The sequence below is a fragment of the Emticicia fontis genome (genome assembly GCF_054779675.1).
The window spans coordinates 1-230,686 of sequence record NZ_BAAGXU010000066.1 but is presented as its reverse complement, the minus strand read 5'-3'; the positions used below and the strand labels follow the sequence as shown (position 1 = coordinate 230,686).

The window sequence follows — 230,686 nt, the reverse complement described above, 5'->3', positions numbered from 1 at the left end:
AGCTGGGTTTTACGCAGGTAGTGGTTAGTTTTTCAATTAATTTACTGATAGTACTTAGTGCGGCAAAAGTAGCAGAATGGTTTGCTAAAAATCCATTCTGGATAAAAATCCAGAAATGGTTTATGGCAAGCGTTTTATCTGGGTTAGCGCTGAAAATGGCTTTGGATAAAGGGAGATAAAGAGTTATAAATAAAACCCTAACCCTTCCCCAACAATGGGGAAGGGAACAAAAAGCCCCTCTCTCCATTGTTGGGCAGAGGGACGGTCTGCCGCTGCCGTTGGGGTGTGGGGTTCTAACCTCATATCCCATACTTCTCTACCCTTCTATAAAGCGCCTGTCGCGTCAGACCCATTTCTCGGGCAGCTTCGGTAATATTACCGTTGAATTTTTTCAAAGTCTTGATAATCAGCATTTTTTCCATTTCTTCCAACTGGAATGTCTGGTCGAAAGATGGTGCTGAATCATCTGGTTTTTCAAAGGGTTGTCCTTCAAAGAAATCTTCCGGTTGTAATATATTCCCTTGGCATAAAATGACTGCACGTTCAATGGCGTGTTGCAATTCTCGCACATTGCCCGGCCAGTTATAGCGTTGTAATTGCTTAATCAAAGCCGCACTAATAGTACTCACCGGACGGTTATATTTCTTGCGATACATCTTCAGGAAATGCTCGGCCAATGTCACAATATCCTCAATGCGCTCACGCAATGGTGGCAATTTAACTTCGATAGTATTGATACGATACAGTAAATCCTGCCGGAAAGTACGCTGCGCTACCCGGGCATGAATTGGCTCATTCGTAGCGCAAATCAGACGCACATCAATATTTTTAGCCTTGCTTGAGCCAACTTTCGTTACACTTCTGTTCTGCAATACAGTCAACAATTTGGCTTGAAGTGGCAATGGGATATTTCCGATTTCATCCAGAAAAATTGTACCTTCATTCGCTTCCTCAAAACGCCCCACACGATCTTCGCGGGCATCAGTAAAAGCCCCTTTTACGTGCCCGAAAAGCTCACTTTCAAACAGGGTCTCAGAGATTGAACCCAAATCAGCGTGTACAAAAGGCTTATCAGCGCGGTCAGACTTTTCATGGATGGCTCTGGCTATCAGGTCTTTTCCTGTTCCGTTTTCGCCTAATATCAGGATATTGGCATCTGTAGCCGCAACTCTGTCAATGGTTTCAAAGATTTTTTGCATCGCAGGGCTTTTGCCGATAATCTCGACTTTGCTATCTGTTTTGCGCTTAACCGTTGGCGTTTTACCCGTCTTCAATTCTCTTATCTCCAAAGCCGACTGCATGGTGGCCAGCAATTTCTCATTCTCCCAGGGTTTCAAAACAAAATCAGAAGCACCCACTTTGATGGCACGCACAGCCATTTCCACGTCGCCATAGGCAGTAAATAACACCACCGAAGCCTGTGGATCAATATCTAAAATACGGTCGAGCCATTCAAAGCCTTCTTTACCTGTATTCACATCACGGGTGAAATTCATGTCTAATAATATGACATCATAGTTCCCGTTAGAAACTAAAAAGGGAATCCGTTCAGGATTTTTCTCAATATCGACTTGTCCGAAATGTCTTTTTAAAAATAATTTAGCTGCACTTAATACATCTACATCATCATCAATTATTAAAAGCTTTGACATAATTCAGGTTTAGATTAGTAAAATTGTGTTTTAAGGCATTTTTTACGCATTTTACGACAAAAATTATTGCTTTCAAAAGGTAAATTTCCAAGAGCGAAGATAACTAATTGATAATAAATACATTAATTTTTTTTGTAGAAAATAGCTATCTTTAGGTATTCGTCCGTGAGCGTACAAGTGTTGTCCGAAAACGGACAATTTTAAAAGGTATTTATTTTGTAATTAATTGATAATCAATCGGTTAAAATATTTGGCACACATTGTGAATTATGATTGAACAGATTTAAATCTTATTTTTAGACTTAATTAACAATCAGTAACAGAGACAATTTGCCTAAACACGAATTGTATAGCAATTAAAAAAATTACAATGGACAAGCAGATAAAAAAGAAATTCTGGAGTAGACAGCGAATCTTATTAACCCTCGGCGGCGTATTATTTGCCTCATTTGCAGCTTATAGCCTGCTTTTTGCAGACAGACGCTCGACACTGAATGCCGAAAAAGATAAAATGACTATTTCACAGGTAAGCAATGGTACATTCGATGAATTTATCGTGGTTACAGGAGTGGTATTGCCTTTAAGGATTATTCGCTTGGATGCCATCGTAGGTGGATACGTAAAAGAAAAAGTGGTTGATGGTGGAAATATAGTGAAACAAGGCGAAATCATATTAAAATTAGAAAATCAGAACTTAAAACTGAATTTCTTACAGTCAGAAACAGAAGCAAGCCGATTAGTGAACGACTTACAGAATACCCGTCAACGCTTGAAAGTAGAGAAATTTACGATTCGTAAGAATATGTCAGACCTTGATTTCTTGACTGACCAGGCGAAAGACCTTTACGAAAGAAACAAGAAATTGTTTAACGACAAAGTAATTCCTGAGGCTGATTATCTGAAAGCAAAACGTGATTACGAAAAACTGGTTAGTCAGAAAGAAATTGACCTTGAATCGCAAAGATATCAGGAAGAAAATGCTGCCATGCAGATTAAACAATTGGAAGGTACTTTGGAGCGTACACAGAAAAACGTACAATTATGGCGCGAAACCCTTGAAAACCTGGTGGTAAAAGCACCGGTTGCAGGTTTATTATCTTCAATTGATGTTGAGGTAGGTTCGAATATCAGTCAGGGACAAAACATTGGTCAGATTGACGACTTGAATGGTTTCAAATTGCGTGTAGATATCGATGAACACTATTTGGGAAGAATTTTTGCAGGCTTAGGTGGTACCTTTGAATTCAACGGAAAAGAATATCCTTTAGAGATTACCAAGATTTATCCTGAAATTAAAAGTGCACGTTTCTCAGTAGATATGGTTTTTGTGAAAGGTGTACCTGAGGGTATCAAAAGAGGTCAGTCTTCTCCTATCCGTTTGGAGCTAGGCAAAGCTACTAAAGCTACCTTGCTTCCAGTAGGTGGATTCTTCTCTGATACTGGTGGAAACTGGGTATATGTGTTAGATAAATCAGGTGGAAAAGCTGTAAAACGCAAAATCACTTTAGGTCGTAAAAATCCTGAATATTTTGAAGTATTAGAAGGCTTAGAGGTGGGAGATAAAGTGATTACTTCTTCTTACGAGAATTTTGGAGACAATGAAGTCTTAGATCTTAAATAATAATAAAAGGAGAAAGGAAGACGAATTATAAAATATTTGTGGATCTTTTCTCCATTGAATATTCAAAGTTTAACTGAAATTTTCTTCTCTTATTTTGATAAGCTTCTGGAGCATAGAAGAAATATGACGACTTTTATTCAGAAGAATATCGGCAGTTCCTTTATCAATGATACCAATACCGAGAGCGATATAAATTTGAGTACGAAATTCACCCGAAGAACCTTTTGCCATTTTTAGAAACCGGATAAATTCCTTGTTATAACCTCTTTCAAAGCCTTCAGCAATGTTAGAGGGGATTGAAACAGAAGAACGACACATTTGATTTTTTAGGTCGTAGTCTTTACAGTTAGCCAGGATTTTATAAATATCAATTGATAAATCAAGTGCCATTTGCCAGACAGCAAGGTCTTCAAATTTTTCAATTTTAGCCATTTTATTAGAGAATTTAAAAATATTTTATCACTAGAGAAGAAGCGAAGAAGCAGGAAGGTCTAAGCATTATACGTTCTCCTTTTTCCTTTCTCCGTTTTACAAATTTATTAACAAAAATTATGATAAAAGTATCTAATCTTCAAAAAGTGTTCACTACCGAAGAGGTAGAAACTACCGCCCTAAATGGTATTGACATGAATATCAAAGATGGTGAATTCGTTGCTATCATGGGTCCGTCAGGATGTGGAAAATCAACCTTGCTCAACATCATGGGCTTGTTAGATAATCCATCTGAGGGAAGCTATGATTTCTATGGCGTTGAAGTAGCCAAACTAACAGAGAGAGAACGCGCTTCACACCGCAAGGGCAATATCGGGTTCATTTTCCAAAGCTTTAATTTGATTGACGAATTAACAGTTTTTGAAAACGTAGAACTTCCTCTTCTTTACTTGAAAACACCAGCTACAGAACGTAAGAAGAAAGTAGAAGATGTATTAGAGAGAATGAACATCATGCACCGTCGTAATCACTTTCCTCAACAATTATCGGGTGGTCAGCAACAACGTGTAGCAATTGCACGTGCGGTGGTAGCAAAACCAAAATTAATTCTTGCCGATGAGCCTACTGGTAACTTAGACTCTACCAACGGTGAAGAAGTAATGAAATTGCTTCAGGAGCTAAACAACGAAGGCACTACCATCATCATGGTAACTCACTCACCTTATGATGCTGGTTTCTCACACAGAATCATCAACTTGTTCGATGGTAAGGTAGTGACTGAGAACTTCCACGTATAGTATAAAGATATTTCCCGGCTACCTGTCGGGAACAAGATGAGTTAATAAACGTTAAATGCTGTAAAATGGGCTTATTATGACACAAATCATAATAAGCTTCATTTGATATTGCCATTCCAGCCTGTCCTCTCCACATTTAATTTTGAAAAAACTATGTTAAAAAATTATTTCAAAATCGCCCTTCGTAATCTCTGGAAGAATAAAGCATATACCTCTATCAATATTATAGGGCTATCATTGGCTTTCGGTTGTGCTATTCTGCTGTTTCTGACATCTTATTTTGAGTTTACTTATGATGATTTTCAGGCTAACAAAGACCGCATTTTTAGAACTTACTTCAAAATCAATCGACCCGAAAAAATTGAATATAAGTCTAATTTTCCCACACCATTTACTCCAGCCTTAAAAAGTGATTTCAATGCTGAAATTGAAAATGCGACTCGTATTGTAGGTGGGGGTGTACAGATTGTGCAGGGCGAAAAGACGATTGATGAAAGTATACATTATGTAGATGCCGATTTTCTGAAAATGTTCTCTTTTAAAATGTTGAAAGGAAATGCTGATGTAGCGCTGAATGATTTGCGGAGTGTGGTTCTGAACGAAGAAGTAGCAGAAAAGATATTTGATAAAGCAGACCCTATGGGCAAAACTATCAAGATGAATTTTGGCGGCAGAATTGAAAGTTTCGTAGTAACCGGCGTGATGCAGAAAGCCCCGAAAAACTCATCAATTGATAATGAAATGCTGGTGCGTTTTGAGAATAACCCGGAATATAAAGACACAAAAGAAAAATGGGACTCAAATTATCATGATGTGTATGTGCAGCTAGCCGATAAGGTAGATTATCTGAGTTTTGAAAGACGTCTGAAATCATTCACCGAAAAATACTATAAGGGAGAAATTGAACAACTAAAGAAAGACGGATCAAAGCCTGATGATAGAGGAGAAGTGAGCAGCTTGCGCTTATTGCCTATGTCTGAAATGCACTTCAATAAACAAGCAGGTGGCAACCGTTCAATAGATATTGCTTATCCATACATATTGCTCGTAATTAGTGGCCTAGTGCTGTTGATTGCCTGTATCAACTTTATTAATCTCTCTATTGCCCGCTCAATGACTCGTGCCAAAGAAGTGGGTTTGAGAAAAGCACTTGGCGCTTTGAAAACCCAGATTGTCGGACAATTCTGGGGAGAAGCTTTCATTATCTGTATGGTAGCTTTTGGCATAGGTTGCGTATTAGCCACTACATTAATGCCTCAATACAATACACTATTCAGAAGTAGCCTTGCTACTGAAAATATGCTTAATCCGATAGTTGGTGGCTTATTATTGATTAGTTTTTTAATTATTACCTTAATTGCCGGAGGATACCCTGCACTGGCCGTCGCTAGATTCAACACAGTAGAAGTACTAAAAGGAAAAATAAAAGTAAGTTCACGGTCTGGTGGTATCAGAAGCGCCCTGATTGTGGCTCAGTTCAGCATTGCTATTTTATTGATTAGCTGTACGCTTATCATCTGGAAACAGATAGACTTTTTGCGCAACAAACCTTTAGGTTTTGACCAGACACAGGTAATCAGTATTCCGGTTGGTAATGAGGTACAAGGGAGCAAAATATTAGAGTTTATGCGTAATAAACTGGCGAATGTATCACAGATTGTGAGCATTACCGGAGCTGATATAAATATAGGTAGAGGCAAAGATGGCTCGGGCTATAAATCAGTTTATGGCTTTGAAATGGAAGGTAAAAATTACCGTACGAATGGTCTGAGCATAGATTATGATTATGTAAAAACCCTTGGTTTAACCTTGGTAGAGGGAAGAGAATTCTCGCGTGAATTCCCATCTGATAAGGACCGTGCTTGTATCGTGAATGAGACTATGGTGAAACAATTGGGATACAAAGACCCGATTGGTAAGAAAGTAGCCTTGGGCGATAGCCTCGGGAAAACGATTGTAGGTGTTGTAAAAGACTATCATTTTGAGTCATTAAAAAACAAAATCGAATCTATCACTTTCCTTTATCAGGGTGATTTTGGTATCAACTACATCTTCGTAAAACTTACACCTGAAACGCCAAAAGCAACGATTGATCTGATTGGCAAAGCTTACAAAGAAATTGCACCGAAATCAGAGTATATGCCTTCTTTCCTGGATGAAAATACAGACAATCAGTACAAGAAAGAAGAAAGAATGTCGCAAATTGTGATGAGTGCGGCAGTGCTGACTATCATCCTTTCGTGCATGGGTTTGTTTGCCATTGCCTTGATGATGATGGCACAACGCACCAAAGAGATTGGTATCCGCAAAGTATTAGGCGCAAGTGTGCCGAATCTGGTTGCCTTGCTTTCAAAAGAGTTTGTCGTGTTAGTCTTGATTGCCATTCTGATAGCTACGCCATTGGCCTACTATTTAATGGATAAATGGATTCAGGATTTTGCGTATCGTGCCGAAATCACCTGGTGGATATTCGGCCTGGCGGGTGTAGTGGCCTTATTAATCGCACTATTCACCGTAAGCTACCAGTCTATCCGAGCAGCGTTGATGAATCCGGTTAAATCACTTAAATCAGAATAGCATGGGGTAAAGGGCAGAGGGCATGGGGTATAGCTCCCAGCCCATGCCCTTTGCTTCATGCCATAAGCCTTAATTACATGATTAAAAACTATTTAAAAATCGCCTTTCGTAAGCTTTGGAAAAACAAAGTGCATACAGCCATCAATATGTTGGGTCTGGCTGTGGCTTTTGGTAGCAGTATTCTACTATACCTCACGGCCTCTTACGAATTTTCTTACGACATTTTTCATAAAGACGCTGACCGCGTGTATTGCCTGTATTTTAATACAGCGGATAAAAATGGCAAACCTGAATACAGCGCAGCTATGGCTTATCCGCTTACACCGGCTTTAAAAGCGGAATTCCCGGAAGTAGAGGCAGTTACCAGTTATAGCTGGGGTGCCGGAGAATTGACATATCAGGGCAAGAAATTTGAAAAAGGCATACAAACTGTTGATGCTGATTTTCTGAAAGTATTCTCTTTTCCATTGTTGAAAGGAAATATCAATTCAGCTTTAGCAGATAAAAATGGCGTCATCCTCAGCAAGACTACGGCAGAAAACATTTTTGGTAAAGCAGAACCAATGGGCAAGCAGGTATTAATCACCTTGTCGAATGAAAAAGTACCATTTATTGTAACAGGCGTAATAGATGATGCGCCAAGAAATTCTACTGTTAAATACGATGCCTTGATACGGACTGAAAATAATAGTGGTTATGAGCCAATCAAAGATAAATGGACAAGTCAGAACCATCAGGTATATATTAAACTGGCTGCCAATACGACACACGCTGCTACCGAAAAACGCTTCGAGTCTTTGGTAAACAAATACATGAAGACCTCGGAAGAAGATGCAAAAAAGAACAACCGAATGAAAAATGCGAGAGGGCAGTATTTGAGTTTATTGATGATGCCTTTGAAAGAAGTTCATTTCGATGAAATCACCGGTTGGGGAAGTGGCGTGAGTAAAAACTATATCTATACCTTATTGACCATTGCCTTATTGATTGTATTGATTGCTTCTATCAATTTTATTAACCTCACTATCGCCAAGTCATTCACACAAGCCAAAGAAGTGGGCGTGCGTAAATCTCTCGGTGCAAACAAAGTACAGCTTTTCTTACAGGGTTGGGGAGAAGCATTTATCGTTTGTGTAGTAGCTTTAATATTAGGTTTAGGTATGGCCTATGCTTTCTTGCCACAGTTCAATAAATTATTTGATTCGAGTCTTTCTATTCAAAATTTCCTTGTTCCAAAGAACTTACTGATTTCCATTATAAGCTTTATCTTAATCACCCTTATTGCCGGAGGGTATCCGGCATTTGTTTCTTCCCGTTTTAATATAGTGCAGGTTCTGAAAGGAAAACTGACCAATAAGAAACCGGGTATGCTACGCAACTCCTTAATGATTGTGCAATTCTCTATTTCCTGCCTGCTTATCAGTTGTACAATAGTCATTTTTACACAGCTAAAATACCTGAGGAGCAAACCCTTGGGATACAGTAAAGAGCAGGTAATCAGTGTACCTATCGGTAATGCTTTGAATCATCAGACCGCCGTACAGCAGTTTCGTAATGAGTTATCAAAATATCCGGCTATCGAGTCAATATCCGGTTCACAAATCAACTTTGGTAATGGCCTGGATGGAAGCTCCTCAAGAAGCACTTACGGATTTGATTATTATCCGAACGAAGGAGATACCAAAAATTCAAAAGGTATTCTTACTGACTGGGTTCGTGTAGATTATGATTTCGTGAAAACGATGGGTATCAAAACCATTGAGGGCAGAGATTTCAGTTCTGAGTTTGGCACCGATTCTACTGCATTGGTTGTAACTGAAAGTATGCTGAAACAAATGGGCGAAAAAAATGGAGTAGATAAGTTTTTGATGCCTGATTCGGCAGTGGGTAAACAAAAAATTATCGGTGTAATTGCCGATTTCAATTTATACTCTCTTCGTCGCGAAAACCGCACAATTACCCTGGAAATGGCACCAAAAGGCAGCGTTTCTTATGTACTGATAAGAACAAAAAGCCAAAACTTGGCCAATGCAATGGATCTGGTAAAAGCTACCTGGAAGAAATTAGTACCAAACGAAGAATTCAAAGGCTCATTCATCAATGAAAATGTAGACCGCTGGTTTAATAAAGAAGAACGTCTTTCACAGATTTTCAGCTTGGCAGCAGGCATTGCCATCATGCTCTCGTGTATGGGCTTATTTGCTATAGCTATCATGATAATCGAGCAACGTACCAAAGAAATTGGGGTGCGTAAAGTATTAGGCGCGAGCATAAGCAGTATCGTAAATCTTATCTCAGTTGATTTTCTGAAGATGGTCGCTATTGCCTTTGTGATAGCTACACCAGTAGCCTATTATGCCATGCAGAAATGGCTGGAAGATTTTGCTAACCGCACCGATTTATCGTGGTGGATTTTCGCATTGTCAGGCATCCTTTTAGTAATCATTGCCTTACTCACGGTAAGCTATCAATCCATCAAAGCAGCATTAATGAATCCGGTGAAATCATTAAAAACAGAATAGTTGGAGAATGGAAAAAGGAGAAAGGAACAAGCAGACGCCGCGCGTGAGAACTCAGATCGAAATTACGATAAAAGTTTCTATTACTTGTTCCATTTTCCATGTTCCTTTCTCCTTTAAACATACAAAATTATGATACGCAATTACCTGAAAATCGCCTTTCGTAGCCTGCTTCGCAATAAGAGTTACACTTTTATCAATGCTATTGGTTTGGCAGTAGGCATTGCTGCTTGTCTGCTTCTTTTTTTGATTGTGCAATTTGAATTGAGTTTCGATAATTTCCACACCAAAAAAGATCGGATTCATCAGGTAGTATCAGAATTTCATTATGGAGGTATCAGCTATGGAAGAGGGGCACCGATGCCTGTACCATTGGCTTTAAGAACTGATTATCCGCAACTGGAAAAAGTAGCTGGAATTGCAGCCACAGGCGCTCAGATAAATATCTACGATGCCAAAACCAAAAGCATAGAAAAGAAATTTAAGGACGAAGGCGGTATGTTTTTCGCCGAACCTGAATTCTTTGATATTTTTGATTTTCCGTTGCTTTCAGGTAACCCTAAAACCATGCTTTCAGAGCCTTACACGGCTATTCTGACACAGGAAATGGCAGAGAAGTTTTTTGGAGACTGGAAAACCGCCATCGGAAAGACTTTTACCAGAGATAATGAGAAAGAGCCATATCGGATAACAGGCGTTCTGAAGAATATCCCAAAAAATACAGACTTCCCGCTCAAAATAGTATTATCATACAAAAACTTCCTCCTGAATAATAAAGGCAATGCTAACGACTGGGAGAGTGTATCTGGTAGCTGGAATTGTTTCCTTTTGTTGCCTCCCCAAATGACAGAAAAGCAGTTTAATGCTTTAATGCCTGCCTTTGATAAAAAGCATAAATCGCCGGAGCAACTAGGTCGCGTACGTAATTTCATCCGCCCGCTAAGCGAATCTCATTACGATACCCGTTTTGGTAATTTTGCGCATCATACTATTAGCCCTGAAATGATCTGGGTATTGGAGATAATCGGTGCATTTTTATTGTTAGTAGCCTGTGTAAATTTCATTAATCTGGCTACTGCCCAGGCAGTGAATCGCTCAAAAGAAGTGGGAGTCAGAAAAGCATTAGGTAGTAACAAGTCACAATTAAGAAGCCAGTTTCTGGGCGAAAGTGCACTCATTACGCTGATGTCTGTTTTATTAGCGCTTATCCTGGCTCAAATCGCACTGCCATTTTTAAATAATCTGCTTCACTATCCGCTAAGCTTGTCATTTATTGATAATCCGGTTTTACCGTTGTTTTTAGTAATAGTATCTGTGGTAGTTATCTTCCTGTCAGGTTTTTATCCGGCTTTGGTGGTTTCTGGTTTCAACCCGATTCTGGCTTTGAAAAGCAAGATTACCGCTAAATCTATCGGAGGTATCTCTCTTCGACGTATTCTGGTAGTCTCTCAATTCGTAATCGCCCAGTTCCTGATTATTGCAACCCTGGTAGTAGTAAATCAGATGAATTATTTTCAGACAGCCTCTATGGGTTTTGATAAGGAAGCAGTTATCAGAGTACCAGTTCCCAACGATAGCCTTGACCAGACCAAATATGATTTATTGAAAGCACAATTACAACAAGAAACAGGGGTGAAAAGTGTAAGTATTGCTTTCAGATTACCAGCTGATGATAATCAATGGAATAGCCCTTTCCAATATGACCATCGCCCAAAGGACACCGATTTCTCGGGTTTCTTAAACTGGGCAGATGCTGATTATTTCAAAACCTTTGATTTGAAATTCGTAGCAGGAAAAGCCTATTCTCCAAGCGATACCGTTCAGGGTTATGTAGTGAATGAAACAATGGTAAAGAAACTCGGCGCGAAAAGTCCTGATGAGGTTTTAGGCAAAGAGATTAATTTCTGGGGTGGCAAGATGAAAGCCCCAATCGTAGGCGTTATCAAAGATTATCATGCCACTTCATTGCACGGAGCAATTCCTCCATTAGTAATTGCCAGTAATAAAAATTTCTTTAATGCAATGGGTGTAAAACTACAAATGCAGAATATGCAAAAAGGTTTGGCATCAGTAGAAAAAATCTGGTCTAAGCTTTTTCCGAATTATATTTATGAGTATCAGTTTCTGGATAAAAACATAGAAAGCTTTTATCAACAGGAAAGACAATTATCTATACTCTACGAAATTTTTGCAGGAGTTGCCATTTTCATTTCATGTCTGGGCCTTTACGGATTAGTCTCATTCATGGCTGTAAAACGTACCAAAGAGGTAGGTGTCCGCAAGGCTTTAGGTGCTTCTGTGTTGCATATTGTGTATCTGTTTTCAAAAGAATTTACTTTGCTTATAGGCATAGCATTTCTGATTGCTGCTCCGGTAGGCTACTATTTCATGCACGATTGGCTGAAACAATTTGAGTATAAAATAGACTTGAGTGTTAGTATATTCTTATTAGCGATTCTTGGCTCAATCATCATAGCCTGGCTTACCGTAAGTTACCAGGCCATCAGGGCCGCCTTGGTTAATCCAATTAAAGCATTGAGGTCGGAATGATGGAGAAAGGAAAACGGAGAATGGAAATCCGTTTTTCTTTCTCCGTTTTCCTTTTTCCATTCTCCTTTAACCCTACAAAAAATGATACGCAATTACCTCAAAATCGCATTAAGAAATCTTGTCAAGAACAAGGTTTATTCATTCATCAATATCATGGGGCTTGCTGTGGGCATAGGCGTTGCCATGCTGATAGGGCTTTGGATTAATGATGAACTGAGTTTTAATAAATCGTTTGATAACTACAATAAGCTGGGGCAGGCTTATATGAACCAGACTTTTAACGGGCATATAGGTTCTCAAACAGCAGTACCGCATCCTTTAGCTAAAGAATTGCGTGAAAAATATCCTGACTTTAAGGATGTCGTAATGTCTTCATGGAATTATGGCCATATTTTAGGGTATAAGGATACAAAGTTTAACAAACAGGGTATGCACGTAGAACCTGCGTTTACCCGTATGTTTTCGCTGAAAATGCTGAAGGGACAACAAGACGGTCTGCAAGAGGTAAATTCAATTATGCTCAATGAATCTTTAGCCAGATCATTGTTTGGAGATGAAGATCCGATTGGCAAAATCATCAAATTGGATGCGAAAGCCAATATGAAAGTGACCGGTGTTTTTGAAGATTTTCCACATAATACCGAATTCGCAGAAGTACATTTGTTGACTCCTTGGGCTTATTATGTAGCTGATGAAGAATGGGTGAAAAGAGCTGCCGACCAGTGGGATAATAACTCTTTTCAATGCTATACTCAACTGAATGATAAGGTAGAGTTTGAGTCGCTTTCAGCCAAATTAAAAAACCTTGTTTTGAATAAAAGAAGCCAGGAAGGTAAAGTATCAAAACCTGAGCTTTTCATCCATCCGATGAACAAATGGCATTTATATTCTGAATTTAAAGAAGGAGTAAATGTTGGTGGCCGTATTCAGTTCGTCTGGCTATTTGGCGCAATAGGTATTTTTGTTTTGCTCCTGGCCTGTATCAATTTCATGAACCTGAGCACAGCCCGTTCAGAAAAACGCGCCAAAGAAGTAGGTATCCGCAAAGCCATTGGCTCCATTCGTGCGCAATTGATTAATCAGTTTCTGAGTGAATCAATGCTGGTTGTTTTTGTTGCCTTCATCATTGCATTAGTATTGGTGTCAATCACACTTCCCTGGTTTAACGACCTCTCAAGTAAGAAAATGACTATGCTCTGGACAAACCCTGTTTTCTGGATTATCAGTCTGGTCTTTGTAACGATTACAGGTTTATTATCAGGAAGTTATCCTGCGCTTTATCTTTCTTCGTTCGAGCCGGTTAGCGTGCTCAAAGGCACTTTCAGAGTAGGGCGTTTTGCTTCTGTTCCACGTAAAGTGCTGGTGGTGGTACAATTTACAGTATCGGTAACACTTATCATCGGAACTATTATCGTGTATCGCCAGATTCAATATGCCAAAGACAGACCGATTGGTTACGATCGCAGCGGGCTAATCTATATCGATATGACCACACCAGATTTGTATGGTAAATATGACGTAATCCGTAACGATTTATTGAATACAGGCATGGTTGAGAACATGGCCGAATCATCAAGCCCGGTTACGGGTATCTGGTCGAGTAATATTGGTTTTTCATGGGAGGGAATGGATCCTAATGCACAACCGCTTTTTGGAACCATTGCCTGTACTCACGATTTCGGTAAAACAGTCGGTTTTCAATTAAAAGAAGGCCGTGATTTCTCCAGAACTTTCGGAACAGATACTTCTGCAATGATTCTGAATGAATCGGCTGCGAAAATGGTGGCCACTAAAGGTGTAGTAGGTAAATTTATCACCTGGAACAATAGAAAGTATCATGTAGTGGGTATTATAAAAGATATGGTGATGCAATCACCTTATGAGCCTATGATGCCAAGTGTATTTATCATGGACTATGGCTGGGCCAATGTTATATCGGTTAAACTAAAACCATCAGTAAGTGCCAGTGCGGCCTTAAGCAAAGTAGAGGCGGTCTTTAAAAAACATAATCCCGGTAGCCCATTCGATTATAAGTTTGTAGACCAGGAATTCGGGCAAAAGTTTGCGACAGAAGAACGCATTGGTAAACTGGCATCTTTCTTTGCTGCCTTAGCTATATTTATCTCATGCCTGGGCTTATTCGGCTTGGCTTCTTTTGTAGCCGAACAACGTACCAAAGAAATCGGTATCCGCAAAGTATTAGGGGCCTCAGTAACCAATCTATGGTCATTATTGTCAAAAGACTTTGTCTATTTAGTCATTATTTCCTGCATCATAGCCATACCGATTGCGTACTATTTCTTAAACGACTGGTTACAGAAATATGAGTATCGCACTGGCATTTCATGGTGGATTTTTGCCGTATCCGGTGGTGGCGCCCTGGCCATTACCTTATTAACCGTAAGTTTCCAGGCTATCAAAGCAGCTCTAATGAATCCGATAAAAAGTCTAAAAAGTGAATAGCTCCCCCGCCCCTAAAGGGGTGCTTCAGATTCGCAGCCGACTGTGCGGCGAGCCGTGCTTAAAGGGGAGTTGCTTTTGCACGAGTAAAGTATTGTCAAATCTTTTAAACGTTCCCTTTTAGGGGCTAGGGGCATTATGCTACGTAACTACTTAAAAATCGCCATTAGAAACCTTATTCGGAATAAGGTTTTTAGTTTTATTAATATCACAGGGCTGGCGCTTGGGCTGGCTGTGTCGACGCTTATCTTGTTGTTTGTTTCGCACGAAGTAAGCTATGATACTTTCCATAAGAATTATAAGCGAATCTATAAAGTAGGGGCAAATCTGAAAATGGGTGAGCAAGAGTTCTTCTTCTCAAATATGTCTGCCAGACTGGGTGATGCACTCAAAGAAAATGCGGCATCTGTAAAAGTAGTTGGAAGAAAAACCGCTCTCTGGAATATAACGCTAGAGACCGACCCCAAACATCGTTTCAATGAATCAGGATTGATTTTTGTTGACGAAGGGTTCTTCAAAATATTTGATTTCAAAATATTACAGGGAAATGTGTCTGCTATTACAAGACCTTATACGGTTTTTCTGACACCCGAAATGGCTTTGAAGTATTTCGGTAAAGAAAACCCTATTGGTAAAACGCTGAAGTTCAATAAAAAAACAGACCTGGAAGTAGTTGGAATTGTTGAGAAAAACCCATCAAATTCAAGCATTAATTATAATTTTATTGCTTCGGTTGCCACTGATTTAGCAGAAGGTAAAAAGAATTACCCTGAATCTTATACAGATGAGAAGTTAAGCAAGATTTCGACCGGAGATTATGAAACTTTCGTATTACTTGATGATGCAAGCAATCAATCGAACGTTGCAAATATATTGACGAAAATAGGGGCACAAAATCCGGATAATAAAGACCTGAAGTTTTCACTCAATTATTTTGCTAACCATTTAGGTATAGGTGGGGAGAAACTCAATGACCGCCTCATGTATGTCTATATTTCTTCGGCAGTGGCTATACTGATATTGCTTCTGGCATTAGTCAATTTTATGAACCTGACAACCGCCAGAGCTACTACCCGCGCCAAAGAAGTAAGTGTCAGAAAATCGATAGGAGCCAATAGATTTGGCTTAACTACGCAATTTTATGTAGAGTCAACCCTGACTATTTTTGTTGCCTGTGTGCTGGCAGTTATCTTATTCAAGCTACTTCAACCTGTTTTATATACGCTATTAGATTTGCAGATTGATATCAGTTTCTTAATCAATCCTTATTTCCTGACTGCCCTGGTTTCGGTATTGCTAATCAGTATCTTATTGGCTGGTAGTTATCCGGCTTTTGTATTGATCAGATTCAATCCTGTCCAAGTACTAAAAGGTAAGTTTCAAGGCAAGGGGAATGCAACTGTTCGTCAATCATTAACAATTTTTCAATTAGCAGTTTCATCAGTCCTGATATTCTGTTCAATCATCATTTTCGGGCAAATAAAAAAGATGCGCAGCAAGAACCTGGGTTTGAATAAAGACCAGATTGTTACGATTAATATTGATGGTCAGTCGCATTCAAAAACGATGGCGTTGATGAATGAAATCAGGCAGATTGATGGTGTGGAGAAAATGGCAGGGTCAAAACACAGAATTTTTGCTGAAGGCTATAATATAACCGGATTGAAGAAAATAGGAGCAAAAGATAATACAGTTGCCTCAATGGTAGGGACTATCGTTTTTGAGGTAGATTCAGCCTATACTGATTTATTTGGGATTCAATGGAAAGTAAAACCACAAAGGTTACCAAGTGATTTAAGAAAGAAAATATTGCTGAATGAGTCGGCCGTAAAAGCGCTTGGTGGAAATGCAGTTACCATTAAAGATGTAGAAATGGGGCAAAATGAGTTAACAGAAGTAGTAGGAGTCTTGAAAGACTTTAATTATTTCAGTACCAAAAATGAGGTAAAACCTTTAATGCTGAAGTTCCTTACAGATACACAAGAAATAGACCTTCTGAACCTCAAAATCCGCAAAGATGCTGATATGGTAAGTACCATTGCTCAAATAGAAAAAGCATATAACCGCTATAAAGTCGAAGATCCTTTTACCTATTATTTTGCCGATGATTCATTTGATAAGCTATTTAAATCAGAAGAGCGGATTGCCAATATCTTCGGAGCATTCACAGGAATAGCCATCTTTATTGCTTGCTTGGGGCTATTTGGCTTAATCACCTTTATGGCCGAACAAAAAACAAAAGAAATAGGTATCAGAAAAGTATTGGGTGCAACGGTATTCAATATCACAGCATTGCTCTCAAAAGGATTTTTAAAACTGGCCTTAGTATCAATTTGTATCTCTGTACCGATAGCCTATTATGCCATGACACAATGGCTAAAGGATTTCACCTATCGCATTGAGTTATCCTGGTGGATATTCGCAGCAGGAGGCGTAGGAGTCATGTCAATGGCCTTATTGACAGTAGGCTATCAAGCCATCAGAGCCGCATTAATGAATCCGGCGAAAAGTCTGAAAAGTGAATAACGGCATCCCCCGCCCCTAAAGGGGAGTTGCTTACGCACGAATATTATCATAATCTTTTAAGAGTTCCCCTTTAGGGGCTAGGGGCTCTTATTCAACTTTTTAAAAAATTCCCCTTTAGGGGTTAGGGGCATGCTACGTAACTACTTCAAAATCGCATTCAGAAACTTGTTTAAAAACAAGGTATACTCATTGATAAATATGAGTGGTTTAGCTATGGGCATGGGTGTTGCCATGTTGATAGGCTTATGGATGTACGATGAACTGACTTTCGATAAATACCATGCAAACTATAAGCAGATTGCACAGGTAGGGCAGAAGAATATACTGAATAATGAAACAAATAACTGGCCATATCTGCCTATTCCTTTAGCAAATGAATTGCGCAATAGTTTCGGGAACGATTTTAAGAATGTAGTGCTGTCTACTTTCAATGAGAGCCACATTCTATCTTTCGACAATAAGAAATTCATGAAGAATGGAAATTATATGGAGCCTAATGCTCCTGCCATGTTTTCATTGAAAATGCTTCAAGGCAGTTCAGACGGTTTAAAAGATCCTAATTCTATTCTACTATCGGCTTCGGTGGCTAAAGCTTATTTTGGTAATGATGATCCGTTGGGTAAAATCATGAAAATAGATAACCAACAGGCCGTAAAAGTAACCGGAGTTTATGAAGATTTACCTTATAATTCATCGCTCAATAAAGTAGGTTTTATTTTACCCTGGAGTTTATTGGTTGCCTCTGATGATTGGGTGAGAAAACAACAGGACGATTGGCACAGCGTTTCTTATCAGGTATTTGTTCAATTAGATGATAAGGCTGATTTTACAAGCGTTGCCAATAAAATTAAACCTGTGTTGTTGAGCAAAATGGATGAAGCTCAGGCAAAGTCAAAACCTGAACTGGTATTACACCCAATGCGCGACTGGCATTTGCATCAGTTTTTTAAGAATGGGGTATTTGCCGGAGGAAGCATGGATAATGTCTGGCTTTTTGGTTTTATAGGCCTATTTGTACTATTACTGGCTTGTATCAATTTTATGAATCTGAGTACAGCCCGTTCTGAAAAACGTGCCAAAGAAGTAGGTGTTCGCAAAGCCATAGGGTCTATGCGCAGCCAATTAGTGATACAGTTTTTCAGCGAATCATTTCTAATGGTAGCCCTGTCTTTTGTATTGAGTTTATTGTTGATTCAAGTAATTCTTCCATTCTTTAATGACCTGACTGGTAAAGAAATCAGTATACTATGGACTGAACCTTTATTCTGGGCAGCAGGTATCGGCTTTAGTGTTTTGGCTGCCTTGTTAGCGGGTAGCTATCCTGCCTTTTATCTCTCTTCTTTTATTCCGGTAAAAGTGCTGAAAGGGGCTTTTAAAGCTAGTAAAAAAGCTTCTGTCCCTCGTCAGGTATTAGTAGTTTTTCAGTTTACTGTTTCTATTATCATGATTGTCGGAACAGTAGTGGTTTTCCGACAAATCCAGTTTGCCAAAATTCGTCCGATTGGTTATGACCGGGAAGGCTTAATCATGGTTCAGCCTAATTCTAATGAAATTCATTCGCACTACGAGGCAGTCAAAAAAGAATTAGTAGAATCTGTGGCAATAACGGAAGTGGCAGAATCTGTCATGCCAACCACAAAGGTACTAGGAACAGCCGGAGACTTTGAATGGAAAGGCAAAGACCCAGGTATTTCTGAAAGATTCCCGATTCCGGGTGTGTCTTATAACTATGGCAAAACCGTAGGCTGGCAATTCAAAGAAGGTAGAGACTTTTCAAAAGATTTCGGAACAGACTCTTCCGCCTTGATTCTCAATGAATCAGCCGTGAAATTTATGAACTTAGGCTCAACGGCAATAGGAGAGACAATCAGATGGGGTGGCAGGCCTTATCGTATCATTGGGGTTATCAAAGACATGATTATGGAGTCGCCTTATGCCAAAGCCCGCCCTTCTGTTTTTTATCTGGATACTAATTATGGCGGAATAGTTAATCTTCGGATAAATCCCACAGCCAATACAAGTGAGGCGCTAAGCAAAATAGAGTCAATATTCAAAAAATATAACCCGGCCGTTCCATTCGAATACCAATTTGTTGAGGCCGAATACGCCAAAAAATTTGGAAGCGAAGAGCAGGTTGGTAAAGTAGCTGGGTTCTTTGCTATTCTTGCCATTATTATTAGCTGCCTTGGGCTTTTCGGATTAGCCTCTTTCATTGCCGAGCAACGTACCAAAGAATTAGGCATCAGAAAAACACTAGGCGCTACTGTATTTAGTCTATGGCAATTATTATCAAAAGATTTTGTGTGGCTGGTTAGTATTGCATTCATCGTCGCTACACCATTAGCGTATTACCTGATGCAAATCTGGCTACAAAAATACGATTATCGCGCTGATATTTCCTGGTGGGTTTTCGCCGCATCAGGCTTAGGTGTATTGCTGATAGCCTTATCAACAGTAAGCTATCAGGCACTAAAAGCCGCATTCATGAATCCGGTGAAAAGTCTAAAGTCAGAGTAAAACGCGCCTCCAACCCCTAAAGGGGTGCTACTTACGCACGAGTAATTGTGCAATTAACAACAATTCCCCTTTAGGGGTTAGGGGTGTGTTTATTTTTCAAACTTTTAAAAAGTCCCCCTTTAGGGGTTAAGGGCATGCTTCGCAATTACTTCAAAATAGCCTTCCGTAGCTTGTGGAAAAACAAGCTTTTTTCATTCATCAATATTGTTGGATTAGGCCTTGCCATGACCTTTGGTCTGATAGGATTGATGCAGATTCAGAATGTTTTTGAGTTTGATAATTTTCATCCTTATCCTGAACGAACCTATCGGATTCTCACAGATTTCAAGGATGCAAAAGGTACGAAGGTTTCTTATGCCGCTTCTCCTTTTTTATTGGCCGACAAACTGAAAAATGAGTATGGGTTTGTAGAGAAATCAGCCAGAGTGGTTCGCTTTTTTTCAGGCGAAATGAACAATAGGCTGAAAAAGATACGGGTAAATGGCATTTATGTCGACCCTTCGTTTTTCGATATTTTTGGTTTTCCCCTGGAGAAAGGTTCTTATCCTGTTGAACCCAATACCGTTGTGCTGAATCATGAAACAGCCGTTAAGTTTTTTGGTACTACTAACCCTGTAGGCAAAACCATTATGCATCATGACTTTGGTGTGTTTACGGTTACAGGTGTATTGAAACCCTATAAATACAGAGGTACCCAATTCAGAAGTGACTTGATGGTGTCGATGGCTACCTTCACTTCTTTCAACAAGGATAAACAGGAACTCAAAAACTGGACGCAATACGATACCTATACCTTTGTATTGCTCAATAAAAATACCAATCCTGCTACGCTCGACCGTGCTTTAGCAACAGTATCCAACCAGAATAAAAAAGATACCGATTTCGGAAAAACAAGCCATCTGTATCGCCGTCAGGCATTAAACGACATTTCACCTGATTTTGAGCGATTAGAGAAAAACGCTTATGTAGATGATGTATTTAGCGTATCAGTCAATTTCCTGATGGCTTTGGTCATTATTATTCTGGCGGGCTTCAATTATACCAATCTTACCTTAGCCCGTTCTTTGAGTAGGGCCAGAGAAGTAGGTGTCCGAAAAGTTTCAGGCGCTGTGCGTAGGCAGTTGGTAGCTCAATTTCTTATTGAAGCTATTGTGCTGGCATTTTTTGCCCTATTTATCGCTTATGTGAGTTTTATCACCGTAAAGCAATACATTCATCTTTCATGGATTGTGTGGGAGGTAGATAATACCTTGCTCATGTGGGGTATTTTCGGGGGTTTCACTTTATTGACAGGCATTATTGCCGGAGTATTCCCGGCTCGTATTCTATCGGCGTTTCAACCTGCAAAAGTATTGAAAGGAGAACTGGGGCCAAGCTCATTCGGAAGGCTCAGCTTACGTAAAAGTCTGATTGTGATTCAGTTTGTGGTAACGCTTGTCTATATGGCTCTGAACGTGAGTATGTATAGCCAGTTTGAATATATGGCTACTGAAAATGATAATTTCAACCGTAAAAATATCCTGAATGTTACACTGGCGGGAGATGATTATAAACTACTAAAAAACGAACTATCTCAACTATCAGGCGTTGAAAATATCGGATTAACCTCTGATGCTTTTGGCAGTGGTGCTGCTCAGTATGCCATCAAAGCTAAACGAACAGATGAAAATACAGCGGCCTATCATTTTTCAGTCGATAACCAGTTTATCAATAATATGAAGCTCACAATGGCAGCAGGTAAAAATCTGCCTGATGCTACGGTAGATTCAAGTGGCAACTTTGTACTATTAAACGAGAAAGCGGTCAAAGTACTTCATCTGGGTACATCGCAGGAAGCTATCGGTAAAATGATTCTTTTGAATAACCAGACAGAAGCATTAGTGACAGGTGTAATAAAAGACTTTTGTTTTGCCCAATATGAATTCGCGGTAAGTCCTGCGGTTTTTCAGTATAATCCCAAGCAGTTTCATTTACTATCTATCCAGACTAACCCTTCGGTTAATAAAGCCTCTCTTTTGGCTTCGGTTGAGAAAATCTGGAAACACTATCATCCTTATGATGCCATGGTGTATTCGTGGTATGAACAGGAATTGTATGAGCGCTATTTTCCTGGAGAAGATATGAAATTTTCAGGACTTACCACCTTAGTAGGTTTTGTCATTGCCATTATGGGATTATTGGGGATGGTTACCTATAGCACTGAAAAAAGAATCAAAGAAATCGGCATTCGCAAAGTACTGGGCGCAAGTGCCTCAGAAGTAGTACGTTTGCTCTCATGGAGTTTTCTGAAACTTCTACTCATTGCTGGTTTGATTGCCTTTCCCATAAGCTATTTATGTAGTGTGATTGTATTGAATATTTTTACTTTCAATCCGGGTGTCAATGCCGCATTATTGATTGGGAGTTTCGGAGTTATTTTTCTGATTGCTCTGGGCACTATTGGTTTTAAAACTTATCAGGCTGCTGATATGAATCCGGTAAATAGTCTGAAAGCAGAGTAGGCAGGTTTAAAATTTTATAAAGAGTGTTAAATTAACTTAAATGAAATAAGAATGATGAATTGAGGGCTTAACTTCAAGTTTTAATCATTAAAATTTCAAAATTATGTTAAAAAACTATCTGAAAATTTCCTGGCGTAACCTTATGAAACGCAAGTTTTATACCTCGGTTACGATTTTCGGTCTCTCGGTCGGAATCACTTTTGCTTTGCTGATAGGCAGCTATGTGTGGGGAGAACTCAAGGTAAATAGTGAGCTGCGCGATCTGGATAATCAATACATGATTCAAAGCAAATGGGACAGAGAAAATATGGGAGGAGAAATTACTTCCATAGGGCCATTGGCAAAAGCTTTGAAAGAAAATTATCCGGCTCTGGTTGAAAACTATTACCGTTTTGATGCCGTGACCACTATTGTTTCAAAAGGAGAAAAGGTTTTCAGAGAAGATGTTCAGATAGCAGATTCTACTATCCTGTCTATGTATGGATTTCCACTCGTACAGGGTAATCCGAAAACAGCGTTGAATCAGCCGAATACAGTCGTTATTCCATCGGCTCAGGCAATTAAATATTTTGGTAAAACCGACGTGGTCGGGCAAAGCCTGAGAATAGAATCATTTACCGGTGAGAAGCGAGACTTTATGATTACGGCTGTGTTGGGTGATATCCCATATAACTCAATCACGAATCTCGTTACTCCCAATAATAAACTTCCTATTTTAGTATCTTTTAGCAATGCACAGTTCTTAGGTCGTAATGGATATGATTTCTGGAGTGCAACGCATATTGTCAATTATATAGAACTAAAACCCGGCGTTACAAAAGAAGATTTGGCAAAACCAATGGCGCAATTAATTGCGACCAATGCCTCTAAAGAGATTAGCCAGAATCTACACGCTTATCTGAAACCATTGAAAGAAGTCTATCTGGATACCAGTAATGGTCTGGTAAAAAAGACTATCCTGACATTGAGCATCGTAGCCTTATTTATTCTCTTGATGGCGGTAGTGAATTTTGTGAACATTTCTATCGGTAATTCTTCATCACGTTTAAAAGAAATAGGCGTAAGAAAAGTGCTTGGAAGCATGAAAGGGCAGGTATTACGCCAGTTCTTAACCGAATCAGTGATTATCAGTTTATTTAGCTTACTGGTTTCTCTGCTGTTCTATCAGCTATTCAGACCATATTTCTCGCAGATACTTCAGAAAGACATTATCTCTTTATTTAGTGCCTCACCTTATTTCTATCTGGGTGCTATTGCACTAAGTCTGTTCATTGGAATCTTAAGCGGGCTATATCCATCTTTAGTACTGGCAAATTTACCATCTGTTGATTCAATGAAAGGCAAACTGAAATCGGTGAAAGAGAACGTACTATTCAGACGCATCCTGTTAGCTTCTCAATTCACCGTTGCTTTATTTGTTTTTGGTGGAGCGGCTGTCATTTCTCAACAGGTGACTTACTTTTTCAAAAAAGACCTGGGCTATAACAAAGAAGCTGTTTTTTCATTGAGAGTACCTCGTGACTGGTCGCTCAAAGGCGTAGAAAAAATGGAGACTATCCGAAACGAGATAGCACAATTGAAAGAGATCAAACAGGGAAGTGTATCATGGGAGATAATGGATGGTGCCACAGGTTTCAGTAGTGCTATTTACAAAGCAGGGCAAGACTCAACCAAAGCCTTTTATGCTCCTACTTTGGTGACGGATGAAAAATTTGCCCAAACCTATGAAATCCCGATGGCCGCAGGTCAATATTTCCATGCTACCCAAGGCACATTTCAACCCAACAGAATGGTCTTGAACGAAGCCGCTATCAAGGCTTTAGGATTTAAAAATTCAGAAGAAGCGATTGGTCAACAGATAAGATTGCATTTTGCGCCAAATCCTTTTACCATAGTAGGTGTAACCAAAAACTTTCACTTTGAATCGATGCAAAAAGCAATTCAGCCCATTGCTTTTATGCAGGTAAAAGACAATACATTCTTTCGTTATTTATCATTCAGATTGAACCCGTCGAACCTGGGAGAAGCCATGAAAAACATCGAAAAGAAGTGGAAAGAATTATTACCCGATGCCCCTTTTGAATATACTTTCATGGACGAGACTTTGCATAAACTCTATCAATCAGAAGTGCAATTGCAAAAAGCAGCAGAACTGGCTACTACCCTTGCTATCATTATTGTATTGTTAGGGATTTTGGGTATGGTATCCTTAAATATTGTCAGAAGAACCAAAGAAGTGGGTATCCGCAAAGTATTAGGTGCTTCGGGTATCAGTATCGTTTTTCTATTCATGAAAGAATTCCTGATTGTGGTTGGGTTAGCCATATTCATCGCTTTCCCATTAGCCATTTTAAGCATGAATAACTGGTTGCAAAACTATGCCTACCGCATCGAATTAAGCTGGATTACCTTTGCCAGTGTGGGGCTTATTTTTATAGTAATGGTCGTCTTATTAGTAGGTTTTCAAACCTTAAAAGCAGCAAGGCTGAATCCGGTGAAGAGTTTGAAAATAGAATAATTTGGAGAAAGGAACAGGGAGAATGGAGAATGGAAAAGGCTGATTTTAATGTAAAAGAGCGGAGAATAATATTTGTCGTTTTAATATGTATTGTTTTGCAACGCGGTGCACATTTTTTGCATCTAATTAATTGTAAAAGACTCAGTTAAAAGCATAAACCAATGAGGGCGGAGCAAGGAGAATGGAAAAAGGAAAAAGTCTGACTTTTTTCTACGGCGGCGAACCGCTTTCCTTTCTACTTTTTCCATTTTCCATGTTCCGTTTCCCTTTCTCCATCTACCTAAAATTATGATACGCAATTACTTGAAAATCGCCTTCAGAAGCCTGAGGAAACAAAAAGGTTTCACTTTTATTAACATTGCCGGACTCGCCATTGGGCTTACCTGCTTTTTGTTGATTGGTTTGTTTGTAAAAGATGAATTAAGCTACGACTGGTTCAACAAAGATGCTGACCGCATTTATCGCGTTACCCGTATTTTTAAATCAAATGATGGTACTGTGAGCCTACATTTAGGGCACCTGGCTCCTCCTTTTTTGCGGCATTTAAAAAACGATTTTTCAGAAATAGAGCAGATTACCCGTTTGTTGGATGCAACCTATTTATTTAATGTATTAAACCGACCAGAAAGCCCTGAAAAAAAGTATCAGGAGCCGAATATGTTTTTTGCTGATGCAAATGTATTTAAAGTGTTTTCCATTAATCTACTTTCGGGAAACCCTGACATGGCTTTAGAAAATCCATTTACAGTTGTTCTCTCTAAGCCGATGGCTGAAAAATATTTTGGTAAAGAAAACCCAATCGGTAAACTGTTGAAAATAGATAATAAATATGATTTAACAGTTTCGGGCGTTTTTGAGCCAATGCCCAATCAATCACATTTTCATGCTAATTTCCTGTTATCAATGAATACACTGAATGATAACAGGATTTTTGGTAAAGAAGGAATGGAAAATGATTGGGGTGGTAATGCCTTCGCTACGTATTTGCTGATGCCTAAAGGCTATGATATATCAAGAATGGAAAGTCGGGTAAAATCTTTCCTCGATGCACATATACCTGGTGGAAAAGGGTCTCAGTGGACAGACCTGACTTTCCAGAAACTGACAGATATACACTTACGTTCACACCTGGATTCAGAGCATGAAGCGAACGGAGACATCAAGTCTGTGTATATTTTTTCTGCAATTGCCTTTTTTATATTGCTGATTGCCTGCATTAATTATATGAATTTAGCTACGGCTCGTTCGGCAGGCAGGGCCAAAGAAGTAGGTCTTCGTAAGGTAGTAGGGGCGCTACGCTCACAACTGATAGGACAATTTCTGAGTGAATCTTTGCTATTGACTATTATCTCTTTAGCCATTGCCTTGATCGCCATTGTTTTATTGATTCCATCATTAAATGATTTTGCCAGTAAATCTTTGACTTTCAGTAGTTTACTAGATGTTAAATTTATTGCAATAATTCTGGGTGTCATTTTCTTTACAGGCATTTTAGCTGGAAGCTACCCTGCCTTTTTTCTGACGGCTTTCCAGCCAGTAGAGGTTTTGAAAGGGAAAATCAAAAATGTCATGAAGAATGGTGTGCTACGCCAGGCTTTAGTGGTGATGCAGTTTTCAATTGCTTGTATTCTCATAATCAGTACAGTTATCGTCTATAAACAATTGAGTTTCATGCTCACGGAGGATGCCGGATATAAAAAAGACCAGGTGATTGTGATGAAGAATGAAAAAAATGCTTCGTTTGATTTTGCCGGTTTTAAACAAGAATTGAAACGTCAGGCAGGAGTGAAAAATGTAAGCACTTCTTCCAGAACACCAACAGACCGTTTGCGTGACTACCAGGGGGCAAAAGTGGAAAAGGGAGATTCTTTGGCTCCTACTACTGCTGTAATAAAATCACTCAGGGTAGACTATGATTTCTTATCTACCTACGAAATAAAAGTTGTAGCAGGTAGAGGTTTTTCCACAGATTTCAAATCAGATGATTCAGCCGCCTATATTCTGAACGAGACAGCTGTCAAAGCAATTGGCTGGAAAAATAATGCAGATGCCATTGATCAGATATTTGAATACGGAGACCGGAAAGGTAGAATTGTAGGGGTAGTCAAAGATTTTCATTTCGAATCTATGCATCAGACAATCGCTCCTATGGTAATGAATGTCAAAAACGAGAAGGATCACTGGCTTTCAATCAAATTAGCTGCCGGAGATTTTCAGAATACCATTGCCAGTATAGAAAAAGTAGTTAAAACATATACGCCTGACGCAGTATTCAACTACCAGTTCTTAGACGAGCAATTCAATAAGCAATATGAGGCTGAACAAAAGCAAAGGTCATTATTCATGATTTTTGCGGGCATTTCCATCTTTATTTCTTGTTTGGGCCTATTTGCCTTGGCAGCTTTTATGGCAGAACAACGCCGCAAAGAAATAGGCGTTCGTAAAGTATTAGGCGCATCAGTAGGAAGCATCACCACTTTATTATCAAAAGATTTTATTAAATTGGTAGTCATTTCTATCCTGATAGCCTCACCTATTGCCTGGTATGCAATGACAAGCTGGCTGACAGATTTTGCTTATAGAGTAGACATCGAATGGTGGATTTTCCCACTAGCAGGTCTTCTGGCAATCCTGATTGCTGTCGCGACAGTCAGCTATCAGGCCATTTCAGCAGCATTGGTAAATCCGGTTAAAAGTCTAAAATCAGAATAGCATAGGGGTAAGGGCAGGGGGCATAGGGCGATTCACCGTAAAAGTGAAATTTCCCTCTGCTCTATGCTCTCTGCCCTTGGCACTAAACACCTAAATTATGATTCGTAATTACTTAAAAATCGCCTGGAGGAGCTTATTGAAAAGCAAACTCTTTACTGCCTTAAATCTGTTGGGTCTGGCTTTAGGCCTTACAGTATCACTTTTGTTGATGCTTTATGTAAAAGATGAAATGTCTTTCGATAAGTATCATTCAAATGCGAATAACATCTATCGGGTTGACATGACAGTTACTTTTGATGGCAAAAGCCAGAAATGGGCAAATGCACCAAACGTAGTAGGGCCAACTATGAAAAATGAGATTCCGGGGGTGGTGCAACAAACCCGGTTACTCCTGAACGACTTTGGTCAGGTTGCCTTTGTAAACTCGGGAGAGAAAAAGTTTGCTGAGAAAAAACTGTATTGGGTAGACGGGTCGATTTTCGATGTTTTTGATATAAAACTCTTACAAGGGAATCCGAAGGTTGCTTTGCAAGACCCTAACAAGGTTATTTTAAGCCAATCGACAGCTAAGAAATATTTTGGCAATGATAACCCCATTGGAAAAGTATTGAAAGTGGGTATTAAATACACCTTGGAAGTTAGCGGAGTGTATGAAGATCTACCACATAACTTTACGCTGGATGCCGATTTAATGGGTTCATTTAATACGGTAGAATGGGCTTCTAAAGAGCTGGTGTGGAGTAATGCCAGTTTTGAGACCTATTTATTGCTGAGACCAAATACTAATCAGCAAAAAATAGAAAAACAAATGGCAACCATTCTTGAAAAGAATGTTCCGAATAAAGATAACCGTTGGTTTTCTCTATGGTTGCAACCACTCGTAGATGTACACCTGAATTCGGGTGATATATCTAATGCCAATACTACCCGTGTAGGTGATGCCAGACAGGTAAAAATATTGTTTATTCTGGCTCTGGTAGTGATGGTAATTGCTTGTATCAATTATATGAATCTGGCTACGGCACGCTCTCAGAAGCGTTTTAAAGAAGTAGGTATTAATAAAACCATTGGTGCCACCAATCGTCAGTTAATTGGTCGTTTCTATACAGAGACTACCCTTACGGTTTTCCTGGCTTTGTTGTTAGGTTTAAGTTTCCTGATACTGGCATTGCCTTTCTTTAATCAGATAACTGATAAAGATTTATCTATCACCAATATTTTTACATCAGAGGTAAGTATTGGTTTATTGTTGGTATTTGTTTTCGTAACCTTTGTTTCAGGTTCTTATCCTGCTTTCTATCTGTCTTCTTTTGCTCCGAAAAACCTTTTGCAGACTTCAATCAACAAAAAGACCGGTGCTGGAATTTTTCGTCAGTCGCTGGTTGTGATACAATTCTCGGCATCAATTATTCTGATTATCTGCACGTTTATCTTCTTCCAGCAACTGAAGTTTATACAGAATAAAAAACTAGGCTATAATCCTGAACAGGTTGTAGCAGTGATGACCTCAGGTGCTGAAAGCAATAAGCAGATAGATGGCTTGATAAACAATTTTAAGACTTTAAGCAACGTAGTAGAAACCTCACGCGTGCAGGCTTATTTAGGTTTTGGGGGCAGTGGGCGTACGATGGCTAAGGTAAATAATCCTAAAGAGTCGTTTTTTGTACGCTCTAACCGTGTAGCAGGCGATTTTGCTAAAGTGTTAGATTTGAAATTTGTAGCCGGAAAAACATTACCCCAGATAAAAGACGATAAAGATACGACCGTACAAATAGTAGTGAACGAAACCACTGTAAAACTATTGGGCTATAAAACTCCACAGGAAGCTATCGGTAAATTTTCAGAGGATTTATTCTGGAATCGCAAGTCAGAAATAGTAGGGGTGGTGAGAGATTTTCATTATGAATCTTTTCATCAACCTATTGGAGCATACGTTTTTCATAATAACCCTACGGAAGCAAGAAATTATTTACTGGTAAAAGTAAATACCGGTAATCTGGAACAGACCATGAGCCAATTAGAAGCCACTTTCAAAAAGAGTGTTCCAACATCGGCCTTTGAATACCTGTTTCTTGACCAGTTTCTGAATACCCTTTATCGTTCGGAAACACAAACGGCCAATGTAGTATTGCTATTTTCAGGAATGGCTATCCTCATTGCCTGCTTAGGTCTATTTGGCTTAGCCGCTTATACAGCTGAGCAACGTACCAAAGAAATTGGCATCCGCAAGGTATTGGGAGCTTCGGTAGCAGGTATTACCACTTTAATATCTAAAGACTTTTTGAAATTGATTCTGATTTCGGTAATTCTGGCAAGTCCGATAGCCTATTATTTCATGACCCAATGGCTAAAGGATTTTGCGTATCAGGTTACTATTCAATGGTGGGTATTTGTCATCACAGGCTTGATAGCTGTATTAGTCGCGTTGTTGACAGTAAGTTCTCAGGCTATCAAAGCGGCTTTAGTCAATCCTGTAAAATCATTAAAAACGGAATAGACAGCAGAGGGCTTGGAGCAGAGGGCATGGGGTTGAAACTCCTTGCCCCATGCCCTCTGCCCTTTGCCCCATGCAAAAAATCATGAAACTCAAATTTACACTCAGAGTCTTAAACAGAAATAAGCTCTTTACTGTGCTGAATATAGCTGGACTTGCTCTGGGTATGGCCGGGGGGATACTGGTATTTCAGTTGGTGAAGTACCATTTGAGCGTGGATGCATATCATAAAAACGCCGATAGAATTTATCGGGCAGTAGTTGATTTGCATTTAGGTGACGGTCAGATTGAACGGTCAAAAGGAAGTGCCTATATCTTGCATGGAACACTTAAAAAAGAATATCCGGCCATTGAGCGCACTACTTATCTGGCACATAGACCTCTGACTATTGCTGTCACCGAAAATAACAACGTCCAAAAATATCTGGAAAAAGAATCGGCCGCTTTTACGAACTCTGATTATTTCAAAATATTTGATTATAAATGGGAGGTAGGAACGCCAGCCATATTGGACGAGCCTAATAAGGCCGTGTTAACAGAGCGCTATGCCCAGAAATTTTTCGGTAATCAAAACCCTATTGGCCGAAATATCAAATTAGAAAATCAGCAGGAAGTAGTCGTAGCAGGTATCATCAAAGATTACCCGGATAATACTGATTTGAAGACTGATATTTTTGTGTCTCTGCCAACCTTGAAAATATTGGTGCCTGAATATGGCTACGAAGATTGGGGTTGGATTGAAAGTAGCCGTGAGACATTTGTGATGCTGCGCTCGAAAGACATGAAAGCCGCTTTTGAAAAGCAAATGCCTGCTTTTTCAAAAAGATATCATGGCCCGGATAGTGAGATTTTTAAATATCACCTGCAAGATTTGTCAGACCTTCATTTTAATGTAGATTATGGTGGAAAAATCAAGAAATCAACGATTAATCTATTATTAGTCATTGGCATATTGATGGTCATCATTGCCTGTATCAATTTCATCAATTTATCAACCGCATTATCATTTAAACGTTACAAAGAAGTAGGTGTCAGAAAAACATTGGGAAGTTCGCAAGGACAAATTTTCTGGCAATTTATCAGCGAAACGGCTGTTGTTGCTACTTTGTCGGTAGTGATAGCCATTGTTGTAGCGTATTTAACTGCCCCATTGCTAAGCCAATGGCTGAACACGCCACTAAGCATGAAGCTCTTCTCAGATTTCAAGTTGATTGGTTTTATCATGCTTCTATTGGTTGCGATTATATTCATAGCAGGATTTTATCCATCGATGGTCATTGCCAATTTTAATCCTTTAAAGGCGCTCAAAAGTATTACCGAACTACCGAAGCGATTTACTTTACGCAAAGGTCTGGTTGTAACCCAATTCAGCATCGCCTGTGTGCTGATTGCTGTTTCATTACTTGTAGTGCTGCAACTGGATTACCTGAAAAATAAAGATTTGGGCTTAAGAAAAGATATGATTCTCCATGTGAATATCCCAAATCCTGAAGCTGATAAACTGACTACCTTTAAGAATCAGCTACTCCAGCAGGCGAATATTGAGAACGTTTCATTTTTCCGCACTGCCCCATCTTCAAAAACAGGTAGTGGCGGGAGCATTAAGTTTGAAGGCAGAGACTGGGAGAAATTTGTAGCAAGGTCTAAAATGGCTGATAATGCATATATCAATACTTATGGTATTAAGCTTGTAGCCGGGCGCAAACCTGCCGCTTCTGATACCTTGCGAGAATTAGTTGTAAACGAGAAAATGGTAAAGGATTTGGGACTGAAATCGCCGGAAGAAATACTGAATAAAAAACTATTGGTAGGTGATTTGAGTAAAACGGGAACCATCGTAGGAGTAGTAGCCGATTTTAACAATACAGACCTATACTCAGGTGTTGAACCTACGATTATTTTTACATCCCGTGTTCATTATCGTTATGCAGCAGTACAGTTAAAAACCTATAACTCTGGCACCATTCAGGAAATTGAGAAAGTCTGGGAAAGATTATATCCTGATAATGTTTTTGAATACTCTTATTTTAGAGAAGACGTGGCTCGTTTTTATGAGAGAGAAGAATTGATTAGTAACCTCACCAAAACCTTTGCGGCTTTATCTGTCTTTATTTCATGCTTAGGTTTGTTTGGGTTAGCTACATTCTCAATCAAGCAGCGTACAAAAGAAATAGGTATCCGTAAAGTATTGGGTGCTTCGGTAATAAGTATCACCACCTTATTATCTCTGGATTTTCTAAAATTAGTATTGATAGCTGTTATTATAGCCGCTCCGGTAGCGTATTATTTTATGGCAGAATGGCTTAAAGATTTCGCCTATCGCGTATCAATTGAGTGGTGGATATTCGCTGCCACAGGTATAGCAGCGGTTGTTATTGCACTATTAACCATCAGCTATCAGGCTATTAAGGCAGCATTAGTGAATCCAGTGAAAAGCTTAAAGACGGAGTAACGCCCCTGACTCCTAAAGGGGAATTGCTTACGCGCAAATAATAAAGATATTGTTTATCAGAAACCGTTGTCCGTTACTGTACGAAATCCTGTCCATTTTCGGACAGGATTTCGTTTTCAATTGGCTGTAATGTAGTGATATTGAGGTGATTGTGGTTCTGGCATGGCTTTGGATAATTAAGTTTTCAATATTCATATAGTAATTAAGGGTAAAAGAGAAAAATACTATCTCACTTTTAAAACGTCCCCCTTTAGGGGCTAGGGGTTTATGCTGAAAAACTACTTAAAAATTGCAATACGAAACCTTTTCCGGAACAAGGTTTATAGTTTCATTAATATTGCCGGATTAAGTATTGGCCTGGCGGCTGCCATGCTCATAATGCTTTATACCAAAGATGAAGTAAGCTACGACCGCTTTCATACCAATAGCCCTAATATCTATCGGATTACTACCCAATGGATTAATCCGGATGGAAGTGTGAAGCAAGGTGATGGCACAACAGGCTATTTTCAAGGGCCTAAGTTTAAAGATGGGGTGGCTGAAATTCAGTCTTTTGTTCGTTTAAGAAGCGATTTCAGAAATATCCGTCAGGGTACTGAAATCAAAGGATATGGCGTGCTGGAAACAGATGCCAATTTCTTTTCAGTGTTTTCTTTCCCATTGATTAGCGGGAATCCTGCTACTGCCTTGGAGAAGCCTAAATCAATAGTGCTATCAGATGAAATGGCTGAGAAGCTCTTCAAAAATACCGATGTATTAGGCAAAACTGTTGATTTTGTTGAAGATGATAAATTAGTGCCTTACCTGATTACAGGAGTGGCCAAAAAAGCACCACAAAACTCTTCTGTGAAGTTCGATTTCTTATTACCAATGATTGTGAATAACGAGTCGTATCAGAATAATGAAAACTGGTTTAGTTTCTTCCTGAACACATTTGTTGTATTGAGTCCTAATGCGAATCCTGTGGCAGCTGAGGCTAAAATGAAACGCATCTATGAGGCCGATGCCAAAGAAACAATCACCAAGATGGCAAAGGACTATGATGTAAAAGAAAATGCCAGATATGCACTCCAGCCATTGACAGACATACACCTGAGTACCAAATTTGTAGCGCAGAATGGCCTGGCAGATGCCAGCAACCCAACTTTCTCTTATATCCTTACCGGAATTGCCTTGTTTATTTTACTCATTGCCTGTATCAATTTTATTAACCTGACAGTAGCCCGTTCACTGAAACGTGCCAAAGAAATTGGGGTAAGAAAGGTAGTAGGCGGCGATAGAAAGCAATTGATTATGCAGTTTCTGGGTGAGTCTTTTGTATTATGTGCCGTAGCGTTTGCGCTATCAATCGGACTTGTTCAGGTGGTTTTGCCTACCTTTAACCAATTAGCTAATAAGGCATTGGCGTTCTCCTATTTATTTGATTCTAAACTGATAGGAGGATACGTTGCACTTTTCTTCATCACAAGTCTTTTGGCTGGCTTTTATCCTGCTATGGTACTATCAGGCTATGATCCTGTGAAAACTTTATATAGCCGTTTCAACCTGACAGGTAAAAATTATTTACAGAAAAGTCTGGTGGTAGTGCAGTTTAGTCTGGCTTCTTTTCTGATTATTGCCACGCTTACTATCTATTCACAGTTCGATTATCTGACAAGCAAAGCATTGGGCTATGACGATAAAAACCTGATAACGGTTGATAAATGGCGCATGACCAACAGCCAATCTCAATTATTTACAAGTGAACTAGCCAAAGATCCGAATATCGTTGCGGTGGCTCCTAAAAATGCAGGTGGTTGGGGTTCAGTAGCCAGAATTAACGGTGAAAAACAAATCGACTTTGCCCACGAAAAAGTCGATTATAGATTCCTGCCATTGCTGAATATTCCCATTCTTAAGGGACGAAATTTCTCTCCCGATTTCCCATCCGACTCTACGCAATCAGTATTGGTGAATGAAACTTTTGTAAAAAAAGCGGGCTGGAAAGACCCTATCGGGCAGGAAGTGAATTTCTGGTATAACAATGAAAAATATAGAGTGGTAGGCGTTGTGAAAGACCACCATTTCGATGGCTTGAATCGGGAAATCGGGCCACAGCTATTTACGATGAGACCTGGCATGATGTATGGTACAGTATATATCAAAATCAAACCAAATTCAGAAGTAGCCAGTATGAAACATATAGAAAAGACTTTCAAAAAGCTTTTTCCCATCAACTCATATGACTTTAAGTTTCTGGAGACCGAAAATCTGAAAAGATATGAAGCAGAGGCCAAATGGAAGCAAATCATGCTATTTGGCGCTGTATTGACCATTTTCATTTCCTGTATAGGCTTATTTGGTTTAGCTACTTTGTCAGCAGAAAAACGTACGAAAGAAATTGGTATCCGCAAAGTGTTAGGAGCATCGGTAAGTAGTATTATTCAACTGCTTTCTACCGACTTCCTGAAACTGGTGGGCTTATCATTTATTTTTGCTTTCCCACTGGCATTCTTCGCCGCGCAGGAATGGCTCAAAAACTATCCTTATCATATATCAATCGGGGTATCTATTTTTGTAGTTACAGCGCTCATTACAATCATCATTGCATTGCTGACCGTAGGAGGGCAGGCGCTTAGAGCCGCTTTAATGAACCCGGTGAAATCGTTGAAAACGGAATAGCCCCCCGCCCCTAAAGGGGTGCTAAAACAAGAAGAAAGTACTTATTCCATAAACAAGAAATGGCAAAAGGGAAGCCCTTTTGCCATTTCTTGTTCAGTTTCAAATCTTATCTTTTCTTAAAAATCATTACTTCTTTTGCCGGGTCGCCTATCAATAATTTTACCTGATTCACTTCATAAACTATTTTGGTCGCCTTACTCAGATTCTTATAAAACTCGTCTTCGGCTTGCATCGCCTCTTTTGCTCCTGCCATTTCAGTAGTGATTAGCTCAGTAACTTTAAGACTACCATTGGCTTCATTATGTGTATAAGTGGCGCCATACATATTTACGTAGCTATGTCCGCTAATATTCAGATAAGCCATATTATCAGGGGCTTTTTTAGCTATATCCATGCCTAATTTCTCCGAACCTGCGGTCTTGCTTACCTGATACCCTGCAAAATAATATTCAGTAGGTTTTGAAACGGCATTTGGGTCTTTGCTGGACACTGGCGCATTCGGATTTTCGCCGTCTTTTGTATTAGCCGTAGCAGGTAAATCATCTGCATTGGCCGACATATCTTCTGCTCCTTTTTCGCACGACATCATCACTGCCATGAAACTCAATAATAGCATCAGTTTTTTCATAAAAAATAGATTTAAGGTACAATACTAAGATTCTATTCTCAGAAAAATAGTTGGAATATACTCAAAAACTTTTTCATAAATAGCTAATAATCAAATAGCTTGATAAAATTCTCAACGTATTTTCGACCTGTTTCTATTTTTGATCTTTTGGTATCTTTCAATAGAATGACATAATTACCCGAAAAAAAACGCTGTGCCTCTAAAATATGTTTCGAGTTAATAATTGCAGAGCGACTTACCCTGACAAATGCCGTGGGCAATACCTCTTCCAGATTCTGAATTGTATAATTGGTGAGATATTGTTTTCCATCCAGCGTATTCAGAAAAACATAACGCTCCTCGGCAAAGAAATAAGCAATTTCAGCAATGGAAATAAACAAAAGTTTTTCTCCTGCCTTAACTGTGAGTGAGTGAATTTCTTTTTTGGTTTCAAGAGTTTGTAATAGCAAAGCAAATTTTTGAAAATCAATCTGGGTATGCTTTTCAGTACTTTTTTGTTTAAGCCTTTCTACTGTCAGGTCGAAACGCTGTTTTTCTATGGGTTTCAACAAATAATCTATCGAGTTCTCTTCAAAGGCCTTTACCGCAAAGGCATCGTAGGCAGTTGTAAAAACAATCAACGGCATAGTTTTTAGCCTTTTCAATACTTCAAAACCATTAAAAACAGGCATTTCAATATCCAGAAAAATAAGGTCTGGTTTATGTCTTTCAACCATTTCAACGCCTTCTTCACCATTACGGGCAACGGCTATCACATCAAAAAAATCATAATATTCTGCCAGAAGATTTTTCAGACCCTTAATCGCCAGTTCTTCATCTTCGATAATGATTGTTTTCATAGCTTAAACTTTTTAGGAAGACGAATCAAAATATATTTACCCGGATTTTCATGATAATTATCAATATTCATAGGCAGCTCATTAAAAACCTCAAAAGAAGCATTTTCTCCACCCAATAATTTTATTTTTTCCTGTACACTCCGCAAACCATAACCTCGCTGAAAACCTGATTGAAAAGGCGTGCCATTGTCATAAATTTTCAATGCAATTAAATCATTATCGGCATTAACCTGTATACCAATAATACCCTTGCCAGCTATTTTTGATATACCATGTTTAATAGCATTTTCTACGAGAGGTTGAATCAGAAAACGTGGAATCAGACAGGTGGATAGCTCTGAATCAAGCTCGGGAATGATATAATCAAGCCTGTCTCCAAATCTTATTTTTTCTATGGATAAATAAGTTCTTACTAAATCGAATTCTTCATTCAATGTCCAGTAATACTGGCTTTGGGCATTAGTGGTAAACCTGAAAAATTTACTTAATAACATAGTCATTTGTTTCGCTTTCTGTGGCTCATCATCTATGGCATTAGCGATAGAATTCAAAGAGTTATAAAGAAAATGAGGGTTGATTTTAGCCTGTAAGGCTTCTAAATCTGCCTTCGTTTTTAGTTCTTTTAGTTGAGTTAGTTCTAACTCTTTTAATAAAAAATGTTGTTCACGGTTTTTCTCCTTTTCTACCCAATAATAGGCAAATAAGCCTGCCCAGACCAGATTTAACCTGAATACAATAGAGCCGTTAATCCTGAAAAACAAATCTTGAAAGGTATATTGAAAAGGAAGTTCTTTTACACTCAAAAGCACCAGAAGTCCCTTGCCCAAATACAAAAGAATACCTAAAGTGAGATAATTAAGAAAAGTTTTTTCTTTATTGATAAAAGTATATCTCCGGTAAAGATAGATAACCACCACAGCCATAAAAGACTCCAGCAGATTATCATAAAAAATGAAATCATTGGCTGCTCCTAAAGGAGTATTTGCATCCGGTATATAACCCAACAGAGTAGCCAGCAGGAAAAGGCCTCCGCCTAACCCGAAGTTGATAAGGGTAATAATAATAAACTGAAAGAATGAATTACTGAAAAAATTATTCGGCCTCATGGGCGTTCCAGAATTGATAAGCAATGATACATAAAGGTATAAATAGAATAATATCATTCAAATGAGCCATCCATTCGTTGCGTAAAATCCGGCTTATCGGGAAGGTAATACCTCCTGAAGATAATAAAACGCCTACCCACCAAGGCACAACTTTAGCCCGGATATACACAATCCCAAGAATCAGGAAAGTAAGCGGAAATGCTGGTCCACTCCAGTAAAGCACCAGATTCATTTGTGTGGGAAAAAACTTGAATGCCTCAAACCCGATTTTGTCTGAAATATTTAATGTCGCAGAGTAAAGCCCCTCGAATGCAAAGCCTACTCCGCCAAAAATACCATACATGGCATACAGCAAACCTAAACGGGAATAAATAGGCATTTTAGATTTGAGTGCATCAAATAAACCCATCATACCAATGGACAGAAAGAGTGTAGAGAAGAAAACCAAAACTGAACCATTGACTGAATGGCGCCCATTGGCTTTCCAGAAAAAAGAACTGATACTAACAATGAGTTGACCCGATACGAGACAGATAGCCCAGAATTTTTTGTCGAGAACTTTCTCAGAAACTGATGATTTTGATTGCATATGATAAAGAATTTTGTAGCCAGTTAATAATTTCGACACAAAACTTCATCATAAATACTTTGAGAGAAATTGCTTTCGGTTATACAACAGAATTCGTTGTATAGAATACATAAAATGCAGGATAGAAATAAAGCATTGCATACATAAAATCCTTGTCCGTCACCGTACGAAAGTCGTCCGATATCGGACAGATCTTTTTTGTTGTTTTGTCTTAACTTGTTGGTTGTGAGTATCTTATGTTTTTGGCATGGCTTTGGTTAAATATATTGTACAATACAAAATTATGAAAAAACTATGTTGAAAAACTATCTCAAAATCGCAATAAGGAATCTGCAACGAAACAAAGTATACGCCTTAATCAATGTATTGGGGCTGGCATTAAGTATGAGTTGCGGAATCCTTATTTTCGCTTTGGTAAAACACCACCTGAGTTTCGACAATTTCCACAACAACTCCGATCGCATCTACCGAATCGTTACTGAGCAACACCGCGATAATATCAGCTACACTTTCAGCGTACCTAATCCACTGGGTAAAGCATTCAGAAATGATTATACCTTCGGCGAAAAAGTGGCCCGTATCTGTACTTTCGACGAGCAGCTGATTACTGTTAAACAAGGTAACGAAATCAAGAAATTTAAGGATGAAGAAGGCGTAGCTTTTACAGAGCCAGAGTTTTTCGACATATTCAATTATCCACTTTTACAGGGTGACAAAAGAACAGTTTTAAGCGAGCCTAATACGGCTATTATGACCGAAAGAGCGGCTAAAAAGTATTTTGGCAACGAAAACCCAATCAATAAAACATTTAAATTAGATAACCGTATCGAATTTAAAGTTACAGGCGTATTGAAAGATTTACCAAGCATAACCGACAGGAAAACAGAAATTTACGCATCTTATCCAACCTTAAAATCTTTCAACGAGTGGTCTGCCAGCGATGATTCGTGGGGAGGAATTTCAAGTCAGATGCAGTGTTTTGTGTTACTTCGCCCGGGCATTTCTCCGGCGCAGGTAGAAAAAGTGATGCCTGCCTACGTGAAAAAATATCGTCCTACAGCCAAGAATGTACATCATTATAAATTCCAGCCATTAGCTGAAATGCACTTCGATGCACGTTATGATGGCCCGATGGACAAGAAAAATCTATGGGTACTTTCATTCATTGGCTTGTTTCTGATTGTTACAGCTTGCGTAAACTTTATTAATCTCGCAACTGCTCAGGCTTTGAAACGTTCAAAAGAAGTTGGAGTCAGAAAAGTATTAGGTAGTGTCAGAGTACAGCTTTTCTGGCAGTTTATTTCAGAAACAGGCTTGATAACAATTATAGGCGCTTCGGTAGCTATCCTTTTAGCTTTCCTAGCTTTACCTTATGTCAATACATGGTTCAATTCACAAATCAGTATTAATATGGTCAATGATTGGCAGCTAATGCTTTTCATTGTCGCATTAATTGTAGTAGTTACTCTATTTTCCGGGTCTTATCCCGGCCTGATATTGGCCGGGTTCCAGCCTGTTCTCGCGCTTAAAGGAAAACTATCTCAGCAAAATATAGGTGGTTTTAATACACGACGCACTTTAATTATTACTCAATTCGCTATTTCACAAGTCCTGATTATCGGTATGGTTATCATTGCCAATCAGATGAAATACGCACAACAATCAGATTTAGGCTTTAAAAAAGATGCAATTGTTTTGGTTCCTGTCGCATCGGGTTCAAACTTAAGTACACAGAAAACATTAAAGAACCAATTTGCGGCCATTAATGGCGTAGAAAAAGTATCCTTATTTAATAGGCCTCCTGCTTCTAGTGCAGGTTGGAGCACTTCTATAAGATTTGATAATAGGGCAGAAGATGAAGTGTTCAGAGTAAATATAAAATCCGCAGATGATCAATATATGCCAACCTTCGGTTTAGAATTAGTGGCAGGCAGAAACGTGTTCCCTGCTGATAGCATGAGAGAATGTCTGGTGAACGAAACTTTTATTCGTAAACTGAACCTCAGGTCTCCACAAGATGTAATTGGCAAAACCATAGCAATGAATAATGGAAGGATGAGCGGGCCTATTGTGGGTGTAATAAAAGATTTTCATGACCGATCTTTTCATGAAGAAATTAACCCGGTTTGTATCGCTGAGATAGCTCCGAATTATGAAGCCTTCGGCATTAAATTGAATATGGCCAATGCTCAGGCAACATTGGCAAGTGTAGAGAAAATATGGACAAAAGCACATCCTGACCAGATTTATGAATATCAGTTTCTGGATGAAACCATCGCCGAGTTCTACGAAACTGAAAGCGTGATGTTGAAACTGATACAAGCATTTTCAGGCATTGCTATTTTCATCGGTTGTTTAGGTTTGTATGGGCTGGTTTCTTTCATGGTTGCTCAGAAGACCAAAGAGATTGGCATCAGAAAAGTATTAGGAGGTACGATTACCAATATCATCTGGATTTTTGGCAAAGAGTTTTCTCGTTTGATTCTGATTGCTTTCCTTGTAGCAGCTCCTCTTGCTTGGTGGTTGATGAATGGCTGGCTACAGGATTTCAAATTCCATATCGATATTAAGGTAGAAGTATTTATATTAGCTATTGCATCAACCTTCGTAGTTGCCGCCTTAACCGTCGGTTATCAGGTAATCAAAGCAGCATTGATGAATCCGGTGAAATCATTAAAATCAGAATAGCATGGGGCATGGGGCAGAGGGCATTCGTTTTTCCCTCTGCTCTTAGCCCTCTGCCCTAAGCCTTAACGTATGATACGCAACTATTTAAAAATCGCCATTCGTAATCTTGTAAAAAACAAGGTTTACTCCTTTATCAACATCGGTGGATTAGCCGTAGGCTTCACAGTCTTTTGTCTGATTGCTCTGTATGTAGCTGATGAATTAAGTTTTGATAACTTTCACGCCAAAGGAGATCATATCGTAAGATTAGTGCATCATGCTGAATGGGAGGGAGGAGAAGCACACCATGCGGTTACCTCGGCGGCTTTTGCTCCGGCATTGAAAGCTGAATTCCCTGAGATAAAAGAAGCGGTTAGAATTGTACCCGAAGGCGGTGGTGTCATCGCATTTAAAGATAAAACTGTTATGGCAGGTAATATCCTGTTCACTGATAAAAATGTATTTGATGTTTTTACTTTTTCTTTCATAACAGGTAATCCAAAAACTGCGCTTTCTGAACCAAATACGATTGTTATTACAGAATCGCTGGCAAATAAAATATTCGGTAATGCTAAAAATGCCCTGAATCAGACCATTGTATTTGATAAAGAAGTAGCCAATAAAATTACTGGAGTAGTTCAGGATGTTCCGGGTAATTCACATATACAATTTGAGGGCTTACGTTCATTGCCTAATAACTTCACTGCTAATTGGCAGGATTCTAATTTATATACTTATTTGCTTCTGAATGATGGCGTAGATAAAAGCAAACTGGAAGCAAAATTTCCGGCTTTTGCACAGAAAACCATTCTGAAAGAAATGCCGGTGGTATCTTATAAAATGGAATTGCAACAATTGCGTGATATCCATTTACACTCTAACCTGCAATACGAAATCAGTGCCAATAGTTCTATCAATCGTGTTTATCTATTCGTTGCATTAGCGGCTTTGATATTGATTATTGCCATTATTAATTACATGAATCTGGCTACAGCCAGAGCAGGTTTAAGAACCCGTGAAGTAGGTGTTCGTAAAGCAATCGGTTCTACACAAACCGATCTGATGGGGTTGTTTATTGTTGAAGCACTTACACTCAGCATTATTGCATCGGTTATTTCTGCCTTTTTAATAACAGGTTTATTGCCATTCTTTAATCAATTGGCGGATAAATCTTTAGAAGTCAACAGATTTGGACTTGGGTTTTCAATAGCCGTTTTTGCGTTATTCAGTCTATTTGTAGGCTTCCTGAGTGGTAGTTATCCGGCTTTCTTCATCTCCAGATTCAAAATTGTTTTAGCATTAAAAGGCCTCTCAGGCAACTTAAACCAAAGTGTCATTTTTAGAAAATCATTAGTAGTTTTTCAATTTGCTGCAACCATAGTTCTGATTGCCGGAGCCTGGATTATCTATCAGCAACTAAGCTTTTCAGAGAATACCGACCTCGGATTTAACAGAAATCAGGTAGTAACTATCCATATTGACGACAGAGACCTACGCTCAAAAGTAGGAGCCCTCAGAGAGCAATTGATGAAAAATCCGCTGATAGAAAATGTAGCAACGGCTGGTAACCCAATTGGTAATAACGATTTAGGACAAACACCTTACTATTTTGAAAAACCAGATGGTTCTATTTCTACCAATTCTACAGTGGTGCAAGAATTAATGGTAAATGCCTCTTTTATCCCAACGATGGATATTAAGATGAAATTGGGTGAAAATTTTTCAGAGAATAAACTCACTGATAAAACTGATGCAGCGCTTATCAATGAGACTTTATTGAAACAGTTGGGTTATTCAAACCCGATAGGGAAAAAAGTTCAGGTAAAGACGTATAATGGAACTACCACTGTTGAGCGTAAAATAATAGGCGTGTTTAAAGATTTTCATACCTATTCATTGCAACATAAAGTAGAGCCTGTGGTATTGATTATGCCTCCGAAAGCTAGTGCGGAAGATAATTTATATGTAAAAATCAACACCACAAATACCAAAGAAGCACTCGCTTATATTGAAAAAACGTATCGTGAATTCGATAAAATCAATCCGATTGAAATAAAATTCCTGAATCAGAATTTTGCCCGCCAATATGAGTCAGAACGCAAACAAGGGGTGCTCTCACTAAATTTTGCCATCATTTCTGTTCTGTTAGCTTGTTTGGGTTTATTTGGTTTAGCTGCCTTTACAGCGCAACAAAGAGTAAAAGAAATAGGCGTGAGAAAAGTATTAGGAGCCAGCGTAACATCTATATTCCTTTTATTGAACAAAGACTTTATGAAACTGGTAGCAATTGCCGCAGTGATCGCCATTCCACTAGCAATAGTCTTGATGAATAAATGGCTGCAAAACTTTGCCTATAAAGTCGAAATCCATTGGTGGATATTTGTTAGCTCAGCCTTTATCTCTGTATTGATTGCCCTGGCAACAGTAAGTTATCAGGCCATCAGAGCAGCGTTAGTAAATCCGGTTAAATCTCTTAAAACAGAATAAAGCCCCCCATCCCTGAAGGGGTGCTGCTTACGCCAGAGAATTGTCTATTTTTTAGTTCTCCTTTAGGGGTTAGGGGTATTATTTTCAAACTTTTTATAAATCCCCCTTTAGGGGTTAGGGGCATGCTATCAAACTATTTCAAAATCGCATTCAGGAATCTTGTTCGTAACAAGGTCTATAGCTTTATCAACATTGTTGGTTTAGCTATGGGAATTACAGCTTTTTTATTTATTCTGGAATACATCAGTCTGGAGAAAAGCGTTAATGGATTCCACAAGAAATTATCGGATACCTATCGCTTACTGAATGAAGATACTAAGGGTAATACCTGGACAGAGATTGAGCCGGGCTGGGCATTGAAAGCCAAAGAAAATTTCCCTGAAATAAAGGATTTCTGTCGCTTCGAATCGGGTATTTCTAAAGGTGTAGTAAAAAAATCAGGAGTGAACAGTGAACCATTCCGTGAATCGAACATTGGGTTTGCAGAAGGTAATTTCTTTGAGTTTTTTACTTTCCCTTTAATATCTGGCGACGCCAAAGCATTGAATAAACCCAATACAGTTTTTATTTCAGAAACAACGGCTAAAAAATACTTTGGTGCCAATAACCCAATCGGGCAGGTACTTACTTTAGATAATCAGTTTGGTACATCAAACCACACAATTGAAGGTGTTTTTGCTGATATGTCTGATAATTCTGACATCAGATACGACATGGTATTTTCATTAGAAACCATGAAAAACGCCGCTTATGTGAAAGGTAACGACTGGGCTACACTCACCAATCTTGACTCGCAATATATCAATACGTATTTCCTGCTGAATAAGGGCGTTAACCCAAAAGCATTTGAGAATAAATTATCTGATTTACGCAAAAAATTAGGTAAAGAAAATGACGGGGTTCGTTTCCGCCTGCAACCTTTGGCTAATGTACATTTAGCGGCTTCTTTAGGCGATAACTATCAGACTACAGGCAATCTGAAATATGTGTATATGTTAGGTGGGATTGCCTTTTTGATATTACTGATTGCGTGGTTCAACTATATCAATCTTTCAACGGCTAATTCTCTGAAAAGAGCTAACGAAGTAGGCGTGAGAAAAGTAATTGGAGCTACACAACTAAACCTGATTACGCAGTTTTTAGGGGAGTCAATCTTAGTGAATTTGTTAGGATTTGGTTTATCAATATGCTTTATCTACTCATTTCAGCCATTTTTTAATGAGTTAATTGGTAAAGAGTTATCCATTAGAGCTATTGAGTTTTCTTCGGTTTCTATATTAGGCTTAGGTTTACTTTTATTCGGGTCAATTTTTTCAGGAGCGTTAACAGCGTTTGTTTTATCAAATTTCAACCCGATTGAGACATTGAAAGGCAAATTAAGTAAGCAATCTAAAGGAATACTCTTGCGCAAGGCATTGGTCGTGTCGCAGTTCAGTATTTCTATAATGTTGATTTTAGGAACAGTCCTGATATACCGCCAGTTGCATTTTATGCAGAACAAAAACCTGGGCATGAATACCCATCAGCTATTGGTAATAAAAGGGCCAGAGGTGGGTCAGGATAGTACTTACAAAGACCGTAAAACTGCTTTTGTAGATGGTTTATCTCAACAAAGTTTTGTGAAAGATTATTGTGCGTCAGGTACAATCCCAAGTGGTTGGTATAATTTTACCACCTCCGGCTTTACTCAACCAAGTTCGAAACCGGGTGATGAGTTAAAAACGTATTCGTTTGCTATTATTGGCGACCGCTTCCTGAAAACATACGAAATTGATTTAAAAGCAGGCCGAAATTTTACAGCGGCTGAATGTAATATAGAGTGGAGCAAAAACAGCAAAATATTATTGAACGAACAGGCTGTACAATCTTTGGGTTTTACATCGGCAGAAGCTGCCGTTAACCGACGCATTCAATGGGATGAAAGACCTTTAGAAATTATTGGTGTTGTGAAAAACTATCATCATCAGGGCGTTCAAAAAGCTATTGATCCTATCATATTTTATCCACAAAATTCATCCTCTTATTACACCGTAAGACTGACCTCTGACCAGATGCAGGATAAAATAGCCAGTCTGGAAAAACTCTATAAAGCTAATTTTCCCGGTAATCCTTACGAATACTTCTTTGTAGACGAAAACTTCAATAAGCAATATCTAACCGAGCAGCAATACAGTAAAATATTCACAACATCCTCTATCTGGGCTATTGTAATTGCGTGCTTAGGTCTTTTTGGATTAGCTACTTTCACTACCGAAAGCCGTACGAAAGAAGTAGGTATCAGAAAGGTATTGGGTGCAAGCGTGTTGGGTATTACAGCATTATTAAGTAAAGATTTCTTGAAGTTAGTCATTGTCTCAATTTTAATCGCCAGTCCAATTGCTTATTACCTGATGAGTAAATGGCTGGAAAATTTTGAGTATAAAGTAAATATATCCTGGTGGATTTTTGCTGCCTCCGGTTTAGGTGCCATACTGGTAGCCTTACTTACGGTAGGCTATCAGGCTATCAGAGCTGCATTGTTAAATCCGGTGAAATCTCTTAAAACAGAATAGCAGGGGGCTTGGGGAATGGGGCAGAGGTTTTTCGCCCAATGCTCCATGCCCTTTGCCCAAAGCACAAAACTATGTTACTGAACTATCTGAAAATTGCGTGGAGGAATCTTCTGAAGTATAAACTCTTCTCTCTGATAAATATATTGGGGTTGAGTCTGGCTATTCCATCTGCGCTGATGTCGTTGATTCAGATTGTAAATTATTATGAATATGATACTTTTCATAAAGACAGAGACCAGATAGTAAGGGTAATAACTGATGAAAAACAGAAAGATGGACAAGTGACAAATTGGGCATCAAGTCCATTTCTATTGGGTCAACACATTAAAGAAAATCTGGCAGGAATTGAGCAATCCACAACTATTGTAAGGGATCGTAATTGGTTATTGAGTAATGGTTTCAAAACTAAGAATGCCAATGCTATTTATACTGATGCTTCGTTTTTCCGAGTATTTAATTTTCCTTTAGAAAGAGGAACTTATGCTGTTGAGCCAAATACTATGGTGCTTACGTATGAGACTGCTCAATGGTTCTTTAAAGATACCAATCCGGTTGGAAATGTATTGGAGCATCCTAAATATGGTGGTTTTAAAATTGTTGGAGTTTTGAAGCCATTTAATGAAATGAAAACACAGTTCAGAACTGATGTGTTTGTGTCAACTAATGGCTACAAAGACAATAAAGCAAATGATTGGACCACCCTCCATGCACATACATTTATAAAAGTAGCAAAAGATAAAACGGCTGAAGACCTGAATAAACAATTGTCAGAAACATCAGTAGAAGTAAATAAATTAATCGGGGCAAAGGCTGATAAAAGTCTGCATTTCAAAGCACAAAATCTGGCTGAGATTTCGCCTGCCAAGGAAATATTAGAAAACGACCCATACATTCAGGATATCAGAAGTATCTATATCAATTTCGCTTTTCAATTAATTATGATTGCATTGGCAGCCTTAAATTATATCAATCTTACACTGGCACGCTCAATGAACAGAAGCCGTGAAGTAGGTGTAAGAAAAGTAATGGGTGCTAAAAAATCTCAATTAATATTTCAGTTTCTGACAGAATCAGTATTAGTTTCTTATTTAGCCCTTGGCTTTGGTTTGTTTATTTTATGGTTTATTAAAGAAAATATACACGTTTCGTGGCTTACATGGGATATTGATCATTTTGGCTATCTCGTACTATTATTTGTGGTATTCAATCTGGTTCTTGGTTTGGTAGCCGGAGCATCTCCAAGTCTTATTCTTTCCTCTTATCAGCCTGTAAAAGTATTGAAAGGCGCTGTTTCTCCTTTAGGTTTTAGAAAAATAGGTTTTCGGAAGTCGCTAATCGTAGTGCAGTTTACGATAGCTTTGATTTATATATTCTTTATGGGACAGGCTTTCCACCAGGTAAGTTATATGGCCAATGATAACGAAAACTATCAACGCGAAAATATACTCAATATTAATCTGGCAGGTACTAAGAGTAAGCTTTTTGCAAATGATATAACTACAATTAAAGAAGTAGAAAAAATAGGATACACCTCGCTGAATTTTGGTAATAAACCTACTTATTCAAGTATAAAAAATACCAAGAATGAAACGGCAAGACCAGCATTTTACTATGCGGCAGACCACAATTTTATTGAGAATATGGGTCTGAAATTTGTAGCAGGCGCAAACCTTCTTGAGAGCAATTCAGAGCAACCTTCACCAATGGTTGTAGTCAATCAAAAATCTGTAGAAAATCTTCGGCTTGGTTCTGCACAAGATGCCATAGGAAAGCTTATAATTTTAAATGATACCCTTTCCGCAACAATTATAGGAGTTGTTGAGAATTTCTGCCATTATAATTACGAAAGTAAGATAGAACCTATGGTTTTTCAATATCAGCCATCTTTGTTTAAAGTGATGTGTCTGAAAACAACTGGCGTAGGTGACAGAAAAGTACTTGAAGCTACCATAGGAAAACTATGGGAGAAGCTGAACCCGTATCAGGAAATGAACGCCTCGTGGCTGGACACTGATTTGTATGAAGTATATTATCCTTTCGAAGACATGAAGTTTATGAGTATGGAAGGGCTAGCCATTTTTGTGATAGCTATTCTAGGACTTATAGGCATACTTACCTACAGCCTGGAAAAACGAACCAAAGAAATTGGAATCAGGAAAGTGTTGGGTGCTGATATATCGGAGGTAATAAGGCTGATGTCACGTGACTTTATTAAATTATTGGCTATTGCCACTATCATCGCTGTTCCTGCCGGACTAGGCGTAGCTATATTTATGAATAGTTTCATGGTATTCAACAATGGCATAGGTTACCTGGCTATGGGTATACTTTTATTTATTGTAATAGGAGTTGCATTAAGTGCTGTCGGCTTTTTCTCATGGAAAATAGCGCAGACCAATCCGGCAAAGACATTGAAAACGGAGTAAAATACCGCCCCTGAAGGGGAGTTGCTTACGCACGAGTAATTAAGCAAAAAGGGGTATGAGAAAAATATTATCTAACTTTTAAAAATCCCCCTTTAGGGGTTAGGGGCTATGCTATTCAACTATTTCAAAATCGCATTCAGAAATCTTGCTAAAAACAAGGTTTATTCATTCATCAATATTGGGGGGCTAGCCGTCGGGATGTCGGTAGCCATATTGATTGGATTGTGGATTTATGATGAATTATCATACAATAAATCCCATAAAAACTATGAGTCTATTGCACAGATACGCAATATCAGCACCGACCCTAATACTGGTATTACCAGAAGTGGTCCTGCTTTGCAATTTCCTTTAGGCACAGCGCTTAAAAATAATTACAAACACTACTTCAAGCATGTTTTACAGGCATTCTGGGTAGGAGATTATACCCTTTCTTCTGTAAACGACAAGTACCCCAAAAGAGGCGAGTTCATTGATGGCGATGTAATTGATATGCTTTCGTTGAAAATGATTAAAGGTTCAGCCGCTTCCTTAAACGACCCTCACTCAATTATCCTTTCAAGGTCTACGGCCGAAGGTATTTTTGGTAAGGAAGACCCAATCAACAAAAACCTGAAGATAGACAATCGTATGGATGTGGTGGTGAGTGGAGTATATGAAGACCTGCCTAAAAACAATCGTTTCAGCGAAATACAGTTCTTCTCTCCATGGGCATTATGGGTATCCTCAAATGATTGGGTAAAAGCAAACGAAAACGAATGGAATAATAGCTCATTCAATGTCTATGTTCAACTGCACCCGAATGTATCAGTTGAACAGGCGAATGCAGGTCTGAAAGGCTTTTATGATAAGAATGCTCCAAAAGAAATAGCTAACGACTGGAGAAAATATAGCCCGGGTATATTTTTATACCCAATGAAACAATGGCATCTATATTCTGAGTTTAAAGATGGGAAGATAGTAGGCGGACGCATCACTTTCGTATGGTTGTTTGGTATCGTAGGCATTTTTGTACTACTCTTGGCCTGTATCAATTTCATGAACTTGAGTACAGCTCGCTCGGAGAAACGTGCCAAAGAAGTCGGTATCCGCAAAGCCATTGGTTCAGTACGAGTGCAGTTGATACAACAGTTTCTAAGTGAGTCTTTCCTGGTTGTTTTGTTTGCCTTTGTTTTGGCTATTGGTTTTGTTTTAACAGCATTGCCCTGGTTTAATAATCTGGCCGATAAAGATATGTCGGTACCGTTTAAAAATCCGGTTTTCTGGGCAATCAGCATCGGGTTTATAGTATTTACGTCTGCGTTGGCTGGTATGTATCCTGCTTTTTATCTCTCATCATTCCAACCTGTTAAGGTGCTGAAAGGTACTTTTAAACTAGGCCGTTTTGCCTCTCTTCCCCGAAAGGTTCTGGTAGTTGTTCAATTCACAGTTTCAGTAGTATTGATTGTTGGGACTATTGTGGTCTATCAACAGATTCAACACGCACGAAACAGGCCGGTGGGTTATAACAGAGAAGGATTAATCAAGGTATCATTGAACGACCCTAATTATAAAGGGAAACAAGATGTGATAAAAAGCCAGTTAATAGGCACGGGTATGGTAGAAAATATGGCGCTCTCTTCAAGCCCTTTAACCGAAATCTGGAGTAATGCAGGTGGTTATAATTGGAAAGGTAAAAATCCTGAATTGGCTTCTGATTTTGCAGTAATTAATGTAACACATGATTTTGGTAAGTTGATTGACTGGAAAATAAAAGAAGGTCGTGATTTTTCCCGGACATTTGCGACAGATTCTAATGCCATAGTGATTAATGAGACAGCAGCAAAATATTTAGGACTTAAAAACCCTGTCGGAGAATTTGTTACTAATCAGGATGAGGGTGCAAGCAAAAGCTGGCAAATAATTGGGGTAGTAAAAGATTTAGTCATGCAGTCACCTTATGAACCTGTCAAGCGCTCTTTCTATTTCTTAGACCCTAAGTATGTAGACGTAAATCAGATGATTATCAAAATGAAACCTAATGTAAGCGCCAGCGAAGCCTTACCAAAAATAGAAGCAGTATTTAAAGAAATAGTACCTTCGGCTTTATTTGATTATAAATTCGTAGATCAGGAATATGGTAATAAATTCAATCAGGAAGAGCGCATCGGTAAATTAGCCAGTTTCTTTGCTTTGCTAGCCATCTTTATCTCCTGCTTAGGTTTGTTTGGTTTAGCTTCTTTTGTTGCCGAACAGCGCACCAAAGAGATTGGTATCCGAAAAGTTTTAGGTGCCAGTGTAACCAGTCTCTGGCAAATGCTGTCTAAGGATTTTGTAATGCTAGTCATTATTTCATGTCTCCTAGCAGCACCTATTGCTAATTATTTCATGAGTCAATGGCTAACCAAATACGATTATCATACCGAGATTTCATGGTGGGTTTTTGTAGTAACAGGTTTCGGGGCTTTGGGTATTACATTACTTACAGTTAGTTACCAAGCTATCAAAGCCGCATTGATGAATCCGATAAAAAGTTTAAAAACGGAATGATTGGAGAAGGGAGAATGGAACAAGGAGAAAGCAATCTGCCATAGCAGGATTTATTCTTTTACTTGTTCCGTGTTCCATTCTACTTTAACCAAAAAAATATGATACGTAACTATTTAAAAATCGCTTTCAGAAACCTTGTCAAAAACAAGGTTTTCTCTGCTATCAATGTTTTTGGATTAGCCATTGGGATAGCTACCTGTCTGATTATTGTACTTTTTGTACAAGACGAATGGAGTTATGACCGGTTCAACGAAAAGGCCGATAGAATTGTGCGTGTGGTTTTAAGAGGAATGATGAATGGCGAAGCCATGAAAGAGGCAGTCACGATGGCTCCAACGGCCCATACCCTTAAAAACGATTATCCCGAAGTAGAAGAAGCTACCCGTTTAAGAAACTATGGAAGCCAAAAGATTACAGTTGGAGAAAAAACATTCAAAGATGAAAATCTGGCTTATGTAGATGCTAATTTCTTTCAGGTATTTACGCTTCCTTTCATTAAAGGAGATGCCAAAACAGCTTTGCTTGAGCCGAATACGATAGTAATTACGCAGGAGACAGCTATTAAATACTTTGGCAATGAAGACCCGATTGGCAAAGTATTGACTTTTAAAGACCTGAAACAGGTTTATAAAGTAACAGGTGTAATTGAGAAAGTACCTGCTAACTCACATTTTCACTTTGACCTTTTGGGCTCAATGGAGAGTCTGGATGATGCCAAAGGCACCAGTTGGATGCAGTCTAGCTATTATTCTTATCTCTTGCTACACAAAGGCTACGATTATAAAAAACTAGAGGCCAAGCTGCCACAAGTGGTAGATAAATATATGGCTCCGCAACTCGAGAAAGCCTTAGGTGTGAGCTTGAGTGAGTTCAGAAAAAAAGGAAATGATGTAGGGCTTTATTTACAGCCACTAACAGATATACACTTGTATTCTGATTTTAGTATTAATCTTGAGCCGGGTGGAGATGTTCGTTATGTATATATATTTGGCGCGATTGCCATCTTCATGCTATTGATTGCCTGTATCAATTTTATGAATCTTTCCACAGCTGGTGCTTCCAAGCGTGCCAAAGAAGTAGGTGTCAGAAAAGTTCTGGGTTCTGTCAAATACGAATTAATAGGGCAATTCTTATTAGAATCGATGATGCTGACATTTTTTGCTTTAGTGTTAGCTTTAGGAATAGTGATTATGGTCTTACCGTTTTTCAACGATTTATCAGGCAAAGAGCTGACTTTACAGTTTACAAATTATCCGCTTGTTATCACAGGACTTCTCTTATTTGGCCTATTAGTAAGCATATTAGCCGGAAGTTATCCGGCATTTTTCCTTTCTTCTTTTAAACCTGTCGCAGTGTTGAAAAGCAAGTTTATGGCCGCAGGTAAAACCATTGGCCTGAGAAGTGGGCTGGTTGTTTTTCAGTTTATGATTTCTATCAGCCTCATTATAGGTACTACTATTGTTTATCAACAACTTTCCTACATTCAGAATAAAAAAATAGGATATAACAAAGACCAGTTATTGGTCTTGAGAAATACAGGAGCATTGGGTCAGAATGAAATAGTTTTCAGAGACCAACTCTTGAAAGACCCTCGGGTAGTCAATGTAACAGTTTCAGGTTTTTTACCTGCCGGGCCTACTTATAATAATATGTCAGGGACTTATCCTGATGAAAAAATCAATCAGAACAGAAGAACGATTATTTATCAGGTAGATGACCAGTACATCCCGACTATGGAGATGCAATTGGTTAGCGGACGTAATTTTTCAAAGGAATTTGGTACTGATTCTTCTGGCGTAATTATCAACGAAACAGCTGCTAAAATTTATGGTTGGGGCAAAGATGCGGTAGGCCATACTGTTAATCGATTCACCAACAATGATGGAGGGAAAAAAGCATATAAAGTAATTGGCGTAGTAAAAGATTTTAATTTCAGGTCATTACACGAAGAAATCGCTCCATTGATGATGGTATTAGAAAGAAATTCAGGATTAATCATAAAAGTAAAAGCACAAGATATACAAGGCTTATTAAAGGATATGAAAAGCCAATGGGCTGCCTTTAAAGTAGAAGAACCATTTAACTATGCTTTTCTTGATGAGCTTTTTCAGAAAACCTATTTAGCCGAACAAAAAACGGGTACTATTTTAGGCATCTTCACAGGGCTTACTATTTTCATTGCCTGTCTGGGATTATTCGGATTAGCTACCTTTACGGCCGAGCAACGTATCAAAGAAATAGGTGTTCGTAAAGTGCTGGGGGCCAGCATATCGCAGATTGTAGTTTTACTTTCAATAGATTTTGTAAAATTAATCCTGATTTCCTGTTTCATCGCTTTCCCATTAGGTTATTGGGGAATGGACAAGTGGTTACAGGATTTTGCATATAGGGTAGACATCAAATGGACTGTATTTATATTGGCCGGTGCTGGGGCAATAGGAGTAGCGTTGCTTACCATTAGCTACCAGGCCATCAAAGCAGCTTTAATGAATCCTGTAAAAAGTTTAAAATCAGAATAACAAAAGCAATAAAGATTTCCCCCTTTTGATTATTCGTTTTATATTTCATTCAATTCGGCCTGAGATTTTCTGCCGCGAATAGTTGTAGTGATAGTATACGTGAACTGCAAACCAAAATAAAAATATAGATAAGTATCCTGATAAAGCCGATCAGAAGGTTTGTCCGTTACTGTACGAAATCCTGTCCATTTTCGGACAGGATTTTATTTTTAATTGAATGTAATGTGTTGATATTTAGGATGTTGTGATTTTGGCATGGCTTTAGATACTATAATAGCAATGTAAATTATGGCCTGTATTATTGCTTTCTCATTAAGATATTGTAGAATGAAACAAGGGAAAAGAGAAACGGTTTTGGCACAAGAATAATGATTAGATTTTCTGCAACGTAATAAACTTTTTTTGCATCTATATCATTGCAGATGATACTATATAAAATACAAAAAATGGAGAGATGGTAGGAGGAAATATAGCTCAATTATTTCCATTCTTCTTTCTTCATTTTCCTTTACTCCTAAAATTATGATACGCAATTACTTGAAAATCGCCTGGAGAAACCTTACTAAGAGCAAGGTTTACTCATTTATTAATGTTTTTGGCCTTGCTGTAGGGATGGCAGTGGCTATGCTGATTGGCCTTTGGATAAACGACGAGATGTCCGCCAATAAGCACCACGATAATTATGCCACACTTTACCAGATTAAAATGCACCAGACCTTTGATGGACGTAGAGGTACACAAGATGCGATTCCTTTTCCGATGGGAGAAGAATTACAATCGAAGTACCCCGATTTCAAAGCTGTTGCGATGTGCGACTGGGGTAGTACACGTTCACTGGTAGTAGGCAATCAGAAGTTTCTGAAATTTGGCCATTTTATTGGCAAAGATGCCATTGATATGTTTTCATTGAAAGTAAAAAACGGAGACAAAAAACCTCTGGAAGAACCTTATTCTATTGTATTGACACAAGAGACTGCCGAAGCATTGTTTGGCAAGCAAGACCCTATCGGGAAAGTAGTGAGAGTTGATAATACAATGAATCTGAAAGTAACTGCTGTTTTGGAGAAACAACCTAAAAATGCCACCCTGCAATATGATTACCTGATACCATGGCATTTGCAGGAAAAAATTTATGATTGGATTGCAAAATTTCATAAAACCTCCTGGGGTAATAACTCCTGGCAGGCATATGTGCAGTTAAAAGAAGGAGTAACACCAGAAAAAACGAATGCTAAAATCAAGAATGTAGTACTTGACCACTTCAAAGATGATAAATTGATGCAGAAGAGCATTAAGCCTGAGGTTTTTCTTCATCCGATGGAGAAATGGCGTCTATACTCTGATTTTACAAATGGTGTAAACTCAGGCGGTTTTATCAAATATGTACAACTATTTGGCATTTTTGGCATCTTTGTTTTAGTAATTGCCTGTATTAATTTCATGAACCTGAGCACAGCCCGTTCTGAAAAACGTGCCAAAGAAGTAGGTGTTCGGAAAGCAGTCGGTTCAGCCAGAAAACAATTGGTCAGCCAGTTTTTGAGCGAATCTGTTATGATTGCTTTTATGGCTTTGGTAGTCGCATTTCTGTTGGTAGTTATTTCATTACCATACTTTAATAAGCTGACTGAAAAATTGATGACCATCCAGTTCAGCAATCCTGTTTTCTGGATAATAATTATAGGATTTACCTTATTTACAGGCTTATTAGCCGGAAGTTATCCTGCGCTCTACCTGTCCTCATTCAACCCTGTTAAAATACTGAAAGGCGGCGTTCATGTAGGTAAGAATGCCTCTTTGCCTCGCAAAATTCTGGTAGTGATTCAGTTTACATTCTCTATTGTACTGATGATTGGAACGGTAATTATCTATCAGCAGATACAGCATGCCAAAAATCGTCCGATTGGATTTAATAGTAAAGGGCTTATTTCGGTTGAATGGTCTAAAGACCTGGGTGATAATTTTCAGTCAGTTCAGAACGAACTGCTAGCCTCTGGCGTGGTATCTTCTGTCTGTAAAACCAATTCACCTCCAACCGATATTTATAGTAATAATAATGGCTGGGAGTGGAAAGGTTCAACACCTGAAGATAAATCGGCTATTTTCAATACGATTGCTACTAACTATGATTACGTGAAAACGATTGGCGTAAAGCTCAAAGAAGGCAGGGATTTTTCAAGAGAATTTGCCACAGATTCTACAGGAGTAATTCTGAATGAGGCAGCAGTTAAACGTATGGGATTGAAACATCCGGTTGGAGAAATAGTCAAATGGAATGGAAAAGACCGAACTATTGTAGGCGTGGTATCAAATGTGATGATGGAGTCTCCTTATCGGGCTATTTCGCCTTTAACAATCGTATTTGAAAAAGACTGGGTAAATTTTATCAATGTAAGAATCAGCCCGAGTGTTTCAAGTGCCGATGCGATCAAACGCATACAGCCTATTTTTGATAAATATAATCCAGGTTTCCCTTTCGCTTATAAGTTTGCTGATAGCGAGTATGCCAGAAAGTTCAATTATGAAGAACTGATTGGTAATCTGGCTGCTATTATCTCCATATTGGCCATTTTTATTTCATGTCTGGGCTTGTTTGGTTTAGCCTCATTTATGGCCGAACAACGCAAGAAGGAAATCGGCGTAAGAAAAGTATTAGGAGCCAGCATCGTCAACCTTTGGGGATTACTCTCGAAAGACTTTGTGAAACTGGTAGTGATTTCCTGTGTCATTGCTTCACCGATTGCCTGGTATGGCATGACCAAATGGCTGAGTGATTATACCTACAAAATAAATATAGGTGCAGGCGTATTTTTACTGGTGCTTGTGGTAGCCTTAATGGTCACTTTGCTAACGGTGAGCTATCAGGCCATCAAAGCCGCATTGGCTAATCCGGTGAAATCATTGAAAACGGAATAGATTGCAGAATTGAAAAAGGAACAAGGAAAAAGGAGTAAATTCTCTTCTTTGTTCCTTTAACTGTTCTATATGCTCCTTTAACCCTACAAAATTATGCTACGAAACTACCTGAAAATTGCTTTTCGAAATTTACTGAAAAACAAGACTTTTTCATTCATTAATATTTTTGGCTTGTCAGTAGGGTTGGCTACCTGTCTGCTGATTATGTTATATGTGGTAGACGAACTAAGTTACGACAAACATCATAAGAATGGAGATCGGATTTTTAGAGTGGCATTAGAGACCAGAGATGAACAATGGTCGTCAGCAGCGGCTCCTGTAGCACAAGGCTTTAAGAAAGATTTTGCTGAAGTTGAAGAAGCCACTCGTTTGCTTAATTTTCCGAATATTGATAAAGTCCTTCTGAATAATGAAAAGGAGAAAAAGCAATTCTACGAAACTAATGCTTACTACGTAGATGATACTTTCTTCAAGGTTTTTACTTATGATTTTAAGTTTGGTAATAGTGAAACTGCCTTAACTCAACCTAATACAATCGTACTTTCGGAGACCGTAGCTAATAAGATATTTGGTAATGAAAATCCGGTAGACAAAGTTATTAATGTAGAAATTCCTTACGGTAAGTTAAACTATACCGTAAAAGGTGTTTTCAAAGATAAACAGCAAAAATCTCATATTAATGCTCACCTATTGATTTCTATGCAGAATGGTGATGTCGGGCAATGGGTAGTTAGGCAAACTAACTGGGCAATTAATAGTATTTTTCACACGTATATAAAGTTAAAACCTAAAACAGATAGAGTAGCTTTTGAGAGAAAATTACCCTCATTTTGGGAAAGAAATGGCGGTGCAGATATGAGGGTTATTAATGTAACCAAAACGATTTTCCTCCAACCGCTACAAGAGATATATCTGAAATCATCTATTGGTAATGAAATTTCAGCCAATGGAAGCATGACTTATATATATATATTCAGTTCAATTGCTGCCTTTTTGCTACTGATTGCTTGTATCAACTTTATGAACCTTTCCACGGCTCGTTCAGAAAAACGAGCCAAAGAAGTAGGCGTAAGAAAAGTAATGGGTGCTAATAAGGACTCTCTCATCAAACAGTTTTTAGGAGAGTCGTTAATCATGTCGTTTATTGCGCTTTTTGTTGCTTTATTATTAGTACAATTATGCCTGCCTGCTTTTAATAATTTTACGCAGAAAAATATCAGTATTCTCCAAAATCCATCTATTTTGCTTTGGGTAGTTGGACTAACACTAGTAACAGCTATACTTGCAGGGCTTTATCCATCCTTTTATTTATCATCATTCAGACCAATTGCTGTTTTAAAAGGAAAGTTAATCAATAGTATTTCAGCCACATTTATCCGCAAAGGCTTGGTTGTTTTCCAGTTTGCTATTTCTGTTACTCTCATTCTGGTAACAATAGTCATTTGGAAACAAATGGGTTTAATCAGAAATCAGGACTTAGGTTTCAATAAAGACCATCAATTGATTATACCATTCAGAAGTGCAGCTACTGCTAATAATTATAACGCTTTGAAAAGCGAGGCACTGAAAAATGCTAAAGTTATTTCAGCTTCTGCGGGTACAAGCTATCCCGGAATACAGCTTGTCGAAGACCAGTTTTTTTATGCAGAAGGTAAAAGCATGGAAGAAAAAGTGGATATCCTTTTTGCAAGAGCGAACGATGATTATATCGAAACCCTTGGTTATAAACTACTTTATGGCAGGTCATTTTCAAAGAACTCTACCGCAGACTCTAATGCTATTATATTGAATGAGTCAGCAATAAAACAATTGGGTTATGATGTTAAAAATGCTGTTGGTAAAAGAGTTAATTATGAGGAAAGAGGGAAAGTGTTAAACAGAGAAATAATTGGAATTGTTAAAAACTTCAATTTTCATAGTTTGCACGAAGCCATCGGACCATATGGCATTGTAAAACTTGAAGGAGACCAACACAATTTCTTCATTGCTAATCTGCAAAAAGGTAATTTTAAATCTACCATCGCTAGTATTGAACAGATCTGGAAGAGACTCAATCCTGCCTCTCCTTTTGAATATTATTTCCTTGACCAGGATTTCCAGAGAAGTTATCAGAAAGAAGAAAAAACCTCGGGTATCATTACTTATTTCATGCTCATTACCATTTTCATTGCGTGCTTGGGCTTGTTTGGCCTGGCAGCATTTAGTGCTGAGCAACGCACCAAAGAGATAGGGGTAAGAAAAGTATTAGGTGCAACAGTTGGGCAAGTAATTGGCCTTTTTACCAAAGATTTCTTAAAACTGGTGCTTATCGCCTGTGTGATTGCTTTTCCTGCCGGTTCTTGGCTGATGACCCAATGGTTAAAGAATTTTGCCTATCAGATTGAACTAGCCTGGTGGATATACGCCATTGCCGGATTGACTACTTTAATTATTGCCTTCTTGACGGTAAGTTATCAGGCTACTAAAGCGGCACTCATGAATCCAATAAAATCATTGAAAATAGAATAGTCGGAGAAGGGAAAAAGGAACAAGGAGAAAGAAGAAACAACTCTCCATGTTCCTTTCTCGGTTGTCCTTTAACCCTACAAAATTATGCTACGAAACTACCTGAAAATTGCCTTAAGAAATCTTTCAAAAAGAAAGGGTTTTACTTTGCTGAATATCTTCGGCCTGGCTATCGGTATGACCTGCTGTCTGCTGATTCTGCAATACGTAAATTATGAACGTGGTTTTGATCGGTTTCATGAAGATGCCGACAGAATTGCCCGTTTACGTATTGATAATTATAGCGAAGGCAAATTACTATGGAAATCGGCGACGGTTTTCCCAGCCTTTGCACCAACGATGAAGAAGGAGTTCCCTGAGATTGAAGAAGCCGGTCGCCTGATTGATGCGAATGTATTGCTCACCAATGAAGCGCGTAATATCAAATTCAACGAACAAAAAGGATACTTTGCCGATCCGTCGATATTAAAAATATTTACGATACCGATGGTAAAGGGTAACCCTGTGACAGCTCTGAACGCTCCTGAAAAGATAATGCTCTCAGAAAGCTATGCTAAAAAATATTTCGGTAATGAAGACCCTATTGGTAAAGTATTAAAAGCAAATGGTATGGGGAATCCTCGTGCTTTGGAGGTAACAGGCATTTTTAAAGATTATCCTAAAAATTCTCACCTGATTATTGATTATCTGGTATCCTATACTACGCTCGGTAAGACGCTTAAAGAACAGGGCGATACAGACAATTCTACTGAAACTGCCTGGGGTTGGTATGATTTCTATACTTACTTTAAACTTCGTCCTGATGCTACCATAGAGCAGGTACAGGCAAAATTGCCAGACCTCTGCGACCGGTATATTAATTCTAAGCGTGAGGCTAAAAGTACTCGTAAAACTGAGGCGTATCTGATGCCTATGACAGATATTCACTTATATTCCAACTTTAATCAGGAGGCAGAAGTGAATGGCAATGGTCAGGCCGTATCGTGGTTGTTTCTGATTGCTTTCTTTATTCTGGCTATTGCCTGGACCAACTATATCAATCTGGCAACAGCTCGTTCGTTAGAACGTGCCAAAGAAGTAGGAGTGCGCAAAGTAATGGGTGCTTTAAGAGAACAGCTGGTGGGCCAGTTCATGATGGAAAGCCTGATTCTTAATCTGTCGGCATTAGCTTTGGCTTTTACAGTCTCTTTCTTTGCTATGCCTTATTTCAGCAATTTTCTGGAGCAGCAGATTACTTTCAACTTTAGCAATAATGCTGGTTTCTGGCTGATTATGTTACTGGTTTTTGTAGCTGGTACTTTCTTGTCTGGTATGTATCCGGCTTTTGTGATGTCAGGTATAAAACCTATAATCGTTCTGAAAGGTATTATGCCAAGGTTGACAGGTGGCGTGTCTATGCGTCGTGTACTGATTGTTTCACAATTTTCGGCGTCTATTGCCTTGATTATAGGCACTATTGTGGTGTATCAGCAAATCAATTATATGAGAAATCAGAAACTGGGGGTTGATATTACTCAAACACTGGTGCTCGAAGGGGCTAGTTCTGTACAGGATTCTTTATTTCAGGCTTCGTTTAAACCCTTTAAAAACGATGTACTTAAACTGAAAGAGGCCGAAAATATCACTTTATCTTCCACTGTTCCGGGTGATGAAGTATATTGGACAAATGGGGCCAGATGGATTCGTAATCCGAAAGAATTTAGAATAACTGTATACCTCATGTCGATGGATTATGATTTTGTTCCGGCTTATAATATGCAAATGGTAGCAGGAAGAGCTTTCTCTGAAAAATTTGGTGAAGATAAGCATCGGAAAAATATACTATTGAATGAGTCGGCTGTAAAGGCTTTCGGGATAGAAAGTCCGCAAAAAGCGGTTAATGAAAAAGTTGTAGTAGGGGGTGACACAGTAAATGTAATAGGGGTAATGGCAGATTTTCATCAGGAAAGTTTGAAAAGAGCTGTTAACCCGATGGTAGCCAGATTAAACCTACGAAACGGGGGCTTCCACTCAATTAAATTGAAAACGGATGATGTCAGCAAAAGCTTAGCAGAGATTCAGGGCTTATGGAATCGTTATTTCCCGAATGACCCATTCAATTACTTCTTCCTTGATAAGCATTTCGACCGTCAGTATAAATCAGATATTCTCTTCGGAAAAGTATTCGGCTTTTTTGCCATGCTGGCTATCTTCGTAGCTTGTCTGGGACTTTTAGGTTTATCTTCTTATAACGTATTGCAACGTACCAAAGAAATCGGCGTTCGTAAGGTATTAGGGGCAAGTATTTCGAGCATCGTGGTCTTGCTCTCTAAAGATTTTCTGAAACTGGTTATCGTTGCTTCATTGATTGCATTCCCACTTGCGTGGATGGTTATGAACCAATGGTTACAGGATTTTGCCAGCCGAATCAATATTCAATGGTGGGTATTTTTGATAGCAGGCATTTCAGCCCTCATTATCGCTATTATTACCATCAGTTTTCAGTCAATCAAAGCCGCATTGATGAATCCGGTGAAATCGTTGAAAACTGAGTAGTTGAAGAAAGTAGTAAGGAGAATGGAATAAGGAGCTGCAACGGAAGAGTTTGACAATAGAAATGTTTATAGTCATTTGTAACGTTTTAAGTGTTTTTTGCATCTTAACTATCATAATGACAATATTTTAAACAAAAAATGATTGGAAGAAGAGTAAAGTTGAATAGAGGTAATTAATATAGTAATTACGTCCGTTCTCCTTGCTGCTTTTTCCATTCTCCAACAAAATTATGATACGCAATTACCTAAAAATCGCCTGGCGGAATTTGTTGAAAAACAAAACCTTTTCGCTTATTAACATCTCTGGATTGGCCATTGGCTTTAGCAGTTTTATTCTGATAGGCTTATATGTGGTCGATGAACTCAGCTACGATCAATTTCATGAAAAAGCCGATAGGATTTACCGCCTGCAAGCTGATATCCGTTTCGGAGGTACTGACTTGAGGTTAGCCGTAAGCGCCGATCCGGCTGGGGCTGTCTTGAAAAAAGACTATCCTGAGGTAGAACAATACGTAAGATTTTATACCAGCGAAGGCTCTAAATTTGTAAAAAAAGGAAATGAATATATCAATGAGGCCGACGTTGCTTATGCTGATTCGACCTTGTTTGATGTATTCAGCTTCCCATTAATAGCCGGCAATCCGAAAACTGCTTTAGACCTGCCTAATACGATGGTAATCAGTGAGTCGGCAGCTAAAAAATACTTTAGCACAACTGATGTAATCGGTAAAAGTCTTGAAGTAGGTATCCAGGAAAAAACACGTTATAATATCACGGCGGTAATGAAAGATATGCCGAAGAATTCACACTTCCATTTTGATATGTTATTCTCGATGGATAACGTAGATTATGGATTCGGGAATTTTCTGAGTCATAATTTCTATACTTATCTGGTACTCAAAAAAGGAACTGATGCCAAGGCATTTGAGAAAAAACTAGAGCAGGTAATCGTGAAATACGTGATTCCGCAAGCCAAAGAATTCATGCAGGTAAATAGCATCGAGGAGTTCAGAAAGTCGGGCAATAAACTGGAATACAGCATTATTCCATTGACTGATATTCACCTGAAATCTGATAGATTTCCTGAAATGGGCGTAAACGGTAATATGCAGTATGTGTATATTTTCTCGGCGGTAGCACTCTTTGTTTTATTGCTGGCTTGTATCAACTTCATGAACCTTTCAACAGCTCGCTCCGCCAATCGGGCTAAAGAAGTGGGCATCCGCAAGGTGCTGGGTACGGGCAAAGGAACGCTCATGAGCCAGTTCATGGCAGAATCGACTTTAATGAGTTATCTGGCTTTTGTGGTAGCCATCATCCTAACCTGGATTACTCTGCCTTATTTTAATGATTTAGCCGCTAAATCTTTCACTTTTAGTTCATTATTCGCACTAAATACCTTACCTTTTCTTTTATTATTACCTATTGTAGTAGGCATATTGGCAGGTTATTATCCTGCATTTTTCCTCTCCTCTTTCAGACCGATTGTGGTACTAAAAGGAAAAGTAAATGCCGGATTCCAGAAAAGTAATTTCCGTAATGCCTTAGTAACCTTTCAGTTTTTTACTTCCATATTTCTGGTTATCAGTACTATCATTGTTTATCGACAACTCAATTATATCCAGACCAAAAATGTAGGATTCAACAAAGACCAGGTTTTGATAGTGAATGGTACGGGTGCATTGGGACAAAGAGCAGAATCTTTCAAAAACGAAGTAATGAAACTGACAGGAGTACAAAATGGTGCTTCTGCCGCTTATCTACCTGTTTCTAACTCGTCTCGCAGCGATAATACTTTCTCAAAAGAAGCCATCATGGATATGAAAAATGGCTTCAATATGCAGAACTGGAGGGTAGATTATAACTATATTCCTACGTTGGGCATGAAGATGGTGAAAGGTAGAAACTTTTCGAAGGACTTCGGTACTGATTCGAGTGGGATGATTATTAATGAAGCTACGGCTAAGATTCTGGGCTATGAAGACCCGATAGGAAAGAAACTTTATACTTCTACGGGGGGTGGTTCAAATCAGACTAAAGTCTTTGAGATAATAGGGGTTGTGGAAGACTTCCACTTCTCGTCTATGCACGAAACCATCGGGCCATTAAGTATGCAATTAGGCAAAAGTGACTGGACAATGGCCTTTAAAGTACGTACAGATGACTTGAAAGGATTAGTGGATAGAATAGAACAGAAATACAGAGCGATGGCTCCTGAAATGCCTTTCAGCTACCACTTTCTGGATGAAAGTTTTGATGAAATGTATCGTGCTGAACAACGTGTCGGCAAAATTGCCATCACTTTTGCAGTACTTACCATACTGATTGCTTGCCTGGGTCTATTTGGGTTAGTAACCTATATTGCTGAGCAACGCACCAAAGAAGTAGGTATCCGCAAGGTATTAGGCGCATCAGTATTCAGTATTACCACGCTGCTAACAAGAGACTTTATCAAATTAGTAGTTATAGCCTTATTGATTGCCAGTCCGATAGCTTATTTGTTAATGAATAAATGGCTCAAAGATTTTACTTACCGTATAGAAATCGAATGGTGGACATTTGCGCTGGCAGGTATAATCGCCGTTCTGATTGCTATATTAACCGTAAGTTATCAGGCCATTAAATCAGCCCTGATGAATCCGATAAAATCGCTAAAGACGGAGTAAAGAGAGAATGGAAAACGGAACAAGGAGAAAGTAGGCGAAGAGGGCTGATAGACCCAAATAGTATTTCAAACAAAATAAATAAGTATAGAAAGGAAAAAGGTAATTAATAAATCCTTTTTCCTTTTACCGTTTTCCATTAACCTAATAAAATTATGATTCGCAATTACTTTAAAATCGCCTGGAGAAATTTGATGAGACACAAGGTGTTTTCATTTATCAATATCTTCGGATTAATGATTGGCTTAACCAGCTTTATTTTAATCGCCTTGTACATTTTTGATGAGCTGACATTCGACAGTTTTCATACACATGCCAATCATATTTATCGGGTAGTGAATAAAAAAGTCTCTGCTGAGGGCAAAGAGGCTAAAGTAGCCAGTGTGGCTTATCAGATATCAGAGGTTGGAAAAACAACTTTCCCTGAAATCAAAAAGGCGGCCAGATTTACAGGGGCAGGTAGAAGTAATGTTGGCACCATGGAAAATACCAATGTTTTCTACGAAGATTTGGGATATGCCAGCAATGAATTCTTGGAAATCCTTGATTTTGATATGCTTGCAGGTGAGCGCAAAACTGCATTGACTGCTCCCTTTTCGGTGGTTCTTACAGAAGAATCGGCATTGAAGTATTTTAATTCTACCAATGTTATCGGGAAAGCACTTAAGGTAGACAGAGACACCATCCCCTATACGATTACCGGTGTACTGAAAAATATCCCTGTTAATTCACATATCTCGTTCAACCTCCTTTTTTCGGAGTCGAGCATTAATAGCAAGCGTTTCCGTGATTTTGTTAGTTCAGACTGGAGTTCAGATAGCTTCAATACATACCTGCTTTTGGATGAAAAAGCCCAGAGTAATAATGTAGAAGCAAAACTCAATCAGTTAATAAAATCTAAACGCTCACCAGCTGAAAAGGATAAGTATGCCTACTCGCTTCAAGCCTTAAAGAATATTCATTTTTACTCGGCAGATATTGAGGGACAATCAGGAGGGAATATTACTTATATTTATATATTTGCCGTGCTGGCAGTATTTGTATTGGTGATTGCTTGTATTAACTACATGAACCTGACTACAGCCAGGTTTGCCAATCGTGCCAGAGAAATAGGCGTACGCAAAACGGCAGGCGCATCACGTGAGAATTTGATCAGACAATTTATAGCAGAGGCATTTTTAGTGACTGCCCTGGCTTTAATATTAGCACTGTTAGTTGTTCAGATCCTGCTCCCTTATTTCAATAATTTTACACATAAAGAGCTCACACTTGATTTTAGTACAGATTATCGTATCTGGATAGGTGTTGGCATTGTGGTAGTAATTGCCAGTCTGATGTCGGGTATGTATCCTGCTTTATTCCAATCTCGTATCAGACCGATTTTATTGCTGAAAAATAAAATTAATGTTGGTAAGGGAAATCTTTCTATTCGTCGTCTATTAGTTATATTCCAGTTTTCATTATCTATTATCATGATAATAGCAACTGCTATCGTGTATATGCAAATGAAATATGTAGATACGAAAGATATGGGCTTTAAGAAAGACCAATTGGTAATAGTAGATATTAATAGTGGCAAAGTAAGACGCGGTGCCGAAACCATCAGGAGGGAGTTTGCTAAATTATCACAGGTAAAAGATGTGTCAGTCAGCTCACGTGTACCCGGTGAATGGAAAAACTTAGCGAAGGTGAGGGTGAAAAATGAAAACGTTACTTCTCTAGAGGGAAAGGATATGTACTTTTTAGGTATTGACGACCAGTTTCTGAAAACGTATGATATTCAGCTATTGAAAGGAAGAAATTTCAGTAATACCGGTACAGCAGACTCTACGGCTGTTATTATTAACGAAAGTGCTGCTAAACAACTAGGTATCACACAGGCATCTAATCAGATTGTTGAGATTCCAAGTGTTGACTTTGGCGGCAGTATCGAAAAATTAGATGCTTCATTTAATGTAAGAGTGGTAGGTATTGTAAAAGACTTCAACTTTCAGTCTTTGCACCAGGCTGTTTCTCCAATGGTATTGGGCTTTCGAAATAACCCTATTCAGAACATTGATTATTTCAGCAGCAGGGTTACTACCGAAAATATTAATGAAACGCTCAAACAGATGGATAATATCCTGCATAGTATAGATCCGCAACATTTGTTTGAATACCATTTTTTAGACGAGCAATGGGACTTATTCTATCAACAAGACCAGATACAGCAAACTATATTCCTGATAGTAGCTATCTTGACTATTCTGATTGCTTGTTTAGGGTTATTCGGTCTTGCTACTTACGCAGCCGAGCAACGTATCAAAGAAATTGGTGTCCGCAAAGTTTTAGGCGCAAGTATCGGTAGTATCATTGTGATTCTTACAAAAGACTTTGTCAAGCTGGTATTGATAGCAGCATTGATAGCCTTCCCGGTTGCCGGGTGGGCTATGCACAGTTGGTTACAAGACTTTGCCTATCATATAGATGTTAAATGGTGGGTATTTGCCCTGGCAGGTATCATAGCCATCACAATAGCCTTGCTGACCATTAGTTACCAGACCATCAGGGCTGCACTAATGAATCCGGTGAAATCTTTAAAATCAGAATAAGTAAAGAAAGGAACAGGGAAAACGGAGAAAGGAAAAAACAATTTCCATTTTTCTTTCTCCATACTCCTTTCTCCATTTTGCTATAACCGTAACAATTATGCTTCGTAACTATCTAAAAATCGCCTTCAGAAATTTACTGAAAAACAAGATTTTCAGTATCATTAACATTGCAGGACTAGCCATTGGTATGGCTGTTTGTATGTTGATTCTGCTCTATGTATCACATGAGCTCAGCTATGATAAATTTCACCGGAACGGAAAGAATATCTTCCAGACATTGGTGAAAATGAAGTTCGGCTCTAATGACGTGCAGTTTAATCTGGTATCAAAAAACTTTGGCAATGCCGTAAAACAGGCTAATCCGGAAGTAGAAGATTATGCACGCGTAGGTGCGTCATTTCAGGATGATGTCGTGATTAAATCTGACGAAAATCATAAGTTTTTTGAACGTAAGTTTGTTTTCTCTGAGCCTTCACTATTCAATGTCTTTTCTATTGATTTCATTCAGGGAAATCCAAAAACTGCACTGGCGGAGCCGAATACTGTAGTGATTAATGAGGAGGTGGCACAAAAATATTTTGGCAATACAGACCCTATTGGTAAGACGCTCACTTACAATAAAAAAGATATTCTTAAAATAACGGGGATATTTAAAAAACTCCCGACTAACTCAACTCTCGATTATGATTTCATCGGTTCATTGTCAACCTTTGATGCAATCTCTAAAAGAGATAGAGGACAAATGTATGAATCGGATGATTTAGTAGGAACAGGTAGTTATCTGACGTATTTCTTATTGAACAAATCTGAATCAGTTGCTAAAGTAGAAAAGGTCATTCCAAAGGTAGTAACTAAAGATGAGAACAATGGGCTTATGGCTCACACGACATATATTTTAGTACCCTTTCTTGATTCACATTTAGGTAATAACTGGGGTGATTTCTCTAATACAAAATATGTTTCCATATTCCTGATCATAGCTGGAATTGTCTTGCTTCTGGCATTGATTAATTACATGAGCCTTACAACTGCCCGCTCGACTATCAGAGTAAAAGAAGTAGGTGTGCGCAAAGTTTTAGGTGCAAATCGCAAACATCTGGCTACTCAATTCTATGGTGAGTCGATCATCGTAAGCCTGATTTCGTTTGTATTGGCTTTACTATTATTTCAGGTTTTAAAACAACCTTTCTATAACCTGCTCAGCCTCAATATTGATAATTCTTTCATCACCAGTCCATTGTTTTTGAGTATTCTCTTAGGATTATTGGTATTTACCTCTTTGATAGCTGGCAGTTATCCCGCCTTATTGCTATCTAAATTTTCACCGATTCAGGTATTAAAGGGTAAGTTTGCGTCGGGTAATCAGGGTGTTAATCTGCGTCGGGTATTTATTGTATTCCAGTTCATGGCTTCTGTTGTGATGATTATTTGCAGCATGGTGGTGCAGAAACAATTGTCCTATCTACAAACGAAAAAGATTGGCATGAACAAAGAGCAGATATTGGTAGTGCCTTTATCAAACGAAGCCCAGAAGCATACGGCAGCCCTAAGACATGATTTAAAACAGGATGCAGGTATTCAACAGATAGGTGCTTCTTCTTTATCTATGTTCTCGGGAGGATGGAATATGTACTTTACCAAAACCCCAACTACCAACGAAGATGTAAGTATCAACAATATGGAAGTAGACGAAGACTTCCTGAAAATCCTGCAACTGGATTGGAAAGTGAAACCAGCCAATATGGAACAACTAGCTCTGGGTAACGATAAGATTGTGATTAACGAAACAGGTGTTGAAAAACTAAAAATAGCAGAAAAACCTATTGGGCAAAATCTGCAATTGGCCAATGAAAGACGCGAAATAGTTGGAATATTGAAAGACTTCAATTTTACTTCTCTGCAACAAAAAATAGATGGCATGGTGCTGAAAGTAGTAAAAGATACTACTCAGCTACGTACACTCTATATAAAAATAGACCCTAAATCTGACTTGCAACAAAAGGTAGCATCTATCGAGAAAGCATATAAAAAATATGAAGCCGATGTCCCTTTTGACTACTATTTTCTGGATGATGCTTTTAATAAACAATATCGTTCTGAACAACGCATGGGTAGCCTTTTTGCCGGGTTTACGGGTGTGGCTATTCTAATTGCCTGTATGGGTTTATTCGGTCTTATAACTTTTACAGCCGAACAAAAAGTAAAAGAAATTGGTATCAGAAAAGTTTTGGGAGCTACCATCGGAAATATTGTGGGGCTATTGTCTAAAGACTTTATCCGACTGGTATTAATTGCCAATGGCATTGCTTTCCCGATAGCTTATTATTTTATGAACAACTGGCTGCAAGGCTTTGCATATAAAACAGATATTGGTGCAGGTATCTTCGTTATAGCAGGTATTCTGGCCATTGGCATTGCGCTTCTGACAGTCTTATATCAAGCCATCAGGGCAGCTTTGATGAATCCGGTGAAATCTTTAAAAGCAGAATAAGGGAGAAAGGAACAGGCGGACGCTGCGCGGGAACACGGAGAAAGGAAGAAACCCTTCTCCGTGTTTATCTTTTCTCTCGGTACTTAATCTTAATTTTTTACCTGTATTTTCTTTTCCATTCCCTATTTTCCTTTCTCCCTTAAATTGTACGCTGCCGTACAAAAACTGTCCACTTCTGGACGGAATTTGCTAATCGTTTCTTTGTAAGTTGTTGAAAATCAGTTGATTATTTCTTAGGTATGCTTTTTGAGGGAGTATGTTTATGAAACAATGCTAATTGAACCACACAAACTTTTTATGCTAGAATTAGTAGCGCATTTTTGCACGCTTAGACTACATATTGAAAGAAAACTGAAGTATTGAGAGAAACATTATCTAAAAAAAAAGTCCCCTTTAGGGGCGAGGTGTATGATTCGTAACTACTTAAAAATCGCCTGGCGGAATTTGTTAAAAAACAAACTGCAAACCCTCATTAACATCACCGGACTTTCAATCGGAATGGCTTCCTGCATTCTGATCCTGATGTTTGTGTTTGATGAATTAAGCTACGATAAGTTCTGGCAAAATGGTGACAGAGTCTACCGAATGGCGCTTGAGCGCATTTATCCGGGCAGATCCACAAAATATGCCATTATTCCTCCCTCTTATGCTCGGTCAGTCAAGAAAGAATTGCCGGAAGTAGAAGAGACTGTCAGGATTTTTAATAATGGTGGAGAAACACTTATCAGACATAATAATCAGGTATATCAGGAAAGAAACGTTTTTTTTGCGGATTCTAATTTCTTCAAAGTGTTTAAATTGCCTTTGCTATATGGTAATCCTGACAAAGCGCTCATGGCACCGAATTCGGTGGTTTTAACTGAAACGACAGCCAAACGGTTTTTCGGAACAACAAATGCTATTGGTAAGTATATCGAATTAGTTCAGGGGCCAAAACTTCAGGTAACAGGAATTAGTGCAGATATGCCTAAAAATGCCCATTTTCAATTTGATTTCCTGAGTTCAGTAAAAGGTAATCGGTTTGCCGAAGCCACTAATCACATCAGCTTTGCTGCGGCAACCTATCTCTTGTTAAAACCCCATACTTCGCCTGAGCAGGTGCAAGCTAAGCTACCCGCCATTGTCGAAAAATATGCCTCAGGTGAGGTACAACGAACTTTCGGGGTGTCATATAAAGAGTATGTAAAAGCAGGCAACGGCTATTTTTATTTCTTACAACCTTTGCAGAGTATTCATTTAGAATCAAATCTGGAGGCTGAATTAGGTGCTAACGGAAGTAGCAATCTGGTCTATATTTTCATGGTTATTGCGGTTTTTGTACTATTGATTGCTTGCATCAATTTTATGAATCTGGCTACGGCTCGCTCTACCGAACGCGCCAAAGAAGTAGGTATCCGCAAGACTTTGGGTTCAACCAAATCTCAACTCGCTATTCAGTTTCTAACGGAATCTGTTTTGTTAAGTGTCACAAGTTTGTTTGTTGCTACAATATTAGTAATGTTAGCAGTGCCATTTTTTAATAATCTGGCTAACAAACATTTGATACTAGATGATTTCTTTACCTGGAAGACCATTCCATTAATGCTTATTCTTTCAATTGCCGTAGGTTTAATAGCAGGTTTGTATCCGGCTGGGGTTTTATCATCTTTTCAGCCAATACAAGTACTCAAAGGCAAGTTTATATCTAAAAAACAAGGACATAATCTGCGTAATGGCCTGGTAGTTTTTCAGTTTTCTATTTCCATCATCCTGATTATCAGTACATTGGTAGTATATAGGCAGTTGAATTATATTCAGAATAAAGAATTAGGCTATTCAAAAGATTTTGTGATTCATTTGAGAGGAGCAGGCTTTTTACAAGACCGCACACAAGTCTTTAAAGATGAAATACAGAAAATAGCAGGCGTTGAGAAAGTAGGAGGGACAAGCGCCGAACCCGGTCAGGAGCAATTCTTCGGCATTAGTTTCCGTAAAAGTGGCGAGAAAGAAACCGTAACGGGCAAGGCAATGGTAGCCGATGATGGCTATCTACAAGCCCTGAATATGGATTTGGCTGATGGAAGATTCTTTCAAAAAGAATTTAACGATTCTCTCTCTGTGATTCTGAATGAAGAATCGGTAAAAGCACTGGGTTTAAAGAATCCTATCGGACAAAAAGTATTCAGCCCTGATAATCTGGCAACAGGCGAAGAGGCTGAAATGACTTATACTGTCATTGGTGTGGTAAAAGATTTTCATTTTTCATCCCTCCATCAGAAAATCACGCCTCTCTTTATTGTTAATAACCGCTTTTTTGCCAAAACAAGCAACCTGATGGCAGTTAGAATCAATACACCAGATTTCCAATCAGTCATCAATCAATTGCAACAGACATGGAAGAAATTTCTACCTGAACAGCCTTTTAATTATGCTTTTCTGGATGCTGATCTGGCAGAACTATATAGAAATGAAAAGGTATCTCAGCAGGTATTCTGGATATTTTCATTTCTGGGTATTCTGATTGCCTGCATGGGCTTATTAGGATTGGTAAGTTATATCGTTCAACAGCGCACCAAAGAAATAGGAATCCGTAAAGTTTTAGGAGCTACTGTACCAAGCATTATTCTTCTGCTCTCAAAAGATCTGCTCAAATTGGTATTGATTGCCCTACTAGTAGCCTCACCAATTGCTTATTATTTGATGCACAGTTGGCTACAGGATTTCGCTTATAGAACAGAAATCAGCTGGTGGATATTTATCCTGGCAGGTATAACGGCAGTTGTAATTGCCTTTGCTACGATTAGTTTCCAATCTATTAAAGCCGCACTGATGAATCCGGTAAAATCTTTGAAAACGGAATGATTGGAGAAGGCGGTCTGCCGCTGCGGGTAAAAGGAGCAAGGAGAAAGCACTCTTTTGTAAGAACTTGTTTAACATTGATTTTGCCAATAAAGTGACCTTTATAGAATAATTCTTATGCTCGTGCAGACTTTATTCTGCACTTGAAAGATGTCATGTCCTTTGTTATCTTAGTCGGTGACTTCAGTCGCTGTTTCTTTTGTAGGGTTGAATTACCGATGTGGAAGGGATAAGAATGAGGTTATTTCCTCAACTCAACCATCGCTCCCAAAAGCCTGTCAATCCTCTCAACAGAGATATCCTCATGAGGGTCAATGAGCAGGATTTTCATTCGGGCTCTTGCTTCCTGAATTAAATCCGGCTCATCTATCAGATTTCCATCAATAACACCAATATAGGATAGAGGAATGCCATTACTTTTGTACTTTTTATGTACCCAGAAATAGCATAACATTTTGCCCTTGTAGCAATACATAGGCATTTTATATTTCCACGTCTCTGTGATTCCCGGGTCGTATTTTAGTATATACGACCTCAGAAAAATCAGACAACTTTTGGTTGGTTCTTCCAGTTGTTCAAAATATTGGTCTATTGGCCTTAACATATTTATTCAATAGCTATCAATATATCTATTTCTGCATTTTCGGGGTTCTGCGCCTTTGCTCCATATATCTCAAAATCTGCTGTATAAGCTCTGTTTATATCACTGTTCCAGATTTTTATCCATTCCTGCGCCACAATTCCCTCGTTGATATTTCCTTTAGCCGTAAAAGTTGTATAAGTACCTCCCTCTATTAATTTACCTGTTAATCCATCAGGAATACTTTCAAGGTTTTCCACCTTGCAGCCTAAAAGGGTAGTGTACGGTTCAGTATAATCTTTCTCATAATCGGTATAGATGCAATACAGTGTATCATCCATTTTGTTGGGAATTTTGGCAAGCGTATTTTCTGCAAAAAATTGAGCCCAAAGTGCAGGTATATCCTGCATGGCTTGTTGATTTTCATTCGTTGTTCTGATACTTAGGCCAATAAAGGCAAATGTTGGGATGTGTGTTAAATTCATGATTTTGCTTTTTGTTTCAGGCAAAACTAGAATTGTGCTAAGACAGTGGTATGTCAGGGGTATCAGAATATTTCTTTCTCATGGCATCAAAATATTCCTGTAATGTGATATTCTGCGGTTGAAACTTTTCAGTTAAAGTTTCTAAAGCCTGTATCCGGTCTAACCGGAAAGAGCGATTTTCTTTTCTTAACCTGCAATAGGCAATCAATACCCAGTTTTCCTGCGTATTGTATAAGGCAAAAGGCTCAACTACTCTCTGGCTTATATTATTTTCCTGGGAGACATAATCAATACAGATAGGTGAATAATTGGTCAATGCCAACTGAATAATTGAGAGATAATGACTACTACCGCTTTGCGGAGTGTTATTTCTATATACAATTCTTTCGGCTAATATCCGGGCTTTTTCTTTGGTATTTGTACGTAATACGGCCTTTACTTTAATGAGTGCATCCTGATAATTTTTGATAAAAGAAGTGTCACTGTTTTTCAGTACCAGTTGCTCAGCCGTTATTAAGGCATTGGCTTCAGTCTCAGTAAACATAACAGGGGTCAGTGCAAAACCTTCCACCAAAGAATATCCCTTCCCTTCTTCTACCAAGATAGGTATACCAGATAATTCCAAAGCTCTGATATCTCTATAAATCGTTCGGATACTTACACCAAATTTCTTAGCCAATTCGGTAGAAGTAACCAGGCGCTTTGTTTGCAAAAAAGTGATAATGGCAGTTAGTCTTGAGAGCCTTGGGGTTTCAGAATCAAACATGGATGAATCTAGTATTGATACGCCAAAAATAGTTAAAAAGTGTATCAGGCAATAGATATATAATACTACTATTTGAGTATAAATAAAATCTGACTTAGCGTCAATTGGCTGTTCAATCAAAGAAAACTCGGCAAAACCAGCTCATTTATGCTTAGTAATAGTCTATTAATAGTCTTTCATCGCAGAATTATTCTGAATTATCTTAAAATAGGACAGTTTTAATAGGAAATAGTTATATTTGAGTTCGTTCTATTTAACCTTATAACTATGAAACAACCTGCTAAAAGACTTTCTTTCAGCCTATGGGTTATTTGCACCCTATTTACGACTCTCATCTATTCTAACGCCTCAGCTCAGCAAAAAAGAGTTTTAGTATTTTCTAAAACCAAGGGCTGGCGACACTCTAGTATTCCTTTTGGTAAGGAAGCCATTAAAAAACTTGGACAAGAGAATAATTTCGGCGTAGACATCTCAGAAAATTCGGATGATTTCAACGACCAAAATCTTAAAAAGTATAGCGCTGTTGTTTTCAACTCAACTACCGGAAACGTGCTGAATAACGAACAGCAAGCGGCCTTTGAAAGATACATTCAGGCCGGAGGTGGTTTTGTAGGCATCCACTCAGCGGCAGATACTGAATACGAATGGCCTTGGTACGGACAATTGGTAGGAGCTTATTTCGAAAGTCACCCGAATAACTCAAATGTAAGAAAAGCGACAGTTTTAGTGACAGATAAATCGCATATTTCCACAAGCCATTTGCCTGATAAATGGGAACGCACCGACGAATGGTATAATTATAAATCAATTTTCAGAGATATAAAACCATTGGCTTATCTCGACGAAAGCACTTATGATGGTGGCACGAACGGAGGAAATCACCCGATTGCCTGGTATCATGAGTTTGATGGAGGCCGGTCTTTCTTCACAGGCGGAGGTCATAATGATGATAGTTTTTCTGAGCCTTTATTCCTGAAACATTTGATGGGCGGAATAACCTATGCCATGGGTGATGGCAAACCGCTGGATTATTCAAAAGCCTACTCAGTAACGATGCCTGAAGAAAACAGATTTGAAAAAACGGTTCTGGTAAATGATTTGAATAACCCAATGGAATTGGCGGTGTCAAATAATGGGAAGGTATATATGACCGAACTAGCCGGAAACTTATCAGTATTTGATACCAAAACCAATAAATTCAAACTGATTCATCGTTTCCCGGTAGTGATGAAAGGTGGTACGGGTGTGATAGGCATTACACTTGATCCAGATTTTGATACTAATCGCTGGATGTATCTCTATTATACGCCACCGATTGAAGGAGAACCGATTTACTTCAATTTATCAAGATTCACCATTTCAGCGAATGATGTAATTGATTTAGCTTCGGAGAAAATATTATTAAAAGTGCCTGTGCAAATCAATAGTGGTTCGCATCACGGCGGCTCACTGGCTTTTGATAAAGACCGTAACCTGATTTTATCGACAGGTGATGGCACAACTCCTTTCCCATCTAATGGCTATGCACCGATTGACGAACGTAGCGACCCGCAATATTATCCGATGGATGCCCAGCGTTCGGCTGCCAATACCAATGATTTTAAAGGTAAAATCCTTCGTATTCATCCACAACCAGATGGTACTTATACTATACCTAAAGGAAACTTGTTTGAACCAGGGCAAGAAAATACCAAACCTGAAATCTATGCCATGGGTTGCCGGAATCCTTATAGAATTGCCATCAATCCTGAAACGGGCACTGTTTATTGGGGCGAAATCGGCCCTGATGCCGGAGAAGATAGCCCAAGAGGCCCAAGAGGATATGATGAATTTAATCAGGCAAAGAAATCTGGTAATTTTGGCTGGCCTTACTTTGTTGGGAACAATTACGCCTATGCCGAATGGGATTTTGAAACTGGCAAACCTGGCCCTAATTATGACCCCAAGAAACCTGTTAACAATTCGCCCAATAATACAGGACTGAAAGAATTGCCTCCTGCTACCCCGCCGATGATTTGGTATCCGTATGCTTTATCACCTGATTTTCCTGAATTAGCTACGGGTGGACGTAGTGCCATGGCAGGCCAGTTTTATACCTATAATGAGGCATCTACTGCCAAAAATAAAATCCCGAAATACTATGATGGCGCTTTATTCATATTTGACTGGATGCGTAACTGGATGCTGGCAACCAGATTTGATAAAAACGAAAACTACGTAAAAACAGAACCATTTATGCCAACCAAAGGCGATTTCAGACGCCCGATTGATCTGGCATTCAGTAAAGAAGGCATTATGTATGTATTAGAATACGGCTCGGTATACGGTGCTGATAATACTGATGCCCGTTTGGTGAAAATTGAATACAACTACGATAACAGAGCTCCGCAGGCGATGGCCAGTATTGTAGATACGGTTTTGGCAGCCAGAAAAAATAAAGAATCTTTTATTACTTCCGAAATCAGAGATGTGCCGCAATATAAAGAATGGGCGGGAAAAGCACCTTTAAGACTGCGCTTTTCGGGCAGGGGAGTAGATTTGGATTTTGATGATAAACTCACCTACGAGTGGTATATCAATGGCACTAAACTACCGGCAGACAAAGCGATGTATACGCATACCTTTGATAAAAACGGTAACTATAAAGTAGTATTCTTGGTGAAAGACGCTGCCGGAAAAACCGGGACAGATACAATGAATGTAAGGGTAGGGAATGCCGTTCCGGTAGTGGCTATCAATGCGAAGAAAAACAAAAGCTTCTATTGGGATAATGAGCCTTTTGAATATACCGTATCAATCAACGATGCAGAAGATAAGGTGATTAACGCCAAAAAGCGTAAAGTTGAATATAACTACTATCCAAACCCTTATCAACCTGTGAGTGGCACAAAATCAGATTCTAAAGTAGAGTTAGGTTCTTTGGGTAAAACATTGATAGAAGCCAGTGATTGTAAAGCTTGCCATACCATTGATAAAACATCGGTTGGGCCATCGTTCCTGGCAGTTTCTAAGAAATATGGTAGCGGAGATACCAAAACGATTAAAACTTTATCGAAGAAAATTATCGACGGCGGTGGTGGTAGCTGGGGTAGCACACACGTGATGAGTGCACACCCGCAATTATCTCCACAAGATGCCGACGAAATGGTGAAGTACATTCTGGCAATCAACGACCCCAACAAAAACTTCAAGCCTATCGGTGCCAATGGAATTCTACCGCTGAAAGAGCATTTAGAAAACAAAACTACCGGATACTATACCGTTAAAGCAACTTATACGGATAATGGTGTAGCAGGAGCCAAACCTGAAAAAGCAGAGGACATAACCCGCTTGCGCTACCATGAACTAAGAGCAATGGATTCGGACAGACACCCGGGTTTTGTATTCGATTGGGGTGAATTGCGTCAGGGAGCATCAAAGGCTTATCTGGTATTTAAGAACATAGATCTGACTAATATCAAAACCATTGCTTTTGAATATGCCTCACAAGATAAATCGGGGGTGATAGAAGTAAGAGAGAATTCGGTAGCTGGCCCTATTCTGGCCAAAGCAACATTTAGCCCGACAGAGGGTTGGGGCAAGATGAAATGGGTAGAAAGCAAACTGGATAAACCTGTGGATGGCTTCCGTGATTTGTATATCGTGGCAGTAAAACCAGACAAACCAAGCGATAACCTGATTAAGTTTAAAACCCTTAAATTTGATTAAGTTGAATTGTCGATTATTTGTATATTAATCACTAAATCGCTAATTCATTCAATCACTCATTAGTACAGAACATGATACGCCACTCAGTAGTATTTAAATTAAAGCACCCAATAGGCTCACAGGAGGAGAAATTATTCTTTGATGCCGTCAATAAACTGGCATCTATAGAAGGAGTAGAGAATTTTATAACCTATCGGCAGACAAGTGCGCATAATTCGTTTGATTATTGCTTGTTTATGGACTTTGCCAATAGAGATCTCTACGAAAAATACAATAAGCACCCAGAGCACGTGGCCTTTGTAGACCAATACTGGCTGGCCAATGTAGAAGGTTTTCTGGAGTTAGATTATGAGCCTCTTACCTGAAGCATAAAAAAAGCCCAAACCGAAGTTTGGGCTTTCTAATTTCTTCTTAAATTACAACACAACTACCGAGTTGTCTGATGTAAATTCGTTAGCCACATATTTGTCAGCAGCTTCATCGTTAATCCAGTTAGTACCATCCAATAAATAACGGAATTGGAATTCTGAACCGATAGGAAGTTCTACCGAAGCTTTATATTGACCATCTTTTTGTTTCTTCAACAAGGTAGCTGTTGAGTTCCAATCGTTGAACTCACCTACAAGGGCTACTTTCTTAGCTTCATTAACAACTTCTGAAGGTAGCGTGAACGTAACTTTACAAACTGATTTGGTTTTAGAAAATTGTTTTACAAGTGCCATTTTGTGCATTAGTTTGATTTTCGCTACAAAATTATATTATAAAAATCATAATTGTATGATTATCAATTGTTTATATTGAAAAATTCTTTAAAAAGTTATATAATATTCTTGAATGATAATATTTTGAGTATAAGAGAATAGTACTTTTTATAGCTGTGTATACAATCAGATATAAACAATGACTCAAAGAAAATAGCGGCTTGTGTTTTTCGTTTTGTTATTAAACGGCTGCGTTTTTTTTTGAAAATACCTTGATTTTGGGCATAGTTTTTGTAAATCATACATTGTTATGATAGTATCCCATCTTTAAATTTAGCTACCACGACAAAAAGATTTGTATGAATATAATTGGACTGATAAAAGACAAACTGACGGATTCGGTAATTGAAAAAGTTAGCAATTTCTTGGGAGAACACCCGGAAAATATCAGCCTTGCTTTAGACAAAGCCGTTCCTACAGTAATTGGGGGTATTATTCAGAATACTACTACGGAAGAGAGCGCTGGCAAAGTAATGGATGTGTTGAAAGACGGCGGACACACAGGCGAAATCCTTGACGATTTACCCAATCTATTAGGTAATTTCGATAAAACACAATTATTGATAACCATTGGTACCAATATCTTTAATCATTTTTTAGGTAATAAGAGTAATGGTATTGTTGAGACTATTTCTTCGTTGAGCAATATCCGTAAAACTTCGGCCTCGTCTCTGGTAGGTCTGGCAACACCTTTGGTTTTAGGAGCTTTAGGGAAAGTAATTGCGAGAGAAGGTATGGGGGTTTCAGGTTTGATTAAACTCTTAAATGAGCAAAGAGATCCGGTTTTGGCAGCATTGCCACCTGTTTTGATTAATAAACTGGTAACAAAAGACGAACCTGTCAATAAAAAAACAACAAAAGAACAGGCCAAAGAGAAGAAAAAGGAAAAAGAGAAAGATGCGAATCCGAACCCTAATACAGCTGGCGGAGGCCCTGCAGTCTGGATTCCGTGGGTATTATTGGCTTTAGTATTGATTGCCATTCTGTTTTATGTATTTAAATACAAAAAACAGCAGGATGCTCAGGCACAATCTTTGCCAGCGGTTGATTCGACAGCTACCATATTGCCCGATACTTTATCTTTTAATGTAGCACCGAAAGATACTTTAACGATTACAACGCCGGTAGAAAAGATAGAACCTAAACCTGCTGATACGAAAGTGCCAGACAAAAAGGCCGATTTACCCAAGATTGAAGAAAAGCCTTTAAATAACACAGATAATTCTTCAACAGCTACTGGCGAATCTATCAGTAATGCATTAAATAGCAGTACTACCTGGGTAGCATTGCCTAATCTTAATTTCAAAAAAGGTAGCGCAGAAATCAGTGGTAAAGGTGATGTGAATGATTTGGTGAAATTTTTGAAGAATAATTCAAAAGCGAAAATTACTATTGCCGGAGGTTCACAAAGCAGTGGCGGTACATTAGGTGAAGACCGAGCCTATGCCTTGCAGGGGCTTTTGATAGAAAAAGGGATTGGCGAAGGCCGGATTGAAGTACAATCAAAAACTGTAAATGAGATTAATGCCAAAGTAATAGTAAAAGTAAAAAAATAGTCTATCAGTATCTGCTGGTGATTGCTATTGTATAAGCCCACGATTTACTCGTGGGCATTTTTTATGCAGATAAGGCTTTCAATGCGTGTACAAACGTATCTAGTTCGGCAGTGGTCGTATAGATATTAGGGGTAATTCGGCAACCTTTAACAGTTGGAGAATCAATGGCAACTGTCCAGACTTTATATTTTTCCAATAATGTTTTGGCAAGGTCGCCAGGTTTCATGGTTGCAATTCCTACATTCGCAATTCCACAAGCACGATGGCTTTCAGCAGGCGTATTGACTACTACATTGGGTAGATTTCTCACCTGTTTTGTCCAGTATTCCTGTAAATATCTTAAACGGGCTTCTTTGCGGTCTCTGCCAATTTTCTCATAAAAATTGATGGCATCTGCAATGGTTAAATCTGTATGTACAGGATTCGTACCCGTATGATTCAGTTTTCTGATATCATCATCTTTATAGCCCATATCACCAAACATCTGCCAGAGTTTAGCAATTTTATCTTTTTTGACATATAATAGCCCGGCGCCTAATGGTACACTCAGCCATTTATGCAAACTGCTCCCATAATAATCACAACCTAAATCACTGATTTTATAATTAATATGAGCAAACGCATGCGCTCCATCTACCATCACTTCAACTCCTTTGCTATGAGCCATATCACATATCTTTTTGATAGGCAGAATATGCCCTGTGATGTTAATCATGTGGCATACCATCAATAGTCGGGTTTTCGGCGTGATGGCTTTTTCATAAACAGAAACTATTTCCTCATCCGACTTTGGATGATTAGGAACAGAGACTATCTTATTCACAATTCCATAGCGACGTGCCTGTAATTTAAACATATCCAACATAGCGCCATAATCCTGCTCAGCCATGATGGCCTCGTCTCCTGCTTTCCAGTCTATTCCGGCTATGACCGTATCTAATGACTCAGTCGTATTTCGCGTAACAATCAATTCCTCATGCGAACAACCTGCAATAGCAGCCAGTTTCATCCTGATTTCAGCCTTATCATCAAACTGCCTCGTACGCATATAATAAGACCCCTGAAAGTTAATATCCTGCACATGCCCGATAAAATTCTGCAAGGTTTCCTGCGGTGTAAAGCAATAATAACCATTTTCAAGATTTACATAATCTGGTTTGACTTTATACCCCCGACGAACCTCTGCCCAAAATTCTTCATTCTCTGCCACTTCTTCCGGTGTTTGCAATTGAACTTTGGCTAAAGCTTTGTCAAAACTCTTTCCAAATGCAGGAGCCGCTAAACCAGTAGCAGCAATGGTCTTAATAAACTGACGTTTGTTCATTGATGAGAATATTATTTATTTTTTTAATAATTCCCCTTTAGGGACGGTCCGACGCATCGGTTAGGGGCTGTGTTAGCGTCATAAAATACTTTCTTCTTTCTTCAGTCATCTTCTCAATACTATACCGAAGCGCTGTTCTGGGCATCTGGCTGATATTTTTCTCTAAAAACTTTTCTACCTGTTTCGCCTTTATTCCGCCCACTTCTTCTCTTTTCCAAATCTCCCGTAGCATCCAGCCCACGGCTTTATGAATTAAATCATGCTTGTGCGAAAGTAATATTTCTGCAATCCGGAAAGTGTCTTCATACTGATTTTTATTGATAAAATACCAACTGGCAATAATGGCTATACGTTGTGTCCAGAGATGATTGGTACGAGCCATATCGTACAGAATTTTCCGGTCTTTATCAAATAAATAATAGCCAACAATATCACGAGCCGAAGCATCAACCAAATCCCAGTTATTGATTTGTTTTGTATTCCTTAAATAAAAATCATAAATACTTTTTTGTGTCTCTCCCTTGGCTTTTTTCATCTGATTCACCAGAATCATCAATGCCGCCATACGGTATTCATGGATAGGGTCATTCAATAAGACCTGCAAATCCTCTAATAAAAGCGAGGGATATTTTTTGCAGATATTCCGTAGGTCTGGTGTAGATATACCTATAAACACATCACCTTCTCCGTATTGCCCTTTACCAGTTTTGAAAAACCAGGCTGATGCTTTAGCCCGTTCGGGTGTAGCAATGGCCTGTAATTCTGAAATGAGTTCGTTCATTGAAACGATTTAAGCTTTTTTTTGTTAAAGATAATAATAAGATAGCATACAAGGTGAGCCGGAATATTAATTCTTCGGCTTGTTTATAATAATTTTTCTGAAATGATAGGAGTAATCATTGGCACTAACCGTAATAATTCAGCTTCCCGGAAAGTAGGTTTATATTATCAGAAATTACTGGAGTCATTAGGCGCAAAAAGTCAGATTATAGATTTAGCAGAATTGCCTGAAGACTTTGCGTTCTCGGCGCTGTATCATAATTATGGTAAGAACGATTTGTTTAATGAGTTTCAGACTATTGTAGATACTACTCATAAATTTGTTTTTGTAGTACCCGAATACAATGGCTCCTTCCCCGGTGTTTTAAAGACTTTTCTGGACGGATTACGATACCCTGATAGTTTTCATTATAAAAAAGCGGCTTTAGTGGGAGTGTCTTCTGGTGTACAGGGTAATGTAGTCGGTTTAGGGCATCTGAATGATATTCTGAGCTATATGGAAACAGACGTCATGGGTCTTCGTATAAAATTAGGCAAAATCTGGGATCATTTTGATGGAGAGGATTTCAAGCCAAGAGACCCGAATGATGCTAAAGCCCAGCACGTTTGTAATATTTACAAGAAGTTTATGGAAAGACAAGCCAAAGAACTGATTGTCTTTTAAAATGATTTGACTGAGTCTTCGATCGTGCGGTCGAAGACTCAGTTAAGAAGATATATTTGCAAATTCTTACTTAAACTTTCGTATCATTTTCCACTCTCTACCGGGATTAATCGCGCGGAAAGTTTCCAGACATTTACGGTCTTGTAGGGTCACATAGCAGGTTTTGCCATCTTTGCCACCAAAACAGATATTAGAAGTAAGTTTGCCTTTCATTTTCACGGTCTGAATAATCTTCCCTTGTGGCGAGACAATATCTATAATACCTAGCCCGTGACGGGTGATGTATAGATTGCCCTCATCGTCACAACGCATACCATCCATGCCACCCTCTTCAAATTTTATGAGCAGGCGTTTGTTGGTTAATGTACCTTGTGGTGTAATATCAAAGGCCCAGACATTTTTCTGTACCGACTCATTTACATACAATACCTTTTCGTCAGGGCTTACATCGATTCCATTGGTGGTTCCCATATCTTTTACTAAGAGTTCTGCTTTGCCATCCTGACTTACTTTCCAGATTTGCCCTGTGTTTTCTTTCCAGTTCGGGTCACTGCAAAAGATAGTCCCGTTACTCATAATGGCCAGATCATTCGGTTGATTCATGGTTGGTACATGAGCCAATACGCTAACCTGTTTGGTTTTCAGGTCAACCTTCAGTACATTATGTTGCATGAAATCAGCCACAAAAAAGATATTCTTTGCGCCAAAACGAATCCCATTACCTACACTGCCATTAGGCAAAGTCAGAAAAACAGCTGTTTTACCATCAGGCGTGATTCTGGCAATAGTGCCATCCTTGCCTATATTTACAGCATAAATATTTCCGTCTTTATCAACCGATGGCCCTTCGCAATTATTAGTAAACTCTCCTTCTGTGGTCAGGTCGGAGGCAATAAAGATATTTTTTTGAGCAAAAATTGTAGTAGCATTCAGCAACGCTAATACAATCAGAATGAGCTTTTTCATGGCAGATTTTGATGTTTATATACCAACCAACAAACGTTCGGTATTATTATTTCTTGCAATCATCTTTACGGCGGGTATCCACAATGCCTACAATTTTCCAGCCTTTATCTGTTTTCATCATCGTAAATACATCTACACCGCAATGGTTAAATTTATCGTTTACATAAAATTCATAAGGTGTCCAGGCCATAGCCATGTCACCATCAATTTTAATATCATAAGCCGTTAATCTTTCATCCAATACTACACCTTCCTTCTTGGTGCCTACTGATTTCAACCAGTCAATAATCTGGTCTTCCTGTAGTTTCACCTCGCCATTTTTGTTTTTTCCTATTGATTTCAGGAAACAGGATGGGTATAATACTTGTCGGATAAGCGTAGTATCATTTTTGCGCATCCCATCAAAAACCTGATTGATGCTTGCCTTGATTTGCTCCTCGTTGGTTTGTGCAAAAGAAGAGACAGAGATTGCCAAGAATAGAATAGTAAATAGTTTTTTCATTGGTTTTTTAGTTTAATTGAATGAAATTATAAGAGATTAAGTATTTATACGCTATGATTCACGACTTTTTACGCTAAAAAACAACATTTATGCTGCTTACCTTTGATGCATAAATTTTTTTACCCAATAAAAAAACTTTATAGCCATGTCTTCTACAAAATTTAACGTCGTTCTTGAGAACATTGAGTTATCGAAAGAACAAACATCAGCCTTGCAAAAGGAAATCAATGCTGTCGTGTCTAAACACGTGGCTGCTATTGATCACTCGGCTGCCATCGGGAAAAAAGATATGTTAAGAATCAATCCCGAATGGCTGGGAATCTGGCTTCGCCGCTTCAAAGATTTTCGTGCCATTGAGTTATCTAAAACCTTTGACATCGCAAACCGTTAAGGCTGATGAAATCGCTTGACAAAGCCTGCCCCAGTGCCACTTGTGAAACTGGGGCGGCAGTCATTGGTATTGTCAATCAAGAGGGTTTTGTTAGTCTATTGCCTCAGAAAATTGATGTTACTGATGAATTTGTTGCCATTGCCCACCAAGGCAATACGCCCGAAAAACGTTTTAGATTTACTAATAAATGCGTGGAAAGTGGTTGTCGGCAATGGGATGGTGCACGTTGTTCAGTTATCGACAAGGTATTGCACATGAATGCCGATTTTGAGATTTTTGCTCATCTTCCCACTTGTAGTATCCGCTCCAACTGTCGATGGTATTATCAATCCGGCGGTAAAGCTTGTGCTGTCTGCCCTTTTATCATTACTGATAATATTGTGGCAGATGAGCAAGAGAGAATCAATATGACTGAAACGCAGGTATTAGTTGTTTAATCCTGTTTTTCAAATTTGGGTACTTTGCTATCATATTTCAGATAATTTCCCGCTACTGTTGCCGCGTTACCAAATCCACACTCAAAAGCTTCATCCTGATACACAATCGTAGCGCCTCCTTCGAAGAAGATGATTTTGAGTTTGCATTTGCCAAACTCATTGTTTTCATAAAGTGCCTGATTGCCGTTGAGTTTAAGTGTAGTTTTTTCAATAGTGGCCTGATTATAACTCGGCGCACCCCTGATAGACTGCATCTCAACAACAATTTTATCTTTACTTATCTGGTTTACGTATAAGCTCCCCGTTCCTGCTTCTTTTCCAAAACTATAATTATATGTTCCGGTGGTATTGATAGGGGCAGATTCAATTTTTATTTCCGAAGCCTTTTTTAAGCTAAAACTCATTTCTTTATCACTATTTGGTTTCGACCAGAAGCCTGTAATCTCATCGCCCTTCTTCGTGCCGTAATAGACACCTGTTACTTCTGTTTTAGAATCGAACTCATGCAATAATACGTTGCCATTTTCTAAAGAACCTACCACTTTAATCGCTTGCCCTACTCTTTTATAGACCAATGTTCCGTAGATAAGGTTATCATCGAAAGTAAGAGTCATTAAAATAGGAATTTTGTTATTGATTAATCCATCAAAAGTTTCTTTCGACAGAGAGTTTTGTGCAAAAGAAAAGGAACTAAAAAGAAAAAATGACAAAAGAAAAACGCTGAATATCCGCTTTATCATAGAAATAGTTTTTGCTTGGTGATGCAAGATAAGAAATTTATCTTTTCTTTGTAACAGTAAATAAACTCTATTCAAAATGAAAGCAAAACTTCGTTTCCTAACTATTACTTTTTTATTGATTTCTACCCTAAGCTTTGCCCAGAAAAACAAAAAAGGTGAAAAACTTTTCAATGGTAAAGACCTGACCGGATGGGTGGTGTATGGTACAGAAAAATGGTATGTTGAAGATGGTCTTCTGGTGTGTGAAAGTGGCCCGGATAAAGAATATGGTTACTTAGGTACAGAAAAGAAATTCAAGAATTTTGAGCTGACAGTGGATTTTAAACAAGAAGCAAACGGTAATAGTGGTATATTTTTTCACTCGAGTATCGCTGGTACAACTATTACAGGCTGGCAAGCTGAAGTAGCTCCTCCGGGACATAATTCAGGTGGAATTTATGAGTCTCATGGCCGTGGCTGGTTGATTAAACCAGATGCTGAAAAGGACAAAGCATTGAAAATGGGAGAGTGGAATACCATGGTTGTAAAAGTAGTTGACAATGTAGTAACTACTACTTTGAATGGTACTGAAATGATTAAACTGGATGACCCCAAAATTGGTGAAAGAGATGGCATTATTGCTCTACAAATTCATAGTGGAGGTGGAATCAAAGTAAGATGGAAAAACCTTGTTGTAAAAGAACTTTAAGCAATACCTGATAAAAATAGGTCGGATAAAACTATCCGACCTATTTTTATGATAATTACCTAATTATTAAATACCTAAACACTATGAAGCAAGAAAAAACTACCTTGCAGTATCTTTTCAGCCTTCCCGTAATTGTTGCTGCATTGGGTTATTTCGTTGATATTTATGACCTGCAATTGTTTGGCATTGTGCGTATCCAAAGTCTTCAAAGTCTTGGAGTGACTTCCAAGGAAGATATTTCTACTGTAGGCGCTACTATCATCAGCTATCAAATGATAGGACTTTTGATAGGAGGGATTTTATGGGGAGTTTTAGGCGATAAAAAAGGCCGGTTATCGGTGCTTTTTGGGTCAATAATTACCTATTCCCTGGCTAATATCGCTTGCGGGCTTATTCCGCATATCTCCTTTATTGATAAGGTAGAAGCCTATAAATGGCTACGCTTTATTGCAGGTGTTGGACTTGCCGGAGAATTGGGCGCTGGTATCACCCTAGTTTCTGAAGTTTTGCCAAAGCATTTACGTGCCATTGGTACCTCTCTGGTAGCAGGGATCGGTTTGTGTGGTGCGGTTGTCGCTACTTTCACTGTGAAACTTTCAGGTGACTGGACAATTGCGTATCTGATAGGTGGGGGATTAGGTGTTGCCCTTCTATTACTTCGAGTAGGTGTAATTGAGTCAGGCATTTATAAAGATGTAGTAGGGAAGAAGCACGTAGAAAGAGGGAATTTCTTCTCTTTCTTTACCAACTGGGAGCGCTTCGTAAAATATATGAAATGTATTGGAATCGGGTTGCCTACTTGGTTTTGTATCGGAATTCTTACCTATTTCAGCAATGAATTTGGTGAGGCAATGGGTATTACTGAGAAAGTTGACCCAGGTCTGGCTATTATGTGGGCATACGTAGGTATTTCGGTAGGCGATTTCTTTAGTGGATTCATCAGTCATTTATTTCATTCCCGCAAAAGAGCTATTGCGGCAATGATGTCGTTTGCCTTTGTAGGGGTATTATTTTTCTTGTTTTCAGGAAGCATTAAAAGTCCTAATATGCTCTATGCAGTTTGTTGCTGGCTAGGTTTAGGAACAGGATATTGGGCAATGTTTGTAACAGTAGGGGCTGAGCAATTTGGTACAAACCTGAGAGCTACAGCCGCTACTACGGTACCTAACATGGTGAGAGGTACGGTTGTAATCATGACTATGATCTACAAATTCTTTAAACCAGATCAGGGCATAATTATAGCCGGAGCAATTGTAGGGGCTATTTGTTTTGCTATCGGTTTTTATTCAACCTTGACTATTCCTGAAACACACGGAAAAGACTTGGATTTCTTGGAAGAATAGTTTTTGAAAATATGCTTTAATCCCGGTAAAGAGAGGCTTATCCCATCTTTGCCGGGATTTTTGTTTTATGTAAATAATAAACTTGTTACTTAGTCAGCTTCTCAGCGTCATAAATAAATATTAAATCTTCTCTGTTTTCCAAAGCAAGACATCTCCGTCGTACCTATCCGTGCTAATGGGTATACAGAATGCGTAAAAACCCCTAATGGATTGCGTAATTTTACGCTATGAGTGTTAGGAAATTCCCTATAGATTTGTGCAATCAATTATAGTCATGAAACAAAACGAGCTGACATCTTCATAAAAGAAGCCAGCCCACCCTATGAACTCAAAACAATTTATAAGCTAATGACTATAACTTAGTACCTTTGAAGGCCTCTTTATAAGTACCTTCTTTGTACTGCTCGAAAGATTCTTTTTTGTAATTATCGCCACCAATAAAGGTGATAACCTGATGGAATGCTTTCGCATCAAGATAACCAGGTAAAGGCTGAATCATATTATATTGAGTATCCAGGAATACGGTTGTCGGATAACTCAATTTACCCTGAAGCAAGGCGATGGCTGCCTGGTTTGTATTACTCTTCTCATCAAACGCATACTTCACGCCACCCACTACTATTTCCTGACGCGACTCTGCGTCCAACTTTACCATATAGTAGTTTTTATTCAGGTAATCAATCACATCAGGGTTGGTGTAAGTTTCTCTATCCATTACTTTACACCAACCACACCATGCCGTATAAACATCAATGATTGTTTTACGGGGTTCTTTCTGCGTGCGGTTATAGGCTTCCTGCAGACTTATCCATTGTATTTCTTTGCGTTGCTTGGGTGCATTAGCTTCCTGGGCAAATGTGGTATAAGTACCCGCAACGAATAGTATTAATAAGAGAATATTTTTCATAAGCGATATTTTTTAATCAAAAATAGCAATTTATGTACCAAGCTCAATATCAGAAATGATATTTTACTGAGAAAAATACGCCAGCTGTTGCTAAACGAACTTTTCCATAACCTACCTTGCCTAAAGGCGCTTTATAGAATGGTTCAACCTGAAAAGTTAAACGTCTGAAAAGTTGACGTTCGTATCCGGCAGATAGATTCAATACACTAAATGGATATGCTCCGGTTTTACCTTCCCAACTCGTGCGCTTTATATTCGGGTCATAAGGGTTTTCATAGTTATAACGATATTCTTCCTTCAACATTATATAACTGGTAAATCCGGCACTCACAAACCAGCGGCCTCTGTATTTTTGCGATATATCATATCTTAGATTCAGCGGAATATCGAGCATTTTACAGGTGGCATCAATGTCTTTCAAAGGCGATGGCATCGTCCAGTATTTATTCCATTCATACTGGCTTGGTAGTGCGCCATAATACTTTAACGAACGGATAACGCCCGTTTGAATGCTTAAACGATTATTAAAACGATATTCCAATAGAGCTGCCCAGTTATTACCTACTTTAAATATATTGTTTGATGGAATAAAACTGAAATCCGGTGATAAGGCCAAACGGATGCTAAGCCCTTTTTTAAATACTTGATTGCTATTGCCGGTATACCGAACAAAACGTATGTCTTGATAATGAACATCTGGCAGTTTTAAATTCACATCAAACATAGGTTGTTTGGCCGCCAATATATGTATTGGTGCCCATTGCATTTTTTCAACTGTACTTGCAGAATCTACTGCTAACACTTGACTTTGAGTCGCAATCTTCAAATCTCCGTCTGATACTTTTGTCGGAATTGTTTCATCTGTTTTAGATGGCGAAATCTTATTATTAATAGTTTTGCTATCTTTTAATAGCGCATTCCGCTTATTGTTTTTAACTATATTACTTGATTTATCCGCCTTATTTTCAACTACATCAGGCGTTTGAGACTTTGCTTCTGTTCTTTCCTTAATAATTAACTGATTGGTGCCATCCTCAGGAGCCAAGCCGTCAGAAGATTTCTTATCAATTTTATTATTATTCGCTTTTTTATTTGAAGACTTGACCTTTGTATTTTGCCCACTTTCAACAGGAATCTTTTCTGTTTGAGTAGCTGATTTTGTATCTTTAGTTATATAAGCTTTATCCTGCTGACTTTGCTTGGTTTTGTCCGCAATCGTCTTTTTTGATTTACCAGCTATATTATCAGTAGATTTTAATGCCTCACTTGTCCTTTTGTTATTTTCAGCAATAGAAGGATTATCTATTTTATCTGTCTGAACTTTATCATTTGAATTAGTAGCTTCTTTGGCGTTTTCTTGATTCTCTGTATCTACTTTATCTGTTGCTACATCTTTTTCTCCGACTTTATCTGTTTGCTTCACCGAATTTTCTTTAGCTTTTGCTTTCGTTCCTGTTACTGTTTCCGATGGTTTTCTTACCAGAAAATAAGTGCCCGTAATCAACAGTAACAACACAATCATTGCAGGTAAAATCCACTTTGTCAGTGGATTACCTCCTTTGCCCGGGCTTGACGGAGGCGTAGTAGCCGCATCAAGCTTTTGACTCATTTTGTTCCATGCCTCAGGGTCAAAGCCGATGCTTGACTTTTCAGCAGATTCTCTGAAAAGGTCATCAAACTCATCATCTGATAAATCATGTATATTTTTGCTCATTTTATATAAACGGCTTCTAATTAAGAAAGCCTGTTAATTTTTGTTGTCAGTCAATGCACTATCAATTTTTACAATCATTTTCCTGAGTGCTTCTCGTGCGCGTGATAAATTTGATTTTGATGTTCCTACGGTAATCTGTAGTTGTTGCGCTATCTCTTCATGCGAAAACCCATCAATTACAAACAGATTGAATACCATTCTATAACCCGACGGTAATCGTTGTACAAGCTCCAGTAATTCATCATGATTCAGTTGACTCAAAGCATTACTTTCAGTGGAGGAAATGTCGTATGCTTCATCGAGATTTTCGTGGAAATAGTGTTTCTGTTGACTCCGATAATAATCTAACGCTGTGTTGACGATAATTCTTCTAAACCATGCTTTAAAAGGATAGGAAGAGTGCCTTCCGGTGGCATCATATTGGTCTCCTTTGGTGAACACTTTCAGAAAACTGTCGTTCACAATTTCTAACGCTTCTTCACGATTCTGGTTATAACGTAAACAAACCCCCATTGCAAAGCCATAGAATAACCTATAAAGCCTTTCCTGGCTTTTTCGGTCACCCCTTACACTTGCAATAAGTAATTCTTCTGGACTATCAGGCAAATGATTTACCATATCTGGTTTGAATACGAAAAAAACTAAGCGGTGGTTGCGTTCTACTGATAAATAATACCCAACGTTACTAAAAAAAGCGACAAAAAGCAATACATATGAGACCACAAAGGCGCTTTGTCGTTGAGAGCAACAATTTTTTCAGAAGCAAAAGTTTCACTACATTTGAAAGAGACTATACGTTTTTATCAGACCATGGACTACTACTTAAGCCTCATGCTACGTGCTGTAGCCGTTTACTTGTTTATGATTCTGGCTATCAGGCTCTTTGGCAAAAGAGAATTGGCGCAGCTATCTGTTATTGACCTAGTTTTTATTTTATTGATTAGCAATGCCGTGCAGAATGCTATGGTAGGCCCTGATAATTCATTGGTAGGTGGGCTAACCGCCGCAGGCGGCTTATTCATAGCCAATTTTATTCTGAAAAAACTGATTGGCCGATACGATTCTATCGGCAGGCTGATACAAGGGCAGCCTGTGATGCTTATTTATAAGGGGGCTGTGCAGGAAAAAAATGTAAAAATGGCGGGTTTTTCTCAAGCCGAACTGGAAGCCGCTATCAGAGAACATGGCATCGAACGGATTGAAGACGTTGATCTGGCAATGCTGGAAGTAGATGGCAATATAAGTGTATTAACCGATGATTTTAAAATAAAATCACGCCGTAAACGCATTCATAAAACCTTGCAGAACCCCAATGCAACTACATAAACATGGTCTGAATTTCTTCTTTAAGAAATTTCAGCGCATCAGTAGTAGGTTGTTTGTTTTCTGTAATTACGCGCTCAAACACTTTCTTTGATAAATCAATGGCTGGGGCATCAGTCCTTAAATCTCCGGCAGAGGTATTGACTAAGGTTACAACATCATTCATCGCCTGACGGATTTTCTCCCAAGCCTCATGCGAAAGATAAACCTGTTGTGAAAGATTATGATTAAATTCTTCTCTGATTTCTCTTAATAATAATTGCTGAAAATCAAGCACGTGCAAGCCATTATTGCCTAATCTTACTAATAGATTATTTGGCGTAATACGTTCTAAAAAAAGTGTCATGCGCTCATACGCCTGTAAACGTAGAGGTGTAACCAATTCTGTATTTTTTTGCTTTATTTCTAGTTGTTTTTGCTCAAACTGTTTTTGTAGAAAAGCCTGAACAGTCAGATACATACCATATATAACTGCTGCTGCGGGGATAAGAATCTTCAATAATTCGGTCACTAAGGCCATTGTGTTATTGCTTTCGGGGTTTTGTTATGCAAAATTATACATTAGTCTATTAGCTAATGTAATGAATGTGTGATTATTTTTGTTGATGCTACTGGAATAACGTAACCGAAAAGATGATAGTATTTACCGAAATAGCAAAAGAAGAAATAAGTAAAACACTCAATTCTCCACAAATTCCGGAAGAATATGCACTGCGGGTAGGGATTAAAGGAGGCGCTTGTTCGGCTAATTATCTCTTAGGCCTCGATAAAGCCACAGAACAGGATGAAATATACGAAATAGAAGGCGTAAAGGTAGTGATAGACCGCAAACACCTGATGTACCTGATTGGCGTAAGGATAGACTACACACAAACCGAAGCCGGAATGGGCTTTGTAATTCTGAAAGACTGATTGCTTTTGGCATGGTTTTCGTTAAAAATTTCCCGAGAATAAATAGGTGAACATGGATTTGAAGTTATTTAAGAAACATCTCTTCCTTATTCTCTCCATAGTATTTACAATCACTGCTGCCCTGAATTTCTTTATTTTTGAGAAAGATGCACCTCGTGCATCGCAGGAGCACTATGTAAATGCTATCAGAGCAAGGATAAGAACTGAAATCGTACAATCTAAAGATGAACTTTTCAGCATAGGAACACAGTATCAGAAAGCTACTGAAAGCACTTTTCTGAACTTTGAGGCTGTCACAGTTTATCCTTATTACATATTTATGAACGGCCAGTTGCTCTATTGGTCCGACCACCGTTTTGTGCCTACCTATCAGGAACTAGCCGGAACCGCAGAAACCAAACTACTAAGCAACGATAATAGTAAATATGTAGTTAATACTATCAGATTCGGTAGTAAGGGTGGGAGTGTGGAGGTGTTTTCATTGATTAACCTTTATCGTAAGTTTCATAATGAAAACGATTATCTGCACAATGGCTACAACCACAAGATATTCTCAACCGAGCCACAGAATGTATCAAACCAACCAAGTAAACTGCCATTTCTGAATATTACAGATGATAAGGGGCATTTTCTTTTCTCAGTAGTTCCGCCACAAGTTGAAAAGCTTACTAACTCCAATATTCCAAGTAATACGCTTTTCTTATTGGCCATCAGCATTTTTTTGTTGGGTATTTATATTGCCCAATGGATTGCCAATCTGATAAAAATACACCAGTTTGGCCGAGCGTTCGCCTTATTGTCGGCTTATCTGATTTTTATTCGTCTCATGATGCTATCAAATAGCATCCCTTTTATTGTCTATGAGTCGAATCTCTTCAATCCCAAGTTTTTAACCATCAATGCCCTCGCGCCATCACTTGGCGATATGTTGCTCAATGCCGTTGTGATATTCTTATTAGTCGGTTATCTGGTTACGTATTTCTATCGTTCTAATACTTATTACAAACTTTTCAACACACCTAAAGTATTACAGTATATTATTTCAATAGGCTTGGTGACCACTTCCATCACTATTACAAGCCTGTTTTTCAGAAACTTGTGTAATGTTTATGAGAAGTCGCAGTTTACTTTAGACCTTGCACTGAGCATCTCGTTTTCGTCGTTAAAAATAGCTGCTTTACTGTTTTACGTGATTCTGTCTATCATCTTTTTCTTATTGAATCACCTGCTTTGCAGCCTTTTTTTAAGATTGAATAAGGACTTCAAGATGGCCATCATCATGTGGATGATTGGCGTATTGATAGGGCTTTTAGTAATCAGCATTATTGATCAGTTCCGGTGGGTATACCTCATAGTAGGCCTTTATTTCTTGTTGGTATATGCCAATAAATTCCCACGTTTCTTTTATAATTTCAAGTATAAAACAACCATTTACTTTTTTACTGGTGCTTTTGTTTTTGCATTCATCGCTATGTTTGTCATTTTTCATGAAGAACAGAAAAAAGACTTTTACGATAAACTGAAATTCGGACAAAAATATCTGGCTGAAAATGATGTATTAGGAGAAGGCTTATTGGCAAGGGTAGTACAAACAGTGCAAACAGATACGGCCATCAGTGAAGCTTTGAACAGAGCAACGTTGGCACGTGAGCAAACACAGCAGATTGTTAAAAGCAGACATCTGGATTTATATTTCGACCGATACGATACGGATGTATTGGCTTTTGATAAGAATGGCAAATCATTAGATTTATCAGAAGGAGCTAATAATCTGGCTTATTATGAAGGGAACTTCCATAAGCCTGAATATAAAACCAGTAACCCGAATATATTTTTTATAGACGATATTGGTAATAATTTCATCAAGCAATATGTGGCTTTTATTCCTGTCAGCAGAAATGGAACGCTGATAGGAAATGTGGTGCTTGAATTGAAATTGAGAGATGAGTTTGCTGAAAGCGTATATCCAGAACTGCTTATGGATAAAAAATTTGCGCAAACCCCCGAAACCAGAAATTATAGCTACGCGATTTATAATGAAAAAAATCAACTGATTTTTAATTCGGGCAATTACAATTATATGCGTAAACTGCCTGTTTCGGTATTGAATAGTAAAGAAATATACGAGAAAGGGGTTGAGCTGAATGATTATAACCATATAGGCAAAATCGGGCAGAACGGGCGTAAAATTGTTATTTCTTCTAAATACCAGATCTGGCAGAGTGTTTTCCCGAATTTCTCATTCCTGTTTTTACTTTCAGTACTTTGCATTGTATTTGTAATGCTATTATATACCCTGAAATACAGCTTTAGAAATATGAATGTGAATTTTTCGACCAAAATTCAGTTATATCTCAATGCTGCCTTTCTGGTGCCATTGGTTTTGGTTGTGATTATCACTTTGAGTGTCATCAACTCAACCTTTGTGAGCAATCAGGAAAAAGCCTATCTCGATAATACCAAGAACATTACTTCTACTGTACAACTTCAATTGGAGAATTTTACTCAGAAACGCATGAGTAGAGCCTTTCTGGAGCAGGAAATCAACGATCTGGCACATGATACAAAACTGGATATTAACCTCTATAATTTAGACGGAAAACTGAACCTGACTACCCGACCTCTGGTCTACGAATACGGTTTGATTTCTAGTTTCATTAACCCGATAGCGTATAGACGAATTATTGAAGAAAAAGAGAATGAAGCCTTATTAACTGAAACCCTGGGTAGCCTGACTTATAAAACAGCGTATATGATGATTAAAGGGCAGGATAGTAAGCCTTTAGGGGTGATTGGTATCCCGTTTTTTGATGCCAAACCAGTATTAGATCGTCAGGTAACTGAAGTAGTAGCTTCTATTCTGAATATCTTTACGTGGCTATTCCTCATCTTATTAATTATCTCCTATTTCGCCTCTAATGTTCTGACGAATCCGCTAAGAATCGTAGCCCAGAAGCTGAAAAAAACCAATCTGGATAAGTTGCATGAGCGATTGGAATGGAATTCGGATGATGAAATCGGGCTTTTGATGCGGGAATATAACAAGATGTTGAAAAAACTCGAAGAGAGCAAGGTTGCGCTTTCACTGAGTGAAAAACAAACGGCCTGGCGCGAAATGGCTAAGCAGGTGGCGCACGAAATTAAAAATCCGCTGACACCGATGAAATTATCTATTCAGCAATTGCAACGGACGCTGGTTGTCGATAATCCGAAAGCCAAAGAGCGCATTGGCAGAGCCTTAAATTCTTTGACCGAGCAGATTGATAATATCAGTGAGATTGCTAACTCGTTTTCAGAGTTTGCCAAAATGCCTGTCCCCCGCAATGAAACGTTTGATTTAGTGCCACTGATTCAGAAATCGGCTGATTTATATGCCGAAGATGAGAAGATTGCGCTTAATCCTTATATCAAAGAGAAAGAGGCATGGGTGGTCGGCGACCGCCAGTTTATGAGCCGGGTTGTTACTAACCTGATTATCAATGGCATCCAGTCGGTACCAGTTGGCAAAAGACCTATCATCAATCTGCGTTTATATAAAAGTGAAGACGACAAGGTAATTATTGAAATACAGGATAATGGGTCGGGTATACCCGAAAATCATCGTCAGAAGGTATTCTTGCCTAACTTTACTACAAAAATCGGAGGTTCTGGTCTGGGTTTAGCGATGGCACGCCGGGGAGTAGAACACGCCGGAGGAAATATCTGGTTTGAAACCGAAGATGGCCGTGGAACAACATTTTTTATTGACTTACCTTTAGCCTCAGTAAAATAAGGGTTTATCTGAACTGACTCCTCCACCAGTAGACAAGGCGGACAATCATTGCCCGCCAACCTGATTTCTTGACACCTTTTTTGTTTTTAGGTGTGGCTATTACATAATTATTTCTCATTTCCTGATTTATCTAGATTCTTGTCTTCTCCTGATACAAAATTAAAGCGTGTTTGAGAAAGAGAGAAATCAGAATATAGGAATGGTAGCGCTTGATTTATTTTCGGTAAAAGCCAATTTATCTACTGAAACATCTATGTTTAAAAAATTTACTGTCTAAGCTACTGCCCTGACATTGTTTTTCTGAGTTAAACTAACCATCGGCAAAGAAAGGCAATATAGTTTTGAGCGTATGTTTATTCTCCTCAAAAACCAGAATATTCTTTACAAATAAAGAAATCGACTTATCAGGTATTATACTCTCAAATACCATAAGGTTTAAGCTTTAATATAGAAACAACAGACAAATTAGGCCATATTGGTGTATTTAAGAAAAAGACAGAAGAGTTTATCAAATGAATTATTAGATTTGGTCAGATAAAAGAGCAAAATATGAAAAAAATCGGGCTAGTTGGTGGTATTAGTTGGGTTTCTACTATTGATTATTATCGATATATCAACGAAGGCATTAATCAGAAATTAGGTGGATTCAATTTTGCTGAATGTATTATTTATTCATTGAATTTTGACGATTTTCAAAGAAACAATACACTCGGTTATTGGGATAGTACCTATCAACTGATTTTTGAAGCTTGTCAGCATTTACAGAAGGCAGGAGCAGAAGCAATTGTTTTATGCGCTAATACAGCTCATGCTATCGCCGACAGATTAGAAAAAAGTATTGATCTGCCCATTATTCATATCGTAAGCGCAACTGCTAAAGAGATAAACGCGCAAGGACTCAAGAAAGTAGGAGTGTTGGGTACAAAATTTACGATGGAAATGGATTTTTACCTGAAAAAACTCAGTGAATATACTATTGATGCCTTCGTGCCTGAATCTCAGGAAGTAAGAGACTATATTCAGCAAACGCTGAAAGAAGAGTTAGGGAAAGGACTCATCAGGCAAGAAACAAAAGAGGCCTATCTTTCAATTATTGAAGATTTGATTAGCAAGGGTGCCGAGGGCATTATTTTCGGATGTACTGAAATCCCATTATTGCTTAGCCAGAAAGATGTATCTGTTCCTGTGTTTGATACCACTTTGATTCATGCCAACGCAGCCGTTGAATTTTCTTTAATGAGTTGAAACGGTTTGTCAGGAATAAGCACTAAGGTAGCTTTTAAAGATATTATGGATTTTGCTGGATAAACCAATCTGAATCCCGTCTACTTCGCAGAAAAGTGTGTTCCCTTTTTCTTGTATATGCTTGATATTATTCCAGGGAATCAACAAAAAAGGATGCCCGAACCGAAACATTGGACTTACCGATAAATACAAACCTGCTTCTGAAAGTGAGACATTCAGTACGCCGTAATAATTAAACTTTCCGATTTTTCCTGAGATACCAATATAGTTGATTTCATTCTGTGAATAAGTGGCTTCATAGGTATCTTTTAGTGTGCTCCATCCGCTTAAGTGCGCAATAAATCTGAGGAGTGTTAGCCAAAACGCTACTACTATAAAGACTCCCGTCAATATCAAGAAAAATAAACTCATTCCTTTTAATTATAGGTGTATTCCTAACTGTCTTGCAGACTAATATAGGTCAATTTTTTTTTAGCGCGCGCGCAGATTTTTTTTTGGCAGGTTTCAATTGATAGGCGGCGGAACCTGATTGATATCTGGCGAGAAAGGGTAACTGATTTGAGATGCCCTGAAATTGGTTGTTTTTTTGTTAAAAAAGTTTTTATATATATTGAAGAAGTTTTTCAGGACGAAGCGCTTTCGCACTCGTTTTTAACCTCATAGAATCTTGAAAATAAAGAAATCATATAAAGTCTTTTACACTTCGAAAATCTATCAAATTTTCTTCTTTTGGCTTTTGAGTTTATCGCTCTTAGCGCAGGAAATGGGTACGGGTATTGTGGAACATTTTGATAATACCAATGGTCTGCCCCAGAATACAGTCGTGGCTATAATGGAAGATTCAAGAGGATTCCTATGGTTTGGATCACACGACGGCTTGCTTCGCTATGATGGCTATCAATTTAAAGCTTTCCGACCCGACCCCGATAGGCCAAAAAACTCATTGTCGCACTCGCGTATCTATAATATGTACCAGACCCAGAACAAATTGTGGATAGCCACAGGGAATGGTCTGTCAGAAATGAATCTGAATGATGAAAGTTTTCATAATTATCTTACGGGTCTTCGGGCGAGGTCTATTTATCATGATGGCAAAGATATTTTCTGGATGGCGACCAATCAGGGTATATATTCGTTTAATTTAAAGACTAAAACCCATAAAAAACTGACTTCAGGGAATATCTTTGATTTAGTTTTAAATAACGCTTTTACTAAGGTTTTCTACTCAACTACTGAAGGTTTTTTTGAATACGATATTGCCTCTGGTAAAATAACCAAACGGACCTATAAAAATTTTAATGAAAATGTATCTTTTGGTTTACTGAAATCGGGAAACATTACCTGGGTAAATGTAGATAACTTGGGTATAGTTGGTTTAGATGAAAACTGGAATGAAACAAAAATAGTTAATTTTAAGAAGTTTTTCCCAGACCTCAAAGAAGTGAGTGTTAACGGCATCAATGAGGATAAGCAGGGAAATATCTGGATAAGTACATTAATAGGACTTTTTAAGTATAATCCGGTTAATGATACCTTACTTTTACTACCCTCTGATGATAGTAAACCTAATCTCATTCATGGCTCACCTCTTTTTACATCCTTTCAGGATCATACAGGAGTAGTCTGGGTAGGCAGTAACAACTCTGGTATCAGCAAAATAAACCTTAGCAACATTAAGTTTAAGACCATCAATATGGATAATGGGCTGAACAATAAGTTTATCCTTACGTTTTATGAAGCCGGAGATTATTTAATGATAGGCACAGATGGTGGAGGATTGAATTTGTGGAACCGAAAGACTAATAAATTTGAGTATATCTTAAGTAAAAATATTCAGCAGAATCGTATTTTTTCTATTATAGAATTCAAATCTGGTATTTTTTGGTTGGCAACTTCAGATAATATAGTTGAGTTGAATCTTGAAAAAAAACGTATTTATCCGCTATCTACCGAGCATAATGAATTGACAAAACTATTTGTTAATCAATTTATTAAAAAAATCCTGCGGGCATCTGACGGAAGTATATGGTTAGGCACACAGACTGGTGTGGTAAAATATAATCCCACAACCCATCAAACGCAGACTTTTAATGAAACTGAAAACGAATCAGAATTAGTAAATACGCTATGCGAAGACCGAAAAGGCAATATCTGGATAGGGGGGCGAATAAACCTTCTGAAATACGACTCACAAACCAAGAAAATGAGTATTATTAATATGCAGTGTATCAACCGTAATATTGATTTAGACGATATAGGTTCAATTTTTCAGGATGATGATAAACACCTCTGGATTACGAGTTATACACAAGGTCTGGCATATTTAGATATCTCTACTAATCGGTTTATATCTTATAATGTAAGCGAGGGTCTGGCCAATAATACGGCCTATTTCTCGCTACCAAATGGAGATGATATATGGATAAGTACCAATTTCGGTTTGTCGAAATTCAGTAAAAAAAGAAAAACCTTCACCAATTATGATGTGAGCGACGGCTTGCAAAATAATGAGTTTAACGGAGGAGCAGCCATTAAATTATCAACTGGCGAACTGGCATTCGGGGGGGTAAATGGGTTTAATATTTTTAATCCGGACAAAATACCTACCAATACACATAAACCACAAGTGGCTATTACAGAAGTAAAAGTGATGAACCAGCCTTTTGCTTTTGACCATACCAAACCTATTGAAATCAGCTACCTGAATAATTTCATTTCGTTTGACTTTGCAGCGCTCGATTTTATTTCTCCTAAAAAGAATCAATATGCTTATCAATTATCTGGTATTGACCATGATTGGGTACAGAGTGGTAACCGACATTTTGTGAGTTATTCTCAATTGCCCATTGGTGACTATATATTCAGCGTAAAAGCAGCCAATTCGGATGGTGTGTGGAATGATAAGCCTTTAGAGGTAAAAGTGCGGGTAACCGCACCATTCTGGAAGCATAGCTGGTTTGGCTATCTATTATTAGGCATTGCTATTGCCGGAATCATCCTGTTTTTTACTATCAGACTGAATAAGGTAAAAAGGGAAGAAACAGAAAAAACGCAACTGAACCGGAAAATTGCCGAATTAGAAATGCGTGCTTTACGGGCGCAGATGAACCCACACTTTCTGTTCAATTGCCTGAATTCTATCAATAGTTTTATTCTTTATAACGAAAATCAGGAGGCATCAAGATATTTATCTAAGTTTTCCAAGCTCATTCGACAGATATTGGATAATACCGATAAACCTTATGTGCCGATTGAAAAAAATGTCAGTTTCTTAAAACTCTATGTAGAGCTGGAGCAATTACGTTTTGGCGAAAGAAGATTTGATTTTATCATAAAGGTGGATGACAATATCAATATCCATGAAATATTGTTCCCAACGATGATTGTACAGCCACACATTGAAAATGGAATATGGCATGGCTTAATGCAGAAAACCGACGGAGTCGGAAAAATAATAGTGAATTATTCGTTAAACGAAGAAGATAATACGGTTTCATGCTCAATTGAAGATAATGGTGTAGGGCGGGCTAAATCAAGGGAACTGAACCAGTTAAGCGCCAACCGTCGGGACTCTAAAGGTACTAAAAACGTGCTGGAAACCATTGAAACACTTAACAAACAATACAATACAAACTTAGGAAAGGTAATTACGGAAGATTTGTATGACGAAGAAAAAAGGCCACTCGGTACTAAAGTGACAATTACAATACCTATATTGGAGGAAAAAGAATAAAGCATGGAGTTTTTCGACATTAATCATATATTTTTTGAGCTTTGGGGAGTCAAAATGAGTCATTTGGAGTTTTATGCTACCCTTACGGGCCTAATAGCAGTAATTCTTTCAGCTCAGGAAAATGTATGGAGTTGGATTGTAGGTCTGGTGAACGTGGTATTGGCTTTTATCATGTTCTTTCAGATTCAGCTATATCCTGATATGTTTTTGCAGGTATTCTTTTTTATCACCAATCTGATTGGTTTCTGGCAATGGAAATACCCGAAAGAACAAGAGGCCAATAAAAAGAATGAGTTAAAAATAAGCCAGCTATCTTTGCAGCAGTTTGGTGTGCTCACCTTGATTGGATTAACAGGAACAGCTTTGTTGGGTACTTTTGCTAAAAATCTACATGAATGGCTGCCCGTGGTTTTCAGTCTGCCGAGTGCCTTCCCTTATATGGATTCTTTCACCACAGTCATGAGTATTTTTGCTACCTTCCTGCTTATCCGCAAGAAAGTAGAAGCCTGGTGGGTGTGGTTAGGCGTAGACATTATCAGTACCTATATGTACTATATCAAAGAAGTCAAGCTATACTCTTTGCTTTATGCGGTGTTCTGTGTAATTGCCCTATTTGGCGCTATGAATTGGACTAAGGAATATAAGAAAACGGTATAGAGCTTAATACGATTAAACCCTATACCATAGAGTTTAGAAATTTTTGATACTACCCCCCGGATTTAAGTTGCTCGGAACTTTTGCCGGAATACTTTTATCAAAATTGGTATCGGTAAGCGCATTGATAAACGCAATAAGTCGTTGTTGGTTATTGCGAATCCTTACCTGTCTTATTTTGGGGTCAACCTGCCTGATATTTACCTGCGGATTCTGGCTGTTTCCCCCCGCAATATTTCCGTAAAACTGTAATATCTGGTTAAGGTTCTGAAAAACGCCATTGTGCATAAAAGGGGCTGTTAAAGTAACATTACGCAGACTCGCCGTTCTGAAAGAGTAATTGCCATTTGCTCCGGCATCAGTACCTGCTATTCTGGCATTATCAGGCACCGACAATATATGTAACTGATAATCTGAAAACATAGGGCCTGAATGGCAATTCACACAGCCAACATCTGTAAAAGCCTGCATTCCCTCAATCTGAAGAGTGGTCATGGCTGTTTTATCTCCTTTCTGATAGCGGTCGTAAGGAGAATTATTCGCTACCAGCGTGCGTTCAAAATCTGCAATAGCTTTGCCGATATTTGCAGCATTAATAGTTTGCTCGCTTCCAAACGCATTTTTGAATAGCAAACGGTATTCGGCAATATTTTTTAATCGGTTTACAATGCTATCTAAAGACAACACTTCTGTATAGGCATGCCCTCTCATTTCTTCAAGGGTCATTATAGGCTGCAAAGACTGAGTCTCAAGACTATGTGTACGTGAATCCCAGAACATAGGAGCCGTTTCTTGATTGACAGTACCATCTGCACTCATGCCATTAAAAACGGTATTGAGTACCGTCATAGAATTTCGCTTAATTAAAGGAAGGGTATTAGGAGACAGGAAATGACGATTGGTACCATAACCAATGGCGTTAGTTCCGATTGAAAGGTCTAATCCATCAGTATACGCATTATTGGGATGATGACAGGTAGCACAGGCAACATCTTTATTGCCAGATAAAATCGGATCCCAGAATAGCATTTTTCCTAAGGTAACTCTTTCGGTCTTTAGTGCATTGTTGGAAGGGATAATAACAGTAGGTGTTTTTGTTTCGGTGGTGGTTAAATTCCCATTAAGAAGATTGTCTTCTTTTTGACAAGCCATAACAATTGCAGCGCAGAAAAATGCACCTGCAACCCAAAACTGAGTCCTTTTTTTCATAGATGATAAATTTTATAAGTAGCAAATAACAAATGGAGAAATTGATTTGCATAAAATTTTATCCAAAGATGCTAATAGGTTTTAAATGAGAATGATAATAATGATTAGTTAGTACGATTGCTTTGTGCAATAAAAGGGGATTGTTGTAATAACTTAATTGTTCAGGGACTTATTGTTAGTGGATTAAATATAATTTTATTGATAGGAAATTGTACTTAATTTGAAGAAATAAAATTGTAAAATGAAATAAGTAGTGAACTATATAGAATATAGGTAAGCCTATTGAACCAAAAAGAAGGAGGAGCTTTTCGACCCCTCCCTTGCTATAGATAATTGATTATTTCAATCGCTCTTCAAACAATTTTAAAATTCGCTTATATTCATCCATCCAGGAAGTTGGTTCTACGAAACCGTGGTCTTCCATCGGGTAGCTTGCCATTTCCCAGTTTTCTTTCTTCAATTCTATCAGTCGTTGCACCAATCGGTAAGAGTCTTGTATATGCACATTTACATCAACCATTCCATGGCAAATCAACAAATGCCCTTTCAAACCTGCGGCATGATAAATAGGAGAGCTTTTACGATAAGCCAGGCTGTCTGTTTGCGGTTCATTGAGTATATTAGCTGTATACCCATGATTATAGGCCGCCCAATCAGTCACTGGTCTTAAGGCTGCTCCTGCGGCAAATACATCAGGTGTGGTAAACATGGCCATCAGCGTAATGAAACCACCATAAGAACCACCGTAAATACCGATTTTCTTAGGATCAATGCCATATTTATCCACCAACAATTTAGCACCATCTACATTATCTGTCAAATCTTTACCACCCATAAAACGATAGATGCCCGTACGTACATCACGGCCATAGCCCGAACTCGCACGGTAGTCAATATCTAAAACAGTATAACCTTTATCAACCAATAAGTTATGGAACATATACTCACGGAAATACTGGCTCCACCATTTATGTACATTTTGCAAATAACCCGCCCCATGTACAAAGACAACTGCCTTTTTGTTCTTTAGTTTTTTAGCAGGCTCATAAATACGGGCATAAATATCAACCCCATCACGCGCTTTGAAAGTGATAATTTGCGGCTCTTTCCAGGCATAAGCTTTAAATTCATCAGTCAATGAATTAGTCAATTGCTCGGCCGTCGCCACAGGTTTATTATCTTGCACAAACAATTCCCAAGGCTTATTCATATAAGAATAACGCAAAGCAATTGTCGATTCATCAGGTGAAAGCGTAGCATCATTACCCCCAACCATGCTGGTAATTTTTGTTCTTTCTCCTCCGGTTACAGCCATTTTATAAAAATGCGTTTCACCCGGATGCACTTCATTGGTGCTCAGATAAAACCATTGTTTATCTTTCGATAATTGCGCCTGTTGTATTTCAAACTTGCCAGAGGTCAATTGTTTTTTCTCACCTGTAAGCACATTTACTGTATAAAGATGTGAATAACCATCAGCTTCTGATTGGAAATAAAGTGTTTGCTCATCAATCCAGCCGATATTCCCTGCACTCAGCGTAAAGCCCATACCAGGCCCACCAATCCATGCTTCATCATGCTGGCGGTCTAATAATTTCAGTTTTCCGGTGGCAGGATCCAAGAGCATAATCCAACGGTCTTTATTATCGAACGAGCGTATGACAACTACTGCATTTGAACCATTTTCAGACCAGTTAGGCGCAGTAATAATCAGTTTGCGGCTAGCAGGTTTTTTCTTGGTAGTATCAGCTTGTTTCTGATAATCTTTCAAAAACTCAGGTTGTTGCGTAAGTCCCACTAAATCTTTAGTACTAATCTGATAAACTGTATCTTTCTTGGTATCATACACATAGCTTTCATAGCTGCTCATCGGGCTACCCACTTTAGTACGTGCAGGTAAATCTTCCGTAAAACCAGATTCAGTTACATAGCTTGGTACGATTGCATTTTTAGCTCCGGTAGCAGGGCTTGAGAGGCGATAAGTAATATAACGCATATCGGGGCTCACCATCGGAACTTCCAGATTTTTTCCTTCCAGATATATTTCTTTTGGACGTTTGGCCTGATCGGCTTTGGTATTTTTTTCAGCTTCTTCTTTCTTGTCTTTGCGCTCTTTTAATATCTCAAACATCGCCAATTGGTCTGCTTTCAGCCATTTTTCTTCATCATTCAATTTAGCGTCTGCTTTTTTGCTGCCGACTACAAAATTTGATACTTGCGAGATAAGTCCATCTGCCAGACTCAAGCTATATAAATTGCCGCCTTTTGAAAAAATAACCTTGGTTTCATCACCATTGAAGTATGGGTTTGCCTCACGTTCAATAGTATTAGTCAACTGTTTAATTTTCAAGGTTTTGCAATAGAGCAGATATAATTCTCCTTGCTTTTCATAGACTTTCAATGAATTGTCTCTGTTATAGGTACCTGTTTGCGCAGGTAATCCACGTCGTTCTTTGGGAGTGACCTTGATTGGCGTTTTATTGGGTAAAACAATTTTATACAAAGAATCACCTTTGTTTTTGTCAGGATTCCACGAGAAATAAATAGTTTTGGAATCTTCTGACCAGAAAATATTGCTGGGTGCTGTCCCAATCCATTTATAGGGTTCCTGCATAATTTTCTCGACAGTCAATTGTGCCTGAGTGACGACAGCGCATAGTAAAAGGGTAAGTAGAATGAAGTGTTTTTTCATGTGATTCAGGGAGTAATTAGTTTTGACAAAAATAGAAACTGTTTGAGTTAAATTTTTAGAATCAAAATGAATTATTTTTTGCAAAGACGAGATGCCAAAACCGGAGTTTAGCAGAGCTAAATGAGGATTTTGGAAGCGAAGGATTTGCGAAAAAGAATCATTTTGAACAAAATAAGATTAACTCAAACAGTTTCTCTCCTATTTTATTAAGTTTGCTAATCTGATTTATTTATGATTAATTAGCTATTATCTAAAAAACTTCTCGATTATCCTTTCAAGCTTGAATATTACCCCGCTTTGGCATAATAATTGGCTTATGTGTCGAATAAGCGTAAAATATCAACAAAACATTGAAAGGAATTTCAGACTTTTACGTTTATTATAAAAAATTTAAATGATATACCTTTAGGGGCTTGAATATATGCAGTTTCTCTTTCCGTCTTTCTTGTGGGGTTTATTGGCTGTTTCGGTGCCAATCATTATTCATCTATTCAACTTTCGTCGTACCAAAAAGGTATTTTTTACGAATGTTGCCTTTCTGAAAGCGGTCGAAACAGAGACAAGCTCGTTTAGACGTATCAAACAATGGCTTATTCTGGCCGCTCGTATTCTATTTCTTCTATTTTTGGCTTTGGCTTTTGCTCAACCTTTTCTGCCAGCCAAAAATGCCGGCACTAATCGTTCATCGGGTTTGGGGGTGAGTAGTCTTTATCTGGATAACTCTCTGAGTATGCAGAATACAACTGAAAACAAGCGTTATTTAGATTTGGCCGTTACCAAAATTGACGAACTCCTGACATTATTCAGCCAATCGCCTAATGTACAATTAGTAACCAACGATTTTTCAGGCGAAGACCAGGCTGTAACCAATGCCACTAAAGTAAAAGACAGATTAACATCCATAGGATTATCTCCCAACCCACGTACATTTGAGAATGTCTACAAACGTCAGCGGAGTTTAGCTCAAAAACATAATGCGACTGCGAATAACCAGTTTTTCTGGTTCTCTGATTTTCAGAAAAGCACTGCCGGAGATATGAAGCAATTGAAGATAGATTCATTAGATAAACTCTTTTTAGTACCCGTACAAGGTAAAGCTTCACAAAATGTCTTTGTAGATTCGGTTTGGTTGGCCTCTCCTTTTATCAGAGAAATGCAGAATAACGTATTGTATGTAAAGGTATTCAACTCAGGCGATAATGAAGTAGAAAAACTTCCGGTAAAGTTATTTATTGATAATGCACAGGCCTCAACGGCATCGGTAGATATTGCACCGAATAGCTCGGCAACGGCTACATTTAATTTCACGGTAAAAGATAAAGGTTTTCATAAAGGCAAAGTCTCTTTTGATGACCAACCCGTTACATTTGATAACGATTATTATTTTGTGCTGGATGCTTCGCCTGTTATTCAGGTATTACACCTTTATCAGCAACGCAGCGCCGCCGATTATATAGGAAAAGTATTTGATAACGATAGTCTTTTTGCTTACCAATCGTATAGTGCCAATAATGTGGATGTGGGGCAATTTAAAAACGCCAACCTGATTGTATTGGAAGGCATAGAGCAAATCAATGGTACATTCAGAGCGAGTCTGGAAGAGTTTATTCGTCAGGGGGGTAGTTTATTGCTTTTCCCGCCATCAAATCCTGATGTAGAAGATTATGGGCAGTTTTTAGGTGGATTTGGTATTCAGAGCGTTTCTGTAATTCGTCAACCAGCTTTGCCGCAAAGTCAGTTACCCATTGCTGAGCCTAATCGTCAGAATCCATTTTATGCCGATGTATTTGAGCGGACAACTTTGCAAGGCGTAGCCAATACGCCACTCATGCAGCCCGTATGGAATTGGTCAGGAGTAGGAGAGAAGATTCTGACCTTTAAGAATCTGCAAAATTTCATTACAGCTACTAATACAACCCAAGGCAAGATTTACTTATGTGCCTCACCCATAGAAAGAACCTATGGTAATTTTGCCGAACACGCCTTTTTTGTGCCCACGATGTTTAAAATAGCATCAATGAGTGTAAGACAGGAAAGAGCAGCTTATAATTTCAGTGAGGGTAGTATTACGATCGATATACCAAATGTGAAGAAAAATGCGACCTATAAGTTGAAAAGTGTGGTATCAGAAGCTAATAAAAACAATATAGAAATTATCCCGATTCAACGAATCAGCGGGAATCAACTGACTTTAGAACTGCCAAAAGCAACTCAACTAAGTGATAACCAGATATTAGAATCTGGCTATTATGAATTACAGTTAGATGGCAAAACAGAAAAATTATTAGCATTAAACCACGATAATGAAGAGTCAAAAATGGAGTTTTATACACCAGCTGAATTAAAAAGCTTCTTCGCCGGACAAAAGAACGTAACTATTTTCGATAATCTTTTAGATGGTGATTTCGTAAAGACCTTTCAGGAAAGCAATATTGGTACACCATTGTGGAAATACTGTGTGATATTAGCTTTGCTATTCTTAGCGGTTGAGATATTATTGATTCGGTTTATGAAGGGGTAAGAGATGTTGCATATTATATAAAGACCCTTTTGAGCACTGGCTCAAAAGGGTCTTTATTTTCGTAGAGACGTATTGCAATACGTCTCCGCGGGACTATAAATATCAGAAATTTATCTTTTGGTTTTATCTCCTAAAATTGCATTTTTGGGATTGCATAGGCCAATGAGACGTATTGCAATACGTCTCTACAATTTTGGCTTATTTTACTCTATTAAATATAAACAAATCAGCAAATACCCACTTGCCATTTTCTTGCTTGCCACGTTGAATTACTAATACATCTGCGCCACGTTTTTCGTAGATGATACGGATAGAGCCATCTTGTTTTTCAAACAATGCCCAGTCTTTTTTCGCTTCGATAAAGCTATAACGGTCTGATACTTCTTTGTCTTCTACGCCAATTAAACCTGGTTTGAAGTGTTTTACTAATACGATGGGGCCTTTGTCGGTTTGCTCAAAAATAAGCATTTCATACATGGTTACTTTATCGTCTTTCATCATGCGCATAAAGCCAGTCAGGTTGTCTCCGGCAGGTTTTGCCCAGAAAGCTTCAATCGGGCCGCCATTAAATGTGCCTTGCCAATGTCCGTGCATAAAAGCTACATCGTTCAGATTAGCTTTAGATTGCGCTAGAGTATTTTTGCTGAATAACAGGCAAGCGAAAAGTAAAGAGAGGAGGGAGAAAGTACGTGTTGAGTTTTTCATAGAAATTAAGGATTAATAATAAGTATAGTTGAAAAGAATGTGCACAAAAATAGGGCTTATACATGAATATACAAGGTTCATATATAAGCCCTTTATTTAAACATTACTATTATCTTAAACTCTGGTTCAAAGCCTCCAAAGCATCGACTCCAGGGCAGAGAATGTTTTCTTTCAATTCGTTCAAAGGTGTTTCGCAAGTGCCTAAAACCTCATGTAAACTTTGCGTAGTTGGCTCAATATAGATCAATCCGGTCAGAATTTCTCCTTTGGTTTTGGCATTTTGAAGTGCAACCATGGTAGATAATTTATCTTCCGGATTCCAACCCTGATTCAGTTTCTGTAGGTTCAGAATAGACCCATCGTGAAGCGCTACTTCTTTACCTTCTCCTTCTTCATATGAAGTGGTAATTTCTTCCATAGTTGGTACAAAATCTATGGTTGAGGTAGCTTCTACGTGTTCACGTACATAATCGTAAGATTTAGTAGAACCTGTATTATTATTGAAAGTAACACAAGGAGAAATCACATCAATCAAGGCAAAGCCCGGGTGAGACATGGCAGCTTTAATTAATGGAATCAACTGGGCTTTATCGCCTGAGAAACTGCGGGCCACAAAAGTTGCGCCTAATTCTAAGCCTAAACCCACTAAATCAATGGCATTGAACATATTGGTTGAACCCGCCTTGCTGATTGAACCTGTATCTGCGGTAGCTGAATCTTGTCCTTTAGTTAATCCATAGCAACCATTATTCATTACAATATAGGTCATATTCAGGTTACGACGGATAGCATGTACAAACTGCCCCATACCAATAGAAGCTGAGTCTCCATCGCCTGATACACCGAAGTAAACCAAATCGCGGTTGGCCAGATAAGCTCCGGTGGCTACTGATGGCATACGTCCATGAACTGAATTAAATCCATGCGAATTGCCTAAGAAATAAGCAGGGGTTTTCGATGAACAACCAATACCTGATAGCTTGGCTATCCGATGCGGCTCAATGGCTAACTCAAAACAAGCCTGAATGATAGCTCCGCTGATAGAGTCATGACCACAGCCTGCACAAAGGGTTGAAAGTGCGCCTTCGTAATCTTTCTTTGTATAGTTTATCTTGTTTTTCGGTAAATTAGGATGCCGAAAGGTTGGACGTATATATGTCATGAGTTCAGGTTTTACAAGTGTTTAGAAATTTCATTCACGATTTTATCTGCCGTAATCGGCATTCCATCATAGTTGAGGACACGAATCAATTTTTTAGGATTGATTTCCAGCTCGTTAATCAATAACGAACGCATCTGTGCATCACGGTTCTGCTCAATCACATATACCACTTCATGGTCTTCTATAAACTGAGCCACTTCTTCATTAAACGGAAAAGCCTTGATACGCATAGCATCCATCACTACTTCCTGCTCGCGCAGTAGATCTATCGCTTCTTCTGATGAATATAAAGAAGTACCAAAGAAAATGACCCCAATCGGACTCATATTTTTCTCCTGATAGAAATGAGGTTTCGGTACTATCGTTTTCGCTGTCTCCCATTTCTTCACCAGACGCTCCATATTTCTTATGTATACAGCACTGTCTTCTGTATAAACTGCATATTCATCGCGTGAAGTACCTCGGGTAAAATATGAACCTTTAGTAGGGTGTGTGCCCGGATAAGTTCTGTATGGAATACCATCGCCATCTACATCAAGGTATCTCCCGAAACGACCCATGTTTTCAAGGTCTTCAGCGGTTAGCACTTTCCCTCTATCATATTGTCTTTCTTTATTCCATTCAAATGGCTCACTCATATGGTCGTTCATCCCTAAATCAAGGTCTGTTAAAACAATGATGGGTGTTTGCAGACGTTCGGCTAAATCAAAAGCATCGGCTGTTAGTTCAAAGCACTCTTTCGGATTACTTGGGAATAACAATACGTGTTTGGTATCACCATGTGAAGCATAAGCCGAAATCGTAATATCTGATTGTTGTGTACGCGTAGGCATTCCTGTTGATGGCCCTGTGCGTTGTACATCTATCAATACTGCTGGTACCTCTGCAAAATAACCTAAACCTAAAAACTCGTTCATCAAAGAAACCCCGGGCCCACTGGTAGCGGTAAAAGACCTTGCTCCATTCCAGTTAGCGCCAATCACCATACCAATGGCGGCTAGTTCATCTTCTGCCTGTACAATGGCGTAGTTCTTTTTACCTGTTACCTTATCTGTTCTGAATTTCTTGGCATATTTTTCAAATTTCTCTACAACTGATGTTGATGGGGTAATCGGATACCAGGCGGCTACGGTTGCTCCGGCAAACACAGCCCCTAATCCACAAGCTCCATTGCCATCAATCATGATTCGGTTGCCTACTTTATCTCGTCTTTGGACACGAATATCTAGAGGATAACTAAAATTCTCCTGTACATATTTCTCACCTAATTGAAGCGCCTTAACGTTGGCAGGGATTAGCTTCTCTTTTCCTTTAAACTGTTCGGCTAATAATTGCTCCAATACCCCAAATTCAATATCTAATAAAGCTGCTAATGCACCTACATAAATGATGTTTTTGAACAATTGTCTCTGGCGAGGGTCTGAATACTGTTCCAGACAAATGCCCATGAGCGGAATACCCAAATAATTAATATCGTCTCTGATATATTCTTTATGAAGAGGTTTGGTGCTATCGTACATGAAGTATCCGCCCGGGCGAACACTCTGTACATCTTTCAGCATACTTTGCGGATTGACCGATACCATCAAATCAATCCCCTCGCGGCGGCCTAAATAACCTTTTTCGCTGATGCGCACTTCGTACCAGGTAGGTAGGCCTTGAATATTAGAAGGAAATATATTTTTAGGTGTAACAGGAATCCCCATGCGGAAGATTGCTTTGGCAAACATCCCATTGGCACTGGCCGAGCCTGTACCGTTGACGTTGGCAAAGCGTACTACAAAATCATTAATAAGTGCTGACATTTTGAGCCGAATCGACGGGTATTACATCCCGGGCTGTTTTGATTAAATAATAGTCTTGTTAAAATCAGGCTGTCTGGCAACCGTGATGCGCTTTGGTAACATTATAGAAAAACTTCTGCATGTCCCAGGCTGAGGTCGGGCATCTTTCAGCACATAAACCGCAATGCAGACATACATCTTCATCTTTTACCATCACTCTGCCGGTAGCCAAGGTTCCTGACACTAATAATTCTTGGTCAAGATTTAATGCAGGTGCCATCAGTCGTGTGCGCAGGTCTTCTTCTGTGCCGTTTACGGTAAATGTAATGCAGGAAGTAGGACAGATATCCATACAGGCATCACACTCAATGCAACGATTCTCTGTAAATACGGTTTGTGCGTCACAGTTCAGGCAACGTTGCGCTTCTTTAAAACCTTCCAATACATTGAAACCCAGTTCAACTTCTTTTTTGCGGTCTTTCAGCGTAACAGATTTATCAGCCTGAGCTACTACAAAACGATGGTCGTTAGCAACCACACTATCATAGCTCCACTCATGGATACCCATTTTCTGAGAAACCAGATTGGTAAATGGTGCAGGTCTGTCAGTGATTGATTTGCCCTGACAAAATAAATCTATTGAGATAGCACCCTGATGCCCTTGTGCTACGGCCGTAATTACGTTTTTAGGACCTAATGCCGCATCACCGCCAAAGAATACTTTCGGATTGGTTGACTGGAAAGTAACGGCATCAACTTTAGGCAATTCCCATTTATCGAATTCAATTCCTAAATCGCGTTCAATCCAAGGGAAACTGTTTTCCTGTCCAATAGCTACCAAAACATCATCTGCTTCTATGAATACAGGTTCTTCACCAGTTGATACCAATGAGCGTTTGCCTTTTTCGTCATATACGGCATGTACTTTTTCAAAAGTCATTCCTTTCAATTGACCATTTTCTACCACAAATGATTTAGGCACGTGATTGTCTAAAATCGGAATATCTTCGTGCATGGCATCTTCTTTTTCCCACGGAGAAGCCTTCATTTCAGTGAAAGGACTACGTACCACTACTTTTACGTTTTCGCCACCTAAACGGCGAGAAGTACGGCAGCAGTCCATAGCGGTATTTCCACCACCTAGTACGATTACATTTTTGCCAATCTTGCTGGTATGCTCAAAAGCCACGCTTGCCAGCCATTCGATACCAATATGTATATTAGATGCTCCTTCTTTACGACCCGGTAAATCGCTTAAATCTCTGCCTCTTGGCGCTCCTGTGCCAATAAAAACAGCATCGTAATCTTTGGCTAAAACGTCTTTCAGACTTGAAACATAAGTTTTGAAATGGGAATGTATACCCATATCCAGAATATTATTGACTTCCTCGTCTAATACATGTTCAGGTAAGCGGAAAGACGGAATCTGGCTGCGCATCATACCACCGCCTTTGATTTGTTCATCAAACACATGGATTTCATAGCCTAGTGGAGCTAAATCTCTGGCAACCGTCAAAGAAGCAGGCCCGGCACCAATCAAGGCTACCTTTTTGCCATTGCCTTCTTTAGGCGCTTTGGGAATAAGATTCTTGATATCGCCTTTATTATCGGCGGCTACTCTCTTCAGACGGCAGATAGCTACTGGTTCTTCTTCTACTCTTCCACGGCGGCAGGCAGGTTCGCATGGCCTGTCGCAGGTACGGCCTAATACACCCGGAAATACGTTCGATTCCCAGTTAATCATGTATGCTTCGGTATAGCGTTCGGCCGCAATTAATCTGATGTACTCAGGCACAGGTGTATGAGCAGGACAAGCGTACTGGCAATCTACTACTTTGTGATAGTACTCGGGGTCATTGACGTTTGTAGGTTCCAACGGTGAATATTTTTTATAGTTAAGTCGTAAGTAAAACTACTCAATTTTAAAATTTAAAACCAAACAATATTTTGTATTTGGTAAAACTGGCAATGATTATATGAAATATTGTCAAGAAAGTACAAATTTTACATCTGCTTTAACTCACTAACCAGTTTGGTTAGCACTCCCTTGGCATCGCCGAAAAGCATACTTGTTTTAGGTTGATAAAAAAGTAAATTGTCGATACCAGCGTATCCGGCATTCATACTTCTTTTATTCACAATCACATTACGGGCGTTTTCTACATCCAGAATTGGCATCCCGAATATTGGCGACGATGGGTCTGTCTTTGCTGCCGGATTCACCACATCATTAGCACCTACTACCAATACCACATCGGTTTTGACAAACTCAGGGTTTATTTCCTCCATTTCTACCAGCTTGTCGTAAGACACATTACTTTCGGCTAATAATACGTTCATATGTCCCGGCATACGCCCTGCTACGGGGTGAATCGCATATTCCACATCAACACCTCTTTCTTCGAGCAATGTTTCCAGTTCATGAATCACGTGTTGGGCTTGTGCAACAGCTAAACCATAGCCAGGTACGATAACCACCTTTTTAGCGTAATTCATCAAAATGGCAGTATCTGAAATCGAAATATCTTTAATACTTCCTTTTACATCATTGCCTGCGGCACTCGCACCACCTGCACCAAATGCACCGAAAATCACATTGCTTAATGGGCGATTCATGGCCTTACACATAGCCAAAGTAAGAATCGTACCAGCCGAACCTACCAGAATACCTCCGGTAAGCATCACCTGATTCTGATACAAGAAGCCTCCAAAAGCCGCCGCCAGACCTGTAAAAGAGTTAAGCAATGAAATAACTACAGGCATATCTGCACCACCGATAGGTATTACAAACAAAACACCATACAATAGAGCAAAAGCAAAAAGCAATATTGGTAGCAGCATATGCTCTGGTTGCGCATAAACTATGTAGATCCCAAAAGCGATTAAGGCTACCATTACGACTGTATTCAATATATTATAAGACGGAATTCGGATTGGCTTTTTCATGGTTTCATTCAGTTTCAGAAAAGCGATGATACTTCCGCTGAAAGAAACTGAACCTATAATCATTCCGGCTATAATTGTTGCCAGCGCACCCGTTTTACCGATATTATGTTCGTATTCCATAATGCCAATCAAGGCCGCACAAGCCCCACCCATACCATTAAAGAGCGACACTAATTCGGGCATTTTCGTCATTTGTACGCGATTGGCTGTGAGCCAGCCTGCAACAGTACCAATACCTATCGCGGCTAAAATCAAAATGATTTTTAATGGCTCTCTTGAAGTATAGCCACCAGGGTGATTATATAGTAAGATAGTGCCTGCAATGGCTAATGCCATACCAAAGGCCGCATATAAATTTCCTCTTCGGGCGGTATCAGGGTGGCTCAACATTTTTAAGCCGATTACAAAAGTGACTGAGCCTATCAGGTAGACTATATCAAGAATATATTTTATCTCCATTGCACAAGATTCTTAGATAGATGGGTGTGTGTCTTTATTTTTTCTTGAACATTTCTAACATTCTGTCTGTTACGGCAAAACCTCCAACCACATTAAGCGTGCCTAATACTACTGCCACAAATCCCAGTGCTAATGCCAGTATATTATCCACAGGCGTGTTTAGCATTACGATAATGGCGCCAACAATCACCACACCATGAATCGCATTCGCGCCACTCATTAAAGGGGTATGTAGTACAGCAGGTACCTTACCAATCACCTCTACTCCCACAAAAACAGATAATATCAGAATGTATATCATCTCAATATTTTCGCCCAAAAAACTGACTATATCGTTAATCATCGTAAATAAGGTTATTAGAATATGATGTGTTGAAATATGAATGCGTATTTATTTTGTCACAGATGGGTGAACTACTTTGCCATCATGTACAATCAAAGAACCTTTGGTAATTTCTTCTTCCATTTCCCATTTGAAGCCGTCTTTAGTGGCCAGATGCAATAAGAAAGTAGCAATGTTTTTGGCATACAGTTCACTGGCATTCAACGGTAGGAGAGAAGGGATATTAGGTTCGCCCACGATGGTTACTCCGTGTTTGGTAACAGTTTTACCATATTCACTGCAAGCACAGTTACCACCTTGTTCTACTGCCATATCTACGATTACTGAGCCTAGCCTCATGCTCTTTACTACATCCTCAGGTACTAGCATAGGTGCTTTTTTGCCCGGTATCAAGGCAGTAGTAATCACTAAATCGGCTTCGCTGATATGTTTGGCTATTACCTCCTGTTGCTTTTTGAGGAAATCTTCTGAAACGCCTTTTACATAGCCACCCTCGATTTTGATGGAATCGTCGCCTTTTACCTCGATAAATTTACCACCTAATGATTGTACCTGCTCCTTGGTTTCAGGGCGAATATCACTTACCTCCACTACCGCACCTAAGCGTTTAGCTGTAGCAATGGCCTGTAAACCCGCTACCCCTGCACCCATAATCACTACCTTAGCAGGTTTGATAGTGCCTGCGGCAGTCATGAGTAGAGGGAAGATTTTACCTAAGTGATAGGCACCGATAATAACAGATTTATAACCCCCAAGATTGGCCTGCGAGCTCAGAGCATCCATTTTCTGGGCTCTGGAGATACGGGGAATAGCATCGACCGAAAAGGCAGAGATACCTTGTCTGGCAGCCGCTTCAATCAGGTCAGGATTAGTAGCCGCATACATAAACGAGATAGACACGGCCCCTTTTTTCATCTGGCCTACTTCTTCAACAGTAGGTGGGTTGACTTTCAGGACAATGTCAGCACCTGAAAGCAGAGAAGATTTGTTTTTCTCTACTTTAGCACCAATGGCTTCGTAAGCTGTATCTTCAAAAAAGGAAGAGGCTCCGGCTTCTTTTTCAATCGCACACTCAAATCCGGCTTGAATCAGTTGTTTGCAGACTTCGGGACTTAGGGCAACACGGTTTTCAAATGCTTTGGTTTCTTTGATTATTGCTATTTTCACAGGGTCGTAAACTTAGTTTTATGTCGCCTCTAATGTAGAAATAATTCAAATATTTATCAATATATTTATAAATTAAATTGAAGTTAAATTATCTATCGACACATAGGCTGTTTTTTGCCTATGTCTTATCCATTTTTTTCGACGTAATTCGTTGGAGAGAAACTATTTAGGTATGAAGATTTGAAAAATCTTGATACATTATCAAGGCAATTCGGGCAGATAATCTAATGGTAATAGTTCGCCTATTTTCTCATTGCCCCATCTACCCTCAAAAATAAAAGCTAAGGGGTTAATCAGATGCCCGTTTTTCTCAACCACAGCCGGAGATTCAATTAAAGAGATGATAGAAGTTTGCGGAATATTTTTTTGTCCAGCCTCAATAAATTGGGGCTCTTCAAATTCTTTATTATAAACAATGTATAAATGATCATTAAAGTCAATCGCAAACATATCATTATAAGGGCTTACGACATCACTCTCTTTCAGAGGAGTTCTTACCAGATATTGTACATATCTTGAAAAACCACTGGTAGCTAACTTCTTTAATGACTGTTCTGTTCTTAATTTAAGGTCGGTTGAATCGACTATTATTTTTTCTTTAGATGCTTCTGTAACAATATTACCTATGCTGTCGCGCTTCTCAGCTACCAAAGGCACAGACACCATTTTTCTTTTTTGTCTGATTAATTTGTGCATCACATATCCTTCTTCTGTCAGCCTGTTTTCTGTAAGAGCCTTTAGAAAATGTTGTGACGAGCCATAATAAGCTTTATTCCTATTCTCAATCCATTGTTTCTTTCTTCGGTCACTTTTGGTTCTCATTTCTTCAAAGAAAGGGTAGCCCCAATAGGTTGTATAATTCTCTCTAAAATTAAACCTGAATTCTTCTAGCTGATACTTCACTACATAACCCAACTCCTTGTTTTCGATTACCAGAGGCTCATCGGCTCTGATAATCAATTCAGAATCATCATTATTCATGCTGAAAGTCAAAGCCTTGGGATTTTTTAGTTTACATTCTTTTGACAGATTAGTTTTACCCATAAAACCTTCATCAAAAAGATGAAAGTATCTCGCATAACCATCTTTGATACGCTTGATAGTGACACCCTGAAGTTCTATCGCATCAGCATTCAACATTACCAGCAATTGTCTTTTTAAAGTATCGGCTTTTATTTGTAGTGAAAAGGTTTTATAGCCTACATAACTTATCACCAAATCAATAGTACCTGATGGCGCATTAGTGATTTTGAACCTTCCTTTATCATCAGTTTGTTGACCTTTCGTCGTATTACTGATAAATACATTGGCAAAAATCAAAGGCTTTTTATCCGCTGCATCAATTACGCGACCCTCAATGGTGAGCTGGCAAATGGCTGGTAGAGAAGAACTAAGTAAGAATAAAATGAATGTAATTTTTGTAAAGCGCATCTAATCTTTGTAGGATAAGTATTTCATCATTAATGGTACAAATGTATAACTAATTATTTAGTTATTTCTTGGAATCTTTAAAAAGATTAACAGGATTTTTATATTAACAGTTTATGGCTACCTATAGTGTAATTTGATATAAGTTTTAATTTATTTATAATTGAGTAAAATTTACGACCTATATGGAAGAACAAAAGAAAATTACCAAGCATTATGCGAACGACGAAGTAACGGTTGTGTGGCAGCCACATATGTGTATTCATTCAGCCATTTGTTTTCGTGGCCTACCTCATGTGTTCGACCCTCGTAAACGTCCTTGGGTGACACCGGAACATGAAAATGGGGAGAAGATTATGGCACAAATTGATAAATGTCCATCTGGCGCATTATCGTATTTTAAAAATGAAGTAGGGCAGGAGGAGAAACAGATTGATAGTGAAACAATAGTAGAAACCACCAAGAACGGCCCATTGTTAATTTATGGGAATATATCTATCAAAGATGCGGAAGGAAATATAACGAAGAAACATAAGGTAACAGCCCTGTGCCGTTGTGGTTCTTCTGAAAACAAGCCTTTCTGTGATGGTTCGCATACTAAAATAGGTTTCATAGCTTAGAGTGCTATCATAATTAAAAAGGGTATCATATATGATTTATGATACCCTTTTTGTATAAACAGAAAATATTAATCTTTTGATTCGCCACCTTCGGCAGCTAATTCAGCCAGACGTCTCTTTTCTTCTCTTGCTGATATAATAATACTTACTTCGTATAAAATATAAAGCGGGAATGCTACTAATAACTGACTGGTAATATCAGGCGATGGCGTAATAACAGCCGCTACAATCAGGATAACTACTACCGCATGGCGGCGATAGGTTCTCATAAATTTCGGTCCAATAACGCCTATCTTGGTTAATACAAAAATCGCAACTGGTAATTGAAAGGCTACTCCACAAGCCAGCGTAAGTGTAGCTAGCAAAGAAATATACGAGCTGATATCAAACTGATTTTCAATAGTCTCACTAATCTGGAAATTAACCAGAAAGTTAATCGCCAACGGCGAAACAATAAAATAACCGAATAAAACACCAGAAAAAAATAGAAAAGTAACATAGAAAACAGCTCCAGTGGCTGATTTCTTTTCTGATGGTTTCAGTCCGGGTTTTACAAAACGCCAGATTTCCCAGAATACATACGGAAATGCAAATACCAGACCTATAATTGCCGCAGAAGTAAAGGCCATGATAAACTGCCCTGATACCTCACGACTCATCAAGCTGAATTGCAGTTTGTCGACACAAAGACCTTCGGCTCCAACTGCTTTCCCTAATTTGCACATCATCCGGTAAGTCCAGAAATCTACTTTAGAAGGTCCTAATATGACGGTATCATAAATTTCCCCAATATAGACAAAAGCAACAATCATGAAGATAAAGATAGCAGCAGCAGCACGGATTAAGTGCCATCGAAGCTCTTCGAGATGGTCTAAGAAAGACATCTCTTTCCCTACTTCTTCTTTGCCGTCGTCATCGTAATCGTAATACGGAGTTTGATCTAGTGGCATTTTATTTCAATAATTTTCTTTCAAATATACGCAGGAAACGTATTCAGAGTTTACTTCTTAGCAGCAGTACTATCTTTTTCGATAGTTATTTTGCCGTTTTTCTTGTCTTCAGCGTATTTTTTGTTCAAACCTTCTAACACTAGCTTAGTAATATCAAGGTCTTCTTTGGCGTATAATACACCACCACCTTTCGAATAACCAATTACCATATCGTATTTATCCCCACCGTTGAAATCTTTCAGATAATCATGAATTTTGTTCAGAATATCTTCTGTTTTCTTCGCTTCTTCCTGTGCTAATACCTGTGCGTTTTTATCACGATAAGCCATCAGGTTTTGCTCTTCCTGTTGCAATTGCATCTGGGTAGTTTGCGCTTGTTCCTGAGTCATGTGGCCTTGTTGCGCTCTTTGTTGGAAGAAGGCTACTTTATTCTGGAATGTACGGGCTTTATTCTGCAGATCGTTTTCTAATTGGAATCTTTTATTTTCAGAAGCCTTGATGATGTCTTTATAATAATCATATTTGTTTAATAGAGTGTCTGTATTTACATAAACAATACGACCTGCTACTTGTTTTCCACCTGCTGTTGTTGAAGTAGATTCTGATTTGTCACAACCCCATGCGATAAGAGAAACTAATAGAACGAAAACTGAAAGTTTTTTCATTTGAAAATTAATTAGCGTACACCAAATGCTTGTGTACTATTAAAAGTATTTGATTAATGATTTTTTGCAAATAAAGCCTGCAAAGATAGATAAATCCCTCAAAAAAAGAGGGATTATATATGTTTTATTTGGTTAACTGCTTGAACTGATAACCAGCTAAAGCTGAAAAACCGCCTACCAAACCACCAATAAGTGCCATAATAGTAAAAAATGAAATGGTAAACGGCACACTTTTCAGGAATTTAAGGCTCTCGGCAAATAAACTACCAATACGGTTAAGCATTAGGCCGTCAGACGAAAGATTCAGATAAAGCGCATAAGCTACCCATAAAGTAATGATGGCTGCGGCTCCGGCTAAGAAAGAACTGCCAGCCGATTTCGATTTCATCATTCCTACCAGAAAGGCAATAGGAGCAATAACCCACCAAGGTAAAAACAATTGTGCAATAGCACTGGCGACGAGGATAATTATATAAGGCATTTGATGATTTCGTTTGAGATTGACTAATTCTTATTTCTTTCCGCTGATTTTAGTGGTCGAGATAATTTTTCCACTTTTTTCATCTTTTGTTTTCATAAAGAGCAATTCGTTCAATTCACCTTTGGCCCATTTATCAACCATATTATCATAATATGGGCTTCCCGGATTACCCGATTGTCCACCCGGATATAATCCATAAGCTTTCGGCCACTCTTTATCCAATTGCACGACCATACGCCATGAAGGCCCATGCGATTCTGAAGTGGCATTTACAATGCCCGGGCCACCACCATTCGGAATATCTTGTCTGCCAAAACCCGGAAGCCTGCCTAAGTGATTAATATCTGTACTTTTTACTTTTGTCCAGGCCCAGGTTTGAGCATCTAATGGTCCCAGTTTAGCAGTCAAAGAGTCAACAGTAGCTTTAAAACTGCCTCTTACAATATCTTCCACCGTTTCTACTTTATCTTTCGTGTTTACATTGTCAAACCATTTAGACTTTGGCTGATTTTTTATCATATCCCATGTAAGGTCTCTTGTAGGATAACTCATTGGGTCTTTCTCACTTTGCGCAGAAAAATCGTCTTCCCAAACCCAGATTCTTAATTCTTTAACCCATCTCTCAAAAATCGTAGCACCAACCTCATACGGGTCGTTTTTCATATTCCATTTAACCAATGTCTGATAGGCTGCATTGTTTTTATTAGCAGAATCAGCCGCCAGTATCTTCATAACATCTGGCAAGAGTCTGCGTGCCTCTACGTTGAAGTTGTCATTCTGTACCGAACGCAAACTATCAATGGTTGCTTTCTGCATCGCCTCTAATCTTTCATTGATGCGGATACCTCTTTCAGAAGGGGCAAATTTCCAACCTAAATAATAAGGATAAGTAGGGTCAGTAGAAAACTGGTTGGCCGAACTCACAAATCCGCGAGGTGGATTTTTCACCGTTGGATTCTGGTCGGCAGGTATCCAGCCTTGCCAATCATGGGCAGGGTTAGAGCCATCCAATATAAATTTCCCTTGCTCTTTCCATTTCAAAGGCAATTTACCATTAGGCGTAATGGCAATGTCGTTATGATTATCAGCAAAAATGAAGTTCTGCGCAGGGGCTTTATAATAAAGAAGCGCCTTGCGATAATCGTCATAATTCTTTGCTCTGTTCAGATAATAGAAGCCCATCAAGTCAGAGTTATCTAATTCATGACCTACCCATCTCATGGCATGGCCGATAGGTACATTTTTATTTGTATTCTTTTCGCTGGCATGGTTGTATAAAATCGGGCCATGATGGGTATAGAAAACGGTGTCCATCAACGATTCTTTGCCTTTAATCTTAAATTCTTCAATCTGCATCGTTACAGGTTTCCAGGCACCGTTATACCAATATTCTTTCTGGCTTTTATCCTTGAATTTTATCTGATAAAAATCCATCACATCAGAGCCTACATTAGTTACGCCCCAGGCAATATCTTTATTGAAGCCAATTGTTACCCCCGGAGTACCAGGTAAACAAGCACCGTAGACATTCATGGTTGGCGTACTTAACTGCATCTGATACCAGATAGATGGTAAAGTCAACCCTAAGTGAGGGTCATTCGCCAGAATTGGTAAGCCAGAAGCTGATTTGCCACCCCCAACTGCCCAGTTATTGCTACCAATCTCTGGTGTAGGTGCTGCTATATTAAAAGCTACTCCTTCATCTTTTTCAGCTGGTTTAGCCGCAATTTCAGCAGGAATTGCCGGAACAGGCACAGGGGTAAATTCCCATTTTGTACCTACAGGAATAATCGGCGACTCTATAACCGGATAATCAGGAAATAATTCTTTGATCACATCCGGGCCATATTTAGCCAGTGCATTGCTCATTCTGAAATCTTCACTGCCACCGTTCAATACCTGACGCATATTCATCAGCATCAATATCGTTTTATACGGCGACCATTCTTCCGGTTGATAGCCGATGATTTTATATTCTACGGGTAAATCTTTGTAAGATAATTGCTTGATATAGGCATTTACTCCGGCTGCATAAGCAGTCAGGACTTTAAAGGCAATATCCTCTTTTTTGAAACTGGCAGCGATTTTCTTAGCCGCCTCTGCCATACCCATGCGGCGATTGTAGCGGTCAAGTTCAATGGCTCTTTCACCCACTACTTCTGATAATCTGCCGGAAGCGGCCAGTGTATAAAACTCCATTTGCCATAGGCGGTCTTGTGCTACCAGATAGCCTTGTGTAAAATAAAGGTCGTCTTCATTTTGCGCAAAAACGTGGGGCACACGGTTATCGTCGAAAACAACGCTAACTTCGTCTTTAATGCCGTCTAGCTTAAGTTCGTCAGGAGAAGATTTAGTGCCGCCATTTTGCCAGAAACCCTCAAACGGGCTGAATAATTTTCCGAGAGCGGGCAAAGCTCCCAAAGGTCGGTTCAGGATGTAAGTTAGACCAGCAGCTATGAGTAAACTTACAAAAAACTTGATGAATTTCATAGATAATTCAGTATTGAAAAGGCAGGATTTTGGTTAATAGTTCGTCCGAAATCAGTTATTTGCTTCAGAAATAATTCTTTACTAAGAATACATTATCAGTATGCAAACATACTATTCATTCTGTTGCGAATGTAATGAAAAGAATTGAAGATTTTATTATTCAGATGATTTTTAGGATTTTTTTAATATCTTTTTAGTGCTTTATTTACTATAGTAATCTTTAAGCAAAACAGGCTCAACCAGTAAAACCGATTGAGCCTGCCTGACAGATTATTATATCAATTACTCTTGCATCAATTTCTCCAAAACCACTTTCCAGTTCTCATAAGCTTCCCGATAAGCCATAATGGCTTCTGATTGTGGTTCTATTACTTTCAGCTTTATCAGTTTGCTCATCGCTTCTTTAGGTGTGCTATAATGTCTTACCCCATATCCTGCGCCTAAAGCTGCACCTTTTGCTCCGTCAGTATCATATAATTCAATCGGCGTATCAGTAATATTTACTAATGCATTGCTGAAAATATCACTCAAAAACATATTGGCTTTTCCGGCACGGATAACTTTCGGTTCCACACCATTGGCCTGCATGATCCCTAATCCATAATTAAACGAGAAAGCAATGCCCTCTTGTGAAGCACGGAAAACATGCGCCTGTGTATGGTTATTTAAATCAAGGTTATGGAAAGAAGCGCCCAGAATACGGTTATTCAGCATACGCTCGGCTCCATTACCAAAAGGCATCACTAAAAGGCCATTGCTACCGATGGAAATTTGTTCAGCCTGTTTGTTCATATCCGGGTAAGTCAGGTCTTTACCGAAATTATCTTTTGCCCAACGATTCATAATGCCCGTGCCATTGATACATAAGAGGATACCTACACGATTGGCACCATCTATTTTATGGTTGACGTGTGCAAATGAATTGATACGCGATTGTGGGTCATAAGAAATCTGGTCGCTTACGGCATATACTACACCCGATGTTCCGGCAGTAGCCGCAATTTCTCCCGGGTTCAATACATCTAACGAAAGTGCATTGTTCGGTTGGTCGCCAGCCTTATATGTAACAGGCGTACCTGGTTTTATCTCTAAAATATCAGCGATCAATTGTGTTACTTTTCCGTGCTCACTAAACACAGGTCTAATTTCAGGAATCACACTTTCATCAAACCCATAATAGTTTAATAAGTCTTTTGATACGCTATTTTCCTGAAAATCCCAGAAAATACCTTCTGATAAACCCGAATTAGAAGTAGTGATTTCATCAGTCAGCATCATAGCTATATAATCACCCGGTAACATGATTTTATCACATTGTTCAAAAATATGAGGCTCGTTGGCTTTTACCCATGCCAATTTAGATGCAGTAAAATTACCCGGAGAATTTAGTAAGTGAGTCAGACATAATTCTTCACCCATTTCACTGAAAGCCTTATCGCCAATCTGTACAGCTCTGCTATCACACCATATAATTGAGGGGCGTAATACTTTTTTATCTTTATCTACCATCACCAGACCATGCATCTGATAGGCAATACCAATGGCACCAATCTCTTTTGAGTCGAATTGCGTAGATTCCTGTTTGCCCAAAGCATTGACACGTTTGATGGCCTCAATGGTATTGTTCCACCACATTTCAGGGTTTTGTTCTGCCCAGCCTGCAAAAGGCGAGGAGATAGGCGCTTCTACATCGGGGTATTGTGCAGAAGCAATCACTTGTTGAGTATCAGCATCTACCACCGATGCCTTAATAGAAGAAGTACCAATATCGATTCCGAGCAGTAACATATTTGCGTAGGTTGAATTTTTAATTGTCAAAGTTACACTTTTGCTTAAGCAAAACAAAATCTATCCGGATTTGGCTTTGTAGGCTGTATGGTGGCTTCTGCTTTCTGAGTGGATATTCTTTTGTATTGTTAATTCTGGTATTCCTTAATTCCAAAATCTTATCTTTAATGCGCTTCTTTTCTCACCTGACAAGCTTGCTGTATCGAATAGCTCTTTATAAAAAGGCATAGGCTGGAGTCTAGGTTCTGAACGAAATTAATGCTGATACAATAGTTTCTGTATTTCAAATGCCTAAATTTATTCTACGGCTTCTTTGAGATACACTGGTTCGGTTATTTACTCAAATTAAGCTACCTTTGCAGACTTATTACTATTGAATCGTGCAAAATAATTATTATTTCTTACGGCAGCTCACCAGACAAATAGAAGCCAGAATTACCGGACTGAAACTCATGGAGTGTTTTAGTCAGGAAAAAGATGAATTGGTTTTGGGTTTTGCTGCTGCCCGCGGAAAGAAGAAAAACTATAAAGAATTCTTCATTAAAGCCGTCGTTTTCCCTGATTTCTCCTCTTTATATTTTACCGACCAGTTTGAAAGGGCTAAGAAAAACAGTATTGATTTATTTAATCAACTGATGGATTTAGAGGTGACAGGCGTGCGGCAGTTTCTGAACGAACGATGTTTTGCTATTAATTTTGAGCAGGGCTTTTCGATTGTTTTTAAGATGTATGGCAATCGGTCAAATATAATTCTGTTTCAGGAGGATGAAGTAATAGACCTTTTTCATAGCAAAATTGTCGCTGATAAAAACCTCAGAATTAGTACATTAGACCGCCCGATAGACCAATCTCATGAAGCCTTTCTGGCAAATAATGAGGATTATCGAAAGCTATTCCCGACGTTTGGGAAAGTAGTGAATGCTTATCTGGAAGAAGAAGTACCAATTACGTGGCCGAAAATAAAAGAGGTACTTGATAAATTAGAAAATCCGAAATACTATATTATTCGCTGGGAGCATCAATTGCACTTATCGCTGATACCTTTGGGCGAAGTGCTGCAAGAGTTTCAACAACCCATCGAGGCCATCAATGCTTTTTATATCCTTTATAATAAGGTCAGTTCGCTTGATAAGGAAAAAGCAGAGATTTTACGGAAACTGACGAAGGAGAAGAAACAAACTGAGCTATATCTGAAAGATGCGTATCAACGACTAGAAGCCGTAGACTCAACCATCAAAAATGAAGAAATAGGGCATATCCTGATGGCAAACCTGCATCAGATTCCGGAACGAGCCGAAAAAGTAGAATTATTCGATTTTTATCGGGATCAGGATATTACGATTAAATTGAAACCCGAACTCTCTCCTCAAAAAAATGCAGAAAATTTCTATCGAAAGGCTAAGAACGAGAAGATAGAAATTGAGAAAATCATGGAAAACATAGAAAGCCGTGAAGACCTGCTGAAAAATCTGAATCTGCATATTGAAAAGATAGAACAAGCCGAACATCTGAAAGCCCTACGCAATTATTTGAAAGCTAATAAACTGGTTCGTACTTCTTCGCAAGCCGTCAATTATAAAGAGTTATTCAAACGATTCGAAGTCGAAGGTTTTGAAATTCTGGTAGGGCGTAATGCAAAAAACAATGACCTGCTTACCCAGCAATATGCGTATAAGGAAGACCTTTGGCTACATGCCCGCGATGCACAAGGGTCGCACGTAGTAGTGAAATATAAAGCAGGCAAAAAGATACCCAATACAGTAAAAGAGTCAGCGGCTTCTTTAGCGGCTTATTATTCTAAACGACGCAATGAAACGCTGGCACCCGTGATATTGACGTTGAAGAAATTTGTTAGAAAAACAAAAGACTTAGCCGAAGGGCAGGTAATTATAGAGAAAGAAGAGGTAGTAATGGTAGAACCCAAGATGCCTAATTCATGACATTCAGAAACCGCCTGCAATATTTATTAGTCTGGAAGCTACGGATATCTAACCGGAGTGCGCTGGAACTCATACTGTCGGGCGAGGTTATGGTGAATGGTTTGTCTGTAAATACCAATGTAGAATTAAATCAGACAGACGAAGTAATTTATAAGAATGAGCTATTAAAAGAAGGGAAAACACTCATCTACATTGCCTTCTATAAACCTCGTGGCATAGAGACTACATTGAATAATGCTATTGCTGATAATCTGAAAGACATTCTTCCATTTGAAGAAGAGCTTTTTCCGGTAGGGAGGCTGGATAAAGCCTCAGAAGGACTGCTTTTCCTGACAAATGATGGCACGCTTTATGATAAAATACTCCGTAATGAAAACAAGACTGAAAAGGAATATATTGTAACTGTCGATAAGCTCATTGACGAACACTTTCTGGAATCAATGGCTAGTGGTATCAGAATCATGGGGAAAATGACTTTGCCATGCCAGATAGAAAAGATTGATGATTTTACTTTCAAAATTATTCTGATTCAGGGACTAAACCGCCAGATTAGAAGAATGTGTTATAAGTTGCATTATGAAGTGTTGAGGTTGATACGCGTTCGGATGGGTACTATTGAACTGGGAGATTTAGGGGTAGGAGAGTATCGGGTTTTGGAAAACTATCAATCATAAGGATACGTTCGAATATTAAAATTTCTCAGAACCCAATAGAATCATTTGGATACCCTAAGATAAGCTTTAACTTTGGTTTTAAGAAGGTGATTTTTAAAAGTACCAATGGTGTTAATAGTGACTAATCTTCATACCCTAAAAAATGAAAAAAATCAAAGCAATTCTGCTAATCTTCCTGGTGGCTACGTGCCTTACCGGCTGTGACTTTATTAGTAATACTTTCAAATACAAGGATAAGACCAAAGAATTTGTAGAGTTATTAATAAAAGAAGACTACAATAAATGTATTGAATTGATGGCTATGGATCACGAAATGGCTAAAGGCACTGATATGGTAGCCTTGAAAACAGGATTAGCCAGTTTTAGAAAGATCATAGTTGACAACTGGGGAACAGAACTGGAGTTTACTTTTATGAGAGCTGAAAAGAAGTTTTCAACTGTTAAAGAGAATAATACTCCTCCAAATACCGCACTTGTATTAGTGGAGTTTAGTGGTAAGGATAATATTGGCATCTTTCAACTATTGTTTGATGATACATCTTTAAAGATTATAAACATCAAAACGCTTGAGGTAAAAGAACCAATGCCGTCAATGACATTTTTTTGGATTTTCGGCTTATTGGCCGCTTGTATTCCTATCTTTAATATTGTTGTCCTAACACGTATCTATCAAAGCGACTTAACGAAGAAATGGCTAAAATATATAGCTGTGCTTTTTTTAAATGTTCCAGCAATCACTTATGCAGCAACAAGCGGTCTTTCTTTTAAACTTCTGAACTTCCAGATTTTATTTGGGATTAGCTTTGCTTTCATGGGTTACCTCAATTCGTATTGGACCTTTGGAATTCCAATTGGCGGACTTTATTGGTTCTTTAAACTCAAACAAAGGAAAATCGAGGAGGTATACATTTCTCCTATTGAACCTAATGAAGTTCAACCAGAAGATGATAATGACAAATCAAATATAGAATAAAAGCACTCAACTCAGCTATTGGAAGCAAGTACTGACGACTATTAAAGAGATAAACTAATAAAAAATATGGCAGTAGGATTTACACCAAAGCACATAGAGAATTTCTCCCTAAACGATCTTACAGAAGAGCAGTTTCTTGTGCTTGCGGTAGACACAGCTCAAAAACTAGCCTGGAAAATAGGCTACCTGAGCAAAAACGGACTTGTTGCGTATACAGACAAGGGTATGTTTTCGTGGAATGCTGAAATCACAATCAAAATAGAAAATGATGTGGCCAGTATTGAAAGTGCATCGGCAGGCAATGAGATGGTAGATTGGGGGAAGAATAAGAAAAATGTAAATAATTTCATTTCAAATCTTGAAGAGCTAAAAGCCGCTTCTGCAAAAGAAGAACTTGAAACAAAATATCAGGGATTACAGCCATACTTTGTGCCGGACGAAGAAGACATTTTAAAATTGCCTCCAGCAACAAAACTAGAGCAATTCAAAGATTTCCTATCTATTTTCAAACCTGTACCGGGTTATTTTATAACACCTATCCTCCTGAATATTAATATCCTGATATTCATTTTAATGGCAATCAGTGGCGCAAACATTATGCAGCCAAGTAGCGAAAGCTTGCTGAATTGGGGGGCAAATTTCAAACCCTTGACTTTAGGAGGCCAATGGTGGCGTATACTTACCAGCTGTTTTATCCATATAGGCATTTTTCATCTTCTCATGAATATGTATGCATTGGCCTATATCGGTATTTTATTAGAACCGCTTTTGGGTAAAACCAGATTTATTACTGCTTACTTGTTAACCGGAATCACGGCTAGTATGACAAGCCTATGGTGGCACGACATCACCATTAGTGCAGGAGCATCAGGCGCAATTTTTGGGATGTATGGCGTGTTTCTAGCCTTGCTGACTACTAATTTCATTGAACCATCGCAAAGAAAAAGCTTATTAGCCAGTGTCTCAGTTTTTGTCATTTATAATCTGATTTTCGGGCTGCGGGGCGGTGTTGACAATGCCGCGCATATCGGTGGCCTGGTGGGTGGAATCATCATCGGCTATGCTTTAATTCTTAGTTTTATTGAGTCTGATGGAAACAAATGGAAATATGGTACATTGGGTTTATTGTCAGTTTTAATTCTTGTATCTTCATTTGTTGTTTATACAAAACTCCCCAATGATATAGGCATTTATGATTCTAAAATGCAAAAATTTTCTTCTATGGAATCAATGGCATTGGAAGTCTATAATTTACCGGATAGTACATCAAACGAACAATTGATGCACGAGATTAAAGACAGAGGAATTTATTATTGGAATGAAAATATAAAAATCATCGATAGTTTTAAAGAATTGAATTTGCCTTCTTCAATAGAGACCCGAAACAAACTTTTAAAAGAGTATTGTCAATTACGCATTAAAAGCTATGAGTTAATCTATAAAGGGGTTGCCGAAAATACGAACCAATATAAAAGACAAATAGAAAATAACGATAAACAGATAGAGCTAAAAATTAAAGAATTAGAGGGTAAATAATAGCTATTTAAACCATTTATATTTTCAGTTTAGCTCTTTTGTCAGGCAATAAAAATATGGGTGCCACAAACGTGACACCCATCAGAATATCTATTATAGATATTCACTTTGAATCAACTTTATAGTCCCAGCAATATCTTTGGTGGCAACGGGCTGACCTAATGCCGTAAATTCCCAGCGTGCGCCTTGTGTGCGTTTTAATTTTGCCATTAGCATTGATACGTGTCCACTATAAGCTGGATCAGACGATAGATTGAAATTGGCAAATACGTTCTTTGGGTTATGATGTTTGCCTTCCATAATCCTGATTTTCGAATAAGGAATAGCCGCAAAATCCTGTTGTCTGTATGAGTTCAGATAAAAGAATATCGTGTCTACACCGGCATCAATCTTTTCTAAATTGATACTGATAACCTCGTTATCTTTATTATCTGCTCCACTATCACCCATTCTATCATCTCCACTATGCTTAATGGCTCCATTTCTCGATTTCAGGTTATTGTAATAGATAGTTTCAATTTCCTTCTTGTTTTTGTCAAAAAGCGATACTGAACCATCCAGGTCAACAGCTTCGTCATTGTTAATCAAACCAAAAAAAGCTTTGTGTTTGATACTTCCCCAGTCTAGGCCGACGGTAATTTCTTTTAAATCGATTCCATTTTTTTCTAATGAAATCCTTGAGTTCTTGGTCAGGTTTATCATGGAATTATAGATTAAAAGAATAAATCAACTAAACCCTGTAATTCGGTCATAGAGCCCTGCGAAGTAGTATCAAAGAACCATTCATTGCCCGATTTCTTGACCTTAGCAAATACTACTGAATTCTCAGTAAAGTGAGATGCATCAAGGTCATATCTGGTAATTTCTTTTTTACTATCTACATCTATCACCCTGATATAAGCATCCTTCAACAAACCAAAGTTATGCCCACGGTTAACGGCATCGTGGATAGACACACAGACTGCCAATTCTTTGGCATCAGGTGTAATGCTTTCCAGGTTTGCCAGAATTATCTCATCATCATCTGCCGCCGAGCCTGTACGGTTATCACCCATGTGTTCTACTGCCTTATCCGGTGATTTCAGGTTATTATAGAATATGAAATAATCATCTGATAATAATCGGCCATTGGCACCCAGAATAAATACTGAGGCATCAAGGTCTACGGTTCTGCCTGTTTGTTCCCAGCCTAATCCAATCATTACTTTGTTAAGTCTGGGCATTTCTTTGGTAAGGTTAATTGAACTACCTTTTTTTAAATTAATCGACATTGTTTTTTATAGTTTTATTGTTTAAAAAAATCATTTAATAATTTATCTACATCCGGCTTTGGGTTCGCTGATTGGGGTAATTGATTACCCGATTGATTCAATTCATTGAACTTCTGCTGAATCTCATTCATGCGTTCCTCTTTCTGCTTTTCCGACTCAATGGCCAGTTGGTTCTTCAATTGCGCCAGATCACTTTGTACGCTCATATCATTTTCCATTTCTCTGAACTCCCTGTTCAACCCATGAGTCATAGAGTTCAAAGCAGTCAGACTTTCTGCTTCGGCGGCCAGTTGGTTAATCTTATCTTCATACTTGCTCATATTGGCAAGGGCACTTGAGTTCAATCTGCCCAACGATTCCGAGATTTGTTTCTGAGCCTTGGCACTTTCAGCCTTAGCAGCATAGATTCGCTGTTTGGTTTTGGCTTCTTCCAGCTTAAGTTTAAATTCGTCCAACTGCACATTTAATTCTTGCACCATATGACGCGAGTTTTCAGCCAATACGCCATATTCAATTTCTTTCTTTTCGGCCAGCGCTTTTTGCGAAAGTGCTTTTTTAGCCAGTTCTTCATTGCCACTCTGCAAGGCATTCGCTGCTTTCTGATACCACGAAATACCTTCTAGTTTAAACTGCTCATGGTCTTTTTCAAGCCTCAGTTGGTTAGCCATGGCAATAGATAAAGCCTTGGTTATCTGAGCAATAGCTTGTTCTAGTTCTGCTACTGCCAGCTTCATCATCTGCACCGGGTCTTCGATTTGGTCGAGGGTGTCGTGGGCTTTTGATTTACTGATATTTAGTATTCGTTTAAGTAAGTTTGTCCACATATTCTGCGTTTGTTTTGTGGGGACAAAGCAAGAGAATAGGCAGACAGCCCTCAAGATACTTTTGATGATTGGATAGAAATCAGGACGGCGACGTTTGAAAATCTGATGGATTTTTGGAGAAGTGGAGAAAAGAGAATGGAAAATGGAGAAAGAAGAATTTAGAAATATCAGGATGTACAACAAAAAAAAGACCACCCAATGGGCGGCCTTTTTGAATCCAAACTTATATCCTAATGTATCTATTTTACTCGTCTTTGTCTACAACGCCATCCTGGTCACCTGGTTTGGTATCCATTAGGGCATCTGCATCACTAGCTACTGCGGCTTTGATTTTGTCTTCCAATTCAGACAATAATTCAGGATTATCTTTCAGCATATCTCTCACGCCATCACGTCCTTGTCCTAATTTACTGCCATTATAAGAGAACCAAGAGCCAGCTTTTTTCACGATTTCAAGGTCTACTGCCAGGTCAAGTACTTCACCTGCTTTAGATACACCTTGTCCGTAAAGAATATCAAACTCTACTACTTTAAACGGAGGAGCTAATTTATTTTTCACTACTTTCACACGGGTGCGGTTACCTAATACATCTTCACCATCTTTGATAGCACCGATACGGCGGATATCAATTCTGACAGAAGCATAGAATTTCAGGGCATTACCACCGGTAGTAGTTTCAGGATTACCGAACATCACCCCAATTTTATCACGCAACTGGTTGATGAAAATACAGCAACAACCTGTTTTATTAATAGTACCTGTCAGCTTACGCATGGCTTGCGACATCATACGTGCCTGAAGACCCATTTTACTATCGCCCATATCGCCTTCCAATTCGGCTTTAGGTACAAGCGCAGCTACAGAGTCAATCACACAGATATCCACTGCGCCAGAGCTAATCAGGTGTTCTGCAATTTCAAGCGCCTGCTCACCGTAATCAGGTTGAGAGATAAGTAGGTTTTTGGTATCAATACCTAATTTTTGGGCATAAACACGGTCGAAAGCATGCTCTGCATCAATAAATGCGGCTATTCCACCTCCTTTTTGTGCTTCTGCAATCGCTTGCATGGCTAAGGTTGTTTTACCAGAAGATTCAGGTCCATATATTTCAACAATACGTCCTTTTGGGAAGCCGTTTATACCCAACGCAAGGTCAAGTCCAAGTGAGCCAGTCGAAATAGAAGGAATTTCCAAAACTTTTGTATCGCTCAATCGCATTACTGTACCCTTACCAAAAGTTTTATCCAATTTCTCCATCGTTGTTTGGAGAATCTTCAATTTGTCGCTGGTTACGTCTTTTTCTGCTGCCATTTTTATGTATATAAGATTTGTTTGTTACTTATTTAAGATTGGATAGTTACTTAACGTTAGCTGTCGAAATAAAATTTTCTTGTATCAGTCGCTGAAAATTTACTATTAGATTTGATACCACTAATACATTCTCAATTTTTTTCTCAGTCTGCTGCTGACTTGCCAGTTTTAGTAAATCAAAGCAATCTAAACGTTTTTTCTTGGTTTCAGTTGTGCTTAGAGCATCTTTAACACTTTTGCTCCGGTATTTTGTTTTAAGTACAGCCATTTTTTTTAATTATTTTTCAAGTAAGCCTTTCAAATTACTCAAACCTGTGGCAAAATCTTTCCCAACTGCTTCGTTCATATCCATAAAGGCAAGCATCAGATTGGTTGGATAAGCCATTTTTCCTACAAAACCCCATTTCACTTTGGTATGGGTAGAGTCCACGCTTTCAGTAGCCATATATGCATCGCTCGACGAATCAAATGGCTTCATAAAATGTAGATTATAATCTACTCTTTCGCCTTCAACTATATTCTTGATTTCCTGTTCACCTTTACCTACATTGCTATCTTCACTATCCCAGGCTGATACAAAACCAACAGTGCCATCAGTGCCTTTAAATTCTTTCTTCATGTTAGGGTCTATTTTCGCCCATACACTATAATTGTTCTGGTTTTTGAGCATTTTTATATAATCAAAAACCTCAGCTTTTGGCTTGTTAATCACTACTTCTTTTTCAACTGCATAATCTTTTTTGATAAACAAAGCCGCAATTAAACAAACGGCAACAATACCAAGAATAACAAATAGGATAGTTTTTAGAATTTTCATTTTTTTAAAATTTAAGGTTAATATTTATTCTGTTGACAATAGCTGTTAATCGGTTCGCTGCGCGATGTATTAAGCCACTTTTTATCAAACTCCTCAACCCGTTTATTCTATCCTTTTCCTCTTCTATGCGTATATGATATATCTTACCTTTTAATAATTTTACAATAAGCCAGATTACCTAATTTCATTTTTTTTCTTTACTTTCCTCCCCCAAAGAAAAATGCTCAATCGGGGTATCTGGTAGTGCTTAGGTTTTTATAAAAAAAGTACAATTGAATTTTTAAAATTTCTGTGCCTTGTTTTAAGCCTTTTGCTAACAGTTTTTTCTGAATACTTTTATTAACGCTCGACCTTTAAGACAATACAAAGGTATATAAAATTAGAATATTATGCACCAAAAAAATGATAAACGGTTTTTTTTAATGATGAATGGATTTTATAATTGGAAATTTTTTTGTATAGCGTTTTTTGTTGGAATTCTTTCAAAAACACAGGCTCAGACCAATACAAATTCACTTGAAAATACTTATTCTTATAACAAGTCTAAACTTGGAAAAGTTCAATTTAAGTTCTCGGCTTTGACCTATGTCAGAAACAACGAATACTTTAATAATATAGCCGATGGTTATACTCTTTTTGGCTATTATCTGAACCCTAGAGTGAGCTATCAACCCCATGAAAAAGTATCTATTGAATTAGGTGGTTTTGCCCGAAAAGAGTTCGGTACCAATGGTTTTAAGGAGATTCAGCCTACTTTTACGATTCAGGTAAAGCAGAATGACTGGCGTTTTTTATTCGGGAATATAGAAGGAAATATCAATCACCGGATGGTTGAGCCAATGATGAGTTTTGAGCGTTTTGTGAGTGCTCCGTTAGAGCATGGCGCACAGGTGAAATATCAAAAAACTACAACGCTGAAAAACAGTAATCTCACCGATGAAACTTTCTTCGATTTCTGGGTTGACTGGCAGCGCAGCACAGGCCCAGGACAAACACATCAGGAATATATCTGGAATGGACTTTCTTTTTATAGCCCTGCCTTGCTGGTAAAAGGCTTTAAGATAAAGGGATTGGTACAAGGAAGTATCTATCACATAGGCGGGCAGAATATCCAGACATTGCAACCGGTAGCCACCCGTTTAAATACAGCATTAGGAGTGAGAGTGCAGAAAGATTTTCTGGGTAATCAGAGCCTTGTGGCTGATAATTATTATGTAGGCTATTATGAATCGCCATATAAAGGAACGGCCTATTACCTGAACGGTTATTGGCAACACCCTAAATTTCAGGTAGGGGTAAGCTATTGGTTCGGGCATTTCTTCTATTCACCTATGGGGAATGACTTATATCAATCATACTCCCGCAAATTCAATAGCAATGGTTATTATGAGCCGTATAGGAGTATCCTGACATTAAGATTAGTCAAAGACTGGAAAGTGATAGATGGATTGAATATTTCTCTGAGAGTAGAACCACATTATGATGTGCAAAATGGTATGTTTGAACATTCAGAGGGCTTATATGTGAAATATCAGTTGAATTAATAGATAAAAACAACGACAAAGATACCATCAACCTCCAGATTTTTGACATAATCGTTTTATTAGGCATGGCACAAGGATTGATTTGTGCCACATTGCTTTTATTGCACCGACCTATAAGAACTAATAAAACTATCTTAGCCTTCATCCTGCTAACGTTTATTATCTTAAGTTTTAAAATACTGATTCATACGCTAGGGCTCTGGCAGAAGCTTCACTGGCGTTATCTGCCCTTAGCCATTGATTTGTTGATTCAGCCACTTTTTTATGTATATACACTTTCGCTGACCCAAGCTAATTATCGGGTTAAACGAAAAGACTGGCTGCATTTTGTACCAATGCTTTTGTTTTTATGTCATGCTATCTGGGTATATATAGAGACTATCCAAACGAATAATATTATCCTGAAAGACCAATTAGCCGAAAGTCTATATTACAACCGGATTAAGAAACTTGAAGATATATTATCGGTGTTATCGGGTATTGTTTATTGGTTCTTAAGTTTCAATCGTATTCAGGCTTATAAAGAATGGCTGAATACAAATATCTCAAATACTTCCTATCCCACTTATAACTGGCTGCGTCATGTCTTGATAGCCATGGGTGTTTTAGTAGCTATTCTGATGATTAATATTCCACTGGAAGTATTTTTTAACTTTGGCTCAAGGCATTTTGTTCAATGGCAGTTTTTTTATTTTTATCTGGCTGTACTGGTGTATTATCTAGGTTTTGTTGGTTATCAGCAAAAAGATTTTGAAGTCGCATTTCAGACTGAAAAACGGGCAACGATTGCTTTAGATACTGAGCAGATTTCTACTATCAAAGAAAAATTGGTTAAGGCAATAAATGAAGAAAAAGTGTATCTAAATGCCGAACTGAATTTGAGCACCTTAGCCAAACAAATAGGGGTAGCTGAGGGCATCCTTTCAACGGTAATCAACGAAGCATTTCAACAGAACTTCAGAAATTTCATTAATGAAAAAAGGGTAGAAGAAGTGAAACGTAAATTAATCAATCAGGAATATAAACATCTTTCAATATTGGGTATTGCTTTAGAATCAGGCTTTAATTCCGAGGCAAGTTTCTATCGGGTCTTTAAAACTATCACCGGACAATCACCGAAGGATTTTCTACAAAAAAATAACTCTCAAAACCCTTTTTGAGAGGATTCGTGGTAGTTTGATGGCTTTTCTTTGCTGAAAAATAAAAATCAATCATGAAAAAGCAAAGAAAAATCATTATTCTCATCGCCTTGCTGGCAAGTGCCACATTCATTGTTTCCTGCTCACCAAAATTCTGGAATAGAGCTAATAAAACCTATGAGCCTTTACCAAATATAAGTTCGCCTAAAAATACTGATAAAATCAAACAAGCTTATCAGTTTTTGAAAGATAAGACCGAATACGATGCTTTTATCGCCATTAAAAATGATAGCATTTTGGCTTCCTGGGGTGATATTCATTTACCCATCATGACCCACTCGGCCCGTAAAAGTATTATGAGCGTTTTATATGGGATAGCGATTGATAAAGGACTCATTCGATTAAATCAGACCTTGGCAGAGTTAAAAATTGATGATAGTAAAGCACCATTAACAGCTATTGAAAAGACTTGTACCGTGAGAGATTTATTGATGTCTCGCTCTGGTATTTATATTGAAGCCTCAGGCGAAACTAAAGAAATGAAAGCTGCTCGCCCACAACGTGGAATGCACAAACCGGGAGAGTTTTTCTATTATAATAACTGGGGCTTTAATGTACTGGGTGCTATTTTCGAACAGCAAACTCATTTAAGTATTGGAGAAGCCATTGAAGAATGGCTGGCCAGGCCTTTAGGCATGAAGAAATTCAAGGCCAATTATATAATCTATAAACAGCCGGATTATTCTGAGCATAGGCAATACATTATCTTCATGACAGCCGAAGACTTAGCTCGTATTGGGATGCTTATGCTGAATGATGGTAAATGGAATGGTAAAACTATCATTTCGGCTAAGTGGGTAGCAGAAAGCACCTTTCCGTATTCGGAAGATAAAAATAATGAGCCATTTGACCATTACGCTTATTTATGGTTGAATGATACCGACGAGGGTACTTTCTGGGCATCAGGTTGGGGAGGGCAGTTTATGATTGTCGACCGCAAAAATAGATTAGTAGTTGTATCAAGAAATGATACCGGACGTGCAATGTTACAGCAAGGCTTATTTATGTGGAAAGGCAAGCAAGCCTCACGCCAACACCATCAGTATTTACATCATCTCATGATTGAAGCTTGTTTATAAAAAAAGGTGCCGCCAGAATATTTCTGACGGCACCTTTTTACTGAAAATTTAATTGCCTACTTCTTAAATATCGGTGCAATAGGCGTGCCTATACAACCACTTGGTTCTTGTATTTTAAGCAAGGCCGCTAAAGTAGCAGCAATATCGGCAATATAAGTTTGTTGTGTTGTTTCACCTACCGGAATATTCCAGCCATACCACAATAGAGGTACGTGGCGGTCATATTGCCACATAGTGCCATGGGTTGTACCTTTTTTGCTTCCGCTATGAAACCAACCCGGCTCTAACAATACCATGAAATCACCACTGCGTTTGGGGTTATATACATTTTCAACCAATGTTTTATAGAAGGGTGGAATTACTGTATTTGCCATATCATGGAAATTAACTACCTGATAAACCGGAGAACCCATTGAAAGTAATTCATCCTGCACTAGCTTAAACACATCGTTCATAGCTACTTTATTTTTCTTCATCAATTCACGGTTCATCGTAATCTGATAATTATCAGTCGATAATATCCATTTGCCTTCACCAAATTTCTCTACCAACTGGCCATTCAGATAATTTACCTCTTTAGCACCCATCCAGACACCTCCGGGCAATTTATTTTTATTTAAGAAAGCTGGAATATCAGCAGCAGCGTGGTCGGCTGTTAAGAAAACAGTATAAGTACCTTTGCCTAAAGTAGCATCCAGATAATTCAGAATCTCTTCAATATCTTTGTCAAGACGTAGATAAGTGTCTTCTACTTCAATAGAGCGTGTTCCTGTTGCATGACCCACGTAGTCAGGTGAAGAGAAACTTACACAAAGAAAATCTGTAAAAGCACCTTGTCCCATTTTCTCATTTTTCAAAGCTGCTAAAGCCATTTCTTTGGTCATATTATTGCCAAAAGGAGAGGTAAGAATGGCTGTATTGCTGGTAATTGTGTGTGGGAACACAGGCAATTTTTCACCCGGCATTGAGTTTTCATATTCCTGATTATCTTCATCACTTTCGGTGTATTGTGCAATGGGCAATAAGGTTTCCCATTTCTGCGATTTATAGTAATCCGGCAATTTTTTGGCGTTGAAATCTTTCATCCACTGTGGTAATTCCTGCATATAATAGGTGCTGGTAATCCAGTTGCCTGATTTGCCATCAAACCAATAAGCTGCATTAGCCGAGTGCCCTGCCGGTAGAATACCGCCACGGTCTTTAGCTGCAATACCAATTACTTTAGATTTGAATTGCGTGGCTAATCTCAACTGATCGGTAATAGTAGTGGTTTTCATGTTTACAGGTGAGCGTTTGCCTTCTGTACCTGCTGCGTCTGTTCCTACGGCTACTACGGTAGTATCTTCAGCTACATATACTGTTCTGTTCAAAAAACGATCATACCAATCGTTGCCAATAATACCGTTTACTGCCGGAACTGAACCTGTATAAACAGCCGCATGGCCCGGGCCTGTAATAGTACTGGCATAATGGTAATGGTTATTACGGCAATTAAAACCCTGGTTCATTAATCTCTTAAAACCACCTTCGCTGTATTTGCTATAATAGCGATACAAATAATCATAGCGCATCTGATCGACCATGATTCCTAAAACCAGTTTAGGCTTTGTTGGGGCAGCAGCCTTTTGCGTTTTCTGCGCAAAAACCGGTAGGCTGAGTAAGAGTAGTAGGTATGTGAAACGTTTCATTAATAGATAATTTTTATGTATAAAATTGTATTGGTGTTACAGGTTGTAAAAACAGAATCAAAATTAGAAATCTTCTGCAAGCAAAATCAAACAATCCATGCTAATTTTGTGTTAAGAAGACAAGTTAGCCTATTTCATAGATTTTAACCTTATCTCAACACATTAAAATGTTCCTGATCAAAGCCCTTATTGTAGTTGGTACTTTCTGTTTTATGGAGTTTATGGCCTGGTTTGCTCATAAATACATTATGCACGGTTTCGGCTGGAGCTGGCATAAAGACCATCATAATCACCACAAAGGCTTTTTTGAAAAGAACGACTACTATGCAGTAGTTTTTAGTATTGTTGCCGCTTCAAGTATTATCTACGGAAATGTCAATCCTGAATTCTGGTATCTGACCTGGATAGGCGCCGGGGTTACTTGCTATGGGGTAGCCTATTTCGTTTTTCATGATATTATCGTACACCGCAGAGTAAAAATAAAGTTTGTGGCTAAAAGTAAATACATGAAACGAATCATGAATGCGCATTACATTCATCACAGAGTACATACCAAAGAGGGGGCAGAGGCTTTTGGTTTTCTATATGCTCCCGAAAAATACGAACCTAAAAAACGGGAATAGTACTCCTATTTTAAGTTTTCCCAACAGATTTCTGCCAAATCTCCTATAATCTGTTCGGCCTGATTTAAGTCTTTAAATCCTTCTACAAAAATAGAGAGAATAAAAGGTTGTTTGGTGTAAACAATGGCGGCATCGCCACGTACGTACCCTAATTCTCCGGTTTTATGGGCGATTACCAAATCTTTGGGTAAATTTCTAGGTATTGTGGTTTTGTCTCTGCAATTTTTCAGTATGCTAATCATCTCTTCACACAAAGCCGGTGTTGCTACTTTTTTCTCATAAATTTTCCGCAGTAAATCATTAATTTCTATAGTATTTACCCAGTTCTGGCGGCCTTGTTTCACTGCCAAAGTATCCAACATAATACGGTTCAGTCTTGTTTTTGTACTACCTAAACGCATTAAATTTTGGTTGACATCAGCCATTTCCACTTCTTTAATCAGGATATTGGTGGCAGTGTTATCGCTCGAATGTATCATTTCCTGCGCCAGTTCAAGGATAGTAAATTTCGTTCCGTCAGGCTTATCCGCAATGATACTTGAATCTCCGGCTCTATCAACTGCCTGTAAAACATGAATCGCATTTAAATCAATCTGCTTTGCTTTTACTTTCTCCATCAATTCCATCAGGATGGGTACTTTGATAATACTGGCAGCAGGGACTGTTACTTCTGGTCGATGAGTAAAGTATTTTTCTCCTGTAATACTCTCTACAGACATACTGACTTTGATAGCTGAGGGAAGTCTGGATAAATAATCATTGATTCGGTTAGTATCTACCTTGTATACTGATGGATTCTGGCCAAAAGAAAGTGAAGTATAAAGAATGAGTAGGAAAGGAGAAAAATATATTTTCATTTTATTCTGAAAATTTAGAATATACTGTTCGTTTAGATTTATTTGTATAGATTGGATAATAGAAATTTACTGAATGTATAATTTATATACTTCAAGTTGACTTTTTTGTAAGAATTGCACGTATTGTTTTAATTGTATAAATAGGATAAACAGTCAGTTCTGAATATTCTATTTATTTAGTCCGTTCAATAGTAAATTGAATCAGATCATGTAAAGATTGGCGGAAAATGGAGTCGGGGAAAGTAAACAGAATCTCTTTAGCTTCGTCGACGTAGCGCTTCATTACTTCGGTAGTATAATCAATACCACCAGAGCTTTTTACAAAGGTAATCACTTCATCCACTTTTTTAGGGTTTTCGGAGTGATTTTTTATTAAGTTGATAATATTTCTTTTTTCAGACCAACTGGCATGATTCAAAGCATAAATGAGGGGTAAGGTCATTTTTTTCTCCTTAATATCAATTCCGGTAGGTTTACCTATTTCAGCATCGCCGTAATCAAACAAATCGTCTTTTATCTGAAAAGCCATACCAATTTTTTCTCCCAGAAGCTTGCATTTGGCAACTGTAGCTTCGTCAGCACCTACTGAAGCTGCACCAGCGGCACAACAAGAAGCAATTAATGAGGCTGTTTTCTGGCGGATAACTTCGTAATATACATCCTCGGTTATGTCAAGTCTGCGGGCTTTTTCCATCTGCATCAACTCACCTTCACTCATTTCTTTTACCGCTGTCGACATAATTTCAAGCAGATAATACTCTTTATTATTGACGCTTAGTAATAAGCCTCGAGACAGGAGATAATCGCCTACTAAAACTGCTATTTTATTTTTCCAGAGTGCATTGATTGAGAAGAAGCCACGACGATAATTAGAATCATCTACTACATCATCATGTACTAAAGTGGCAGTGTGTAAGAGTTCAATCATGGCAGCCCCACGGTGTGTTGATTCACTGATGGTGCCTACCGTACCTGCCATCAGAAAAACGAACATTGGTCGTACTTGTTTCCCTTTGCGGTGTACGATGTAGTTCATTATCTGGTCAAGAAGCATCACATCAGTTTTCATAGACTGACGGAATTTTTTCTCAAAAACCTTCAATTCCTGCTCAATAGGAGCCTGTATTTGCTTTATATTTAAAGACATGAAGACATGAGTAAGTTGATGACTCACTCTATTGGTACAATGTTACGACCGAAAACTGATTTTTAATGCAGAATTAAGCAAATTGTATAAAATTTAGTGATTTTGTGCAAAAAAAACTAATAATTATCTTAAATCTTCAATTCCCAACATTAATAAATAAACTATTCAAGCCGGTGTGTTTTGTTGTTAGTAAATCTGGTTCAAATATAAAGCTGATTGCATTGATAGCCAAATTTAATTTCGGATGATATATTTGAAAATTTACAAATTATTCACTAACTCGCTCCATCAATTTTAACCATTATACATGAAGGCATTAGTTTTGGGCGGTGGCTCGTTAAAGGGAGCATGGCAAGTAGGCGCGATTCAAGCAGTTTTAGAAACGGGATTCAGACCCGAAATGATTTACGGTATTTCTGCGGGAGCTTTAAATGCCAGTTTTATGGTGAACGAAGCAGGAGCGCAATACATAGAGAAAGGAGAAATAAACTGGGATCTGGTCAATAAAAAACTGTTAAAATTCTGGCTTGAAAACATCACCAAACCTTCTGATATAGGTATTCTGAAATCAAGATTTTCTTTAGGGATAGATACCATCATGAGCCGCTTTGATGGCCTGATTGATACGAATCCGCTTCATGATAAATTAAGAAAATATATTAGTTCTAATACCCTTCGCCGAAGCCCTATTTATCTGAAAGTAGGCGCTGTGAATATCAATACCGGCGAAATGAAATATGTTGACCCTCTGGAGCAATACTTTCTGGATTATCTTCGCGCCAGTAGCTCATTACCTTTTATTATGCCTGCTATACAAATCGGGGGTGACCACCGTGAGGCTTATATGGATGGTGGGTTGAGAGAGGTAGTACCTGTAAAAAAGGCTATTGAAGATGGGGCTACTGAAATCTATTGTATTGCTACCCACCCAAAGCACCGCCCGATGGAGCATTTTAATTATAGAAGTTTTCTGAGTCTAATAGAGCGCGTGAAGGATATTACGGTAAATCAGTTTGAGAATAGTGATATTGATTGGGCCGAAAATTATGCAGAGAATTATATGAGTATCGGCTCGTTTAAATTAGCCAGAAAAATCAACCTGACTATTATACGCCCAGATGAACCGATTAATTTAGAATTGACAGATTTTAGCTCAAACGACATCAGAGAGGTAATTAAGCAAGGGTATGAACATGCTTATAAGAAATTGTTTGAGAGGGTATAGGAGGGAAGAGGTTATAATAGAAGCTTATAATAAGAGATTAATGAGAGGAATTATTGTAAGCTTCTACTTCTTTAAGCAGTTTTTTCCCTGCCTCAATATCTTTCTTTACATATATTCCTTCAATTAAATGCTTGGCATATATTTCTTTTGCCTCGAAATTTGTAAGAGATGCTTTTATCAGATATTTAATCGCCAATTTTCGGGTTTCTTCATCTAAATTACTTAAGTCATCAAATTCTTTATGATTACTTAAATCGCAAAATATCCTATATACCTGTAAGGCTGCCCTATCATACTTATACTTATTAGCCATTATTATGGCATAAGGTAACATATATTCTGGCATGGTGTTATCTAAAGAAGCATATAGTAATTCATCAAAAGAATCAGTATTTCCGTTATTGATGACTTCATTTATTAAGACTTCTTCACTTTTAGAAGGCTCATTTATAGACTTTTCGGGTTTCTTTTCAGAACAGCCTATAACCATCAATAGGCAGATAATTGAAATTAGTTTTTTCATTTTAATCACAGCTGTTTTATATAGCATATTAAATAAATAAGCTAATAGTGGCAAGATTGATACCAGATGATTTCTCCAAATAATATCTTAAGACTGCACTACTTCAGAAAAAGCCGCTTCACTCACAGCCTTATCTTTACGCAAATCAAACCACACAAAATAGGCTGTTACTAGCGTAGAAAGAATGAAATAAGCCGCAATCGCTACGGTTGCCCAAGGTAATTTGGCATCAATGCCGAACCAGTCACCCATTTGATAGATTATTACCAAACCTATGATATTTTTTAATGTTTCATACAATAAAGCATACGGATTTCTATCCATCAGTTCGGTATAACTGAATACAATCAGGAAGATAAAGCCTCCGTAGATAAATATATTCGGGCTACCGATGCTAGCCAGATTGGCGAAGAAATAACTTACCAAAGCGAACGTAGAAAGGAACTGTATCCATATCCATACCTGCATAAGCATAGATGCTTTAGGCGCATACTTTTCAAAATGATAAGGATCATCTATTTTATGTACCGGATATTTATCAGCTACATCAGCTGGCCTCCAACCCGTTGGCATAAACCAGATGCGCATTTTATCTTTCCAGCTATTGGTGCGGTAAGCATCCTGTATCAATAGCCATAGATGTTGAAAATTAATCTTGATCGGATTCCAGGTATTTGCTGGGCGAGTAATACCATATACCGGAGGCACATTTGGTAATTCTTCCTGAAAAGTACCAAACAATTTATCCCAGATAATGAATATCTGTGAGTGATTTTTATCTAAATATTCAGGATTAATGGCGTGGTGTACCCGATGGTGCGCAGGCGTAACAATGATTTTTTCAAGAAAACCCATGTTGCGGATATACACCGTATGATACCAGAACTGTGCAAATAAATGCAAAGGTGCTACGATGGCTATTACTTTTCCATCTACACCCAGTAATGCAGCAGGCAATAAGAAAACCGTAAAGAGATTAACAAAAGTTGAGATACTTTGACGTAAGGCACAAGCCAGATTAAATTCCTCGCTGCTATGGTGAATGGCGTGTTTGTTCCAGAAGAAATTAATCTGATGGCTCAGGCGATGTACCCAATAACCGGAGAAATCTAAAGCAATAAAGGCGATGATATATACCCAGATGGTCGATTCTACTTTGTAGATGGCCCAATGCTTAACCATATAATCATAGGTAAGCAATGAGATACTTAAACCTAATACATCTTTGATGATATTGGTATAACCCGAAGTCATGCTCGAAAGCATATCCATTGTTTTGAATGATTCTTTCTTAGTGAACCAGCCATAGAATTTTTCTAACAATACCAGGCCCAGAAATATAGGCATAGCGATGTTGAGGATTTTGCCGTAGGTTTCCATTATAGTATGCTTGCACAATATTATAGTATGCAAGTTAGTAATATTCTAAGAAATTTTAAAGTTTTTTAGAGAAACGAATTGTTATCAATTTTTAGTGTTTAAATTCGGGAGTAGATAATATCCGGCATAAAAAACAGTTATACGTATATTAAATGACTTTGCTATGATTCTGACAATTATTCTTGGGTTCATCTTCTTTTTAATCATCAGTATACACTTTTCTGCAAAATATCTGGCGCAAGTGCAGAAGAATTATTACGGTATATTTGTAGTGTTTAATATAGTGGTTTTTGTTGCTGGCGTATGGAGAATTTATTACTTAGACATGTACGTTTGGGATGATCCAAAAGGAGTAGGATTTTGGTTGTGGACTCTAATCTTTATGGTTGTGCAAATCGTGTTGGTTCTTCTGGTAGCTTTGATTGCCAATCCTTTAATCAAATGGTGGAAGAAAAGAGAGGCAGAGGCTTTGAACAATTAGAAAAAAATCGATTCAGAAAATATCATTATGCCAACTATTACTCTTAGCCGTACAACGAAGGGCTTAATTTCTCTTTCAATATTAAGTAGTGTATTTATTTTAGGACGTATCATTCTTAAAGATGATATGAAATACAGCTTTTTGCTATGGAATCTATTTTTAGCCTGGATTCCGCTTATTCTGGCTCAACTAAGTTTTAAGGCAATGAAACAGAATAATATGCCTTTAGCCTATATTATGCTTTTCTTGTGGCTGTTATTTTTTCCTAATGCTCCGTATATCATCACAGACTTACTGCACCTAAAAGATTATTCTCAGAATATTCTCTGGTTTGATAGCCTGCTGATTTTCACTTTTGCCATTACAGGTTTGTTGATTGGCCTGAGTTCTTTAGGCATTGTACACCAGACTCTTGAAAGTTTGTTCGGCAAAATACAATCGTGGAGTGTAGTTGTTGGTAGTCTTATACTATTAGGTTTTGGTATTTATTTAGGAAGATACTGTCGCCTGAATAGCTGGGATTTATTCAGCCAGCCACTTTGGTTTGCGGGTAGGGTATTGCATCAATTCAGGAACCCAATGGCATTTAAACTGACATTTACCTATGCCTTCGTGATTTTAGGATTCTATATCGCCTATCGCAATTTTGGTTCTACGCAAAATACAGAATTGGAACGGGTATAGTAATGCTTGGAAATAATGAAAGAATATTACTTATTCTTCACTACTGTATAAATCTTCCTTTGCTCATTAGTCATGATAAAATCGGTATTGCTGGTATAATTAAGTGCTTCCATCTGGGCGCGGCCAATTTTGATACATGATTTGGGCTTCGAAAAATTAATCTCGTTACTGGCAATTTCGAAAATATAAATCTTTCCATACGAAAGCAAGGCAAACTCTTTTCTGTCAGGACTAATATCGGCGGCTGTAACCGGGCTTTTCAAAAAAACACTGTCTTTAGGGCTTATTGTATAGTCTCCTGCTTTATCAGGTATTACGTATAACTTGGTATGGTGGGTATTAGACCAGTCTTTCGAAAACAGGTATAAATTATCTTTATACCAGAAGAATGCCTCGCAATCAAAGACACGTTTCTGAGACGGAAATTCTGTTTGGTCGGCATAGCGGAAAGTAATCTTTTCGGTTTTACCGTTTTTGTGTTTATAGATACTGAGGTCTTGTCTGGCCTGGTTATTATTTCCAAAATCACCGATATAAATATTCCCCAGGTTGTCTTTGGTTAGTTCTTCCCAATCAATATTTTGTGAGTCATTTACAAATAGGGTGTCAAAAATATAACCTCGTTTGTCAATCATGTATAGTTCTGTATTCCCACCACCGTCATTATGTGTCCAGTAATAGTTATCCTGCCAGGCAGGAGCAAGGCCGGAATTTTCGTTGATACAGACAGGCATCTGCCCTGTTTTAGTGATTGTGTACTGGGTTTTGGCTGATTGAAAACCACTTTTATTTATTTCGGAATGACAATTGCACATGGCAACTTTCATCGAAAACAACAGCATATAGATTTTGTACAGAAACATGAAATTATAAAGGATTCTTCAAATCGTTTTCTAAAAGTTTGAATTTAGACAACAAGTTAGCTAATTTTGGATTGTTTGAAAACAGGTACTCATAAATAGTCTCTAATTATTTCTAACCTATTATTATGCAACCCCGTCAGCAACCTTTTTACACACGCCTTGCTTATGTGCTTATTTCTCTGGTGATAGTTATTTATGGCATGTATATTCTCAGAGATTTGCTTATTCCGCTGACATTTTCGGGGATAATTGCTCTTCTGCTCTTACCAGTCTGTCAGTTCCTGGAAAAATACGGCTTTCCTCGTTGGTTGTCTATTACGTTTTCGATTTTATTGACGTTGGCGTTTGTGATTCTGTTTTTCTATATCGTTTATGTGCAGATAATAGATTTACAGGAAGTATTGCCACAATTGAGCGAAAAAGCAGAAAAATGGTATAGAGACTTTCAGTTTATGATTCGGGATAATTTTCATATCAGCCGAACCAAGCAGCGTATTGAAGGTCAAAAATATCTGACCGAGTTTTTAAAGAATAACAGCGATTTAATCACCAATACCTTATCTACTACTACAGGATTATTAGGCAATCTGACCCTGATTCCATTATATGTATTTTTGCTATTGCTTTACCGCGATTTTATCCGTGTTTTTTTCTACAAGGCTTTAAAGCCAGTAAGCAACCATCGGGTTGATGTGGTTTTGAAAAAAGTAAAAGATGTGGTAGTCAATTACGTAGTAGGTCTGATTATAGTTATCGGTATTATCGGTATTCTGAATACCTTGGGCTTATTGATTTTACGCATCGAACACGCGTTTTTCTTTGGTTTTTTTGCAGCTATTCTGGTGCTCATTCCTTATATCGGTATTGCCATAGGCTCAATATTACCTATCTTATTTGCACTTATTACCAAAGATTCGGCATGGTATGCTTTCGGAGCTGCCTCCGTATTTTTTGGTGTACAATTTTTAGAGGGCAATTTTATTACTCCTTATGTAGTAGGCTCTAAAGTAAGTATCAATTCAATGGCGGCAATTATTGCCCTGATTATTTTTGGTAATCTATGGGGACTTTCAGGCTTGGTATTGGCTCTGCCTATTACGGCTATTATCAAAGTAATTTTTGATTCGATCGAGGGATTAAGACCTTATGGCTTTTTAATTGGAGATGCTGATCATATTGATGTAAAGAAACGAAGAGGATAAAGAAAATAAAAGCTAGCTTCCTTTTAAGAATCCATAAAAGGAAGCTGTAATGACGTTTTAGTTGTAATTAAGGTTAATAGAACGTAGAGGTTTATATCATAGCTCTACTCCTTTGGTTAATTTCCTCTGCAAAGGCAAATCTGCTCTTTTAACAAAAGTAATAGGTACAAACGCTTCGGTAGGAGAGCCGATATAATACAGCGTCCAATCCTGATCATACCTCGACAACATATTCCTGATACACTCTGCACGGTCAACCGTTGGGAACTCGCATTCGTCCCAATAGAAAAGCTCAACACGGTAGTGGAGCTGCTGTTTTAAACCATTAATAGTTACTTCGATTTCGATTTCCTGCTTTCCTGGAAGCGAGGGAATCGGGATAGCTATATGCGCCATGCTTCGTTGGTTTTAAAAATGATAGAGAATGGTTAACGGAGAAAGGAGAAAGTAATTCGCTAAAGTCAGAATACTTTCTCCGTTTTCCGTGCTCCATTTTCCAATCACTCCGTTTTAAGAGATTTTATAGGATTCATTAATGCTGCTTTGATAGATTGATAGCTTACTGTTAGTAAGGCTATCAAACAGGCTAATACTCCGGCTACTAAAAAGAACCACCACTGGATTTCGATACGGTAAGCGTATTTCTGTAACCAGTTTTTCATCAGATACCAGGCCAACGGGAATGCGATTACCGCTGAAATCAACACCAGTTTCAGGAAGTCTTTTGATAACATAGCTGTGATACTTACCACACTGGCACCTAATACTTTTCTTACGCCAATCTCTTTGGTACGTTGCTCAGCTGTAAACATGGCTAAACCAAACAAACCTAAGCAAGAGATAAAGATGGCTAAGAAAGCAAAATAATTAGCCAGTTTACTCACTACGTTTTCACCCTTATACTGTGCTGCAAATTCCTGATCTGTAAATTTGTAGGAGAAAGGGAAGCGAGGGTTGAACTTCTTGAAAGCTTTTTCCATGCTGGCAACAGCTTCTTTGGTTTGTCCGGGTTGGGTACGCACAATTATCTGTCCCCAGTTGTCTCCTCTCTGCATATTAAGAATCAATGGAGGAATACTTTCGTGTAAAGAGTTAATATGGAAACTTTTTACCAAACCTACAATCGTTCCTTTTCGCCCCCACATAAACATTTCTTTACCTACCGGATCTTTCATGCCCATTTTCTTGGCTGCCTCTTCGTTAATGATATAATTGGTGGTATCAGTACCATAGGCAGGAGAGAAGTCTCTGCCGTCTTTCAGTTTGATGCCCATAGTTGCCAGATAATCGTAAGAAACAGGGTTTTGCGAGAATAAGATGATTTTGGTTGTGTCTTTCCCTGGCCAGTTTACGCCTTGTGTCGAGCTTCCTACCTGTAGTGGATCAGCCTGTGAACAGGTTACAGACTTAATACCAGGCATATTATTCAACTCTTGCTTGAAGGATAGGAAGTTTTTTGGTAAATCTCCTTCCAACGGCATATATAACATATTCTCACGGTCGAAGCCCAGATTTTTGCTCTGAATAAATTCTATCTGACGATACACTACCAGCATCCCAACAATAAGCATGATAGAAAGTGCAAACTGAAAAACCACCAGACCTTTGCGGAAAAATGTAGCACTTGGCTTAAATTTCAGGGCACCTTTTAAAACTACTACAGGTCTTAAAGAAGACATAAACAAGGCCGGATAAGAACCTGCTACTATGCCCGTAACAACAGTTAGTCCTAATAAAATTAATAAGAACAAGGGGTCTGTGAAATCAAGACTTAAATGTTTTTCTGTAAGTGTGTTGAACGCCGGTAGCATCAGAAAAACGATGAAAATTGCAAAAAATAAGCTCAGGAAAGCGATAATTAAAGACTCACCTAAGAACTGCGCAACTAATGAATAACGCACGGCACCTACTACTTTTCTTATCCCTACTTCTTTGGCACGTTTGATAGAACGGGCAGTGGCCAGATTCATAAAATTGATGCAGGCAATGACAAGAATAAAAATGGCAATAATCGCAAACATTTTTACATATTCAATTCTACCACCATCCTGTATTCCGGCTTTGTAGTTCGAATAGAGGTATACGTCTTCGTATGGTTGTAAAAATAACTCTACGTTGCTGTCTTTATTTTTGGTTTTGATATACCCTTTTATTTTGGCATTTACTTTGTCTAAAGAGGCATTCCTATTGAGCATTACATAGCATCTTGGTCCGTTATTGCCCCATTCTTTTGACCATTCGTTGCTTTTCTGCCAACGATCATAACTCATCAGGAAGTCAAATTTAAGCGACGATTGCTCTGTGATTTCTTTCAGAACTCCCGTTACCATCACATCATCTTTGTTATCTACTCTGATGATTTTGCCAAGTGGATCCTGATTCGGGAAATATTTATCGGCCAGTTTTTTAGAAATTACCACACCGTCAGGGCGTTTAAGCGCTGTACGGGCATCTCCTTTTTCCAGTCCGAAAGTGAACATATTCAGGAAATCACCATTTACATAGCGTCCTTTCTCTTTTTCAAACTTATCACCAACGGTAAACAAAGGATATTCTTCCCAAAGCATCTGGCTAGCCATTTCAATTTCAGGAATATCTTTAGTAATGTGCTGAGATAAGATACCCGGTGTTGAGGCATACGTAACGGTTTCACCAGCATAAAACTGGTTTTCCATTACTCTGTACAATTGTTTTCCGTTTTTATGGAATTTGTCTTTCTGGGTTTCATCTTGCAGCCAGAGCATAATCAAAAGGCTGCAAGCCATTCCCAGGGCTAATCCCATAATGTTTAAAAGGCTGAATGTTTTGTTTTTCCACAAATTCCGCCAGGCAATCTTCAAGTAGTTACTTATCATAATTTTGTATTAGAAATAGGTCGTTTCTTTTCTATTGACAAAGCTTGTGCCAAAAAGTGTAAGTGGTTGATTATGAGAAAATTGCATGATTTTGATAAATAAAGAGATGTCCGTTTTTGGACATTCTCTGTTCAAATATGGACAAGCTGTTTTTAAGTGTAAGCAGTGAGTTGAAATCAACGCTATTAACTAAACTGCATCTATGATTTTCAGGATTAAAAGTAAATTTGAATGAAACCATTTCTTCAATCAGGTTTATATTATTTACCTTTGTATAGATAATATCTATGAATCTTGAATTTACAACAATTAGAATATATAGTGGCTGTTGATAAACACCGCCACTTTCTGAAAGCTGCTGATGCCTGTTTTATTACACAAGCCACACTCAGCATGATGATAAAGAAACTGGAAGAAGAACTAGAGGTAATTATCTTTGACCGAAGTAAACAACCAGTTGTACCCACAGATATTGGTAAGAAAATCATTGCTCAGGCGCAAGTGGTTTTAAGAGAAACAGGGCTCTTAAAAGAGGTAGCTAAATCAGTAAAAAATGAAGTACAAGGGCAGCTCCGCATAGGAATAATTCCCACATTGGCACCTTATCTTTTGCCCTTGTTTCTATACGATTTACTCAAAAAATATCCGCAGGTAAAAATCAGAATCAGCGAACTGAATACTAATCAGATTATTGAACAATTAGGCAACGATTTGATTGATGTGGGTATTCTGGCTACGCCCATTGCAGCAGAAGGCATAAAAGAGTACCCTTTGTTTTATGAGAAACTGGTTGCCTTTGTATCGGGTAATGAAGAGACTTTAAATAAGAAATATATCCTGCCGGAAGATATTGATGTAAACCGCCTATGGTTGTTGGAAGAAGGCCATTGCCTGCGCTCACAAATGATGAATTTATGTGAATTGCGGAAGAAAAATACCGATTTGGGCAATCTGGAATACGAAGCCGGAAGCATAGAATCTCTACTGAAAATAGTTGAAATCAATAAGGGTATCACAGTTATTCCAGAGCTCGCTATGATAAATTTTGATGAAAAAAGAAAAAGCCAGATAAGGGAATTTATGTCGCCCGTTCCTGTACGAGAAATCAGCTTGGTTACGTATCGGCATTTTATCAAAACCAAACTGCTAGAAGTATTAAAACAGGAAATAAAAGACACCGTAAGCCAATTTATCCCCGAAAAACCTGCTGAACAATTTGTGGTGGAGATATAGGGAATTTAGTGAATGAGTGATTGATTAAGCATTTTATTCAATTACTAATCACTAAATCGCTCAATCACTCATTCACTCATTTTTCCCTATTCCATAAACTCCCACGCACTCTGGTAAGTGTTCAGTTGCTCTGCATAGGCAATAAAATCGGCATAGAATGGGAATGAGGCTAGGGTTGCACTATCGCCAATAATCACCAGTTTTTTTCTGGCGCGGGTCATGGCAACATTCATCCGGCGAATATCAGAAAGGAATCCGATGTTACCCTCGCTATTACTTCGGGTCATGCTGATATACACAATATCCCGTTCCTGTCCCTGAAAACTATCAATGGTGTTCACTGAAATCTTAGACAGATAATCGGGCAAATCAGGAGAATGTGCCAGCTGCGATTGAAGCAGATTAATTTGCTGTTTATAAGGCGAAATAATAGCAACAGTCGGGAAGTTCTCAGGCTTGTAGTGCTTTTTCAACTGCTCTACTAATAAATTGAGGTGTTTGAATAAGAATACCGCTTCTTCCGGGTTGGTCGTACTGGTGCCCTCCAGTTTTTCATCAAAACTACAACCTGCTGTATCAATAAAGGCAATGGGTGTATCTTCATTAAACAGTAAATGATTGGCTACCGTTGCATTGGCTTTTAATCGGTTTTCATAAAAGACTTTAGACGAAAAGCCCATAATCTGCTCGTTCATACGGTATTGTTCTTCTAATAAAACCACGGCCTCAGGATAAAGCGCTACCAGTTTTTCGAGTAGGGTAGTGGCAAGTCCTTGCTTGGCTGCCTCGTTTGACTTGATAGTAGGGGGGAGTTGACAATGGTCTCCTGCCAATACTACTTTCTGGGCTTTCAGAATAGGTATCCAGCAGGCAGGTTCCAGGGCTTGTCCGGCCTCATCAATAATTACCGTCTGGAATTTCAGATTCCTGATGGTATAATTATTCGAACCTACCAGTGTAGCGGTTATTACCTGTGCTTTGGCAACAATATCGTCTATAATATACTGCTCCGAATTACCCACTTCTTTCATAATCTTATGGGCTTCATCAAAGAGCAGTTTGCGTTGGTCTCTCTCCGACTTTCCAAAATTGCGCTTATACTTATGCGCCATATTTTTATACTCCTGCGCCTGTTTTTTCAATCTTTTGGCTTCTTTCATTAATGGGTGATCTGTCATTTTACTGTCTAAAGTCAATGACATCAATCGCTCCGTTACCTTTGCCGGATTACCTACACGTACCACATTTAATCCCTCTAAATGTAATTTCTCACTCAATAAATCAACGGCTGTATTACTTGGGGCTACCACTAACACCTGCTTCCGTTCCTGATGAACCAAAGCTTTGATGGCTTGTACTAAGGTTGTTGTTTTACCGGTGCCCGGAGGGCCATGTACTATAGCCAGTTCATTGGCCTGCAAGATTTTCTCAACTGCGCCTGTTTGTGATTCATTCAGATTCCTGGCAAAGAATTGTGGTTTTTCAGTATGAAAAGTAGGAGCTTTTTCGCCGATTAATATATCTACCAGTTTCCCTTCGTTCTTTTCAGCTATGGCAGATGCCTGTTTTAATGCCTCCTGCATTTCATCATAGCTGTTGTCGTCAAAAAGAACATCTATTCCTAATTTCCCATCACGACTCCATTCGGGCAATTCATCCGTACGAAGCGTAATTTTTAATCGATTATTATTCTGGAAGGAGATTGTGCCTTCAACACGGTCGTTCTTCGCATCATGATTGCTGAAAAGTACTGCCGGCATTCCGGTTCTTAACTGGTGCGAAATATCCTGATGCGTAGTGCGCTCCACTTCAACTGTCAGGTAATCACCCCGACTCATTTCCATGCCTCTGATAGCAATCGGATACCAGCTTAAGCCATTGGCTCTGCGTTCGGATACAGAACTTTGTTCGGTGAGTTTTCTATATTGATTGTGGTCTTCTTCCCGCTCAATTTTGAGTAAGTCAAGTAATTTTTTGAAGTAATTCATGCCGCAAAGATACACATTAAAAATGTGCTTTGTGGATAAAGAAGCAATACGGGTTTTGAAAAACGCTATTTATCGTCGATAGCCTGATAGTGGAGTTTCCAGCCTTTCGCGCTTTTAGATTCGTTACTAACAAACCAGACCAAAACTCTATTGTACCAACTGGTAATAATCGGTGGAATATCAGGGCCACTGAAAATGGCTAAAATGGGTTGCTCAGTACCATCTTCAGCGAAGAAATAAACCTGGTCGGTTTTGGCTTCCGTATCAAATTCTTCGAAATTAATTTTGATTTTCTTGCCTTTGGGTACCTCAATCAGCCATTTGCAATTACATCTATTAGCATAATTTTCAGTTCCGCTGCCATCTACAATATAACCTTCTTCACCCTTTACCAAAATTTTATCCGTACAATATAAGCCACTCGAATCAATAGGCTGGGCTTCATAGTATAGGTAAGCATTTTTGTCTTTAAACGCCTTAGTTGCAAAATTTACCTGAAAAGAATCTGCCCTGAACGTATAAGGCTGAGATAATTCAGAAGCCGTAAGAGTGGTATCCTTTTTTTGTGAACCCTGAAAAAGGGAAACATTAATGGGATTTTTGGTCAATAAAGGCTGAGATAGTAAAAGCTTATAATTAGGATATTTACCCAAAGGAGCTACTTTAATTAATGCTTCTTTTGTGCCTTTTTGAGCTAATGGGAGATATGCCTTTGTTTGCGTAAACCGCTTGGATAATTCTTGGGTTTCTATATAATTTTTAAGATTCGCTACATTTACTAAGCCTGCCCCTAATTTACCCTGATACAATGAATTATACTGGTCGATGGGTTGTGCAGTATTTTTCAGTAACCGGTCAAAATCTTGTGTGTGTAAGTCTGGATAAGCAGCCATAAAAGCGGCAACTACTCCACCAATAATAGGGGTTGAAGCAGAAGTTGCGGATAGATAATTAATAAAACCCGGTTGAAGCGGAAACGTAGTAGCAATCGAATCAGATGGGGCTGTAATATCTACAAAACTCCCATAATTCGATACCTTATATTTTCGCTTTTCACGGTCGGTGGCTGCCACAGAAATCACCCATGGGAAAGCTGCTGGCATCAATGGCTTATCTGCATAAAAATTACCTGCCGAGCCAATGATAAGGGTGCCTTGGTTTTGTGCTTTTTTAAGAATATTTTCTTTTTCTATATCGAAGCTACCACCACTCCAACAAGTGACAATAATATTTGCTTTTTGTTCCAGCGCATATTCAATACCTGTATAGCCGTCAATAATATAATTGTTCTGGCGGGAGTCTGATGAAGATTTAATAGGAATGATTTTGAAAGATGATGTCTGGTTGCAAAGTTTTTGTAATGTCTGCAGAAGAATTCCGGCTACTTTGGTACCATGCGAAAACCGTTGTACATTCTGAACCGGAGGATTTACATCTCCATCGTTATCAGAGAAATCCCATCCGATTACATCATCTGTTTTTCCATTCTTATCATCATCAATCCCATTTCCGGGAATTTCTTTGGGATTTTTATAGAAATAAGGTTTCAGGAAGGGATGATTAATGTCAAAGGCATCGTCTACAATGGCAATGACTATCTCTTTTCGGGTATTCATTGCTTTAAAATCAGCCAGAATACCTATCTGTTCCCAAGCCCAGTTATTTTTATCGGCTTGAGAAAATGCTGATGTTTGAATTCCCAAAAAAGCCTGTGCTACCAGAAAGGCTTTTAGTATTGATGACTTTATCAAAGGTTTTAATATTTATTGCTGACAGTTATTGTTTCTGTTCCTCCGGATTGTCCTAAAACATAGGAACTTAAGCCCGGGCCTTGCCCCATATGCATTGGTACTTTTCCGCGCAAATCAGGCAAGGCGAAAGTTGATACGCCATTTCCACCATAATAAGTACCAAGTAAGGAAAAGAGAGCCGTATTCTGATAGATAGATAATATCTGCCCGTCACATGCTGCCCAATCTTTAGGAGCATAATTAAAGCCAAATATATTGATTTCTCCGATATAATTATCCTGACCATTTCTCGAAGGAAATACACCTTGCAAAGCAATACAAAAATTTAATGCTAAATAGGGTTGAAGATTATCTAAGACGATATCCGGCTTAGGATTGGTATTAACCCAGTTGTTCCCATCCCATGTCAATAATTGACCGGCTTGTGTGCCCGAATTAAGCTTGATTGTATTAGCAGTAATACTGATAGGAGCACTTGCAGCCGGAGTAGTAAAAGGTGCCAGATATTGCCAGTTATCGCCTGTCCAATAATAAAAACCTTTCGCCTGATTATTACCAATATTATAAACTAAAAGCCCTTCGGCTGGTTCTGTAACGGGGTTGGGATCAACCAAACTGGCTGTTAATGTTATCTGGGGTACAAGAATACCACTGTTTGTAGAACTTGCAGTAATATTTGGTTCTGGCTGGTAATAATCGCCCGGAGTAATGGTTGTTGATTGTGCCTTTGCTATTTGACTCAGACACAAGAATATGAATAAACCAAAACAGCTATTGTAAATAAACTTTTTCATGGCGTGATTTTAATATTTATTGTCAATAGTATGGCTTTCTATTCCTCCTGATTGTCCCAAAGTATAATTACTTAAACCAGGGCCTTGTCCTTTATGTACAGGCACTCTGCCTCGCAAATCAGGCAGGGCAAAGGTTGATATGCCGTTACCGCCATAAGTAGTGCCAAGCAAGACATAAAGAACTTCATTAGTAGATGTTGCTAATAATTGGCCATCACAAAGTGCCCAACCTCGAGGAGCGAAATTAAACCCATAAATTTCTATTTCTCCAACAAAAGGTTCGTATCCATTCTGAGCAGGATAGATACCCTCTAAAGCAATAGAGAAATTAAGTGCTAGATAAGGTTGGTGGTTATCTAAATCAGCAGCCGGCTTTGGATAAGTATTCACCCAGTTATAACCATCCCAGGTTAATAACTGCCCCGCCGCTGTGCCCGAATTAAGCTTGATGGTATTGGAAGTAATGCTGATAGGGTCTGTAGCAGTTAGGGCTCCTCCTAACAATTGCCAGGAAGTACCTGTCCAGTAATAGAAACCTTTATCCTGATTGTCACCAATATTATAAATCAAAAGACCTGCGGCAGGATTGGCAACAGGAGAGGCAGACGTTAAATAACTGCTAAGTGAGATTTGTGGGACAAGTATACCATTGCTGTTGGAAGTAGCAATAATATTAGGTTGATTATTGCCAGGTGTAATGAGAGTCGACTGCGCATTTACAGTAATGATAGAGCAAAAGCAAAGGAGTAGACCAGTACTTATGGATAATAGAATTGTTTTCATTGAGATCAGTTTTTTAGATAAGTCAAATTTATATTGACTCTAAAAAACAATCCTAAAAATGGCTCAACAAACCCCTGAAATTTTTATCCAATGATTTTAGGGTATCAAAAAAGAAACTGCTTATGGCTTCTTTTGGGGTGAATATGCTTTAATATTTATTATCTATATTATGACTTTCTACTCCTCCGATCTGTCCTAAATCATAGTTGCTTAATCCTGGGCCCTGACCCATACCAATTGCTACTCTGCCACGTAAATCAGGCAATCCAAAGGTTGTTTGTCCATTTCCCCCGTAGGTTGTACCTAATAATGAAAAAAGAGCCTGATTCTGGTTAATAGGTAAAATCTGACCATTGCACATGGCCCAGCCTTTAGGTGCAAAGTTAAAGCCAAACAAGGCTATTTCTGCAACAAAAGGATCAAGACCATTTCTTGAAGGAAATACTCCTTGCAAGGCAATACAATAATTAAGGGTTAAGTAAGGTTGATGGTTATCGAAAAACTGACTCTGCTTTGGATTTGTATTTACCCAGTTATTCCCATTCCAGGTAAGCAATTGTCCTGCACCTGTGCCCGCATTCAATTGTATATTATTAGATGAAAGACTGATAGGCGTAGTGGCAGAAAATGGAATAGTAGTTGCCAGATATTGCCAGGCTGTCCCCGTCCAATAATAAAAGCCTTTCGCCTGATTGTTGCCGGTATTGTAAATAAGAAGCCCAACTGCCGGATTCGTAACAGGGCTTGCTGAAGCCAGGCTCGCAGTTAAGGTAATTTGCGGCACAATAACACCGTTATTGGTAGAATTAGCCGTTACATTGGGCTGATTATTTCCTGGAGTGATTGTAGTGGATTGTGCAGAAGCCTGATATGTCAGACACAAAATTAGCATTACACTAGAGAATGAAGCATATATAATTTTTTTCATAGCCTTAAATTATCATTTGATGAAAATCGGAGAATTGTATATGAGATAATTTTAGTATTTATTGTCAATATTAAAGCCCTCTGCACCGCCTTGTTGTCCTTGTACAAAGCTACTCAAACCAGCACCTTGCCCCATATGAATAGGTGCCCGACCCCGCAAATCCGGAACAGCAAAGTTTGACACGCCATCGCCGCCATAGGTAGTACCAATTAATACATAAAGTACCTCGTTTTCTGAAATTGATAGTAACTGGCCATTGCAGAGTGCCCAACCAGCAGGAGCGAAATTAAAACCAAATACTTCTATTTCTCCTACAAAAGGCTGTGAGCCATTCATTGACGGAAATATGCCATATAAAGAAATACAGAAATTAAGTGCCAGATAAGGCTGTGTATTGTCTATGTATTCGGGTGGTTTTGGATTAGTATTTACCCAGTTATTTCCATTCCAGCTTAATAATTGTCCTACGGTGGTACCTGCGTTCAGCCTGATATTGTTGGCAACAACACTAATCGGGCTTGTAGCAGTAAGCGTGGTCGCACTTCCTAAATATTGCCATGCTGAACCATTCCAATAATAAAAGCCTTTCGCCTGATTATTGCCTGTATTGTAGACCAGAAGTCCTTCTGTTGGGTTGGCAACAGGGCTTGGTGAATCCAGACTGGCCGTTAAAGTGATTTTCGGAACAATAACTCCGTTATTGGTGGAAGTGGCCGTCAGGTTGGGTTGGCTATTACCCGGTGTAATAGTGGTAGATTGCGCGTTTACTTTAGTGAAAACGCATAGAATAACTACTAAACCAAAACTAATTGAGGGTAAAAATGATTTCATGGCCTGGGCATTTAATAGTTAATCAAATTTCTATTATTTTGTTCGAAATTCATAGAAATATCTGCTTAACTTTCTTAATGGTTGAGCATAAAAAAACGGTACAGAGGCGTTCTGCACCGTTTCAGTTAATATGGCAATATGTTAAACTCTTTCCAGTTTAATCGGATAAGTCTTTTTAGATGCCCATTGTGGTACATAGATATTTTCATCTGAATCCATATACACATCATGCGGGTGCATAAATACATTGAACGGGTCTTGTTTTTTCTGTTCACCCAGTTTGCCATCGGTATAGATAGGCTCGCTACCACCCGGGGTAGAAACTACACGATCGTTTTTATCAAGTATCGTAATGTATCCTGAATTAGCATTATCACCTGAAGTAGAGCGATAGGCAGCCCCCAAAAGTGTTTCACCCTTGATAACCGGACGGCAGATAAATGTACCAGGTAAAGCAATCGTAGAAAGATGATTGCCATCTAGAGTAAATCTTTTCCAGCAATTTTCTACGCGTGAGGTAACCAATAAAGTAGGTTTTTGCTTGTTGCGGGTATCAACAATAACGCCGTGGTTACACTTAAACATATCTTTTCCACCCCAATGTTTAATTAATTTGCCTTTGGCATCATATTGCATCACATAGTTCAGACCATAGCCATCTACTACATAAATATCTCCATTGGCTGGGTTAACAGCCGTCTCAGTTGGTTTAAACTGCGTTGGGTAATCATAAACCCCGGTTTCTTTCGGGTAATCTATTTTGAAAACCACTTTTCCGGTCAGGTCAGTTTTAATTACCTGATGGCGGTCAGTATCGCAAATCAATAGAAACTGGTCGCTTCCCTGTCCGGCAATGGTTAGCCCATGTCCGCCCGGATAAGAATTACCCCAGGTTTCCAGCAATTTGCCCGACTTATCGTAAATCAATACGTTGTTTTTGGTCTCATTGGTTAATAAAATCAGTCTGCCCTTTGAGTCTTCTACCATCTCATGGCAGTCGTTCACAGGGTTTTTCGTGGCATCTAATACTCCCCATCCTGTTTTGACACGGTATTTATGGGTATTATGGCCGATAATGATTTCATCGTTTTTGCCGAAGCTGATTCCGGGCAGTAATGTCGCAGCTGTAGCTAAGCCTCCAAGCTTAACAAAATCACGACGGTTCAGGTAATGGTTCATGGTATGAGGTTGAATATGTTCGATAAAATTCCTGTTAAAGATAATAAAAAAGCATGATTTCCAAGAAACCATGCTTTTTATTCTATTACTTATCTGCGTTTAGATTTGGTAGCGCCTCTGCCTTTATCCGGCTTAAAGGTTTTCTTTGTTGATGATGGCTTGCCACCAGGCGGAGATTTACTCTTTTTAACCTCAGGTTTCCTGTTTTTCTTTTCGTGAAATGCGCCCTTAAATGTTGGGTCTTCTTTTTTGCGTTGGTCATCAATCTCGCGAAGATAATTCTGGCGTTCTTCAAAAGGCGTATCAGCAGTTTCTAAATCCGCCGGAATCTCCTCTCTAGGAATCTCCATACGAATGATTTTTTCAATCTTCTTGATATGATACTCTTCGGCAATTGTCAGAAATGTGATGGCTTCACCGACATGATTCGCTCTTCCAGTTCGGCCGATTCGGTGTACATAATCTTCATAAATCAACGGCACATCAAAATTAATCACGTGAGATACGTGCTGAATATCAATTCCTCTGGCTGCCACATCAGTAGCTACCAATACATTTACCTCTCCTTCACGAAAAGCTTCCATTGAGTTGATACGTGTATTTTGCCCTTTGTTGGCATGTATCACCCGTATTTTGTTGAAAGGGACAATCCGCTGCACCATCGAATTATACACATAATCGGCTACTTCTTTTGACCTTGTAAAAATGATGGCCTTTTGTACTCCTTCTTCATCGAATAAGTGTTTCAGCAGATTAATTTTTGTCTGTGTGTTAGGTACTTCAAACATCCGCTGCTTCACGGTCTCAGCAGTAGTTGCTTGTGGCGTTACCTCTACACGAGTAGGGAATTCCAGAAACTCTTCTGATAATCTTTCTACTTTTTCAGGAAAAGTAGCCGAAAATAATAGATTCTGTCTTTTACGTGGAATCACCTCCAGAATCTTGCGTATCTGTGGCATAAAACCCATATCCATCATTTTATCGGCTTCGTCGAGCACCATGATTTTAAGGTCTTTTACCTTAAGCTCCTCGCGCAGGTATAAATCCATAAACCGGCCCGGCGTAGCTACAATAATATCAATGCCTTTCTGAATCGTCTCAATCTGTGTCTTAGGCCCAAGCCCTCCATAGATAGCCGTATGGCGCAAATCGGTATATTTAGCCAGTTCTGAAATAGCCTTGTCAATCTGCATTACCAGCTCGCGGGTAGGTGCAAAAATAATGCAACGAGGCATAGTGCCCTGTGCATATTTGATTTTCATGAGTATAGGCAGCAGATAAGCCGCTGTTTTTCCTGTACCCGTTTGAGCAATGCCTAATACATCCTGCCCTTTCATGATTAGCGGAATGGCTTTGTCCTGAATAGGCGTAGGCTCTGTATATCCGCTATCTGCCACGGCATTTAATAGCTGGCGATTCAGCTCAAATTTTTCGAAAGAATTTTCCATATATCTTATTGAATGAGCCGAAATTATCGGTTACACTCTTTTGTATTTTGGTACAAAATTAGTCAAATAATAAAACTTACCCTAATTTACAATTTTCCCCCAACCGTTTTGGCTGGATTTGTGTCATAGTTAATAAAGACCATACCACATGCAAAAAAGTTCATTATTAATCGTATTTATCGTTTCCCTGTTGACAAGTTCTTGTGGGAAAAAAGATGATCCGTTTCCGTACGGACCAATCACTTCTATGGGAGTATCAGCCAAAAAAGTGAATAACGAAGTGACCTTAACTTTATCTGCCTACACCTTTAAAAGCCCTGTTGGCCCTGAACCCACTACTTTTGATGAGGCCGAAGTCTGGATTTCGGAAGAAGCCTCCGGTTACTCAAACATGAAACTGGCCTACACAACCAAAGAAACTACAGTAAAACTCACAAACCTGAAACCTGACAAATATTATTTTGTAGCCGTAAAAGGCACTAAGAATGGCGTGAAAACCGACTTTTCTAAGTCTATTATGTTTATTACCAGCTCATTGAGTCCTACTTCAACGCTTATTGAAACTTCTCGTAATTACTATATGAAAGGTTCGAGTAATAGCCCTTATCTGGCTTATGTCGATGATTTGACGAAAGAGTTGATTCTGGAAAACTGGAAGGATAAATCTACTAAAGTATTGTTTAAGAATACCGAAAGTAAATGGTATCAGGTGAAAGGCTTTAATGCACAGGGTGATCGGCTATTTTTAGAAACCAGCAATAATAATAACAAAGAAAGAGCCATTGATTATTATGATATAGCCACTCAGAAATTTGTTTCCATAGAAATTCCGGCCAATGCCCGTATCTGGAATTATGCCTTTTCGCCAGACGGCACTAAACTGGCTTATACCGATTATAGCCGCCAGGGTTTATATATCTATGATATTCCGACTAAAACAGATAAATTATTTTCGAGCGCAGGTTTTTATAGCTTCGATTGGTCTGCTGACAATAAGTCTATTCTGGCACTAACCAATAAAGCTTATATGGGAAATGTGATGGTAGTGGAGAAATATGATATAACACTGCCAACTAAGGCTCCAACCCGGGTATTTGACTGGGCTAATGAGTCGATTGGATGGGTAACTTTTTCGCCTAAAGAAGACTATGTGTTATTTGGTAGTTATATTTCCAATAGTATGGACTTGTGGATTTCTGAACTAAAAACCGGAAAACTCTGGCAAATTTCAGATGTCGGCAATTTCGGATGGGTATCAGACAAAGAGTTTTTTGTGAATACCAACAAAGCAGACAACGAAGTTACTTACAAGACCTATAAATATACAATGCCTTGATATAGGTTTGGGATTTACCTCAAGTAAACCTTCAAAGGTATTTAATCCTGCAGAATGAATCTCTCGTTTTGCAGGATTTTTATTTAATATCTTATTTACTGTTTTTTCCAACGTTTTTTCCGAAATTTAAATCCTAATTTATATTTAATAACCTCTATCCTATGCAAAGGCTAACTTTATTTATTATTTGTTTTGTTACGTTTTTTATTAATGCCTGTCAGAAAAAAAATGAGCCTGCACCACCGGAACCCAATAATGGAATTTCATCAGTGACTGTATCATCCAGAAAGATTAATGGCATAATTACTCTGGATATTTCTGCTTTTGCACTAGATGCTGCCAAGAACCCTAAACCGACTACATTTGAACAGGCAGAGGTTTGGATTTCAGAAGAGTTGTCAGGTTATACTAACATGAAACTAGCTACCACAACTACTACAAGAACTGTAAAATTAGAAAACCTAAAGGCCGACAAAACCTACTATCTGGCAGTGAAAGGGATGAAAAACGGTACGAAGACAGATTTCTCACCTGCGATTATGTTTAGTACGCGCTCACTACAACCGGTTGAAACACTATTGGATTTTCCTTTTAATTTTGGTGTGAGTGGTTCGGCGCTATTTCCATATTTATCTTATGTTGATATTGAGTCAGGCAAAGTAATTCTGCGGAACTGGAAGACTAAAGTTGATACAGTTATATTTACAAACTCTGCCAGCAAAAGTTATCTGATAAAAGGTTTTTATGGATTGACCCTTGGAATGTACCTTGAAACAACCAAAAATACAGCGCTCGGTTTTGACTCTTATGGTTTACTTAAAGATAAGGACGGGCGCCCGACTGGAAAATATGGAATTACAGAAATGGATATGCCATCAGGAGCGAGAATATGGAATTGTGCTTTTTCGCCTGATGGACGCAGAATGGCCTATACGGATTATAATAAACCCGGATTGTTTGTCTATGATACTATTCTGGATGAATCGTATATGTACTTTCCTGAAACATTTTTTGATTTTTATTGGTCGGCTGACGGAAAAAATATTATTCAGACAAGGAACATAGCTAATGCTAGCTTGGATGCGCGCGAAGTAGTGAAATGGGATTTAGGCGATCCTAAAAAGGCACCGGAAAAAATATTTAATTGGCCTGACGAAATTGAATCGTTGTCTTTCTCTCCAACACAGGAGTATGTATTGTTTATTAGCAATGTATCTAATAATGCTGACTTATGGATTTATGATTTGAAAAGCGCAAAAACCTGGCAAATCTCAGACGTAAATGGTTTTGGATGGTTATCAGAGAAAGAATTTTTCGTGAGTGTCAACAAAACTGATACGCAAACAAGCTGGAAAACGTATAGATATACAATGCCTTAGTCAGGCACCCTTGGTCAGGCACCCTTAGTCAGGCATTGTAAATTCCTGGAACTGCCCTTTAAAGCTTTCTCCAAACCCTTTACCATATTTCGCCCAGAAACGTATTTTTTTGACTTTCTGATGTGCTCTGCCTTTATTCAAAAAGAATGTGGCTGCTTCTGATTGAGTAGTCACTTTCTGATTGATAAAGACACCACCCTTTAAAATCTTATCAATTACTCTGAAGTTTTCCTGCTTCCCATCCTCATACGTAACCAGACAATGGAGATAAGGTGGTTGGAAGAATAATCTTGCCAGTTTCCCTTTCAGGCTATAGTCTATTTGCGCAGAAAAGACAACGGGATTATCCGTATCAGGTAAGTTAATATCTTCATCAAGCTTAAACGTAATATCTTTCGTATTCACTGTTTTCAGCGTTTTAGCTATTGACTGATGTTGAAAAACAAAGAAAGTATCTTTTTCGATGAGCGTGGTGTCTGTCAGCTGATAATGCTTTAATAATGCCTTTGTCAAATCAGTTTCGACCCAGAAAGGATTCTGCTCGCGGAAAGATTCTACATGGTAAACCACATATTGGGGCGCTGTTTTAGAAAGATATTTTTCTCCATTCTTTTGCATTAGCCAATCACTATTAGCCTGATAAGACTGAATAATCGGACGAGGATTATAATTCATTCGATTAAAAAACAGATAAGTAACCTGATGCGGAACAATATCAACAGTCGATTGGCCTATTTTATCTCGTAGTGCCTGCGGCAATTGAACGGGGATATTTTTAAAGTTATCTTCATAATCATACGTGAACAACCTTTTCAGATAGTTGACAGGGTTTTTCTGCGCGATAATATCTGTAATCTGAGTCGGTTTAAAGTCCTCTTTCATTTCCTGTGCTAATAGAGTAGGAGGGTATGTGAGTACATAGCCTTTCAAAGTATGTTCTCCCATATAGAAACGAATGACCTGCGTTGCGAAGATTTGTAAAGCCAATATAGTTACGAAAGCTCTGCTTGCCCACATTTTTTGTTTCTCCTCTGTAAACAAATAAAGAAGCACTGCCAAAGGCGACATAAACAAGAAGAACCCGAAAACATTATAGTGCCCCACAGCCGTATGTGCCTGTTTAAAACACAGAAACCATGTAAGGGCAACAAGTATATATATATAAAGCGACTTCCATTTAAAAGTTAATAAAATGAATACTCCTGCAACTAGTAAAATCAAACCTTCAAACAATAGAAGCGGTAAAAACTCTGCCTGACTTAAAAGCATTACAGCCATTCCATCCTGATACGAATCAATGATTTTCATGCTTGCCCCCAGATATGCCGGAATATCTACATTGAGTGTAAAAGAAAGTGCATAAGTCAATAAAACCTGTAAAATGGCAAGAATAATGACTGTACGAAGTGTGAAATATTTAGCTATATAAAAGTAAACTAAAGAGGCGTAAAAGATGAGATAGACAACAATACTCAGATTTACTTTTATGTAAAAAATAAGAACGGAAAGAATGAAAGCCAACAATAAACCAACCGAATTGCGGGTTTGTTGGGCATGCAATAACCAGAACAGAAAGAAATAGAAAAGTGTAAATGAAGTATCAGCAATAAAGCCCCATGGCATAAAAATAAGTAATGCCGAAATAGCCACTACCCACCATTTGGTACCTGCTTTAACAAAGGCAAGCCGAATAATAATCAAGTAATTGAAAAGCGTGAAAAGCTCTACTGCCACCAATAAAAGATGTGAAACAGTTTTAGGCAAAAGCCCTGTATTGAGATAACCCAATGGCCCATAATTAAAGATAAAATCTCTGCCAAAAACAAAGTTGTTCTCGATAGCCATCACCAATGCTTCGTGCCAGGATGCATCAATATCAAAGCCTGCGTACCCGGCAGGAATGGTTAATGAAAAGAAAATAAGACTAAAAAAAACAAGAAAGAGATTTTGCTTTGTAGTTTTTGCTGGAGCCATCGAAAAAAATAAAGTCTTTTACTCTGATTGCAAAAGTAGAGTAAAAGACTTCTATTTTAAGTATATATCCCCGAAAATTTTACCTGCCTGCACGTTTTTTCAGGTCTTCTCTTTTCAAGGTAATCAAATGCCCGATAGGTTTACCATTGCGATAGGTGGCCACTCTCAAGGTGATTTGTGCATCAGGCACTTCAAATGGCTGGGTATATTTGGTAGAGAAATTATCCGGCATGGTATCGTCCATCGTATAGTAGATATCTACGTCAGACAATTCAGAACCTAATTCTGCCATCAGTTTATTGTCTTTGTTGCTGGCCTTCACAATGGCATCATATACCGCTTTCGAATAACTCATTTCAGCTGCATCTGCTCTCTCAAAATGGGCTTCCATACGTTTCACGAAATTGTTCCAATCCTTACTTTCTTTCGGTGACCAGAAAATATCCGACAATGCCCACGCTCTCGGATAGGTCATATATTCGGCATAGCGAATCGTTGGAATCTGTTCTGTCCATAAATTTCCTTGTCCACCTAAAATATACTTAGGGTCGACACCTTCCTGCACAGGGTCGAAACTATAAGTTTTGCTCAAACGTAAACCCGCATAAATAGGAGGATCAATCGTATTTTCTCCCTGATTATAGTCTAAATAAGCAAAGGTACTTGGGGTCATTACTACATCATGTCCCATTTTTGCGGCCTCGATTCCACCTTTTACTCCTCTCCAACTCATCAGGGTAGCAGTAGGAGAGATGCCGCCTTCCAGAATTTCATCCCAACCCAATAGTTTTTTGCCTTTGGCATTCAGAATGGTTTCCACACGCTTCATGAAATAGCCTTGCAGTTGTTCTACCTCATGCATATTCATTTTCTTCATCAATGCCTGGCAACCCGGGTCTTTTTCCCAGAAGCCTTTATAACACTCATCACCACCTACATGGATATATTTATTCGGGAAAAGTGCTGCTAATTCAGTAAACACTTTATCTAAAAATTCATATACTTTTTCATCAGATGGATTGAGTGTATTATCAATAAACATTCTGAATTTGCCGCCACCATACCATTCAGCAAAGTTAGTACCCGGGTTTACTTTCGTTTTAGGGTCTTTTGTACATGATAATTCTGGATAAGCTGCAATGGCTGCCATGCTATGTCCCGGTACATCAATTTCAGGTATGATAGTCACGCCTCTTTCGTCGGCATATTTGATAATCTCTCTTATATCATCTTGTGTATAGAAACCGCCGTAAGGAGTTGGCTCTCCATCTTCCGGGGCTTTTCTATCGCCAAAATGGCCATCTCTTGCTACACGCCAGGCACCAACTTCAGTCAGTTTAGGCAAAGATTTGATTTCTACTCTCCAACCATTATCGTCAGACAAATGCCAGTGAAGTGTATTGAATTTATACCGAACCATATCATCAATATAGCGTTTCACATCTGCTTTAGAGAAGAAATGGCGGCTTACATCCAGCATCAGCCCTCTCCAGCCAAAGCGAGGGTAGTCAAGTACCTTTACACCCGGCACAGTCCATTTCACCCCTTTTGCTATTGATTTACTTTCAATTTCTTTAGGTAGTAATTGCAACAGCGATTGCAGCCCATAGAATAGACCTTTCGAAGTATTGGCCGTAATTTTTACCCCTGCATTGCTGGCATCCAAGGTATATCCCTCATTGCCAATGGTCGTATTAGGTGTTGCATTAATTGTAAACTGAATAGCTCCGGTTTTCTGAATTTTTGGTGCATATCCGGCTGCTTGCTGCAATTTAGCAGCCAACATTTCGGCTATTTTCTGACTTTCGTCAGTATTGGCACCAATAGTTGTAGCCGCTGTGATAGTATAAGCACCTGCTGTATTCTTGATTTCTACGGGTTTCGGAATAATATTTTGCGCAAAAACATCAAGTGTAAGAATGCTTAATAGAAGCAAAAAGAGCGTTTTTTTCATGAGGTAACTTTTAGGTTTTTTTGAGTCGAAACAGAGCTCAAAAGTAAGTAAAAAAGCAGTGGATTGCGCAAATATTTTGCGGTTCAATATTTCATCTTCTTGAGCGCCTCATAATATTTAGTCAGATTATCCCGATTCTGTTCGATAAAACGGAGGTAATTATCAGCATTACGCATATTATTGAGTGCCAAGCGGCTTAACTCTGAGGTTGGTGGAATAAGTGAATAGTAATAACGCGCCTGATTCATATCATTTTCGATACTTGCTAATAAACTATATACCCGATCCTTTGCTTCTTTGGCTCTTCGATACGAATCGCTTGTGTTTTTATTCATAAAAGATGTCACGAGTGTATGCCATGTTTTTGAATCTACTTCTGCTCGTTTGGAATAATAATATCCAATGCTTGATTTAGCCTCGTCGTTGGTATTATCAAATCGCAGACTTCTGAAATCAGCATTCAGTTTTTGTTGGTCTGTGGATAAGGTTTCATATACCTTCAAAGTATCCAGATAATTGAATTTTAATCGTCTGGCAGGTTTATGACCGTAACGAAATTCCTGCATACTGAGAGGATAGTCTAATAATTGCCAGAGTGGGTCTAAAGGAATATGTCTTTTGATAAAGGTTTTACCCTCGGTCAGATAAAACTCTTCATTCAGATTTTTTAAGAACGAGCCTGTGTGCATATCGATGGATCCTGCACTCCAGGTTGGGTCGCATAGATACCATCTATTATTTATTTTCACTGCATTCCAGGAGTGCTTTTCCGACGAAAAGGCCATCACATTGGTTCTGGGATTAAGGCTTTTACAATAACCGGATATACTATAAGCTTTGATATTACAAGCATTGCATAAATCCTGAAACAGATTGGTATAACCCATACAGACCGCCTTCTTACGGTGTATCACTTTTTCAGACTTTTGTGCCTCTGCATATTGTTCGGCAGTTTTGATATTCATCTCGCTAAACAAATCAATATCATAGACAATATTATCTGTTACCCATTCATAAATGGCACGTACTTTCAAAGAATCATTTCGGATACCATCTGTTATTTTTGAAGACAGGCGCTTCACCGATGGCGAAACGGTTTGTGCAGAAACAGCAAAGCTCAAGCAAGAAAATAACAGAAAGTAAATTCCCTTTTTCATTTCAGAAATTTAATTGGGTAATACAGCCATCTGGCTAAAAAGGTTAATATCAGCATTTAAACGATAAAACGGGTTTTCTATTATCTGAGCCTCGGATTTGACTAAGTTTTATCAATATCAAACACAAAAAAGATAGTAATTAAGCTGTGAATCACTATCTTAGTACAATTAAACCAACTATCAGGCACACCATGAACTTCACTACTAAACTAAAAACATCTTCTTATAAATTCTATTTTTTGGTTTTAAGCCTTTTGGCCAACTGTTCAATACTATTCGCCCAACAATACGATGTCATTATCAGAAACGGCCGGATTGTAGATGGTTCAGGCAATCCGTGGTATAGTTCTGATATTGCCATTAAAAGTGGAAAAATAGCAGGGATAGGCTCTTTTCAAACCAATGAAGCGAAACAAGTGATTGATGCCAGAAATCAGATTGTATGTCCGGGGTTTATTGATGTGCATACTCATGTGGAAGATGGGATCAAAACCGTATCAACGGCTGATAATTTTATTCATGACGGCGTTACGAGTGTGATTACGGGAAATTGTGGCTCATCCGAAGTGAATCTGGCCAAGTTTTTTGACGAATTGAAACAGTTACAGATAAGCGTGAATTTAGGTTCATTGATTGGGCATAATTCTGTTAGAAGAGCGGTAATGATGAATGTTTTCCGTGACCCGACGGCTCAGGAACAACAAAAGATGGAAGCACTGGTAGAACAAGCCATGAAAGATGGGGCGGTAGGACTGGCAACCGGATTAATTTATATACCCGGCACTTATTCTAAAACGCCAGAGGTAGTTGGTTTAGCCAAAGCCGCATCAAAATCCGGTGGTATTTATGCCTCTCATATCCGTGATGAAGGTGTCAAGGTACGAGATGCGATAGAAGAAGCCATTAATATTGGGAGAGAAGCACATATTCCGGTTGAAATATCACACTTTAAAATTTCTAGCAAACCACTGTGGGGACAAAGTGATATGACGATTGGTATTGTTGAAAAAGCCCGTCTGGAGGGAATAGATGTAAATGTTGACCAATATCCTTATACTGCCAGCAGTACGAATATGGGAACGATGCTACCTTCATGGGCTTTAGCTGATGGCGATTCGATGGTGCACGTACGCCTGACAAACACTGAAACAAGAAAGAAGATTCGTGAGGAAATGATCAAAGGTGTAAAGGCTGATAAACGCAAAAATTACGATTATGCCTTTGTTGCCCGTTATAGAGCCGACTCCACAATGAATGGAAAAAATGTAAGCGAAATCAACAAACTCTTAGGCAGAAAGAGCGATTTGGCTACAGAAGCGGATTTAATTATGGATATGGTAGACAAGGGTGGAGCACAGATGGTATTTCATAAAATGAGTGAAGACGATGTGGCGAAAATCTTACGCTACCCGAATACCATGATAGCCTCTGATGCGGGAGTCATTCAGTTTAACAGAAATATGCCGCATCCACGTGGCTATGGATCTAATGCCCGTGTCTTAGGCAGATATGTACGCGAGAAGCAGGTGTTGAGACTAGAAGATGCCGTGCGCCGAATGACTTCTTTACCAGCCCAAAGATTTAAGATAGAAGACCGTGGTTTAATCAGAACCGGATATGCTGCTGATATTGTAATTTTTGATGAAAACAAAATTACAGATATGGCTACTTACGAAAAACCTCATGCCTATTCAGAAGGCATTGATTATGTATTAGTCAATGGAACAGTAGTGCTTGAAAATGGAAAGCATACAGGTAAAAAACCAGGAGAAATTATTTATGGTAAAGGTAAGCTTAGTTCAGGCGCGGGTCAGTAGGGTAGTTGGAAAGTACCTTGTATTCGCCACCCATACTTTTTAATATCTCACGCCAGAACTGGTTGGCAGGTGTATCAAAAATGAAATGTGCGTCGGTTTCTGAAACTATCCACGAATTTCGTTTCATTTCATCATCCAGTTGCCCTGCCGACCAGCCAGAATAGCCGATAAACAGGCGAATATCTTTTTCGGTAATCTTTCCAATATTTATCAGGGTTTTGATATTCTCAAAATCGCCTGACCAGTAAATGCCATTGCCTATATTAACTGCACCTTCAATATCACCAAACCGGTGGATGAAATGTAGCGTATTCTGTTCAACAGGTCCGCCAATGTATAAAGGTAACTCGCCATATACATTTTCCATTACATCATCCAAATGCAGATTAGTTGTCTGATTCAAAACCAGACCAAACGAACCTTGTGAATTATCTTCACATAAAAGCACTACACTCCGCTCAAAATTAGGGTCACCTAAAAAAGGTTCAGCAATTAATAATTTCCCTCTTCCCACTGACATATTTTCCGAATATTTTTAATGAACAATTACCGGTTTCTTCATTAACTCACTTTTTATCAACGATGTTTTCAGCCTTTTATAATCGCCCTACAAAATAGAGGTTTTCAAAATAATGAAAAAACAATTTCTTAAAAAACTTCTGTTGGAAATTTAAAATTTTCCAACTATATTGCCTTGCAAATATGTAAACCGCTAATCTTAAATGTTGTATGGGCAGGAAAGTTTTAGTTTTAAATGCCGATTATAGTGCATTAAGTATTTGTACCGTTCCGAAAGCTTTTTCTTTGGTGTATCTCGACAAGGCCGAGTTGGTATCAGACTCCCAGAAAGGCTATCTCCGAACAATAGACACCACTTATCCTCTCCCCTCAGTAATACGTCTCCATCGCTATGTAAGTTTACCCTTCAAGGGTGTTATGCTCAGTAGGCAGAATGTATTTAGGCGGGACGGGAACAAATGTGTATATTGCGGAAGCCACGAAGACCTCACCCTCGACCACCTCACACCAAAATCTAAGGGTGGCAAAACAAACTGGGATAATTTAGTAACTGCTTGTCGCCGCTGCAACTCCAAAAAAGGCGACCTCTCCCCCGAAGAAGCAAACCTCTCTCTCACGCGAAAACCTTACAAACCATCTTTTATTATGTTCCTCCGCGATTTCGCAGGCTCTATTGAAGAGAACTGGGTGCCGTTTTTGGGTATAAAGGAGAGAAGTTAAAGGATTGGGTACAGAACATAGAGCAGGCAAGGAATTTATTTGCTTAAACTTATGTTGAAAAGTCTATAAGTTTAGTAGATTATTTCATAAGTTTGTAAATTAATGCTTGATAACATGCTCGATCTTCTCAAACAACCTTGGCATTGGTCTGTAGCCGGTGTCATTATAGGACTTTTCGTCCCTCTTCTGTTGATTTTAGGCAATAAAGCCTTTGGAATCTCTTCTTCTATGCGGCACATTTGTGCAGCTATTTTGCCCGCTAAAATTTCTTATTTTAAATACGACTGGAAAAAAGAAAGTTGGAATCTGGTTTTTGTCCTAGGAGTTATCATAGGCGGCTGGATAGGTGCACACTTACTAAGCAACCCGGAACCCATCAAAATAGCCGATAGCACCAGAACTTATCTGCAATCTATCGGTATTCATGAATTCAGTGCCTTAGTACCTACTGACCTATTCAGTTGGGAGAACCTCTTTACCCTTCGTGGATTCGTTTTTATGGTAGTAGGGGGCTTTCTGGTTGGCTTTGGTACACGTTATGCCGGAGGCTGTACTTCGGGGCATTCTATCATGGGTTTATCCAATCTTCAATTGCCCTCACTCATTGCCACTATCTGTTTTATGGTAGGTGGTTTTCTGGTTACCTGGTTAGTTATTCCTTATTTATAATTTTTGAGTCATGAAAGAGATAAAAGACATAGATACATTAGATTTTGAAACCCAGAATTTATCTGATGCAGCTCCTGAAAAAAGAACTTTGGGTAGCTTATTGAAATACCTGATTTTAGGTATAGGTTTTGGGATTGTTCTGGTAAAAGCCGAAGTTATTTCCTGGTTTCGTATTCAGGAGATGTTTCGCCTGGAATCATTTCATATGTATGGAGTGATTGGTACAGCCGTAGTGGTAGGAATGATTTCTGTGCAAATCATCAAACGATTCAAGGTGAAAAGTATAAGCGGTGAGCCTATTAAACTAGAAGCAAAACCTTTCAGCAAAGGACAGATTTTCGGTGGTTTACTCTTTGGCTTCGGTTGGGCGCTAACAGGCGCTTGCCCAGGACCAATCTATGCACAGATAGGCACAGGCGTTACGGTGTTTATTATTATTTTATTGAGTGCATTGGCTGGGACGTGGTTTTATGGATTAATTAGGGAGAAGTTGCCTCATTGATATTCGGTCTTACTTAAAGTCAAAAAAATATAATAAAAAGCTAATATATCGGTAGAGACATAATAAAATGATGTGTTACTTTGCTTATTCATTTTTCAATCCTGTAAACTCATGAAAAAATTAGTTCTGTTATTATTATTAAGTCCTGTGATACTTTTCGCGCAAACTAAAGAAGTAAAGTTAGTCAGAGACGATGCCAATAAAAAAGTAAACGTATTGGTAGATGGAAAACCATTTACTTCATACTTCTACCCGGGACCAGACGTGCTTAAAAAAGCAGTTTTGTATCCTGTTTATACCTCTAAAGGAACTGTTATCACCCGTGGATGGCCATTAGACCCTCGTCCGGGCGAAAGAGTTGACCACCCTCACCACGTAGGTATCTGGATGAACTATGAGGATGTAAACGGACATGATTTCTGGAATAACTCACTTACTCCACCAAGTGCAAAAGGTACTTACGGAACGATTGTACATACCGGTATTAAATCTGTAAAATCAGGTAAAAAAGGCTCTTTGGTTGTAACAGCAGACTGGTTGGATAAAGAAGGTAAATTGATGCTGACTGAAGCAACTACTTATACATTTCAGGGAACAGAAAACCAACGTATCATTGATAGAACTACTACTTTGACTGCCGCTGATAAAGAAGTAGTATTCAAAGATGTAAAAGATGGCTTTTTTGCCATTCGCGTTGCCAGAGAATTGGAGCACCCATCTAACAAACCGGAAGTATTTACTGATGCCAGTGGAGTAGCCACAAAAGTGCCTGTTTTAGACAATAAAGGTATTGTGGGTTCTTACCGCAACAAAGAAGGGATTGAAGGCGAAGATACATGGTCAAAACGCTCAGAATGGATAAACCTGAGAGGACAAATCGGTAATGAGAAAATCTCGGTAGCCATTATAGACCATCCTAAAAACCCCGGGTATCCCGCTTACTGGCATTCACGTGGTTATGGTCTTTTCTCGGTGAATCCGTTAGGACAAAAAGTGTTCTCTAATGGTAAAGAGACTTTGAATCTGACTTTAGCGCCTAAACAATCAACTACTTTCCGTTATCGTGTAGTAGTAACCTCTGGTGAAGTTTCAGATGCTGACTTAAATAAGTTGGAGGCTGATTTTGGGAAGTAAAAGATTTGATATTTCGTTGCTCAAACTTATTTTTGGGCAACGAAATAAAATTTTAAATGTTATTGAAAACAAACTTTTGTGCTGTATTTTCTTTTTTCCTACTTCCGACTCTTCTGAGTCATGCTTCAGATTCGTTAAAAATCAGAAAAACGGAATATTACGAAAATGATAAGTTAGTTCGAACTACCTCATTTAATCAGAACGGTTTGGTGGTGAGTGACTATTTTTTTGACTATAATACTGATTTTAGTAATATAAAGGAAAACTATGCTCTAATAGTGAAATTTAAAGATGGCAAGCAATCAAATTTTATAACATATCGGTTTAAGACAATAGGAGACAGTATATTTTTTTACAATACTTCGGATATAGGGTCAATACAAAACATTCTCTACGACTCCTCTGGAAAATGCACTCAGGCAAATTATGAGAGAATATATTTAAAATCAGATTCTGTCAGGATGTTTTCTTTAGCTTTCTTAGAAGAGAATATTGTTAAAAGTAATGATGGATTCAGGGTACTGTATTTATATGATTCATTAGGTAGAAGAATAGAAGAAAGACATTTAGGAACAAGCGCTCTACTTAACACAAATACTCAAACTAAGAAGTATAGAAATGCGTTAGAACAGGTTAGATTTACAAAGCAGATGAAATATGATAGTACAGGTAGATTGAAAGAATTTAGTAATATCTATTTTGATAAACCTGAAAAGAAAATCTGGACAATACAGTATTCAGGCAAAAATTCTTCCACAGAAAAGCAACATTTTAGTAGAAAGAAACTTAAAGAAAAAACAATTCGAAAGGCTTTTTTCAATTCGGAAGGTTTGGAAGTAAAATATGAAGATTATGTAATTTCTCTAAAGAAATCAAAGGTTAAAGAAGAACCAAAACTAGACTTTATCACTGAAAACATTTATGAAGATAAAAGAATAGTAAAAATAGTGTATAAAAGTGTTTCTCTCGGAAAGAAAAAAGAACACAAACTTAAACACTATTTTTACTAAAGTATTCTACAACAAAGCCCCGGTACCATTTACATTCGGAAAAATAGGCTTGCCTTTATCTAAATACACACCTGTTGCAGGGTCGTTAGAGATTAGGATAGAACCATCCATATCTACATAGTCTAATAATGGTAGCAATTGCCCGATAGCAGAGATACCAATACTGGTTTCGGTCATGCAGCCGCACATTACTTTCATGCCTAAAGTTCTGGCTTCGGCAATCATTCTGCGGGCAGGGGTAAGACCTCCGCATTTCGCTAATTTCACATTTACGCCGTGGAATCTTCCGAAACATTTTTTTACGTCTTCTTCAATGATACAACTTTCATCGGCTATCAAAGGTAATACCGAATGTTTCATCACTTCTTCCATTGCGGCATAAGCGCCTTTCTCCATAGGTTGTTCAATGAATTCTACATTCAATTTGCTGAATTCAATGGAATTTTTAATGGTTTCCTCTACGCCCCATGCACAATTGGCATCTACTCTGAAAAGCGCATTGGTATGTTTACGCAGTTCTTTGACGATTTCCACATCATGGTCGGTGCCTAATTTGATTTTATAGATTGGAAAATCAAATTCCTGCATTTTCGACACCATTTTTTCGATGGTATCAATCCCGATGGTATAATTAGAATAAGGAACTTTATCGATTGAAAGTCCCCATAATTTATATAATGGTTGACCCAGTTTCTTGCCCCATAAATCCCATGCAGCCATGTCTAGGGCACAATGCGCAAAAGGATTATCTTTCAGATGAGGGTACATCAAAGCCCAGAAATCTTCCGGATTTTGCAGGTCGTAGTTTTCAATGATAGATTGGTATTCGGCCAGTTTATCTCTCATGCCCTCGGCTGTGACACCATAGTAGGGGATAGGTGTGGCTTCACCATAACCGCTGAATTCGCCATCTTGTAGCTCTACAATAAACGCATCAATATCATCACGCGAACCGTGTGCGATGGTAAAAGTGTGCCGCATTTGCAGCTTAAGGATATGAAATTTTAGTTTCATTGATGAAGGATAGAATAAATGAGTGATTGAGTGATTTAGCGAATTAGTGATTAATCTTAAATTCACTCAAATGATTATATCTACAAATTTACTAATTCGTTGCCTCTTAAAATAGGTACTACGTCGTATAGGTCTTTTTGTAAGCAATAGGCGATGTCTTTATGGATGCCTAAATTTTGCAAACGACGGATATGCGATGAATTAGCCAAGTAACCAATTAAATCGTCTTTTGCCTGTTGATACAAACGTAATGACATAATAGCACTATCTTCTGGTACAAAATATTCATCTTCCAGCGCTGCGATTAACGCTCCTGCATATAGCGTGTCTTCAATATTTACACGGCCTTTCCAGCCTGCACACAAGACCAATACATCATAAGGCTGCGTTTTCAAGTATTTAACCACGGCATTCAGGTTTAAGAATGCGCCTGCTAAAACTTTTACCGCCGATGCTTTTGCTTTGGTAATTGAATAGGTGCCATTGGTGGTAGTCATAGCGATTTTTTCACCAATCAGCCTTTCGCTCATATAGCTGAATGGCGAATTGTCTAAATCAAAGCCCTCTACTTTTTTTGCATTTCTTTCAGCAGCAGCAATATAGCCCATCTCCTGCAATTTCTTACATTCTTCTACCGTTTCAACCGGAATAATGCTTTTTACGCCATAAGCGAAGCCGGTTATCATACACGAAGTAGCACGGAAAATATCTGCTATGATTACGATTGAATTGTCGATACTATGAAGATGTAATAAATCGGGTGTGAGGCAAACGTCAATATTTTTCATTCAATAATTGAGAAAAAAAATTCAGACGACTATTGAGTTATCTGAATAAGCTTTGAGACTAAATTTTGGCAAAGATGCCAAAAAATGCTGTAAAAGCCTATTAAAAACGCTAAATTGCGGCACAAAAAACAGAATAATGATTACGATAATAGTAGCAGTAGCCGAAAATGGCGCGATAGGAAAAGACAACCGATTACTATGGAGACTTTCGGATGATTTGAAGCAGTTTAAAGCCCTTACAAGTGGCCATGCAGTAATCATGGGCAGAAAAACATTTGAGTCAATTGGTAAGCCTTTGCCTAACCGAACCAATATCGTGATTACAAGACATGGCAAGGTGTCAGATGATGAATCGGTGGTAACAGCAAATTCAATCGAAAGAGCTATTGAGATAGCAAAAGAGGTAAAAGGGGAAGATGAAATCTTTATTATCGGTGGGGGAAATATCTATGAACAATCTTTGTCCATTACAGATAAAATTATTCTGACGGAAGTGAAGGTAGATATAGATGGGGATACGTTTTTTCCGAAATTGAATGAAGACGATTGGAAAGAGGTATCTCGGAAATCATATCAGAAAAATGAGAAAAACGACCATGATTTTGATATTGTGGAGTTGGTGAGGAGGTAGTTTTTCTATGTAGGGGTTCAAAATTTTGAACCCCTACTGGAATGAATATAAATTTCTACGCCTTCAATTGCGCAAATTCCTTGGCAAAATAACTCAATATAATATTAGCTCCTGCTCGCTTAATACTCAATAGCAATTCATACATTGCTTTTTGTCCATCAATCCAGCCGTTTTGAGAGGCCGCTTTAATCATGGCATATTCACCTGAAACATTGTAGGCAGCTATCGGCAATGGGAAATTATCTGATAAGGTTTTGATTACATCCAGATAAGAGAATGCCGGTTTTACCATCAGGAAGTCAGCGCCTTCTTCCATATCCAATTGTCCTTCAATCAAGGCTTCTTTTACATTGGCAGGATTCATCTGATAGGTTTTCTTATCACCAAACTTAGGGGCAGAATCCAATGCATCACGGAAAGGGCCGTAGAATGCACTAGCGTATTTAGCCGAATAAGACATAATGCTTATTTCGCTAAAGCCTTCATCATCCAATAACTCACGGATATAGCCTACACGTCCATCCATCATATCTGATGGCCCCAGAATATCTGCTCCGGCACGTGCTTGTGCCAAGGCCATTTTGCCTAATACATCTAAGGTTTCATCGTTCAGAATCTTCCCGTTTTCTACAATCCCATCATGTCCATCACTGCTATAAGGGTCTAAAGCTATATCTGTCATCAAAGCCAGATCAGGAAATTTATTTTTGATTTCGCTTAAGGCTTTCAGGTAAAGTGTACCCGATTTATAGCTTTCGGTAGCATATTTATCCTTTTTTGTTTCAGGATAATTCGGGAATAAGCAGATAGATTTAATGCCTAAATCAGTCACTTCTTTCAATTCTTCCAGAAGCGTATCTAACGAGAAACGATAGATATTAGGCATTGATTTAATTTCGCTTTTGATGTTTGTGCCTTCCATCACAAACATCGGAAAGATAAAGTCGTTGACCGAAAGCGTAGTTTCCTGCACTAAATCTCTGATGGCAGCGCTTTTACGGTTTCTTCGTGGGCGGTGAATAAGCATATTTTATGTAGTGTTTTGTCGTGGTTAAAAATTCAAGGCATCAAATTCCTTAAAATGCCCATTCATAGCGATACGGTCTTTGGTTCGTTCTACTTCTGAAACAATAGGCAAGATTCTTTCCAGATGGGCAATCAATGTTTTCTGGCGTTGGATTTCGGAAGCCATAGTCAATAATTCATACTCTTCATTGACTGAAAGGCCGATCTTATGAGCTATGCGATAACTGAAGGGCTGATAATCGGGTTTGTTGTAATCTACTTTTATTTTCAGCAATACATAAAGTCTATCGACCAGGCTCAATAAAAATGGATTTACAGCCTCATTCAAATCGTCGTTATCAATAAATTCTACCTCGCCACCTGCATAGAGTTTTTCTTCTACCGGATTCTGAAAATCAGTGATTCTGAAAATTCTCAGGCCTTTGGTTTTAATATCCATCCGGCCATCTCCATATCGTTTAGATAACTGTGTGATATGTACCTCAGTTCCATAGCCGGCCAGTTTATTATTTACAAAAGTAGGAATGCCAAAAGTGGTCTGATTATCAAGACACTCATTAATCAATTCTTTATAACGAGGCTCAAAGATATGGAGATTTAAATCTTCATGTGGAAAGACTACAAGGTTCAGTGGAAAAAGAGGTAAGAAACTCATAGAAGCCCAATTTTGGTTTATGAGAATAACCCAGATTCGGGCATTATTGTTTTGGTGGCAAATGTTTTTCAACACTTAAGCCAATCGACATAATGAAAGGCAGCGGATCCTGACGCATATACTGTTGAAGCTTGATGGTATACTTTCCTTTCTTCGGAAACTTATACGCACGGCTCGACAATACTTTACTATCATAAATATCGCCCAGACCCTTGCCCAAAGGTTTTCCGGTTTTAGGCTCAAACAAAATTACCTGTTCAAGACGCTTCTCAATCTGCTTATTATCCGGCCCGTAAATATATCGGGTTACATAGAGGTTATTATAAGGATATTGAGAGGCGTTTCTGACCAGCAAATAAATATCGTAAGGGATGGTTTCGTCTTTTACCTCGAAGGTAAAAGACGGAACCTCTTTGATGTACCAGTTTGTATCTTTAAAGTCAATAAAAGACTTATAAATCGCATTGCTGTCGCAAGCGAGAACACTCACACAAAGTACGAAGCCTATAATAAGGTTTTTCATTAAGCAAATATATTTTCAAACCAATCAGCCGGGCTGATTGGGGTCATTGTTTTTATTGTTGGCCTGAGGGTTATTTTTTGGCTGATTTCCTTGCTGCGGTTTATTCCCTCCCTGATTATTTTGTTGTTTGTTTGGGTTATTATTGCCCTGATTTCCCTTTGGGCTATTCGGGTTCTGCTGCTTGTTCTGGTCTCCACCACGCGGATTCCCTCCCTGATTATTTGGTTGTTTCGGTTGGTTTCCTCCCTGATTCGGCTGATTCCCCTTTTGGTTATTCGGGTTCTGCTGTTTGTTAGGATTGTTATTCCCTTGGTTATTTGGGTCTCCACCTCGGAGATTTCCTCCCTGATTATTTGGTTGCTTCGGTTGGTTTCCTCCCTGATTTGGCTGATTCCCTTTTTGGTTATTCGGGTTATTTGGCTGCTTAGGTTGATTTCCTCCCTGATTTGGCTGGTTTCCTTTTTGATTATTCTGGTCTACACCACGGGGATTACCGCCCTGATTGTTTTGTTGCTTGGGTTGGTTGCCTCCCTGGTTATTGGGCTGAGGTTTAACCTGATTGTTCGGGTTATTCTGCTTATTCTGATCTCCACCCCGAGGATTTCCGCCCTGGTTTGGATTTCCACCTTGTTTTGCCTGTTGCTGATTTCCTCCCTGATTATTTTTATTCTGCCCCTGATTTGCCTGCTTCTGGTTAGGGCTCTGATTATTCTGAGCCGGATTAGCAGGTTTCGGATTGTTATTCTGGTTTTTGGCCTCAGATTTTTGCTCTTTATTGAACGATTGCTGAGGTTTTTTGCCCTTATCTGTATATTTTTTATCCAGACGATCCAAATCAGAATTTCTTGGCGAATTTTTATCGGCAATAGTAGGATCAAGTAGATTTAAATCATCGAGTGAAGCAGGAACAACTCCTTTTTCATTCATTTTCATGATTTCTACCACCTTATGAATAGGTAACGAATGCCAGTTAATATCATTGTTGTAGCTGAACCACATGATACGGCGGAAAATGTCAGTTTTCTGTAAAACCGCAATTCCTTTCTCAGTTTTTAATGGTTTTTCTACAGTCGGAATATCACTTAACGCATCCAGATAAGTCTCTAATTCATAGTTAAGACAGCATTTTAAGCGTCCGCACTGACCTGAAAGTTTAGCAGGATTCAACGAAAGATTCTGGTAACGAGCCGCAGAAGTAGGAATTGCTTTAAAATCGGTCAGCCAGGTAGAGCAGCATAATTCTCTGCCGCAAGAACCAATTCCACCCACACGAGCAGCTTCCTGACGAAGACTGATTTGCTTCATTTCTACCCGAATCTTGAATTCGGCTGCCAGTAATTTAATCAATTCGCGGAAATCGACTCTATCGTCGGCTGAATAATAGAAAGTAGCTTTGGTATTATCTGACTGAAATTCTACGTCAGATACTTTCATCTGCAGCTTTAATTCCTTTGAAATTTCACGTACCCGATACATGGTAGGTAGGTCGCGGGCAATGGCTTGCTGATGTTTTTCAAGGTCTTTCTCCTGAGTGACACGCAGGATTTTTCTGATATTATCGTCATCCTGAATACCCTTTTTTATCATCTGCAAACGAACTAACTCGCCCTGCAAAGAGACACTTCCCACATGGAAGCCCGTCTGCATTTCGCAGACCACGAAGTCTCCTGTATAAAGTTCAAGGCCGTTGGTATTTCTGAAATACTCTTTTCTACCGCCTTTAAACTTTACTTCTACCATATTATAACGCATACTCATTGGCACTTCCATGTTCGAAAGCCAATCGTACGCGTTCATTTTATTGCATCCACCTGTCGAACAGCCGCCCGATGAGCAGCCTGCCACAGTTTTATGATTCGATTTTTCGGTTCTATCTAAGGCTTTTACTGCTCCGCAGCCACCTGATGAACATTGTCCACAGCCCATATCCTCTTAATTGTGGTGTTTATATATATAGTTAGTTAAGAAAAAATGATATTGAGTGATTTAGTGATTGAGCGATTTAGTGATTAATTAAATCGACTTATCGAAACAAATCATCATTTACAATATCATTGTAATTATAAGAGGTACAGGCAAAAAAGGTTGGAGTAATTTATTTCTTTAACTCATTCAATGGTATTTCTGTTATTTTTGAGGTATGATTTTGTCTCATCAAAATTCAAATATATATCTAAATAAGTCCCGAAATAGCTTACTCTTTATCCTTCAAATACTTTAGAAGGTCTTTGCCTATATCTTTTCTGTAATATCTGCCGTCAAATATAATATTTTTTGCCAATCGTTGTGATTTCTGACGGGCAGAATTTAAGGTGCGAGCCATTGCTACAGATACAATCACCCGTCCACCATTGGTTACTACTAATTTATCACCAGCCAGTTTTGTGCCGGCATGAAAGATAATGGTGTCTTTTTCTGGTTTAGGAATCAGCATTAAATCTCCCTTACGATAATCTTCAGGGTAGCCTGCTGCTACTACAACTGTTGCAATAGCGGCCTTCGGATTTATCGATAGTTTAATTTTATCCAGCTTCCCATCAGCTGTTGCTTTCATGAGTTTTACCATATCGGTTTTGATTCTCGGCAAAACTACTTCCGTTTCAGGATCGCCCATACGTGCATTGTACTCAATCACATAAGGTTCGCCATCAACATTCATTAGTCCAACGAAAATAAAACCTACATATTTGATTCCCTCGGCTTGTAAGCCTGCTAAAGTAGGTTTCACTACGCGTTCTTCTACTTTTTGCAAGAAGGCATCAGTAGCAAACGGCACAGGAGAAACAGCACCCATACCACCTGTATTGAGCCCTTTATCTCCTTCGCCAATGCGCTTGTAATCTTTTGCTTCCGGTAGAATTTTATAATTCTTGCCATCAGACAAAACGAATACAGATAGCTCAATGCCGCTCAGGTACTGCTCAACTAATACTTTGCTACTGGCATCGCCGAATTTAGCTTCGGCCAGCATTTCGTGCAGGCTTTGTTTAGCTTCTTCCAATGTCTCTGCAATAATTACGCCTTTTCCGGCGGCTAATCCATCAGCTTTTAATACGATAGGAAGCGATTGTGTTTCCAGATAAGCCAGGCCATCAGCAAGGGTATCTTTTGTAAAAGTCTTAGATACGGCCGCTGGTATACCATATTTTTGCATAAAGGCTTTTGAGAAGTCTTTGCTGCCTTCCAGTTGAGCGCCCGTAGCATCGGGGCCGACAATTTTGATTTTCTTAAGGCTTTTATCTTTTTTGAAGAAATCGACAATGCCTTTTACGAGTGGGTCTTCCGGCCCTACAATCACCATTTCGATATTGTGCTCTTTTACCGCCTGAGCAATTCCTGTGAAATCACTTACGGCAATTGGTAGGTTGGTAGCAACTTGTGCAGTGCCTGCATTACCCGGTGCAACAAATAATTGCGTAAGGTTTTTGGATTGAGAAATCTTCCAGGCAAATGCGTGCTCACGACCACCAGAGCCAATAATCAAAATATTCATGTATGCTAAATTTTGAGTTTCAAAGGGGCAAAGGTCGGAAGTTTTTTGGAAAAGAAAAAAATGTAGCCAAAAATGGTAAGCCCATCGGCTAAAATTCGAAGACATTTTCTTGTTTTACACGCTGGATAGTCTCAAGAATGGATTGCTTGCCACCATACGCAATTTTTCTGGAAACAACGGAAGCGGCTGTGTAATAGGCTATTTTGGTATACAATTCGCCTTGACCGAAAAACGCCTTTTCTGTTTTCAACTCGTCTAGTGAAGGGGATTTTTTTGCGAAAAAAAATAATTCGTCTCTATACGCTTTAAAGCGTTTCACACTATCCTGAGTATCCACAAAACGGTAATCGAGCATCAGTGCTACGCCTTCATCAAACCAGGTCGGGATTTTTGTTCTGGTTTTCCACCAGCCAAGGCGGGTCATCAATTCGTTGTGCGACATCTCGTGGGCAATTACATCGGCATTCAGGCCATCTTTATTCAAGACAATCCATGAACCAACTGGCGTACCGATGGTACAACCTGCTCCCTCGGATGTTTGGCAATATTTCTGATACTCCTCCAAATTATCACAAAAGATAACAGTGGCATTGCCTTTCTGAGTGCCCCAGAAATCTTCTACCCGTTTTTTAGCAATTTTAATATACTTTTTTAGTGAATCCTGCTGTTTTAAGGTAGAGGTAGTGGCTGCGTATACATTGGGCTTTAGGGAAATGAAATCGTCATATTTCACGAAAGAGCAACGCAATACCTGCGGAAAAACCGAGATAAAAAGCAAAAAACAAAGGAAAACAATGACGAGTATGGGTTTCAGAAATTTCATTATTCTGTTAACATCTGATAATGAACTGAAAGTTCGCAACAAAACATTTATGTTATTAAAAGATTGTGACGTAATTTTGGCAAAATTTTTTAATCTAACGACTTAAATTATATGTATCAAATTATCCAACCGATTCACTCATATCTGGCATATCTCACTTTATTTCTGTTAGCTTTTGCTACCCTTAACGGGATTATGGGATCAAGTAGTCAGAAGGCTTTTGAAGAAAAGCACTTAAAAATCAATAAATTTGCTCTGATAGCTACGCATACCATGTTTCTGTTAGGGATTATTTTATTGTTTATTTCACCTATTACACAAGCTGCCTTTGCTGATATGAAAGCTACGATGAAAGATAGTACTTTGCGTCAGTATGCTGTTGAACACCCTACTATTAATTTAATTGCCGTTATTCTGGTAACTATCGGCAATGCCCGTGTGAAACGTGCGGTGGGTAATGGAAAGAAATTCAAGCAAACGGCCATTTTCTTTGGCTTAGCTTTAGTGTTGATTTTAAGTCGTATTCCATGGAGTGCCTGGTTTAATTGATGTAATGTAGAGGTTTTGGCCATTTTTGGACTATACCTTACACCAGTTTCAATGACCAATTCAAGTTTATCAAATATTTTATGTTAAGACCATATTTAGGAAATATAGGGCATTTGTCCATTATTGTCGCGTTTGTTGCTGCCTTAGTTTCTACGTATGCCTACTGGCAAGCCAGTCGTCCAACTACTCAGGTATTGAAAGAGGCGGCCATAGATTGGCTCACCTTCGCCCGCCGCGCGTTTTATGTACATACCGTAGCAGTTATTACGGTTTGTGCTTCATTGCTAAGTATTATTTTTAATCATTATTTTGAATACCATTATGCCTGGGATAACTCTTCGTGGAGTTTGCCTCTGGATTATGCGGTTTCCTGCTTCTGGCAAGACCAGGAAGGAAGTTTCTTGCTCTGGATGTTCTGGAATGTGATTGTAGGGGTAATACTGATTAACTCGTCTTTAAGAAAAAATAAAACGCTTGAAGCTCCAACCCTTACCATTTTTACATTGGTACAGACGTTCCTGGCTTCCATGATTTTAGGAGTGGTGATTTTTGGAGATTTCAAAGTGGGTAGCTCTCCATTTCTGACTTTGAGAGAGTCGATGCCGGATATTCCTGTCTGGAAAACCAATCCGAATTTTATTCCGAAAGATGGTAATGGCTTAAATCCACTACTTCAAAACTATTGGATGGTAATTCACCCGCCGACCACCTTTTTAGGATTTGCGTTAACTTTAGTACCATTTGCCTTTTGTATGGCAGGTTTGTGGAGAAAACAATTCACGGAATGGATAAAACCTGCTTTACCATGGACACTCGTAGCCGCGGTAGTTTTAGGTACGGGTATCATGATGGGGGGAATCTGGGCTTATGAAACGTTGAACTTTGAAGGCTACTGGAACTGGGATCCGGTTGAAAATGCGGTATATGTGCCGTGGGTGATATTGGTAGCAAGTTTCCATACGATGTTGCTTGCCAGAAAGAACAGTTCAGCTTTAAAGTATACCATCATTCTGGTGATTGCGCAGTACATTCTGATATTGTATTCTACTTTCTTAGCCAGAAGTGGGGTATTAGGGAATGCTTCTGTTCACTCATTTACTGACTTAGGTCTTTCAGGACAATTGCTTTTATACCTTTTTACTTTCATTATTGCCGCAGTAGTTTTATCTATTATCCGTTGGAAAGAATTGCCAAAGGATGCACAGGAAATCTCGACTTTCTCACGTGAGTTCTGGATTTTTATGGGTGTTTTGGTGTTGGCACTTTCAGCTTTCCAGATTATTGTTACTACCTCTATTCCGGTATATAACAAGATTGGAGAAGCGTTCGGATTAAAACTGAATATGGCTTTGCCGACTAATCAGGTAGAGCATTATACCCGTTTCCAGATGTGGTTTTTTGTTGTAATAACGATTCTGACAGGTATCGCTCAGTTCTTCTGGTGGAAACGCGTGAAGAAAGAGAGCCTTTCTAAATTATTGAATCCGCTGATTATTACTCTTCTGGTTGCTGCATTGGTTATTACTTTTGCTAAAGTAAACAACTGGCAATATATCATTTTACTGACTGCTGCAACTTTTAGTATTGTAGCGAATGCAAGCATTCTGACTGATATTCTGAAAGGGAAATTTAAAGTGGCTGGGGGAGCTATTACACATATCGGTGTAGCATTGATGTTGATAGGTATTATGTTTTCATCGGCCTATGAGAAGATTGTTTCTTTGAATTTCTCAGGTGCTGAAATTTTTCAGGGGAATGATAAAGAGAATAAAGAAAATGCCTTGCTTTGGTTGAATCGTCCGACGCAATTCAGCGATTTCTCTTTTACTTATAAAGGACAGTTTGTTGATGTGCGAAACGTACCGGGCTATATTGAGAAGAAATATATTATGCCTGTGCCAGGTAGTAATTTCAAAGGTATTGCCCGTGCCGATGTGGTGGATGGTGACAAGACTTTCTACAAACGTGGTGATACGCTAGAATATGAAGCTGAGAATACGTACTATCAGGTAGCTTACACTGATAAAAATGGCAAGAGTTTTAACCTTTATCCACGTTTTCAGATTAACGAAAAAATGGGTAACGTGGCTTCGCCGGATATTAAGAAATTCTGGAATAAAGATATTTATACCCATGTGCGCTTTGTAACCCAGGACGACGACAGAGAGTGGAGTGCACCGGAAGAATTTACGGTAGCAGTAAAGGATACATTTTTTATAAACGACTATGTAGCCATTCTGGACGAAGTAGAAGGGGTTAACGAAGTAGACGGGATGAAACTCAATGCAGGAGATGCTGCCGCCAGAGCAATTGTAAGAGTATTAGATAGAAATGTAGAAGTAAAGATGCGCCCGGTTTTTGCTATCAGAAACCATGAAATCTGGAGCAAACCAGAAGTAAATACCGAAATGGGGCTTCGCCTGCAATTATCAAAAATTGACCCGGCTACCGGTAGATTCTCTTTCTCGGTAAGTAGGGGGCAAAGAGAGTTTATAGTTTTGAAAGCTCTTGAAAAGCCGCATATCAATTTGCTTTGGTTTGGGTTTCTGCTAGTCATTTCAGGTATTACGCTTTCGGCAATCAGAAGATTTGCGATTGTTGGAGCTACAGATTAATGTTTGATTTATAGATAGAGAATATGAAGATGTCTAAAGGGAGAATTGTTATACTTTCTTTAGGCATCTGTTTTTAATAGTAGAAAGACATTCCTGATTGTTCTTTTGCACAATAGCATTTTATTATTTATGACCTTTTTAGAAAACATCTACCAGCGTTTTGAATCAAAAATTACTCTTTTCCTGGAAGCAAGCAATTGGCGATGGCGCGTGGTAGTGGTTTCGGGTATTCTAATGCTATTGTCGTTTTTTAACAATACCATGCCTTTTGATGATTTCAAATTGTATTACGAAGAAGTAATTGTTAAAAAAGACGAGTTTTTTCTTTATAAAGTAACCAGAGACCGGGCTCAGAATTTAACCGAACATAAGGTTTATTTAGAAGGCGCTTCAAACAACCGTGTTTTCAGGCTTACATTGCCGGTTATAGTTAAATTACTCCATATCAGACACGTAAGTATTTTTATATATGGATTGCAGTTAATATTAGGTATCTTACTATACTTTTTATTGACGAAGTTCCTGTTTGAAATATTAAACGATAAGGTCGCTACACTTTTAGCCATGATTGCTCTGGCTTGTATTTATTTCGGTAGTTCATTCTTTATTGAAAACCTGGGCTATGGCGATTTTTATACTTTTTTCTTTTTGTTCTTAGGAATGTACTTCCGTAATCCGCTTATTATTTTTGTTTCTATTTTTGCTGCTACCTGGTGTGACGAACGCGCGGCCGTTGCAGGCGGATTGGTATTTTTATGGTGGTGGCTTTCGCCAACCATTAAAGATAACCGGAAAATAAGTTTTATCCCCAGCTGGCAGATGATAGCTGTGGCTTCTGGCGTTATTGCCTATGGAGGCTTGCGTCTTTATCTGATGAAATACGCGGGTATGTCTGCCACCTATAAAGAAGGCGAGTTTATGCAGATGATTGATGATAGCTGGCGTTCTTTTGGCTTTAAGTTTACCTGGGTTCTAGAGGGATTCTGGCTTTTGATGTTGCTGGCTTTTACTATTTTATACAGCAATAAAGAGTATCTGAAATTAACAGCAGTAGCAGGTGGAACATTAGCGATGATTTTTTTAGGTATGACCACCTATGACTCTACCAGAAGTGGTTCTTTTGTATTTCCGATGATTTTTCTGGGGTTCATGATTGTACGCACCAAGCTGACTGACCGACAACTCAGAATTTTATTAGCTATTGTGGCTCTATTATGCTTTTTACATCCTTTGGCTACAAAAACCAGAGGTGTGGGGTATTTCCTGATGTGACACCCGGTCTCCGTGGCTCAACCTCAAAAACTTTATGAATTAACCAATGCTTAGAATTCTTCTCTGTTTCTTCGCTTTTCAGGCATTTGCACAAATCCCAACCAAAACCTGGCGGACACATAATAGCTATGTCAACCTGAAAGGCGTGGAGATAGTAGAGAAAAAAATATATGCTTTTTCGGATAATGGCTTTTTCTACTTTGATAAGACCAATAAAAATGCTTTTAAACTCTCAAAAGCAGATGGATTATCAGAAAACAATATCGCACAGATTCGCTATAGTTCAAGCCTGAAAATACTATTAATTGCCTATGAGAATGGTAATCTGGATTTAGCAGATATTGATTCTGATGGATTACCGGGTGATATTCATAACATTGACTTTATTAAAAATACAGGCACTATACAAACCAGCAAACGCATCAATGCTATTGAGTTTCAAGGTGACATTGCTTATCTGGCCAGTGATTTCGGATTGGTGGTATTGGATACCAAAAAGGCAGAAATCAAAGAAACCTATCAGAATATTGGTAGTGGAGGGGGTGAGGTAAGTCTGACACATATTGCTTTTGCACGCGATAGTATTTTTGTGAATACCCCCGTTGGCATCTTGGGTGCAAGGTTTGCTGCTAATATCAATCTGCAATTTTACGGCAACTGGAAGTCTGTGATAGATAACCAGTTGTTTAAGCCCAAACAATATCCGCAAGACCTGCTCATCAAAAATCCTAAAGAGATAGAAACTGATACAGAAGGCAAAGCCTGGATTGCTGATGATGGAAACGGATTAATCAGTAATTGGGAAGGGGCATTTAAAAATTATTCACCAGATGGGCCACAAGGGCAAATCAATGAACTCTTTTATCTGGAATCTAAAATATATGCAAATGGGGCACTAGGGAATGTATTTGAAAATAATAAATGGCAGATTATCCCTCTGAACCAAATGCCAACTTACTCGAAAGATGTAATAGATAATTTTGGTTTTCGCTGGCAGATTGTTTCTAATGGCGTGCGTGTGACCGACGATGCCTCTAAACAAACCCGTTTGTATACTATTGGTAAAAATACCGGTAATCTGCCAAGTACCATAGTTAATACGATTGCATTAGATAAAGAAGGTACTATCTGGATAGGTACGAATGATGGCATTGCGGCGGTGATTCCGGCAAGAGATGTTTTTACCAGACTGGTGGATGCCTATACGCCTTATAATAGTGTTGGAAGGAGAATATTGCTACAGGAAACGGTAAAGAAAATTGTGGTTGATGGAGGAAATAGAAAATGGATTGGCACCAACAATGGACTGAATCTATTTTTACCTGCTGTAGATGAATTAACGCAGATTTTTACAGAAAGCAATAGCCCCTTGCCAACCAATGAAATAACAGACCTGGCTATGGATGCGATTAGTGGCGAAATCTTTGTGCTGACACCCAAAGGTTTACTTTCTTACCAAAGCGATGCCTCAGAACCTAAAGAAGATTTAAGTGGAATAAAAATATTTCCGAATCCTATCCGTCCGGATTATCAGGGAGTGATGACTATTTCGGGTCTGAGAGATAATAGTGCGGTGAAGATAACCGATGCTTCCGGCAGATTGATTTATGAAACAAAATCTAATGGAGGTACGGCTTCCTGGGATTTACGTAATTCCGCAGAAAGCCGTACGATTTCGGGTATTTATATGGTCTTTTGCATTGCTTCAGATGGCTCTGAAACCTTTGTTGGCAAAGTGGCTATTGTTAAATAACTACTCTGCTTTCTTGAGTGTTACATAAAAATTCTCATCTAATTTTACCTCTTTTGCATTTTTCTTCAAGGCTTTCCAGCCTGTAGTCGGATAAATGAAGTCCATTTTTTCGCCATTGATAGAAACCTTTACAGGCATATCAAAACCCTCAACACAATTGGCCCAATGATAGGTGAATTTACCGTCTTCCATTTTATATTCTAATACCGGAATACGAATGTCTCTTAAATACTGGTCGAATACCTTGCTGAAATTCTTACCGCTATTTTTTGATACATAGTCTTCAATTTGTTTGCTCACTACGGTTTGGTGATAGAATGTTTTGTTCAATCCTCTCAATACCTGTCTCCAACGCTCATCGTCATTCACAATCTGGCGCATGGTGTGTAGCATATTGCCGCCTTTATAATACATATCACCCGAGCCGCTGTTATTTACATTGTATACGCCGATAATCGGAGTTTTGTTCTGAATGTTTTTTCTGCAACCAATCACATAAGCTGCTCCGGCTTCTTTGCCAAAGTAGTACTCAGTATACAGATTTTCAGAGTAATTGGTAAAGCTTTCATGTATCCACATATCAGCCATGTCTTTATAAGTGATATTATTGGCAAACCACTCATGACCCGATTCATGCACAATGATAAAATCCCATTTCAAGCCCCAGCCAGTGCCTGACAAATCTCTTCCTAAATAGCCATTATTGTATTTATTGCCATAAGTAACCGAGCTTTGGTGCTCCATACCTAAATACGGAACGTCAACGAGTTTATACCCATCTTCATAGAAAGGATACGGCCCAAACCAATGCTCAAATGCTTTCAACATCATCGGCACTTGCTTGAACTGAGTTTTAGCTTTCTCCAGATTTTCTGGTAAAACATAATAGTCAAGGGTCAGTTTGCCTTTTTCTCCGTCATATATCTCATTGAAATGCTCATAATTCCCCACATTCATATTGATACCATAGTTGTTAATCGGGTTTTTGACAAACCACTCAAAGGTCTTCGTACCATCGGTATTAGTAATCACCTTGCGCAAACGTCCGTTTGAAATATCTTTCAGTTTTTCGGGTACGGTTATGCTAATCAGCATACTATCACACTCATCATACATATGGTCTTTACACGGCCACCAGGCACTGGCACCTAGCCCCTGGCAAGAGGTAGCTACATAATCATTTCCTTCTTTATCTTTTACCCATTGCACACCTCCATCCCACGGTGGACGTTTGGCTACAATAGGATTACCTGAATAGTGTACTACGATTGATTCGTTTTTACCTTTCTCCTGTTTTTTCTTCAGGTTAATCATATAGGCATTTTTGCCATCCAGTTTATAAGAAAGTTCCTGCCCGTCCTGAGTTACTTTATCTACTTTCAACGGCGGTTGTAAATCTATCTGAATCACCTGATAAGGTTTCAGTACTTCATAAAATACAGTAGTGCTACCTGAGAGAAATTTTTCAGGAGGATTAACTTTTGTACGGAGCTCATAGTATTTCAAATCCCACCAGCTTCTTTCAGGAGTGATGCTTCCACGTAAGGTATCGTCACGGCTGAATTCTGGTGTTTTTACTTGGCCATAAGCAGCAAAAAACAGCAGGATGTTGATAAAGAGTAATGATGCTTTTAGCATTTTCATAGTTTATGATGATTTTGGTGAGCAAATTTAGCGCAAATTCTTTATTTTGAAGAAAACCGCCAAACAATTTCAAAAATTGTGATTCTCAATTAATTCACGATTAAAAGCGGTAAATAAATCTGAATTTCGAAAACTGTTTTTATGTAAAAATTGTACTAATTTAAGAAAGAGGATTTTATTCTACGAGTATGCCGGGAGAAACGGCCTTAGTTTCTCAAAATTAATCAAACATGAAACAAACCAAAGATCCTTATGCCGCCCTCCGGTATCCTGAGTTCAGATATTTTGTTACGGCGCAGTTCTTATTTACCATAGCTATTTTGGTGCAGGAAGTAGTAATCAGTTATTATCTTTACGAAATCACGCACGACCCTCTTTCTTTAGGTTTAATTGGTCTTTTCGAAGCCATTCCTTATATTTCTTTGGCATTATTCGGTGGTTACTTTGCCGACCGTAAAGAGAAAAGAACAATCATTCAAATCTGTTATGGAATCATCCTGATGTGTTCATTGCTTCTGCTTTGGGTAACGCACCCTTCAACCGAGCATGGTTTCAGCCTGATGCAGCAGAAATATTTTATATATCTCACGGTTTTCTTTCTTGGGATAGCCAGAGGTTTTTATGGGCCGGCATGGTCGTCACTAAAGCCATTTCTGGTGTCGGCAGAACATTATTCTAATTCGGCCTCATGGGGTAGCCAGTTCTGGCAGATAGGGTCTATTCTGGGGCCTGCCTCAGCAGGTTTTTTATACAGTTGGTTGGGGCTGACCAATACCCTTATTCTGGTAATTGTATTTTTTATAGCGGCATTTGTTTTTGTTTCGTTGATTTCAAAGAAAGGTATTCAGAATATCGAAAAGCAGGTGAATGTCTTTAATAGTTTAAAAGAGGGAATCAGGTTTGTGACAGGTAATAAAATTCTGTTTTATGCCATTCTACTAGATATGTTTTCGGTATTGTTTGGTGGGGTAGTGGCTATTTTGCCTGTTTTTGCCAAAGATATTCTGAAAGTAGGAGCAGAGGGCTTAGGAATCATGCGGGCAGCACCGGGTTTAGGGGCTGTACTAACTATGCTAGGTACTGCATATTTCCCACCTACCCGACAGGCATGGCGCAATATGCTGATTGCTGTAACAGGTTTTGGCTTAGCTACGCTGGTTTTTGCTTTTTCTACCAGTTTATGGCTATCAGTTATTGCCTTATTCTTTACAGGAGCCTTTGATAGTGTAAGTGTGGTGATACGCCAGACGATTTTACAGGTATTGCCACCAGATGATATGCGGGGCAGGGTAAACTCGGTGAGTGGAATCTTTGTCAGTTGTTCTAATGAATTGGGGGCATTTGAATCGGGTGTAATGACAAAATTAATTGGAGCGATTCCGACGGTTATTTTTGGAGGCGTAATGACTTTGGTAGTGGCGGGAACCCTGTTCGTTCGTTCGAAAGAGTTATTTTCTGTGAAGCTTGAGAGTGCTTTGAAGAACTGATATTATAAATAAAGCCCATTCAGAATGAATGAGCTTTATTTACATATGCTTGAGATGTCAGTATAGAATCTTCAATTGTTGTGTGCAATTCAGCTATTTTATCTGCTTATTTCTAATACTTCCACTTCTACCATTCCGGCAGGGGCTTGTATCTGAGCTGTTTCGCCTACTTTTTTGCCAAATAAACCTTTTCCAAAAGGAGAATTGACAGATATTTTACCTTGTTTCAAATCAGCTTCTTCTTCCGAAACCAAGGTGTAGACCATCATCGCACCGTTTTTCTTGCTTTTTATCTTTACTTTCGATAATAAAGACACCTTCGATGTATCAATCGTTGATTCATCCAGAATACGGGCATTGGCTACTAATTCTTCTAATTTAGAAATTTCCATTTCCATCAAGCCTTGGGCGTCTTTAGCGGCGTCATATTCAGCGTTTTCTGATAAATCGCCTTTGTCACGAGCTTCTGCAATCTGGCGGGCTATATCTGCTCTGCCTTTGCCTTTTAAGTCTTGTAATTTATTTTTAAGGTTATTATAACCTTCTTCCGTGTAATACTGAAGTTTTGACATATCTCTTATAAATTTAAAAACCCCTTTTCTGTGAGGGGTGGACAAAAAAAGAACGGCGAAAATTCGACCGTTCCTGATAAAAATTGGAATTTTATCTAAGAAACTACCTGAATTTTACTCGAAAAAATACTTTATTTGCTCGATTTTGTTTCATTTGTGCAATTTAGATAACAAAGGTACAAAGATTTTTTTAAATCAAGTATTTTTGCATCCACATAATTATATAACGGAGAAAACATGAAAATAGTTTTTATGGGTACGCCTGATTTTGCGGTAGCAAGTTTGCGTAAACTGGTAGAAAACGGTTGTGAGGTAGTAGCAGTAGTAACTGCCCCAGATAAACCCTCGGGCAGAGGTTTGCATATGAACCAGACGCCCGTGAAACAATATGCGGTTTCGCAAGGCATTCCGGTATTACAACCAGAAAAACTCAGAAATTCTGAATTTATAGCGCAGTTAAAAAGCTATCAGGCTGATTTACAAGTAGTAGTAGCATTCAGAATGTTGCCGGAAGTGGTATGGAATATGCCAGCCAAAGGTACATTTAACCTGCACGGATCTCTTTTGCCACAATACCGAGGAGCAGCTCCGATTAACTGGGCAGTAATTAACGGAGATACTGAAACGGGTGTAACTACTTTTTTCATCAAGCATGAGATTGATACGGGCAATATCATATTTATAGATAAGGAGCCGATTTACGCGCACGATAATGCGGGTACGGTACATGATAGATTGATGGAGCGTGGAGCAGACCTGGTATTGAAAACTGTAAAAGCAATTGAAGCAGGTGATTACCCACAATTGCCACAGGAAACAGATAGTGAACTAAGACCTGCACCGAAAATTTTTAAAGAAACCTGTGAGATTGACTGGAATCAACCTGCGGAAAAAGTACATAATTTTATTCGCGGACTTTCGCCATATCCGGCAGCGTGGACTACTTTATCCGACAAAATGTGTAAAATCTATCAGTCTGAACTAACTGATACAGAGGGGAAAGATGTCAAGGCAGGAGAAATAGAAACAGATGGTAAAACTTTCTTGGCTTTTAAATGCGCCGACAAGTTTCTGAGAATAAAAGAATTGCAGATTGAAGGCAAAAAGAAAATGGGAATAGAAGATTTTCTGAGAGGATTCAGGTTGTAATATGCTGAAAGAAATAAAAAAGCCATCTTTCCAAGGATGGCTTTCCTTTTGAGTCAATACCTACTAATGCCCTGACATTGGTGTGGATTTGCACAGTAGATTTTTCATAATTTTAAAGTAATAGCTTTTCATATAATTGAGTGATGTCAAATAACATGATGCAAACTTAGACGATTGATGAAACTCTATAAATGTGTCGACTCATGAACTGTATAATAGTTCGTTGGAAATGATAAAACTGTGTTATGAATTGCGTATTTAATAATTGGGTATAGGGCAATAAAAAAGGAGAGCAAAGCCCTCCCTACTACCCAGGTTTTTGACTTTTATTTACCCATCCAATTCTTGAAATCTGCTACTTTTTCCCGGCTTACTAAGGCTTGTTTGCCGTGCGCCGGGCGCAAACTTAAGGCTAGCCGGTTACCAAAATAAGGCTCCATTTTTTCAACAGCCTTATGTGTGAGTATCATGCCCCGGTTGATTCTGAAAAAACGTGAAGGGTCAAGTGTTTCTGCTATTTCATCTAGCGTATAATCAACCAGAAATTTCTGATTCGTATGTGTTGTAAAGAAACTGTATCGTTCGTCGGTAAAGAAATAGGCAATTTCCCCTACTTCAATCGATAGTAATTTCTGATTCTGTTTTACCAGAAACCGTTCGCGGTATTCAGGTGTTGAGTGAATCTTTAATTCTTCGAGCAATTTCTTGATTCCACTTAAAGAATCCTGCGCTGGTTGGGCAGGAGTGGCTTTCAATGCCTCGTATTTATTCAGGCTTCTCTGTAAATCGTCCCGGTGCACGGGTTTTAATAAATAATCAATACTATTTACCTTAAATGCCTGTAAGGCATATTCATCATAAGAGGTCGTAAAAATTACTGTGCTCTTTACTTCTGTCCGGTTAAAAATCTCAAAGCTCTGCCCGTCCGATAATTCTATGTCCAGAAAAATCAGGTCAGGGTCTGCATTTTTATTAGCTCTATTGGTTTCCAGCCAATCTACTGTGTCTTCTATGCTATCAGTTACACCAATTACATGAATCTCAGAAGTAATTTCATTAATGATTTTCTTCAAACGGCGGACTGACAGTGCTTCATCCTCAACAATCAATGCGTTCATAGTGACAGTTTTAGTTTAATTTTCTTTTGTTTATACCTATGATATTTAGTTTTTCCGATCAATAGTTTTTGCAATCAAAGGCAAAGTGACTATGAAATAATCAGGCCCATTTTCAATGACAGGCTCTGAAATCACCGACTTATTCTGTGCTAATAAATTATATTTAGCCTGAATATTGGCTAATCCTATCCGTGTAGACTCCAGGTTTTCTAAGGCGGAAACATTCTTCTTTTGCAGGTTATTTCGCACCTGTAAAAGCCCGTGAGCCGTGCTGACAATTTCAACAGTTAAAGGCCGGCTCGACCGGATGACATTATGTTTAACCGCATTTTCTACCAATAATTGTAAGGTAAGCGGAGGCAAGAGGTATGATAAATATTTCTCATCCACACGAATAGTCAGATACATACCCTCGCCATAGCGTGTCTTTAATAAATGATAATAAGATTCAATAAAGGTCAATTCATTCTGTAATGAAGTCAGATGATTCACATGGTCTTCGTCTGCTGTTGATTGATTGGTTTGTAAAAGATACCTGTATACACGGGCCATCTGGTCAACAAATTCTTCGGCTTTCTCTGTATCTTCGGCAATGAGTGTTGAGAGCGAATTAAGGCTATTGAATAAAAAGTGTGGACTTACCTGTGCTTTCAGGCTTTGCAATTGCCCTTGTATATTTTCTTTCAGTAATTTTTCTTTATTAAATTCATGGTGTTTCCAATGGCCTAGTGAATGGAAAGTTTCTTGTATGACCATCGTTAACACAATTGCCATCATATTAATTACATATACAATAATGATGGATTTATAACTGATTGTTGAGCCGAATAATCTGAACTTAACATAGATGGCTGCAATCAAAAGTAAAAATATGCCTGATAGAGCCGCATGTGTAAATACAGATACAGCTACCCGCTGAATAGTTTCGCTTAAAGCAGAATATCTGTTCGAAATAATGGTATTGACATGATTCTGTATCAGAAAAGTACAGGTCAATAAGAAGCCATTTAACAGCGTAGCTCCTGCAAATATTTTAATGTCTGAAAAATAGCCTGAGCCTACTAGCAGATAGCTGAAAAACATGAGGAACACAGGCATAGTCAGGGCATAAGACCACTTTGTTTTGGCTTCAGGTTTTCCGCTGATTGTATTGGTAAAAGGGTTTTTCATTCGTCTGCTATCAAAACACATGATTCATTATCCTATTAACAAAAGTAAGCTTGCATACTATTTATTTTATCCGCTACTCTTCATCAATCTGCATAAACTACGTTTGAATTGAGGGTTTATCCCGACAGACTGCTTAACTCTCTTTCCAGAATTACTGGTAAAATAACGGTAAAATGTGTATTATCTTCAATCACTGTTACAGGCTCATCGGATAAAAAACTATATTTCGCTACGAGATTAGCCAGTAACGATTCTTGTGTGTCGATACTTCTGACTTTTCTCTGTAAATTATTCTGTATCCTCACTCTCTTATCTGGTAAAACGTCAATACTGATCAGTAAAGGCTTATTCACCGACATCATATTATGTTTAATCGCATTGTCGACCAGATTCTGAAAACTTAGCGGAGATAGGATGAGCCCTTTATAATAATTCGACTTCGGAAAATTAAATTGTAATCCTTCGCCATAGCGAACTTTCAGCAGCCGGGCATATGTTTCCAGAAATTCAAGTTCAGTAGAGAGGCAGGCAAATTCAACTTTAGCTGCTTGCAGCATATAACGGTATATCTTCGACAGGTCTTCTACAAACTGCTCGGCCATGTCTTTATCTTCTCCGATCAGAGATGAAAGTGTATTCAGGCTATTAAAGAGAAAATGTGGGTTAACCTGCCCTTTTAGCGTGTCGAATTGCTGTTGTAAAGCAATCCGTTCTAATTTCTCGCTTTCTGTCTGGTTCTGTTTCCATTTTTCAAAGGCATAGAATAAACCCAGCGCTGCACATAGAAAAAAGTCAAAAAATATCCCTAATATCATAATAGGCCATATTTTATCCCAGACAAAATCGACTTTCAGATAGGGGATGATGCTATATGACCATACGTCAAAAACAGCTAATAACATGGTTATACTACCAACCAGCACAAGCATCACAAAAAGACGGATTTTGTTTTGATGAAAGTGTGGGAAGCGGGCTATTACCCATCTGATAACGATGGTAAGCACAACAATAGATATCCAGTATAATACAAAAACGAGTTCTGTGGCAATCAGGAAAGTCTTGAATTCAGAAAAGTAACTATCACCAATAAAGTAATAGTTACCTGCTACAAAAAAGATGGGCATCATGGTGAGATGATACCACCACTCATATTTTGAAAAGAATCTGGGTCTCATGAAATTTCAGTACAATGCGTGTCAGGCAATTTTCAAAAATAAAAATTCTTTCACGAATCTTTCAGCATACTGTATTTTATGAGACCATATTTATGTATGAATTGAAATAAACGATGTTTAATCTGTAAAAATGTGGATAAAGTTTGCGTGAGTAAATAGCCAGAGCCATCTACTCACGCGGGATATTTAGTTGTGATTACTTAATAGCTACCAGTGTAAACTCTTGATCGTTCTCATCCACACTCTTGATTGATATTTTATTGCCTTTTACAGACGCCACTTTCTCTCCTTCATAAATCAAGTCGATCACACCATTGCCTTGAGATACCTTTACGCCTTCTACTTTTCCTACCAGAAATTCTTCATTGGTGTCTTTCTGACGGACATTCAAATCAATATCTACAGTAGTTTCAGTAGCGCGGGTAATTTTAACCGTTCCTTTGATATTGGTTTGGTTGGCAGGAATGGTTTGTCCGTCAACTACTACTTCTGTATAAGAATAATTGCCGGCGACCTGAGTTGCCAAATCCGGTGCCGGATCTTTGTCTTTATCCTTATCACAAGAAGTAAGAAACAAGCTAAGCATCATACAAATGCCTAAAACAGATTTTAAAGAGTAACGTAAAGCTTTCATAACGTGTAAAAATAATTTTGTTTGAAATAATTGGTAAAGCAAATCAGTCTTTCTACTTCTCAGATTTCCCGTTCGCTTTGCAAAGATGAGTGCTTAACCGTCTATTCTTAAAGACTATCCTGACTGAAATGCTGGCTCGTACGGCTGAATTGAGATTTTAGAAGTATAAAATGTAAAATGAGCGTTTTTTGTCACTTAAGGTGATTAAAAGCATATTTTAAGCGCAGATACGCGTAAGATTTAACAAAATCCAGAAGATTCCTCACAAGCACCAGCCGAGAATTTGCCAATTCATTTCTTCATTTTCACAATTAATAACCTGAATCCTGCAATTGAAACGGATGCTATTTGAAGAAGCCTTATTACCACCCATAGTTTTGCAGCACAAAATGATTAGCCAAAGAAAATTATGAAAACCAATAGGATTGTATGTCTTGATAAGAAATGCAGATAAGCATCGGATGAAGCCGATACAATCACCCATTAAATATTTATCAATTATGAAAAAGTTAAACAAAATGAAACGTACATCAATTATTATCCCGCTTTCGCTGGCATTATTCAGTGCATTGATTTCCTGTAAAGAAACAGAAGAAACTCCCAAGCCAACGCCGGTTGTGAGTCTAAAAGCCAATGCTGGTGCTGATCAGGACGTATTGCCTATTCAGGCAGCTACCTTAGATGGCTCGGCCTCAACCGGAAACGAAACCAAAACTTTTCAGTGGACAATCGTTAGTAAGCCTAGTAATAGTAAGCTGACATTGGCGCAATCTACAGCAATGAAACCAACTTTCACGCCTGATATTGTGGGGTATTATGAATTTGAACTGACAGTAACACAAGGCAACGAAAAAAGTCAGGATAGAGTAAGATTTAATGTAGAATATAAAGAGCCTATCACCATCGATAAACCCATCAATGAAAAAACACATCTCGTTGATAGATTCATTGACCACACCAAACCAGACTATCTGGTAACCAAAGATATTTCAGTGAATGCCGAGTTGAGTATCGCTCCGGGTGTAACTATGGCATTCGATCGGGATAAAAGCTTAAGCATTGAAGAAAAAGCAATGATTAGCGCCGTAGGATTAAGCGAGAATCGTATCAGATTTACGGGTATGCAACTGCAAAAAGGCTATTGGGCTGGTATAAAACTCTATTCGGCTAGTGTGGCCAATACAATGGCTTTTGCGAATATAGAATATGGTGCGGGTAAGATTGCTTTTACCAATACTAAAGCAGGTTTGGCCATGTTTGGTAATAAAAAAGCACAGATAAGCCTGACCGATTGCCTTTTTGCCACCAACGATGGCTACGGGTTATATGTGCAAACGGGGGCATTATTGAAAGATTTCAAGAGAAATAGTTTTGAGAGACAATCGCAGGCGGGTATTCTGATTGATGCGTATAATGCTACTTTTCTGGACGCAGACTCGAAATTTACGGGTGCAAACGAGCGCGATGTAGTAGAAGTCAGTTCGTCTATTATCAAAGAGGGTACTAATGTAAGCTGGTCTGCTTTCAAAGATGAAACCAGATATAGAATATTAGGCAATATGGAAATAGAAACAGGCTGGACACTGAAACCGGGTGTAACAGTAGAAGTAGAAAGGGATGCCATGATTAGTGTGAACCGCACAGGATACTTATCTGCCCAGGGAACAACTGACAAGAAAGTGGTCATAACAGGTGTGCGAAAAAATGAGGTGTATTGGAGAGGAATTATTATTTATTCGGTAAGCAATCAGAATATCATACAGAATGCTGAAATAAGCGGCGGCGGTAGTGCAACCATCGTATCAGGCAGAAGAGCCAATGTGGTGGCCTATGGCAAAGGGGCTAAATTGACTATCAAAAATACCCGCCTGACTTATAGTGGAGGCTACGGTATTATGTATACCTCTGACGCTGATGTAAACAGTGATGCTGCCACTACCAATACATTTGCCAGTAACAATGCAGCTAATGTAGTTAAGTTTTAAATCTGTCAGGAGGCAGAGAGAACTCATACTTTCTGCCTTTTACTTTAATATTTATAGACCATGAAATCAATCATATGTTTATTATTGCTTACATTCTCAACATTTGCCTGTGCAGATAAATGTAAGTGCACAGAGCCTACACCCGAAGAAAGTAACTCAGGTAAAATAGAAAAAGGAGTTGTAAAGGGGAGAGTAACAGATGTTAACAAAAAGCCCATTGCTAATGCCAAAATTGTAGCTAATAGTCTGGATTATCAGGATGCACGAATTGGTTATACTGATGCCAATGGTAATTACACCATTAAACTACCGACAGGTATAGGGTCAGGCTCTTTTTATGTGAGAGGGAGTGTAAAAATAAAATACAACGGACAAAACTATGATTTAGCGCTTTTTACGGAAAATGACGGGCAATTTTCGCCTTATGACGGTGCTATTAAAAACCTTACTTTAAAACTGACAGGTAAAAGAACTGGTAATTTTGGAGACGATGGTTTTTATGGTGGTACTATTGAAATACTGCATGATTTCGATAATCTGGAAGTCGGAAATATAGAACTAACCTTAGTACCAGACGGCCCATTAGTAGACGGTAGCACCGGTCAAACAGTAGTACGCCGGGTAGCTGCTAATGATTATCATATTTATGATGTGGCCGTAGGGAAATATAAGATCACAGCTAAAGATATAAGCACGGGCAAAAAATTAAAGGTGAAAGTGAGGTATGAAGAGAAAGATTATAGTGACTCGACTGTCGGAGTTTTTATCCCACCTTATGAGTTGGCAGAGCATTATGAACTGACATTATTAATCAAGTAAAAAATATTAAAGAAAATAGAGGTAGGTTAATATAAACTGTTTTCAACACACAACTTTATAACATACACCCCAAAAGTATCCTTCTGATTGAGGATACTTTTTTTATATCCGATATTTTCTTGCATCCTCACAAATTTTTCTATTTTTGCTCTATAACAATTACCTAAACTATCATGACCAGACTTCGACTAACTATCCTTTTTGTTTTTACTTGTCTTACAATTTCGGCCTTCGCCCAGAATACAGACAGAAAGCCGGATGAAAAACCAGCTTCGCCTCCACCGCCTGCTCCGGCACCTATTGAAACCAAAGGACAAGTAACTATTGGTGGACAGACCATTAATTATACCACCCGCACAGGCTATATGGTAATAAAAGATGAGAGTGGTAAGGCTAAGGCCAATATCTTCTTTATTGCTTATTCTAAAGATGGCGTAAGTGATTTATCGAAACGCCCGGTTACTTATACTTTTAATGGCGGCCCGGGTTCTGCTTCGGTGTGGCTGCACATGGGTTGTATTGGCCCGAAACGTATTCCGATGAGTGATAAAGGAGAATCTTTAGCACCACCTTATTCGTATGTTAATAATGAATACAGCTGGTTAGATAAAACAGATTTGGTATTTATTGACCCTGTGAATACGGGATATAGCCGCGCAGCACAAGGCGAAAACGAACGTCAGTTTTTAGGCTATAATGAAGATATTGAATCAGTAGGGGAGTTTATTCGTTTGCACGCTACGAAGTATGGTCGTTGGGCATCGCCTAAGTTTCTGGCTGGGGAGAGCTATGGTACTACCAGAGCCGCGGGTTTATCGGGCTATTTGCAAGATAAATACAATATGTATATCAATGGTATTTCGTTGATTTCTTCTATTCTGAATTTCCAGACAGCTCTTTTCGATAAAGGGAACGATTTGCCGTTTGAATTATTTCTGCCAACTTATACAGCAATGGCGTGGTATCATAAAAAGATAGCCCCTGAATATCAGGCAGATTTGCAAAAGACTTTGCGGGAGGTTGAAAAGTTTGTTCTGAATGAATATTCAACCATATTAATGAAAGGAGACCAGTCAAGCGAGGCAGAGCAAACGATGATTACCGAGAAACTAAGCAAGTTTACGGGTTTGTCGAAAGAGTATCTCAAACGAGCCAATAATCGCATTGAAATCAGTCGGTTCGTAAAAGAATTGTTGCGTGAGGAAGGCAAAACCGCAGGTCGCCTGGATGGGCGTTTTACAGGTACAGACTATGACAATGCCGGAGAACGTTATGAGTTTGACCCAAGTCTGGATGCCACTATTTCAGGGCCGTATTCAGGAACAATCAACCAGTATCTGCGTCAGGAATTGAAATATGAAAATGATTTGCCATATCTGATTCTGACAGGAAGAGTACAACCGTGGAACTATAGCAATGTGCAGAACAAGTATTTGAATGTGAGTGAGACCTTACGTCAGGCTATGTCAAAGAATCCTTATTTAAAAGTATGGGTAGCGGCGGGATACTATGATTTGGCCACACCATATTTCGCAGCTGAATATACTTTCAACCATATGATGTTACGCCCTGAACAAAAGAAAAATGTAAATTTTACTTATTTTGAGGCTGGACATATGATGTATATTCATAAAGAGTCGTTAATAAAATTGAAAAAGGATGCGGATAAGTTTTATGAGATGGCTTTGAAGTAAAATGGTTCTAATCGGTTTTTAGCATAATTGAATAGATTTATTCCACATTTCTTATACCCGTCTGGGTTACTTTTTTTACCTGAAAAAAAGTAACCCAGACGGGTAGTCCAAAAAAGCAGGCATCATTTAAACTCGTACAATTAAAAAACCGATAAACCTTTTACAATATCATAGTTCACTCCGTGTTTTTTAATCGTAGACTAGCTGTCCGCCTCAACAGGAAATGATGTTTTAAGGTTATGATTTTTAGTGTTTATTTTTTGAGTTTTAAGTTTAAATACAATGAATGAAATAGTGGCTGGTAAAAAATATTCACTTAATCACTCATTCGCTCAATCACTCAATTCCTATTATTAAAGAGAATCCACTTACGTAGCTATGAAAATAAGGACGGCTGTAGTAATTATAGAAAATGAAAAAATCCTGACCATGCATTATCAATATGGTGGTCAGGATGTATATAATTTGCCGGGTGGCAATTTGGAATTCGGTGAATCGCTAACACTTGCCCTGGCTCGGGAATTAGACGAAGAGCTAGGTGTTAAAGTCGAAATTGGTGAGTTGATGATGGTAGGAGAGGTGCATTTCCCCGATCCTCAAAAACAAACCATTCATTTTATTTTTGAAGGTGAAATTACTGAAGGTACCCCTCTGCTTAACGCTGAACAGACTTCTGCCTTAGCTATCAGATGGCTGAGTATTAAAGAATTAGGTAGCGTTAATCTCTATCCTAATATCTGTAAAAGCCTCAAAGAATACTTATCAGGAAATCTGCCTGATAAGTACATTGGTAAACTCGACCAGAACTGGTTTTAGAAAGCCGCTTTCATGCGGCGAACTTTGCCTGAAAATAAATAAGCAAAGGCTAAAATAGCTAAGCTGCCCATAAACAGGAAGGCATAAGGCATTCGTCCAATGGTGTTGTGGTAAATCTCTGCCGAAAGAAATGCGCCTAAACCGATGCCGGCTTCCATACAGATATACATGGTTGCCAAAGCCCTGCCACGGTTGTTTTCATCGCATAAGTCAATAGTCCATGCCTGTAAAATAGGGGAGAGGACGCCTTGCGCTATGCCAAAAAAGATAGCGGCTATTACAAATAGATAAACATTATGGGCAAAGGCTGTAAAGCCCATCGAAATAATCAGCGCAAAGCACCCCCAGCGTAATACGGGAATCCTGCCGTTTCTGTCAGAAACCTTACCTGCCAGTAATCGAATGAACAATGAAGCCAATGTATAAATCAGAAAGTAAAAACCTTTATTATGCAGCCCGATACTCTTACTTAAATCAGGTGATAAAGTAGCTATTGCACCAAAACTGAAAGCCGTCAGAAACATCACAATGGCCGCAGGTAAAACCATTATATCAAAAACATCATTCTGATTAATCTTCAGGGAATTAATCGTAAATTTTTCCTGCTGATTTTTCGGCAGTGTTTCTTTCATATTATACAATATGGCAATAGAAATAAGTGCAAACATTGACGAAACATAAAATAAGACATTCATCGAAAAAGTATCTGCAATCCAGCTACCTAAAGCAGGCCCGAAAGCCATTCCGAAACTACTCATTAATCCGTGCATACCCATTGCCTCTCCTCTTCTATTGATGGGCACAATATCAGCAATATAGGCGGCTGTTCCGGTTGGTTTAAAACCGGTAGAGAAACCATGTACTAACCTTAACATCAGGAAAGGGAAAACAGTAGTTACCAACGGATAGAAGAATCCGCACACAAAACAAACCAGAGAACCAAAAGCCATCACAGGCACACGACCAATGCGGTCGGTGAGGCGTCCGCTAAAAGGACGTGAAAGTCCCGCAGTGAGTGTAAAAAGGCTAATGATTAAACCCTTTGATTCAGCGCCTCCTAATTTAGACAGATAGTCGGGTAGCTCAGGTATGAGCATATTGAAACTTGCAAAGAAAACCAGTGAACTGATACAGAGAAGCCAATATTGGAGAGAGAATATACTGTTAGATTGTTGTTCCATCTGCAAAAATAAAGCATCGTATAGGGTATTTGCAAGACAAACTTAGTTTCCAAATATCATTCAATGGTAAAATACAATTTTATAAAAAAATTTAGCCGAAAAGGCTCATAATCAGGCTTTTCTAAATTTTAATTCTAAGGGTGCAACCCTTTTTGCAAACGGCTTCGTCCTTGTCATAGGTTGGCTAATCTATACCTTAAAAGTTTCGATAATTATGGTAAAAAGTGTACACAAATTCTTATTTGTTCACTATTTAAAATCTAATTAAAACCGATGAAAAACAATTTTTTAAAAATTGCTTCACTGTGCATTGCTATTGGGTTGGCAGTCGCAGCGTGTACCAAAACCCCCGATAGTAATTCTGTAACACCAAGCGCTCAATCGGCAGCGGCAGTAGCCGATAACCAGACTATTCAGGACGAATCAGAAGATGTGTACGAATTGGTTGATGATGTAACTTTTTTACCTTTCGGCGGACGAGGTTTCCGTGAAACCGGAGAAGGCGGTGGAGACAAAGGTATGGGAGGAGGACACGGTGGCCATTTCCCAAATCTGGGAATTGGCTGGGATAAACCCTGGAAAGGCAAATTTGATAATTGTGCTGATGTGAGCAAAACAGTTGCCAATAATACAATTACAATCGTATATGACTATACCAGCGTAGCGAATGGCGTATGTGGCGATGATGCAGTGGGTGGAAAAATGACTATTTCGATGCCTGTGAAACCGGATTCAGGTTTTTCTGGTACTTTGACCCGCACAGTAACTTATGAAAATCTGAAAAGAGATACGCTTGTGATCAACGGCACGCATACTATTACTACAACCGTAGCCAGTGGTAAAGCAACAGCCAGCGAGAAACTATCGAACATTACGATTACCAATACAAATACAAACAAAGTAATTACTTATACAAGTACTAAAAAACGTGTAGTAGATAATAAAGGAACGGCCAATAAAGACGATGACGAATCACAAACGACTGGGACGACCAGTGCTAAAGCGAGTGACGGCACCGAATTTACAGCTACGATTACGAAAGCAGTAACAGTAAAACTGGCCTGTAAAGATTCGCGAGGTTTCCCTGTGAGCGGAACAGTAGAAATCAAGCCTTTCTCAGGCGATACAAAAATTGTCGATTACGGTGATGGTACCTGTGATTTAAAATACACAGTGACTGTGAATGGAGTGACAGAGGAGAAAGTAAAGACAAAACCCGAAAAAAGGAAAAAAGGTTAGTAATACGTTTAAATATGTCGGAAAGTGTTGCCTGATTTTGGCAACACTTTTTTTTTGGTTTATAGGAAGGCATCGAGAATAATTTAAAAGAATCATCAAATTAAACAGAAGCTATCTTTGTATACCATAAAGTTTTCGCATATTTGAGAATTGATAATAATAAAAGAAAATGCATTATAGAACTTTCTTAACTATGGGATTACTGAGTGGATTATTGGGCCTTTTTGGTTGCGGAAATACAAACCAGAAAGACACAAGTAATGGAAAACAAAAAGATAGTATAAAAGACAGTATAACTGTCAGAGCCGACCAAAAGGAAGGTTTTAGTGAAATACGTGTAGGTGAAAATATTAACAAAGCATTAGATATTAAAGAAGATAGCTTATACTTTTTGCCTATCATTCGCAATTTTGAAGAGAATGACGAGTTTAGTCAGTTAATAGTACATGAAAAATTAGGTAAGAACATTGGCGCTTTTATCGCGAAGGTGACAATTAGACCAAACGGAAATACACGAATGAATTATGTAATGAAATCTGACTTAGTGCAGTATAAAATTACAGAAAAAGAGGTTTTCGATATTACCTTCAGAAATTTGAAAAACGCAAAGCTAAAAATTGAGGGAATGAATGATACAACCACTGGTGACGAATTGGTGAGTATCACTAGCCAGATAGGATTAGCTACTTGCATTTTGTATGATTACAAGTATATCGATAAACTCAAATCAAATCTTAAAGCCGATAAACTTTATGTGACAATAATTAATTCAGGTACAGTTCTTTTAACAAAACCTAACACTTCGTTTGAAAAGAGTTTTGAAAAAATAGTATCGGAAAGTACTTATAATGATGTTGTAACTCTTGACCCTGCTACTTATTTGTGGACCAATCATACATTACAACTTGTGAAAGAATATCGAAAATAATACCAGATAGTATTAAGAAAAGAGATAAAACGAATATAGGACTTAATAAAAAAACGCAATCTGTAAGGATTGCGTTTTGAGTTTTTCGAGGTCCCGAGCGGATTCGAACCGCTGTAGAAGCTTTTGCAGAGCTCTGCCTAGCCACTCGGCCACAGGACCATTTGGGAGTGCAAAAGTACAAGCATTGTACCAAACTCCAAAAAAAAATCTAAAAAAAATATAAAATTTCTGAGATTGCTTGAAAGAGCGTTTTATTACAGTTCTGTAAGTGCTTGATGGGGAATGGTTTATGGAGAAGTCTTTGATATAATGGCAATGCGCGGACTTCGACCCTGCGACGTCCGCTCCGCTCAGTCACCGGGCTAGGCTTTTTGTTCCTTTAAACCTAAAATTGCTATTCAGGTTACTCCTGCTTTAATAAGGAGCGGACGCCGCGTAGAAGAAATTTAAAATAAATGAATATTTGTGGTTGCACAGGAGTCCACGGGTTTGGTGGGACTTAGATGCAGTGTGGGCAATAACAGTAAGATTTTAGCAAAAACCTCCCCAAATACTTTGAAAGCATAATCTTAAGTCGGAAATTTAGGGGATTACAATCCATAAAACACCTATTCAAAAAGGTAGACGCTACGGTGACTACCTTTTTACCAGAAGACAGGAATGGTGTACAAATTATCGATTGAGATTCCCGGAGTATAGGCTTTTATTTTACAATAGTTAAATGGAAACATTGACAAGTTCAAGCACAACTAACCCTCATCTCAAAAAATATTTTATGAGTATCAATATTTTTTTATTCATGACGCAACCCTTTCAATAGTTTTTTGCATCTTGCTTATGAACGTATGATTTTATGACACGAATTTTATCCTTATTCACTAACGAGTACGACCTCGCAAGAGCCGTACAAAGGCAAGACTCCAAAGCACAGACTCGTCTTTACGAGAAATTTGCTTCGAAGATGCTGGCCGTATGTAATCGTTATGTGGGAGATAAAATGGAGGCAGAAGATGTGATGATTGAAGGATTCATGAAGATTTTCGACAAGATAGATCAGTTTACGTTTCAGGGAAGTTTTGAGGGTTGGGTCAGAAGAATCATGATTAATGAAGCCCTGATGTATGTACGAAGCAAAAAGATGATAGCGGTTGATCTGGAGTATGCCATTGAAGAACCAAACGATTCGGCTTTTAGTACAGAGCTGGAAGCAGAAGATTTAATGAGATTGATTGAACAATTACCTGAGGGCTATCGCATGGTTTTTAACCTGTATGCCATTGAGGGGTACAATCATCAGGAAATAGGCGAGTTATTGGGGATTTCAGAAGGTACTTCGAAATCTCAGTTAAGTAGGGCGAGAGCCATGTTACAGAGTAAGTTAATGAAGTTAGAAAAAAGTGTCATTTAATATTTCCCGCTCATGGGCGCGCCGACGATTCGGCAGGGGATATGAAAATATCAATAATAAAAATGAAGAAACATCCAATTGACGAACTTTTTGCCAAGAAATTGGCAGAACACCGCCAGGAACCTTCTCAAAAGGCTTTTGAGAAATTTCAGGCACGTTTGCAAGAAAAACAGACCAAACGTCGTGGTGGAGTTTTTGCTATGAGTCGTAACTGGGGCTATTATGCAGCCGCAGCAGGGGTAGTAGCAGCTCTGACAATAGGAGTTCTATCACAACGTAATACGGATGATACGCAAGTAGCAGTCTATGAGGTGAAACCTGCTGTGGTTACACCTGAAATAAAATCTGTTCTTCCTATCACCCAGGACGATTCAAATCAGATAGCCAAAGTAGACAATAAGGAACAATCAAATACTGATAAGCAATTACTATCAACACAATCGGTTAAGGATATAGCTTTAGTAAAAAGATTGAATTCACCTGCAATAGCACCTGTAGTAAAAGAGACAACCTCACAGTTAGAAGAAAAATCTAATGACGCTATCGCAATGAATCCGTCTCAGGGGGGGCAGTCTACTGCGTTGCAAGCAGAAACTTTAACTGGTAGAAATACTTCTGATATAGCTACTTATGCTGATAATAATTCTTCTATCGCTAATAAATATAATCCCGGCGAAACAGTTGTAGTTGTGATTACGCCAATAGAAGAAAATGCTGTTCAAAATCCTGTTGAAACTGAAACTATGGCAGAAAAAGCCGAAAAGGAGAAGTCTTTCTTAGCCAAATTATATGGTGAGTATAAACACTTCAAATATGGTGAGAAAGTAGATTTGAAAGGAATAGGTGTAAAAGATGCAATGGCAAAGGTTGACGAAGGTTTACTGAAAGAAGAACGTGAAGATGTAAGAGACTTTGTACAGCGTAGAATAGGTAGAATACAAAGAAGAGAATAGTAATATAGACATACGGACGACGTAATAGAAAAAATTAATAGGGAATAATTCAATGAAAAGACTAGCACTTATCCTCTTTTTACTGTTGGGAGGAATTTCGGTAAAGGCATCTTATAAACAAGACACCACGATTGTAGAATTTACGGATAGAGGTGTGAAGAAACGGGTAACGGTTTATACTTCAAGTAAAAAAGACTTTGAACTACCACGTAACCTGAATTTAGAGAATGTCCTGAAGACAATGGGCGTAGATTCATCAGAACGTAAAAAGGCATTAGTTTTGATTGGGCAGGATGGTGCCAAGCAAGATACGATTCTACTGATGAGCAGTGATGGTAAAAATATCAAGATTGTTGCAAGAGATGCCAGAGACCAGTTGAGTAGGAGAGATACGCTTCGCAACGGGAATAATGATCATTGGAGCCGTTCGGATAGAAATGATAATGACGACGATGATGATAATCGTGATAAGAACTATGAAAAGCCAAAGAAAAAGGCCGGAAATAGTAGATTCTTCTCCCGTACTGACTTTGGGTTCTATCTGGGGCTTAATAACTGGGCAAACGGGCCATCAGCCGTGCCATCGTTACAAACGTGGGGATCTCGTTTTATTGCCTTGTCTTTCCAACGAAATGCCACTCTGGTGAATGGTAAACAGATGGATTTAGCTTTGACTTATGGACCTGAGATAGCTTGGAACAACTTTATGTTTGAAGGTAATAACTATATTGACCATACCAATGAGCAGGTAGAATTTCTGGTATCAAACAAAAGCCTGAATAAATCCAAATTGGTCGAAACCAGTCTGAACCTGCCGGTTATGCTGAACTTCGGTTTTGAAGAGGCTAAACTGAAAATTGGTTTGGGTGGATACATTGGCTATAGAATAGGAACCTACCGCAAACTGAAGTTTAACGATAGCAGCAAAAAAGAAATTGATAGAAACAATTATGGCATGAATGATTTCCGTTATGGTCTTACGGCTGAAATCGGTAGAAGAAGAGGGATCACATTTTTCGGTCGATATGATATGGGAGATTTATTCAGATCTGGCCAAAAGAACACCGCCGGCCTACAAGCCTGGACTATCGGGATAAGATTGTAAAAAAAATAATATTATGAAAAGTGGTAAAAACTGCGATTTTTGCCACTTTTTTGCGTGTAAAATGGGGGGGATGAAAAAAAATAAAAAAGAAATTATTTTTTTTGTGAGCGAATGTTTGACAATTAAAAAAAAGGAATTAATTTTGCACTCCCATTCGGAACGTAACGTTCTTTGATAAGTGTTCTGAAGAAGGGAAATAAATAATTGGGGGTGTACCAGAGTGGCCAAATGGGGCAGACTGTAAATCTGCTAGCTTACGCTTACGGTGGTTCGAATCCATCCGCCCCCACCAATTATTAGCGGGAGTAGCTCATTTGGTAGAGCGATAGCCTTCCAAGCTATAGGTGGCGGGTTCGAGACCCGTCTCCCGCTCAGAAAAAACGATAGACATTTCAAGATGCAGGTGGTAACGGTTAGTTGTTGCTGATTCTAGAATTGTCTTACTTTTTTTAAGAATGCCTTCGTAGCTCAGTGGTAGAGCACTTCCTTGGTAAGGAAGAGGTCGGCAGTTCAATCCTGCTTGAAGGCTCTAACTTTGAAGGAGTAATCTTGAGATAAGAAAAAGCTCAGAAAAGAAGAGTACTTCCTTGGTAAGGAAGAGGTCGGCAGCGGCAGTCGCACTGTTCAATCCTGCTTGAAGGCTCTAGCTTTGCATCGAGCATTTTTTGTTTAATAAGGGAATTAGAATTAAGATAGGTTGTAGAAAGGTGTTGTAATTATCTGATTCTGTTCTGCTAATTTAGGAGTTTTCTTTCGTAACCAGGAAAATGACAAGTTCAATCTAACAGTTCTGCAGGAAGGCTCATCAAAGTGAATAGTTAATAAATTTTGTAATAAATCTAATATTTAGACTTTAATAATCATGGCAAAAGAGAATTTTGACCGTAGCAAACCTCACGTAAACATTGGTACTATCGGTCACGTTGACCACGGTAAGACAACTTTAACAGCTGCCATCACAAAGGTACTTTCTGAGAAAGGATTGGCTGATAAAAGAGATTTCTCATCAATTGATAATGCCCCAGAAGAAAAAGAACGTGGTATCACTATCAATACTGCGCACGTAGAATACCAAACAGTAAATCGTCACTATGCTCACGTTGACTGTCCTGGTCACGCTGACTACGTGAAAAACATGGTAACTGGTGCTGCTCAGATGGATGGTGCTATTCTTGTAGTAGCTGCAACTGACGGTCCTATGCCACAAACTCGCGAGCACATCCTTTTGGCTCGTCAGGTAGGTGTACCTCAATTAGTTGTATTCATGAATAAAGTGGATATGGTTGATGATCCGGAGTTATTAGAACTTGTTGAAATGGAAATCCGTGATTTGTTATCATTCTACAAATATGATGGCGATAACATTCCAGTAATTCAAGGTTCTGCTCTTGGTGGATTGAACGGAGAAGCGAAATGGGTAGCAACTATCGAACAATTGATGGATGCAGTAGATACATTTATTCCACTTCCAGCTCGTGCAACTGACAAACCATTCTTGATGCCAGTTGAAGACGTGTTCTCTATCACAGGTCGTGGTACTGTAGCAACAGGTCGTATCGAAACAGGTATCATCAACTCAGGTGAGCCAGTTGAAATCTTAGGTATGGGTGCTGAAGGTTTGAAATCAGTAGTAACTGGTGTTGAAATGTTCCGTAAAATCCTTGACCGTGGTGAAGCTGGTGATAACGTAGGTTTATTGTTACGTGGTATTGAGAAAACTGATATCAAACGTGGTATGGTTATCTGTAAACCAGGTTCAGTTAAACCACATGCGCACTTCAAAGCTGAGGTTTACGTATTGAGCAAAGAAGAAGGTGGTCGTCACACGCCATTCTTTAACAAATACCGTCCTCAATTCTATTTCCGTACAACTGACGTAACTGGTGAGATCACTCTTCCAGCAGGTGTGGAAATGGTTATGCCTGGTGATAACATCACTATCGAAGTGAAATTAATCAACGCCATCGCTATGGATAAAGGTCTTCGTTTCGCGATTCGTGAAGGTGGACGTACCGTAGGTGCTGGTCAGGTAACTGAAATCCTTGCTTAATCCTTAAATTAAGCTAAGAATATAGAAAAGCACTTCCGCAAGGAAGTGCTTTTTGTTTTTATCCCCTGCAAAGCAAAAAGAATAGAGCCAATAGGGGTTTGGGTCGTTTGTACTGTCTACTAAAGAAACAATACAAGAGTATGCTCTATCTAACCGGAATCATCATTACATTCTTTTTGGCAATTGTGCTGATAAGCAAAAAGGGCAAATCAAAGGCAGATATAATCTTAGCTATCTGGCTATGCTTTGTTGGAGCGCATCTGCAATTATTCTACCTGCATTTTAGTGGGCAATATGTTCACTTTTCATATTTATTAGGGCTTGAAATTCCAATGCCATTACTGCATGGCCCCTTTTTATATTTCTATATACGCGCATTAATATTACCTGCTAAGCAATCCTATTTGCTGCTTCATTTTCTCCCGGCTTTTTTGGCTTATCTTTCTATAAGTCCCTTCATATTGCTTTCACCAGAGCAGAAAATTCTGGTTTACCAAAAAAATGGCTCAGGCTTTGAAATGCAGACAACCATTATTTTCTTCACTATTATTTTATCTGGTATTGCTTATGTCAGCTTTTGTTTACAACTGCTTTATAAGCATAAGAAAAATATCAGAAACAACTTCTCGTTACCTGAAGCGCTAAAAGTAAAATGGATAGTATATCTGATATATGGTATCGGTGCTATATGGCTTGTGGTTATTCTGGGCAATGATGCACTCACTTTTGCCTCGGTAACTGTGTATGTATTATTGATTGGTTATCTGGGTATTAAACAAGGTAATGTATTCAGTAATTACAATTTAGCTTATATACCAACTCAACATACGATTGTTACGGTGATAGAAGAAGTTCAGGAAAAGGTAAAGTATCAGAAATCAACTTTAAAAGAAGAAGAAGCAATAAAGATTCATAAGCAATTAAATGAAATGATGAAAAAAGAGAAACTCTTTAAAAACCCCGAACTGACTTTAGGAGATTTAGCTGAGAAACTTGACATTCATCAGAATACATTATCACAGGTAATTAATTCATTCGAACAAAAGCATTTCTACGAATATATTAACGAACTGCGTATTGAAGAATTTAAAATAATCGCTTTAATACCTGATAGCCAGCGATACACATTACTCTCTTTAGCGTTCGATTGTGGCTTTAATTCAAAAACTACTTTTAACCGGACTTTCAAAAAAATGGTTGGAATGTCACCTAAGGAATATATTATACAGACAAATCAAATATAGCTATATAAATTAGTGCCAACTTACATATTGAGGCGATTGATACCTATGAACGATCCAATTTTGCTGAAAATTTAAAGCAAAAATTATGAATCGAACATTGAGTATTATTTCAGCAACATTGCTGACATTCTTTATTGTCAGTTGTGAAAAAGCGCTATCTATTAACGACGACGGCAACTTAGTCCCGAAAACAGTGGAGCAAGATGTTTCACTGCCATCTATTACAATCAATAATACCCAACTTCATGCAGAGACTTTTGGCAACCCTGCTAATCCCATGCTTATCATACTGCACGGAGGACCTGGTAGCGATTATCGCTATCTGCTCAATTGCAAAGCATTTGCCAGTCGAGGCTACTATGTAGTGTTTTATGACCAAAGAGGCTCGGGTTTATCTAAAAGACATCCTAAGGGTATTTACACCATACAAATCATGCTGGATGATTTGAGTGCGGTTATTGCTCATTATAAAACTTCAACCACACAAAAGGTATTTCTGTTGGGACATTCCTGGGGAGCTATGCTGGCAACAGCTTATATCAATGCTTATCCTAAAAACATTAATGGGGCAATTCTAGCAGAACCAGGTGGTTTTATCTGGCAGGATGTGCTGGATTATGTAGGGCGTTCGCGCAGTTTCAGGTTTACTTCTGAAACCCTCAATGATGCCACTTATTTAGACCAGTTTATTACTGGCAAGCAAGATGAGCAGGCTATTTTAGATTATAAGTTTTCTCTGATGGCCTCTGCCGATGAATCGGCAGAAAGTTCTTTAGGTAATGATGGCCCTTTGCCATTCTGGCGAAGCGGTGCAGTGATTCAGGAAGCCTTATTTGAAGCAGGAGATAGAGACAAACCAGATTGGACAACTAATCTGAAATCATATACTGCTAAAGTGCTCTTCGTTTATAGTGAGAGAAATAAATCTTATGGATTAGCTCATGCCCAAAAAGTATCATCAGCCTATCCAAATGTTCAATTGGAAAAGATAAATAATGCTGGTCATGATATGCTTAGCTTTCCAACAGGTTGGAGTAATTTTTATCCTATTGCCTTAAACTACTTAACTTCGCTATAATATGAACTCTATCAAATTGTTTATTATTCTCTATCTTATATCTATCAATTTTAGTTATGCCCAAACAATTAACTGGGCAAGCCTGCAAAAAGAACAGCGCCATATCACAAGCCTCGATATAGGTCTGGATTATGGAGTGACCTTAAGTTTAGCTTATCATTATCAGCTAAAAACTGCCTTACCTATCATAATAGGGGCAGAGTTCTCTTTGCCATCAGGAAATAACATTGGTGATGATTTTAAAACTAAAGTTGGTGGACAGATCAGATGGATTCATTTAGGTGATTTCCAGCTTAGCACAAAGATTCAAGGTGTTTTTAGAAGATTTGAGAACAATTATGTCAGGTTAAACAATTTTGGTAGTGATTTTTCTGGTATTATCGGCTATTATCAACCTAAATGGTTTCTGGCGAGCGAAGTTGGTTTTGATAAAGCAATTGTAACCCACTTCAAGCATACTGATTTAATGAAAGAAAATTTTGCAGCCAAAGATGGGTGGTATAGCCCTGCTACCGGAGGAAACTTCTATTATGGCTTACAATCAGGTTTTAGCTGGCGATGCCACGACTTAACGCTCAAAGCTGGTAAAATTATTACTCAGGACTTTAAAACCGAGCCGTTGCTTCCATTCTATCTGCAAGTCGGTTATAATCTAAAGCTGAAATAATTGATAATGAGATAACTAACTTATTATTTGACAATCCACACAACTTATCGTATTAATTAATTTCTTGTCTCTATGATTTTTTTACAATTTTAATAAAATAGGCAAGGCTTTTGCTATTTTTGTGGAAACAAACCTATTTATATACCCTCTTGTATGGCTAAGAAGAAAAAAAACATTGTTAAGCCCGCTATTGCTAACGATGTGACAACTCCTTCGATTAATAAAGTAGATACTCCCGCTGATAAATCATTTATTACTACTCCTGCCAATGCCTCTTCTGGTAATTTAAGGTTTTTAGAGAAATTATCTTCTGCTAAAATGTTGGGGTTTTTTGCCGGAATATTGGTTATTCTCTTAGGCTGGGTATATAAATCATATATTGGGGGCAAATTAGCTTATATGTTTAAAGACATTGGGAGCGATTCTTATAACCTCATTTATCCGCAATTCTATCATCATGCCGCATATATTCAGAAATATGGTACCATGCCTCAATGGTCATTTGAACAAGGTCTGGGGCAGAATGTCCATCCTTTCTGGTTTGATCCTATTAGTGCAATCTTATTTCTAATTTTCAAGACCGATAGCGCCGCTGTGATGATATGGATGCAGGTAATCTATATGTTTCTGGCAGGTATTTTCTTTTTTTTATATCTCAAAACTCTACAAATTAAAAACCTTCCGGCCTTGATAGGTGGCTTACTATTCACTTTTTGTGGATATGTGATTATTGGCGGAACCTGGACAGTCGATAAGTTTCCTTTGGAAATCCTGCACATAGCTATGCTTTTGTATAGCGTTGAGGTATATTTATCAAAGAAACAATGGGCTTTGTTCCCAATTGCCATTGCCTTGGTAGGTATACATCAACCGTTTGATTTATATCTATACGGAATCATGTTATTCGCCTATATTACCGTACGTTATGCCGAAAATCATTCTCTTAAAACACTCGATTATGGCAAGCATCTACTGGTATTTCTAGTTTTAGGTATAGTAGGGGTAGGGATAGGGTCATTCCAGTTATGGAGCAATTTGCAGCAGATGATTGATAGCCCCCGGGTTAGTGGTGATTATTCTTATGCAAATACCTTGCGAAGCAGCCCGGTATTAAGTTTGGGAGAATGGAAACAATACTCAACAGTTCTTCTGAGGATGTTTTCAAGTGACTTCTTAGGTGATGGAAAAAGTTATACAGGTTGGCAGAATTATATGGAGGCCCCTGTCTTCTATTGCGGATTTTTAAGTCTGCTTCTGGCGCCGCAGTTTTTCTTCCAATTGAATCGTAAACAGCAGATTATTTATGGCACATTGCTGGGTTTATCTTTATTAATTATCATTTTCCCTTATTTAAGATATGCCTTCTGGTTATTTACTGGAGACTATTACCGTACTTTCTCTTTGCTAATGGTGTGTCTGTTACTCTTCTTTTCGATGAGGGCCTTAAATTTTTTATATGAGAACGGGAAAGTAAATGTCATTGCTTTAGCTATCACAAGTGTATTGTTACTCATTATTGTAAATACAGTAGTAGCAGAAGGACAAACAGTCAGCAAAAGTGTGAAGAGTATGGCTAATATATTCTTACTACTATATACAGGCTTTCTGTTTATGAGCCGCAGCCATAACCTAAAAACTCTGGCTTTTTCGCTAATAGCTGTTTTCTCGCTTGTGGAAGTAGTTTATTTCTCATCAAATTCCCTTTCTAAAAGAGATGCACTTACTAAACAAGAACTTAATGAAGTAGGTGTAGGAATGAACGATGCTACAGTTGATGCCGTAAAATACCTGAAAGAAAAAGACCCGAATTTCTATAGAATTGAAAAGAACTATATGTCGGGAGTTGCGATACACGGAAGTACCAATGATGCCAAAATTCAGGGTTATAATGGTACCCGTTCCTACCATTCTTTTAACCAGCTGAACTATGTGAAGTTTTTGGAGAGCGTAAAACTGCTTAGAATCAATGATGAAACAAGCAGTCGTTGGCTATTTGGAGTGCTTGGCTCGCCTTTGATACAAAGACTTTGCAATGTAAAATACTTTCTGGCAAAAGGAGTAGAAGCCGCGGCCATGCGAGGAGCTAATCAGGATTCAGTGGCGATGTTTAAAGATGTGAAGGTATTTGTTCTGAGAGACAACCTACCTTTAGGTATAACTTTTGACCAGTACATTCCAGAAGCAGATTATAATAAACTGGATTCTTTAGACCGACAAATAGCCGTCTTACAAGCAGTTAACGTCAACAAAGATTTTGAACAAAAACTCAAAGGTATTTCAAAAATTACTTCTCCTATTGTTCCTTCAGAAGGCGTTACTTTAGATGCGTTAAAAGCCTGGACAAGCAAACTGAAACTGGATACATTGCAGATTACTTCGTTTACAGATAACCTTATTAAAGGCAAGATCCAGATAAATGACCCTAAAATTCTTTTTCTGGCTATTCCATTTGATAAAGGTTGGTCTGCGAAAGTAGATGGAAAAGAAACTGTAATTGAGAAAGTAGATGCGGGATTAATGGGTATTTTATTAGAAAAAGGTAAGCATGAAGTTAAACTGGCCTTTACTCCGCCAACCGTTAAACAAGGGAGCATTGTATCAATTGCCTCTATACTTTTATGGGGAGCTGCCGTAGCTTTCTTTAGTTTCCGTAAGAAGAAAAATAAGGAAGAAGCCGTGTGATTAAATGATTTTTTATTGCTATTGACTATTAAACTGTTGACTAATGAATCTAAAAACTTTGTCTTTGGCTGTAATCGTTTTTCTTTTATTGACAAATGCTGTTGTTTTTTTCGCAGGTTCGTCCATATGTGCCAAGCAATGGTCTAATAGGGTATTGGGGATTTTATGGAAATGCTAATGATGAAAGCGGAAATAATAACCATGGCATACCTGCCAATCTTGTTTCAACGGTTGATAGATTTGGTAACGAGAATAGTGCTTATCAGTTTAATGGCAAAAATAGCCGGATTGATGTACCCAATGCTTTTTTTAATATAGGCTGGAATACATTTACTATTTCATGATGGACCTATTCTACAAGCTTTTTAAACCAGAATAACTATAACGACAGCCAGATGATTATCAATACCGACCTGCAAAATGGAAAGTTACTTGAGTTTTACTTAAATTTAATCCGAAACTAAAGAAATGCGTCAGAAAAAGGGTTAATTTGCGTAAAACTTATCTAAACAATGTCTGTCAAAAAAAGTGCTGCAACCTCTTTTGTCCTTATCACTGTTCTTATTGATTCTATAGGCTTTGGAGTAATTATTCCTGTTTTGCCCGATTTAATTTCAGAACTTGCACACGTAGATACCAGTGGAGCTGCCCGCTACGGTGGCTGGCTATTTGCCGCCTATTCAGTAATGCAGTTTCTTTTTTCTCCGGTTATGGGTGGGCTTAGCGATCAATATGGGCGCAGACCTATATTACTAGCTTCACTTTTCGGCTTTGGTCTCGACTATCTGCTGTTGGTTTTTGCACCAACAATCGGCTGGTTGTTTGTAGGTAGGGTTATTGCAGGTATTATGGGGGCTAGTTTTACTACCGCCGCCGCATATATGGCAGATATCAGTACACCAGATAAAAGAGCTCAGAATTTTGGTATGATTGGCGCAGCTTTTGGTTTGGGTTTCATCATAGGACCAATTATTGGAGGGTTTGTAAGTCATTTTGGTACACGTACCCCTTTTATGGTAGCAGGTGGCTTAACAATTTTAAACTGGCTATATGGTTATTTTGTACTTCCTGAATCATTAAGTATAGAGAACCGTAGAAAATTTAATTGGAAACGGGCTAACCCTATTGGCGCTTTGTTGAATCTGAAGCGATTTCCGATGATAGTAGGTCTGGTAGCAGCATTATTTTTAGTTTATATTTCGAGTTTTTCAACTCAGGGAACCTGGACTTACTATACCAAAGAAAAATTTGGTTGGTCAGCAGAACAGGTAGGTTTGTCACTAACTTTTGTAGGTGTAATGATTGCCTTTGTTCAGGGTTTCTTAACCAGAATTCTTATTCCTAAGTTAGGTACAAGAAAAGCAATTTATGTAGGTTTTACTTTTTCAATTTTAGGTTCACTGGCTTATTGTTTTGCTAGTGAAGGCTGGATGGTATATGCGATTATGGTGCCGTTTTCATTAGGTGGCCTTGCAGGTCCGGCCATGCAGGGGATTATTTCAGGTCAGGTTCCTGCCAATGAACAAGGCGAATTGCAGGGGTCTTTAACCAGTCTTAATAGTGTAGCGGCTATCATCGGGCCTGTGCTTATGTCAAGCCTTTTTGCTAAGTTCACAGCTAAAGATGCTCCTATCTATTTCCCGGGAGTCCCTTTTCTGGTATCTGTGCTTTTAACGACAATAAGTCTATTATTGATTATCAGAACTCTGCGCAAGCATACAACTAAAGTAGAACAAGCAGAAGAAATTAAACACTAAGATATTTCATTAGCATATCGTAGCGTTCTTGCTCAATGCTATCAACAGGCTCATGCGCGTAGGCACCTTCAACGATATAACCGAAACGTTCGAGGGTGGCTACAATGGATGAGATATTCTGGCGGTTGATTTTCAGTGTAAGCATTGAATTTTCTTGTCCTGTATATTGATTTCCTGAAAAATAACTACTCAAAACTTTCGCATTATCAGACTCAATCAAACGACTGATTTCTGCCAAAGAATAATCTCTGTTTTTAATTGCAATAACTAACACAGCTCCTGGTTCTTGTGTTCCAAGAAGCTCTCCGAATCTATTATAAACTTCTCCGGCTGTAATATTGCCAACAAAAATCTGTTCTTCATCTACCACTGCCAGTATTTCGAGGTGGTATTTTGATATAAGCCCTAAGGCTTCATATAAATGCTGGTAATCGAAAATGTAAACGCCCGAATATTGAGGCATTATCTCAGAAATCAATAAGTCTTCGTCATAATTCAACAATATGTCTTCGCTTATAATACCTAAGTATTTTTCATTATCGACAACCACCAATTGTCCAATACGATTTTCTTCCATCCAGTTTAAAGCATCGCCAACTGTATCGCTCAGCTTCAAAATGGGTAATTCGTGGTTGATAATTTGAGCAGCCGTCATTCTTGTAAAAATTTTATAATATATTTCTCCGAAGAAATATCCTAAAAAATTATGCCAATACTTCTTCCTGAACCTTGTCTAGGAACTTGGCAAGATAGTGATTAAATTCTTCGGGTCGCTCCATCATAGGGGCGTGGCAACATTTGTCAATAAAATATAGTTCTGAATTCTCTAATAAACGATTGAATTCGAAACCTACATGAGGAGGAGTAATGGTATCGTTCAAACCCCAGATTAGGCAAGTTTGTACTTTTATATTAGGAATCTGCTTAGCCATATTGTGGCGTTGCGCCGATTTGGCTATCTGAACGATATTCATACATTTCGGAATGCTAGAGGTAATTTCAAAACACTCGTCAATCAATTCTTTAGTAGCTGTTTTCGGGTCGTAGAAAGTATAGGCCACCCGTTCACGGATATATTCATAACTTCCGCGTTTCGGAAACGAGCCACCCATTGTATTTTCAAACAATCCCGAACTTCCGGTCAATATTAATGCTTTTATGGTTTCCTGATGTGCCAAGGTATATAATAACCCCACATGACCACCCAATGAATTACCCAACAAGATGATGTCATTCAGTTGTTTAAAAGCAATAAATCTCTCGATAAATGCCTGTAAACCATCCAAACTCGCTTCGCGCATAGGCATATCATAAATAGGCATTACCGGGATAACAATCCGGCAACGATGTCTGAAACCCTCAATCACATCGTCGAAATTACTTAATGCACCAAACAAACCATGCAAAATGAGTAACGTATCGCCGCTACCTTCATCAATATATTTAAACTCTCCTTCCTGTTGTACTTGATAATTCATTCTATTCTCTTGAAAAATTCTATTAAAGATTTAGTCTGTTTTGACAAAGATGTAATTCAGAAATACGTCTATATTTGTGCTTTCTAAAGACAAAATAGTGGTTTAAAATTGAATTTTCAAAACTTTCTAGAGTAAAAACGAAAAACTGAGATTAAAAGTTTATGAATGACTTTTCAACAGTGATTATTGGCGGTGGGATTTCAGGATTGACCTGTGCGAAGTATCTGAACGACAAAGGAATGAGTTTCGTAATCATAGAATGTTCGGATGCTTTGGGTGGGCGGGTACGTACAGATATAGTGGAAGGTTTCAGGCTTGATAGAGGTTTTCAGGCATTATTAACCAACTATCCGGAAGCACGTAAAATATTAAGATACAGTCACTTAGATCTTAAATATTTCGAATCAGGAACTTTAATAAAAACGAATAAAGGGCTCACAAAACTCGAAAACCCGTTCAAAGGCAAAGGCTCCCTTTTCTCAAGAGCTTTTTCGCCTATAGGTTCCTGGAATGACCAATTGAAAATTAAAAAATTTGCGAAATATATCTCAGAAATCTCCGACGAAGAGTTATTTGGAATGGACGATACAGAGACGAATAAGTTTTTGAAAGAATACGGATGGAGCAAAGAAATCATTCAGCAATTTTTCAAACCATTCTTTGGTAGCGTTTTGCTGGATAACGAATTGCATACTTCAAGTAATCTATTCCACTTTGTTTTCAAGCAATTTTATAAAGGTGAGATGGCGATTCCAGCTGAGGGGATGCAGGCAATCCCCGAACAAATCTCTGACCTGATTTCAAAAGAAAAAATCCGTCTGAATACCTTAGTAAAGGGAATAGAATCTAATCAGGTTTTTTTAGAGAGTGGAGAAGTGCTGTCAACCGATAGAATTGTGATAGCAACTGACCCTCATACAACTTCTAATCTTTTGGGCGAGGATAAAACCTATGAATACCAGACAAGTACCTGTACTTATTTTTCGGCGGAATATTCTCCGTTAAAAGGACAAAAAATGCTAACTTTAAACCCTGACCGAAAAAGTATAGTGCATAGCTTATGTGTGCCTACTGATATTACTCATACCTATGGAACTGCAGGTAAAGCCCTGATTTCCGTAAATACTCAAAGCTTGGATAAGATTGACGAGCGTAATCATATCAGCCGCATTAAACGTGAATTGTATGATTGGTTCGGTGCACAAGTAAATGTCTGGAAACACTTGCGTACCTATCATATACCAGAGGCAGTAGTGAAGTTTCCGGTAGGTGCAAAAAAGCAGACATTAAAATTAGATGAAAATCTTTATCGTTGTGGCGATTATCTGGCTTACCCATCTTTAAATGCTGCGATGCAAACAGGTAAGGAGGTAGCAGAGATGATTAGTGAGATTTGAAATAGTAAAAGCGTATCTATTCAAAACCTATAAATATTTATGAAAAAAATCCTTACCTCACTATTCTTATGTCTGGCATTGGTTAGTCAGGCCCAACAAAAATACCTAACCCTATCAAAAGAAATACTACATGATAAAATAAAAGGTGGCTGGGCAGGCCAGACTATTGGGGTAACTTTCGGTGGGCCAATGGAATTTCGCTATAATGGTACTATCATTAATGATTATCAGCCTATTCCATGGTATGATGGTTATCTGAAGAAAACTATGATTGAAAATCCAGGATTATATGATGACCTATACATGGATTTAACCTTTGTAGATATTCTCGAAAAAGAAGGACTTGATGCTCCGGTTGAATCTCATGCCAAAGCCTATGCGAATGCGGGCTATGCATTGTGGCACGCCAATCAGGCAGGTCGTTATAATATATTACATAATATTATGCCGCCACAATCGGGGCATTGGTTGCACAATCCTCATGCTGATTGTATAGACTATCAGATTGAATGTGATTTTGCAGGATTGATGTCACCGGGAATGCCTAACACAGCCTCTAAGATTTCAGATAAAATTGGTCATATCATGAACTACGGTGATGGTTGGTATGGAGGTATTTTCTTAGGGGCTTGCTATACACTAGCCTTTACTTCTACTAATATTGAATACGTTATTAACGAAGCTTTGAAAACAATTCCGAAACAAAGTGAGTATTATAAATGTATAGCCGATGTAATTAAGTATTATAAACTCTACCCGACCGACTGGAAAAAAACATGGTATGCTTTACAGGAAAGATGGTCTGATGATATCGGTTGCCCTGATGGCGTATTTACACCTTTTAATATAGATGCTAAACTAAATTCTGCTTATGTAGTACTAGGTTTATTATATGGTAAAGGAGATTTTACCAAAACTATAGAAATAACCACTCGTTGCGGGCAAGATGCTGATTGTAATCCTTCGTCAGCCTGTGGCATTTTAGGAACTATGTTAGGGTATTCAAAAATACCAGCTTATTGGAAGATAGGATTAAAAGAAGCCGAAGATATTGATTTTAAATATACTACTATCTCATTAAATAAAGTATACGAAATAGGATTGAAGCATGCCTTACAGAATATCGAACGCAATGGGGGTAAGATTACAGGAGATAAAGTAAGTATCCTAACCCAAAAGCCGGAATTAGTTCGTTGGGAACAAAGCTTCGAAAAGACCTATCCGGTTGATAAGATATTTGTTTATAAAAGTATCAAAGACGAATATAGTTTTGATTTTGAAGGTACTGGGGTTGTAATCAAAGGCGTTGCTGAAAAGAAGGATAAAGATTTAAAAGAAATGGTGTTGAATACAGAAGTGTATATAGATGGAAAGCTGATTGAAACCGTAGAAATGCCTACTGAATTCAGGACTCGTAGACATGAGATTTTCTGGAACTATCAATTGCCGAAAGGAAAGCATAAAGTAGTAGTTAAACTACTAAATCCATCAGCTCAGTACGATTTACGATTGAATGATGTAATTGTATATAATGACCAACCGAATGCCGAAGGTAATCAGACTATTTATCGATTCGGGCAGCCAAGAAAAATTAAACCTTAGTAGATAATTAAGGTCTAATAAAATGGGAAAGAGAAAATAACGTTAATAAGGAAATATAATTAATCCAGCAAGTATGAAAAAATCAATTATTAGTCTCATGACATTTGCAATCTCGGTAAGTTTTGCATTTGCTCAAACCGCGCAGGATGTTTTTAATAAATATATAACAGCTACAGGTGGAAAGTCACTCTGGGATGGCGTGAATACTTACTCAATGAAGCAAAGCTATAAAAATGGCACTGCTGCCGATTACGACTTGGATGTGAAAGCCTCATTTGGTGATGGCTCTATGGTTAAATCGAAGACCATCCTGAAAAGAACCTTTATATATGGTATCAAAAGTAATGAGGGCTGGTTGAAAGTGCCGCTAGGAAGCGGAGATAAAAATACGCAGTATGAAACCAAAGACTTGAGTGCCAAGGAACAGGAAAATATGCGTAGAGAATTAAGAGAGTTTGTCTTACCCTTCTGGGATTACGAAAAGAAAGGCTATGTAGCGACTTTGGTTGGTTCGGAAACGCTAAATGGGAAAAAAGTAACGCAGGTAGAACTAAGTGGTAAAGGGGTAAAGTATAATTTATACTTTGATGAAGGAACCGGCCTATTAGCCAGAAGGAAGTTAACTTTAGCTAGTGGAGAGGTAATCACAGAAGATTATACTAATTATGCCACTTCTGGCTACGGTATCAAATACCCATCAGAATCAACGTATACCAGCACGGCTGATAAGCGAACAGTAAAAGTAACAACGAATATCGTGTTTAATGATAATATAGCTGCTGCGGCCTTTGCCAGATAAGCAGGCAAAGAGAAGCCCGACTCACAGGTCGGGCTTTTTTTATGTGGTGTCTGACCCGTCCTGAAAAAAGTTGACTAGCAGAAAATACATATTATCGTAAATGAAATTGTTTGTTTTTCAAGCTGTAGTAAATGAGAGAGTTACATTTTTTTGTTCAAAATGGCTCTCTACAACAGATGTCAAATAGACTACTTTACGTCTTGAAATGTTGACTTTCATCTTATTCTGTAATAACAACTCGCCTAATCGAAGGCTATCTATATATTCAAGATTAATAAGTAAGCCTCTATTAGGTCGGATAAAGCCACTTTCTTCTCCTAATCTGTCTTGAATATGGCCGATAGTAGTTGCAACCATTTTTGTATTACCTTCAGCATAGTGAATAATTGTATAATTGATGTCAGCTTCAAAGTAAGCTACATCTTTACCGAGTAGTTTAGTTTTACCGCCCACATTTATTAAAGTTTCCATGGTTTGCTATTTTAGTAAATAAAGTAAATAGAGACATCAAACATAGGAGTGTTATTGTAAACGCGTAATAACAAGTGTAGCTGAAACGCCATGTGTACCACCTGCAATAGGTGTTAATGTAAGTGCCGCCGGATTACCAGTTGGATTTAGCACACTTAAAATACTATTGGTTTCTGTGGTGGTAATAAGTGTATGACCAGTTATCTGACTTGTACCTATGGCTCTGCCTACAACAGTACTGGCAAGCTCAACTGCGTTTAACTTTAAAACAAGCTGCCCTGCTTCACTTACACTTACCTGCCAGTCAACCGAATAAGTACCAACATCTGGTATCGTAAACTGATTTTCATTTATACGGGTAATAATGCCATTAGTTGGGCCATTCTGAGGGAAATTGATGGCTGCACCTGCTGCAATGGTAGCCGAATTATCAGGAGGCATAATCGCATGAAATTCAGCAAATGCTACTGTGTTTCCTAAAATGAGCCATTTTGTGCCATTCCAGTAATAAAAACCAGGTGAAACATTATTAGGAGGGCTGCCAACAGTAGAAGTATTATATACCAGCAGTGAGGTAGCAGGAGCAAGAATAGTAACAATATCGGTGGCAGAAGTGAGGCTAACCCTTGGAATCAAGACTCCTTTATTATTAGCAGCTACATCAAGCATGGCCGACAGATTTTGAGCATATATATTTCTGCCAGAAAAACAAAGTAATGCAATAGCAATAAATAAGATGAACCTATTTGGGTTTTTATCAGGATTGGCAGATTTTACAGGAGTAAAAAAAGAGAAGATAAAGATGTTTTTTAACCATAGACCGACAATTACTACACAATTGGATACAATTGTGTCAGAAACAAGAAGTTGTTTTTTCATGATGATTTTATTCCTTTAAAACGTGAGTATTAAATAATTACTTTTACTGAATCGTATTGTTGGGAAATCGTCGTTGAGAAGATACTGGCAGCTTTGTAGAAGTTGTTGATAAATACTTTCGCAAGTGTGTAAATATATATTTATTAATTTGGTATACCTAATATTATTTTGTAAATAATAAATTTGACAGCTAAAACAAAAATGAATTTCATAATGATAGCCCATTTAACTTTAAAACTATTTCCTTATGAGTTAGAAGTTTCATAAATATCCTGAGTCGTTAAAAGACACAATAGTTAATAGAGCTCACCAAGTATTTGTCAGTGATATTTTTGAGACATCTGGCCTTATATAAAATTGCATCAGAAAACCCACTATTTATCGTTAGTTAAAAGAAGAATAGTGAGTTTTCAGTTAAATGATAACATGAATGCTGAAAATTTAGTAAAGCCCTGAAAAGGGCCATTAAGAATACAAAAACTAGTGAACTGCTTATTCATCATTCAGATAGAAGAACACAATATTGTCGTCAACTTTTAGCACTACTCACTCAGCTTTATTGGTTTCTTTCTTTTCTTCTCCTTTTTTCTTATCAGATACTTTTGGTCTTCGTTGAGTATTAAACTTTTCCTCATGTTTCTGATTAGCTTCTTCAATAGAGTGGGAAATAAAAGCATCATCTTCTTTCTCTGCCAGGTCAGACAATTTTCTGTAAAAGGCTTTAGCTTTATCTAATTCTTCTTCCGTCAGATCTTCTATATCGATTAACCTATTACTTGCCTTATCGCTCGAGGCTATGAGCTCATTCAATTTAATTTGTAATGCAACAGTATCTTTATTCTGCGATTGCTGAATAATAAAGACCATCAGAAAAGTGATAATAGTAGTACCAGTATTAATAACCAATTGCCAGGTATCAGAAAAATTAAATAGAGGCCCTGATAAAGCCCATATAATAATTATGATGAAAGCACTTACAAAAGCATAGGGGCTTCCGGTAGCCTTTGTTACTTTCTTGGAAAAACGATCGAAGAAACCGAGAATTCCTTTTCTCTTTCTTTTCATTGTAAAAAGAATTTGTGTGTTTATAATTGATTGTAATTGTTTGCTTATGTATATCTATATATAAGGATATATATAAAAAAACTATACCACTAATATCTGAAGGCATTAGTTAGTGGTTTTGTACATAATTGGGTAACTATCTTCCCTATACTGATCCATTATCGGGTTTATACAAAAGTATATATCGTTGCATAATACTAAGAACTTATATAAACATTTGAAAAAGGCAAAACTGTAAATGGTTAGTTATAAGAGAAGTAATGAAAAG

Annotated in this window: 171 protein-coding genes, 4 tRNA genes and 1 pseudogene (1 of these 176 cut by a window edge); 94 read left to right on the top strand and 82 right to left on the bottom strand. The window is 38.5% G+C overall.

Going from position 1 to position 230,686, the window contains the following annotated elements:
• Window positions 1-179, top strand: the 3' end of a protein-coding gene (locus ACYVFA_RS26375) for a LysE family translocator (RefSeq protein WP_460474861.1). It extends 457 nt beyond the left edge of the window; 179 of the gene's 636 nt are visible here — the last part of the coding sequence; its start codon lies off the left edge, out of view; its stop codon occupies window positions 177-179.
• A 120-nt stretch (window positions 180-299) separates the two neighbouring features.
• Here ACYVFA_RS26375 and ACYVFA_RS26370 read toward each other — a convergent pair whose 3' ends face one another.
• Entirely contained in the window at window positions 300-1,652 is a 1,353-nt protein-coding gene (locus ACYVFA_RS26370) for a sigma-54-dependent transcriptional regulator (RefSeq protein WP_460474860.1), read from the bottom strand.
• A gap of 370 nt (window positions 1,653-2,022) precedes the next feature.
• Here ACYVFA_RS26370 and ACYVFA_RS26365 point away from each other — a divergent pair, with 370 nt between their 5' ends.
• Complete coding sequence (locus ACYVFA_RS26365; RefSeq protein WP_460474859.1) at window positions 2,023-3,273, top strand: efflux RND transporter periplasmic adaptor subunit; 1,251 nt, start codon at window positions 2,023-2,025, stop codon at window positions 3,271-3,273.
• A 69-nt stretch (window positions 3,274-3,342) separates the two neighbouring features.
• On the opposite strand, the gene ACYVFA_RS26360 is transcribed toward ACYVFA_RS26365, so the two are convergent.
• Window positions 3,343-3,705, bottom strand: coding sequence for a four helix bundle protein (locus tag ACYVFA_RS26360; RefSeq protein ID WP_460474858.1), 363 nt, complete (start codon window positions 3,703-3,705; stop codon window positions 3,343-3,345).
• A gap of 119 nt (window positions 3,706-3,824) precedes the next feature.
• On the opposite strand from ACYVFA_RS26360, the gene ACYVFA_RS26355 reads away from it, so the two are divergent.
• The 13 genes from ACYVFA_RS26355 to ACYVFA_RS26295 all read left to right on the top strand — a co-directional run bounded on the left by ACYVFA_RS26355 (window position 3,825) and on the right by ACYVFA_RS26295 (window position 34,989).
• Window positions 3,825-4,502, top strand: coding sequence for an ABC transporter ATP-binding protein (locus ACYVFA_RS26355; protein WP_460474857.1), 678 nt, complete (start codon window positions 3,825-3,827; stop codon window positions 4,500-4,502).
• A 153-nt stretch (window positions 4,503-4,655) separates the two neighbouring features.
• Complete coding sequence (locus ACYVFA_RS26350; RefSeq protein WP_460474856.1) at window positions 4,656-7,079, top strand: ABC transporter permease; 2,424 nt, start codon at window positions 4,656-4,658, stop codon at window positions 7,077-7,079.
• Window positions 7,080-7,156: 77 nt separating this feature from the next.
• Window positions 7,157-9,601, top strand: coding sequence for an ABC transporter permease (locus tag ACYVFA_RS26345; protein ID WP_460474855.1), 2,445 nt, complete (start codon window positions 7,157-7,159; stop codon window positions 9,599-9,601).
• 129 nt (window positions 9,602-9,730) lie between these two features.
• On the top strand, window positions 9,731-12,148 hold the full coding sequence (locus tag ACYVFA_RS26340; protein WP_460474854.1) for an ADOP family protein: 2,418 nt from the start codon (window positions 9,731-9,733) through the stop codon (window positions 12,146-12,148).
• Window positions 12,149-12,229: 81 nt separating this feature from the next.
• Window positions 12,230-14,611, top strand: a complete 2,382-nt coding sequence (locus ACYVFA_RS26335) for an ABC transporter permease (protein WP_460474853.1) — start codon at window positions 12,230-12,232, stop codon at window positions 14,609-14,611.
• Window positions 14,612-14,746: 135 nt separating this feature from the next.
• Window positions 14,747-17,134: an ABC transporter permease gene (locus ACYVFA_RS26330; protein WP_460474852.1), complete on the top strand. Its 2,388-nt coding sequence runs from the start codon at window positions 14,747-14,749 to the stop codon at window positions 17,132-17,134.
• 129 nt (window positions 17,135-17,263) lie between these two features.
• Window positions 17,264-19,651 carry an ABC transporter permease gene (locus ACYVFA_RS26325; RefSeq protein ID WP_460474851.1) on the top strand — a complete coding sequence of 796 codons (2,388 nt, stop codon included), beginning with the start codon at window positions 17,264-17,266 and terminating at the stop codon, window positions 19,649-19,651.
• Window positions 19,652-19,785: 134 nt separating this feature from the next.
• Window positions 19,786-22,152, top strand: coding sequence for an ABC transporter permease (locus tag ACYVFA_RS26320; protein ID WP_460474850.1), 2,367 nt, complete (start codon window positions 19,786-19,788; stop codon window positions 22,150-22,152).
• Between the two features lie 142 nt (window positions 22,153-22,294).
• Window positions 22,295-24,670 (top strand): ABC transporter permease, encoded by a 2,376-nt coding sequence (locus tag ACYVFA_RS26315; protein ID WP_460474849.1) that lies wholly within the window; start codon window positions 22,295-22,297, stop codon window positions 24,668-24,670.
• A gap of 288 nt (window positions 24,671-24,958) precedes the next feature.
• Window positions 24,959-27,382 (top strand): ADOP family protein, encoded by a 2,424-nt coding sequence (locus ACYVFA_RS26310; RefSeq protein WP_460474848.1) that lies wholly within the window; start codon window positions 24,959-24,961, stop codon window positions 27,380-27,382.
• A 97-nt stretch (window positions 27,383-27,479) separates the two neighbouring features.
• Entirely contained in the window at window positions 27,480-29,879 is a 2,400-nt protein-coding gene (locus ACYVFA_RS26305) for an ABC transporter permease (protein ID WP_460474847.1), read from the top strand.
• An 82-nt stretch (window positions 29,880-29,961) separates the two neighbouring features.
• Window positions 29,962-32,328, top strand: a complete 2,367-nt coding sequence (locus ACYVFA_RS26300; protein ID WP_460474846.1) for an FtsX-like permease family protein — start codon at window positions 29,962-29,964, stop codon at window positions 32,326-32,328.
• Window positions 32,329-32,595: 267 nt separating this feature from the next.
• On the top strand, window positions 32,596-34,989 hold the full coding sequence (locus ACYVFA_RS26295) for an ADOP family protein (protein WP_460474845.1): 2,394 nt from the start codon (window positions 32,596-32,598) through the stop codon (window positions 34,987-34,989).
• 106 nt (window positions 34,990-35,095) lie between these two features.
• On the opposite strand, the gene ACYVFA_RS26290 is transcribed toward ACYVFA_RS26295, so the two are convergent.
• From ACYVFA_RS26290 to ACYVFA_RS26275, 4 genes are all read right to left on the bottom strand, one after another.
• Window positions 35,096-35,617 (bottom strand): META domain-containing protein, encoded by a 522-nt coding sequence (locus ACYVFA_RS26290; RefSeq protein WP_460474844.1) that lies wholly within the window; start codon window positions 35,615-35,617, stop codon window positions 35,096-35,098.
• A gap of 83 nt (window positions 35,618-35,700) precedes the next feature.
• Window positions 35,701-36,456, bottom strand: coding sequence for a LytR/AlgR family response regulator transcription factor (locus tag ACYVFA_RS26285; protein ID WP_460474843.1), 756 nt, complete (start codon window positions 36,454-36,456; stop codon window positions 35,701-35,703).
• Window positions 36,453-37,562, bottom strand: coding sequence for a sensor histidine kinase (locus ACYVFA_RS26280; protein ID WP_460474842.1), 1,110 nt, complete (start codon window positions 37,560-37,562; stop codon window positions 36,453-36,455). Before ACYVFA_RS26280 ends, ACYVFA_RS26285 begins: the two co-directional genes overlap by 4 nt.
• Window positions 37,549-38,151, bottom strand: coding sequence for a hypothetical protein (locus ACYVFA_RS26275; protein ID WP_460474841.1), 603 nt, complete (start codon window positions 38,149-38,151; stop codon window positions 37,549-37,551). The genes ACYVFA_RS26280 and ACYVFA_RS26275 overlap by 14 nt, the downstream gene beginning before the upstream one ends.
• A gap of 294 nt (window positions 38,152-38,445) precedes the next feature.
• Between ACYVFA_RS26275 and ACYVFA_RS26270 the strand changes: the two genes are divergently transcribed.
• From ACYVFA_RS26270 to ACYVFA_RS26210, 13 genes are all read left to right on the top strand, one after another.
• Window positions 38,446-40,839: an ADOP family protein gene (locus ACYVFA_RS26270; RefSeq protein WP_460474840.1), complete on the top strand. Its 2,394-nt coding sequence runs from the start codon at window positions 38,446-38,448 to the stop codon at window positions 40,837-40,839.
• Window positions 40,840-40,908: 69 nt separating this feature from the next.
• Complete coding sequence (locus tag ACYVFA_RS26265) at window positions 40,909-43,305, top strand: ABC transporter permease (RefSeq protein WP_460474839.1); 2,397 nt, start codon at window positions 40,909-40,911, stop codon at window positions 43,303-43,305.
• A gap of 122 nt (window positions 43,306-43,427) precedes the next feature.
• On the top strand, window positions 43,428-45,857 hold the full coding sequence (locus ACYVFA_RS26260) for an ADOP family protein (RefSeq protein WP_460474838.1): 2,430 nt from the start codon (window positions 43,428-43,430) through the stop codon (window positions 45,855-45,857).
• A 71-nt stretch (window positions 45,858-45,928) separates the two neighbouring features.
• Window positions 45,929-48,283: an ADOP family protein gene (locus tag ACYVFA_RS26255; RefSeq protein WP_460474837.1), complete on the top strand. Its 2,355-nt coding sequence runs from the start codon at window positions 45,929-45,931 to the stop codon at window positions 48,281-48,283.
• Window positions 48,284-48,391: 108 nt separating this feature from the next.
• Window positions 48,392-50,812 carry an ADOP family protein gene (locus ACYVFA_RS26250; protein WP_460474836.1) on the top strand — a complete coding sequence of 807 codons (2,421 nt, stop codon included), beginning with the start codon at window positions 48,392-48,394 and terminating at the stop codon, window positions 50,810-50,812.
• A 98-nt stretch (window positions 50,813-50,910) separates the two neighbouring features.
• Complete coding sequence (locus ACYVFA_RS26245) at window positions 50,911-53,331, top strand: ABC transporter permease (protein WP_460474835.1); 2,421 nt, start codon at window positions 50,911-50,913, stop codon at window positions 53,329-53,331.
• A gap of 522 nt (window positions 53,332-53,853) precedes the next feature.
• Entirely contained in the window at window positions 53,854-56,244 is a 2,391-nt protein-coding gene (locus ACYVFA_RS26240) for an ABC transporter permease (protein WP_460474834.1), read from the top strand.
• A 93-nt stretch (window positions 56,245-56,337) separates the two neighbouring features.
• On the top strand, window positions 56,338-58,752 hold the full coding sequence (locus ACYVFA_RS26235; protein ID WP_460474833.1) for an ABC transporter permease: 2,415 nt from the start codon (window positions 56,338-56,340) through the stop codon (window positions 58,750-58,752).
• 84 nt (window positions 58,753-58,836) lie between these two features.
• A complete protein-coding gene (locus tag ACYVFA_RS26230) occupies window positions 58,837-61,284 on the top strand; it encodes an ABC transporter permease (RefSeq protein WP_460474832.1) in 2,448 nt (815 codons plus the stop codon).
• Between the two features lie 229 nt (window positions 61,285-61,513).
• Complete coding sequence (locus ACYVFA_RS26225) at window positions 61,514-63,949, top strand: ABC transporter permease (protein ID WP_460474831.1); 2,436 nt, start codon at window positions 61,514-61,516, stop codon at window positions 63,947-63,949.
• Between the two features lie 152 nt (window positions 63,950-64,101).
• Window positions 64,102-66,537, top strand: coding sequence for an ABC transporter permease (locus tag ACYVFA_RS26220; protein WP_460474830.1), 2,436 nt, complete (start codon window positions 64,102-64,104; stop codon window positions 66,535-66,537).
• 97 nt (window positions 66,538-66,634) lie between these two features.
• Window positions 66,635-69,028: an ABC transporter permease gene (locus tag ACYVFA_RS26215; RefSeq protein ID WP_460474829.1), complete on the top strand. Its 2,394-nt coding sequence runs from the start codon at window positions 66,635-66,637 to the stop codon at window positions 69,026-69,028.
• Window positions 69,029-69,436: 408 nt separating this feature from the next.
• Entirely contained in the window at window positions 69,437-71,869 is a 2,433-nt protein-coding gene (locus tag ACYVFA_RS26210) for an ABC transporter permease (RefSeq protein ID WP_460474828.1), read from the top strand.
• Window positions 71,870-72,107: 238 nt separating this feature from the next.
• On the opposite strand, the gene ACYVFA_RS26205 is transcribed toward ACYVFA_RS26210, so the two are convergent.
• Genes ACYVFA_RS26205 through ACYVFA_RS26195 form a run of 3 tightly spaced genes read right to left on the bottom strand, consistent with a single transcriptional unit; the run spans window position 72,108 to window position 73,697 of the window.
• Window positions 72,108-72,470 carry a DUF1801 domain-containing protein gene (locus ACYVFA_RS26205; RefSeq protein WP_460474827.1) on the bottom strand — a complete coding sequence of 121 codons (363 nt, stop codon included), beginning with the start codon at window positions 72,468-72,470 and terminating at the stop codon, window positions 72,108-72,110.
• Between the two features lie 2 nt (window positions 72,471-72,472).
• Window positions 72,473-72,931: a GyrI-like domain-containing protein gene (locus tag ACYVFA_RS26200; RefSeq protein WP_460474826.1), complete on the bottom strand. Its 459-nt coding sequence runs from the start codon at window positions 72,929-72,931 to the stop codon at window positions 72,473-72,475.
• 37 nt (window positions 72,932-72,968) lie between these two features.
• Window positions 72,969-73,697: a helix-turn-helix transcriptional regulator gene (locus tag ACYVFA_RS26195; protein WP_460474825.1), complete on the bottom strand. Its 729-nt coding sequence runs from the start codon at window positions 73,695-73,697 to the stop codon at window positions 72,969-72,971.
• A 267-nt stretch (window positions 73,698-73,964) separates the two neighbouring features.
• On the opposite strand from ACYVFA_RS26195, the gene ACYVFA_RS26190 reads away from it, so the two are divergent.
• Together ACYVFA_RS26190 and ACYVFA_RS26185 are read left to right on the top strand one after the other, a co-directional pair.
• Complete coding sequence (locus tag ACYVFA_RS26190; protein ID WP_460474824.1) at window positions 73,965-77,405, top strand: ThuA domain-containing protein; 3,441 nt, start codon at window positions 73,965-73,967, stop codon at window positions 77,403-77,405.
• A gap of 71 nt (window positions 77,406-77,476) precedes the next feature.
• A complete protein-coding gene (locus ACYVFA_RS26185) occupies window positions 77,477-77,770 on the top strand; it encodes a Dabb family protein (RefSeq protein WP_460474823.1) in 294 nt (97 codons plus the stop codon).
• A gap of 51 nt (window positions 77,771-77,821) precedes the next feature.
• Here ACYVFA_RS26185 and ACYVFA_RS26180 read toward each other — a convergent pair whose 3' ends face one another.
• Window positions 77,822-78,127 carry an isoamylase early set domain-containing protein gene (locus ACYVFA_RS26180; protein WP_181840722.1) on the bottom strand — a complete coding sequence of 102 codons (306 nt, stop codon included), beginning with the start codon at window positions 78,125-78,127 and terminating at the stop codon, window positions 77,822-77,824.
• Between the two features lie 338 nt (window positions 78,128-78,465).
• Here ACYVFA_RS26180 and ACYVFA_RS26175 point away from each other — a divergent pair, with 338 nt between their 5' ends.
• Window positions 78,466-79,722, top strand: a complete 1,257-nt coding sequence (locus ACYVFA_RS26175) for a DUF937 domain-containing protein (protein WP_460474822.1) — start codon at window positions 78,466-78,468, stop codon at window positions 79,720-79,722.
• A 61-nt stretch (window positions 79,723-79,783) separates the two neighbouring features.
• On the opposite strand, the gene ACYVFA_RS26170 is transcribed toward ACYVFA_RS26175, so the two are convergent.
• The gene (locus ACYVFA_RS26170; protein WP_460474821.1) at window positions 79,784-81,046 is read right to left on the bottom strand and encodes an aminotransferase class V-fold PLP-dependent enzyme; all 1,263 of its coding nucleotides are present in this window, start codon (window positions 81,044-81,046) and stop codon (window positions 79,784-79,786) included.
• Window positions 81,047-81,083: 37 nt separating this feature from the next.
• The gene (locus ACYVFA_RS26165; RefSeq protein WP_460474820.1) at window positions 81,084-81,827 is read right to left on the bottom strand and encodes a DNA alkylation repair protein; all 744 of its coding nucleotides are present in this window, start codon (window positions 81,825-81,827) and stop codon (window positions 81,084-81,086) included.
• A gap of 102 nt (window positions 81,828-81,929) precedes the next feature.
• Here ACYVFA_RS26165 and ACYVFA_RS26160 point away from each other — a divergent pair, with 102 nt between their 5' ends.
• On the top strand, window positions 81,930-82,490 hold the full coding sequence (locus ACYVFA_RS26160) for an NADPH-dependent FMN reductase (protein ID WP_460474819.1): 561 nt from the start codon (window positions 81,930-81,932) through the stop codon (window positions 82,488-82,490).
• 66 nt (window positions 82,491-82,556) lie between these two features.
• Here the strand turns inward: ACYVFA_RS26160 and ACYVFA_RS26155 are convergent, their stop codons facing one another.
• A complete protein-coding gene (locus ACYVFA_RS26155; RefSeq protein WP_460474818.1) occupies window positions 82,557-83,456 on the bottom strand; it encodes an SMP-30/gluconolactonase/LRE family protein in 900 nt (299 codons plus the stop codon).
• Between the two features lie 46 nt (window positions 83,457-83,502).
• Window positions 83,503-83,958, bottom strand: coding sequence for a nuclear transport factor 2 family protein (locus ACYVFA_RS26150; protein ID WP_460474817.1), 456 nt, complete (start codon window positions 83,956-83,958; stop codon window positions 83,503-83,505).
• Window positions 83,959-84,103: 145 nt separating this feature from the next.
• Between ACYVFA_RS26150 and ACYVFA_RS26145 the strand changes: the two genes are divergently transcribed.
• The gene (locus ACYVFA_RS26145) at window positions 84,104-84,349 is read left to right on the top strand and encodes a hypothetical protein (protein ID WP_460474816.1); all 246 of its coding nucleotides are present in this window, start codon (window positions 84,104-84,106) and stop codon (window positions 84,347-84,349) included.
• 5 nt (window positions 84,350-84,354) lie between these two features.
• The gene (locus ACYVFA_RS26140; protein WP_460474815.1) at window positions 84,355-84,786 is read left to right on the top strand and encodes a hypothetical protein; all 432 of its coding nucleotides are present in this window, start codon (window positions 84,355-84,357) and stop codon (window positions 84,784-84,786) included.
• On the opposite strand, the gene ACYVFA_RS26135 is transcribed toward ACYVFA_RS26140, so the two are convergent.
• Complete coding sequence (locus ACYVFA_RS26135) at window positions 84,783-85,400, bottom strand: hypothetical protein (protein ID WP_460474814.1); 618 nt, start codon at window positions 85,398-85,400, stop codon at window positions 84,783-84,785. The two genes, ACYVFA_RS26140 and ACYVFA_RS26135, sit on opposite strands and share 4 nt — an antisense overlap.
• Window positions 85,401-85,602: 202 nt before the next feature.
• Between ACYVFA_RS26135 and ACYVFA_RS26130 the strand changes: the two genes are divergently transcribed.
• Both ACYVFA_RS26130 and ACYVFA_RS26125 read left to right on the top strand, forming a co-directional pair.
• A complete protein-coding gene (locus ACYVFA_RS26130) occupies window positions 85,603-86,214 on the top strand; it encodes a 3-keto-disaccharide hydrolase (protein ID WP_460474813.1) in 612 nt (203 codons plus the stop codon).
• Between the two features lie 83 nt (window positions 86,215-86,297).
• Window positions 86,298-87,557 carry an MFS transporter gene (locus ACYVFA_RS26125; RefSeq protein ID WP_460474812.1) on the top strand — a complete coding sequence of 420 codons (1,260 nt, stop codon included), beginning with the start codon at window positions 86,298-86,300 and terminating at the stop codon, window positions 87,555-87,557.
• Window positions 87,558-87,909: 352 nt separating this feature from the next.
• Here the strand turns inward: ACYVFA_RS26125 and ACYVFA_RS26120 are convergent, their stop codons facing one another.
• Genes ACYVFA_RS26120 through ACYVFA_RS26110 form a run of 3 tightly spaced genes read right to left on the bottom strand, consistent with a single transcriptional unit; the run spans window position 87,910 to window position 90,796 of the window.
• Window positions 87,910-88,464: a thioredoxin family protein gene (locus tag ACYVFA_RS26120; protein WP_460474811.1), complete on the bottom strand. Its 555-nt coding sequence runs from the start codon at window positions 88,462-88,464 to the stop codon at window positions 87,910-87,912.
• A 49-nt stretch (window positions 88,465-88,513) separates the two neighbouring features.
• Window positions 88,514-90,178: a hypothetical protein gene (locus ACYVFA_RS26115; RefSeq protein WP_460474810.1), complete on the bottom strand. Its 1,665-nt coding sequence runs from the start codon at window positions 90,176-90,178 to the stop codon at window positions 88,514-88,516.
• 33 nt (window positions 90,179-90,211) lie between these two features.
• Entirely contained in the window at window positions 90,212-90,796 is a 585-nt protein-coding gene (locus ACYVFA_RS26110) for an RNA polymerase sigma factor (RefSeq protein ID WP_460474809.1), read from the bottom strand.
• A 192-nt stretch (window positions 90,797-90,988) separates the two neighbouring features.
• Here ACYVFA_RS26110 and ACYVFA_RS26105 point away from each other — a divergent pair, with 192 nt between their 5' ends.
• Complete coding sequence (locus ACYVFA_RS26105; RefSeq protein ID WP_460474808.1) at window positions 90,989-91,504, top strand: DUF421 domain-containing protein; 516 nt, start codon at window positions 90,989-90,991, stop codon at window positions 91,502-91,504.
• On the opposite strand, the gene ACYVFA_RS26100 is transcribed toward ACYVFA_RS26105, so the two are convergent.
• Window positions 91,497-92,021: a DUF7935 family protein gene (locus ACYVFA_RS26100; protein WP_460474807.1), complete on the bottom strand. Its 525-nt coding sequence runs from the start codon at window positions 92,019-92,021 to the stop codon at window positions 91,497-91,499. The two genes, ACYVFA_RS26105 and ACYVFA_RS26100, sit on opposite strands and share 8 nt — an antisense overlap.
• 113 nt (window positions 92,022-92,134) lie before the next feature.
• On the opposite strand from ACYVFA_RS26100, the gene ACYVFA_RS26095 reads away from it, so the two are divergent.
• The 3 genes from ACYVFA_RS26095 to ACYVFA_RS26085 all read left to right on the top strand — a co-directional run bounded on the left by ACYVFA_RS26095 (window position 92,135) and on the right by ACYVFA_RS26085 (window position 97,430).
• Window positions 92,135-92,413 carry a HesB/IscA family protein gene (locus ACYVFA_RS26095; RefSeq protein ID WP_460474806.1) on the top strand — a complete coding sequence of 93 codons (279 nt, stop codon included), beginning with the start codon at window positions 92,135-92,137 and terminating at the stop codon, window positions 92,411-92,413.
• A 52-nt stretch (window positions 92,414-92,465) separates the two neighbouring features.
• Complete coding sequence (locus tag ACYVFA_RS26090) at window positions 92,466-96,185, top strand: ATP-binding protein (protein WP_460474805.1); 3,720 nt, start codon at window positions 92,466-92,468, stop codon at window positions 96,183-96,185.
• Between the two features lie 549 nt (window positions 96,186-96,734).
• A complete protein-coding gene (locus ACYVFA_RS26085; protein WP_460474804.1) occupies window positions 96,735-97,430 on the top strand; it encodes an aspartate/glutamate racemase family protein in 696 nt (231 codons plus the stop codon).
• A gap of 9 nt (window positions 97,431-97,439) precedes the next feature.
• Here the strand turns inward: ACYVFA_RS26085 and ACYVFA_RS26080 are convergent, their stop codons facing one another.
• A complete protein-coding gene (locus ACYVFA_RS26080) occupies window positions 97,440-97,841 on the bottom strand; it encodes a hypothetical protein (RefSeq protein ID WP_460474803.1) in 402 nt (133 codons plus the stop codon).
• A 325-nt stretch (window positions 97,842-98,166) separates the two neighbouring features.
• On the opposite strand from ACYVFA_RS26080, the gene ACYVFA_RS26075 reads away from it, so the two are divergent.
• Window positions 98,167-101,163 carry a ligand-binding sensor domain-containing protein gene (locus ACYVFA_RS26075; protein WP_460474802.1) on the top strand — a complete coding sequence of 999 codons (2,997 nt, stop codon included), beginning with the start codon at window positions 98,167-98,169 and terminating at the stop codon, window positions 101,161-101,163.
• Between the two features lie 3 nt (window positions 101,164-101,166).
• Entirely contained in the window at window positions 101,167-101,820 is a 654-nt protein-coding gene (gene pnuC, locus ACYVFA_RS26070; protein WP_460474801.1) for a nicotinamide mononucleotide transporter family protein, read from the top strand.
• 33 nt (window positions 101,821-101,853) lie between these two features.
• Here the strand turns inward: pnuC and ACYVFA_RS26065 are convergent, their stop codons facing one another.
• Window positions 101,854-103,026 (bottom strand): cytochrome-c peroxidase, encoded by a 1,173-nt coding sequence (locus tag ACYVFA_RS26065; RefSeq protein WP_460474800.1) that lies wholly within the window; start codon window positions 103,024-103,026, stop codon window positions 101,854-101,856.
• 337 nt (window positions 103,027-103,363) lie between these two features.
• Window positions 103,364-105,718 (bottom strand): S9 family peptidase, encoded by a 2,355-nt coding sequence (locus tag ACYVFA_RS26060; RefSeq protein WP_460474799.1) that lies wholly within the window; start codon window positions 105,716-105,718, stop codon window positions 103,364-103,366.
• A gap of 421 nt (window positions 105,719-106,139) precedes the next feature.
• Here ACYVFA_RS26060 and ACYVFA_RS26055 point away from each other — a divergent pair, with 421 nt between their 5' ends.
• Window positions 106,140-108,239: a BatA domain-containing protein gene (locus tag ACYVFA_RS26055; protein WP_460474798.1), complete on the top strand. Its 2,100-nt coding sequence runs from the start codon at window positions 106,140-106,142 to the stop codon at window positions 108,237-108,239.
• A gap of 198 nt (window positions 108,240-108,437) precedes the next feature.
• Here the strand turns inward: ACYVFA_RS26055 and ACYVFA_RS26050 are convergent, their stop codons facing one another.
• The 8 genes from ACYVFA_RS26050 to ACYVFA_RS26015 form a co-directional block, all read right to left on the bottom strand.
• Window positions 108,438-108,944: a DUF6265 family protein gene (locus tag ACYVFA_RS26050; RefSeq protein WP_460474797.1), complete on the bottom strand. Its 507-nt coding sequence runs from the start codon at window positions 108,942-108,944 to the stop codon at window positions 108,438-108,440.
• 109 nt (window positions 108,945-109,053) lie between these two features.
• Complete coding sequence (locus ACYVFA_RS26045) at window positions 109,054-110,106, bottom strand: 2-oxoacid:ferredoxin oxidoreductase subunit beta (RefSeq protein WP_460474796.1); 1,053 nt, start codon at window positions 110,104-110,106, stop codon at window positions 109,054-109,056.
• Between the two features lie 11 nt (window positions 110,107-110,117).
• Window positions 110,118-111,911 carry a 2-oxoacid:acceptor oxidoreductase subunit alpha gene (locus ACYVFA_RS26040; protein WP_460474795.1) on the bottom strand — a complete coding sequence of 598 codons (1,794 nt, stop codon included), beginning with the start codon at window positions 111,909-111,911 and terminating at the stop codon, window positions 110,118-110,120.
• Between the two features lie 64 nt (window positions 111,912-111,975).
• A complete protein-coding gene (locus ACYVFA_RS26035) occupies window positions 111,976-113,766 on the bottom strand; it encodes an FAD-dependent oxidoreductase (protein WP_460474794.1) in 1,791 nt (596 codons plus the stop codon).
• Between the two features lie 128 nt (window positions 113,767-113,894).
• Window positions 113,895-115,295, bottom strand: coding sequence for an NAD(P)(+) transhydrogenase (Re/Si-specific) subunit beta (locus ACYVFA_RS26030; protein WP_460474793.1), 1,401 nt, complete (start codon window positions 115,293-115,295; stop codon window positions 113,895-113,897).
• Window positions 115,296-115,329: 34 nt separating this feature from the next.
• On the bottom strand, window positions 115,330-115,638 hold the full coding sequence (locus ACYVFA_RS26025) for an NAD(P) transhydrogenase subunit alpha part 2 (RefSeq protein WP_220275200.1): 309 nt from the start codon (window positions 115,636-115,638) through the stop codon (window positions 115,330-115,332).
• 48 nt (window positions 115,639-115,686) lie between these two features.
• Entirely contained in the window at window positions 115,687-116,805 is a 1,119-nt protein-coding gene (locus ACYVFA_RS26020) for an NAD(P) transhydrogenase subunit alpha (RefSeq protein ID WP_460474792.1), read from the bottom strand.
• Between the two features lie 201 nt (window positions 116,806-117,006).
• Window positions 117,007-118,236, bottom strand: a complete 1,230-nt coding sequence (locus ACYVFA_RS26015; RefSeq protein WP_460474791.1) for a carboxypeptidase-like regulatory domain-containing protein — start codon at window positions 118,234-118,236, stop codon at window positions 117,007-117,009.
• A gap of 182 nt (window positions 118,237-118,418) precedes the next feature.
• Between ACYVFA_RS26015 and ACYVFA_RS26010 the strand changes: the two genes are divergently transcribed.
• Window positions 118,419-118,853: a (4Fe-4S)-binding protein gene (locus ACYVFA_RS26010; RefSeq protein WP_460474790.1), complete on the top strand. Its 435-nt coding sequence runs from the start codon at window positions 118,419-118,421 to the stop codon at window positions 118,851-118,853.
• Between the two features lie 68 nt (window positions 118,854-118,921).
• On the opposite strand, the gene tatC is transcribed toward ACYVFA_RS26010, so the two are convergent.
• The 5 genes from tatC to ACYVFA_RS25985 all read right to left on the bottom strand — a co-directional run bounded on the left by tatC (window position 118,922) and on the right by ACYVFA_RS25985 (window position 125,227).
• On the bottom strand, window positions 118,922-119,803 hold the full coding sequence (tatC, locus tag ACYVFA_RS26005) for a twin-arginine translocase subunit TatC (RefSeq protein ID WP_460474789.1): 882 nt from the start codon (window positions 119,801-119,803) through the stop codon (window positions 118,922-118,924).
• Window positions 119,804-119,853: 50 nt separating this feature from the next.
• Entirely contained in the window at window positions 119,854-120,468 is a 615-nt protein-coding gene (locus ACYVFA_RS26000) for an OmpH/Skp family outer membrane protein (RefSeq protein ID WP_460474788.1), read from the bottom strand.
• Between the two features lie 124 nt (window positions 120,469-120,592).
• Complete coding sequence (locus tag ACYVFA_RS25995) at window positions 120,593-120,949, bottom strand: hypothetical protein (protein WP_460474787.1); 357 nt, start codon at window positions 120,947-120,949, stop codon at window positions 120,593-120,595.
• A 30-nt stretch (window positions 120,950-120,979) separates the two neighbouring features.
• The gene (locus ACYVFA_RS25990; RefSeq protein ID WP_460474786.1) at window positions 120,980-123,439 is read right to left on the bottom strand and encodes a penicillin acylase family protein; all 2,460 of its coding nucleotides are present in this window, start codon (window positions 123,437-123,439) and stop codon (window positions 120,980-120,982) included.
• Between the two features lie 282 nt (window positions 123,440-123,721).
• Entirely contained in the window at window positions 123,722-125,227 is a 1,506-nt protein-coding gene (locus ACYVFA_RS25985) for a xylulokinase (protein WP_460474785.1), read from the bottom strand.
• A gap of 380 nt (window positions 125,228-125,607) precedes the next feature.
• Here ACYVFA_RS25985 and ACYVFA_RS25980 point away from each other — a divergent pair, with 380 nt between their 5' ends.
• The 4 genes from ACYVFA_RS25980 (at window position 125,608) to ACYVFA_RS25965 (ending at window position 130,350) form a co-directional block, all read left to right on the top strand.
• Window positions 125,608-127,167, top strand: coding sequence for an NFACT RNA binding domain-containing protein (locus ACYVFA_RS25980; RefSeq protein ID WP_460474784.1), 1,560 nt, complete (start codon window positions 125,608-125,610; stop codon window positions 127,165-127,167).
• On the top strand, window positions 127,164-127,841 hold the full coding sequence (locus ACYVFA_RS25975; RefSeq protein ID WP_460474783.1) for a pseudouridine synthase family protein: 678 nt from the start codon (window positions 127,164-127,166) through the stop codon (window positions 127,839-127,841). Before ACYVFA_RS25980 ends, ACYVFA_RS25975 begins: the two co-directional genes overlap by 4 nt.
• 142 nt (window positions 127,842-127,983) lie before the next feature.
• On the top strand, window positions 127,984-128,814 hold the full coding sequence (locus tag ACYVFA_RS25970; RefSeq protein ID WP_460474782.1) for a hypothetical protein: 831 nt from the start codon (window positions 127,984-127,986) through the stop codon (window positions 128,812-128,814).
• A gap of 66 nt (window positions 128,815-128,880) precedes the next feature.
• Window positions 128,881-130,350: a rhomboid family intramembrane serine protease gene (locus ACYVFA_RS25965; protein ID WP_460474781.1), complete on the top strand. Its 1,470-nt coding sequence runs from the start codon at window positions 128,881-128,883 to the stop codon at window positions 130,348-130,350.
• Between the two features lie 93 nt (window positions 130,351-130,443).
• On the opposite strand, the gene ACYVFA_RS25960 is transcribed toward ACYVFA_RS25965, so the two are convergent.
• The 6 genes from ACYVFA_RS25960 to ACYVFA_RS25935 form a co-directional block, all read right to left on the bottom strand.
• The gene (locus ACYVFA_RS25960; protein ID WP_460474780.1) at window positions 130,444-131,052 is read right to left on the bottom strand and encodes a TerD family protein; all 609 of its coding nucleotides are present in this window, start codon (window positions 131,050-131,052) and stop codon (window positions 130,444-130,446) included.
• Window positions 131,053-131,063: 11 nt separating this feature from the next.
• The gene (locus tag ACYVFA_RS25955) at window positions 131,064-131,621 is read right to left on the bottom strand and encodes a TerD family protein (protein WP_460474779.1); all 558 of its coding nucleotides are present in this window, start codon (window positions 131,619-131,621) and stop codon (window positions 131,064-131,066) included.
• A gap of 14 nt (window positions 131,622-131,635) precedes the next feature.
• Window positions 131,636-132,445 (bottom strand): PspA/IM30 family protein, encoded by an 810-nt coding sequence (locus tag ACYVFA_RS25950; protein WP_460474778.1) that lies wholly within the window; start codon window positions 132,443-132,445, stop codon window positions 131,636-131,638.
• 244 nt (window positions 132,446-132,689) lie between these two features.
• The gene (gene recA, locus ACYVFA_RS25945) at window positions 132,690-133,757 is read right to left on the bottom strand and encodes a recombinase RecA (RefSeq protein WP_460474777.1); all 1,068 of its coding nucleotides are present in this window, start codon (window positions 133,755-133,757) and stop codon (window positions 132,690-132,692) included.
• Between the two features lie 46 nt (window positions 133,758-133,803).
• Entirely contained in the window at window positions 133,804-134,025 is a 222-nt protein-coding gene (locus ACYVFA_RS25940) for a hypothetical protein (protein ID WP_460474776.1), read from the bottom strand.
• Between the two features lie 9 nt (window positions 134,026-134,034).
• Window positions 134,035-134,574 carry an SRPBCC family protein gene (locus ACYVFA_RS25935; RefSeq protein WP_460474775.1) on the bottom strand — a complete coding sequence of 180 codons (540 nt, stop codon included), beginning with the start codon at window positions 134,572-134,574 and terminating at the stop codon, window positions 134,035-134,037.
• Window positions 134,575-134,996: 422 nt separating this feature from the next.
• On the opposite strand from ACYVFA_RS25935, the gene ACYVFA_RS25930 reads away from it, so the two are divergent.
• From ACYVFA_RS25930 to ACYVFA_RS25920, 3 genes are all read left to right on the top strand, one after another.
• Entirely contained in the window at window positions 134,997-136,118 is a 1,122-nt protein-coding gene (locus tag ACYVFA_RS25930) for a hypothetical protein (protein WP_460474774.1), read from the top strand.
• A 65-nt stretch (window positions 136,119-136,183) separates the two neighbouring features.
• The gene (locus tag ACYVFA_RS25925) at window positions 136,184-137,278 is read left to right on the top strand and encodes a helix-turn-helix domain-containing protein (protein ID WP_460474773.1); all 1,095 of its coding nucleotides are present in this window, start codon (window positions 136,184-136,186) and stop codon (window positions 137,276-137,278) included.
• Window positions 137,279-137,331: 53 nt separating this feature from the next.
• Entirely contained in the window at window positions 137,332-138,396 is a 1,065-nt protein-coding gene (locus tag ACYVFA_RS25920; protein ID WP_460474772.1) for a serine hydrolase domain-containing protein, read from the top strand.
• Window positions 138,397-138,452: 56 nt separating this feature from the next.
• On the opposite strand, the gene pafA is transcribed toward ACYVFA_RS25920, so the two are convergent.
• Entirely contained in the window at window positions 138,453-140,084 is a 1,632-nt protein-coding gene (gene pafA / locus ACYVFA_RS25915; protein ID WP_460474771.1) for an alkaline phosphatase family protein, read from the bottom strand.
• Window positions 140,085-140,251: 167 nt separating this feature from the next.
• On the opposite strand from pafA, the gene ACYVFA_RS25910 reads away from it, so the two are divergent.
• Entirely contained in the window at window positions 140,252-140,707 is a 456-nt protein-coding gene (locus ACYVFA_RS25910; protein WP_460474770.1) for a sterol desaturase family protein, read from the top strand.
• A gap of 5 nt (window positions 140,708-140,712) precedes the next feature.
• Here ACYVFA_RS25910 and ACYVFA_RS25905 read toward each other — a convergent pair whose 3' ends face one another.
• Entirely contained in the window at window positions 140,713-141,564 is an 852-nt protein-coding gene (locus ACYVFA_RS25905) for a serine hydrolase (protein WP_460474769.1), read from the bottom strand.
• Window positions 141,565-141,736: 172 nt separating this feature from the next.
• Window positions 141,737-142,711, bottom strand: coding sequence for a polyprenyl synthetase family protein (locus tag ACYVFA_RS25900; protein WP_460474768.1), 975 nt, complete (start codon window positions 142,709-142,711; stop codon window positions 141,737-141,739).
• Window positions 142,712-143,018: 307 nt separating this feature from the next.
• Here ACYVFA_RS25900 and ACYVFA_RS25895 point away from each other — a divergent pair, with 307 nt between their 5' ends.
• Window positions 143,019-143,936: a patatin-like phospholipase family protein gene (locus ACYVFA_RS25895; RefSeq protein WP_460474767.1), complete on the top strand. Its 918-nt coding sequence runs from the start codon at window positions 143,019-143,021 to the stop codon at window positions 143,934-143,936.
• A 37-nt stretch (window positions 143,937-143,973) separates the two neighbouring features.
• On the opposite strand, the gene ACYVFA_RS25890 is transcribed toward ACYVFA_RS25895, so the two are convergent.
• Window positions 143,974-144,459, bottom strand: a complete 486-nt coding sequence (locus ACYVFA_RS25890) for a hypothetical protein (RefSeq protein ID WP_460474766.1) — start codon at window positions 144,457-144,459, stop codon at window positions 143,974-143,976.
• 87 nt (window positions 144,460-144,546) lie between these two features.
• Window positions 144,547-145,839 carry a sterol desaturase family protein gene (locus ACYVFA_RS25885; protein ID WP_460474765.1) on the bottom strand — a complete coding sequence of 431 codons (1,293 nt, stop codon included), beginning with the start codon at window positions 145,837-145,839 and terminating at the stop codon, window positions 144,547-144,549.
• A 163-nt stretch (window positions 145,840-146,002) separates the two neighbouring features.
• On the opposite strand from ACYVFA_RS25885, the gene ACYVFA_RS25880 reads away from it, so the two are divergent.
• Together ACYVFA_RS25880 and ACYVFA_RS25875 are read left to right on the top strand one after the other, a co-directional pair.
• Window positions 146,003-146,320, top strand: a complete 318-nt coding sequence (locus ACYVFA_RS25880; RefSeq protein ID WP_460474764.1) for a hypothetical protein — start codon at window positions 146,003-146,005, stop codon at window positions 146,318-146,320.
• A gap of 27 nt (window positions 146,321-146,347) precedes the next feature.
• Window positions 146,348-147,004 (top strand): DUF1361 domain-containing protein, encoded by a 657-nt coding sequence (locus tag ACYVFA_RS25875; RefSeq protein ID WP_460474763.1) that lies wholly within the window; start codon window positions 146,348-146,350, stop codon window positions 147,002-147,004.
• Window positions 147,005-147,030: 26 nt separating this feature from the next.
• Here ACYVFA_RS25875 and ACYVFA_RS25870 read toward each other — a convergent pair whose 3' ends face one another.
• A complete protein-coding gene (locus ACYVFA_RS25870; protein WP_460474762.1) occupies window positions 147,031-147,867 on the bottom strand; it encodes a hypothetical protein in 837 nt (278 codons plus the stop codon).
• Window positions 147,868-147,992: 125 nt separating this feature from the next.
• Between ACYVFA_RS25870 and ACYVFA_RS25865 the strand changes: the two genes are divergently transcribed.
• Entirely contained in the window at window positions 147,993-149,069 is a 1,077-nt protein-coding gene (locus ACYVFA_RS25865; RefSeq protein ID WP_460474761.1) for an AI-2E family transporter, read from the top strand.
• A 96-nt stretch (window positions 149,070-149,165) separates the two neighbouring features.
• On the opposite strand, the gene ACYVFA_RS25860 is transcribed toward ACYVFA_RS25865, so the two are convergent.
• Complete coding sequence (locus tag ACYVFA_RS25860; protein WP_460474760.1) at window positions 149,166-149,465, bottom strand: hypothetical protein; 300 nt, start codon at window positions 149,463-149,465, stop codon at window positions 149,166-149,168.
• A gap of 104 nt (window positions 149,466-149,569) precedes the next feature.
• The gene (locus tag ACYVFA_RS25855; RefSeq protein WP_460474759.1) at window positions 149,570-151,924 is read right to left on the bottom strand and encodes an ABC transporter permease; all 2,355 of its coding nucleotides are present in this window, start codon (window positions 151,922-151,924) and stop codon (window positions 149,570-149,572) included.
• A 294-nt stretch (window positions 151,925-152,218) separates the two neighbouring features.
• Between ACYVFA_RS25855 and ACYVFA_RS25850 the strand changes: the two genes are divergently transcribed.
• Complete coding sequence (locus ACYVFA_RS25850; protein ID WP_460474758.1) at window positions 152,219-153,157, top strand: LysR substrate-binding domain-containing protein; 939 nt, start codon at window positions 152,219-152,221, stop codon at window positions 153,155-153,157.
• Between the two features lie 86 nt (window positions 153,158-153,243).
• Here ACYVFA_RS25850 and ACYVFA_RS25845 read toward each other — a convergent pair whose 3' ends face one another.
• The 8 genes and pseudogenes from ACYVFA_RS25845 to ACYVFA_RS25810 all read right to left on the bottom strand — a co-directional run bounded on the left by ACYVFA_RS25845 (window position 153,244) and on the right by ACYVFA_RS25810 (window position 162,859).
• On the bottom strand, window positions 153,244-155,145 hold the full coding sequence (locus ACYVFA_RS25845) for a DEAD/DEAH box helicase (RefSeq protein ID WP_460474757.1): 1,902 nt from the start codon (window positions 155,143-155,145) through the stop codon (window positions 153,244-153,246).
• Window positions 155,146-155,210: 65 nt separating this feature from the next.
• Window positions 155,211-156,896, bottom strand: coding sequence for a S8 family serine peptidase (locus ACYVFA_RS25840; RefSeq protein WP_460474756.1), 1,686 nt, complete (start codon window positions 156,894-156,896; stop codon window positions 155,211-155,213).
• A 5-nt stretch (window positions 156,897-156,901) separates the two neighbouring features.
• Entirely contained in the window at window positions 156,902-157,690 is a 789-nt protein-coding gene (locus ACYVFA_RS25835) for a phage tail protein (RefSeq protein ID WP_460474755.1), read from the bottom strand.
• Window positions 157,691-157,699: 9 nt separating this feature from the next.
• Entirely contained in the window at window positions 157,700-158,473 is a 774-nt protein-coding gene (locus tag ACYVFA_RS25830) for a phage tail protein (RefSeq protein ID WP_460474754.1), read from the bottom strand.
• Between the two features lie 163 nt (window positions 158,474-158,636).
• Window positions 158,637-158,927 (bottom strand): annotated as a pseudogene (locus ACYVFA_RS25825) (phage tail protein); the annotation flags it as partial.
• 525 nt (window positions 158,928-159,452) lie between these two features.
• On the bottom strand, window positions 159,453-160,232 hold the full coding sequence (locus ACYVFA_RS25820) for a phage tail protein (RefSeq protein ID WP_460474753.1): 780 nt from the start codon (window positions 160,230-160,232) through the stop codon (window positions 159,453-159,455).
• A gap of 141 nt (window positions 160,233-160,373) precedes the next feature.
• Entirely contained in the window at window positions 160,374-161,411 is a 1,038-nt protein-coding gene (locus tag ACYVFA_RS25815) for a 6-bladed beta-propeller (protein ID WP_460474752.1), read from the bottom strand.
• Window positions 161,412-161,500: 89 nt separating this feature from the next.
• Complete coding sequence (locus tag ACYVFA_RS25810) at window positions 161,501-162,859, bottom strand: DEAD/DEAH box helicase (RefSeq protein ID WP_460474751.1); 1,359 nt, start codon at window positions 162,857-162,859, stop codon at window positions 161,501-161,503.
• A 148-nt stretch (window positions 162,860-163,007) separates the two neighbouring features.
• On the opposite strand from ACYVFA_RS25810, the gene ACYVFA_RS25805 reads away from it, so the two are divergent.
• Together ACYVFA_RS25805 and ACYVFA_RS25800 are read left to right on the top strand one after the other, a co-directional pair.
• Window positions 163,008-164,195, top strand: a complete 1,188-nt coding sequence (locus tag ACYVFA_RS25805) for a TolB family protein (protein ID WP_460474750.1) — start codon at window positions 163,008-163,010, stop codon at window positions 164,193-164,195.
• 161 nt (window positions 164,196-164,356) lie between these two features.
• Window positions 164,357-165,574, top strand: coding sequence for a TolB family protein (locus ACYVFA_RS25800; RefSeq protein ID WP_460474749.1), 1,218 nt, complete (start codon window positions 164,357-164,359; stop codon window positions 165,572-165,574).
• A gap of 24 nt (window positions 165,575-165,598) precedes the next feature.
• Here the strand turns inward: ACYVFA_RS25800 and ACYVFA_RS25795 are convergent, their stop codons facing one another.
• The 3 genes from ACYVFA_RS25795 to ACYVFA_RS25785 form a co-directional block, all read right to left on the bottom strand.
• Window positions 165,599-167,548 carry a hypothetical protein gene (locus ACYVFA_RS25795; protein WP_460474748.1) on the bottom strand — a complete coding sequence of 650 codons (1,950 nt, stop codon included), beginning with the start codon at window positions 167,546-167,548 and terminating at the stop codon, window positions 165,599-165,601.
• Between the two features lie 79 nt (window positions 167,549-167,627).
• On the bottom strand, window positions 167,628-169,502 hold the full coding sequence (locus ACYVFA_RS25790) for a beta-N-acetylhexosaminidase (RefSeq protein ID WP_460474747.1): 1,875 nt from the start codon (window positions 169,500-169,502) through the stop codon (window positions 167,628-167,630).
• An 83-nt stretch (window positions 169,503-169,585) separates the two neighbouring features.
• Window positions 169,586-170,659, bottom strand: coding sequence for a transglutaminase domain-containing protein (locus ACYVFA_RS25785; protein ID WP_460474746.1), 1,074 nt, complete (start codon window positions 170,657-170,659; stop codon window positions 169,586-169,588).
• A gap of 146 nt (window positions 170,660-170,805) precedes the next feature.
• On the opposite strand from ACYVFA_RS25785, the gene ACYVFA_RS25780 reads away from it, so the two are divergent.
• A complete protein-coding gene (locus ACYVFA_RS25780) occupies window positions 170,806-172,476 on the top strand; it encodes an N-acyl-D-amino-acid deacylase family protein (RefSeq protein WP_460474745.1) in 1,671 nt (556 codons plus the stop codon).
• Here ACYVFA_RS25780 and ACYVFA_RS25775 read toward each other — a convergent pair.
• Window positions 172,454-172,996: a YqgE/AlgH family protein gene (locus ACYVFA_RS25775; RefSeq protein WP_460474744.1), complete on the bottom strand. Its 543-nt coding sequence runs from the start codon at window positions 172,994-172,996 to the stop codon at window positions 172,454-172,456. The two genes, ACYVFA_RS25780 and ACYVFA_RS25775, sit on opposite strands and share 23 nt — an antisense overlap.
• Before the next feature lie 209 nt (window positions 172,997-173,205).
• Between ACYVFA_RS25775 and ACYVFA_RS25770 the strand changes: the two genes are divergently transcribed.
• The 5 genes from ACYVFA_RS25770 (at window position 173,206) to ACYVFA_RS25750 (ending at window position 177,030) form a co-directional block, all read left to right on the top strand.
• Complete coding sequence (locus ACYVFA_RS25770) at window positions 173,206-173,715, top strand: HNH endonuclease (protein ID WP_460474743.1); 510 nt, start codon at window positions 173,206-173,208, stop codon at window positions 173,713-173,715.
• A gap of 114 nt (window positions 173,716-173,829) precedes the next feature.
• Complete coding sequence (locus tag ACYVFA_RS25765; protein ID WP_460474742.1) at window positions 173,830-174,384, top strand: YeeE/YedE family protein; 555 nt, start codon at window positions 173,830-173,832, stop codon at window positions 174,382-174,384.
• Window positions 174,385-174,394: 10 nt separating this feature from the next.
• Window positions 174,395-174,886 carry a DUF6691 family protein gene (locus ACYVFA_RS25760; protein WP_460474741.1) on the top strand — a complete coding sequence of 164 codons (492 nt, stop codon included), beginning with the start codon at window positions 174,395-174,397 and terminating at the stop codon, window positions 174,884-174,886.
• A gap of 111 nt (window positions 174,887-174,997) precedes the next feature.
• Window positions 174,998-176,020: a DUF6807 domain-containing protein gene (locus ACYVFA_RS25755; protein ID WP_460474740.1), complete on the top strand. Its 1,023-nt coding sequence runs from the start codon at window positions 174,998-175,000 to the stop codon at window positions 176,018-176,020.
• 62 nt (window positions 176,021-176,082) lie between these two features.
• Window positions 176,083-177,030, top strand: coding sequence for a hypothetical protein (locus ACYVFA_RS25750; protein ID WP_460474739.1), 948 nt, complete (start codon window positions 176,083-176,085; stop codon window positions 177,028-177,030).
• Between the two features lie 6 nt (window positions 177,031-177,036).
• Here the strand turns inward: ACYVFA_RS25750 and ACYVFA_RS25745 are convergent, their stop codons facing one another.
• Complete coding sequence (locus ACYVFA_RS25745; protein ID WP_460474738.1) at window positions 177,037-178,044, bottom strand: dipeptide epimerase; 1,008 nt, start codon at window positions 178,042-178,044, stop codon at window positions 177,037-177,039.
• Between the two features lie 80 nt (window positions 178,045-178,124).
• Entirely contained in the window at window positions 178,125-178,832 is a 708-nt protein-coding gene (locus ACYVFA_RS25740; RefSeq protein ID WP_460474737.1) for a 2-phosphosulfolactate phosphatase, read from the bottom strand.
• A gap of 136 nt (window positions 178,833-178,968) precedes the next feature.
• Between ACYVFA_RS25740 and ACYVFA_RS25735 the strand changes: the two genes are divergently transcribed.
• Complete coding sequence (locus tag ACYVFA_RS25735; RefSeq protein WP_460474736.1) at window positions 178,969-179,463, top strand: dihydrofolate reductase; 495 nt, start codon at window positions 178,969-178,971, stop codon at window positions 179,461-179,463.
• A 55-nt stretch (window positions 179,464-179,518) separates the two neighbouring features.
• On the opposite strand, the gene hemB is transcribed toward ACYVFA_RS25735, so the two are convergent.
• The 6 genes from hemB to ACYVFA_RS25705 form a co-directional block, all read right to left on the bottom strand.
• On the bottom strand, window positions 179,519-180,490 hold the full coding sequence (hemB, locus tag ACYVFA_RS25730; protein WP_460474735.1) for a porphobilinogen synthase: 972 nt from the start codon (window positions 180,488-180,490) through the stop codon (window positions 179,519-179,521).
• Between the two features lie 24 nt (window positions 180,491-180,514).
• Window positions 180,515-181,144: an LON peptidase substrate-binding domain-containing protein gene (locus tag ACYVFA_RS25725; RefSeq protein ID WP_460474734.1), complete on the bottom strand. Its 630-nt coding sequence runs from the start codon at window positions 181,142-181,144 to the stop codon at window positions 180,515-180,517.
• A gap of 43 nt (window positions 181,145-181,187) precedes the next feature.
• Window positions 181,188-181,667 carry a gliding motility lipoprotein GldH gene (locus ACYVFA_RS25720; RefSeq protein ID WP_460474733.1) on the bottom strand — a complete coding sequence of 160 codons (480 nt, stop codon included), beginning with the start codon at window positions 181,665-181,667 and terminating at the stop codon, window positions 181,188-181,190.
• Between the two features lie 24 nt (window positions 181,668-181,691).
• On the bottom strand, window positions 181,692-183,593 hold the full coding sequence (gene ricT / locus ACYVFA_RS25715) for a regulatory iron-sulfur-containing complex subunit RicT (RefSeq protein WP_460474732.1): 1,902 nt from the start codon (window positions 183,591-183,593) through the stop codon (window positions 181,692-181,694).
• Window positions 183,594-183,861: 268 nt separating this feature from the next.
• Window positions 183,862-185,160: a phosphoribosylamine--glycine ligase gene (purD, locus tag ACYVFA_RS25710; RefSeq protein WP_460474731.1), complete on the bottom strand. Its 1,299-nt coding sequence runs from the start codon at window positions 185,158-185,160 to the stop codon at window positions 183,862-183,864.
• 88 nt (window positions 185,161-185,248) lie between these two features.
• Window positions 185,249-185,983 carry a hypothetical protein gene (locus tag ACYVFA_RS25705; RefSeq protein ID WP_460474730.1) on the bottom strand — a complete coding sequence of 245 codons (735 nt, stop codon included), beginning with the start codon at window positions 185,981-185,983 and terminating at the stop codon, window positions 185,249-185,251.
• 111 nt (window positions 185,984-186,094) lie between these two features.
• On the opposite strand from ACYVFA_RS25705, the gene ACYVFA_RS25700 reads away from it, so the two are divergent.
• The 4 genes from ACYVFA_RS25700 to porZ all read left to right on the top strand — a co-directional run bounded on the left by ACYVFA_RS25700 (window position 186,095) and on the right by porZ (window position 192,172).
• Window positions 186,095-186,532 (top strand): hypothetical protein, encoded by a 438-nt coding sequence (locus tag ACYVFA_RS25700; protein ID WP_460474729.1) that lies wholly within the window; start codon window positions 186,095-186,097, stop codon window positions 186,530-186,532.
• A gap of 80 nt (window positions 186,533-186,612) precedes the next feature.
• A complete protein-coding gene (gene ccsA / locus ACYVFA_RS25695; RefSeq protein ID WP_460474728.1) occupies window positions 186,613-189,147 on the top strand; it encodes a heme lyase CcmF/NrfE family subunit in 2,535 nt (844 codons plus the stop codon).
• 129 nt (window positions 189,148-189,276) lie between these two features.
• Window positions 189,277-190,419, top strand: coding sequence for a hypothetical protein (locus ACYVFA_RS25690; protein WP_460474727.1), 1,143 nt, complete (start codon window positions 189,277-189,279; stop codon window positions 190,417-190,419).
• A gap of 46 nt (window positions 190,420-190,465) precedes the next feature.
• Complete coding sequence (gene porZ / locus ACYVFA_RS25685; RefSeq protein ID WP_460474726.1) at window positions 190,466-192,172, top strand: type IX secretion system anionic LPS delivery protein PorZ; 1,707 nt, start codon at window positions 190,466-190,468, stop codon at window positions 192,170-192,172.
• On the opposite strand, the gene ACYVFA_RS25680 is transcribed toward porZ, so the two are convergent.
• Window positions 192,173-193,816, bottom strand: coding sequence for a M1 family metallopeptidase (locus ACYVFA_RS25680; RefSeq protein ID WP_460474725.1), 1,644 nt, complete (start codon window positions 193,814-193,816; stop codon window positions 192,173-192,175).
• A gap of 230 nt (window positions 193,817-194,046) precedes the next feature.
• Here ACYVFA_RS25680 and ACYVFA_RS25675 point away from each other — a divergent pair, with 230 nt between their 5' ends.
• A complete protein-coding gene (locus ACYVFA_RS25675) occupies window positions 194,047-195,303 on the top strand; it encodes an MFS transporter (RefSeq protein WP_460474724.1) in 1,257 nt (418 codons plus the stop codon).
• Window positions 195,304-195,401: 98 nt separating this feature from the next.
• On the opposite strand, the gene greA is transcribed toward ACYVFA_RS25675, so the two are convergent.
• Entirely contained in the window at window positions 195,402-195,875 is a 474-nt protein-coding gene (greA, locus tag ACYVFA_RS25670; RefSeq protein ID WP_460474723.1) for a transcription elongation factor GreA, read from the bottom strand.
• A gap of 237 nt (window positions 195,876-196,112) precedes the next feature.
• On the opposite strand from greA, the gene fmt reads away from it, so the two are divergent.
• Window positions 196,113-197,024: a methionyl-tRNA formyltransferase gene (gene fmt / locus ACYVFA_RS25665; RefSeq protein ID WP_460474722.1), complete on the top strand. Its 912-nt coding sequence runs from the start codon at window positions 196,113-196,115 to the stop codon at window positions 197,022-197,024.
• 326 nt (window positions 197,025-197,350) lie between these two features.
• Here fmt and ACYVFA_RS25660 read toward each other — a convergent pair whose 3' ends face one another.
• The 4 genes from ACYVFA_RS25660 to ACYVFA_RS25645 all read right to left on the bottom strand — a co-directional run bounded on the left by ACYVFA_RS25660 (window position 197,351) and on the right by ACYVFA_RS25645 (window position 201,121).
• Complete coding sequence (locus ACYVFA_RS25660; RefSeq protein WP_460474721.1) at window positions 197,351-198,142, bottom strand: LytR/AlgR family response regulator transcription factor; 792 nt, start codon at window positions 198,140-198,142, stop codon at window positions 197,351-197,353.
• Window positions 198,143-198,187: 45 nt separating this feature from the next.
• Window positions 198,188-199,312, bottom strand: coding sequence for a sensor histidine kinase (locus ACYVFA_RS25655; RefSeq protein ID WP_460474720.1), 1,125 nt, complete (start codon window positions 199,310-199,312; stop codon window positions 198,188-198,190).
• Window positions 199,313-199,428: 116 nt separating this feature from the next.
• Window positions 199,429-200,487, bottom strand: a complete 1,059-nt coding sequence (locus ACYVFA_RS25650; RefSeq protein ID WP_460474719.1) for a sensor histidine kinase — start codon at window positions 200,485-200,487, stop codon at window positions 199,429-199,431.
• A 196-nt stretch (window positions 200,488-200,683) separates the two neighbouring features.
• A complete protein-coding gene (locus ACYVFA_RS25645) occupies window positions 200,684-201,121 on the bottom strand; it encodes a hypothetical protein (protein WP_460474718.1) in 438 nt (145 codons plus the stop codon).
• 518 nt (window positions 201,122-201,639) lie between these two features.
• On the opposite strand from ACYVFA_RS25645, the gene ACYVFA_RS25640 reads away from it, so the two are divergent.
• The 4 genes from ACYVFA_RS25640 to ACYVFA_RS25625 all read left to right on the top strand — a co-directional run bounded on the left by ACYVFA_RS25640 (window position 201,640) and on the right by ACYVFA_RS25625 (window position 206,435).
• A complete protein-coding gene (locus ACYVFA_RS25640; protein ID WP_460474717.1) occupies window positions 201,640-203,106 on the top strand; it encodes a PKD domain-containing protein in 1,467 nt (488 codons plus the stop codon).
• Between the two features lie 60 nt (window positions 203,107-203,166).
• The gene (locus ACYVFA_RS25635; protein ID WP_460474716.1) at window positions 203,167-203,925 is read left to right on the top strand and encodes a hypothetical protein; all 759 of its coding nucleotides are present in this window, start codon (window positions 203,167-203,169) and stop codon (window positions 203,923-203,925) included.
• A 173-nt stretch (window positions 203,926-204,098) separates the two neighbouring features.
• A complete protein-coding gene (locus tag ACYVFA_RS25630; protein WP_460474715.1) occupies window positions 204,099-205,619 on the top strand; it encodes a S10 family peptidase in 1,521 nt (506 codons plus the stop codon).
• 378 nt (window positions 205,620-205,997) lie between these two features.
• Window positions 205,998-206,435, top strand: a complete 438-nt coding sequence (locus tag ACYVFA_RS25625; RefSeq protein WP_460474714.1) for an NUDIX hydrolase — start codon at window positions 205,998-206,000, stop codon at window positions 206,433-206,435.
• Here ACYVFA_RS25625 and ACYVFA_RS25620 read toward each other — a convergent pair.
• The gene (locus ACYVFA_RS25620; protein ID WP_460474713.1) at window positions 206,432-207,616 is read right to left on the bottom strand and encodes an MFS transporter; all 1,185 of its coding nucleotides are present in this window, start codon (window positions 207,614-207,616) and stop codon (window positions 206,432-206,434) included. The two genes, ACYVFA_RS25625 and ACYVFA_RS25620, sit on opposite strands and share 4 nt — an antisense overlap.
• A gap of 273 nt (window positions 207,617-207,889) precedes the next feature.
• On the opposite strand from ACYVFA_RS25620, the gene ACYVFA_RS25615 reads away from it, so the two are divergent.
• Both ACYVFA_RS25615 and ACYVFA_RS25610 read left to right on the top strand, forming a co-directional pair.
• On the top strand, window positions 207,890-208,855 hold the full coding sequence (locus ACYVFA_RS25615; RefSeq protein WP_460474712.1) for a hypothetical protein: 966 nt from the start codon (window positions 207,890-207,892) through the stop codon (window positions 208,853-208,855).
• 193 nt (window positions 208,856-209,048) lie between these two features.
• Window positions 209,049-209,783, top strand: coding sequence for a hypothetical protein (locus ACYVFA_RS25610; RefSeq protein WP_460474711.1), 735 nt, complete (start codon window positions 209,049-209,051; stop codon window positions 209,781-209,783).
• An 88-nt stretch (window positions 209,784-209,871) separates the two neighbouring features.
• Here ACYVFA_RS25610 and ACYVFA_RS25605 read toward each other — a convergent pair.
• A tRNA-Cys gene (locus ACYVFA_RS25605) sits at window positions 209,872-209,942 on the bottom strand.
• Between the two features lie 694 nt (window positions 209,943-210,636).
• Between ACYVFA_RS25605 and ACYVFA_RS25600 the strand changes: the two genes are divergently transcribed.
• The 13 genes from ACYVFA_RS25600 to ACYVFA_RS25540 all read left to right on the top strand — a co-directional run bounded on the left by ACYVFA_RS25600 (window position 210,637) and on the right by ACYVFA_RS25540 (window position 222,727).
• Window positions 210,637-211,191 (top strand): RNA polymerase sigma factor, encoded by a 555-nt coding sequence (locus ACYVFA_RS25600; protein ID WP_460474710.1) that lies wholly within the window; start codon window positions 210,637-210,639, stop codon window positions 211,189-211,191.
• Window positions 211,192-211,253: 62 nt separating this feature from the next.
• Window positions 211,254-212,144 carry a hypothetical protein gene (locus ACYVFA_RS25595; protein WP_460474709.1) on the top strand — a complete coding sequence of 297 codons (891 nt, stop codon included), beginning with the start codon at window positions 211,254-211,256 and terminating at the stop codon, window positions 212,142-212,144.
• Window positions 212,145-212,196: 52 nt separating this feature from the next.
• On the top strand, window positions 212,197-213,249 hold the full coding sequence (locus ACYVFA_RS25590) for a porin family protein (protein ID WP_460474708.1): 1,053 nt from the start codon (window positions 212,197-212,199) through the stop codon (window positions 213,247-213,249).
• Window positions 213,250-213,455: 206 nt separating this feature from the next.
• Window positions 213,456-213,541: transfer RNA gene (locus tag ACYVFA_RS25585), tRNA-Tyr, on the top strand.
• 7 nt (window positions 213,542-213,548) lie between these two features.
• Window positions 213,549-213,621, top strand: a tRNA-Gly gene (locus ACYVFA_RS25580).
• Between the two features lie 85 nt (window positions 213,622-213,706).
• A tRNA-Thr gene (locus ACYVFA_RS25575) sits at window positions 213,707-213,778 on the top strand.
• Between the two features lie 333 nt (window positions 213,779-214,111).
• Complete coding sequence (gene tuf / locus ACYVFA_RS25570) at window positions 214,112-215,299, top strand: elongation factor Tu (RefSeq protein WP_460474707.1); 1,188 nt, start codon at window positions 214,112-214,114, stop codon at window positions 215,297-215,299.
• A gap of 140 nt (window positions 215,300-215,439) precedes the next feature.
• A complete protein-coding gene (locus tag ACYVFA_RS25565; protein ID WP_460474706.1) occupies window positions 215,440-216,543 on the top strand; it encodes a helix-turn-helix domain-containing protein in 1,104 nt (367 codons plus the stop codon).
• An 85-nt stretch (window positions 216,544-216,628) separates the two neighbouring features.
• The gene (locus tag ACYVFA_RS25560) at window positions 216,629-217,621 is read left to right on the top strand and encodes an alpha/beta fold hydrolase (protein WP_460474705.1); all 993 of its coding nucleotides are present in this window, start codon (window positions 216,629-216,631) and stop codon (window positions 217,619-217,621) included.
• 1 nt (window position 217,622) lies between these two features.
• On the top strand, window positions 217,623-218,288 hold the full coding sequence (locus ACYVFA_RS25555) for a hypothetical protein (protein ID WP_460474704.1): 666 nt from the start codon (window positions 217,623-217,625) through the stop codon (window positions 218,286-218,288).
• A gap of 153 nt (window positions 218,289-218,441) precedes the next feature.
• Window positions 218,442-220,970, top strand: coding sequence for a YfhO family protein (locus ACYVFA_RS25550; protein ID WP_460474703.1), 2,529 nt, complete (start codon window positions 218,442-218,444; stop codon window positions 220,968-220,970).
• A gap of 95 nt (window positions 220,971-221,065) precedes the next feature.
• Window positions 221,066-221,314, top strand: a complete 249-nt coding sequence (locus tag ACYVFA_RS25545; protein WP_460474702.1) for a hypothetical protein — start codon at window positions 221,066-221,068, stop codon at window positions 221,312-221,314.
• A gap of 168 nt (window positions 221,315-221,482) precedes the next feature.
• Window positions 221,483-222,727 carry a TCR/Tet family MFS transporter gene (locus ACYVFA_RS25540; RefSeq protein WP_460474701.1) on the top strand — a complete coding sequence of 415 codons (1,245 nt, stop codon included), beginning with the start codon at window positions 221,483-221,485 and terminating at the stop codon, window positions 222,725-222,727.
• Here the strand turns inward: ACYVFA_RS25540 and ACYVFA_RS25535 are convergent.
• Both ACYVFA_RS25535 and ACYVFA_RS25530 read right to left on the bottom strand, forming a co-directional pair.
• Entirely contained in the window at window positions 222,717-223,382 is a 666-nt protein-coding gene (locus ACYVFA_RS25535; RefSeq protein ID WP_460474700.1) for a CBS domain-containing protein, read from the bottom strand. The genes ACYVFA_RS25540 and ACYVFA_RS25535 overlap by 11 nt on opposite strands.
• Window positions 223,383-223,431: 49 nt before the next feature.
• Window positions 223,432-224,205, bottom strand: coding sequence for an alpha/beta fold hydrolase (locus ACYVFA_RS25530; protein WP_460474699.1), 774 nt, complete (start codon window positions 224,203-224,205; stop codon window positions 223,432-223,434).
• 161 nt (window positions 224,206-224,366) lie between these two features.
• On the opposite strand from ACYVFA_RS25530, the gene ACYVFA_RS25525 reads away from it, so the two are divergent.
• The 3 genes from ACYVFA_RS25525 to ACYVFA_RS25515 all read left to right on the top strand — a co-directional run bounded on the left by ACYVFA_RS25525 (window position 224,367) and on the right by ACYVFA_RS25515 (window position 228,003).
• Entirely contained in the window at window positions 224,367-225,602 is a 1,236-nt protein-coding gene (locus tag ACYVFA_RS25525; protein WP_460474698.1) for an NAD(P)/FAD-dependent oxidoreductase, read from the top strand.
• A gap of 39 nt (window positions 225,603-225,641) precedes the next feature.
• The gene (locus ACYVFA_RS25520) at window positions 225,642-227,204 is read left to right on the top strand and encodes an ADP-ribosylglycohydrolase family protein (protein ID WP_460474697.1); all 1,563 of its coding nucleotides are present in this window, start codon (window positions 225,642-225,644) and stop codon (window positions 227,202-227,204) included.
• Between the two features lie 73 nt (window positions 227,205-227,277).
• Entirely contained in the window at window positions 227,278-228,003 is a 726-nt protein-coding gene (locus tag ACYVFA_RS25515; RefSeq protein ID WP_460474696.1) for a hypothetical protein, read from the top strand.
• Between the two features lie 117 nt (window positions 228,004-228,120).
• On the opposite strand, the gene ACYVFA_RS25510 is transcribed toward ACYVFA_RS25515, so the two are convergent.
• The 3 genes from ACYVFA_RS25510 to ACYVFA_RS25500 form a co-directional block, all read right to left on the bottom strand.
• Complete coding sequence (locus ACYVFA_RS25510) at window positions 228,121-228,474, bottom strand: LytR/AlgR family response regulator transcription factor (RefSeq protein WP_460474695.1); 354 nt, start codon at window positions 228,472-228,474, stop codon at window positions 228,121-228,123.
• Window positions 228,475-228,525: 51 nt separating this feature from the next.
• Entirely contained in the window at window positions 228,526-229,353 is an 828-nt protein-coding gene (locus tag ACYVFA_RS25505) for a hypothetical protein (protein ID WP_460474694.1), read from the bottom strand.
• Between the two features lie 546 nt (window positions 229,354-229,899).
• Window positions 229,900-230,418 (bottom strand): low affinity iron permease family protein, encoded by a 519-nt coding sequence (locus tag ACYVFA_RS25500; protein ID WP_460474693.1) that lies wholly within the window; start codon window positions 230,416-230,418, stop codon window positions 229,900-229,902.
• Window positions 230,419-230,686 lie beyond the last annotated feature (268 nt).

What these genes read in the sequence shown, in the direction of transcription:
- ACYVFA_RS26190 (WP_460474824.1), top strand. Translation starts at nt 73,965, where the DNA reads ATGAAACAACCTGCTAAAAGACTTTCTTTCAGCCTATGGGTTATTTGC.
- ACYVFA_RS25990 (WP_460474786.1), bottom strand. Translation starts at nt 123,439, where the DNA reads ATGAAATTCATCAAGTTTTTTGTAAGTTTACTCATAGCTGCTGGTCTA.
- ACYVFA_RS25690 (WP_460474727.1), top strand. Translation starts at nt 189,277, where the DNA reads ATGACCTTTTTAGAAAACATCTACCAGCGTTTTGAATCAAAAATTACT.
- ccsA (WP_460474728.1), top strand. Translation starts at nt 186,613, where the DNA reads ATGTTAAGACCATATTTAGGAAATATAGGGCATTTGTCCATTATTGTC.
- ACYVFA_RS25835 (WP_460474755.1), bottom strand. Translation starts at nt 157,690, where the DNA reads ATGAAAAAGTTTATTTACAATAGCTGTTTTGGTTTATTCATATTCTTG.
- ACYVFA_RS25520 (WP_460474697.1), top strand. Translation starts at nt 225,642, where the DNA reads ATGAAAAAAATCCTTACCTCACTATTCTTATGTCTGGCATTGGTTAGT.
- ACYVFA_RS25870 (WP_460474762.1), bottom strand. Translation starts at nt 147,867, where the DNA reads ATGTTTCTGTACAAAATCTATATGCTGTTGTTTTCGATGAAAGTTGCC.
- ACYVFA_RS25560 (WP_460474705.1), top strand. Translation starts at nt 216,629, where the DNA reads ATGAATCGAACATTGAGTATTATTTCAGCAACATTGCTGACATTCTTT.
- ricT (WP_460474732.1), bottom strand. Translation starts at nt 183,593, where the DNA reads ATGGGCTGTGGACAATGTTCATCAGGTGGCTGCGGAGCAGTAAAAGCC.
- ACYVFA_RS25950 (WP_460474778.1), bottom strand. Translation starts at nt 132,445, where the DNA reads ATGTGGACAAACTTACTTAAACGAATACTAAATATCAGTAAATCAAAA.
- ACYVFA_RS26240 (WP_460474834.1), top strand. Translation starts at nt 53,854, where the DNA reads ATGATACGCAATTACTTGAAAATCGCCTGGAGAAACCTTACTAAGAGC.
- ACYVFA_RS26255 (WP_460474837.1), top strand. Translation starts at nt 45,929, where the DNA reads ATGTTACTGAACTATCTGAAAATTGCGTGGAGGAATCTTCTGAAGTAT.
- ACYVFA_RS25700 (WP_460474729.1), top strand. Translation starts at nt 186,095, where the DNA reads ATGTATCAAATTATCCAACCGATTCACTCATATCTGGCATATCTCACT.
- ACYVFA_RS25775 (WP_460474744.1), bottom strand. Translation starts at nt 172,996, where the DNA reads ATGTCAGTGGGAAGAGGGAAATTATTAATTGCTGAACCTTTTTTAGGT.
- ACYVFA_RS25865 (WP_460474761.1), top strand. Translation starts at nt 147,993, where the DNA reads ATGCAACCCCGTCAGCAACCTTTTTACACACGCCTTGCTTATGTGCTT.
- ACYVFA_RS26200 (WP_460474826.1), bottom strand. Translation starts at nt 72,931, where the DNA reads ATGAATTTAACACACATCCCAACATTTGCCTTTATTGGCCTAAGTATC.
- ACYVFA_RS26145 (WP_460474816.1), top strand. Translation starts at nt 84,104, where the DNA reads ATGTCTTCTACAAAATTTAACGTCGTTCTTGAGAACATTGAGTTATCG.
- ACYVFA_RS25805 (WP_460474750.1), top strand. Translation starts at nt 163,008, where the DNA reads ATGCAAAAAAGTTCATTATTAATCGTATTTATCGTTTCCCTGTTGACA.
- ACYVFA_RS25995 (WP_460474787.1), bottom strand. Translation starts at nt 120,949, where the DNA reads ATGCCTTATATAATTATCCTCGTCGCCAGTGCTATTGCACAATTGTTT.
- ACYVFA_RS26085 (WP_460474804.1), top strand. Translation starts at nt 96,735, where the DNA reads ATGAAAAAAATCGGGCTAGTTGGTGGTATTAGTTGGGTTTCTACTATT.
- ACYVFA_RS25860 (WP_460474760.1), bottom strand. Translation starts at nt 149,465, where the DNA reads ATGGCGCATATAGCTATCCCGATTCCCTCGCTTCCAGGAAAGCAGGAA.
- ACYVFA_RS26265 (WP_460474839.1), top strand. Translation starts at nt 40,909, where the DNA reads ATGATACGCAACTATTTAAAAATCGCCATTCGTAATCTTGTAAAAAAC.
- ACYVFA_RS25615 (WP_460474712.1), top strand. Translation starts at nt 207,890, where the DNA reads ATGAAAAACAATTTTTTAAAAATTGCTTCACTGTGCATTGCTATTGGG.
- ACYVFA_RS26365 (WP_460474859.1), top strand. Translation starts at nt 2,023, where the DNA reads ATGGACAAGCAGATAAAAAAGAAATTCTGGAGTAGACAGCGAATCTTA.
- ACYVFA_RS26345 (WP_460474855.1), top strand. Translation starts at nt 7,157, where the DNA reads ATGATTAAAAACTATTTAAAAATCGCCTTTCGTAAGCTTTGGAAAAAC.
- ACYVFA_RS26185 (WP_460474823.1), top strand. Translation starts at nt 77,477, where the DNA reads ATGATACGCCACTCAGTAGTATTTAAATTAAAGCACCCAATAGGCTCA.
- ACYVFA_RS25735 (WP_460474736.1), top strand. Translation starts at nt 178,969, where the DNA reads ATGATTACGATAATAGTAGCAGTAGCCGAAAATGGCGCGATAGGAAAA.
- ACYVFA_RS25940 (WP_460474776.1), bottom strand. Translation starts at nt 134,025, where the DNA reads ATGGCTGTACTTAAAACAAAATACCGGAGCAAAAGTGTTAAAGATGCT.
- fmt (WP_460474722.1), top strand. Translation starts at nt 196,113, where the DNA reads ATGAAAATAGTTTTTATGGGTACGCCTGATTTTGCGGTAGCAAGTTTG.
- ACYVFA_RS25815 (WP_460474752.1), bottom strand. Translation starts at nt 161,411, where the DNA reads ATGAACCATTACCTGAACCGTCGTGATTTTGTTAAGCTTGGAGGCTTA.
- ACYVFA_RS25855 (WP_460474759.1), bottom strand. Translation starts at nt 151,924, where the DNA reads ATGATAAGTAACTACTTGAAGATTGCCTGGCGGAATTTGTGGAAAAAC.
- ACYVFA_RS26215 (WP_460474829.1), top strand. Translation starts at nt 66,635, where the DNA reads ATGCTTCGTAACTATCTAAAAATCGCCTTCAGAAATTTACTGAAAAAC.
- ACYVFA_RS25540 (WP_460474701.1), top strand. Translation starts at nt 221,483, where the DNA reads ATGTCTGTCAAAAAAAGTGCTGCAACCTCTTTTGTCCTTATCACTGTT.
- ACYVFA_RS26080 (WP_460474803.1), bottom strand. Translation starts at nt 97,841, where the DNA reads ATGAGTTTATTTTTCTTGATATTGACGGGAGTCTTTATAGTAGTAGCG.
- ACYVFA_RS25770 (WP_460474743.1), top strand. Translation starts at nt 173,206, where the DNA reads ATGGGCAGGAAAGTTTTAGTTTTAAATGCCGATTATAGTGCATTAAGT.
- ACYVFA_RS25590 (WP_460474708.1), top strand. Translation starts at nt 212,197, where the DNA reads ATGAAAAGACTAGCACTTATCCTCTTTTTACTGTTGGGAGGAATTTCG.
- ACYVFA_RS25755 (WP_460474740.1), top strand. Translation starts at nt 174,998, where the DNA reads ATGAAAAAATTAGTTCTGTTATTATTATTAAGTCCTGTGATACTTTTC.
- pafA (WP_460474771.1), bottom strand. Translation starts at nt 140,084, where the DNA reads ATGAAACGTTTCACATACCTACTACTCTTACTCAGCCTACCGGTTTTT.
- ACYVFA_RS25985 (WP_460474785.1), bottom strand. Translation starts at nt 125,227, where the DNA reads ATGTTACTGCTCGGAATCGATATTGGTACTTCTTCTATTAAGGCATCG.
- ACYVFA_RS26160 (WP_460474819.1), top strand. Translation starts at nt 81,930, where the DNA reads ATGATAGGAGTAATCATTGGCACTAACCGTAATAATTCAGCTTCCCGG.
- ACYVFA_RS25500 (WP_460474693.1), bottom strand. Translation starts at nt 230,418, where the DNA reads ATGAAAAGAAAGAGAAAAGGAATTCTCGGTTTCTTCGATCGTTTTTCC.
- ACYVFA_RS25895 (WP_460474767.1), top strand. Translation starts at nt 143,019, where the DNA reads ATGAAGGCATTAGTTTTGGGCGGTGGCTCGTTAAAGGGAGCATGGCAA.
- ACYVFA_RS26335 (WP_460474853.1), top strand. Translation starts at nt 12,230, where the DNA reads ATGATACGCAATTACCTCAAAATCGCATTAAGAAATCTTGTCAAGAAC.
- ACYVFA_RS25785 (WP_460474746.1), bottom strand. Translation starts at nt 170,659, where the DNA reads ATGAAAAAGGGAATTTACTTTCTGTTATTTTCTTGCTTGAGCTTTGCT.
- ACYVFA_RS26305 (WP_460474847.1), top strand. Translation starts at nt 27,480, where the DNA reads ATGATTCGTAATTACTTAAAAATCGCCTGGAGGAGCTTATTGAAAAGC.
- ACYVFA_RS25955 (WP_460474779.1), bottom strand. Translation starts at nt 131,621, where the DNA reads ATGTCGATTAATTTAAAAAAAGGTAGTTCAATTAACCTTACCAAAGAA.
- ACYVFA_RS26175 (WP_460474822.1), top strand. Translation starts at nt 78,466, where the DNA reads ATGAATATAATTGGACTGATAAAAGACAAACTGACGGATTCGGTAATT.
- ACYVFA_RS25960 (WP_460474780.1), bottom strand. Translation starts at nt 131,052, where the DNA reads ATGATAAACCTGACCAAGAACTCAAGGATTTCATTAGAAAAAAATGGA.
- ACYVFA_RS25675 (WP_460474724.1), top strand. Translation starts at nt 194,047, where the DNA reads ATGAAACAAACCAAAGATCCTTATGCCGCCCTCCGGTATCCTGAGTTC.
- ACYVFA_RS25725 (WP_460474734.1), bottom strand. Translation starts at nt 181,144, where the DNA reads ATGAGTTTCTTACCTCTTTTTCCACTGAACCTTGTAGTCTTTCCACAT.
- pnuC (WP_460474801.1), top strand. Translation starts at nt 101,167, where the DNA reads ATGGAGTTTTTCGACATTAATCATATATTTTTTGAGCTTTGGGGAGTC.
- ACYVFA_RS25875 (WP_460474763.1), top strand. Translation starts at nt 146,348, where the DNA reads ATGCCAACTATTACTCTTAGCCGTACAACGAAGGGCTTAATTTCTCTT.
- ACYVFA_RS25645 (WP_460474718.1), bottom strand. Translation starts at nt 201,121, where the DNA reads ATGAAAGCTTTACGTTACTCTTTAAAATCTGTTTTAGGCATTTGTATG.
- ACYVFA_RS26235 (WP_460474833.1), top strand. Translation starts at nt 56,338, where the DNA reads ATGCTACGAAACTACCTGAAAATTGCTTTTCGAAATTTACTGAAAAAC.
- ACYVFA_RS26295 (WP_460474845.1), top strand. Translation starts at nt 32,596, where the DNA reads ATGCTGAAAAACTACTTAAAAATTGCAATACGAAACCTTTTCCGGAAC.
- ACYVFA_RS26325 (WP_460474851.1), top strand. Translation starts at nt 17,264, where the DNA reads ATGCTACGTAACTACTTCAAAATCGCATTCAGAAACTTGTTTAAAAAC.
- ACYVFA_RS26220 (WP_460474830.1), top strand. Translation starts at nt 64,102, where the DNA reads ATGATTCGCAATTACTTTAAAATCGCCTGGAGAAATTTGATGAGACAC.
- ACYVFA_RS25925 (WP_460474773.1), top strand. Translation starts at nt 136,184, where the DNA reads ATGGCACAAGGATTGATTTGTGCCACATTGCTTTTATTGCACCGACCT.
- ACYVFA_RS26135 (WP_460474814.1), bottom strand. Translation starts at nt 85,400, where the DNA reads ATGACTCTTACTTTCGATGATAACCTTATCTACGGAACATTGGTCTAT.
- ACYVFA_RS26110 (WP_460474809.1), bottom strand. Translation starts at nt 90,796, where the DNA reads ATGGTAAATCATTTGCCTGATAGTCCAGAAGAATTACTTATTGCAAGT.
- ACYVFA_RS26355 (WP_460474857.1), top strand. Translation starts at nt 3,825, where the DNA reads ATGATAAAAGTATCTAATCTTCAAAAAGTGTTCACTACCGAAGAGGTA.
- ACYVFA_RS26130 (WP_460474813.1), top strand. Translation starts at nt 85,603, where the DNA reads ATGAAAGCAAAACTTCGTTTCCTAACTATTACTTTTTTATTGATTTCT.
- ACYVFA_RS25890 (WP_460474766.1), bottom strand. Translation starts at nt 144,459, where the DNA reads ATGAAAAAACTAATTTCAATTATCTGCCTATTGATGGTTATAGGCTGT.
- ACYVFA_RS25830 (WP_460474754.1), bottom strand. Translation starts at nt 158,473, where the DNA reads ATGAAAACAATTCTATTATCCATAAGTACTGGTCTACTCCTTTGCTTT.
- ACYVFA_RS26330 (WP_460474852.1), top strand. Translation starts at nt 14,747, where the DNA reads ATGCTACGTAACTACTTAAAAATCGCCATTAGAAACCTTATTCGGAAT.
- ACYVFA_RS26155 (WP_460474818.1), bottom strand. Translation starts at nt 83,456, where the DNA reads ATGAAAAAGCTCATTCTGATTGTATTAGCGTTGCTGAATGCTACTACA.
- ACYVFA_RS26275 (WP_460474841.1), bottom strand. Translation starts at nt 38,151, where the DNA reads ATGCAATCAAAATCATCAGTTTCTGAGAAAGTTCTCGACAAAAAATTC.
- ACYVFA_RS25600 (WP_460474710.1), top strand. Translation starts at nt 210,637, where the DNA reads ATGACACGAATTTTATCCTTATTCACTAACGAGTACGACCTCGCAAGA.
- ACYVFA_RS26125 (WP_460474812.1), top strand. Translation starts at nt 86,298, where the DNA reads ATGAAGCAAGAAAAAACTACCTTGCAGTATCTTTTCAGCCTTCCCGTA.
- ACYVFA_RS26260 (WP_460474838.1), top strand. Translation starts at nt 43,428, where the DNA reads ATGCTATCAAACTATTTCAAAATCGCATTCAGGAATCTTGTTCGTAAC.
- ACYVFA_RS25965 (WP_460474781.1), top strand. Translation starts at nt 128,881, where the DNA reads ATGGCAGTAGGATTTACACCAAAGCACATAGAGAATTTCTCCCTAAAC.
- ACYVFA_RS25650 (WP_460474719.1), bottom strand. Translation starts at nt 200,487, where the DNA reads ATGAGACCCAGATTCTTTTCAAAATATGAGTGGTGGTATCATCTCACC.
- ACYVFA_RS26310 (WP_460474848.1), top strand. Translation starts at nt 24,959, where the DNA reads ATGATACGCAATTACTTGAAAATCGCCTTCAGAAGCCTGAGGAAACAA.
- ACYVFA_RS25810 (WP_460474751.1), bottom strand. Translation starts at nt 162,859, where the DNA reads ATGGAAAATTCTTTCGAAAAATTTGAGCTGAATCGCCAGCTATTAAAT.
- ACYVFA_RS26010 (WP_460474790.1), top strand. Translation starts at nt 118,419, where the DNA reads ATGGAAGAACAAAAGAAAATTACCAAGCATTATGCGAACGACGAAGTA.
- ACYVFA_RS25620 (WP_460474713.1), bottom strand. Translation starts at nt 207,616, where the DNA reads ATGGAACAACAATCTAACAGTATATTCTCTCTCCAATATTGGCTTCTC.
- greA (WP_460474723.1), bottom strand. Translation starts at nt 195,875, where the DNA reads ATGTCAAAACTTCAGTATTACACGGAAGAAGGTTATAATAACCTTAAA.
- ACYVFA_RS25820 (WP_460474753.1), bottom strand. Translation starts at nt 160,232, where the DNA reads ATGAAATCATTTTTACCCTCAATTAGTTTTGGTTTAGTAGTTATTCTA.
- ACYVFA_RS26055 (WP_460474798.1), top strand. Translation starts at nt 106,140, where the DNA reads ATGCAGTTTCTCTTTCCGTCTTTCTTGTGGGGTTTATTGGCTGTTTCG.
- ACYVFA_RS25790 (WP_460474747.1), bottom strand. Translation starts at nt 169,502, where the DNA reads ATGAAAAAAACGCTCTTTTTGCTTCTATTAAGCATTCTTACACTTGAT.
- ACYVFA_RS26225 (WP_460474831.1), top strand. Translation starts at nt 61,514, where the DNA reads ATGATACGCAATTACCTAAAAATCGCCTGGCGGAATTTGTTGAAAAAC.
- ACYVFA_RS26370 (WP_460474860.1), bottom strand. Translation starts at nt 1,652, where the DNA reads ATGTCAAAGCTTTTAATAATTGATGATGATGTAGATGTATTAAGTGCA.
- ACYVFA_RS26060 (WP_460474799.1), bottom strand. Translation starts at nt 105,718, where the DNA reads ATGAAAAAACACTTCATTCTACTTACCCTTTTACTATGCGCTGTCGTC.
- ACYVFA_RS26360 (WP_460474858.1), bottom strand. Translation starts at nt 3,705, where the DNA reads ATGGCTAAAATTGAAAAATTTGAAGACCTTGCTGTCTGGCAAATGGCA.
- ACYVFA_RS26285 (WP_460474843.1), bottom strand. Translation starts at nt 36,456, where the DNA reads ATGAAAACAATCATTATCGAAGATGAAGAACTGGCGATTAAGGGTCTG.
- ACYVFA_RS25745 (WP_460474738.1), bottom strand. Translation starts at nt 178,044, where the DNA reads ATGAAACTAAAATTTCATATCCTTAAGCTGCAAATGCGGCACACTTTT.
- ACYVFA_RS25505 (WP_460474694.1), bottom strand. Translation starts at nt 229,353, where the DNA reads ATGAAAAAACAACTTCTTGTTTCTGACACAATTGTATCCAATTGTGTA.
- ACYVFA_RS26015 (WP_460474791.1), bottom strand. Translation starts at nt 118,236, where the DNA reads ATGCGCTTTACAAAAATTACATTCATTTTATTCTTACTTAGTTCTTCT.
- ACYVFA_RS26150 (WP_460474817.1), bottom strand. Translation starts at nt 83,958, where the DNA reads ATGAAAAAACTATTTACTATTCTATTCTTGGCAATCTCTGTCTCTTCT.
- ACYVFA_RS26290 (WP_460474844.1), bottom strand. Translation starts at nt 35,617, where the DNA reads ATGAAAAAACTGATGCTATTATTGAGTTTCATGGCAGTGATGATGTCG.
- ACYVFA_RS25910 (WP_460474770.1), top strand. Translation starts at nt 140,252, where the DNA reads ATGTTCCTGATCAAAGCCCTTATTGTAGTTGGTACTTTCTGTTTTATG.
- ACYVFA_RS25935 (WP_460474775.1), bottom strand. Translation starts at nt 134,574, where the DNA reads ATGAAAATTCTAAAAACTATCCTATTTGTTATTCTTGGTATTGTTGCC.
- ACYVFA_RS26065 (WP_460474800.1), bottom strand. Translation starts at nt 103,026, where the DNA reads ATGAAAAAAAGGACTCAGTTTTGGGTTGCAGGTGCATTTTTCTGCGCT.
- ACYVFA_RS25610 (WP_460474711.1), top strand. Translation starts at nt 209,049, where the DNA reads ATGGGATTACTGAGTGGATTATTGGGCCTTTTTGGTTGCGGAAATACA.
- ACYVFA_RS26300 (WP_460474846.1), top strand. Translation starts at nt 29,962, where the DNA reads ATGAAACTCAAATTTACACTCAGAGTCTTAAACAGAAATAAGCTCTTT.
- ACYVFA_RS25535 (WP_460474700.1), bottom strand. Translation starts at nt 223,382, where the DNA reads ATGACGGCTGCTCAAATTATCAACCACGAATTACCCATTTTGAAGCTG.
- ACYVFA_RS25530 (WP_460474699.1), bottom strand. Translation starts at nt 224,205, where the DNA reads ATGAATTATCAAGTACAACAGGAAGGAGAGTTTAAATATATTGATGAA.
- ACYVFA_RS26115 (WP_460474810.1), bottom strand. Translation starts at nt 90,178, where the DNA reads ATGAGCAAAAATATACATGATTTATCAGATGATGAGTTTGATGACCTT.
- ACYVFA_RS25565 (WP_460474706.1), top strand. Translation starts at nt 215,440, where the DNA reads ATGCTCTATCTAACCGGAATCATCATTACATTCTTTTTGGCAATTGTG.
- ACYVFA_RS26320 (WP_460474850.1), top strand. Translation starts at nt 19,786, where the DNA reads ATGCTTCGCAATTACTTCAAAATAGCCTTCCGTAGCTTGTGGAAAAAC.
- ACYVFA_RS25630 (WP_460474715.1), top strand. Translation starts at nt 204,099, where the DNA reads ATGACCAGACTTCGACTAACTATCCTTTTTGTTTTTACTTGTCTTACA.
- ACYVFA_RS25885 (WP_460474765.1), bottom strand. Translation starts at nt 145,839, where the DNA reads ATGGAAACCTACGGCAAAATCCTCAACATCGCTATGCCTATATTTCTG.
- purD (WP_460474731.1), bottom strand. Translation starts at nt 185,160, where the DNA reads ATGAATATTTTGATTATTGGCTCTGGTGGTCGTGAGCACGCATTTGCC.
- ACYVFA_RS26195 (WP_460474825.1), bottom strand. Translation starts at nt 73,697, where the DNA reads ATGTTTGATTCTGAAACCCCAAGGCTCTCAAGACTAACTGCCATTATC.
- ACYVFA_RS25845 (WP_460474757.1), bottom strand. Translation starts at nt 155,145, where the DNA reads ATGAATTACTTCAAAAAATTACTTGACTTACTCAAAATTGAGCGGGAA.
- ACYVFA_RS25635 (WP_460474716.1), top strand. Translation starts at nt 203,167, where the DNA reads ATGAAATCAATCATATGTTTATTATTGCTTACATTCTCAACATTTGCC.
- ACYVFA_RS26045 (WP_460474796.1), bottom strand. Translation starts at nt 110,106, where the DNA reads ATGACATATATACGTCCAACCTTTCGGCATCCTAATTTACCGAAAAAC.
- ACYVFA_RS26000 (WP_460474788.1), bottom strand. Translation starts at nt 120,468, where the DNA reads ATGAAAAAACTTTCAGTTTTCGTTCTATTAGTTTCTCTTATCGCATGG.
- ACYVFA_RS26250 (WP_460474836.1), top strand. Translation starts at nt 48,392, where the DNA reads ATGCTATTCAACTATTTCAAAATCGCATTCAGAAATCTTGCTAAAAAC.
- ACYVFA_RS25525 (WP_460474698.1), top strand. Translation starts at nt 224,367, where the DNA reads ATGAATGACTTTTCAACAGTGATTATTGGCGGTGGGATTTCAGGATTG.
- ACYVFA_RS25880 (WP_460474764.1), top strand. Translation starts at nt 146,003, where the DNA reads ATGATTCTGACAATTATTCTTGGGTTCATCTTCTTTTTAATCATCAGT.
- ACYVFA_RS25680 (WP_460474725.1), bottom strand. Translation starts at nt 193,816, where the DNA reads ATGAAAATGCTAAAAGCATCATTACTCTTTATCAACATCCTGCTGTTT.
- ACYVFA_RS26165 (WP_460474820.1), bottom strand. Translation starts at nt 81,827, where the DNA reads ATGAACGAACTCATTTCAGAATTACAGGCCATTGCTACACCCGAACGG.
- ACYVFA_RS25920 (WP_460474772.1), top strand. Translation starts at nt 137,332, where the DNA reads ATGAAAAAGCAAAGAAAAATCATTATTCTCATCGCCTTGCTGGCAAGT.
- ACYVFA_RS25510 (WP_460474695.1), bottom strand. Translation starts at nt 228,474, where the DNA reads ATGGAAACTTTAATAAATGTGGGCGGTAAAACTAAACTACTCGGTAAA.
- ACYVFA_RS25705 (WP_460474730.1), bottom strand. Translation starts at nt 185,983, where the DNA reads ATGAAATTTCTGAAACCCATACTCGTCATTGTTTTCCTTTGTTTTTTG.
- tatC (WP_460474789.1), bottom strand. Translation starts at nt 119,803, where the DNA reads ATGCCACTAGATCAAACTCCGTATTACGATTACGATGACGACGGCAAA.
- recA (WP_460474777.1), bottom strand. Translation starts at nt 133,757, where the DNA reads ATGGCAGCAGAAAAAGACGTAACCAGCGACAAATTGAAGATTCTCCAA.
- ACYVFA_RS26280 (WP_460474842.1), bottom strand. Translation starts at nt 37,562, where the DNA reads ATGAGGCCGAATAATTTTTTCAGTAATTCATTCTTTCAGTTTATTATT.
- ACYVFA_RS26025 (WP_220275200.1), bottom strand. Translation starts at nt 115,638, where the DNA reads ATGATTAACGATATAGTCAGTTTTTTGGGCGAAAATATTGAGATGATA.
- ACYVFA_RS25515 (WP_460474696.1), top strand. Translation starts at nt 227,278, where the DNA reads ATGAAAAAATCAATTATTAGTCTCATGACATTTGCAATCTCGGTAAGT.
- ACYVFA_RS25795 (WP_460474748.1), bottom strand. Translation starts at nt 167,548, where the DNA reads ATGGCTCCAGCAAAAACTACAAAGCAAAATCTCTTTCTTGTTTTTTTT.
- ACYVFA_RS26210 (WP_460474828.1), top strand. Translation starts at nt 69,437, where the DNA reads ATGATTCGTAACTACTTAAAAATCGCCTGGCGGAATTTGTTAAAAAAC.
- ACYVFA_RS26315 (WP_460474849.1), top strand. Translation starts at nt 22,295, where the DNA reads ATGAAACGCAAGTTTTATACCTCGGTTACGATTTTCGGTCTCTCGGTC.
- ACYVFA_RS26180 (WP_181840722.1), bottom strand. Translation starts at nt 78,127, where the DNA reads ATGGCACTTGTAAAACAATTTTCTAAAACCAAATCAGTTTGTAAAGTT.
- ACYVFA_RS26120 (WP_460474811.1), bottom strand. Translation starts at nt 88,464, where the DNA reads ATGAAAAATATTCTCTTATTAATACTATTCGTTGCGGGTACTTATACC.
- ACYVFA_RS26095 (WP_460474806.1), top strand. Translation starts at nt 92,135, where the DNA reads ATGATAGTATTTACCGAAATAGCAAAAGAAGAAATAAGTAAAACACTC.
- ACYVFA_RS26105 (WP_460474808.1), top strand. Translation starts at nt 90,989, where the DNA reads ATGGACTACTACTTAAGCCTCATGCTACGTGCTGTAGCCGTTTACTTG.
- ACYVFA_RS25595 (WP_460474709.1), top strand. Translation starts at nt 211,254, where the DNA reads ATGAAGAAACATCCAATTGACGAACTTTTTGCCAAGAAATTGGCAGAA.
- ACYVFA_RS26205 (WP_460474827.1), bottom strand. Translation starts at nt 72,470, where the DNA reads ATGTTAAGGCCAATAGACCAATATTTTGAACAACTGGAAGAACCAACC.
- ACYVFA_RS25975 (WP_460474783.1), top strand. Translation starts at nt 127,164, where the DNA reads ATGACATTCAGAAACCGCCTGCAATATTTATTAGTCTGGAAGCTACGG.
- porZ (WP_460474726.1), top strand. Translation starts at nt 190,466, where the DNA reads ATGCTTAGAATTCTTCTCTGTTTCTTCGCTTTTCAGGCATTTGCACAA.
- ACYVFA_RS25905 (WP_460474769.1), bottom strand. Translation starts at nt 141,564, where the DNA reads ATGAAAATATATTTTTCTCCTTTCCTACTCATTCTTTATACTTCACTT.
- ACYVFA_RS25640 (WP_460474717.1), top strand. Translation starts at nt 201,640, where the DNA reads ATGAAACGTACATCAATTATTATCCCGCTTTCGCTGGCATTATTCAGT.
- ACYVFA_RS26050 (WP_460474797.1), bottom strand. Translation starts at nt 108,944, where the DNA reads ATGAAAAACTCAACACGTACTTTCTCCCTCCTCTCTTTACTTTTCGCT.
- ACYVFA_RS26245 (WP_460474835.1), top strand. Translation starts at nt 50,911, where the DNA reads ATGATACGTAACTATTTAAAAATCGCTTTCAGAAACCTTGTCAAAAAC.
- ACYVFA_RS26350 (WP_460474856.1), top strand. Translation starts at nt 4,656, where the DNA reads ATGTTAAAAAATTATTTCAAAATCGCCCTTCGTAATCTCTGGAAGAAT.
- ACYVFA_RS25765 (WP_460474742.1), top strand. Translation starts at nt 173,830, where the DNA reads ATGCTCGATCTTCTCAAACAACCTTGGCATTGGTCTGTAGCCGGTGTC.
- ACYVFA_RS26230 (WP_460474832.1), top strand. Translation starts at nt 58,837, where the DNA reads ATGCTACGAAACTACCTGAAAATTGCCTTAAGAAATCTTTCAAAAAGA.
- ACYVFA_RS26170 (WP_460474821.1), bottom strand. Translation starts at nt 81,046, where the DNA reads ATGAACAAACGTCAGTTTATTAAGACCATTGCTGCTACTGGTTTAGCG.
- ACYVFA_RS25740 (WP_460474737.1), bottom strand. Translation starts at nt 178,832, where the DNA reads ATGAAAAATATTGACGTTTGCCTCACACCCGATTTATTACATCTTCAT.
- ACYVFA_RS25720 (WP_460474733.1), bottom strand. Translation starts at nt 181,667, where the DNA reads ATGAAAAACCTTATTATAGGCTTCGTACTTTGTGTGAGTGTTCTCGCT.
- ACYVFA_RS26030 (WP_460474793.1), bottom strand. Translation starts at nt 115,295, where the DNA reads ATGGAGATAAAATATATTCTTGATATAGTCTACCTGATAGGCTCAGTC.
- ACYVFA_RS25660 (WP_460474721.1), bottom strand. Translation starts at nt 198,142, where the DNA reads ATGAACGCATTGATTGTTGAGGATGAAGCACTGTCAGTCCGCCGTTTG.
- ACYVFA_RS25655 (WP_460474720.1), bottom strand. Translation starts at nt 199,312, where the DNA reads ATGAAAAACCCTTTTACCAATACAATCAGCGGAAAACCTGAAGCCAAA.
- ACYVFA_RS25545 (WP_460474702.1), top strand. Translation starts at nt 221,066, where the DNA reads ATGCTGTTGTTTTTTTCGCAGGTTCGTCCATATGTGCCAAGCAATGGT.
- ACYVFA_RS26100 (WP_460474807.1), bottom strand. Translation starts at nt 92,021, where the DNA reads ATGGCCTTAGTGACCGAATTATTGAAGATTCTTATCCCCGCAGCAGCA.
- ACYVFA_RS25930 (WP_460474774.1), top strand. Translation starts at nt 134,997, where the DNA reads ATGATGAATGGATTTTATAATTGGAAATTTTTTTGTATAGCGTTTTTT.
- ACYVFA_RS25760 (WP_460474741.1), top strand. Translation starts at nt 174,395, where the DNA reads ATGAAAGAGATAAAAGACATAGATACATTAGATTTTGAAACCCAGAAT.
- ACYVFA_RS25900 (WP_460474768.1), bottom strand. Translation starts at nt 142,711, where the DNA reads ATGTCTTTAAATATAAAGCAAATACAGGCTCCTATTGAGCAGGAATTG.
- ACYVFA_RS25550 (WP_460474703.1), top strand. Translation starts at nt 218,442, where the DNA reads ATGGCTAAGAAGAAAAAAAACATTGTTAAGCCCGCTATTGCTAACGAT.
- ACYVFA_RS25970 (WP_460474782.1), top strand. Translation starts at nt 127,984, where the DNA reads ATGAAAAAAATCAAAGCAATTCTGCTAATCTTCCTGGTGGCTACGTGC.
- ACYVFA_RS25800 (WP_460474749.1), top strand. Translation starts at nt 164,357, where the DNA reads ATGCAAAGGCTAACTTTATTTATTATTTGTTTTGTTACGTTTTTTATT.
- ACYVFA_RS26270 (WP_460474840.1), top strand. Translation starts at nt 38,446, where the DNA reads ATGTTGAAAAACTATCTCAAAATCGCAATAAGGAATCTGCAACGAAAC.
- ACYVFA_RS26040 (WP_460474795.1), bottom strand. Translation starts at nt 111,911, where the DNA reads ATGTCAGCACTTATTAATGATTTTGTAGTACGCTTTGCCAACGTCAAC.
- tuf (WP_460474707.1), top strand. Translation starts at nt 214,112, where the DNA reads ATGGCAAAAGAGAATTTTGACCGTAGCAAACCTCACGTAAACATTGGT.
- hemB (WP_460474735.1), bottom strand. Translation starts at nt 180,490, where the DNA reads ATGCTTATTCACCGCCCACGAAGAAACCGTAAAAGCGCTGCCATCAGA.
- ACYVFA_RS26090 (WP_460474805.1), top strand. Translation starts at nt 92,466, where the DNA reads ATGGATTTGAAGTTATTTAAGAAACATCTCTTCCTTATTCTCTCCATA.
- ACYVFA_RS25625 (WP_460474714.1), top strand. Translation starts at nt 205,998, where the DNA reads ATGAAAATAAGGACGGCTGTAGTAATTATAGAAAATGAAAAAATCCTG.
- ACYVFA_RS26340 (WP_460474854.1), top strand. Translation starts at nt 9,731, where the DNA reads ATGATACGCAATTACCTGAAAATCGCCTTTCGTAGCCTGCTTCGCAAT.
- ACYVFA_RS26140 (WP_460474815.1), top strand. Translation starts at nt 84,355, where the DNA reads ATGAAATCGCTTGACAAAGCCTGCCCCAGTGCCACTTGTGAAACTGGG.
- ACYVFA_RS25555 (WP_460474704.1), top strand. Translation starts at nt 217,623, where the DNA reads ATGAACTCTATCAAATTGTTTATTATTCTCTATCTTATATCTATCAAT.